Source organism: Nocardioides aromaticivorans (genome assembly GCF_013408525.1).
GTDB classification, from domain to species: domain Bacteria; phylum Actinomycetota; class Actinomycetes; order Propionibacteriales; family Nocardioidaceae; genus Nocardioides; species Nocardioides aromaticivorans.
Window position 1 is genome coordinate 1 of the sequence record NZ_JACBZM010000001.1, and the last position, 226566, is coordinate 226566.

Genomic DNA, 226566 nt, shown 5'->3' on the forward strand with positions numbered 1-226566 from the left:
GCGCTTGCTCCCTTCCTCGGGAGCGGCGGCGAACGCCGCTAGTCCCCCGGCGCCCGCCTCAGGTCAGCCAGCAGCTGGGCGACGGCGGCCGCGGTCGTCTGGTCCAGCACCGACGGCGGATCGCCGTCGAACCGGTACAGCTCGACCCGGGTCCGGCCGTCCACGAGGCTCGCGATGAAGACCGTGCCGGCCGGCTCGCCCTCCTCCTCGCCGGGACCGCCGACGCCGGTGACGGCGACAGTTGCATCGGCGGCGAGCAGCTTGGCGACGCCCTGCGCCATCTCCTCGGCACAGGACGCGGTGATCACCGGTCCCTCCGTGACGCCCAGGACGTCGTACTTCACCCGGCTCATGTACGACGCCACGCCACCGGCGAACCACGACGCGGCGCCCTCACCCCGCGCCAGCGCGCTCGCGATCGCGCCCGCCGTGAGCGACTCCGCGCAGGCGACGGCGAGGGACCGCTCGGCGGCGATGGAGGCGATCTCGGCAACGGTGTCGCTGACCGCCTCGGCGACCTTGTCGACCACGGCTCAGGGCCCCGGCGGCAGCTGCCGCTTGTGGGAGGTACGACGGTAGGCGTCCTCGATCACGCGCCGCGCCCGTTCGCCGACGTCGTCACCGGTCAGGTAGGCGTCGATCTCGGCGTAGGTGACGCCGTAGGCGACCTCGTCCGGCAGGGCCGGCCGCAGCTCCTCGAGGTCGGCCGTCGGCACTTTCTCGACGAGGTGGTCCGGCGCGCCGAGCTCGCGCCCGATGGCCACCACGCGCGACTTCGTCAGGCCGAGCAACGGGCCGACGTCGAAGGCGCCGTCGCCGTGCTTGGTGAAGAAGCCCATCACGGCCTCGGCCGCGTGGTCGGTGCCGACCACCAGTGCACCGAGGCGACCGGCGACGGCGTACTGCGCCGTCATCCGCAGGCGTGCCTTGGTGTTGCCCTTCACGAAGTCCGCCTTCTCTGCGGCCAGGGTGTCATCGGTCGTCGCGGCGTGCAGCGCGTCGACGGCCGGCTTGATGTCGACCGTCACGGTCGACGTGGGCTCGATGAAGGCGACCGCCGCAGTCGCGTCGGCCTCGTCGCCCTGCACCCCGTAGGGAAGGCGCATGGCCGTGAACGACCGCCCCGCCCGTTGGCAGGCGAGGCTCGCGAGCCGACCGGCGACCGTGGAGTCGACTCCCCCGCTGATCCCCAGGACGTAGCCGGACGCGCCGGCCCGCTCCAGGTAGTCGGCCAGGAAGGCGACCCGGCGCTCGGTCTCCGCGGCCGCGTCGAACTCGTCGGCGACGCCCAGCTCAGCCCGGATGGTCGCCTGGTCGATGGGCTCCCGCACGGGGGCGTCCTTGTCCGCCACATCGGTCACGTCGGGCCTCCTCGCGATACGTCCTGGCGTCCCGGATCCGGGGCGCCGAACGTGGAGTACCCCGCCGGGGCGATGGCAACGCGAGGCGTCGGCTCAGTCGGCGGCGACCAGCTCGAAGACCTTGATCTGCCGGTCGGTCCGCTGCTCGTAGCGGGCGAAGTTCGGCCACGTCGCGAGCATGGTCTGCCAGGCCTCGGCGCGCTCGGCGCCCTCGAGGCGGCGGGCGACGAGCTCGAACGTCTCGGCGCGGAAGCGGGCGGTGACGGAGGGGTTGGCCTCGATGTTCTTGACCCACAACGGCTCCTTGGGACCGCCGAAGTAGGAGCCCGCGATGAGGATCCGGTGCCCGTCCGGGACGCACAGGAGCGGGTTGCTGCGCGGCAGGCCGCTCTTGCGGCCGACCGTCGTCAGCATCAGGTTGGGCAGGCCGGCGACGTCGAGGATCGTGACGCGGCCGCGGGTGGCGCCCTGCAGGGCCTTGTCGGTGCGCACGATCGCCGGCAGCAGGCGCGGCATCCAGGAGATCGCGCCGATGCGGACGGCGAGCGGCTGGAGCGGGCCGGGGCGGCGCGTCTCGAACTCGGTGGGTACGACGGACATCGGGTCCTCCTCAGGTGAGCCGGTCGACGTACGCGACGACACGGTTGAACAGGGCGGTCACGGGGGCGGTGGCCGCAGGACGGGCGGTCGGTGCGCCGGCGAGCTCGGCGACCAGGTCCGTCGCGCCGAGGACGCCGGCCTCGGCAGCGACCGCGGCCGCGACGCGGGCGGCATCGCGCACGGCGACCGGGTCGACGGTCCACACGGCCTCGAAGACCCGCTGGCGGTCGGGCACGTCGGCCTGCCCGGGGAGCTCCCACGCCGACAGGCAGGCGGTGGAGTCGGGGGCGTCGCAGACGACGGCCCACTCCCGGCGCAGGGGCGCGTCCTCGGACAGTGGCGAGCGGGCCGGGCCCGCGGCGTCGGAGGCCGTGCCGTTCCAGCGGTCCGCGAACACGATGGCGGCCCGGGCGGTGCGGGCGAGCTCGGTCCAGCGCGCCGCGGAGGAGTCGTAGAAGTCGCCCCGCTGGAAGGCGCCGAAGAGGACGGGGCGGTCGGCGACCGCGCAGCACTCGTCCTCCAGGGCCCACGACAGCGCGATCAGGGTGGACTTCCTCAGCCGGTGGGTGACGAGGGTGGGGTGCTTGCGGCGCAGCTCGGCGAAGATCGATGGCGAGGTCGGTGCGGTGGCCGCCGACGCCTCGGCGATCGCGACCTCGAGCCGGACGCCGGCCTCCTTGCGGCGCAGGACCTGCTGCACGCGGGCGACGTCGTCCTCGGTGTAGCGGCGGTGGCCCGAGGACAACCGCTGCGGCACCGGGAAGTTGTGCCGGGTCTCCCACATGCGCAGCACGGCCGGGCTCAGCCCGGTGCGCTCCCCCAGGTCGCCGATCGTCAGCGGCGCGCCCTTGCCCTCGTCCATGTGCACACTCTAACCTCAACAGAGCGTTTAGGAAATCTGTTGAGGTTTGGGAGGATCCGATGGACACCGCTGACGACCTCGCCGACCTGCTGCTCCGGTCGGCCCGCGGCGACCGGGAGGCGTTCCGCCGGTTCTACGACGCCACCAGCAGTCGCGCGTTCCACCTCGAGCTGGTGCGCGCCCGGACCCGCGGCCTGGCCCACCCCCACGCAGCCGCTGAGCGAGCGACCACCGACCGCTTCCTCCGGGCGTGGCACGCCGCGCCCGAGCACGCCGCCAGCGGACTCGCTCCCCTGGCCTGGCTGCTGAGCCTGCCGACCAGCCCCGCCGCCGAGTCCGCGCACGCCTGCGCGGTCGAGGCGATCGCATGACCGCACCGGTGCTCGTCGCCGGCGGGACCGGCTTCGTCGGCAGCCGGCTGGTGGCGGCGCTGGCCGAACGCGGGACCGACGTCCGGGTGATGACCCGCCACCCCACGTCGTACGACGGTCCCGGCACGGCAGTCCACGGCGACGTCGCCGACCCGGCAAGCCTGGCCGGCGTCATGGACGGCTGCTCGGCGGCCTACTACCTCGTCCACTCCCTCGCGAACGACGACTTCGAGTCCCGCGACGCCGCCGCGGCCGAGGCGTTCGGCGAGCAGGCAGCGGCCTCCGGCGTGGCGCAGATCGTCTACCTCGGCGGCCTCGGCGACGACGGCGACGACCTCTCCGCGCACCTGCGAAGCCGGCGCGAGGTCGAGCAGCTGCTCGGCACCGGCGGCGTGCCCGTCACGGTGCTGCGCGCCGGGATCGTCGTCGGCCACGGCGGCATCTCGTGGGAGATCACCCGCCAACTCGTCGAGCACCTGCCCGCGATGGTGACCCCGCGCTGGGTGAGCACGCTGACCCAGCCGATCGCCATCGCCGACGTCATCCGCTACCTCGTCGGCGTCCTCCACGAGCCGGCCGCCCTCGGCCGGGTGTTCGACATCGGCGGCCCCGACGTCCTCGCCTACGCCGACATGCTCCAGCGCGTCGCCGCCATCGAGGGCCGTCGACTGCCGATCCTCCCGGTGCCGCTCCTCACCCCCGGCCTCTCCTCGCGCTGGCTCGCGTTCGTCACCGACGTCGACACCCGGACCGGGCGCAACCTCGTCGACTCGATGGCCAACACCGTCGTCGTGCGCGACACGAGCATCCGCGACGTCGTACCGTTCGAGCCGATGGGGTACGACGACGCGGTCCGCCTCGCCCTCGCCGAGCGAGGAGCCGAGCGAGGGCCCCACCGCGGAGCCCGCCGGTGAGCCGGGCGGCGAGCCGGCTCGACCGGCTCCTGCCCCGGCCCCTCTCGCACGTGGTCGACCCGGGCCGGCACGTCCGCCCGGAGACGAGGTCGGTCCGGCGCCGGCGGCAGCGGGTCGTCGCGGGGACCGCCCTGTGCGGCGCGGCCCTGCTGGGACGCTCGCTCGCCACTCCCCCGGGCTCGCGCCGGTTCTACGCCTCCACCGCGGCCGTCGCCGCGACCTGGACCCTGGGCGGCCTGGTGTCCGGACCGCTGCACCTCGGGTGGATCGAGAACCGCGACTCCACCCTGCGCCGGCCCGTGCTCACGCCGGTCGCGACGGGCGTCGGCGCCTTCGGGGTCTTCTACGCCGGGGCGCTCGTCGCCCGGCACATCCCGGTGCTCGACGACGCCCTCGCCCGGGTGCTGCGCTTCGCCGACGAGGGCGACGACCGCCTCGTCATGGCCACGACACTGGCCAACGGCGCGGCCGAGGAGATCTTCTTCCGCGGCGCGCTCTACTCGGCCCTGTCGGATCGCTCGCCGGTCGCCGGGTCGACCGCGGTCTACGCCCTCGCCACGACCACGACGCGCAACCCCGCCCTCGTGCTCGCCGCGGCCGTCATGGGCTGGCTGTTCGCCCTCCAGCGCCGCGCCTCGGGCGGGATCCAGGCGCCGCTGCTGACCCACGCGACCTGGTCGGCGCTGATGCTGCGCTTCCTGCCGCCGCTCTTCCGCGGCAGGCGTCACGAAACGCTCGACGCGCCTGCCACGCAGGGCTAGCCTCGAATCCCGCCGATCCCGCTCCACCGCACTCTCCGGGAGTCCTCGTGATCCGAAGCCGCCGTCTCGCCGCCCTCGCTGGATCCGTCACCCTGGTCGGGGCCGTGCTGAGCGGGGCCGCCGCCCCCGGCACGAGCTCGGCCAGCGCCGCCGGCGACGCCCCCTGCTTCGAGCCCGCAGCCGCGCGCACGACCGCCGGCGCGGCGGCACGCGGACGTGGCGGCGAGGCCAACGTGGATGCGGCGTACCAGCGGGAGGCGGCGCTGCTCGCGAAGGGCAACGCGCAGGCGAAGTCGGCGCTCGGCAAGCCGCCGGGTGGCGGCGGAGGCGGGCCGGCGGTGACCGGCGGCACGATCGACGTCCACTGGCATGTCATCAACAACGGCACCAGCCTGGCCGCGGGCAACATCCCGGACAGCCAGATCAACAGCCAGATCTCCGTCCTCAACGCCGCCTACGCCCCGTGGGGCTGGCAGTTCCGCCTGGTCAGCACGGACCGCACGACCAACGCCGGCTGGTACGTCGCCGAGCCGGGCACGACCGCCGAGACGCAGATGAAGAACGCGCTGCGGCGGGGCACGGCCGACGACCTCAACATCTACTCCAACAACCCCGGCTCCGACCTGCTCGGCTGGGCGACCTTCCCGGCGTCGTACACATCGAGCCCGAAGGCCGACGGCGTGGTCCTGCTGTTCTCGTCCGTGCCGGGCGGGTCCGCGGCGCCGTACAACGAGGGCGACACGGGGACGCACGAGGTCGGGCACTGGATGGGGCTCTACCACACCTTCCAGGGCGGCTGTTCGAAGACGGGCGACTACGTCGCGGACACTGCGCCCGAGCGCTCGGCAGCCTTCGGCTGCCCGACCGGCCGCGACACCTGCCGCTCCGGCGGCGTCGACCCGATCAACAACTTCATGGACTACTCCGACGACGCGTGCATGTTCGAGTTCACCGCCGGCCAGGACGCCCGCATGGACGCGCAGTTCAGCACCTACCGCTTCGGCAAGTAGCGGTGGGGTCGTGCGCTTCGACCTGACCACCCGGGCCTCGCCCGACCAGGTCCTGCGCGCGCTGACGGACTTCTCCGACCAACGGCTCCGGACCTGGAGCCGGACGCTCGACCCCGCCACCTACGAGGTGCGCGAGCAGGGCGACACCTGGGCCGTGGCGCGCGAGAGCACGCCACGATCGCCCTTCTGGATCGTGGCGCGCTACGACTGGTCGGACCCCGCCGTCGTCCGCTGGACGGAGGTCGAGAACAGCTACGGCGGCCGGGGCTCCGGCTCGGTCACCATCGCGCCGGCCGAGGGTGGAGGCAGCCGGCTCGCGGTCGAGTGGTCGTCGTACGACGCCACCCGCGCCCGGGACCGGATCGGGCTCTTCGTCATCCACCGCACCCCGATGAACCGGCTGATCGCCCGCATGTGGCGCTCGGCGCTGGACCGCTACGCCGACGGGGAGGCGGCCTGACCGACTGCTTGCCGCGACGTGGGCCGGCACGGCCGCAACGGGCTCAGGGTCGCGTGGTGATCGGCGCCAGCACGCAGTCGAGGACCTCGCCCAGGTCCTGGCAGTCCGGACCGGTGGGGCTCGGCGTCGGCGAGGGCGTCTTGGTCGGCTTGCCCGAGGGGCTCGGCTTCGGCGAGCCCGACGGCTTCGGCGAGGGCTTCGGCGTGCGCGGGTCGTCGTCCGCGGGCTCGTCCGTCTCCGCGGCCGGCACCACGTCGGCCGGGTCGTCGGTCGGGTCGTCGGTCAGCTCGTCGGTCGCACTGTCGCTCGGCCGCGGGCGGTCCACGACCTCGCCCATGACGGACGGCTCCTCGCTCGGCGTCAGGGAGCTCTCCGGGGACGCGGGCCGGGTCTCACGGTCCTTCGCCGGCTGGTCCTTGCCGATCGCGAGACCGACCGCCCAGGCGCCGACCACGAATGCGATGACGCCGACAGCGATGCCGCGCGCCAACCAGATCCTGCTCAAGCGCATGCCCATGTGATCACCAGCCCCAAGTCCGATGCAGCGATCGTAGGGGGTGGACACGCTCGGCGCACAGGCCGGGAGTGCTCGAGGCGGCCGGACGGGGCCGGGAATCAGCGACGGCTCCCCGCGCTTGTACCCGGAGCCTCCGCCCGGCGATCCCGTGGCGGACCCCCAGCCCGAGGAGACCTCGATGTCGACCACCCCCACCGCTGCCGCCACGACGCAACCCGTCGCCGCCCCCAGCCGCCACCAGCTCGCCCTGATGATCTGGCTCGCCGTGTTCCCGACGCTCACCGTGCTGAACCTGACCGTCGGCTCCCTGCTGAAGGACGCCAACACGGTGCTGCGCACCCTGGTGATGGCGAGCATCGCCGTCCCGATCGTGGTCTACCTGCTGCTCCCCCGGCTGCACCGGGTCCGCGCGCGCCTGCTCAGCCGCGGCGCTGTCCGCTAGTCAGCGCACGCCCCACGAGTAGGTCTGCTTGCGCAGCCGCAGGTAGACCAGCGCCTCGGTCGACAGCACCCCGGGGATGCGCCGGATCCCGCTGGAGATGATCTGCAGCAGGTGCTCGTCGCTCTCGCACACCACCTCGGCCAGCAGGTCGAAGGTGCCGGCCGTGATCACGACGTAGTCCACCTCGTCGAGCTCGGCGAGGGCATCGGCGATCGGCTCGAGCTCACCGGTGGCCTTGATGCCGATCATGGCCTGGCGGGCGAAGCCCAGCTCGAGCGGGTCGGTGACGGCCACGACCTGCATGACGCCGCTGTCGGTGAGCCGCTGCACGCGCTGCCGCACGGCGGCCTCCGACAGGCCGACCGCCTTCCCGATCGCCGCGTAGGACCGTCGTCCGTCCTCCTGGAGCTCGGCGATGATCGCCTTGGAGACGTCGTCCAGCGGGGCGGGCTTGGGCTTGGTCACCCCCGAATCCTCACAGGTCCGGACGACTCCGCGCAACGTGCATGTTCGGATTCCGTTGCAATCACATCAACTGACCACGGAATCCCTTGTCATGTGACCTGTGCCATGTCACGATGCGCAGACCAGTCCACAGGGGAGGTGGGAGCTTGGCCGGCTCGTCCGGAATCAGTCGCAGGGCAGCCCTGCGCGGTGGGGCCGGCGTCGCGCTCGGCGCCGCGAGCCTCGGCGTACTGCCGTTGTTCGGCACGCCCGACCGCAAGCAGGACCCCGCGACGTGTACGACGCGCGACCTGTCGGAGTCCGACCGGCGCCTCGTCGTGTCCAACTGGCCGGGCTACATGGACGAGGACGACGAGGGCTACGTCTCGACGCTGACCGAGTTCCAGAAGCGCACCGGCATCGAGGTGGCCTACACCGCCGACGTCAACGACAACCTCGAGTTCTTCGCGAAGGTCGTCAACCAGCTCGGCTCGTGCCAGACCTCGAAGCGCGACCTGTTCATGCTGACCGACTGGATGGCGGCGCGGATGATCCAGGTCGGCTGGATCCAGCCGCTGGACGCGGCCAAGGTGCCCAACCTGCACGCCAACCTGATCGACTCCCTCGCCGACGTCGGTTGGGACCCGGAGCGGAAGTACTCGGCACCCTGGCAGAGCGGTCTCACCGGGATCGCCTACAACAAGGCGAAGGTCAAGGAGGTGCGCTCCTTCGAGGAGCTGCTCTCCCGCAAGGACCTCAAGGGCCGGGTCACCCTGCTGACCGAGATGCGCGACACGATGGGCCTCGCGCTGCTCGCCCAGGGCGACGACCCGGCCGAGTTCACCGACGACCAGTGGGACAACGCGGTCGACCGGATCAAGAAGGCCCGCAGCGACGGACAGATCCGCGCCTTCACCGGCAACGAGTACATCCAGGACCTCGCCGCCGGGAACGTCCTCGCCTGCGAGGCGTGGTCCGGTGACGTAGCCGCGGCCGAGGACGAGAACCTCGTCTTCGTCGCGCCCGAGGAGGGCCAGATGATCTGGTCCGACAACATGCTCGTGCCCAACCTCGCGACGCACCAGACCAGTGCCGAGGAGTGGATCAACTACTACTACGAGCCCGAGGTGGCCGCGAAGCTCGCCGCCTACGTCTGGTACATCTGCCCGGTCAAGGGCGCCCAGGAGGCGATGGAGAAGGTCGACCCGAGCCTCGTCGACAACCCGCTGATCTTCCCGACTGCCGAGTCGCTGGCCACGACGCACACGTTCATGGCCCTCGAGGAGTTCCAGGTCCGCGCCTACGAGAAGGATTTCGCTGATGTCACTGGCGGCTGACCGCACCGACGCCCCTGCCCACCGCTCGTCCGGCGAGCCCCGCAACCTCCGGCTGAGCGCGCTGACGAAGGAGTTCGCGACCTTCACCGCCGTACGCTCGCTCGACCTGGAGGTGCCGGCCGGCACCTTCTTCGCCCTGCTCGGCCCGTCCGGGTGCGGCAAGACGACGACCCTGCGCATGGTCGCCGGCCTGGAGTCGCCGACCTCGGGCACGATCCACCTCGGCACCGACGAGATCACCTGGGAGAAGCCGTACCGGCGCCCGGTCAACACCGTCTTCCAGAACTACGCGCTCTTCCCGCACCTCGACATCCACGAGAACGTCGCCTTCGGCCTGCGCCGGCGCGGCGCCAAGGACGTGGACCGCCAGGTGCAGGAGATGCTCGAGCTCGTCGAGCTCGAGGCGCAGGCGCGCAAGAAGCCGCCGCAGATGTCGGGCGGCCAGCAGCAGCGCGTCGCCCTCGCCCGGGCGCTCATCAACCGGCCCGAGGTGCTGCTGCTCGACGAGCCGCTCGGCGCGCTCGACCTCAAGCTGCGCCGCGCGATGCAGATCGAGATCAAGCGGATCCAGACCGAGGTCGGCCTCACCTTCGTGCACGTCACGCACGACCAGGAGGAGGCGATGACCATGGCCGACACGATCGCGGTCATGAACGGCGGCGTGATCGAGCAGATGGGCTCGCCGACCGAGCTCTACGAGAACCCGCGGACCACCTTCGTCGCCAACTTCCTCGGCCAGTCCAACCTGGTGGCGGGCACGGTCAGCAGCGCGGACGGCGACGTCGTACGCGTCGACATGCACGGCACCCAGGTCTCCATCCCCGCCGAGCGCGCCCACGTGCGCAGCGGCAACGGGTGGATCGGGATCCGTCCGGAGAAGGTGCTCGTCGCCCCGGAGGGCGAGCCGATCGACGCCCCCGGCAACCACCTGCCCGGCGGCGTGATCACCGACGTCAGCTTCGTCGGCGTCAGCACGCAGTACCTCGTGATGATGCCGTGGGGCCAGGAGCTGATGGCCTTCGAGCAGAACACCGGCCGCCGCGGGATCCTCGACCAGGGCACCCGCGTGGACGTGTCGTGGCGTCCCGAGTTCGCCTTCCTGCTGCCCGCCGACCAGGACGTCAACGCCGGCGCCCTGGAGGAGGACTGATGCGCAGGGGCCGCTTCACCGGCTACTGGTTGATGCTGCCAGCGGCCCTCTGGCTCGGTGTCTTCTTCGTCATCCCGTTCTACTCGCTGCTCGCGACCAGCCTCTACGACCCCCAGGGCTCGGTCCTGACCGGGTACGACGTCACCTACCACGTCGCGAACTTCTGGGACGCGCTGCGTGAGCACTGGGACGAGCTGTGGCGCTCGCTCTGGTACGCCGGCGTCGCCACCGTGATCTGCGCGGTGATCGGCTACGTGCTGGCCTACGCGATCGCGTTCAAGGCGGGCCGGTGGCGCAACTTCCTGCTGGTGCTGGTGATCGCGCCCTTCTTCACCAGCTTCCTCGTGCGCACCCTGTCGTGGAAGCTGATCCTCGCCGACGACGGCTTCATCGTCGACGCCCTGCAGACGGTGCACCTGATGGGCGACGACGACCGGCTGCTGGCGACGCCCATCGCCGTGATCGCCGGCCTGGTCTACAACTTCCTCCCGTTCATGGTGCTGCCGCTCTACGCCAGCCTCGAGAAGATCGACGTACGGCTCATCGAGGCCGCGAGCGACCTCTACGCCTCCCCGTCGCGGGGATTCCTCAAGGTCACGCTCCCCCTGTCGATGCCCGGCGTGGTGGCCGGCACGCTGCTGACCTTCATCCCGGCGGCCGGCGACTACATCAACGCCCAGCTGCTCGGCAGCACCAACCAGCGGATGGTCGGCAACGTCATCCAGGACCTGTTCACCGACACCGGCGACTACGCCGCCGCGGGCGCCCTCTCGGTCACCCTGATGGCGATCATCGTGGCGCTCGTCGTCATCTACATCCGCAAGGCGGGGACGGAGGAGCTCCTGTGACCGGACTGCAACGCGTCGGACGGTGGATCGGCGAGCACCTCGTCCTCGCGGCGGGCCTGCTCGTGCTCGTCTACATGTTCGTGCCGATCGCCGTCGTGATGCTGATGAGCTTCAACGACAACAGCGCGTCGCGCAACGTCTACGCCTTCAAGGGCTTCACGTTCGACAACTGGGCGAACGTCTGCCAGCCCGACGGCATGTGCGAGGCGGTGCTGCGCAGCGTCGGGATCGGCCTGGCGGCCACGCTGGTCGCCACCATCCTCGGCACCCTTGCCGCGTTCGCCCTCGTGCGCCACGACTTCCGCGGCCGCTCGGCGATGAACACGATCATCTTCCTGCCGATGGCCTCGCCCGAGATCGTGATGGGCTCCTCGCTCCTCGCGCTCTTCGTGTCGGCCGGCTTCGGGGGCAAGCTCGGCCTGGTCACGATCTTCATCGCGCACGTGATGTTCTGCCTGTCGTTCGTCATCGTGACGGTCAAGGCCCGGCTCGCCGGCCTCGACGGCAACCTCGAGGAGGCCGCGATGGACCTCTACGCCAGCGAGGCCACCACCTTCTGGCGGATCACCTTCCCGCTGGTCTTCCCCGGCATCGCCGCCGCGGCCCTGCTGAGCTTCTCGCTGTCCTTCGACGACTTCATCATCACCAACCTCAACGCCGGCCAGACCGTCACCTTCCCGATGTACGTCTGGGGCGTGAGCCAGCGCGGTGTGCCGATGCAGGTCAACGTCATCGGCACGATCATGTTCCTGATCTCGCTGACCATCGTCATCGGCAACATGCTGGCCGCCAGGAGGAAGCAGCCCGCCTGACCGCCTCCGGTGGTCGAGGAGGGCGCCCCGGCGCCCGTCTCGAGGCCGCTGGCCTCGGTGCAGCGGCTGTGCTCGTCACGGTTCCAGCACCGCGGCCAGAGGTCTCGAGACGGTTGCTGCGCAACCTCCTCGACCAGCGGGGACGGCCAGAGGTCTCGAGACGGTTGCTGCGCAACCTCCTCGGCCAGCGGCGAACGAAACGGGCCCCTGTCGCGCTCACCCCACTCGGTGGCACGACAGGGGCCCGTCCGGTCCCCGGCTGTGGTGTCCCTCAGAGGAGGGAGGCGGCCTCCGTGAGCACGGAGCGCAGCTTCTGCTCCATCTCGTCGAAGTGCGACTGCTCGCAGATCAGCGGCGGCGAGAGCTGGATGACCGGGTCGCCGCGGTCGTCGGCGCGGCAGTAGAGGCCGGCGTCGTACAGGGCCTTGGAGAGGAAGCCGCGCAGCAGGCGCTCCGACTCGTCCTCGTCGAAGGTCTCCTTGGTGGCCTTGTCCTTGACCAGCTCGATGCCGTAGAAGAAGCCGTCGCCGCGGACGTCGCCGACGATCGGCAGGTCGAGCAGCTTCTCCAGGGTGCCGCGGAAGGCGCCCTCGCGTTCGCGCACGCCCTCGTTGATCTTCTCGTTCTCGAAGATCTCGAAGTTCTTCAGCGCGACCGCCGTGGAGACCGGGTGGCCGCCGAAGGTGTAGCCGTGCAGGAAGGTCTCGGTGCCGTGGGCGAAGGGCTCGTAGATCCGGTCGCTGGCGATCATCGCGCCGAGCGGGGCGTAGCCGGACGTGATGCCCTTGGCGGAGGTGATGATGTCGGGCTGGTAGCCGTAGCGCTCCGCGCCGAACATGTGGCCGAGCCGGCCGTAGGCGCAGATCACCTCGTCGGAGACCAGCAGGACGTCGTACTCGTCGCAGATCTCGCGGACCCGGTCGAAGTAGCCCGGCGGCGGCGGGAAGCAGCCGCCCGCGTTCTGCACCGGCTCGAGGAAGACGGCGGCGACGGTGTCGGGGCCCTCGTTCTCGATCGCGACGGCGATCTGGTCGGCGGCCCAGCGGCCGAAGGCCTTGGGGTCGGAGCCGTCGAGGAAGCCGCCCGTCATCTCCGACGCGCGGTAGGCGTTGGTGTTGGGCACCCGGAAGGTCGAGGGCACCAGCGGCTCGAAAGGGGCCTTGAGACCGGGCAGGCCGGTGATCGAGAGCGCGCCGTGGGTGGTGCCGTGGTAGGCGATGGCCCGGCTGATGACCTTGTGCTTCAGCGGCTTGCCGGTGAGCTTGAAGTAGTTCTTGGCGAGCTTCCAGGCGGACTCGACCGCCTCACCGCCGCCCGAGGTGAAGAAGACGCGGTTGAGGTCGCCCGGCGCGTAGCCGGCGATCTTCTCCGCGAGCTCGATGGCGGTCGGGTGCGCGTAGGACCACAGCGGGAAGAACGCGAGCTCGGAGGCCTGCTTGGCAGCGGCCTCGGCGAGGTCGGTCCGGCCGTGGCCGAGCTGGCTGACGAAGAGCCCGCCGAGCGCGTCGAGGTACTTGCGACCCTGTGCGTCCCAGACGTAGGCCCCCTCCCCCCGCACGATCACCGGGACATCGGCGGTGTCGTAGGACGACATGCGGGTGAAGTGCATCCACAGGTGGTCCCGGGCGGACTGTTGCAGGGCGCTGTGCGCGGTCTCGTCGTACACGCTCGCCATCCTCCCCCTGACGGGCGAGTTCGGCAAGCGATTTCGTTGCAACAGCGCAAAATGACCACGGATTTCGTCGCCAATGCCTTTCGTGCCACGGGGATCCTGACTAGGCTCCGCCGCATGACCACCCTCCGCAACGTGATCGACGGCGCCTCCGTCGACGCCGCCTCGGGCGCCACGTACGACGTCGTCAACCCCGCCACCGGCCAGGCCTACGCCACCGCGCCCGCCAGCGGCGCCGAGGACGTCGACCGGGCGATGCGCGCCGCGGAGCGGGCCTTCGACGGCGGCTGGGCCGACACGACGCCGAAGGAGCGCCAGGAGGCGCTGCTGCGGATGGCGCAGGCGCTGGAGGACCGCGCCGAGGAGTTCGTGCAGGCGGAGTGCGAGAACACCGGCAAGCCGATCGGCATCACCCGCGACGAGGAGCTGCCGCCGAGCGTGGACGAGCTCCGCTTCTTCGCCGGCGCCGCGCGGGTGCTCGAGGGACGCAGCGCCGGGGAGTACCTCAAGGACCACACGTCGTGGATCCGCCGGGAGCCGATCGGCGTCGTCGCCCAGGTGACGCCGTGGAACTACCCGCTGATGATGGCGATCTGGAAGATCGCGCCGGCGCTGGCCGCAGGCAACACGATCGTGCTCAAGCCGAGCGACACCACCCCCGCGAGCACCGTGCTCCTGGGCGAGCTCGCCAACGAGTTCCTGCCGCCGGGCGTGCTCAACGTCGTCTGCGGCGACCGGACGACCGGGCGCGCGCTCGTCGAGCACCCGACGCCGCAGATGGTGGCGATCACCGGGTCGGTCCGGGCCGGGATGGAGGTCGCCGGCTCCGCGGCCGCCGACCTCAAGCGGGTCCACCTCGAGCTGGGCGGCAAGGCACCCGTCGTGGTCTTCGACGACGCCGACGTCGCCGCGGCGGCGGAGGCGATCGCCGTCGCCGGCTACTTCAACGCCGGCCAGGACTGCACCGCCGCCACCCGGGTCCTCGCCGCCGAGGGCGTGTACGACGACCTGGTGGCCGCCCTCGCCGAGCAGGCCCGCAGCACCCGCACCGGCATGCCCGACGACCCCGACGTCCTCTTCGGCGCGCTCAACAACCCCGACCAGCTGGCGCGCGTCGCCGGCATGGTCGACCGGCTGCCCGACCACGCGAGCATCGACGCCGGCGGCACCCGTCCCACGATCGCCGGCGGCGGGGGCGGCTACTTCTTCGACCCGACCGTCGTCTCCGGGCTGCGCCAGGACGACGAGGCGATCCAGCAGGAGATCTTCGGCCCGGTCATCACGGTGCAGAGGTTCGGCGACGAGGCCGAGGCGCTGCGCTTCGCCAACGGCGTGCAGTACGGCCTCTCCTCCAGCGTCTGGACGAAGGACCACGGCCGGGCGATGCGGATGTCGCGCAAGCTCGACTTCGGCGTGGTCTGGATCAACACGCACATCCCGTTCGTGTCGGAGATGCCGCACGGCGGCTTCAAGCACTCCGGCTACGGCAAGGACCTGTCGATGTACGGACTCGAGGACTACACGCGCATCAAGCACGTCATGTCCTTCACCGGGGAGGGCGTCTCGTGACGGTCGCAGCGCGACCTCCTCGACGACCGGAGGAAGGCCGATGAGGATCCTGCTGGTCGGCGCGGGCGGTGTCGGCGGCGCCTTCGCCGCGATCGCGGCCCGCCGCGACTTCTTCGAGCAGGTCGTGGTCGCCGACCACGACCTCGCGAAGGCCGAGAGGGCCGCGGCCGGCGACGAGCGGTTCGTCGCCGCGCGGGTCGACGCCTCCTCGGCGGAGGCCGTGACCGCGCTCTGCCGCGAGCACGGGATCACCCACGTGATGAACGCGGTGGATCCCGTGTTCGACATGCCGGTCTTCGAGGGCGCGTTCGCCGCGGGCGCCGACTACCTGGACATGGCGATGTCGCTCTCGCGGCCGCACCCCGAGGCGCCGTACGAGAGAACGGGCGTGAAGCTCGGCGACGAGCAGTTCGCCGCGGCCGCCGAGTGGGAGGAGGCCGGGCGGCTCGCCCTCGTCGGGATCGGCGTCGAGCCCGGGCTCTCCGACGTCTTCGCCCGCTACGCGGCCGACCACCTGTTCAGCGAGATCGACGAGCTGGCCACCCGCGACGGCGCCAACCTGGTCGTGACCGACGACGACGGCAACGAGGTCTTCGCGCCGTCGTTCTCGATGTGGACCACGATCGAGGAGTGCCTCAACCCGCCCGTGGTGTGGGAGAGGGACCGTGGCTGGTTCACCACTCCCCCGTTCAGCGAGCCGGAGGTCTTCGACTTCCCCGAGGGCATCGGCCCGGTCGAGTGCGTCAACGTCGAGCACGAGGAGGTGCTCCTCATGCCGCGCTGGGTCGACTGCCGGCGGGTCACCTTCAAGTACGGCCTCGGCGAGGAGTTCATCACCATCCTCAAGGTGCTCCACACCCTCGGGCTCGACCGCACGGAGAAGGTCACGGTCAAGGGCGTCGAGGTGTCGCCGCGCGACGTCGTCGCGGCCGTGCTGCCCGACCCGGCGACGGTCGGCCCGCGGATGACCGGCAAGACCTGCGCCGGGCTGTGGGTGACGGGGACCGGCAAGGACGGCAACCCCCGGTCGACGTACCTCTACCACGTGGTCGACAACGAGTGGTCGATGCGCGAGTACGGCCACCAGTGCGTGGTCTGGCAGACCGCGGTCAACCCCGTCGTCGCGCTCGAGCTGCTCGCCACCGGGGTGTGGCAGGGTGCGGGCGTGCTCGGTCCGGAGGCGTTCGACGCGGTGCCCTTCCTCGACCTGCTGACGGCGTACGGCGCCCCGTGGGGTCAGCGCGAGCAGTGAGCCCGTCCGACGCCCATGCCCGCGCCGACGCCGCCGCACCCCGCGTGCTGTGGCTCGACACCCCCGACCGTCCGGCACCACGTCCGGCCGTGACGACGGCGACCGACGTCGACCTGCTCGTCGTCGGCGGCGGCTTCACCGGCCTCTGGACCGCCCTCTGCGCGCTCGAGCGGGAGCCCGGGCGCTCCGTCCTGGTCGTCGAGCGGGACCGGATCGCCGAGCAGGCCACCGGTCGCAACGGCGGCTTCTGCGAGGCCAGCCTCACCCACGGCGAGGACAACGGGCGCGAGCGCTGGCCCGACGAGTACGACGAGCTGGAGCGCCTCGGGCTCGAGAACCTCGACGCCATCGAGGCGGCCGTGCAGCACTACGGCATCGACTGCGACCTCCGCCGCACGGGGCAGCTCTCCGTGGCCACCCGGCCGCACGAGGTGGAGGGGCTCGCCCCCGACGAGGACGGCTTCCTCGACGCCGGCGCCGTCCGCGCGCTGGTCGACTCCCCCACCTATCTCGCCGGCCGGCTCGACGCCGAGGGCTGCGCGATGGTCGACCCGGCGCGCCTGGCGTGGGGACTGGCCGCCGCGGTCGAGTCGCTCGGCGGGGTGGTCGCCGAGGGGACGTCGGTCTCCCGGCTCCGCGGCCGCGGACCCGGCGGTGCGGTCGAGGCGACGACCGCCTCCGGCGCGACGATCCGCGCCCGCCACGTCGCGATGGCGACCAACGCCTTCCCGGGCCTGCTGCGCCGGGTCTCGACGCGCGTCGTACCGGTCTACGACCACGTGCTCGCCACCGAGCCGCTCAGCGCCGACCAGCTGGCTGCCGTCGGCTGGGACAGCCGCTGCGGGGTCGCCGACTCCGGCAACCTCTTCCACTACTACCGGCTGACCGCGGACGACCGCATCCTCTGGGGCGGGTACGACGCCGTCTACCACTTCGGCAAGGGCATCGCGCCGGGACACGAGCAGCGCCCCGCGACCCACCGGGTCCTGGCGGAGCACTTCTACGAGACCTTCCCGCAGCTGGCCGGTGTCGGGTTCAGCCACCGCTGGGGAGGCGTCATCGACACCTGCACCCGCTTCTGTGCCTTCTTCGGCACCGCCAGGCGCGGCCGGGTCGCCTATGCCGCCGGCTTCACCGGCCTCGGCGTCGGCGCGTCCCGGTTCGCGGCCGAGGTGATGCTCGACCTGCTCGCGGGCGAGGAGACCCCGCGGACCCGGCTCGCGATGGTGCGCGAGAAGCCGTTGCCCTTCCCGCCCGAGCCGCTGGCGTGGACCGGCATCCAGCTGACCCGGTGGGCGTCCGCCCGAGCGGACGCCACCGGGCGCCGGAACCTGTGGCTGCGCACCCTGGACCGGCTGGGCCTGGGCTTCGACTCCTGACATCCTCCGGTGGTTGAGGTGCGAGGCGCCCCCGGGGTTTCGAGGCTCCTCGCTGGCGCTCGTCGCACCTCAACCACCGGGACGGTTCAGGCGCCGGTGTAGTGCTTGTCGGCCTCGTCGAGCGCCTTGTCCAGCACCGCGATGCCGGCCAGCACGTCCTCGTCGCTGGTCGTGCACGGCGGGACGACGTGCGTGCGGTTGAAGTGCACGAACGGCCACACCCCGCCGGCCTTGCACGCCGCCGCGAACGCCGCCATCGGGGCCGCGTCGGCGCCGGAGGCGTTGAAGGGCACGAGCGGCTCGCGCGTCGTACGGTCGCGGACCAGCTCGAGGGCCCAGAAGACACCGAGGCCGCGGACCTCGCCGACGCTCGGGTGCTTGTCCGCGAGGGCGCGCAGGGCCGGGCCGATCACGTCGTCGCCGAGGCGACGGGCGTTCTCGACGACCTTCTCCTCGCGCATCACGTTGATCGACGCGACGGCCGAGGCGCAGGCCAGCGGGTGGCCGGAGTAGGTCAGCCCGCCGGGGAACGGACGGTCGGCGAAGGTCGCCGCGATCCGCTCCGAGATGACCACGCCGCCGAGCGGGACGTAGCCGGAGTTGACGCCCTTGGCGAACGTGATCAGGTCGGGTACGACGCCCCACCGGTCGACCGCGAACCACTCGCCGCAGCGGGCGAAGCCGGCCATCACCTCGTCGGCGATCATCACGATGCCGAACTCGTCGCACAGCGCCCGGACCCCGGCGAGGTAGCCCTCCGGCGGCACCAGGATGCCGTTCGTGCCGACCACCGTCTCGAGGATGATCGCCGCGATCGTCTGCGGGCCCTCGACAGCGACCAGGTCGCGCAGGTGCGCCAGGGCGCGCTCGCACTCCTCGGCCTCGGTGGTGGCGTGGAACGCCGAGCGGTAGGGGTAGGGACCCCAGTAGCGGACGATCCCGGAGATGCCGGGCTCGGAGGCCCAGCGCCGCGGGTCGCCGGTCAGCGCGATCGCGCCGGCCGTGGCGCCGTGGTAGCTCCGGTAGGCCGAGAGCACCTTGTGCCGGCCGGTGTGCACGCGCGCCATCCGGATGGCGTTCTCGTTGGCCTCGGCGCCGCCGTTGGTGAAGAACACCTTGTCCAGGTCGCCGGGAGCGACCTCCGCGATCAGCCGGGCGGCCTCGGCCCGCACGTCGTTGCCGAAGCCGGGGGCGAGGGTGGCCAGCCGGCCGGCCTGCTCCTGGATCGCGGCCACCACGGCCGGGTGCTGGTGGCCGATGTTGACGTTGACCAGCTGCGAGGAGAAGTCGAGGAAGCGGTTGCCGTCGCCGTCCCAGAAGAAGCTGCCCTCCGCCCGCGTGACCGACAGGGGCGCGATCTGCGCCTGGGCCGACCAGGAGTGGAAGACGTGGGCCTTGTCGAGGCGCCGGATCGTCTCGGCGTCGTACGACGGCAGGAGACTCGCGCTGCCGGAGGTGGAGTCACTCATCGCGGGCTCCTCAGCGGGTGCGCGGGAAGCCGAGGTCGACGCTCGAGGTGGCCGGGTCGGGCCAGCGCGAGGTGACGACCTTGCCGCGGGTGTAGAAGTTGATGCCCTCGGGCCCGTACATGTGGGTGTCGCCGAAGAGGGAGTCCTTCCAGCCGCCGAAGGAGTAGTAGGCGACCGGCACCGGGATCGGCACGTTGATGCCGACCATGCCGACCTCGACGTCGAACTGGAACTGCCGGGCCGCGCCGCCGTCACGGGTGAAGATCGCGGTGCCGTTGGCGAACTGGTTGGAGTTGATCAGCTCGAGGCCCTCCTCGTAGGTCTCCACCCGGACCACGCCGAGCACCGGGCCGAAGATCTCGTCGCGGTAGCAGGTCATGTCGGGCGTGACGTGGTCGAGCAGGGTCGTGCCGAGGAAGAAGCCGTCGGTGGGGACGTCGGCCGCGCGACCGTCGACGACCACGCTCGCCCCCTGGGCCTCGCCGGAGTCGACGTACGACGCCACCTTGTCGCGGTGCTCGCGGGTGATGAGCGGGCCCATGTCGGTGCCCGGCTCCGCGCCGTCGCCGACGACGAGCTTGGGCAGGCGCACGGCGATCGCCTCGACCAGCGGGTCGGCGATGTCGCCGACCGCGACCGCGACGGACAGCGCCATGCAGCGCTCGCCGGCGGCACCGTAGGCGGCCGAGACGATGGCGTCGGCGGCGACGTCGAGGTCGGCGTCGGGCAGCACGAGGGCGTGGTTCTTCGCGCCGCCGAGGGCCTGGACGCGCTTGCCGTGGGCCGTGCCGGTCTCGTAGATGTACTGCGCGATCGGGGTCGAGCCGACGAAGCTGACGGCCGCGATGTCGGGGTGGGTCAGCAGCGCGTCGACCGCCTCCTTGTCGCCGTGGACGACGGTGAAGACGCCGTCCGGCAGGCCGGCCTCCTTCCACAGCTGCGCCAGGAAGAGAGCGGCCGAGGGGTCCTTCTCGCTCGGCTTGAGGACGAACGCGTTGCCGCAGGCGATGGCGTTGGCGCACATCCAGAGCGGGACCATCGCCGGGAAGTTGAAGGGCGTGATGCCGGCGACGACGCCGAGCGGCTGGCGGATGTTGTAGACGTCGACGCCGGTCGCGGCCTGCTCGGAGAAGCCGCCCTTGAGCAGCTGCGGGACACCGGCGGCGAACTCGACGTTCTCCAGGCCGCGGGCGATCTCGCCGAGGGCGTCGGCGTGCACCTTGCCGTGCTCGGCGGTGATGATCCGGGCCAGCTCGTCGGAGCGGTCGTGGAGCAGCTGGCGGAAGGCGAAGACGACGCCGGAGCGCTGCGAGAGCGACGAGCTGCGCCACTGCTTCGCGGCCTCGACCGCGGTCGCGACCGCTGCGGAGACCTCGGCGGTCGAGGCGAGGTCGACCTGCCCCGAGACGGCGCCGGTGGCCGGGTTGAAGACGTCAGCGGTGCGACCCGAGGTGCCCGCGACGACGCGGCCCTCGATCCAGTGCGAGATGCGGGTGCTCATGCACCACAGATTATGTTCCATCTCTAGCCACAGCAAAGAGCGTATTGCTATGTTGCAAAGGTGCCGACGCCGTCGAAGGAGCTCATCTCCGGGATCGAGACCCGGCTCGCCGAGCCCACCTCCAAGGGCCTCGCCGCCGCTGTCGGCCGGGCGATCCGCGACGGCGTGCTGGCCCCGGGCGACCGCCTGCCGCCGATCCGCGAGCTCGCGCACGAGCTGGCCCTCTCCCCCACGACCGTCAGCGCCGCCTGGGCCCTGCTGACCCGCGCCGGGACCCTGCGGACCGCCGGACGTCGCGGCACGGTCGTCGCCGACACCTCCGCCCCGCGCACCGGCCGCTACCAGCAGGCGCTGGAGAAGCCGGCCGCCTTCCCGCTCGACCTGTCCACCGGCGTGCCCGACGAGGAGCTGCTGCCCGCCCTCGGTGGCGCCCTGCAGGCACTCACCACCGCCGGCACACCGCACTCCTACCTCGACGACCCCGTCCTGCCCGAGCTGCGCGAGGTCCTGCTCGCCTCCTGGCCCTACGAGCCGGAGGCGCTGACGGTCGTCGACGGAGCGATGGACGGGCTGGAGCTCGTGCTCCGCAGCCGGCTGCAGTACGGCGACCGCGTGGTCGTCGAGCACCCCGGCTTCCCTCCCCTGCTGGACCTGCTCGAGGCCCTGGGCGCCGTGGTCGTCGGGGTGCCGCTCGACAGCGAGGGCATCGAGCCGGGACCACTCGAGGACGCCCTGGCAGAGCCGATCGCCGCCGTGGTCCTGCAGCCGCGCGCGCAGAACCCCACGGGGGCCTCGACGAGCCCGGCCCGGGCCTCGGTGCTGGCGGACCTGCTCCGCGACCACGACGTGCTCGTCGTCGAGGACGACTCCGCGAGCGCCCTCGGCGGCCCCGCCCCGGTCACCCTCGCCACCCACCTCCCCGACCAGACCGTCCACCTGCGCAGCTACTCCAAGTCGCACGGCCCCGACCTGCGCCTCGCCGCCCTCAGCGGCCCGGCACCGGTCGTCGACGGCGTGCGCCACCTGCGCCAGCTCGGCCAGGGCTGGAGCAGCCGCCTGCTCCAGCGGATCCTGCTCCACCTGCTCACCGACCCCGGCTCGCGCGCGGAGGTCGAGGCCGCCCGCGTCGAGTACGCCGCCCGTCGTACCGCCTTCGTCGACGCGCTCGCCGCCGAGGGTGTCGAGGTGGGTGGCGTCGAGGGGCTCAACGTGTGGGTCCCCGTCCACGACCAGGAGGCCGCGCTCGTCCGGCTCGCCAGCCAGGGCATCGGCGTGGCCGCGGGCTCGCCCTTCCAGCTGCTCCCCGACGACCCGCACGTCCGGGTCACGTGCGGGTTGGTGCGGGAGGACCTGCCTGCCGTTGCGGCCGCTGTCGCTGCGGCGGCGCGGACGGGAGGGTGGGGCAACCGGGCGCGGTGAGCGTCAGGGACAGCCGGGACACGCCGACGGCCGAGGTCAGCCGCGCTCGAGCGCGAAGGCCAGGGCGAAGCCGACGGCGGCGATGAGGCCCACGTAGAGATGGGTGCGCTCGAAGGCCTCCGGGATCATGGTGTCCGCGATCATCGTCAGGATCGCTCCCGCCGCGAGTGCGGTGATCACGGCGACTCCTTCGGGCGAGGCGTCCCGGAGCAGCAGGCACCCGAGCATGCCGGCGATACCGCTGGCCAGGGCAATGCCTCCCCAGGTCGTGAAGACGAAGCGAGCGCTCCGGCCCGCTCGCTTCATGCCAGCCGCGCTGGAAAGGCCCTCCGGGAGGTTGGAGATGAAGATCGCAGCCAGGACGGGCACTCCGACCCCGCCGCCGCCCAGCAGGGAGAGCCCCAGGACCACCGACTCCGGGACGCCGTCCAGCAGTGCTCCCACGGCGATGGCGCTGCCGCTGCCCGGGTGGTCGTCCTCGGTGGCTTGCTGGTCCTCGGAGCGCTTGCGGTGCCGTGCCCCGCGTCTCGCGAGCACGAGGTTTGCCCCAACGTAGGCCGTCGCACCGACCAGGAACCCCAGCAACGTGGGCCCCAGGCCCCCGGTGGCCTCGGCCTCGTCGACCAGGTCGAACGCCAACGCCGAGATGAGGACCCCCGCCCCGAAGGCCATGATCGAAGCGACCACGGACCGCGGCACGGGGACGAACCACGCGATCGCCGCCCCGACCACCAGTGCGCTTCCGGCGAGCAGCCCCCATAGACCTGCGTCCAGCCAGACCGGCGTGTTCACGATTACTCCGTCCTCCGGGGCGTGGGCTCGCGATACCCCGGCCCTCCCCGGGCATCCTGTCGCGTCGAGGAGAGGCCCCGTCTCGGTGGTCCACGCAGTCGACCACGCTGCCTTGCGACAGGACGCAGCAACCGAGGAACGGCGCCGTTCAGGCGATGAGGTCGTCCCACCCGGCGGCGAGGTAGTCGATGAAGAGCGGGCCGACGTGCTCGGCGCGGAGGTCCGCCGCCGGCACCGGACGCTCGCGGGCCCGGAAGCCGGGGTCGGCCAACGACCGGGCGGCGAAGTCGTGGTGCAGGATCGCGCCGATCCCGACGGTGACGAAGTCGGCGCCCTGTTCCAGGCACCAGCGCGCCTCCTCCGCGGACGTCACTCCCCCGGCGACGCCGAGGAGGGCGCCGTGGCGAGGGAGGTCCGTGAAGTGCTCGACGAGCCGCCCGTCGACCGTCGTGTCGCGCGGGCACATCGTCACGTCCCACAGCGACATGTCGAGGAAGTCCAACAGCTCCGTCGCCAGCAGCGACCGGGCGGTCTCGCGCGCCTCGGCGACCGTGACGCCGTATCCCTCGGGCGTGAGGCGGAGGCCGACCTGGAAGTCGGGCCCGGTGGCGGCACGGATCCCGGTCAGCACCTCGTGCAGCACCCGCATCCGGTCCTCGAGGCTCCCGCCGTAGCCGTCGGTCCGGTGGTTCGAGCGGCCGTCGAGGAACTGCGCCAACAGGTAGCCGTGGGCGCCGTGCACCTGGACCCCGTCGAAGCCCGCGCGCTCGGCCCGGACCGCGGCGTCGACGAACGCGGCGATGACCCGGTCGACGCCCTCCGGCGTCAGTGCGACGGCATCCTTGCGGGGCTCGTCCCACGGGGCGACATTCGGTACGCCGTTGAGGGCCGCGTCGGCGCGCATCCCGGCGTGGTGCAGCTGCACCGCCGAGCGGGTTCCGGTGGCGCGCAGGCTCTGGGCCAGCCGGGTCAGTCCCGGAAGGTGCTCGTCGCTCGCGATGCCGAGCTGTCCGCGCCACGCCCGGCCCTCGGGGGCGACGTACGCCGCGCACGTCACGGTCAGCCCGAAGCCGCCGCGACCGCGCGCCACCAGCCAGTCGTGCTCGTCGTCGGACAAGGTGCCGTCGTCGTTGCTCTGGGTGTTGGTCAGCGGGGCGAGCGCGAGCCGGTTGCGCCAGAGCGGTCCGTGCGCAGGTCGGAGCGTGTCGGTGAGGGCGGCCACCCTCGCATTCTGGCAGGGGCCTGCTCGCCTCCCGCCGGCGCGCCGTACGACGGTGTCGAGTCGCGACCTGCTGAAGGACCTGCCCATCGCCATGAATGACCACGAACCCAGCACCCGGCCGTTGCCACTTCTGGGCCACCGGACGGGCACTTCATGCACATGTCAGGCGTTGCAACGCCTGACATGTGCATGAATCCCCGGTCGACCGGGGATTCATGCAGCGACCGACCACCGCACCCACCCCACCCAGCCGCCGCCAGCCCCGCTGCGCCCACACCGACACCGGCCGCTACCAGCCCATCGCCTGATGCAGGGCACGCACGCAATCCCACGGTCGTCGTCCCGTCACGCCGCCGCCATCGTCACGCCCTAGGGTGGACCCGTGCTGTACGAGGTCCTCCACTCCGTGGTTCCTCCGCTCGCGCGCGCCATCTGGCGCCCCACCATCGAGGGCGTCGACAACGTGCCGCTGACGGGGCCGGTCCTGTTCGCGAGCAACCACCTGAGCTTCGCGGACAGCGTGGTGATCCCGATCGTGGCGCCGCGCAAGGTGGTGTTCCTGGCGAAGGCGGAGTACTTCACGGGCTCCGGGGTCAAGGGCCGGATCAGCAAGGCGTGGTTCGAGGGGCTCGGCATGGTGCCGGTCGACCGCGACGACACCCGCGCGGCCCTGAACTCGCTGGACGTCGCGCTCGAGGTGCTCGGCCGGGGCGAGGCGTTCGGCATCTACCCCGAGGGCACCCGCTCGCGCGACGGACGGCTCTACCGCGGGCGGACCGGCGTGGCGCAGCTGGCGCTCACCGCCGGCGTACCCGTCGTACCCGTCGGCCTCGTCGGCACCGACCACCTCCAGCCGGTCGACTCGAGCTGGCCGCGGCGGGCCAAGGTGACGGTCCGCTTCGGCAAGCCGCTCGACTTCACCGGCCGCTTCGACGGCGTGGCGCCGGGCAAGGCGCGTCGCGAGGCGACCGACGAGATCATGGACGCGATCCACGCGCTGACCGGCCAGGAGCTCGCCGGCGCCTACAACGAGCGCCCGGTCGACGCCTGACCCGTCACGCGAGGCCGTCGAACGGCCGCACCTCGACCTTGCCGCGGCACGCCTTCGACGCGGCGGCGGCGAGCTTGATCGCGACGTCGAGGTCGGGCGCGTCGATCACCCAGAAGCCGGCCATCGCCTCCTTGGTCTCCAGGTAGGGACCGTCGGTCACGACCGGCGTGGCCCCTTGGCCGTCGACGACGGTCGCGTTCGCGGGCGACTGCAGCCCTCCCGCGAACACCCAGTAGCCGTCCGCCTTGAGCTGGTCGTTGAAGGCGCCCGTCTCGGCGAACGACTGCTCCATCTCCTCCTTCGAGCCGTAGCCGAAGAACTCGTCGTCGTACTCGACCGGACCGACCACGGACATCAGGTAGTGCGTCATCGCTGCTCTCCTCGGTTGCGGGCGGTGCCGATCACCGCCTTCACCCCCACCACGAACAGCATCACGTCAGTACGACGACCCGCCAGCGGAAATCTGTCGGCACGGATCCGCCGTGACCCACGTCCCGCGGGTGGAGGCCGCGGGTCGGGGTACCGCCCATCGCATGAACCCGATCTCCACCCTCAAGGGCATCGCCCACGACGTACTGAAGGCACCGTTCACCCTCGCGGGCACGGCGACCCGGCTCGCCCGGAGTGTGATCGGCACGAACAAGGCCGAGTCCGTCCCGCCCGGTCCGGAGGTCGAGGTCTCCCCGGACCGTCCGGTCAACGTGACCGAGGAGCTCGGCCTCGATCCCTCCCCGGTCGCGAAGCCGAAGCGCCCGCGCAAGCAGCCGGCGAAGCCGGTGACGAGCATCGACGCGGAGGCCGACCCGAGCGAGGTCGACGTGACCCCGGCCGACGTCGCCGACGCCGTCTCGCACCGCCCGCCCCGACCTACGGACGGGTAGGGATGGCGCCCGCGGGCGCGGAGGAGTATGCAGGGAGGACCGGCGATGCCGGTCGGGCGTCGCCCTGTCCCTGAGAGGAGTGGGCCGTGTACGCACGCTCGAGCACGTTCCACGGCAGGCCCGAGAACATCGACGCGGGCATCAAGTTCGTCGAGGCCGAGGCAGGCCCGATGCTCGCCCACACCGACGGCTGTCGCGGCCTGTCGCTGCTGGTCGACCGCGACACCGGCTACTGCATCGCCACCAGCTCCTGGGAGACCGAGGAGGCGATGACGGCCAGCGACGCGACATTGCGGTCGATGCGCGAGCGCGGTCGCGACATCCTCGGCGCGTCGATGCAGGTCGACTCGTGGGAGATCGTCGCGATGCACCGCAGCCACCACGGCGAGTGCTGCCGGGTGAGCTGGCTGGAGGGCGACGTCGACACGATGGCCGAGACCTTCCGGACGGTGCTGCTCTCCCAGCTCGAGGAGATGGACGGCTTCTGCAGCGCCAGCCTCCTCGTGGACCGCGCGTCCGGCCTGTGCTGCGCGACCACCACGTGGGAGACGCGGGAGACGATGGAGGCGAGCCGGTCGGCTGCCGACGAGATGCGGACCCGGACCGCGACCGAGGCCTCCGGCCAGGTGGTCGAGGTGCACGAGTTCGAGCTCGCCTACGCCCACCTGCACGTGCCCGAGATGGCCTGAGCCGGGCCGTCCGGCGGAGCGTCAGCCCTTCTTCACCGAACGGACCAGGAGCTGCAGCAGCGTCGTCACGACCGCCTTCAGCGCGACCTGCTCGACCACCGGCAGCCTCTGGTCCGCGGTGAGGGTCCACTCGATGCGGGTGCCCCCGCCGGTCGCGGAGAGCACGACCTCGCCGCTGTAGTTGCGGAACGGCACGCCGCCCAGCGCCTTGTAGCCGAGCACCCGGCCGGCCTCGAAGCGGGTGATCTCCTCGACGATCGCCGGCGCCGGGCCGGGCGCCTTGATCCGTCGTACGGCGCCGACGCCGTTGCGCTCCGGCGCGCCCTCCTCGTCCAGCGACACCTTCATCCCGGGCCCCCACGAGGCCATGCCCTCGTGGTGGGACAGTGAGGCCCACACCTGGTCGACGGGAGCCTGGACGGTGGCAGTTGCGGTGGCGCGCACGGGGAGCCCTTTCGGCGGACGGCAGGAACGGAAAGCGATGCTACGGTCTCGCACCTTCCCTAGAGTCGGCTCATGTCCGAGACGAGGATCACGCACATCGGCGGCCCGACGACGCTGATCGAGGTCGGCGGGTGGCGGATCCTGACCGATCCGACCTTCGACCCGCCGGGCCGGCGTTACTTCTTCGGCTGGGGTACGACGTCGCGCAAGCTCGTGGGCCCCTCGATCCAGCCCGGGGAGCTCGGCCCGGTCGATGCCGTGCTGGTCAGCCACCACCACCACGGGGACAACCTCGACCCGTCGGCCCGCGACCTGCTGCCCACCTGGGGCACGACCGTCACCACCACGAAGGGCGCCGCGAAGCTCGGCAACGGCGCGATCGGGCTCGCGCCCTGGGAGACCACGACGCTCGAGGCGCCGGGCAAGGAGACGATCACCGTCACCGCGACGCCCTGCCGGCACGGACCGGTCGGCAGCGACCCGATCACGGGTCCGGTGATCGGGTTCTCCCTCGCCTGGGCCGGCCAGGAGAACGGGGAGCTCTGGGTCACCGGCGACACCGTGCTGTACCCCGCGCTGCGGGAGGTCCCGTCGCGGCTGCGGATCGGCACCGTGCTGCTGCACCTCGGGTCGGTCCGGTTCCGCTACCTGTCGGGCTGGCTGCGCTACACGATGGACGCCCGCGAGGGTGCCGAGCTGATCGAGCTGGTCGACCCGGCCCACGTGGTGCCGGTGCACTACGAGGGCTGGTCGCACTTCCAGCAGGGTCGCGCCCCCGCCGAGGCCGTGCTCGCGCGGTCGCCGCTCGCCGACCGGATCACGTGGCTCGACCCGGGCGAGGACGTCACCCTGCCGGTCTGATGTCCGGCAGGGGGCGCCGGTCGCGGCTCAGCGTCGTACCAGCACGCCGTTGCCGGGCGGGACCACGACCTCCGCGGCCACGAAGGCGGGGTCGCCGGGCCGGGCGGTGCTGAACAGGACCTCGCCGCTCCCGACCTCCCAGGCGTCCCCACCGAGGTTGACGTGCACCGCGAGCGCCCCGCGCTCCAGGGTCAGCTGTCGGCTCGCCTCGTCGGCCCGGGCCGTCCCGAAGCGGGGGTCGGTGATCCCGGGGAGCTCCCTGCGCAGCGCCGCCAGGCGGCGGTAGCCGGCCAGCACCCGGGCGTGGCGGCCCTCGTCGGCCTCGTCCCAGTCGAGCCGGCTGCGCGCGAAGGTCGCCGGGTCCTGCGGGTCGGGCACCTCGTCGGGGTCCCACCCCATCCGCTCGAACTCGGCGAGGCGGCCCTCCGCGGTCGCCCGCGCCAGCTCCGGCTCGGGGTGGGAGGTGAAGAACGCGAAGGGCGTGCTGGCCGCCCACTCCTCCCCCTGGAAGAGCATCGGGGTGAAGGGCGAGCACAGCGTCAGCAGGGCGGCGCACAGGAGGCGCCCCTCGTCGAGGTGCTCGGCGGTGCGGTCACCGCGCGCACGGTTGCCGACCTGGTCGTGGTTCTGGGCGCACACGACGAGCCGCCACGCGGGCATGTGCTCGGTGTCGACGGGCCGGCCGTGGTCACGGTCGCGGAAGCTCGAGAAGGTGCCGTCGTGGAAGAAGCCGCGATCGAGCACCTTCGCCAGCGCGCCGAGCGGCGCGAAGTCGGCGTAGTAGCCGTCGGTCTCGCCCGTGAGGGCGACGTGGACGGCGTGGTGGAAGTCGTCGCTCCACTGGGCGTCGAGGCCGTAGCCGCCGCCCTCGCGCGGGGTGACCAGGCGGGTGTCGTTGAGGTCGGACTCCGCGATGAGCGTCAGCGGCCGGTTCTGGTGCGCCGACAGCGCGGCGACCTCGACCGCCAGCTCCTCCAGCAGGTGCACGTCGGAGTCGTCGGACAGGGCGTGGACGGCGTCGAGGCGCAGGCCGTCGACGTGGTGGTCGCGCAGCCACATGAGGGCGCTGTCGATGATGTACCGGCGCACCTCGACCGAGCCCTCGCCGTCGAGGTTGACCAGGTCGCCCCACGTGTTGCGACCGTCCTTCAGGTAGGGACCGAAGCGGGGCAGGTAGTTGCCGGACGGTCCGAGGTGGTTGTGGACCACGTCCTGGATGACCCCGATGCCCGCCTGGTGGCAGGCGTCCACGAAGCGCTGGTACGCCGCCGGGCCGCCGTAGGGCTCGTGCACGGCCGACCACAGCACGCCGTCGTATCCCCAGTTGTGCACCCCGTTGAAGGCGTTGACCGGCATCAGCTCCACGAAACCGACGCCGAGGCCGACGAGGTGGTCGAGCCGGTCTGCCGCCGCGTCGAGCGTGCCCTCCGGGGTGAACGTGCCGACGTGCATCTCGTAGATCGTGGCCCCGGCGAGCTGGCGTCCGGTCCACCCACGGTCCCCCCAGGTGTGCGCCGCGGCGTCGAAGGTGGCCGAGAGCCCGTGCACGCCGTCGGGCTGCCGTCGCGAGCGGGGGTCCGGGAGGGCCTGCTCGTCGTCGTCCAGGAGGTAGCCGTAGCGGGTGCCGTCGGGCACGAGGCCCGGGTCGGCCGCGGGCGCCCACCAGCCACCCGCGACCGACGTCATCGGGTGGACGGCGCCGTCGAGCGCCAGTCGCACGCGCCGCGCACGCGGCGCCCAGACCTCGAACGTCATCGGTCCTCCCGCACGAGGAGGGCGACGGGCAGGTCCGCGAGCAGCGAGCCGACCTCGGCCGCCGCCGGGCGCCCGGTGAGCAGGTCGCGCCACTCCCCCGGCGGTAGGTGCAGGGGGGTCTGCCGCCAGCCGCCGCTGCGTTCGAGCCCGATCGGCATCCGGGTCACGATCGTGAGCGCACCGCCGCGGTCGAAGGCGAGCACGTGCCGCGCAGCGTGCCCGGTCGCCACGACCGGGTCGTACCGGGTGAACAGGTCGGGCCGGTCGCGCCGCAGCCGGAGCGCCGTGCGCACCACGTGCAGCTTGCTGCAGCCGTCGTCGTCCGGCCCGCTGGCCGCGCCGACCGGCGTCCCGGCGGCGAGCGCGGACAGCAGCTTGCGGCGCAGGTCGAAGTCCACGGCCCGGCGGTTGTCGGGGTCGACGAGGCTCTGCTCCCACAGCTCGCTGCCCTGGTAGACGTCGGGGACGCCCGGCACGGTGAGGCTGAGCAGCTTCGCGGCGAGCGCGTTGCTCCAGCCCGGCGTGGCCAGCCGGGCCACGGCCCGCTCCACGAGGGCGGTCACGGCGGGATCGTCGTACAGCGCGTCGACGAGGGTGTGCACCGAGGTCTCGTACGACGGGTCGGGTGCGGTCCAGGTGGTGTGCTCCCCCGCCTCGCGCATCGCCTTCTCGGCGTAGGCGTGGAGGCGCTCGCGCGAGATCGGCCAGGCGCCGACGGCCGCCTGCAGCAGCAGGTGGGGGAAGCCGCCGGGCGGTGCCGGTGCGGCCGCGAGGAGCGCGGCGAGGGTCTCCTCCCACCAGTGCGGCACCTCGGCGAGCACGCTGATCCGCGCGCGGACGTCCTCGCCGCGCTTGGTGTCGTGGGTGCTGAGGGTGGTCATCGCCTCGGGGCTGGTGGCCTGGCGGCGGGCCATGGCGGCGTGGAAGGCGTCGGACCGGATCGAGAACTCCGACGGGTCGCCCCCGACCTCGTTGAGCGAGGTCAGCTGGCTGCGCCGGTAGAAGGCCCGGTCCTCGACCCCCTTCGCCATGATCATCCCGCTCGTCTGCTGGAAGCGCAGCGAGGGCGCCCGGACACGGTCCGCGAGGACCGGCAGGACGAGGTCGAGCGCGTCGGCGAGGTCCGGGCGCTCGGCGCGGACGGCGTCGGCCGCCTGCTGCAGGTGGCGGCGGCCCGCGGGCAGGTAGCTGCGGTAGACGGGGAAGGCGGCGAGCAGCTCGACCAGGACCTCCTCGACGGGCTCGCGCCACGAGCGGTCGGGGTCCACCTCGAGCTCGACGGCGATCTCGCGGGCGATGCGTCGTACCTCCGCGTGCAGGATCGTCTCCGCGACGTGACGTTTGCTTGTGCGCACGAGCTCCGGCCAGGGCCGGCCGTCCTCGCGGAGCCGGTCGTCGAGGGCCGCGAGCACCTGGCCGCCGGACGGCTCGACCAGGACCCGGTCGATCAGGGCGAGCGCGTCGTAGCCGGTGGTCCCGGCCGTGCGCCAGCGGGCGGGCAGGTCCTCACCGGGCTCGAGGATCTTCTCCACGACCACCCAGGCGTCGCCGGTGAGGTCCGCCAGGTCGTCGAGGTACGCCGCCGGGTGCCGCAGCCCGTCCGGGTGGTCCACGCGCAGGCCGTCGACCAGCCGCTCGCGGAACCAGCGGGCGATCTCCACGTGGCTCGCCTCGAAGACGTCGCGGTCCTCGACCCGCACGCCGGCGAGCGTGTTGACGGCGAAGAAGCGCCGGTAGTCGAGGTCGTCGTCGGCCGCCCGCCAGCTGACCAGCCGGTAGTGCTGGCGCTCGTGCACCAGCTGCGGGTCGTCCGTCCCCTCGTCCGTGCCGGGGGCGATCGGGAAGCGGTGGTCGTGGTAGCCGAGCATGCCGTCGACCAGCCTGAGGTTGGCGATCGGGCCCTCCGGGTCGGGCCGGTCCTCGTCGCCGACGACCGGCAGCAGCACCCGGCCACGACCGGCCACCCAGTCGACGTCGAAGAAGCGTGCGAAGCGCGAGTCGCGGCCGTGCTTGAGCACGTCCCACCACCAGCCGTTGGTCGCCGGGCTCTCCACCCCGACGTGGTTGGGGACGATGTCGACGACGACGCCCATCCCCCGGCGGTGCGCCTCGGCCGAGAGGCGGGCGAGGGCCTCCGGCCCGCCGCGGGCCGGGTCGACGCGGGTGGGGTCGACGACGTCGTACCCGTGGTCGCTGCCGGGATGGGCCTCGAGGATCGGGGAGAGGTACACCCAGCCGACCCCGAGCTCGTCCAGATAGGGCAGCAGCTCGCGGGCGGCGTCGAGGTCGAAGGACTCGCGGACCTGCAGGCGGTAGGTGCTGCTCGGCACCCGGCCGGCGCTCACTGGTCCTCCGCCAGGGAGGCCACGGACGCCGCCGGGCTGACGTCGGCGACCGGCTCCGGCTCGTGCCACTGGCGCAGCACGACGACGCAGCGGTGCGGCAGGGCGAGGATCCCCCCGGCGTCGAGGCGCTGGTCCGTCGCGCAGGTCCCGCTCGTGTCGAGGACCACCTGCCAGGACGCGGCGTACTCCTCGTCGGGGAGGGTCACGTCCCGCGCGTCGTCGCCGTTGAGGAGGAGCAGGAGGTGGTCGTCGCGGATCGCCCGTCCCTGGCGGTCGCGGCCGGCGATGCCGTCGCCGTTGAGGTACATCCCCAGCGTGCGCAGGTCTCCCCAGTCCTCGTCCTCCATCGGACGGCCCTCCGGGTGGAGCCAGACGATGTCGTTGAGCCGCTCCCCCTCCCCTGCGCGCACCGTCGTCCCGGTGAAGAAGCGCTGGCGGCGCAGCGACGGGTGCTTCCGGCGCAGGCGGGTCAGCTCGGCGACGAACTCGCACAGCGGACGGTCGACCCGCTCCCAGTCGACCCAGCTCAGCGCGGAGTCCTGGGCGTAGGTGTTGTTGTTGCCCTGCTGGGTGCGCCCCAGCTCGTCGCCGTGCAGCACCATCGGCACGCCCTGGCTGAGCAGCAACGTCGCGAGCAGGTTGCGCTGGTCGCGGGCGCGCGCCTCGTTGATGCCGGGGTCGTCGGTCGGCCCCTCGACACCGTGGTTCCACGAGCGGTTGTCGTCGGCGCCGTCACGCCCGTCCTCGCCGTTGGCGTCGTTGTGCTTGCTCTCGTAGGACACCAGGTCGCGCAGCGTGAACCCGTCGTGCGCGGTCACGAAGTTGATGCTCGCGACCGGCCGCCGCCCGGTGTGCTCGTAGAGGTCGGCCGAACCCGCGAGGCGGCTGGCGAGCTCGCCGAGGTTGTGCTCGCCGCGCCAGAAGTCGCGGACCGTGTCGCGGTAGGCGCCGTTCCACTCCGTCCACTGCGGCGGGAACCCGCCGACCTGGTAGCCGCCGGGACCGACGTCCCACGGCTCGGCGATCAGCTTCACCTGGCTGACCACCGGGTCCTGCTGCACCAGCTCGAAGAAGGTGGCGAGCCGGTCGACGTCGTAGAACTCGCGGGCGAGGGCCGAGGCGAGGTCGAAGCGGAAGCCGTCGACGTGCATCTCGGTGACCCAGTAGCGCAGCGAGTCCATGATCAGCTGCAGGGAGTGTGGGTTGCCGGCGTTGAGCGAGTTCCCCGTGCCGGTGTAGTCCATGTAGTACTGCCGGTCGTCGTCCACGAGCCGGTAGTAGGCGGGGTTGTCGATGCCCTTGAAGCTCAGGGTCGGGCCGAGGTGGTTGCCCTCCGCGGTGTGGTTGTAGACCACGTCGAGGATGACCTCGATGCCGGCGTCGTGCAGCGCCTTGACCATCGCCTTGAACTCCTGGACCTGGTGGCCCGGGTCCGGGCTGGCCGCGTAGCCCCCGTGCGGGGCGAAGAAGCCGAGCGTGTTGTAGCCCCAGTAGTTGCGCAGTCCCCGCTGGAGCAGGACGTCGTCGTGCACGAACTGGTGCACCGGCATCAGCTCCAGCGCGGTGACGCCGAGGCCCTGGAGGTGCTCGACGACGGCCGGGTGGGCCAGCCCGCCGTACGTCCCGCGCAGGTCCTCCGGCACCTCCGGGTGGGTCGCCGTGAGGCCCTTGACGTGGGCCTCGTAGATCACGGTCTCGGCGTACGGCGTGCGCGGGGGCCGGTCGCCCTCCCAGTCGAACCACGGGTTGGTGACGACCCCGAGCACCATCTGCTGGAGCGAGTCGTCGTCGTTGCGCGAGTCCGGGTCGCCGAAGTCGTAGCCGAAGAGGCTCTGGCCCCAGTCGACCTCGCCCACCGTCGCCTTCGCGTAGGGGTCGAGCAGCAGCTTCGCCGGGTTGCAGCGCAGCCCCTGCGCCGGGTCCCACGGGCCGTGCACCCGGTAGCCGTAGAGCTGGCCGGGCTGGACCTGCGGCAGGTAGGCGTGCCAGACGTAGCCGTCGACCTCGGTGAGCTCGACCCGCGTCTCCTGGCGGGACCCGTCGGCGTCGACGTCGACCAGGCAGAGCTCGACCCGGTCCGCGACCTCGCTGAAGAGCGCGAAGTTGGTCCCGCTTCCGTCGAAGGTCGCGCCGAGGGGGTACGCCGCCCCGGGCCAGGTCTCGACGGTACGGCGGGGCTGCGTCTGCATCGCCGCGCAGTACCCGCACCGCCCCAGCCCACCCTCGGATTCGTGGTGGCGCGGGTCACGTCCGCGCCCGGCGACGGGTGCGTGGGGCTCACAGGAGCGAGTTCGGCACGAAGCGCGGCTCCTCGTCGGGGTCGTCGCGTCCGGGCCGGACGAACTCGAAGCCGCCCGTGCGCACCAGCACGTGGCCGGGTCCGGCGGCCCGGAGCAGGTCCTGGCCGCACTCCTCGTGCAGCGGTGGCAGGTGGAAGGAGTTCCGGTCGTGCTCGTCGTGGTCGCCGACGAAGACGACGGGGCGACCGAGGCTTCGCCCGCACCTGCCGCACACCCGGGCGAGCGCGCACCGGACGACGGTACGACGGTCGAGGACGCCGTCGCACCACGCGAACCCGACGAGGGTGGGCGGAGCGGGCACGGCCGTGCTCAGGCGGAGGCCTGGTCGGAGCGGGACCAGCCCCCGAGCTCGCGCCGGCGCTGCTGACGGGCCTCCTGCCGCCGGCGACCGTGCTCGATGGTCACGTCGGTGCCGGTCGGCGGCTTGTCGTCGCTGGTGAGCCGGTTGGGGAGCGACAGCTTCATGATCACGCGCAGGACCTGGCCGTACTGCCGGTGCAGCGGTCCGGTGGTGTACGGGATGTCGTACTTGTCGCACAGCTCGCGGACCCGAGGGGCGATCTGCGCGTACCGGTTGCTGGGCAGGTCCGGGAACAGGTGGTGCTCGATCTGGTAGCCGAGGTTGCCGCTCATCACGTGCAGCAGCCTGCTGCCCTCGAAGTTGGCGGTGCCGAGGATCTGGCGGAGGTACCACTCGGCGCGCGACTCGTCGTCGAGCTCGTCCTCGGTGAAGTGGAGCGCCCCGTCGGGGAAGTGGCCGCAGAAGATGATCAGGTAGGCCCAGAGGTTGCGCATCAGGTTGGCGCTGGCGTTGGCCTTGATGGTCGAGCGCCAGTGCCTGCCGGTGAGCGCCGGGTACAGCACGTAGTCCTTGAGGATCTGGTTGCGTCCCTTCCTCAGGATCTGCCGCAGCTGGCGCTTCATCTCCTTCGGGTCCTTCTTGCCCTTGCGGATCGCCTCGAGGTCGAGGTCGTGGAGCGCCACGCCCCACTGGAACAGACCGGCGAGCAGGGCGTTGTAGACCGGCTGGCCGAGGTTGACCGGGTGCCACTTCTGCTCGCGGGCCATGCGCAGGACGCCGTACCCGATGTCGTTGTCGTAGCCGAGCACGTTGGTGAACTGGTGGTGGATGTAGTTGTGGCTGTGCTTCCACTGCTCGGCGGGCTGGCCGGTGTCCCACTCCCACGTCGAGGAGTGGATCTCGGGGTCGTTCATCCAATCCCACTGGCCGTGCATGACGTTGTGCCCGATCTCCATGTTCTCGAGGATCTTGGCGAGGCCCAGGCTGACCGCGCTGGCGGCCACCACGGGGCGGCGCACCTTGCCGGGCAGCGGCGCGCTCGCGATCATGCCGATGCGGGCCGCGGCCGCCATCCAGCGCTGGGTGCGGATCACCCGGTTGATGTAGGCGGCGTCGGCCGCGCCCCGGGACTCCTCGATCTCCGCCCGGATGGCGTCGAGCTCGCGGCCGATCTCGTCCACCTCCTCGGGGGTCAGGTGGGCATACTCCGCGACGTCGGCGATGGCCATGGTTCCTCCAGGGGTGGCGGGCTGTCGGGTTGTCGGTTGGTGGGGGTCAGATGTCGAGCACGCACGCGCCGACCGGCACGGTGACGCACGTCTGGACCTGCTCGTTGGGCTGGTCGAAGTCGTTGCCGTTGCGCAGGTCGCGGACCGTGCCGGAGATCTTGGTGACGGTGCAGGTGTGGCAGATCCCGACGCGGCAGCCGTAGGGCATGCCGACGCCGGCGGACTCGCCGGCTTCGAGGACGGTGGTCGCACCGTCGGCCTCCGCCTGCCGGCCGGAGTTCTGGAAGGTGATCGTGCCGCCCTCTCCCCCGTCGCCGGACAGCGCCAACGAGAAGCGCTCGAGGTGGAGCCGGTCCGTCAGCCCGGCCCGCTCCCAGTGCTCCTCGATGGCGTCGAGCATGGGCGCGGGGCCGCAGGCCCAGGTCTCGCGGTCGCGCCAGTCGGGGACCACGTCGTCCAGGGAGGCGAGCTCGAGCACGCCCTCGGCGTCGGTGTGCCGCTCGTGCAGCACGAACGACGGATGCTTGTCGTGCAGGGCCAGCAGCTCGTCGCGGAAGATCATCCGCTCGGGGGTCGTCGACGAGTAGTGGAGGACGACGTCGGACATCGTGCCGCGCCGGTCCAGCGTCCGCAGCATCGACATCACCGGGGTGATCCCGCTGCCCCCGACGAGGAACAGCGACCGCGCGGGAGGCGGGTCCGGCAGCACGAAGTCGCCGCTCGGCGTCGCCAGCCGGACGATCGTGCCCGGCTCGAGCCCGTTGACCAGGTGGTCGGACAGGAAGCCCTCCGGCATCGCCCGCACCGTGATGGCCAGCGTGCGCCCGGCCCGGACCGGCGGGGAGCTCACCGAGTAGGAGCGCCAGTGGTACTTGCCCTGCACCTGGACGCCGATCCCGACGAACTGGCCCGGCCGGTGCAGGTAGCGCCATCCCCAGCCGGGCCGGATGACGAGCGTCGCGGCGTCGTCCGTCTCGCGGATGACCTCCTCCACCCGGCCGCGGAGCTCACGCGAGCTCCACAGCGGGTTGAGGAGGGTCAGGTAGTCGTCGGGGAGGAGCGGCGTGGTCAGCTTGTCCGCCGCCTTGCGGACCCGCTCCCACGACAGCGTGGGTCGGTCCGCCGGCCGCTCGGCGTCCTCGACGGTCGTCACGTCCACGTGCGCCTCCGGCTCACACGTCGGCGGACCGTGCCGAGTCGACGCCGTGCTCGACGGCCTCGACGAGCGCCGCGACGAAGGCGGGCAGGTCGTCCGGCTTGCGGCTCGTGATCAGGTTGCCGTCGGTGACGACCCGCTCGTCCACCCAGTCCGCCCCCGCATTGCGCAGGTCGGTCTGCAGGCTGGGCCAGGAGGTCAGCCGCCGGTCCCGGACGACGTCCGCCTCGATGAGCGTCCACGGGGCGTGGCAGATCGCGGCGACCGTCTTGCCGGACTCCATGAACGTCTTCACGAGCGCCACCGCGCCGGCGTCCGTGCGCAGGGCGTCCGGGTTGGCGACACCGCCGGGGAGCACGAGCGCGTCGAACTCGTCGGCGTCGGCATCGGCGACCGTCACGTCGACGTCGCGCGTCGCCGCCTTGTCGAGGTGGTCGAAGGTCTGCACCTGGCCGCCCTCGGGGCTGACCAGCACTGCGTCGTGGCCGGCATCGACGACTGCCTTCCAGGGATCGTCGAGCTCCACCCGCTCGATCCCCTCGGCGGCCACCAGGAAGGCGATCCGCTTGTGCTCCTGCGGCGCTCCGGCCTCGGTGTCGGTGACGCCGTCCGCGCCGGTCGTCAGGGAGCTGCCCATCGTGGTCCTCCTCGGTGTCGTGGTCACTGACCCGCACCGGTACCCCGACCTCGCGTCCGGAGACGGCGGAGCAGCCCGTTACGTCGGAAGTCCCCCGCGCATCCTCGCGAGCCGGGACCGCAGGGCGCCGACCCGGTCGGCGTTGGCGCGGAGCTCGACGTACTCCTCGCCGTAGGTCCACAGCAGCGCGTCGTCGAGCCGTCGTACGGCGCCGGGCGGGTAGCGGTAGCCCATCCGCTCCCGCAGCAGGTCGGCGTCGACCTGGCGCAGCACCTCGCCGAGCGCCGACAGCGAGGTGATGCCGAGCTCCAGGACGATGGTGGCCATCCAGACGTAGTGGTCGGTGCGCGACCAGCCGGCGTCGGCGTACTGGCCGGCCAGGAAGGCCGCGAGCTCGCGCGGCGGGATCCGCGGGTCGTCGTCCGGACCGCCCACCGGCTCGCCTTCGTCGGCGAAGCCGGGCTGGATCCGCTCGCGGATGATGGAGAACTCGCGGTCGGCGAGCTCGAGCAGCCCCGCGGCCAGGGTGAACCGACGGTCGAAGTCGGGGACGTGCTCGTCGGGGATGGTCCCCTTGTAGCGGATGTCGTGCTCGAACTCCGCCCACGCGTGCTGCAGCACGGTGCGGATCTGCACCTGCGCGACCCCGTTCGTGGCGGCCATGTCGTCCACCTTCACCAGGAGGTGGCGGCTGGCGTAGCCGAACCGGCCCTCGCTCGCCGTCTCCCGCCCCATGTCGCGGTCGTCGAGGAGGGTGACCTGGTCGGCGAGCAGGTCGGCGACGGCCTGCACGTCGCTGTGGACGTAGGTGATGACGCGGACGCCGACCTGGTCGGTGACCTCGCGCAGCGGATCGGCGTAGACGGGGTGTCCGCCGGCCGTCCGGGCCGCCTTCGCGGCGAACGACGTGACCGACTTGGCCCGTCCGGTGACGGTCAGGTAGTTGATGCCGGCCTCGTCGAGCACCGAGGTGACCAGGGCGACGAAGCGGTCCGTCGCGTCGCGGACGGCGGGCCAGCCCTCGGCGTACTCACGAACGGCGGCGCCGATGTCCGGCGCCGCGACGACCGCCGGGGTGGCCGCCGCGAGCGCCACCTGCTTCTGCCGCGGCGTCGGGACCAGGTCGTCGGGCAGTGCCGGGGTCACGATGTAGCCGGAGTCGAGGTCGCCGTAGACGACCGTGTCCTCCCGCCGCAGGTCGGCGAAGCGGGCGATGTAGGCGCACACCACGGCGTCGACCTGGTCCTCCACGACGCGCAGCTCGCTCTTGCGCGCCGCCGCGACCACCGCAGCGTGCAACGCACGCCAGGCCGGGCCCTCCACCCGCAGCGACGGCTCGGCGCTGGCGAGGCCCTCCACCAGGCGCATCAGCACCAGCAGCTCGGCCCGCAGGTGCTCGAGGTCGCGCCCCGGCTTGTCCTTGTACTTCAGCGTGCGCCCGAGCCGGAACAGCGCGACCGTCGCCGGGTGCGGGTAGACCTCGATCCCCCTCCGCGGCCTCCGCGACCACGGGTTGATGTCGAGGCCGAGCCGGGCAGCCACGCGCGCGGCGCGCGGCTGCTCGCTGAACTCGGGCTTGCCGGTGTTGGAGGGGTGCGCGCCGGCGTCGAAGCGCGCGAAGTCCTTGTTGAGCTGCTTCTCCGCGGGCCGGTTGCCGGTGGCGTTGCGCACGATCAGCGGCGCGTCGATCGCGACCAGGCACTCCCCCTCGACGTACGACGCCAGGGCGGCCTCGATCTCCTCGTCGGTCCGCACCGCGGACACCGCCAGCAGCACCCCGTCCGCGTCGAGGACCGCGAGGCCGGTGGGCCTGCGCTCTCCCCAGGCGAGGTCGATCCCGACGTAGTGCATGGACATGTCAGGAGCGGTTGAGCGCGACGGCCTCGCGGACGAGTGCGACCAGCGCGTCGCCGTCGAGCTCCTCGCCCTCGAAGACGTCGATGGCGCGGCGGGTGCCCGCGTCGAGGCTGGCGTTGAACAGGCCGGCGGGGTCGGCGAGGGAGGCGCCCTTGGCGAAGGTCAGCTTCACCTTGTCCTTGTAGGTCTCGACCGTGCAGATCAGCCCGTCGGCCGAGAAGGTGGGGACGCCGTCGGGGTTGGAGGCCTTCCTCCACTTGGCCTCCTCGACGACGGCGGGCTCCGCCGTCTCGATGAGGGAGCGGACCCGCTCGACCAGGTCGCTGCGCCAGTCAGTGCTCATGGCGCGACCCTACTGGCAGGCGCGGATGCCGTGCTGTGGTCCGGGTAGCGCCCGGGAGGACGCACCCGACCCCCCACGAAGGGCTTCCCATGAAGATCGGCTACTTCCTCTCGTGCGAGGAGCACACCCCCGACCAGCTCGTCGGACAGGCGGTCGCCGCCGAGGAGGCCGGCTTCGCCGGCCTGTGGATCAGCGACCACATCAACCCGTGGAACTCCGAGCAGGGGCAGAGCCCGATGGTGTGGCCGGTGATCGGTGCCGTCGCGCAGGCCACGAGCCTGCCGGTGATGACCGCCGTGACCTGTCCCATCGGCCGCACCGGTCCGCTCGTCGTCGCCCACGCTGCGGCGACCTGTGCCGTCATGAACCCGGGCTTCCGCCTCGGCGTGGGCACGGGCGAGGCGCTCAACGAGCACCTCACCGGTGAGGTCTGGCCGTCCTTCGACGTCCGCATCGAGATGCTGCGCGAGGCCGTCGCCCTGATCCGGGAGCTGTGCACCGGGAAGACGGTCGACCACCGCGGGACCTACTTCACCGTCGACGACGCCCAGCTCTGGACCGTGCCCGAGGAGCCCCTCCCGATCTGGATGTCGGCCTTCGGGGAGAAGGCGACGCGGGTCGCCGCCGACATCGCCGACGGCTTCGTGAGCACCAGCCCCGACCGCGAGCTGCGCAGCCTGTTCGGCGACCTCTCCGGCGGGAAGCCGGCGGCCGCCGGCCTCAAGGTCGCGTGGGCGCCGACCGCGGAGGAGGGCGTCGAGCACGCGCACCGCCTGTGGGCCAACGCCGGCCTCCCGGGCGAGCTGGCGCAGGTGCTGCCCTCGCCCCGTCACTTCGAGCAGGCCTCGCAGCTGGTGACGAAGGAGAGCACCGCTCAGGGCGTCGTCGCCGGGCGCGACGTCGAGGAGCACGTGCAGGCCGTGCAGGAGTACGCCGACGCGGGCTTCGACGAGCTCTACGTGAGCAACATCGGACCGCACTGGCGGGAGATGATCGCCTTCTACGGCGAGCAGGTGCTGCCGCGCCTGGCGTAGCGCACCGGGCAGTCATCTGCACAACAGATGACTAGCGCCAAAAGGATTCGTTTGCCAGAGGACTGGGACCGTCACGACCATGGTGGTGCGCCTCACAACCTTTGGAGAATGAACCATGTCTGACCAGTCCGTCGTCGAGAAGCACACCATCGGCTACGTCCCACCGGAGGACCGCCACGGCAAGGTGCGCGACCTCTTCACCCTGTGGTTCGGGACGAATATCGCTCCCCTGCCCGTCGTCACCGGCGCCGCCGGTGTCACCGTCTTCGGGCTCGACCTCTTCTGGTGCCTCGTCGCCATCGTGGTCGGCCACCTCGTCGGCGGCGTCTTCATGGCCCTGCACTCGGCCCAGGGGCCGCAGATGGGCATCCCGCAGATGATCCAGAGCCGCGGCCAGTTCGGCTCGTACGGCGCCCTGATCGTCGTCGTGATCGCCGCGGTCATGTACCTCGCGTTCTTCGCGTCCAACATCGTGCTCGCCGGCCAGTCGCTGCACGGGATCGCCGACCCGATCCCGGTCGAGGCCGGCATCGTCCTCGGCGCGCTCGGCTCCGGCCTGATCGCCGTGATCGGCTACAAGGTCATCCACGCGCTCAACAAGGTCGCCACCTGGGTCCTCGGCATCGGCATCGTGCTCGGCACGGCCGCGATCTTCGTCGCCGGCGTGCCCGCGGGCTTCTGGACGCAGGGCGGCTACAGCACGGCCGGCTTCCTCGCGACCGTCTCGCTCGGTGCGCTCTGGCAGATCGCCTTCGCGCCGTACGTCTCCGACTACTCGCGCTACCTGCCCGCCGACGTCGGCGTGCGGGCGACCTTCAACGCCACCTACCTGGGCTGCACCCTCGGCTCCATCCTGCCCTTCGCGTTCGGCGCGATCGTCGCCCTGGCCATGAAGCCCGGCGTCGAGGTCATGACCGGCGTGCGCGACACCACCGGCGCCTTCGGCACCCCGCTGCTCGTGCTCTTCCTGCTGTCCGTGATCAGCCACAACGCGCTCAACCTCTACGGCACGGTGCTCTCGATCATCACCTGCGTGCAGACCTTCGTCGCCCGCTGGATCCCGACGGCGCGCACCCGCCTGGTGCTGTCGCTGGTCGTGATGGCCGCGTCGACCTACTTCGCCATCGGCGTCTCCGGCGACTTCATCGGGCACTTCGTCGACATCGTGCTCGCCCTGCTCGTCGTGCTGGTGCCGTGGACCGCGATCAACCTGATCGACTTCTACCTGATCCACCGCGGCAACTACGACATGGACTCGATCTTCGCGGCGGACGGCGGGATCTACGGCCGCTTCAACGGCCAGGCGATCCTCGCCTACGTCATCGGCATCCTGGTCCAGATCCCGTTCATGGCCACGCCGCTCTACACCGGCCCGATCGCCGACCGGCTGGACGGCGCCGACCTGAGCTGGATCATCGGCCTGGTCGCCACCGCGCCGGTCTACTACCTGCTGGCACGCGGGCGCAGGCTCGCCCCCAGCGAGCTGCACCCGGTGGCCACGCCGGCCTGACCACCCACGGTCCCGAACGACGGGCCGGTCGCTCCCCGGAGCGGCCGGCCCGTCGTCGTACCGGCCTTGTCCTGAACCGATGCAGGGCATCGGCAACCGCGATGCATGGATCCCTTGCGGAGGGTGACCTGCGCCACCATTGTTTGCTTTGCGCAGCAAAGAATGGCTCTTGGCTGCTTCCCTCAGCGAGGACAGGACACATCCGATGGACTCAGTCGACGTGGTCAGCCCGAAGCTCTTCGAGATCGAGCAGCAGACCATCGCACCCATTCCCGCCTCGGAGCGCCACGGCCGCCCGCGCGAGCTCGCCGCCATCTGGTTCGGGATGAACATGACTCCCCTGACCGTGGTGACGGGTGCGCTGGCCACCACCCTGTTCGGGCTGTCCCTGTGGTGGGCGCTGGTCGCCATCGTGGTCGGCAACGTGATCGGCGGCATCGGGATGGCGCTGCACGCCGCGCAGGGCCCGACCATGGGCGTACCCCAGATGATCCAGGCCCGCGGCCAGTTCGGGGTGCGCGGATCGGCGCTGATCGTCGTCGTCGCGATGGTGATGTTCGTCGGCTTCTTCGCCTCCAACCTCGTCGTGGCGGGCGACGCGCTGGTCGCCGTCGACGACGGGACCGACCCGACCCTCGTCACCTGGGTGGCCACCTTCGCCAGCCTCGTGACGGCCCTGTGCGGCTACCGGCTGGTCCGCTTCGTCACCGGCATCAGCGCCTACATCGTCGGCGTCCCGCTGGTGCTGTGCCTCCTGGTGCTGGTCGCCCGGCACCCCGACACGATCACCTGGGGTGCGGGCGGGTTCAGCACCGCGGGCTTCTTCTCGATGACGGCCGTCGGGGCGGTCTGGCAGCTCGCCTACGCGCCGTACGTCTCCGACTACTCGCGCTACATGCCCGCGGAGTCCGGCGGCAAGGGCGCGTTCTGGGGCACCTACCTGGGCTGCGTGAGCAGCACCGCGCTGCTGTTCACCACCGGCGCGATCCTGGGCCTGTCCGCCGGCGGCGACAACGTGATGGTCGCCTTCGTCGACCTGTTCGGAGGGTTCGGGAAGGTCGTCCTGGTCGCCTTCGCCGTCGCCGCGATCACCGGCAACTCCGTCAACGCCTACTGCAGCATGCTGTGCGCGCTGACGCTGGCCGAGAACACCCGCCCCGGCTGGATCCCCGGCGTGCGCGCCCGGATGGTCACCACCGTCGTGCTGCACGTCGTCGGTGCCGCCATCGCGATCGGCGCCTCCGCCGACTTCCTGGCCAACTACTACAACTTCGTCTCGGTGCTGCTCTACGTGCTGATCCCCTGGTCGGCGATCAACCTCGTCGACTACTACCTCGTGCACCACGGCAGCTACGAGGTCGACGACTTCTACCGGGCCGACGGTGGCCGGTACGGACGGTGGAACCTGCCCGCGCTGGGGGTCTATGTCATCGCGATCCTGGCGCAGCTGCCGTTCATGGTCACCACGATGTACACGGGTCCGTTCGCCGAGGGGCTCGGCTACACCGACATCGCCTGGGTGGTCGGGCTCGTCGTCGCCGGCGGCCTCTACTACCCGTTCGCCCGACGTGCGGCCGGGGCCGCCACCGCGAGCGCCGTACGGTCCGGAGCCGCCCGATGAGCGCCGCGTCGTCCGCGACCGTCTTCGTCGGTGGGCGCGTGCTCACCATGGACGCCACCCCCTGCGCCGAGGCGGTCGCGGTCCGCGACGGCAGGATCGTCGCCGTGGGGACGGCCGCTGAGGCGACCGCCGCGGCAGGCGCCGGCGCCACCGTGGTCGACCTCGCCGGCGGCACCCTGCTCCCCGGCTTCCAGGACGCCCACGTCCACCCGCTCGAGGGCGGCATGTCGCTGGAGCGCTGCGACCTGACCGCGGTGCACGCCCTGCCCGACTACCTCGCCGCCGTCCGGGCGTGGGCCGACGCCCACCCGACGGCAGCGTGGGTCGTCGGGGGCGGCTGGTACCGCGACGCCTTCCCGGGCAACCGCCCGCACCGACGCGACCTCGACCGCGTGGTCGCCGACCGGCCGGCGTACCTCAACGGCCACGACGGGCACACCGCCTGGGTCAACTCCGCCGCGCTGCGTGCCGCGGGCATCGACCGGGACACGGTGGACCCGCCCAACGGCGTGATCGAGCGCGATGCCGACGGCGAGCCCACCGGCGTGCTGGTCGAGGACGCCGCGGCGATGGTGTCGGCCCTGCTGCCCCGCACCTCGCCCGCCGAGCTTCGCCAGGCGATGCTGACCGCCCAGGCCTACCTGCACTCGCTCGGCATCACCGCCTGGCAGGACGCCATCGTCGGGGACTACCTCGGCATGCCCGACCCCTTCGAGACCTACCGGGCGCTGGAGGCCGAGGGCCTGCTGACCGCCCGCGTCCGTGGTGCCCTCTGGTGGGAGCTGGACCGGGGCACGGAGCAGGTGCCCGAGCTGGTCGAGCGACGCCGCCTGACCGCCGGCGGCCGCTTCCACGCGGGGACGGTCAAGATCATGCAGGACGGCATCTGCGAGAACTGCACCGGCGCGATGCTGGCCCCCTATCTCGACCACGCCGGCGCACCGACGGGTGGGACCGGCCTGTCCTTCATCCCGCCCGACGAGCTCGCGGAGATCACGACCCGCCTCGACGCCCTCGGCTTCCAGGTGCACTTCCACGGGGTCGGCGACCGCGCCGTGCGTGAGTGCCTCGACGCGGTCGCCGCGGCCCGCGCCGCCAACGGTCCCAACGACCTCCGCCACCAGATCGCCCACCTCGACGTGGTGGACCCGCAGGACGTCCCGCGCTTCGCGGACCTGGGCGTGACGGCGAACCTCCAGCCCCTGTGGGCCCGGCGGGACCTGGAGATCGAGGAGACCAAGCTGCCGTTGCTCGGGCCGGAGCGAGAGCCGCACCACTTCCCGTTCGGCGCCCTGGCGGATGCGAAGGCCGACATCGCGATGGGCAGCGACTGGCCGGTCACCAGCCCCGATCCCCTCTGGGGGCTGCACACCGCGATCCATCGGACCGCGCCCGTCGGCGACCCCCACGGCAACGAGCGCGCCCGGACCGAGGCCCTCGTCGCCGAGCAACGGCTCGCCGCGGACGTCGCCCTGCGCGGCTACACGCGCGGCTCGGCGCGGGCCAACCACCTCGACGCCGAGACCGGGCGAATCGCGCCGGGAGCGCTCGCCGACCTGGTCGTCGTCGACGGCGACCTGACGGACCCGTCGGCGTTCGAGACGGCGCGGGTGCGGTCGACGTGGGTCGACGGGGTCGCGGTGTACGACGCCGACCGCGCCTAGGTGCGGGACCGGGTCAGCGGGCGCCGGCCCGGCGGGCCCGGCCCGCCGAGCGGACGAAGGCCTGGGCGCGCGCGGTGAGCCGCACGCCCTTCATCGACGACAGCACGATCTCCAGGGGCTCCACGGGATCGGTGATCTCCAGGATGACGACCTCCGCGCCGTCGTACGTCGTGCGGCTCGCCGGGCGCTGGTTGAGCACCGACCAGCCCTGGCCGTTGGCGACCATCGCGCGGACGGTCTCGAAGCCGGCGGTGCGGTGCCTGATCTCCGGCCGGAAGCCGGCGGATTCGACGATCCGCTCGAGGTACTGGCCGCTGTGCGGCAGGTCGAGCAGGACCATCGGCTCCCCCTCGAGCTCGGCGAGCGCGACCTTCTTGCGACGGGCCAGCGCGTGGTCCTTGCCGACGAGGACGTAGGGCGCCGCGACGCCGACCCGGACGTGGTCGATGTCGTCGTCGAGGTCGTAGCCGTACATCAGCGCGAGCTCGCAGCGGCCCGAGCGCAGGGCGTGCTTGAGCGCGGCGTGCTCGTCCTCGACCACGGACACGCGGATGCCGGGGTGGTCGGCCTCGCAGGCGGCGAGCAGCCGCGGCAGCTCGAACGGCCCGAGGGTGGTGAAGCAGCCGACCGTGAGCTCGCCGACGAGGGCCTGGCCCGCCGAGCGCGCGACCTCCACCAGCTCGCTCGTGTGCACGAGATAGCTGCGCAGCTCGCGGTGGAACTCCTCACCGGCGGCCGTCAGGGTCAGGCCGCGGGCGTGGTGGCGCAGCAGCAGCTGGACGCCGAGCTCCTTCTCCAGCTGTGCGACCGCCGTCGAGACGGCGGACTGCGACACCATGAGCTGCTTCGAGGCAGCGGTCATGCTCCCCAGCTCCGCGGCGGCGGCGAAGTACCGCAGCTGCGTGAGGGTGAAGGCGGGGTCAGCCATGCATCCGCCTCCTTCCGTCGTCGCGAGCGGCGTCAGACGGTCGTGGTCGCAAGGCGCGGGCGCGATGGCGGTCTGGTTGCACCATCGAGCGTCCGCAACGCCGCGAGCGCGGCCGTATGGCGCCGCGCAGCAGGCGGAAGGAGGCGGATGCAGGCTGAGGCATGACTGCCATCCTGCCGGAACTCAGCTCTCGCCGGCGCCGGACGCGTCGAGGTTCGCGAGCGCCTCGGGCCGCAGCAGTGCGTCGAGCACGGCCGGGTCGAGGCCGCCGGTGGCGAGCGCGAGGTCGCGGACGGCGCCGGCGCCGCTGAGCGCGGCCTTGGCGATCTCCGCGGAGCGGGCGTAGCCGAGCAGCGGGGTGAGTGCGGTGGCGAGGCCGGCGTTGGCGGCCGCCGACGCGGCCAGCTTGGCCGGGTCGACCGTGATGCCGTCGACGCACAGCTCGCGCAGCGAGTCGAAGGCGGCGGCGGTCCAGGTGAAGCCCTGGAGCAGGCCGTGGCCCATGACCGGCTCGAACGCGTTGAGCTGCAGCTGGCCGGCCTCGGCCGCCATCGTGACGGTGAGGTCGTTGCCGATCACCCAGAACGCGACCTGGTTGACCATCTCGGGGATGACCGGGTTGACCTTGCCGGGCATGATGCTCGACCCGGCCTGGCGGGCCGGGAGCTGCAGCTCGGCGAGACCGGCCTGCGGGCCGGAGCCCAGCAGCCGCAGGTCGTTGCAGATCTTCGACGCCTTGACGACGATCCGCTTCAGCACGCTGGAGACCTGGACGAAGGCACCGGTGTCGCTGGTGGCCTCGACGAGGTCGCCGGCGCCCACGACGGGCAGGCCGGTGATGTCGGCGAGGTGCTGCACGGCGCGCCGCCGGTAGTCGGGGTGGGCGGTGATGCCGGTGCCGATCGCCGTCGCGCCGAGGTTGATCTCGCAGAGCAGCGCGCGCGAGTCGGCCAGCCGCGCGAGCTCCTCGCGCAGCGTCGTCGCGAACGCGCCGAGCTCCTGGCCGACCGTCATCGGGACCGCGTCCTGCAGCTGCGTGCGCCCGATCTTCGGGATGGCGCGGAACTCGGTCGCCTTGCGCGCGAAGGAGTCGGCCAGCGCCTCGGTCGCCACCGCGAGCCCGTCGATCGCGGCCACGAGCGCGAGCCGTACGGCGGTCGGGTAGACGTCGTTCGTCGACTGGCAGCGGTTCACGTGGTCGAGCGGGTGGACCTCGTCGTAGCTGCCGAACGGCAGGCCGAGGATCTCCAGGGCCCGGTTGGCGACGACCTCGTTGGCGTTCATGTTGGTCGACGTGCCGGCGCCGCCCTGGATGACGTCGACGACGAACTGGTCGTCGAGCGCCCCATCGCGGACCTCCTGCGCGGCGGCCGCGATGGCGTCGTACCGACGGTCGTCGAGGAGGCCGAGCTCGTGGTTGGCGCGGGCGGCGGCGAGCTTCACCGCGCCGAGGGCGGCGACGAGCTGGCGGTGCGCTCCGACGGGCGTGCCGCTGATCGGGAAGTTCCGCACGGCGCGGGCGGTGTGCACGCCCCAGTACGCGGTCGCGGGCACCTCGAAGGGGCCGAGCGAGTCCTGCTCGGTGCGAGTCAGCGGAGCGTCGGCGTTGGTCAGCGGAGCGTCGAGTGCGGTCATCGTGCGGTCGCCTCCCCGGCGACGTCGAGCGCGGTCCAGGCCAGCGCGGTGGCGGCGTCGAGGATCGCCTTCTCGGCGTCCCCGCCGACACAGTGCGCGGCGAACTCGGGCTGGTGGTTGAGGGCGGTCCCCGAGTTGATGCCGACGTAGGGGTGGATCGCGTTCACGACCTGGGACACGTTGCCCATGTCGGTCGACGCGCGGTTCATCCGGCGGGCGGGCGAGTGGTCGTCGAAGACGCGGCCCAGCTCCTCCGCGTTGCGCCGGTACGACGCCAGCGCGGGCGCGAACGTGCGGAACTCGGCGTACGGCTTGCTCTCGGGCTCGACCGTGAGCGTCGCGCCGGTCGCGAGGGCACCGGCCTCGAAGCAGCGCCAGACCTTCTCCTCGGTCTCGGCGAGCTGGGCGAGGCTCTCGGCACGGACGTACCAGCGGCCCTCGGTCAGGGCGGGGATCGCGTTGGGCGCCTCTCCCCCGTTGGTCATCACGCCGTGCACCCGCACGGTCGGCGGCAGCTGCTGGCGGAGCAGGCCGATTGCGACCTGGGCGATGGTGAACGCGTCGGCGGCGTTGACGCCCTGCTCGGGGTAGGCCGCCGCGTGGGCCGCCTTGCCGCGGAACTCGACGTGCGAGTGCGACACGGCGAAGGGCTCGGCCTCCGCCACGTCGACGGGTGCGGGGTGCGCCATCATCGCGAGGTCGAGCCCGGCGAAGGCACCGCGCTCGAGGAGCTCGATCTTGCCGCCGCCACCCTCCTCGGCGGGGGTGCCGTAGACCTCGATCGTCAACCCCGCGGCATCGGCCAGCGGGGCCAGCGCGCGGGCGGCGCCGACCGTGATGGCGGAGATCAGGTTGTGGCCGCAGGCGTGGCCCAGGCCCGGCAGGGCGTCGTACTCGGCGCAGAGACCGAGGCGGAAGGGGCCGCTGCCGAAGGTCGCCAGGAAGGCGGTGTCCAGCCCGAGGTAGGCCGGGGTGACGGTGAACCCGGCCTCCTCGAGGGACTCCGCGACCCAGCGTGAGGAGTTGTGCTCCTGCCAGCCGGTCTCGGGGTTCGCGTGCAGCTGCTCGGAGAGGCGGATCAGCCGCTCCGCGTCGCCGGTGACGGTGGTCGCGGCGCGCTGCCTCATGGTGGTCGAGGCGGTGGTCGAGGCGGTGGTCGAGGTGGTGGTCACCTGGGTCACTCGTCCCCGGGCACGCCGTACGACGGCGCGGAGGTGGGGTCGATGCCGCGGGTGACGTAGTCGTCACGCTGCGGCAGCCAGACCTTCACGAGGTCGCGCAGATCCTCGATGGGCCGGTCGCTCCAGTCGACCCGCAGGTCGGTGACGCGCCACGCGACGTCGCGGACGACGGACAGCCCGGCCGAGCGGACCGGCCCCGCCTCGCCGCCCGCGGCCAGTCCGGCCTCGAGCGCGGCCAGCAGCCGCTCCTCGAGCTCGCCGGTCGCGGTCGTGAACGCCGCGGCGACGGCGTCCACGACCGCCGTACCGGCCAGCAGGTTGCCGGCCGCCACCACGTCGGGCGCAACGACGTGGTGGTGGACCCCGAGCGAGCCGCTGCCGCTGAACGCGGCGCCCGCTCCGTCGAGGCCGAGCACCGTCAGCTGACGGTGCTCGATGTGCTCGCGGTCCTGGGTGACCGCCGCGAGGGCGGCCCGGGCGTCGAGCCCGCTGGCGAGGGCGTCGAGGAGCTCGGTGCCCAGGCGCGGGTCGGTGATGTTCTGCGAGGAGGCGCCCCCGACCCCGGGACGCAGGTGGATGCACCGCGCGGCGACCGCCGGGCTGGACGAGGTCACGGCGATGCCGACGGCGCCCTTGCCGTCGGTGCCGAGGACGGAGAAGGTCACTTGGTCCCCTCGGGGATGACGGCGATCGCGTCGACCTCGACGAGCCACTCCGGGCGGGCCAGGGCGGAGATCACCAGGCCGGTGGAGATCGGGTGGACGCCCTTCGTCCAGCGACCGATCGTCCGGTAGACGACCTCGCGGTAGCGCGGGTCGACGATGTAGATGGTGAGCTTGACCAGGTGCTCCATCTCGGCGCCGGCCTCCTCGAGCAGCATCTTGATGTTCGCCATCGCCTGCTCGGTCTGCGCCTCGACGTCGCCGATGCCGACGGACTCGCTGGTGTCGAGGTCCTGGCCGATCTGGCCGCGCACGTAGACGGTGTTGCCCGCGCGGACGGCCTGGCACAGGTCGTTGTCGAGGTTCTGCTCCGGGTAGGTCACGCTGGTGTTGAACGGGCGGATGCGGGTGTGTCCGCCGACGACGATGCTCTTGTTGGTCTCCACGGGGTCCAGTCCACTCCTCCCGGAGCCATGTGTCCAACAGATGTTTCCGACGACCTCCATCATCAGATTCGATGCAACTCCGGCGTCGGCGCTGCATCTGTTCAGCCGATGCTCAAGGCCAACAACATCTGTTGGACACAGGGAAGGCGGCGGCTCAGGATTTCGGCATGACCAACGAACAGATCGAGGTCCTCGTCGTCGGCGCCGGCCAGGCCGGTGTGGCGATGAGCGAGCACCTGAGTGACAACGGCGTACCGCACCTCGTGCTCGAGCGCGACCGGATCGCCGAGCGCTGGCGCACCATGCGCTGGGACTCCCTCGTCGCCAACGGTCCCGCCTGGCACGACCGCTTCCCCGGCATGGAGTTCCAGGACGTCGCCGGCGACGAGTTCGCGACCAAGGACCAGGTCGCCGGCTACTTCGAGGCCTACGCCGAGAAGATCAACGCCCCGATCCGGACCGGCGTCGAGGTCACCTCCGTCACCCGGCACGAGGGCCGCCCCGGCTTCCGCGTGGAGACCTCCGACGGCGTCATCGACGCCCGGTACGTCGTCGCCGCCACCGGGCCGTTCCAGCGCCCCGTGATCCCGCCGATCGTCCCGGAGTCCGCCGACGTCGTCCAGATCCACTCCAGCGACTACCGCAACCCGGCGCAGCTGCCCGAGGGCAACGTCCTCGTCGTCGGCGCCGGCTCCTCCGGCGTGCAGATCGCCGACGAGCTGCAGCGCTCGGGCCGGCAGGTCCACCTCTCCGTGGGCCCGCACGACCGTCCGCCGCGCAGCTACCGCGGCCGCGACTTCTGCTGGTGGCTCGGCGTCCTCAACCTCTGGGACCTCGAGACCCCGCCGGCCGGCGCCGAGCACGTGACCATCGCGGTCAGCGGCGCCCGCGGCGGCCACACCGTCGACTTCCGCGCCCTCGCCGGGATCGGCATCCAGCTCGTCGGCCTGACCGATGCGTACGACGACGGCGTGCTCACCTTCCGCGACGACCTCGCCGCCAACATCACCGCCGGCGACGCCAACTACCTCGCGCTGCTCCAGGCCGCCGACGCCTACGTCGAGCGCAACGGCCTCGACCTCCCCGAGGAGCCGCAGGCCCACATCCTCGGCCCGGACCCCGAGGCCGCGCTGGACCCGCTGCTCGCCGTGGACCTCGCCGAGGCCGGCATCACCTCGATCGTGTGGGCCACCGGCTTCGCGCTCGACTACGGCTGGCTGCAGGTCGACGCCTTCGACGAGACCGGCAGGCCCGCCCACCGGCGCGGCGTCTCCTCGGAGCCCGGCGTGTACTTCCTCGGCCTGCCCTGGCTCTCCCGCCGCGGCTCGAGCTTCATCTGGGGCGTGTGGCACGACGCGAAGCACATCGCCGGCCACATCGCCACGCAGCGCAGCTATCTCACCTACGACAGCTGACACCGCGGCGGCCGGCAGGCCGTCGTACACACAGGCCGAAGGCCCGGGCTCCGGAGGAGTCCGGGCCTTTGCGTTGACTCGCCACCTCGGTGGGTCGAGTTGCCGGTTTGCTGGGTTGACTTGCCACTTCAGCGGCTTGAGTTGCCACTTGTCTCGGCAACGGGCGCAAGACCTGGCAAGTCAACGCGCCAAACCGGCAAGTCAACGCGCCAAACCGGCAAGTCGCCGAAACGCACCGCACCCCGGCCTCCGTGAGGAGACCGGGGTGCGGCTCTGTGCCCCAGCTGGCACGGTTGCGCCTCACGCCAGCTGGGTGACCTCTCGCCGGAAGGGTACGACGTCGTTGGACGGCAGCTGCGCGTCGAACTCCTCCGCGGCGCGACGACCGGACCAGACGGCGGCGGCGATGGTGCCGGGGGCCCAGGCGTCGCCGATGCCGCGGACCGAGAGCAGCTCACCGGCGTCGCGACGCCCGACGAGCTCGAGGTAGAGCTCCTCCTTGGGCAGGCGGGCGGTGACCATGACGACGGCGTCGCAGTCGAGCTCGCGCTCGGCGCCGGCGTACACGTCGCGGACCGTCACCCCGCCGACTCCCACCGAGACGACCGCGTGGTCGGTCACCCGGGTGACGCCGTTCTCGATGAGGCGGCGCTGGATGCGGTTGACCTCGAAGGTGTTGTTGGTCCACGCCGAGACCTGCGAGCCCGGGGTGACGATCGAGACCTCGTGGCCCTGCTGGGCGAGCAGCTCGGCGATGACGCCGCCCAGGTAGTAGTGGTCGTCGTCGTACACGACGACCTTCCGCCCGGACGGCAGCCGCCCGGCGAAGATGTCGTCGGGGCCGAGCACCTGTGCGCCCTCGGCGATCGGGAGCGGCGTGGTGTGGAAGCGGGCGACGCCGTCGGTGCGCCACGTGGAGCCGGTGGCGACCAGCACGTGCTGGAAGCCGAACTCCGCGATGTCGTCGGCGCTCATCGGGCTCTCGCGGTAGATCTCCACGTTGGGGAGCTCGGCGAGGGCGGCCTCGCGGTACTCCTTGACCCGGCCCCAGGCGGACAGGCCCGGCAGGGCCGACTCCTGGCCGACGCGGCCGCCGAGCTCGCGGCGGGCCTCGACCAGCGCGACGTCGTACCCGCGGACGCCGAGGGCACGCGCGGCCTCGAGACCGGCGGGGCCGGCGCCGACGACGAGCACCTGGCTGTCGCTCTCCTTCGCGCGGATCCGCTCGGGGTGCCAGCCGCGGCGCCACTCCTCCCCCATGCTCGGGTTCTGGGTGCAGCGGATCGGCGACATCGTCAGGTCGCCGGAGACGCAGATGTTGCAGCCGATGCACTCGCGGATCAGGTTGAGCCGGCCGTCGCGGATCTTGTTCGGCAGGAACGGGTCGGCGATCGACGGGCGCGCGGCACCGATCAGGTCGAGGATGCCGGCCTTGACCTGGCGCACCATCGCGTCCGGCGAGGTGAAGCGCCCGACGCCGACGACCGGCTTGGTCGTCAGCTTCTTCAGGCCTGCGACGAACTCCTCCTGGCGCCCCTCGGGAGCGAACCGCGAGGTGACCGAGTCGCCCTCCCAGCTGCCCATCGCGAAGTCCCACAGGTCGGGGAGCTCGCCGAGCTCACGCAGCACGCCCTCGATGTCCTCGCGGGTGATGCCGCCGTCGATCTCCTCCTCGACCGTGATCCGGCAGGCCACGGCGGCGCGGCCGGCGCACTCCTCGAGGGTGTCCTCGATGAGCTCCTTGAGCAGCCGCATGCGGTTCTCGAGGGAGCCGCCGTACTCGTCGGTGCGGTTGTTGTAGCGCCGCGAGAGGAAGTGGTGCGGGGCGCCGTAGCCGTGGGCGCCGTACACGTAGACGATGTCGTAGCCCGCCTCCAGCGACCGGCGTACGGCGTTGCGGTGCCAGCGCCGCAGGTCGGCGATGTCCTGCGTGGTCATCGCACGGGCCTGGACGGGCGCGATCGTGTCGGGGGCGACGGGCAGGTGCTGCGGCCCGAGCGGGGTCTCGCGGCTGAGCTGGTTCGGCGCGTTCATGCCGTTGTGCGCCAGCTCGATGCCGGCCAGTCCCCCGCCCTCGTGGATCGCGTCGGCGATCCGCTTCAGGGCAGGCAGGTCCTGGTCGTCCCAGATCCGCAGCTCGATGAAGGGCGCGATGTCAGAGGTCGCGTGGATCTCGACCTGCTCGGTGCAGACGACCGACCAGCCGCCCTCGGCCTTGATCCTGCGCATCGAGGCCTGCGCGCTGGGGTCGCGGTAGCCCATGCCGTTGCAGTGGGGCACCTGGTAGAAGCGGTTCTTCGCGGTGACCGGCCCGATCTGGACCGGCTCGAAGAGGATGTCGTAGGGCGAGGTCATCGGACGGGTTCCTTGATGCGGTCGTCGGGGCTGTCGGGGTTGCTGTCGGGGTTGCTGTCGGGGTTGCTGTCGGGGTTGCTGTCGGGGTTGCTGCTGGGGGTGCCGCCGGCGCGGACCGGGCGGCCGCACACGTAGCCGATGGCGCCGAGGGCGCCGATCACGGCGAGGGTGCCGAGGGTGAAGGCCTCGAAGGTCCCCTGGGACACGCCCCAGTAGTCCTCGAACGAGTAGTCGAGGCCGAAGACCCACTCGAGGGTGCCGGGGAAGACGGCGACCCAGGAGCCGAGGACGATCCAGGCGAACGCGATCCAGCCGAGCAGCGCGAACCCGCGGTCGGACAGCGGCACCCGGAAGGGCCGCTCCACGTCGGGGTACATCGTGCGCAACCGGATCGCCGCCGGGATGACGAAGAGGTAGGCGAGCAGGAACGTGGAGATCGAGATCGTCAGCACCACGCCGAAGATCGCGCCGCCCGTGCCGGAGACCTGCATCGCCACGAGCATGAACACCGTCGCCGTGACGCCGGACAGCATGTTGACGCGCACCGGGGTGCCGAGGCCGGGGTGGAAGCGGCCGAAGAAGCCGCCGAAGAACGACCCGTCGGCGGCGGTCATCGCCTGCATGCGGTCGGAGATGATCATCCACGCCGAGCCCTGGCTCATCAGCACGTAGACGACCACGATCGCGGTGACCTTGAGCAGCGGGTCCGCCGCGTCGCCGTACACGGAGAACACGGTCTTCACCGCGTCGAGGAAGCCGCCGATGCCGGTGATCTCGTCCTGGGGCACCACGATCAGGATCGCGAGGATCGGCACCAGGTAGCAGAAGGCCGCCGTGGCGCAGGACCGCAGGATCGAGACGGGTACGTCGCGGGCGGGGTTCTCCATCTCGCCGGCCGCGCTGTTGCCGGACTCGAAGCCGAGGTAGGCGAACAGGAGCAGCGGGACCGAGCCGAAGAGCCCGAGCAGGGTCGGGCTGAAGTCGCCCAGGCCCAGTCCGCCGACGCCGTGCTGGGCGGCATAGATCACCGTGGTCAGCACGAAGAAGACGAGCACCGCGATCTTGAGGACCGCGCCGCTGGTCGGCAGCCACTTGCCCTTCTGGAGGCTGACGACGGCGGCGAGCACGGTGATCCAGATGAACACGAGCTTGAAGGCGTAGTCGGCGAACGAGCCGGGCGTCATCGGCGTGATGTAGGTGCTGACGGTCTCGGCCGCGAGGAAGGACATCGAGCCGCCGACCCACACGGGCTGGGTGACCCAGTTGAGCAGGGACGCGACCGCGGCGGCCGGGCGCCCGAAGGCGTCACGGACCCAGGTGTAGGCGCCGCCCTCCTCGCTGAAGGCAGCACCGGTCTCGGCGAAGATCAGCCCGTAGGGCACCAGGAAGAACACGGCGAGGACGAGGGCCCAGGTGAACGCCTCGGCGCCGTACGTGGAGACCTGGCCGAGCGTCTCGAGGCCGACGACGGCCGCGATGAGCAGGAAGATGATGTCGAAGCGGCCGAGGGTGCGATGCAGGAGGGCCTGCTGCTCGGCGGCGAGCTCCGTGGGACGGACGGTGTCGGACATGGGTGCTCCCGGATTCAGTGGTTGATCCAGACGGTCTTGAGACCGACGTACTTGTCGAGGGCGTGGAGGGACAGGTCGCGACCGAAGCCGGAGCCCTTGAACCCTCCGAAGGGCGTCCACGCGCTGAAGGCGTCGACGCCGTTGACGGTGACCGTGCCGGCGTGGATCCGGTCGGCGAGGCGGTGCGCGCGACGCAGGCTGCCGGTGGCGACCGAGGCGGCGAGGCCGTAGGCGGTGCCGTTGGCGAGCGCGACCGCCTCGTCCTCGCTGTCGAACGGGGTGATCGCGAGGACCGGGCCGAAGACCTCCTCGCGCGCGAGCTCGGAGGCCGGGTCGACGCCGTCGAAGACGGTGGGCTGGACGTAGCAGTCGCTGCCGTCGCGGGTGATCCGCTCCCCGCCCGTCACCAGGCGCGAGCCCGCGGCACGGGCGCCGTCGATGAAGCGCATGATGCCGTCGGTCTGCTCCGGCGAGACGACCGCGCCCATGCCGGCGGCCGGGTCCAGCGGGTCCCCCGGCGTGTACGCCGCAGCCTCGGCGGCGACCAACGCGACGAACTCCTCGTGCACCTCGCGCTGGACGAGGACGCGCGAGTGGGCGGAGCACACGGCGCCCTGGTTGAACCAGATGCCGAAGGCGGTCGCCTTCGCGGCGGCTGCCAGGTCGTCGGCGTCGGCGAAGACGAGGTGCGGGCTCTTGCCGCCGCACTCGAGCCAGACCTGCTTGAGGTTCGACTGGCCGGCGTACTGCAGGAAGTAGCGGCCGACCTCGGTGGAGCCGGTGAAGGCGAGCACGTCGACGTCGGGGTGCAGGCCCAGTGCCCGGCCCGTGGTCTCGCCGAGCCCGGGGACCACGTTGAGGACACCGTCGGGGATGCCGGCCTCGGCGGCGAGCTCGGCGATCCGCAGCGCCGACGACGGCGACTGCTCGGCGGGCTTGAGCACGACGCTGTTGCCGGCGGCCATCGCCGGGGCGACCTTCCAGGCGAGCATGTCGACGGGGTAGTTCCACGGCACGACCGCGCCGACGACGCCGAGCGGGACGCGGCGGATCAGCGCGGTGGTGCCCGGCGGGGTGGGCGCGACCTCGTCGTTGACCTTGTCGATCGCCTCGGCGTAGTAGCGGAACAGGTTGACCGAGAACGGAAGGTCGAGGTCGTGCGCGTCGACGACCCGCTTGCCCATGTCGAGCGAGTCGAGCACCGCGAGCTCGGCGGCGTGCTCGGCCAGCAGGTCGGCGAAGCGCAGCATCTTCGCGCGGCGCTCAGCGACCCCGGCGCGGCTCCAGGTCCCGGCCTCGAAGGTGGCGCGGGCGGCGCGGACGGCCCGGTCGACACCGGCCTCCCCGGCGTCGGCGACCTGGGCCAGCAGCGCGCCGTTGGCCGGGTTGCGGTTCTCGAAGGTCTCCTCCCCTGCCTCGACGAAGCCGCCGCCGATGAACGGGCGGGTGTGGAGCGTGGCCTTGGCGGCCTCCGCGATCCAGTCCTGGTGAGTGCGCACGAGTGATCCTTTCTTTGCGCTGCACCGCAAATATGACCCAGCGCACATCGCGTGTCAATGACCGGGCGCCGGAATTCACACAGGCGTTACGGTGGGCGCATGGCACGACGCAAGGACCAGGCCGCCCGGCGCGAGCACCTCATCTCGGCGACCCTCGAGACGATCGCGACGCACGGCCTGGCCGGGGCGACGATGAAGAACATCGCCGAGACCGCGGGCATCTCCCCCCGCCTGGTCGCCTACTACTACCCCGAGTTCGAGGGGCTCATCGAGGCCGCACACCAGGCCGCGACCGACCGCTACTACTGGTCCCGGCAGCGCGACATCGAGGGCGACCTCGCCCCCGCCGAGAAGCTCGCCCGCCTCATGCACTCCGGCCTCCCCCGCGGGAAGGACCTGCTGCTCAGCCAGGTCCTCGACGAGATCTCGGTCAGCGCGAGCCGCAGCCCGATGCACGCCACGCTGATGACCCTGCTCTTCGACCGCGAGGTCTCGCTCTACACCTCCGTCCTCGAGGTGGGCGCGGCGCTCGGCGAGTTCACCCTCACCGACTCCGCCGACGTGATCGCCCGCAACTTCGTCACCCTCGAGGACGCGCTCGGCCTGCACCTGCTCGCGCACAACTCGTCGATCACCCTCGAGCGCGCCGAGCAGCAGCTGGCCAGCTACGCCTTCTCCGCGACCGGCGCCCGCATCACCCCGAAGGCACCCGCCGACGCGCCGACATCCCCTCCGAAGAGCTGACCTTTGTTGCGCCTGAGCGCAAATCCACCGGCTCGGGTCAGACGGCGACCGGCAGGCTCAGGTAGCCCCGCAGCGTGAGTCCCTCGCGACGCTGCGGCGTACCGTCGAGGCGGAGGTGGGGGTGGCGCGCCAGCAGCCGCGGCAGGGCCAGCTGCACCTCGAGGCGCGCGAGCGGGGCGCCGAGGCAGTAGTGGATGCCACCGCCGAAGGACAGCGGTCCACCCTCGTTGCGGGTGACGTCGAGGCGGTCCGGGTCGGTGAACTTGTCGGGGTCGCGGTTGGCCGCGCCGAGGTAGCAGACGAGACGGTCCCCGGCCGCGACGGGGACGCCGGCGACCTCGGTGTCCGCGAGGGCGACCCGGTTGGTGATCTGGACGGAGCTGTCGAAGCGGACCAGCTCCTCCGCGGCCGTGGCGACGACGGCGGGGTCCTCGCGCACCAGCGCGGCCTGGTCCGGGTGCTCGAGCAGCGCGACCAGCCCGTTGCCGAGCAGGTGGGTCGTGGTCTCGAAGCCCGCGGAGAAGAGGAGCGCTGCCATGGTCACGGCCTCCTCCCGGTCGAGCACCTCGCCGTCACCACCGGGCTCCGTGACGAGCGCGCTGAGCAGGTCGTCCTGCGGGGCACGGCGGCGCTCGTCGACGAGATCGCCGAGATAGGCCCGCAGCGACGTGGCGGCCTCGTTGGCCAGGGCGAGCGCGTCCAGGTCGAAGACGTCGAGGATCCGCGTCCAGTCGCGCACGAGCGGCTGGAAGCCGGGCCGGTCCGCCTCGGGCACACCCAGGAGCTCGCCGATGACCGCGACGGGCAGCGGGAACGCGAGCTTCTCGACGAAGTCACCACCGTCCGCGAGCCCCTCGACGAGGTCGTCGACGAGCGCGGCGACCGACTCCTTGAGCGCCTGCACCCGTCGCGCCGTGAACGACCGGCTGACCAGCCGCCGCAGGCGGGTGTGCCGCGGCGGGTTCGCCAGCAGCATGCTGCTGTTGAGCGTCCACAGCGCCGGCAGGTCCTTCCAATTGCCGAGGCCGAGGGCGGTGAAGAACTCCTCGTTGTCCGGCCGTCCGAGGCTGTGGTCGTGCAGCACGGCGTGGCACTCGGCGTACCGGGTGAGCACGAGGGCGCCGTCCTCGGCCAGCACCACCGGGGCGGTGCGCCGCAGCGCGTCGAAGCGCGGGTAGGGGTTCTCGCGGCCCTCGGGCTGGGTGAGCTCGTGCAGGAGCTGGTCGACCTCGGGCGTGCGGACGGCTCTCACAGGACATCCCTACCGCGTCGGAGCCGCTCCTGTCAGGTCGGCCAGGACCGCCCGCGCGGCACGCCCACCCGAGACGAGGGCACCCTGGATCGAGCTGGTGTCGCGGTGGTCGCCGCAGACGTAGAGCCCGTCGACGCGGACCGGCTTGCGGAAGCGGTGCGGCGCCGGCATCGCGGGCAGGGACCGCGGGACGTCGTACGTCGCGAGGTGCTCCCATCCGGTCGTGGAGGTGTCGTAGAGGACGCCGAGGTGGGCACGCACGGACGCCTCGTCGAACGAGTCGCGGCCGCTGTGCACCAGCGAGGTGGCCACCAGCGCCCGCCCCTCGGGTGCGTACGACGGCGCGGCGGCCGAGACCACGACGGTGTTGTTGACCGGGCTGTCGCCCGGGTCGAGCAGGAGCGTCGGCTTGTCCAGCGGTGCCTCCGGCACCGCGTGGTAGATCGTGGTGACGCCCTTCCAGGCCGTCGGCCCCAGCGTGCCGCCGAGGAGGCGGTCGGCCGCGTCGGCGTCCGTCGCGACCACCACTGCGCGCGCCGCCACCGGGCCGGCGGTCGTCGTCACGCCGTCGGCGCGGACCTCCGTGACCTCGACGCCGAGGTGGACGCTGCCCGTCGTCAACCGGCCGGCGAGCTGCTCGGGGACCTGCTGCATCCCCCCGGCCGGCACCGTCGAGTCGCCCCGGGCGAACATCCGCAGCATGAGGTCGACGAAGCGGGACGAGGTCGTCATCTCCTGCTCGAGGAGGACACCGCTGAAGAAGGGCCGCAGCACCCGCTCCACCGCGGTGTCGTCGAGGCCCATCGCCGCCCAGTGCTCGGCCGCCGTGCGGTCCTCCCGGCCCTTGAGCCTGGCGGCGGGGGCAAGGGTGACGACGCCCGCGTAGCCCGCCAGCGCCGCCTTGGCCCGGATCCCGCCGACCGGCGCGGTCAGCGCCTTGGGCAGGGCCATCAGCTCGCGGCGCGGGTCGCCGATCCGGTGGTTCGCCCCGTCCACGTGGACAAGCGCGGCACGGTCGAAGCACCGGAGGTCGAGCGCGTCGAGGTCGAGCAGGCGTCGTACCGCCGGATAGGCGGTGTTGAGCACCTGGAAGCCGCGGTCGAGGAGGAACCCGTCGACGCGGTCGGTGCGCATCCGGCCGCCGACGCCGTCGCTCGCCTCGAGCACCACGACGTCGAGCCCCGCGTCGCTGAGCCGCGTCGCCGCGGCGAGGCCGGCGAGGCCCGCGCCGACGACGACCACGTCGGACCCGGTGGGGACCACGCCTCAGCCCTTCCGCTTCAAGGCCGACGGCTTGTGCACGGCCTCGCCACCGCTCTCGGTGCTGCGCACCAGGTACTGCGGCGCGTCCCTGCTCGCCCGCACCGTTCGGCCCGCCAGCTCGGTGTCCTCGGTGATCTTGCGCAGGACCTTGCCCTCCGCCGTGCCGCCGTGGCTCTGCCAGGTCACCCGGTCGCCCTTGTGGAACTCCGTGGTCATCACCGCTCCGTCCCGATTCGGTCCCGTGCCGTCGAGGGGGCGGTACCCCGGACATGCCGGAGCCACCCGCCGTCACCTGTGGTTCGGCGCGGGCGGTGGTCCGGATGGGTCAGGAGGCGGTGCTCTCCTGCGCCGGCTCGGCGTCGGTGATCGGCGTGATCCACGCCTGGTGGGTCTGGGCGTTCTTGGTGATCGCGAGCAGCTCGTCCATGTGCGGCTCGAGGCCGGTCACCTTGTCGAGCGGGACGCCGATGATCAGCTGGAACCCGAGGCCCCGCCACGCCTGCACGGCCCGGCCGGCGAACTCCGAGTCGGCCTTGACGAAGCCCTCGTCGAGGAAGACCGGCGCGAACCGGGGCCGCGAGCGCATCTCGTCGCCGAGCCGGAAGCGCAGCGCGGAGCCGACGATGAACGCCACCAGCTCCTGGCTCTCGCCACCGGACTTCTCCCCCAGCGTCCGGTACGTCGCGCGCACCTCGCCGCTGAGGTAGTCGTAGCGCTCGGCGCTGATCTCGACGTGGCGGCGTACGTCGAGCAGGCGGTCGCGTTCGGTCGGCCCGTCGCCCGCGTGGTCGGCGCGGCGCAGCTGCCTCATGAACCGGCTGAGCTCGGTGAACCGCTTCTCGAGGTCCTCCTCCTTCAGCTCGGTCGTCGTGCCGGAGGACAGCGCGCGCAGGTCCTTCAGGAACACCTGGACGTGGGCGGGCGCGAGCCGGCGCAGCCGGATCCGCAGCCGGTCGCCGGACGCACCGAACTCCAGGCGCCGCAGGATCGCGTTGATCGGCTCGAGGCGGTCCTCGATCTCCTCCACCGACGCGGACATCGCCTGCAGCAGCGGCACCAGGTCCTGGCCGCTCCACTCGGTCAGCCGGCGGCGCCACTCGGAGTGGCGGTCGGCGAGGCCCTTGCCGCGGATGTCGTCGAGGATCCGGGCGTAGTCGGGGTAGGAGTCCGCGGTCGCGCCGAGGTTGGGCGAGTCCCAGGCGAACTTGTAGCTGCGGAAGATGTGCGCGAGGTCCTCGTCGCAGCGCTTGATCTCCGCGTCGGCGTCGGCGAGGGCGGTGCGCAGCCGCTCGCCGAGGCGCTGGGAGTTCTCCAGGAAGCGGTCGAGGTCCTCGGGGTCCGCCGGCGCGGCCGCGGCGGCGAAGTCCGCGCCCAGCGCGGCGTCCTGCTCCTCGCTGAGGACCACGACACCGGCGTCCTCGACGGCCCAGACGCGGTCCTTGACGATGTCCTCGGCGTCGGTCAGCTCGCCGTGGTCGGCGTTGAGCTGGTCGCGGCGCTGCTCGAGCGAGAACCGCTCCTTGCGGGCCTGGCCGAGCTGCTCCTGCAGGTCGTCGATCTGCGCCTGCAGCACCTGCAGGCGGTCGTCGGACGCGAGGATCGCCGACCGGCGCTCCTCCAGGCCGGCGATCCGCCGGTCGCTGCCGGCCACGTCGACGTCGTCGAAGCGCACCATCACGATCGCCTCGTAGGCCTTGCGCTGCAGCTCGATCAGGCTGCTGCGGCGCTTGAGTTCCTCGAGCCTGCCGTCGATCTCGCCGAGCCGGCGCTCCAGCCCGGCCAGCTGGGCGTCGATCTCCGCGATCGCGTCCTCGCTGGAGAAGCCGATGATGTTGCGCTGGTCGCTGCGTCCGTGCGCGCCCCGACGGCCATTGCGGGTCTGGCCGGCGACGCTCACCCGGAAGCCGGGTCCGTCGAGGTCGGCGGCGCTGTCCACGCAGAGCGCGTTGCGCGACGGCTCCTCGACGTGCTGCTGCACCCAGCCGGCGAAGGGCGAGTCCTTGAAGAGCAGCTTGCCGGCGATCCGCTCGGGGTCCGACGGACCGGTCTCCGGCAGGTCCAGCTCGACGCCCTGGAAGGTCAGCCGCGCGGGCAGCCGCAGCTCGTCGATCGCCGTGGAGAAGTCGTGGAGCCGCTCCAGCGGCACCAGCATCATCCGCGCGCTGCCGCCGAGGACGGTCTCGATGGCCGTGCGCCAGCGCGCCTCCTCGGGCGCGACGTCGATCAGCTCGGCGACGAAGGGCAGCTCCTCGACGGACATGCCACTGGCCCGGGCGACGGCCGTGCGCAGGTCGTGGAGGTACGACGGCACGCGGCCCGCGCGGCTCTCGAGCGAGGCCCGCTCCTGCCGGAGCACCCCCTGCTCCTGCGTCAGCGGGAACTGCTGCTCGCGCAGCACCTTCTCCCGCTCGGCGGCGATCCGGTCGCGCTCCTTCTCGCCCGACCGGAGCCGCTCGCGGGCCTGCTCCTGCAGCACCGTGAACGCACCGGCGTCCTCGAGCGCCGACTCCAGGTCGGGGGCGTCGGCGTCGGTCAGCCCGACGAGCGGGTAGACCCGCTCCTCGAGCTCGGCCAGCCGGCTCGCCCGCTCCTCGCGGAGGTTGCGCTCGGCCTCGGCCAGCGAGGCCAGCGCCTGCAGGTCGCCACCACCGGCGGCGCGGTGGGCGTCCTTCGCGGCGTCCAGGTCGCCGGCGAGCTGCAGCTCCGCGGCCTGGGCGGAGGCCAGCGCCTGCACGGTCGCCGCGCGCGCGTCGCGGTTGGCCGCCACCGCGGACTCGATCAGGCGCAGGTGCGTGCGCAACAGCCAGTAGCGCAGCGGGGTCTCGTCGCCGGACTGCGTGATGCCGTAGGAGTCCAGCTCCTCGAGACGCCGCGCGGCCGTCGTACGGCGCTCGTGCATGTCGGTGATCGGCTCGAGCAGCTCCAGCTTCTGCTGCTCGGTGCGCATCGCCGCGTGCGCGGCGTCGAGGTCGTCGAAGTGCTCGATCGCGCGGTCGGCGGCGGCATAGGTCGCCGGACGCTCCAGGACCATGTCCTTGTAGAGCTCGTCGACGCTGCGGACCTGGTTGCCCGCCTGGATCCGCGCCAGCAGGCGCAGCGCCTTGCCGCCGTCGCCGTTGGCGCCGATGCCGAGCCGGGCGTGGAGGACGGCCGAGAACTCGGCGTAGGTGCGGTGCACGCGCACGCCCGGGAAGAGCTTCTTGAGGGTGTTGGCGTGGAACTTCTCCGGTACGGCGGCCTCGAGCTTCTCCAGCGGGAGGGTGCCCTCGTGGGTCCACATCTGCATGAGCACGTCGCTGGAGCGCGCGGCCCGGCGCGGGACGTAGTAGGTGCGCAGCGCCGTGAACCGGCCGCCCTGGTCACTGACGAAGGTCATCGCGACCGCGCCCCACGTGTCGGCGCCCTTGCCGCGCAGCAGCTTCTCGACCGGCCGGCCGGTCTTCGGGTCGTCGACGACGTCGACGGCGCCGCGCAGGTAGGACAGCAGGTTGCGCTGCCCGATGCTGCGCGCGCGGCCGGCGACGGCGTCGTTGGAGGCGCCGTTGAACTTGGTGTCGGACGGCATCATCAGCGCCGTGTAGGCGTCGAGGATGGTGCTCTTGCCGACGCCGGAGGCGCCGGAGATCATCGTCGCGTCGCCCGCGAGCGGGACCGTCGTCAGGCCGCCGAAGCCGCCCCAGTTGACCAGCTGCAGCAGCGAGGCGCGCCACTGGACCGTGTCGTCGGCGGGGGTCGCGACGACCTGCTTCTCGAAGAGGCCGTCCGTCTCGTCCTGGTGGTCGACGAGGTCGTCCACCGTCGTCTCGAGGCCTTCGTCGATGCTCACTCGGCGTCCTCCTGGGTGTCGGCCTCGAACAGGTCGGCGTCGGGGGCCGCGTCGGCCGCCTCCGGCTCCGTCCCGTTGGCCTTCTGCAGCGCCTCGAGCAGCTCCTGCAGCAGCTCCAGCGGCAGCAGCGGCTCGACGGCCTCGCTGATCTCGAACCGGTCCTCGGCCGCGGTGGCGATCAGCAGGCCGGCCTTGGCCACGCTGACGACCGCGTTGCGGGCGCGCTTCTCGTCACCCGACTCGTCGGTGGCGTGGGTGGGGCGGTAGCTGGCGACGTAGTCGAGCAGGTCGTCCCGGTCGACGTACACACGGGCGTCGCCGCCGGCGAGGCCGGCCCGCAGCCGGTCGCGCAGGTGGACGAGCACGAGGGTCTCCTCGCGCGACCACGCGGTGTCGTGGAGCAGGGTCGGGAAGCGGCCGCCGCCCTCGGCCTGCGCCTGCCGCTTCCACGCGACCTCGCGGGCGCGGTCGACCTGGAGGTCGAGGAAGAGGTCGTTGAGGCGGGAGCGGAAGACCCGCTCGTTCTCGACCAGCACCTGCCAGTCGCGCGGGTGCGTGCGGGCGCTGATGAAGCGCTGCTTGAGCAAGGAGACCAGGGCCTGGCGCTGGGCGTACTCCAGGCCGCCCTCGTCGCCCTCGAAGAGCGAGACCGAGTCGGCCTCGAAGTCCTCCACGTCGTCGTACCCGGTGTCGACGACCTCGTCGACGTCGGTGTCGATGCTCACGAGCGAGCCTCCTCGCGGTCCAGGTCGGGGTCGGGCAGCGGCATGCGCGGTACGGCGAAGGTGCGCTCCGTGCCGTCGGGGCGTACGGCGACGAAGGACTCGAGCGCGTCCTCGGTCCGCAGGTCGCGGTTGGCCGCCAGGTGCAGCAGGCCGAAGATCTCCACCGGCCGGCGCAGGGACGGCTCGAGGGAGTCGAAGAGCTCGCCGAGGGAGGCCGCGGGCAGCAGGTCGCGCAGCGCGTCGTCGAGCCGCTGGCGCAGCGACCCGAGCTGCGGCCCACCCTGCGCCATCAGCGCGGCCAGCGACAGCCCGGGCGCGTCGGCGGGGTCGGCGGCGCTGATCCGGTCGGGCAGCACGTCGTCGGCGGGGTCGTGGAAGCGCTCGCGGAGATGGTCGACGCCGACCCGGCTCGGGAGCAGCGGGACGTCGTGGGTGGCGCGTGGTCCGGTCTCGGCCATCCAGGTCATCAGCTCGGACTCCACCTGCCGCAGCGTCTGCTCCAGCTCGCGGTCGCGGGCGGCGTCGTGGGAGACGATGTACTCCTTCAGCGTCGCCGTCACCCGGCTGCGCTGGGCGAGCACCCGGTCGAGGCCGTCGCGCACCAGCCGCACGGTCCCCCGCAGCTCCGCACGGTCGGCGTCGCCGAGGATGCCGTCGGCCAGCGGGTGCTCCAGCAGCGCGGTGAGGTCCTCGCGCAGCTGGGTCACGAGCGCGTCGTCACGCAACAGCGCGAAGGCGCCCTCGAACGCCCGCCCCTCGTGGGTGGCGGTCATCAGGGCGTCGGCGCGCGCGAGGTACTCGTCGATCACCTCGCCGGCCGGCCGGTCCTCGGCCCGGAAGGCCGCGAGGATCTCGGCCCGGATCGTGGCGAAGCGCTCCTCGACCCGCGCGAAGTCACTGGGCAGGGCGGAGATCAGGGAGAGCAGCTCGGTGAAGCCCTCGACCATGTAGTCCTCGGTGGCGCTGACCATGTCGGCGCCGTCGACGAGCCGGTCGCGCTCGGCCTTGAGCCGCGCGATCTCGTCGTTGAGCAGGGTCACCCGGGCGCCGCGGTCGGGGTTGGCCTCGGAGTTGAAGCGCCGGACCGTCCCGAGGATCGTGGCGATCCGGTGCTCGCTGAGCGTGGCCCGGTCGCGGGCGAGGTTCTTGACCAGCTCGAGCGCCTGCTGCGCGTGCGAGGTCAGTGAGTAGACCTCGTTGCCCTGCTCGTCGAGCGAGCGCACCAGCCACTGCCCGCGCATCCAGCGCTGGCAGATGTCCTTGCCGCTGCCGTTGGGGACCTCGGTCTCCCCCGCCTCCCGGATGGCGGCGAGATGCTGCTCGACCTGCGTGTGCAGCCGGGCGGTCGCGATCGGCTTGTTGTTGCGCCCGAACGCCGCCCGGAAGATCGTGATCACCACCGCCGCCTGGCGCTGGTGGAGCAGGGTGAGCGTGGGCTGCGCGAAGGCGCCCTTCACCCGGGCGAGCTCCCCGGCGATCTCGCTCACGACTCCTCCTCCCCCGTGGGGCCGAAATGAGGAGCCAGTGTCCCAGAGGGGTGGGGCGTGAGCTGCACCGAGGGGCGCGCCGGAGTGTCACGGTGCCGGACGACGCGCGCTCGGGGCAGCGCAGAACGCGGCGGAGCCCGTCGGCAACGCACCACGAGTCGAGCTCGGATGCCGACGAGCTCCGCCCGTCATCCGGTCACTGACCGCGCATCAGTGCCGAGGACTGCTCCCCTCCGCCTCGCGCGGTTCCCAACCGCTGGCGACGCTAGTTCGCTGCCCACGGCGGCTGCGTCGCCATTTCAGGTGAAGATCCGCCCCGCCAGACCCCGCTCCCACCGATGACTCCGGCACCTGCCACCGGTCAGCCCGGGCATGACTTCCGTACGCACCCACCTCTGGTTCGGCAACGACAAGGCCGTCGAGGCCGCCCACTTCTACGCCGAGCACATCCCCGGCTCCACCGTCACCCGCGTGGTCACCGCCCGCACCTCCCCCGACGACCGCGTCGCCGACGTCGTCGAGTTCATCGTCGCCGGCCACCCCGTCATCGGCCTCAACGCCGGCCCGGTCTTCCACCTCAACGAGGCCTTCTCCTTCTACCTCTCCGTCGAGGGCCAGGAGGAGGTCGACCACTACTGGGACCTCCTCACCGCCGACGGCGGCGAACCCGGCGCCTGCGGCTGGTGCAAGGACAAGTACGGCGTCTCCTGGCAGTTGATCCCACGCGAGCTCGAGGAGCTGTCCGGCGACTACTCGACCGAGGCCAACTTCCGCGTCGCCCAGGCCATGCTGAAGATGGGCAAGATCGACGTGGCCGAGATCCAGGCGGCGTACGACGGGGCATGATCCTGCCCATGAGCTCGTCCCTGGCGGCGCGCCTGGAGGTGCTGGCCGATGCCTACGCCCTGCGTGGGTACGACGTCCGGCCCAACCTCCTCCCGGGCGCCACCTCTGGTGAGCTGGACGAGGTCGAGGCCGCGCTGGGCGTGGTGCTGCCGGCGTCGTACCGGGAGCTGTACGGGTGGAGCGCCGGCGTCATCGACGAGTTCGGCACTGCCCCTCGTATGCGCTTCCGCGACGAGTCGCTCCTCCCGCTCGCGCGGGTCGTCGAGGAGCGGGACCGGTTGCTGGAGGTCTACGACTGGTGCGAGTCCGTCGACGGCCGGGTCGTGGCGCCGTTCGCGTCCTTCGAGGGGTCGGTCCTCGTGGTTGCCTGCGGGCCGCAGCGGCTGACGTCCGCCGTACCGCACCCGGTGATCTCGTACTTCCAGGGGATCGACGTCTACTACGACTCGATCGAGGCGATGGTCGAGACGTGTATCGCCTGGGCGTCGCAGGAGGGGTGGGGGCCGTACGAGGCGGCGCCCAATGAGATGGAGGTCTGGCGGCGGTTCAATGGTTCGGTCGAGTTCTGAGGGTCGCTTGTCGCCGGCGCCGCGTCACTCCGCCAAGAAGGACGCGGGCTAGGCGGGGTACGAGCGACCGACTTGTGCAAAGTCGCAAACACGCCCGAAGCACACAACTAGGCTGCCACAATCGCCGACCGGTCCCGTATGCGCCGGGGCTCTGACTGCAGGGAGCATCGCAATGACAGAGTGGGGCTTCTTGGACGGGTCTCCCTACTCGGTTCAGCCTGACGACACAACTGTCGCACGCCTTCAAGCGTTAGGCCCGAAGCTTGCTGGCCTTGAAGAACGATGTTTGGTCGTGCGCAAGGCCATCGCTCAGCACCTCGCCGGAAGTCTCAACCGAGCAAGTCGCGCGCAAGAGATCTACGAAAGCAACGCGATCGAGGGAAAGCTTGCGACCCTAGAGGAGACATTCGGCATTCTCAACGACCGGCATTTGTTCGACGCCGACGCCGCAATTGCTCGCTACACGCTACACGAAAGCCTCACAGACGATCCTAAGGTGCAAGATGTCGTCGGATTGGCGGCCGCGCGTATCTTGGTGGACCAGTACATTCAAGAGCCCGACAGGCCACTTGCAGAAGCGGACGTCAGGGACATGCATGGCTTGATCCTCGCTGGCCACCACTCCGCCGGGCGCTACAAAGTTCATTTGAACAGCATCGAGGGTTCAACGCACGTCCCCACTCCTCCGGTGGACGTTCCTGGCGCAATGAACATGCTCGTTGAATGGTTCCGATACTCCGATGCCCCGCTTGTCTGGCGCGCCGCCGTCACACACGCCTGGTTCACTCATATTCATCCCTTCGACGACGGAAATGGGCGAATCGCGCGACTGTTGGCGAACTACACCCTCGGATTTGGTTCGTACCCTCCGCTTATTGTTAAGTCCTCCTCGGATCGCGGCAAGTACCTTTCAGCGTTATCGGCAAGCGACGACGCCGGCGACATCGTCCCTTTAATGCAAGTATTTGCGAGGGCGCTCGATCGACAACTGAAGATCATGGAGAAGCCAAACTTCGGTTGGGAGTTGTTTCAAAAGGATCTTCGAATTCGCGAAGACAGTATTCACAAGCGCTGGTCGACGACCTTGGATCGCTTCCTCCACGAAGTATCCGCGCACCTGCGAATATCGCGGATAAAATTCGAAGTGATTGGCTCAGTAGGACCAAGTGACTTCGAATTTTTGCGCGGTAGAAGTAGTAGTGGCAATGGGTGGATTGCGCGCGTGTCAAATGGTGACGCACGGCGAGACCTCCTTGTCTGGACGGGCCACGTAACGGATCGCATGTATGGGCGACTCGAGAAGGACCAGGTCTTTCCGGCTCTTTTCCTCTCCGAGCGCGATCCTGATCCGAAGGCCCCGAAGCCCTTTCGCAGGCGCGTTCATGGACTTCCCGAATTCCACGACGAGATCTGCATCATCGCGGACGAGGATCGGGCGATGCTTCGTCGCGGGAGCAATATTCAGCGGGTTTCCCTTCGAGACGCCTCGGAGCTCTGGGCTGGCCTCCTCAGCGGGTACCTGAGATAGGTCGCCACCCGCCGCAGTCCCTGCGTGTCGTGGAACGAAGTGGGTCACGACATGTCACCGCGCGCCAAACCCTTCGGAAGAAAGAATCGTGCGAGAGATACGTAGGTGTTGCTCAGCGAGACGCGGCAAACTGTGACGGGAAGGATGGGCTGTGGTCTGCCAGACGGCCGCTGAACTGTGGAAGGCTTGGCTTAACGCTGGCGTCGTACGCCCGGAGGACTACGACCGGGATCTCGCGGACGCCATCCGTCAGCACCTCGGACCGTCTCGGACCAGAGACCTGGCTCGCGCAATGCATAGAGTCGAGTGGACGCCCCGGGATCTTCTTCGTGCGATCTTTCCGGAGCTTCAGTCGTTCAGCGGCATGCTTCGAGACTTGCTTGGTTTGTACGCGAAGGTCGAAGCACAATCGGCAAGTGACGAGAATCTACGGATTGTGTACGAGTTCGACGAGCACGACCCGTTCGACCTCCTCTTGTCCAGTTTCCGTGAACAAGCGGAGTCGGCCTCCCGAGTCGTGACATCGGGAGGCGGCGTTGGATTTCCCGCCGACCACGCGTTTGACAGTCCCGCCCGGAAGTTCGGAGATTGGGACAGGGTCGCGGCGATCTTCGGGGAGAGGCCCGACGACTGGCCGTTCAACAAAGGCGCTCCACGTTGCGCCTCCACTGGAAATCCCGACGCTGACGCCGTGATTGCGCGTGGCTTGCGCGTCGTTGACAGTGTGATGGCGGTCCTTGCACGATTCGGAGCCACCCGCGGCGCCGTGACAGCGTGGCGCGACGTGCAAGGCGTGGAGCGCACAATCGCCGCCGATATGGCCCAGGCGGCACATGATTACTGGCCGTTAATGACAACGGCGAGCCTGCATGGGCTGGCCGATGCGGTACGCCGAGGTTCGGCGGAGCTAGGTGTGTTAACGGAGTTGGACCGCTGGCTCGACTGGTTCGAATCCGCCGCCGAGATGGAGCAGGCGGTGACGGAAGTGACCGATCTGCTCTCGTTGCCAACCTGGGGAAAGCGGCACGAACTGTATTCCGCCTGGGTGTCGACGCAGATTGACGCCGCGTTGGCCGTCGATCGCGCTACCTTCCACGTGAAGGACGGCGTCCTAGCGTTCCCGTTCAAGGCGACCCTTCTCGCGGACGTGATGGCGACAGGAGGGCCGTACGAACTGTGGTGCGAGATGCGCACAGATCTCGTTGACCAGATCTCGCTTGAGCGGGTCGGTGGAATTCAGCCGGACTATAGGATCGTCAGGCGGGACCCGGGCGGCAGAATGACCACCGTCCTTGCCATTGAAGTGAAGCAGTACCGCCGAGGTGCCGCTGGGCGTCATGGAGCTGTCCTGGCGAAGTATGCGGCTGGCCTTCCCGAAGCGACCGTCCTGCTAGTCGGGCACGGGCCCCTTGGAAGGACTGTGCGTGACAGGGTGCCATCGGCAGACCGATCTCGGACATCAGTTTTCGAGAATGTACGCCCAGATCGCCCGAACGAGGCCAGATCCTTCCGTGCAGAGATCGAACGATTGCTTCCGGAAGATTCAACTCAGACCGATATCCCATCCGAGATCGAGTTGCGTTGGGATCCGCGAGTGTACGATCTTGACCTTCATGTCCGATTCTCGTCTGGCGCTATTGTGTCGTAGCAGAACCTCGCCACTCCTCACGGGTTCCTGGAAGGCGACGCGTATAGCGGGGGGCCGGAGGTGGTTAGACTATTCCCAGAATCGCTGCCCCCGATCGAGGTCGTCGCGAAGTTGTATTCGAATGATGTCGCCACGATCACTGAAGCCAAACCTGAAGTAATCGCTAGGTGGTCCGACGGCAGGGCCGAAACATACCGCCCGCGTGGCCGTACCGCCGAAGAGCGCGAGTGGCGCGTGTGCCGATTCGAAGTTGGTGGCGTCGTATCCGCCTTGGAACCAGCATCGACTCCGGGCGATTGGAGATACCGCCATCGCCACCTCCCAGGGCAGGCTGACCGTCCGCCTGACGCCTGATGGCTAACAACCGATGCGTCAGGTCCGCGACGCGGCCACGTCGGACGTCGCGAAGCCGCAGCGTCCCATTGCGCCGCGACTCGGCGCCCGGTTTGATGCGAATTCGGGCGAGCCCGCGGCCTCAACTCCACTCAGGTGGACGTACCGGCGGGACAGCTAGGCCGTCGCCCGCGAAGCGCCCGTAGGGCCGCACGTTAAAGAGGTCGCGCAACTCGACCCTAGAGCGTTTCGGTCGTCACCGTGACGTCGCACCGATCAGCCCATGCCTTGATGGCGTCCGCCCACGTGCGCCCCCAATAGCGGATGCGGATCTGGCCGTCACGGCTGATCTGGCCCATCTCAGGAAAGCCGAAGCTCTGCCCAAGTTCGTCGACCAGCCTAGCTGCGGACTGGACTAGCTCGGGGCCTTCGACACTGGCCTCGGCCAGTGCCACGACGGTCTCCGCGATGGCGACAGACCCGAGTGGTGCGCTACTTCTCGAGTCGCCAAGGCCAAAGCTTCGGTTGTGGCCAATCTCGTAGGCATGGTCATTCGTGGGCACGACGGACGCGCGAACCATGGCATTTCCGCCAGCTCCTGCGCGCACAGCGTGTTGCGCAGTCCGCAAGAGACCCGTGAGGACGCCGGCCACAACGGCTTCATCAAGGACGAGTTGAGGTTTCCCGTCAGTGTCCGGCTCTCGGCGGGTGTTCCAGTCGAGGACTTCAACCGCGGCAACAGCGCAGCCGTCCGAATGGCACTCCAAGAGGCAGTACGTCGCCCTGTCCTCGCCGTGGACTCCGCCGTCGGCGATTAGGCGTCGCCGTCCGGTTCGAATCCGGTGGTAGCTGACACCCATTCGGAGGAACATCCCAGCGTCCTTGCTTTGGTGTCGTTGGCTGAACTCCTGGTGGGCAGCGCTTGTCACCTCGAGCGCACCGGGTAGGTCGGGTACCAGCGATACGACGAGCCACGGTCCTTGGGCCTGGTTGAGCTTGTTCCTTGCCTCCAGATCCACGACGTCCAGCCGCTCGTCTCGTTCGACTTCGCCCGTGTGCCTCGCGCGGTACGCCGCAGCAATCTCTGGCTCACTCAAATACCTCGTCGTCGCACCATTGCGCACCGGGAATCGGTATCCATCGTTCACGATCACTGCGTGCGGTGCCCGCGTCGAGCGGGACACCACAATGGTGAAGTACCCCGGCCCCTTCGATCCCGGGCCGACGATCGCTCGGATGTCGAGTGGTGGCATCGGGGCAACACCAGCGGCAACGACCTGCAACATTCGTGCCCGCTCGTCGTCGGACACATCGACGCCCGGGGCGGCACTGGCTCGCGCGTGGTCGTCTTCATCAACCCCGATAAGGATCACTCCACCGGCCGTGTTCGCGAGAGCTGCCACGTCACCGGCGAGTTCACGCTTCGCCGCATCGGATCGACCGTAAAGGTCACGCTTGAAGTCCAGGTCGAACTCCTCGCTGACACCGTTAGTCACCAGTCCGTGTATGTGGTTGACCTCCACTTGGTCGATGCGCACGCCGAAGACGGACTCGAGCCGTGACGAAAAGGCTGCAGGCATGCATCGATAGTGGCGCACACCCCCGACATTGCACAGCGGTCCGGCACGGCCGGCGTCGACTACCCGTTCTGAATCACGGCCCCAACGACTCCGCCATCAGATCCAGCGTGACCCGCACGGGACGAACTGGTAAGTGTCACCTCCCTGGTGCTGCGCCGGGTGCGTTTATCCGCCGCGGTCTAGCTGACGCTGGCCGGAAGGCGAGGGTGCTGCCGGACCTCGTCGATCACGTTGAGGAACGCTCGTCGCACCGCTTCATCGTCCAACACCCCTGTGACCGGGATGCTTGGGAAGCGGTTGAGTTCCTCTGGGGTTACGTGAGCGACGTGCGCTTCGATTTCCGGTATTGCCTTGAGCAGTTCGAGCATCTGCAGGGCTGTGGGTCGGCCGAGGCCCGTCGCTCCGAACAGACCACCAACACTGGCCGCGACGACAGCGCCGGTGGGGCGTAGGTAGATCTGGAAGAGGCTGACCTTTGCTGGCCCCACCTGGTAGTACCACGACATGCCAGGCGTCTGGCCGACGCCCCACCACGGATGAACACCATGTGCCTCTCCGTGAGCCATCAGATCGGCCACAGCGGTTCTGGCCTTCTCACCGAGATCCTCGACTGCGGCTGCGAAGGTGCCGGCATTCCACTTCGCGCCGGACGCGGACGGTGAAGAGCGCTTTGCGCTTGCGAGTGCATCTCCATAGAGGCGCGGCACCAAGATCTCTGTGTTCCCTTCCTTCAGGTACTGCAGCTCCAAGGCAAGGACGGACACCTCTGTCTTGGTCATGACGTTGAGCCACTCGATGATCCGCTTGAGTTCGCTTGTGATCTCATCCACGACGATCACCAAGGTGAACTCCCCGGATCGCAGATTCGCCTCAACGCCGGCTCGCACCTGGTCCGCGTCAGCGGCGCCAGCCTTGTCAGCAACATGGGCAGTGAGCGGGCGACCGGCACGGGCGGCCCACGTGCTCGCGAAGTCGTCATAACTCATCTGCCAGAGCCCGCCTGCGTATGCCAAGACCTGACCGACGACCTCGCGTCTGATCTCTGGGTTTGCTCGCAGCTTGCACTCGACCACGGTTATCGATCCATCGGCACCGACTCCAACGATGTCGATGTAACCGATTTCCGGGATCCAGAATTCATCGACCGTCGCGAGGTCTTGCCCCGTCAGCAGGTCAGGCGACTCGGCGACTAGCTGCTGCAAAGCGGCCTCGTTCGCATAGGCGGTCACCTCAGGCTCGCGCCAGCGAGTGTTGTCGTTGCGGACCAGGATGGGCCTGCCCATGGCGTTTCCCTTCAGACGTGCGACGCGCGATCGGTCTTTACTCAACCCGAAGATGAGCCGTCGAGTGAGCCCTTCGTGACCATCCTGTGCGAGTAAGTGCGCGGTCCGTTTGTGTCGGAGGACTCTGAAAGCCTGTCAGTTCATCGCGTAAGGAGGCCACCTGGGCTGGCAATCGTGGGTCTGGCGACTCAGTGCACGCCGACATGCACGGAAGTCCGTGCTTGCAACTATCGGCTTTCTGCTTATCTGGAGCATCGGTTGGGGGCCACTGATCGAATGGCGGCAGCAGGTGTTGCTCGATCGAATGCAGTCCTTCCTTGACGGGATGTCGGACGGCGCCACCTCTTCTCCGGATCAGGACGCACCTAGCCCGGACACCGGGCCCTAACCCTCGTGTCTCGTTCGGAGATGGCCCCCGACCTGGCGCGGGAGCCGGAGCGTCCTTTCGCCACATGCGCCAGATCTAGCCGAGAACCTCAACAGACCCTTGCGGACCGACTACCCAGACCTCGATGCCGGCGGCGGTGATTGATGGGGCCGTCTCAGACCACAACCTCCGGTACGTCTGAAAGTCCGGAAAGCACATCACCGACCTCGTCGCGGGCTCTCGAGTACGCAACTTCATCGCAGGCACCAGGGCGTGAGCAAACCACTTGGGAGCCTGGTTCGCCGGGGTAGTGGACTTCAGCCGGCCCTTCCTCGGGCCGGTCACGTAGAACCGTGACGGGTAGCCCTTGACCTCAACCCCGAGCCGCTCACCGGCTCTCTCAGCGACAACATCCACTCCGTGTTCGCGTGCGGTCGTGTCTGCGGCACGAAGGATCGTCCAGCCCTGAACTGTCAGCCATTCGACGAGCAGATGCTGGGTATGCGCCTCGGTGTACCACTCGAACTCCGGGCCAGCCGCCGTCGCGGCTTCTGAATACTCCGGAGTCCGACTGTCCGGCTGAGGTGCCAGTCGGCTTGCCCCCGACTCAGCAATCTCCTCTGAAGTTGCTCGCCTGAAGACGCCGTGACCGACGCGCGTGAGAAACGGATCGCGAGTTGCGAACTGGGACCTGTTCTCCACGTTCCAGCACGCCCCACGAATGTGGGCGCGAATAGTGCCGTCGACCGCCTGACCAGGGGCATACCGTCGGAACCACGAAATCGCCTCCCGAGAGCTGAATGTCCCGGACTGAGTGTCGGCGTATTCACGGAGGCGGTCCCACACGCTCAACTTGGTTGCATCGTCCACCTTCGCAGCCTCGCACGACTCCCCGACAGACGTCTCTTGAAGTTGCCCAGGTGCGGCACCCTTCCGCTGTCTTTGACCACCTCGCTCGATCCCCAGCGATGGCGCTGTTCGCGGGCTAACGTCTCTGCATGCTGGAACACCCCGACGAGAAGCGGATGCGACTCCGCTACGCCGGGACATGCCGAGTCTGTGGCAGTGCGCTGGACGCTGGCTCCGCCGCCATCTACGAACGTGCGACCAGAACCGTTCGTTGCCTCGGCTGCGCAACCGCCGAGCCGCTGGGTGAGATCCGCCGCACGGCGGCAGCCCATGGAGCTGGGCCCAGCCCGGCCGGGACTGCGCTGCCTGAGCGACAGGACACTGGATCGACGGACAACGCCGTTGATCCAGGCACGGCTGGCGCGTCGGCCCGGCGCGTGCACCAACGACGCCGGGCGACGCGACAGGAGCGGATCCGTGCCAAGCATCCCAAACTCGGCGGCCTCATCCTGGCACTGAGCGACGACCCGCAGTCCACCGCCGCTTGGGACACCGGGGCGCTCGGCGAGGAGCGATTGGGGCGTCGGCTGAATGAGCTCGCCTCTCCCACGCTTCGAGTACTCCACGACCGGCGTATCCCCGGCTCCCGCGCCAACCTCGACCACGTGGCGGTCACACCGACGGGCGTCTACGTCGTCGACGCCAAGCGGTACGTCGACAAGCGCCCGTCCCTGCGCGCGGAGGGCGGGATCCTCCGGCCGCGCGTCGAGCGATTGATGGTCGGGTCCCGTGACCAGACCAAGCTGGTCGACGGAGTCCTGAAGCAGGTCAACCTCATACGGCGCCTCGTGGACGACGACCTCCCGGTCACCGGCGTCCTGTGCTTCATCGAGGCCGACTGGCCGCTGATCGGCGGCAGCTTCACGATCCGTGGAGTCGACGTGCTGTGGCCGAAGAAGCTCTACCCGCGCCTCGCGGCCGATGGCCCCCACGAGGCGAGGGTCGCCGAGGTCCACGCTCGCCTCGCCGACGCCCTTCCGCCCGCCTAGAGACCTAGAGAGGCGGGGCGCTCAGTTCGTCGTTCCGCAGCCAACCGCCGCTGCTGCCAGCTCGACCAGCCGCTCGCCGGTGATCCCCGGGTACCCGTGCAGCATCCCCCGCCACTCGGCCGGCACCGCAGACGCGCCCCACCGCGCTTCGAGCAGCGCACCGGCGATCGCCGCCACCGTGTCGGTGTCGTCCCCGATGGCGATAGCGGCACCGATACCCGCCACCAGCCCGTCGGTGTGTGCGATCGCCGACCAAGCCGCCTGGAAGGCAGCGACCACCCAGCCGTTCGGGCGGAACCGCCCGGGGTCGGAGGACTCCGCCTCCTCGATCCGCGCGGACCAGAAGGAAGCAGCCTCGGCCGACAGCAGGTCGAGGCCGGCCCGGACGTCGAGCTCGCCCTCGACGATCGCGTGCCGGATCACGAGCGACCACAGCACGCACGCCTCCCCCGCCCGCGGGTCGTAGTGGGTCAGGCGGCTGACGGCGAGCGCGGCCTCGGCGACCGCCGACGGCGAGTCGAGGCACGGAAGAGCGACCGGCGCCGTACGCATCAGTGAGCCGTTGCCGGCCGTGTGGCCGGTCCGCTCGTGCAGGTCGTACGACGTCGCGAGCAACGCGCTCCCGGAGGGCGACGGACCCACCTCGTCCAGCAGCCGGCGGGTGTGGATGCCGATGTCGGCGGGCCCGGTCTCGAACCAGGTCCGGAACCGCTGCGCGATCCCCGTCAGACCCTCCTCCGACCGCAGGTCCAGCCCCGACGCCGCGACGTCGGCGATGCACCAGGCCATCGTGGTGTCGTCGGTCCACTCCCCCGGCGCGAAGTCGCCGAGGCCGCCGCCGATCATCGCGGGCCCCTCCGGTCCGAGCGGGGCGCTGCCGAACTCGTAGCCGGCGCCGAGGGCGTCCCCGACCGCCGAGCCGAGGAGGGCACCGCAGGCACGGTCGAGCTGCGCGTCGTCGAGCATGAGGGCAGGGTACGAGGCGGTTCCTCCACAACACGCCGCCATGGCTTGCATTCGAACACGTGTTCGATAGACTGAGCGCATGATTTCTCCCGGAGCGCTCGACACGGCCACCGCCGTGGTCCAGCGCGCCCAGGAGCTGGCCCAGACCCGGTGGGACGAGGTCGACGGGCCGGAGGCCGTCGCGGTCGCCGAGACCGTCGCCGCAGCCAAGGGCCTCCTCGACGCCGCCATGCTGCGTACGGCGGAGCGGATCACCGACACCAACGCGGTCGCCGAGCTCGGCTGGGCCTCGGTCAAGGACTTCCTCACCCACGTCCTCGGCGGCCACCACGGCACCGGCGGCGGGCTGGTCCGCGCCGCCGCCCAGCTCCGCGAGCTCCCGCAGCTCCAGGCAGCCCTCGAGGACGGCCGCCTCACCCTCCCCCAGGCCCGCGCCATCGCCGGCCAGGTCCACACCCTGCCTCGCGTCCACGAGTTCCGCACCGCCGTCGCCGACCGGATGCTCGAGCTCGCCACCCACGACGCCCTCAACGCCTCCGCCCTGCAGGGCTCGTTCGCCGAGGTCGTCCGCGAGCTCGACCCCGACGCCGCGATCCTCGACACCGAGAAGCAGCGCAGCAAGGACGAGCGCGGCGCCCACCACCAGCGCCACCTCACGATCACCGACGACGGCCGCGGCGGCGTCTGGTTCAAGGGCTACGGCAGCAGCGAGGACGGCGAGCATCTCAAGGCCACCCTGCTCCCGCTCTCCGCGCCCGTGACCACCGAGCCCGGCGCCTGCGGCGGCCACGCCTCCGACCCCCACGGCCCGCTGTTCGATGCCGACGGCAACCGCACCCAGGTCCCCTGCCCCACCCCCGGCTGCGCCCACGACGGCAGCGACCCGCGCGACGCCGGAGCCCGGCTCTGGGACGCCCTCGTCGACGCCTGCGTCCGGCTCCGCAACGCCGACGAGCTGCCCCGCGACCACGGATCAGCCGTCAAGGTCGTCGTCACCACCGACCACGACTCCCTCCGCCAGCAGGTGATCGACGCCGGCCTCGCCCGCGAGGGCCGCACCGACACCGGCACCCGCCTCTCGGCCACCGCCGTACGACGCCTCGCCTGCGACGCCCACATCCTCCCGGCCGTCCTCGGCACCGACGGGCAGGTCCTCGACGTCGGCCGCGCCCACCGGCTCGTCACCCCGGCGATCTGGGCAGCGCTCGTGCTGCGCGACCGTCACTGCGCCTTCCCCGGCTGCACGCGCCTACCGCTCGCCTGCGACGCCCACCACGTCGTCCACTGGGCCGACGGCGGCGCCACCAGCCTCGACAACCTCATCCTGCTCTGCCGCCACCACCACACGCTGACCCACCACTCCCCCTGGCAGGTCCACATCGACCCCCACACCCGACAACCCGTCTGGACCGGACCACCACGCCTCACCCTCACGGCCCTCGAGGGCCGGATGACCTACCACGACGGCCGTCCACGCGGTGCACCACTCGTGGCGTGAGAGCCGCTCGTCGTGTCAGCCGGACACCACGATCCGGATGGAGCAGGATCCGGTCCATGCCCATCCGTCGTGCCATCGCGCTGCTCGCCGGCGCCTCGCTCGCCGTTGCCCTCACCGGATGCGACAAGGACGACGCCGAGCCGCCCGCATCCGCCACCGGCTCGACGGTGCCCACGGCAACGCCGGCGCCGACAACACTGCCGACGTCCTCGATCACCTGCTCCTCCCCCAAGCCGGAGGGGCCGTTCACCTACAGCACCGACCGCGAGGAGCTCGAGGCTCTCGCTCCGCTCATCGGCGACCCCGTGGTCTTCGACAGCACCTTCGACGACGTCGATGCCGACGAGCTCGGGCTGCTGATCGAGCGCGGGTTCGTGGACCCGGACGGCGACACCAACGGGTCGCCGAGCATGTGGGAGTTCCACGAGTTCCTCTGCGAGCACCCCGAGGTGCGCGCCATCGGCTTCATCCCCGGCGCCCTGCCCGGCGACGAGCAGGCCATCGCCTCCCTGCAGACCGTGTACGCCGACGTCCTCAGCGACACGCTGCGCAAGGACGCGCGGGCCTTCTGCCGCAGTACGCCCGACCGGACGCTGCGCGGCCACCTCGAGTGCTTCTGGGACTGAGAACGCGGCCGGCCGCGCCCTCCGGCGAGGAGGACGCGGCCGACTGCCTGCGTTCCGGGCGTCTCGTGACGGTCGCTGCGCGACCTCCTCGACGACCGGCTGAGGGCTACTGCTGCTGCGCCCGCGCCACCAGCCGCTGACCGAGGATGCCCGCCTGCTGCGTGGACAGCAGGCTGGTCTGCGACTCGATGAGCCGCATCAGGGCCGGGTCCTCGCGCAGGGTCTCGGACGACTGCATGAGGATCGTGCCCTCGCCGGTGAAGTCGAACTGGCGCTCCTCACCGGACTCGCGGCCGAACATGCCCTGCAGCATCGCGCCGAGCGAGGCGGACATCCACTGGGCGTCGTAGTGGTGCGAGGGCGAGGGGCAGTCGGCCCAGCCGAGCAGCGCCTCGGGGTCGGCGCGGAACGGCGGCTCGACGAAGATCACCGGTCCGTTGGAGGACGCGAGGAACTTGCCCGTGCCGATCAGCGTGACGAAGCCCGGGACGATCGACTGCTTGAGCTCGAGGCCGGTCTCGAAGCCGAGCAGGTTGTTGGCCCGCAGGGTGAGGTTGCCCGCCTCGAGGTCGAAGGACTGTACGTCGAAGCCGCGGTCGGCGACGATCACCTTGCCCTGGCCCTCGGCGACCACCCAGTCCTGGATGTAGATCGGCGAGGAGAAGCGGCTGGCGATGAAGCCGTCGCGGCTGGCCCAGGCGGCGACGCCGTCGAAGTTGACGTTGCCGTAGTAGGCGATCATCGCCCCCTTGGAGACGAACCAGCGGCCGGCGAGCTCGATCGAGAACGCGTAGGCGTTGACGTTGTCGTTGGACGGAAGGGTGTGGACGTCGTAGGTCTGCATCATCTGTCTCCCATTCAGAACTTCTGCTCGCTGGCCTGGATGTAGACCGTGCCCTGGCCCGACATCTTCAGCTGGAAGGCCTCACCCGAGCCGCGGCCGACGGCGTCGCGCCAGCCGACCTTCGCGGACAGGTCGACCTGGATGTTGCCGACGTGGCCGACATAGGCCTGCGGGTCGACCGCGACCCCGCCCCCGTCGACCGGGATGGCGTAGGTGCCACCGTGGGAGAGCAGCGCGACCGCGCCGGCGCCGGACACCTTCGTGGTGAACAGGCCCTGGCCCGTCATCGCACCGCGTACGGCGGCGCGGATGCCGCCCTGGCCGATGAACTCCACACCCGTCTGCAGGTTGGCGTCGTGGGCGAGCAGCCGGTCGGCCTCGCAGGTGAGCGAGCCCGAGCCGTCGAGCTGGACCACGGTCACGTGGAGCCCACGGAAGCCGTAGAGCACGCTCCCGGTGCCCTCGGTCGCCATCATCGGGTTCGACTCGCCGGAGAGCGCGGCGCCGACGAAGCCGCCGACTCCCCCGCCCTGGCCGGCGACCGGGCGGAAGGTCACCTGGCCGTCGTACCCGAGCATCGCGCCGCGGCGCGCGAGCACCGGCGTCGCCGGGGAGACGTGCGCCCGGACGACCTTGCTGTTGACCTCTTCGAAAGCCATGCCCGTCACCTCTCCGCCGGCTGCACGAGGACCGTGCCGGCACCCTCGAAGCGGAGGCTGAACGGCTCGCCCGAGCCCTCACCCACCAGCGACTTCCACGAGACCCCGGAGACGAGGTTCATCGACATCTGCCCGAAGGAGGCGACGAACGCGTCGGGGTCGACGACGACCGGGATGCCCTGCTGCACGGCGAGCGCGATCAGCGGCCCGTCCGACACGATCGCCACCTGGCCCTGGCCGGTGACGGTCGTCGTGGCGAGGCCCTGGCCGCTCGTCATGCCCTGCAGGCCGGCGAACTTCACGTCGAGGGTCAGCCCGCCGGAGACGGCGAGGATGTGCTCGGACTCGACGGCGAGGGTGTCGCCGGTGAGGTCGATGACGGTGACGTCCATCGCGTCCTGCGCGAAGGTCACCCGACCGGAGCCGGAGCACTCCATCAGCTTGATCGACTCACCGCTCACCTTCTGCTTGAGCGCAGCCTTGAAGCCACCGCCGCCGCCCATGCCGGCGTGCTTGAACTCGACATTGCCGGTGTAGGCGACCATCGAGCCGGAGGCGGCCCGGATCGTCTCCCCGGCGAGATCTGCGTGGAGCAGCCGCTTGTCTGCGGTCAGCGTCACCATGCGTGGGTCCTGTCTCGAGAATCGGACGTACAAATGCGTTGCAGCAACCTACCGAGGTCGCGCGGTCCTTACACCTGCAACGCCGCGAGAGATGGCCCGATCCGACGACAGCGTGCCCTACGGCAGCTTGACCTCGGCGAGGACGGTCCGCACGCCCGACGGGTCGACGTCCTCGTCGAGACCGTAGGCCCGCGGCACGAAGCCGAAGTCGTTGTCGCTGATGACCACGAGCGTCGAGGCGTTCTTGAGGGCGGCGCCCTCGACCTTGCCCGGTACGCCGGCCACGCCGGCCAGGTTCACGAGGAGGGTCTTGTCCGCCTCGGTCACGAGCGGGTCCGCCGGGTCGAGCTCGATCGTGTGGAAGCGGGCCTCGGTGTCCGTTCGCTCCTCGACGATCACGTGGGTCTGGTCGACCGGCACCAGCGCCGAGATCTTCAGGTCGCGGCCCCGGGTGCCGGCGGCGAAGGTCGAGGGGGCGTCGAAGCGGTAGCCGTACTCGTGCACGGTCGTGCCGGTCGTCGTGTCGAACGCGACGAGCTCGGTGATGATCCGGTCGCGGTCGCCGGGGACCACGACCGAGCTCTGCAGGGCGGCGACGACCGTGTGCCCGTCGGGCAGCAGCGCGATGTCCTCGAAGCCGCGGTTGCCACGGCGCGCGGAGAGGCCGGCGGGGAGCGAGCCGCTGATCGGGTAGTCGGCACCGGCGGTGACGTAGTCGTCCTCGAGGCCGGCGGGCACGTGCCGGGCGACGACGTGGCCGGCGGCGTCCACCTCGACGATCGAGGGCCCGTACTCGTCGACCAGCCAGAAGTGGCCGTCGGCGGTGCGGACCACGCCCTCGGTGTCGAGGCCGTTGCCGTTGTAGGCGACCGGGGTCGTTCCGTCCGCCAGGACCGGTGCCGGGTCGCCGGCAACGGCGAAGTTCGGGAGCCCGGTGACCGGCTCGCCCGCGGGGGTGGTCAGCGGGATGGTCTCGAGGACCTGCAGCGTGTTGCCGCGGGCGCGCACCTTGACGAGCGTCGGGGTGAACTCGGGGACGATGAAGGTGCGCGCGTCACCCACCTCCCCGTTGGGGCCGCGGTCCGTGACCGTCCAGTACTCGTTCCTGCCCAACGCGAAGAGCCCGCTGCCGATGCCACCCAGCTCGACGCCGTGGTCGTCGAGCACGGTCGACTGCACGTCCTCGAGCGCGATCGCGGGGAGCGTGACCCGCTTGTCGACGTACGACGTGTCGGCGGCGACGGCGGGAGTGGCGAGGACGGTGACAGCCAGCAGGCTGACGGCAGGAAGCAGGCGCATGGCGCGCGAGCGTAGGGCGGCCCCGCATCGTGAGCGTGACGCCGCGGTGAACGGCAGGTCGGGAGTGTGCGTCGGGCCGGACTGCGTACCGCTCGGGAGTCGTCGACCCCCAGGAGGACCGCGTGCCGTCGTACACGAAGCAGGGCAGCTCGTACGAGCGCGACATGGACTACATCCCCGACCGCATCACCAAGGATCCGGGCCGCTCGCAGGACCCGTACGACGACGCCCGGCTCGACGTGCGGACCTGGCCGGTCGAGCCGGGCCGCTACCGCCTGGTGGCGGCGCGGGCGTGCCCGTGGGCCAACCGCTCGATCATCGTGCGCCGCCTGCTCGGCCTCGAGGACGTCATCTCGATGGGCCTGGCCGGCCCGACCCACGACGAGCGCAGCTGGACCTTCGACCTCGACCCGGGCGGCCGGGACCCCGTGCTCGGCTACGAGCGGCTCCAGGAGGCCTATCTCGCGCGCTACCCCGACTACGACAAGGGCATCACGGTGCCGGCGGTGGTCGAGGTGGCGAGCGGACAGGTCGTCACCAACGACTTCCCGTGGATCACCCACGACCTCTTCTTCGAGTGGCGCGACCACCACCGGCCCGACGCGCCCGACCTGTGGCCCGACGACTGCCGGGCGGAGATGGAGGAGGTGATGGAGCGCGTCTTCACCGAGGTCAACAACGGCGTCTACCGATGCGGCTTCGCCGGCACGCAGGACGCGTACGACGAGGCCTACGACCGGCTCTGGACGGCGATGGACTGGTTGGAGGAGCGCCTCACGGACCGGCGCTACCTCATGGGCGACCACATCACGGAGGCCGACGTGCGGCTCTTCACGACCCTCGCGCGGTTCGACGCCGTCTACCACGGCCACTTCAAGTGCAACCGCAACAAGCTGACCGAGATGCCAGCACTCTGGGGCTATGCCCGTGACCTGTTCCAGACGCCCGGCTTCGGCGACACCATCGACTTCGACCAGATCAAGCGGCACTACTACGTGGTCCACGAGGACATCAATCCCAGCGGCATCGTGCCGAAGGGGCCCGAGCGGGAGAGCTGGCTCAGCCCGCACTCCAGGGCGCGGCTGGGTCCGCCTCGCTGACGGGCTGGTCGCGGACGCGCGGGAGCGGCCACCGCGGCGGACTGCGCAACCTTTTCCCAAGGTCCGCACCGGCATCGTGGTGTCGTGGTCATCAGCGACGCACAGCCGCTCGTGGTGGGGCTGTGCCACCAGGAGGCGAGCCTCGCCGAGCTCGGCCGCGCGACCCTGCGGCGCGAGGCGCTCGCGGGGGCGTTGGGCCGCCTGCGCGACGCGGGCCTCGAGGAGGCGGTGGTGCTGTCGACCTGCAGCCGGATCGAGGTGTGTACGACGACCACGGGCAGCGCGGACCAGCGCGCAGGAGCGGTCCTCGACGCGATGTCCGAGTGGTCGGGCCTCCCCCGCGACCGGATCGGCTCGCTGGCGAGGGTCCTCGTCGGCCGGGAGGCGGTCGACCACCTGTTCCGCGTCACGGCCGGCCTCGAGTCGCGGCTGGTGGGCGACACCGACGTGCTGGCCCAGGTCCGCGGCGCGTGGCGAGCCGCGGGCGAGGCCGGGACCGCCGGGCCGCTGACCAGCCGGCTGCTGCCCGCGAGCATCCGGTGCGCCCAGCAGGTGCACACCCGCACACCGCTCGGCCGGCAGCGCCGCTCGCTCGCCCGGCGGGCAGTGGACGTAGGGGTGACGCTGGCGGCGCCCGACGGCACCCGCGGGCTGAGGGTGCTCGTGGTCGGCTCCGGCCAGATGGCGCAGGTCGCCTGCGAGCACCTCGCCACCCACGGCCTGGCATGCCGGGTCGTGGCGCGCGACCCGTCGTACGCCGCGAGGCTGGTCGGTCCTGCCCGCGCGTGCGCCTGGGAGCGGCTGGCCGACGAGGTGGCCCGCGCCGACCTCTTGCTGTGCGCCACCTCGGCCCCCCACCACGTGCTCACGCGCGACCAGGTGTCGGCAGCGATGGCCGCACGGCACGTCCCACTGACGATCGTCGACCTCGCCGTGCCCGGGAATGTCGATCCCGGGGCCTGCGGCGTCGAGGGTGTCCGGCTCGTCGACCTGACCACGCTGGGCGACGACGCGCGCCACGACCCGGCGGTCGCGGCCGCTGTCCGCGACGCGACACTGCTGGTCGAGGAGGCGGCCCGCCGGTTCTGCGACGACCTCGCCGCGGCGCACGCGGGCCCGGTCATCCGGGCCGTGCGGGAGCAGGTGGAGCGGACCTGCCGCGAGGAGCTGCGGCGGCACGGAGGTCCCTCCGACCCGGCGGCCCTCGCCGAGGCCGTCCACGCCATCGTCGGCAAGGTCATGCACCGCCCGGCCCTGCTGGCCCGGGCCGCGGCGGCCGCCGGCGACGAGGGCGCGCTGCACCTGCTGTGCGAGGCGTTCGGCGTGGCGCCGCCCGGTCAGAGGGACGCGGGGTCGACCTCGTTGAACAGCTGGTCGCCGCCGGCGAGCAGGTCGAGCAGCGGGCCGACCTTCGGGAGCTCGTGGGTGAGGAAGTAGCGCCCCGCGGCCCGCTTGCCGTCGTAGAACGCGCCCTGCTTGCCGTGCGCGGCGAGCAGTTGGTCGAGCCAGATCCACGCGACGACCACGTGCCCGGCGGCCTCCAGCGCGTAGGTCGCGTTGGCGAGCGCGACCTGCGGGTCGCCGGACTGCCAGGCCTGGCCGACGCTGCGGACCAGCGACTCGAGGCCCCCGGCGAGGCGGAAGGCGTGCTCCTGCAGCTGCCGGTCGCCCGCGTCGCCGGCGCGCCCGATGGTGTCGTCGATCGCGTCCTTGAGCAGGAGGAGACCGCTGCCGCCGTCCATCACCAGCTTGCGGCCGAGCAGGTCGAGAGCCTGGATGCCGTGGGTGCCCTCGTGGATCGGGTTGAGCCGGTTGTCGCGGTAGAGCTGCTCGACGCCGTACTCGCGCGTGTAGCCGTAGCCACCGTGGACCTGGATCGCCAGGTCGTTGGCCGCCAGGCACCACTGGGAGGGCCAGCTCTTCACGATGGGCGTGAGTACGTCGAGCAGCCGGCCCGCCCGCTCCCGCCCGTCCTGGTCGGGGTGGGTGTGCTGGTCGTCCAGCAGGCGCGCGGCCTTCAGGACGAGCGCGAGCCCGCCCTCGACGTACGACTTCGAGGCGAGCAGCATCCGCCGCACGTCGGCGTGGGCGGTGATCGGCACCGGCGGCGCGGCCGGGTCCTTCCCGTCCAGCGGCCGGCCCTGGACCCGCTCGCGGGCGTAGTCGAGGGCCCGCAGGTAGCCGGTGTAACCGAGGGCGGCAGCGCCGGCGCCGACACCGATCCGGGCCTCGTTCATCATGTGGAACATCACGGCCAGGCCGCGGCTCTCCTCGCCGACGAGCTCGCCCACGGCACCGGGCGCGCCACCGGGCAGGTGCGCACCCTCACCGAAGTTGAGGACCGTGTTGACCGTGCCGCGGAAGCCCATCTTGTGGTTGAGCCCGGCCAGCGTGACGTCGTTGCGCTCGCCGAGCACACCGTCCGGGCCGACGACGAACTTCGGCGTCGCGAAGAGGGAGAGGCCCTTCACCCCCGGCGGCGCGCCCTCGACCCGGGCGAGGACGAGGTGGACGATGTTGTCGCCGAGCTCGTGCTCGCCCCCGGAGATCCACATCTTGTTGCCGAAGAGCCGGAAGGTGCCGTCGTCCTGGCGGACCGCGCGCGTGGCGACGTCGGCCAGCGACGAGCCGGCCTGCGGCTCGGAGAGGCACATCGTGCCGAACCAGCGACCCTCGACCATCGGCGGGACGAAGCGCGCCACCTGCTCCGGCGAGGCGTGGGCGAGCAGGAGGTTGGCGTTGGCCATGGTCAGCATCGGGTAGCCCGAGGTCGACACGTTGGCCGCCTGGAACCAGGCGAAGCAGGCCTGCTGGACCACGTGCGGCAGCTGGCCGCCGCCGACCTCCGCGTCCATCGCCGCCGACACCAGACCGGCGTCGGCGAACGCCCGGACCGCCTTCGCGACCTCCGGGATGATCGTCACCGTCTCGCCGTCGAACTGCGGCTCGTTGGCGTCGCTGAGCGCGTTGTGCGGCGCGAAGTGCTCCGCGGCCAGCTCGGCCGACAGGGCGAGGACGGCGTCGAAGGACTCCCGGTCGTGCTCGGCGTACCGCTCCCGTGTCGTCAGCTCCGCGACGTCCAGCCACTCGTGCAGCAGGAACGCGAGGTCGCGGCGGGACAGCAGGAGGTCGGGGCTCATGGGCCCGAGGGTACGACGGCCGGCATCCCCTCCAACGGGGCGGCGGCGACCGTCACCACACCGACGGTGCGGGCCGTGGAGCCCAGCAGCACGGACCCGTGGTCGGTGCGCAGGGCCGAGCGGCCGTACTGGACCTCGAGGACACCGATCCTCAACCGGCCACCCTCCTTCACCAGCGCCACTTCCCCGCGGCGCGGGCGTCGGTCGGTCGCGACGACGAGCTCGGTGCCGGCCGGCCAGCCCCGGGACGCGAGCGCATCGTTGCGCAGCCGGATCCGCAGGTCGCCGTCCTCCCGGACCCGGGACGACGCCGGGCCGGGCGCGGGCCGCTCCCGCGCCGACACCTCCGGAGGTGGGGGCAGGTCGAGCGGCAGGCACTCCTGGCCCTCCATCGACCGTCGTACCGAACGCATGTTCGAAAGCGTAGGGCATCGGTCCGGGCGACGCCGTAAAGGTTGGCCCGATCCCCCACGGCGTGCCGCGCACTCCACTAGGTTCCGGCGAGAAGGAGGCCTGCGATGAGGTTGCTCTCCCGTGTCCTGGCTGCCGTCCTGCTGGCGACCGTGCTGCTCCACTCCGCTCCCGTGGAGGCCGCGACGAAGCCGGCGGCGCCACGGTCGGTGAAGGCGACCCCGCTCAACAAGGCGGTGAAGGTCACCTGGGCGGCTCCGTCCTCCCCCGGCACCTCGGCGATCAACGCCTACGCGGTCCAGCGCCGCAACACCACCTCGTCGCCGTGGGTGACGGTCAAGTACACCGGCGCGACCGCGCGCGCCTGGACCGAGACCGGCCTGGTCAACGGTGCGCGCTTCTACTACCGGGTGATGGCGCGCAACGGCTCGGGCTGGGGCACCGCGAGCGCGCAGGTGAGCGCGGTGCCGCGGACGGTGCCTGCGGCGCCGAGGTATCCCGCAGCCGACGCCTACAACGCAGCGCTGGGCGCATACTGGCAGATCCCGACCACCAACGGCGGCGCAACCATCGACCGGTACCAGGTCCAGTGGTCGGCGGACGGCGCGACCTGGACCGGGTCGGTCACGTCACCGACCGCGTCCACCCAGGCGGCCCCCGCGGCGGTGCCGCTGACGCCGGGCACCCGCTACTGGCTGCGGGTGCGCGCCCACAACGCCGCCGGCTACGGGCCGACGACGGGCTTCGGGCCCTACACGGTCCGGACCGCCCCCGGCCCGGTCACCGACCTCGCCGCCACGCCCGGCGTCGGTCAGGTGGCCCTCACCTGGACCGCCCCGGTCGTGGGCACACCGGTGGGCAGCACCGCGGTGGCGTCGTACAAGGTCGAGAGCAGTGCCGACGGCGGCACGACCTGGACGACGGAGCCGTCGACCACGGAGACCTCCACCATCGTCACCGGGCTGACCGGCGGGGTCTCCTACCAGTTCCGGGTCAGCGCGAGGTCGGTCATCGACAACGTCGGCTACGGACCGGCGACGGTCATCGCGCCCGATGCGCCGACCGGCGTTCCGAGCGCACCGCAGAACGTCACCCTCGGCTGGGAGGAGGCCGTCGGCCAGTTCCGGCTGGCCTGGCAGCCTCCGGCCAGCGACGGCGGCCGGGACCTGACCCGCTACGAGGTGGCGTGGTCGGGCCCGAACCCCGGCTCCTTCTCGTACCCGGCGGACGTGACCCACGCCGACCTGCCGACCGTCCCCCTCGACCACCAGCTCCACGTCCGCGCCTGCAACGGCCCGGACGCCGCGGACTGCGGTCCGTGGAGCGACGACCTCGGGCCGGTCACCGACCGGGTCGTCGACCTGCAGGCGGCGCAGTCGATGGCGGGCACGGCGCGCACCGTGCACGTCGACTGGGGCGAGCCCGCCAACGGCCTCGCGACGTCCTACGACGTGTTGCGCAGCGACGACGGCGGCACCACGTTCAGCCCGCTGGCGACGGTCCTCCAGCCCGCGACCGAGTACGACGACACGACCACGCTCGCGTCGACGCAGTACATCTACAAGGTGGTCCCCCACGGCGGCGGCACGGGCGAGCCCCGGATCACGTCGATCACGACGAGCGTCGACCAGACGCTGTCGATCAGCCCGACGACGATCAACGTCACCGAGGGCTCGTCCACGGGCGCCCAGGTGGTCCTGGGCGTGGCGACCTCCGTCGCGACGGAGGTGACGGTGACGGTCGCCGACCCCGCGCTGGCGACGACCACGACCGCCACGGTGCAGGTGGCCGCCGGGGAGACGAGCGCCGCGGTGACCCTGAGCGGCACCCAGGACGACGACCTCGTCGGCGGCTCCACCACGTTGACCGCCACCTTGGGCGCGCTCGAGGCCAGCGCGACGGTCGCGGTGGCCGACAACGACACGCAGGCGATCATCGCGCCCGCGGCGGTCGAGGTCGCCGACGGGGCGACGGCGGGTGTCGACGTGCGGCTGCTCCACCAGCCGACCGGTCCGGTCACGATGAGCGTCGGCATCACCCAGAACGGCAACAGGGTCGACATCGTCGGCGACATCACCGAGCTGCAGTTCACCGCCGCGAACTGGAACCAGCCGCAGACCCTGCAGGTCCACCGGAACAACCCCGGGGCCGCGACGCTGAACCTGACCGCCCCCGGTGCGACCTCGGCGAACGTCGCCGTGACCGAGCCCTAGGCAGCGGCCCCGCCGATCAGTGCCCGCGGCGCTTGCGGATCACCCACGCGCCGAGACCGACGGCGGCCAGCCCGGCGGCGACGACACCGGGCCGGTTCTGCCAGCGCGTGTACTCCTCGGTGACCTGCGGCCAGGCCTCGCCGATGACCGCCGCGGCGTCCTCCGGGGTCGCCTCGAGGCCCTCGACGGAGACCGGGGTGCCGAACACGATGCGCACCCGGCGCGGCAGCGGCCAGCGCCGCTTCTCGGTGCCGGTGATCGTCGCGGGCACGATCGGCGCACCGGCCTCGATCGCGAGCCGGGCGGCGCCGCGCTTCGGGGCACCGAGGCCCTCCTCGCGCACGCGGGTGCCCTCGGGGAAGAGCGCGAGCGCGTCGCCGCGACGCAGGATCGCCCGGGCGGTCTCCAGCGCGTCGGCGTCGGACTCGCCACGTCGTACGGGGAAGGCGCCCAGGCGCAGGAACACCTTGGCCATCGGGCCGTCGAAGTGCTCGGCCTTGCCCATGAAGTGCACCGGCCGGCGCAGCACGATCGCGACGAAGAACGGGTCCCAGAAGCTCTTGTGGTTGGGGACGATGACGACCGGCCCCTTCTTCGGGACGTTCTCCTTGCCCGAGGCGGTGAAGCCGCAGACGATGCGGAAGATCACCGCGGCGGCGTACTTCACCAGCAGGTAGAGCGGACCGCTGACGCCCTGCTCGCGCGCGATGCGGTGGGCCTCCTCGTTCGTTGTCGCCATCGCGCCATCATGACGCCGCACGTCGACCGGTTCCAGCGACGCGCTCACGGAACTCGGACAGGCAGGCCAGCACCCAGTCCGAGTCGTGCATGACCTGCCACCAGGTGAAGCGCAGCACGGTCCAACCGTCGAGCGTCAGGAGGGTGTACCGGTGGCAGTCACGCTCGAAGGCCTTCCTCGACGTGTGGAACTCCCATGACTCGGCCTCGATCGCCAGCCGGCGCCCGCGATCGACCACGTCGGGATGCACGACGAAGTCCTGTCGGTCGGAGCGCCCGCGGACCTGGATCTCACCCTGCGGCAGGACATCCAGCCCCGCGCGGATCGCGAGCGCGCGCAGCTTGCTCTCGAACGGATTCGCTGCGAAAGGTGAGGCCAGCCGTGCGACTTCCCGAGCCTGCGCCGAGCCCTTGCCCCGCAGGCGGGCTGCATCGGCGATGAAAGTCTCGTGGTCGACGCCGTGGCGGAGTGCCGAGTCCGCCACGCTGAGCGCGATGTCGAACGGCAGCCGGCGGGCGCAGTCGAGCACCGTCCGACGTTCCGACAGCACCAGTCCGCGCTCGTCCGACAGGTCGCCCCAGACGACCTCGACTCCGGCTGCTCCAGCTGCGCTGGCGTGGTGGTCGAACATGATCCACGGTCGGATCGGAGCAGAGGGGACCTCCCAGCCGTGACTCACGGCGGCGCTGAGGACGGCGACCCGCCCACCCAGCGCGAGGGCACGCTGCGCGGCGCGGTCCAGGTCCGGTAGCCGGTAGGTGGAGCGGTCCCCACGCGCAATGGCGCCCGAACGCGCGGCGCGATCCACCTGTCGGCGCGACGACATCGCGATCAGGTGACGTCGCTTCGCGACACCGCCTGCCATCGCGAGCGCGTCGACCGGGTCCACGCACGACAGCCTCGCTGATCTCACGTCCTCCCGGCGAAGCGCATCCACAGGCGTACCCGAACGAAGGGAAACGCCGGCGTTGGGGCGTCGCCTGGCCCTCTTCGGCTTCCGTTTCCCTTCTTTCGGGCACGGCAGCGCTAGTGGATGAGGTCCTGCCAGTTCGCGGGCACGCGCTCGGCCGGTCCGGGCACGGACTGGCCCTCGGGGTGGCCGGTCGGCGCGGCGAGCTCGGGCCCGTTGTAGTAGTCCTGCGCCTCGTAGTCCCAGAACCAGTCCTCGCCGGGCTCGTAGCTCTGGATCAGCCGGTGTCCGGTCTCCTTGAAGTGCGCGGTCGCGTGCTGGGCCGGCGAGGTGTCGCAGCAGCCGACGTGGCCGCACGCGGCACACCGCCGCAGGTGGACCCACCAGCCGCCGGCCGCATCGCACTCGGCACAGCCGGGGCCGCTCGCAGGGACGTCGACGTCGATCTGGGGTGCGTCGGTCATGTCCCGAAACTAGGCCGTGTCTCCCAACCGGCGGTGGATGGACACGCCGTCCAGCGCGTGCGATGGCAAGGCGCCGGTGCGCGGGCAGACTGGGCGTCTTCCAAGCATCGGCAACGCCGCCAGGCGTGCGTGATGGGCGGCGTGGCCGCCGCCGAGGGTTGGGAGACACGGCCTCGTGCGCCGGAGGCCTCAGCACCACGACCGCACGCCGGTGCGCGACAGCGCGCGGTCACGCAGCACGATCCCGAGGCGCGCGCCCCAGCGCGCGCAGGCGCGGTCGAAGTCGGCGCGGCGGTACTCGACGGCCAGCACGCGGCTGCCGTACGACGCCACGTAGTCGCCGCACTCGGCGTACCGTCCGCACTCCTCGGCCACGGCGAAGTCGAAGCCGAGCACGGTGCCGTCGAGCTCCGCCCAGTTCTTCTGCCCGGCGGCCAGGCCGTCGGCGTGCGCCCGCGCCACCAGGGTCCGCGCGAACGCCTTCGCCTGCGCGCGCGTGATGAGCCCGCGGCTGCGCGACCACGAGTCGAGGTTGTCGAACTCGACGGCGTCGAAGCCGTCGCGGGCGCACCCGTCGATCCAGCGGCCGACGATCCGCGCGAGCGCGGCGCGCTTCGTCGTCGTACGGATGTCCAGGAGCCACTCGCCCCACGCCTCGTCGACGACCGCGCGGCCGTCCTCCTTCAGCACCAGGCTCCACCGGTCGCGCCAGAAGGACGCCTCGTCGGGCTGGGTCTGGAAGCCGTTGACGTAGCAGACGTTGTAGCGGCCGGGCGACGGCGGCGCGTTGCGGTCGCGGACCACGATCTCGACGCGCGGGTCGGGCCGCACCGCGCCGCCGAGCTGGTAGTCGAGGTCTCCCCCGCCGGGCGGCGGGGTCACGACCGGGGCCAGCGTGAGGGCGACGGAGAGGACGAGGGCCGAGAACACCGGACCAGTGTCCCCCGCGGTCCTAGGCTCTGGGCGTGGAACCGCTCGGCCAGTACCCCGACCCGACACACGTCGTCGCCCACCTCAGCGACCCCCACCTGCTCGCCGGCAGCCTGCAGTACGACGCCGTCGACACCGTCGCCCACCTCGAGGCCGCGCTCGAGCGGCTCGGCCGGGTGCCCACGCCACCGCAGGCGCTCGTGTTCACGGGCGACCTGGCCGACAAGGGCGAGCCGGCGGCGTACCGGCGGCTGCGCGTGGTGGTCGAGCCGGCGGCGGCCGCGTTCGGCGCCGAGGTGGTCTGGGTGATGGGCAACCACGACGACCGGGCGGCGTACTCGCGCGAGCTCTTCGGTGCGGAGAGCGAGGAGCCGCAGGACCGCGTGCACGACGTCGCCGGCCTGAGGATCGTCGCGCTCGACACCAGTGTCCCGGGCTGGCACCACGGGGAGCTGTCGGACGAGCAGCTGCGGTGGCTCGCGGAGGTGCTGGCCGAGCCGGCACCGCACGGCACCCTGCTGGCGCTGCACCACGCGCCGATCCCGGTGCCGATGCTGCGCCTGGCGGAGCTGATCGAGCTGCACGACCAGCCGCGGCTGGCGGCGGTGGTCGAGGGCAGCGACGTGCGCGGCATCCTCGGCGGGCACTTCCACTTCACGTCGTGGTCCACGTTCGCCGGCGTCCCGGTCTCGGTGGCGTCGGCGAGCTGCTACACCTCCGAGCTCGCCCCCGACCAGCGGCTGCTCTCCGGCGTCGACGGGCACCAGGCCTTCACCAGGCTCCACCTGTACGACGACCGGGTGGTCCACTCCGTCGTACCGGCCACCGACGCGGTCGAGGTCAGCGGCTACGGTCTGGAGATGCTGGAGCCCTTCCGCACGCTCACCCCGGAGCAGCGCTTCGACATGGTCTCCCGCAAGGACTCGCCCCTCAACGCTCCCCTGGACTGACGACCGCCCGATGCACGCGATCCCCGACCGGCCCCGCAAGCTCCTGCTCGCGGTCGACGCGCCGTCCCTGCTGCACCGCAACCACCACGCGCGGGCGCACACCCGGCACCTGGACCGCGGCGGCCGGCCGGCGTGGGCGCTGCACGGGATGCTGCGCCAGATCATCGAGTCGATCGACGCGTTCGCGCCCGACGCGGTGATCTTCGGGCTGGACGACCGGACGGCGTCGTACCGCCGCGACATGTACCCGGACTACAAGGCGGGCCGGGCCGAGAAGGACCCCGAGCTCGTCGACCAGCTCGACCGCGCCGGCGCCCTGCTGGACGCCCTCGGCCTCGCGACCCTGACGCCGCCCGGCCTGGAGGCCGACGACGTCAACGCGTCGGCCGCCACCTGGGCCGGCGAGAACGGCTGGGACTGCGTCGTGATCACCTCCGACCGCGACTCCTTCGCCCACATCAGCGAGCACACCCGCGTGCTGCGGCTGATCGACGGCGGCATCAACGGCTCGCCGCTGCTGACCCCCAGGGCGCTGCAGATCATGTACGGCGTCCCGGCCGAGCGCTACCTCGAGTTCGCGGCCGTACGCGGCGACTCCAGCGACAACCTGCCCGGCGTGAAGGGCATCGGCGAGAAGACCGCGGCGGTCCTGCTCAACCACATGGGGTCGATGCAGGCGGTCTGGGCGGACGTCGAGCACAACGACGGCGCGGCGCTGGTCGCGGCGCTCGACTCGTGGAGCGACGAGACCGGCGCGCGCCGGATCAGCGCGTCGACGCTGACCCGCCTGCAGGCGCCGGAGGCCCGCGAGCGCTACGAGTTCAACCTGCGGCTGATGGCCGGACGCACCGACCTCGACCTCGGGCTCACCCCCGACGTGCCCGGCACCCCGGGCCTGCTGCCGCTGGACATCGCACGCGTCGAGCGCGTGGTCGGCCACCTGGGCATGGAGGCGACCACCACCCTGGCCCTGCGGGTGCTCACGGGTGAGCCGGCGTCGTACGGGCGCCCCTGAGCCGGCGGCGTACCCAGGTGAACGGCAGGACCAGCAGCGGCAGGCCGAGCCCGAGCAGCACCAGCGGCAGCGTCAGGGACCGGCTGTAGAGCTCACCGTCGCGCAGGGTCGCGTCGACCGTCCTGCCGACCTCCTGGTCGCCGGAGCCCTGGATCGGGCCGGTGTGCTCGACGCCGTCGACCGTCCAGCGGGCGGTGCAGTGCTGGCTCGACGTCTTGTAGCCGACGTCGAGGTCGCAGCCGATCACCTCGGCCTCGACCCGCTCGCCCGTCTGGCGCTGGACGATCAGCCAGGCGCCCGCCCCGACGAGGACGAAGGGCACCAGCATGATCGCCGCCACGACGAGGTTGACGACGATCCGCATCGGGAGCGACTCGGGTGGTCGCTGCGGCTCGGCCATGCGCCAGCGTCCCACCGCGCAGCGTCGTCCGGAATGGTCCGATCGGGCCACTGCCCCGAAACGGGCTAGCTAGGGCGCAGCTGACGAGGCTGGTCGACCGGTACGCCGTGGGCGAGCCGGAGCTTGAGGTCGACGACCGCGACGTCGTCGGGGCCGACCACGACCGGGTTGAGGTCCAGCTCGGCCACCTCGGGCACCTCGACGGCGAGCGTGCCCAGGGCAACGGCCGTGGCAGCCAGGTCACCAGCGGCCGCTGGTGGAGCGCCACGGAACCCGGCCAGTCGGGGCCACAGCCGCATCCGCCGGAGCGCGGCCATCGCCTCGCCCACCGAGAAGGGTGGCACCAGCAGGATCCTGTCGTCGGACAGCTCGGTCGCGACGCCGCCGTCCGCGATCATCACGAGGGGCCCGAGGGTGGCGTCCCGGACGACCCCGAGCGCGATCTCCACGCCCGCGACCATCGGCTGCACCAGCACTGGTGCGGTCCGCGCGGTGCCGAAGCCGGCGACCGCGGCAGCGACCTCGTCCCGGTTCCCCAGTCCGGTCGCCACGAGGCCCCGTTCGGTCCGGTGGACGATGTCGGCTCCGGCGGCCTTGACCGCGACGGGGAAGCCGATCCGGGCAGCGGTGCCGGCCGCCCGGTCGGCCGGCACCACCTCACCGAGCAGCCGGACCCCGAAGCGGTCGAGCATCCGACTCGCCGCCGCGGTGCCGATCCAGCCGTCCGGGCCGGCGTCGCGCAGCAGCGCGGCCGCCTCCTCGCGGGCCAGGTGGGCGCGGGCCGGGTCGCCCGGGGACATCGGGTCCCGCGGCCGGCGCCGCCACTCGGCGTACGCGGCGGCTCTTCCCAGCGCCGCCGCGGCGGCCCTGCCCGAGCACATGACCGTGAGCGCTCCGCTGGTCCGGGCTTCGCGACCGGCCTCCTCCGCGCCCACCGGTACGACGACGAGCGGCCGTCCCGGGTGGGCGGAGCGGATCGCCGCGAGCTCGTCGAGGGCAGCGGCGACGTCGTTGGTGTCGGTCGCGACGAGGACGACCAGCAGCGCATCGACCTCGCCCGACGCGAGCACCGTGTGCGCGATGCCGGCGAGCCCGGCCGCGTCGACGCCCGCTCCGGCGTCGACGGGGTTGGCCCAGCCGGTCGTGCGGGACACCCGACCGGCCAGCTCCCTCTGGAGTGCCGGCGAGAACGCGACCACGTCGAGACCGGCGTCGTCGGCCGCGTCCGCGGCCAGCACCCCCAGCCCACCGGCGTTGCTGACGACAGCGAGCCGGCGCCCCTGCGGCAGCGGCTCGCCGACGAGCACCGTGACCGTCTCGGCCAGCTCCTCGGCATCCTGGCAGGCGATCACACCCGCCTGGGCGAACAGGGCCTCGACCCCGAGGGCGGGCGTCGCGGAGGCCGCCGTGTGCGACGCCCCGGCGCGCTGGCCGCCGGCCGAGCGACCGCCGACGACGGCGACCACGGGCTTGCGCTCACCGAAGGCGCGCGCGAAGCGCAGGAACTTGCGGGCATTGCCGAACGACTCGAGGTACAGCGCGGCGCAGGTGATGTCCGGGTCGTCGTACCACGCGGCGAGCAGGTCGTTGCCGGACACGTCGACCTTGTTGCCGAGCGACACGAACGTGTGCAGGCCGACGCCTGCCCGGTCCAGCAGGTCCACCAAGGCGATGCCGACGCCGCCCGACTGGCTGGCGAGCGCGAGCCCGCCCGAGGAGGGGGCAGCCAGGCCGAAGGTCGCGTTCAACCGCACGTCCGGGGCGTTGTCGAGGACGCCGAGACAGTTCGGTCCGACGAGGCGGACGCCGTTGCGGCGCGCCAGCCGGCCGATCTCCTGCTGGAGGACGACGCCCTCCGGCCCCATCTCGCCGAAGCCCGACGAGACGACGACAGCCGCGCCGGCGCCGCCGGCGATCGCGTCCTCGAGGGCCGCCCGGACCCTTCCCACCGGGACCGCGAGCACGGCGAGGTCGACCGGTGGTCCGTCCCCGAGCCGCCGCCGGGCCGGCAGGTCGCCGACCGGTGCGCCGTCCGGGCGCACGACGACGACCTGCCCGGCGAACCCGTCGCGCCGGATCGCGGCGAGGACGGCCCCGCCGATGCCGGACCCGTCCCGGCGCGCGCCGTACACGGCGACCGAGCGCGGGGCCAGCAGCGGACGCAGGGAGCGCCGCTCGGCGGCGAACTCCCGGAGGTCGGCGGCCGCCTGCGCCCGGGATCCGTCGACGATGTCCAGGTGGACCTGGCACTCACCGCCCCCACCCGTCCGGACGACCTCGAACCCGGCTCCGGTGAACACCTCGAGCATCCGGTGGTTGTCGGCGAGCACCTCCGCCGTGAAGCCGGTCGCGCCGCGGCTGCGCGCGAGGTCCGCGAGGTGCTCGAGCAGCAGGGTCCCGACCCCGTGGCCGCGCCGGTCGTCCGCCACCAGGAAGGCCACCTCGTAGGTGTCGGTCGCCGTCGGCTCCGCCGTGGCGAGGCCGACCAGGCGCTCACCCTCGCAGGCGACGAGCGACAGCGTCTCGCGCGACGCGAGGACGTGCTCGACGTACGCGTGGGCCGCGCGCCGGCCGGTGCCGAAGAAGCGCAGGAAGAAGGAGTCGTCGGACACCGACGCGTGCAGGTCGTGCAGGGCCGGGCCGTCGCCGGGCGCGACCGGACGAACGACGGCGACGCTGCCGTCGCTCAGCAGCACGTCGGCGGGACGGGGGCTCATCCGCCGGCTCCTCTCCAGGGCTGGTCATCGGGTACCGGGCCCAGGCGGCGGCCGGTGAGCTCGTGCCACGGCACGCGGAACCAGACGTCGTCCGCGTGCCGGACCCAGGGTGGCGGGCCCGGTGCGGGCCTGCCGGTCGACGTCCGTGGGCCCGCGAGTGCGCGGACCGCGGATCCGCGCGCGACCACGGACCACCCGACGCCGCGTGACGGATCGACCTGGTCGACCTCCAGCACCACCTCGGCGCCGTCGGCGCATCGGTCCAGGAGGGTTCCCGGTCCCGTGCGCAGCCAGAACTCCTCGTCCGTGGCGACGTAGTTGACCGGGAAGAGCTCTGCGCGCCCGGAGTCGTCCACGAGCGCGAGGCGGCCGAACGCGGTCGAACGCAGGAGTCGCCGGCAGCCGGCGACCGGGATCTCGGTGAGCGCGAGCACGGCGCCCTCAGCCCGCGTGGACGGCGTTGACGCCGGGGGGCGCGGACACCAGCTCGAGGACCGTCGTCAGGTCGGCGACCCGCATCGTCCTCACCTCGCCCCGACCAGCAGGTCCACGGCGTCGCGACTGAACGATGGGATGTAGGTGGTCACGGGACGAGCATCGGTGTGCCGGGGAGGCAGGCGGCAGGGTCCCGAGCCCGTCCTCACCGGGACGAAGGACCTGCGGGCCCGCCGAGGTTCCTCCCGGCTCGGGACCTTTGGCCCTCCGAACGAGACCTCCGCGGGGAAAGGGTGGACCGGGAAGCGAAGGAGGCCCCGATGCCCGACTCCCGAACCTGGCGGCAGGCCCGCCAGGACCTGGCCGACCGGCTGATCCTCGAGTACGCCGGTGCCGTACCCGCCGGGCAGGTGCTGGCCGCCGTCCTGCGGGTCGAGCGGCTGCTCCAGGGCTGCCAGCCGGACCCGCTCCGGCGCATCGCCCTGTGCGAGGACCTGATCCGGCACCGCCTCCTCGAGCACACGGCCGGTCGGCACCTCACCCCGGTCGCCTCGTGACCCCACCACCCACCCGTCCGCACCCGGAGACCCCCATGAGAGCAGCAGTCGTCCACCAGTTCACCGAGCCGCTGTCCGTCGAGGAGCGCCCCGTGCCCGACCCCGGACCGGGGCAGGTCCTGGTCCGGATCGAGGCCAGCGGCCTGTGCCACACCGACATCCACGCGGCCCACGGCGACTGGCCGGTGAAGCCGGTCCCGCCGTTCGTCCCCGGCCACGAGGGCGTGGGCACGATCGAGGCCGTCGGTCCCGGCGTCACGGTCCGTTCCGTCGGCGAGCGCGTCGCGCTGCCGTGGCTCGGCCACGCCTGTGGCCGGTGCGACCACTGCGTCGGCGGCTGGGAGACGCTGTGCGAGCAGCAGCAGAACACCGGCTACTCGATCGACGGTTGCTTCGCCGAGTACGCCGTCGCCGACGCCGCGTACGTCGTCCCCGTGCCCGACGCCGTACCCAGCATCGATGCCGCGCCGCTGACCTGCGCAGGCGTGACCACCTACAAGGCGGTGAAGGTCGCCGGCGTCACCCCCGGCGAACGCGTCGCCGTCTACGGCATCGGCGGGCTCGGCCACCTCGCCGTGCAGTACGCGCGCCTCGTCGGCGCCGTCGTGATCGCCGTCGACGTGGACGACGCGAAGCTGGAGATGGCCCGCGAGCTCGGCGCGGACCATGTGGTGAACGCCCGCACCAGCGACCCGGTCGCGGCGGTGGAGGCCCTCGGCGGCGCGGACGTCGCGATCGTCCTCGCCGTGTTCCCGACCGTCTTCGAGCAGGCGATGGCCTCGTTGCGCCGGCGCGGCCGCCTCGTGTGCGTGGGCCTGCCGCCCGAGACCGAGGGCCCGATGGCGCTCCCGATCTTCCCGACCGTGCTCAAGGGCATCTCGGTGATCGGATCCATCGTCGGCACCCGCCAGGACCTCGCCGAGGTCTTCGACCTGCACGCCCGCGGCCGGACCCGGGTGATCACCGAGACCCGCAAGCTCGACGAGGTCAACGAGGCGGTGACGGACGTGCTGGCCGGACGGACCCCGGCGCGGATCGTGCTCGCGCCCTGATCCGCGTCCGGCCGTGCGCGGCCATGGGTGAGGATGGGCCCGTGACCGACGACAGCCCCACCGAGACCCCCGCCCACGGCCTCACCGAGGTGCTCGCCCGCCGTTTCCTCACCACCGACGAGGCGCGTGCGGACAAGGTCGCGCGGTGGCACGCGAAGGGACGCCGGACGGCACGGGAGAACATCGCCGACCTCGTCGACGCGGGCTCCTTCGTGGAGTACGGACGCTTCGTCACCGCCGCCCAGGAGCAGCGCCGGCCGCTCGCCGAGCTCGTCGTCGAGGCTCCGGCCGACGGCATCATCGGGGGCACGGCGACCGTCGACGGTGTCCCGTGCGCGGTCCCCTCCTACGACTACCTCGTCATGGCCGGGACGCAGGGCATGCGCGGACACCGCAAGTCCGACCGGCTGATCGAGGTCGTCGGCCGGATGGGGCTGCCGACCGTGTTCTTCACCGAGGGCGGCGGCGGTCGCCCGGGCGACGTCGACCTCCCGCTGGTCTCCGCGCTCGACGTCGGCTCGTTCGCGCTGTGGGGCGAGCTGCAGGGCGTCGTGCCGCGGATCGCCGTCGTCTCCGGCCGCTGCTTCGCCGGCAACGCCGTGATCGCCGGCTGCGCCGACCTGCGGATCGCCACGCCCGACGCCAACCTCGGCATGGCCGGTCCGGCGATGATCGCCGGAGGCGGGCTCGGGCAGTTCGCCGCGGAGGACATCGGCCCGGTCTCCGACCAGGCCGCCAACGGGGTGCTCGACGTGGTGGTCGACGACGAGGCCGCAGCCGTCGACGTCGTACGACGCCTGCTCGGCCTGCTGCACGACCCGGACCTCGGAGCGGGCGGCCCGGGAGCGGATCCCGCCGCGCTGCGGACCATGCTGCCGGAGAACGACCGCGAGGCGTTCGACGTGCGGCCCGTGGTGGAGGCGCTGGCCGATGACGACTCCGTGATCTGGCTCCGCGACGCCTGGGCGCCGGAGCTGGTGACCGCGCTCGCCCGGATCGACGGGCTGGCCGTCGGCGTCGTCGCCAACCAGTCGACGGTGCTGGCCGGCGCGCTGACCGCCGACGCCTCCACCAAGGCGGCCGACTTCCTCGACCTCTGCGAGCGCTGGCGGCTGCCCGTCGTGTCGCTCGTCGACACCCCCGGCTTCATGGTCGGTCCCGACGCCGAGCGCACCGGCCTGGTGCGCGAGGCCTCGCGGATGGTCACCGCCGGCGCCCGGCTGACCACACCGCTCGTCGGCGTCGTGCTGCGCCGCGGCTACGGCCTGGGTGCGCAGGCGATGCTCGGTGGCAGCACCCACCGCCCACTGTTCACGGTCGCCTGGCCCGGCGCCCACCTCGGCGCGATGGGGCTGGAGGGCGCCGTACGCCTGGCCCTCGCGCACGAGCTCGCGGCGCTGCCCGCGGACGAGCGCGAGGCCACCGTCGTCCGGCACACCGCCGAGCTCCGGGAGCACGCGAAGGCCCTCAACGCTGCGCGGGTGTTCGAGATCGACGACGTGGTCGACCCGGCGGAGACGCGCGCACTGGTCGCGGCGACGATCCGCCGGGCCGGCTGAGGCGGGACGGTCAGGGCGCCCCCACGACGAGCACCCCGGCCAGCGAGAGCCCGAGCACGAGCACGGTGCCCAGGCCACCGGCCAGCACCAGCGAGCCGCTCCCCCGCAACAGCGAGCCGATCCGGACGCTGGCGCCCATCCCGAACAGAGCTGCGGCGAGCGCGGCGGTCTGCACCTGGGCGATCGGCTCGAGCAGCGCGTCCGGGACCAGGCCGGCCGTGCGCAGTAGCGCGCACCCGAGGAAGCCCAGCACGAAGAGCGGCACGAGCGGCGGACGTCCCCCGGTCGCCTGTTCCTCCGACCTCATCCGGCGCCCGGCGCTCACCACCGCGACCACCGGGGCGAGCAGGAGAACGCGGGTCAGCTTCACGACGACAGCGACGCCCAGGGCCGCGGCACCGGCCGGTCCGGCGGCGGCCACGACCTGACCGACCTCCTGGATGCCCGCGCCGGCCCAGACGCCGTACTCGGTGGCGGACAGGCCGAGCGGCGCCTGCAGCACCGGCAGTGCCACCATGGCGACGGTCCCCCACAGGGTGACCATGGCGATCGCGGCGGTCACGTCTTCGTCGTCGGCGTCGGCGGTCCGTTCCATTGCGGCGATCGCCGACGCGCCGCAGATCGCGAAGCCCGTCCCCAAGAGGAGGCTGCGGGCCGGACCGATCGCGAGCCGGCGGGCGAGCCAGGTCGTGACGACCAGCGTGCCCACCAGCGTGAAAGCGGTGACGGCGAGGACCGGCAGGCCGAGGTCGGCGACGGCGGCCAGTGAGATCGAGAAGCCCAGCAGAACCACGCCCATCCGCAGCAGGCGCCGCGTCGGGCGCCCGAGCGAGCCGACCACGACCGGAGGCAGGAGCCGTGCGTTGGCCGCCACCACGCCGAGTGCCACCGCCCACGTGAGCACCCCGACCTGCGGCACCAGCCGGTGCACTCCGAAGGCGACGACCACACCGGCGACCAACGCCATCAGCGCGGCCGCGCCGTCCGGAAGGCGCGACCGGTCACCCGCACCGGCCTCCGGAGCGGGTACGACGACGGCGGTCACCGGACGCGCGCCGTGGGTCGCGAGCGCGTGGCGAGCCACGCCATGAACGCCGTGGTGAAGGCGTGCCAGCTGCCGGGGCTCGTCATCGGGCCACCCCCGCGGCACGGTCGACGAGATCGTTGACGAGCTCGTCGAGCAGCTCCTCGGCCCGCGGCCACGGGCCGAAGCCCGAGGCGGGGTTGAGGTGCCCGACGGCGCCGAGCACCTCGAGCCGGCAGCCCCACGCCTCCGCGAGCGTGGTGACCCGGTCGAGGTCGCCGATCGCGTCGGTGGTGCTGGCCGCGACGACACCCGGGAAGGGCAGCGGTCGCGTCGGCACCGGCGCCCAGCCGCGGTCGGCGAGCTCGGCGAGCGAGGGGTACTCCGCACCGAGCGGCGAGACCAGGTCGGGCGGCGTCGCGAGCAGCGCGCCGACGACACGCTCCGCGGTGAGCGGGTGGCGACGGGCCCAGTGGACCGTCGTCACCACACCCGCACTGTGGGCGACGAGCACGACCGGCCCGTCGACCGTCTGGACGGCGGCCTCGAGCGCGGCCACCCGCTCGTCGAGGTCGATGTGCTCGCGCCCCAGCAGCGGCAGGGTCACGGCGGTCTCGCCGCGGTCGGCCAGCCGGTGGCCGAGCCAGGTCTGCCAGTGGGTGGGTGCCGGGCCGCGCAGACCGGGCACGATGACGACGGTCGGGCGCGTGCTCATCGGACGACCTCGATCGCCTGCACCCGGGCCAGGCTCGACGGGTACGACGCCCGGCCGGCCACCAGCAGCACGATCGCGATCGCGCCCGCCACCGGCAGGGCGGTGAACGCCGACGACAGCCCGACCCGGTCGGCGAGGATGCCCATCACGATCGGTCCGGCCGCCAGGCCGAGCAGGTTGTTCGCGAGGGTCAGCGTGCCGAACGCTGTCGCCCGGATCGGCTCCGGCGTCAGGTTCGCCACCATCGCCGTCGCGGGGCCGGCCGTGCCGGCGCAGAAGAAGCTGCCCACACCAATCAGGGCCAGCTGCGCCGCACCGGTGTCCTGCCGGAAGGCCAGCCAGAGGGCGACCAGCGTGACCGCGGCGTACCCGATCGAGGTCGTCCACTTGCGGATCGGCAGCGTGCGGCACAGCCGGTCCGTGAGCGCGCCACACACGATCATCCCGGTGCCCATGACCAGGAAGAACCCGGCCGCGGCGACCGCCGCCTTCTCGATCGACAGGCCGTAGCTGCGGTGGAGGTAGGTCGGCAGCCAGCCGTAGAGCGAACCGGCGACGAACAGTTGGACACCGCTGGCGAGATAGGCCAGCAGCACGGCGGGGGTCGAGAAGAGATGGCGCATCGACGGACGCGGGACGTCGTCCGCCACCGGCTCGGCCGTGGCGTGGCGGTGGGCGGCGAGCCGCTCCTCCGACACCATCACACGGTAGAGCGCGACCAGCACGAAGCCGATGACGGCCATCGCGACGAACGACGCCCGCCAGCCGAGCCGGTCGGCGACGATGCCACCGATCGCGACGCCCAGCACGGCGCCGTACACACCGCCGGCCATGAACGCACCGCTGAGGGCGGAGCGCCGGTGGGCCGGGAAGACGGCGAGCACGACCGCGAGCCCGACGCTGCCGAAGGCGGCCTCGCCGACACCGAGCAGCACTCGCGCGGCCATCAGGTGGCCGTAGCCGGCGGCGACCGCGCACCCGAGGTTGGCCAGGCTCCAGACCAAGCCCATGACCAGGATGCCACGGACCCGGCCGAAGCGATCACCGAGGATCGACAGCGGGACGGCGAGCACGCCGACCGCGATCGCGACGACACCGGTCAGGGTGCCGAACTGGGTGTCGGTCAGGCCCCACTCGGCCTTGAGGAGGGGGAACACGGCCGCCAGCACCTGGCGCGACATGTAGTCGCTCAGCAGCAGGCCGAAGGTCAGCGCGAAGACCACCCACGGGAAGGCCCGGGAGGTCGCGCTCGTCGCGGCAGGAGGACGTTCGGTCGTGATGACAGCCATGATCGTCCCCTTCAGGCGTGGAAGGTGAAGCCGGTCTGGCCCGGCTTGCGGTTGGGGGCGTAGCCGAGCTTCGCGAGCGTCTCGTCGACCGAGCCGTAGGTCTCGCCGAGCTTGTACATCTCACGCGCCTCCTTGCCGGTGGCGACGGGGCGGTCGAGCTCGGCTGCGATGCGGGTGAGCTGTTCGATCTGCTGGACCGAGGTGATCTTCTCCCGGCGGCGGCCCCAGATGGTGTCCTCGTTGCCGACCCGGGTGTGCAGGCCCAGTGCGATCGCGACCGTGCTGACCGGCAGCACGCTACGCATCAGCGTCTCCAGGGTGAGGTTCGCGCCGTCGGGCACCCGGCGGACGAACTCCAGCATGTTGTAGGGGTTCGGGCCGTCGAAGCCGCCGCCGATGCCGACCCAGGTGACGTTGAGCGGGCCCTGGTAGACCCCACGCCGGATCAGGCGCTCGACCGTCTCGAGCTGGGCGATGTTGGCGAGCTGGAAGTGCGGCTGGATGCCGTTGGCGGTCAAGCGGCGCAGGTGCTCGGCGACCCACTCGGGGCCGGCCGGGACCACCATCTCGCGGTAGGCGTCGGCGAGCTCGGGACGCGACAGCGACGTCCCCCGGACGTCGTCGTCGGTCATCAGCTCCATGATGTTCATCTGGTTGGTGTTGATGGCGATGGTGACCTGGTCGGGCGCCGGATCGAGGGTGGCGAGCATGTGCCGGGCCTCGTCCTCGAGCCACTTGGCGTCGGCGCCCTCGCCCTCCGGGGCGAAGGAGATCGAGCCGCCGACCTGCAGGATCATCTCCGGCACCGCCTCGCGCAGCCGGCCGAGCAGCTCGTTGAACTTCGAGAGCCGCTTGGAGCCCTTGCCGTCGAGCTCGCGCACGTGGATGTGCAGCACGGTGGCGCCGGCGTTCCAGCAGTCCACGGCCTGCTGGACGTGCTGGTCCATCGTCAGCGGCAGGTCCTCGGGGAAGTCGGCCGGCTCCCACTCGGGGCCGTAGGGGGCAGCGGTGATGACCAGCGGGTCCTGGTTCTCCGGGAAGAGGGCGTCGTCGTGGAAGTACATGGCGGTTCTCCTGACTGGTGGGTGCGGATGCGTGTTGGGGGGAGGGGGACGGGAGGTGGAGGTCAGAAGGTCCGGTCACCGACGATGCCGGCGCGGTCCATCTTGCGGATGGCCGGCCAGTAGTCCTGGACGGCGTAGTGCTGGGTGTTGCGGTTGTCCCAGATCGCCACGCTGTTGCGGGTCCAGCGCCAGCGCACCTGGTACTCCGGGACCGACGCCTGGCGGACCAGGAAGTTGAGCAGCTCGCTGGCGCCGGGGCTGTAGTCGTGGCCGAAGCGAACCCGCTCGGCGGTGTGGAAGTTCACGAAGTGGGTGGTGAAGGCGTTGACGAACAGGACCTTCTCCCCCGTCTCCGGGTGCGTCCGGACGACCGGGTGCTCGGCGTCGGGGAAGCGCTCCTTGAGCGCGAGCCGCTGTCCCAGCGGCATCGCGGCACCGAAGGTCGACTGGATGCTGTGGCTCGCGCGCAGGTCGGCGATCTGCTCCTTGACCTGCGCGGGCAGCCGCTCGTAGGCCTCGACCATGTTCACCCAGATCGTGTCGCCACCGACCTCGGGCGTCTCCACGCAGCGCAGCACGGAGCCCATCGGCGGGCACTCGCGCCAGGTGGCGTCGCAGTGGAAGGCGTTCTCGTACTGCTCGGCCGGGCTGTCGAGGTCCTTGTAGATCCGGACCAGTCCCGGGTACTGCGGGTCGCTGCCCGCGACCGGGTGGTCCTCGAGCGGCCCGAACCGCTCGGCGAGCGCGACGTGCTCGGCGCGGGTCAGGTCCTGGTCGCGGAAGAACAGGACCTTGTACTGCAGCAGCAGGTCCTTGATCTCGGCGAACAGCTCGGGGTCCCGTGAGGCCCGCGCGAGGCTGAGGTTGCGCAGCTCGGCCCCGATGCTCGCGGTCATCGGCAGGACCTCGATGGATCCGTGCGCCAGGCGGCCGACGGTCGCCTTGCGTTCTGCGGTGATGGTCATGGTGCTGTTCCTCTCTGTGTACGACGACCGGGTCGGTCAGCTCTCGAGCACGAAGACGGACGAGCCGACGCTCCGGCCGGACTCGAGCTCGATGTGCGCGTTGACGGCGTCCTCGAGCGCGTAGCGCTGGTTGATCTCGACGGTGATCCGGCCCGAGCCGACGAGGTCGAAGAGCTCGCCGGCCAGCTCGGCCCGCTCGGCGGGGTCGAGGATGTAGTCGGCGAGGGCCGGGCGGGTGACGAAGAGCGAGCCCTTCATCGCCAGCTGCAGGGCGTCGATGGGCGGGATCGGCCCCGACGCGGTGCCGAAGCAGACCAGCAGCCCGCGGCGGGCCAGCGAGTCGAGCGACTGCTCGTAGGTCGTCGCGCCGATGCTGTCGAAGACGACCGGGACGCCGGCGCCGTCGGTGATCTCACGGACCCGGGCGGCGACGTCCTCGCGGGTGTAGACGATGGTGTGGGCGCACCCGTGGGCGCGGGCGACGGCAGCCTTCTCGTCGGTCGACACCGAGCCGATCACGTGGATGCCGAGCTCGCGGGCCCACTGGCTGAGGATCAGCCCGACGCCACCGGCGGCGGCGTGCAGGAGCACGGTGTCACCGGCCTCGAGGCCCGGCGCGATCCGGCGCAGCAGGTAGGCGGAGGTGAGGCCCCGCATGGTCATCGCGGCCGCGGTCTCGAACGAGATCGTGTCGGGCAGCTTGATGAGCGGGACGGTGTCCATGACCCGCTCGGTGCTGTAGGCACCCAGCGGGCTGCCGGTGTAGGTCACCCGGTCGCCGACGGCGAACTCGCAGACACCGGCGCCGACGGCCTCGATCACACCGGCCGCCTCGACGCCCATGCCGGCGGGCAGCGCGGCCGGGTAGTAGCCGGTGCGGAAGTAGGTGTCGGCGAAGTTGAGGCCGACGGCGTGGTGCCGGACGCGGACCTGGCCGGGGCCGGGCTCGCCGACCTCGATCTCCTCCCACTGGAGGACCTCCGGACCGCCGGTCTGGTGGAAGCGGATGCCCTTGGCCATCGCTGCGTCTCCTTCGTTCGGGAATGTGACGCAGGCAACGCTAGGGACGAGAATCGGCGATTGCTTTACGGATCGGGACAGATGCCTTACCTTTTCGGGACATTCAGGAGAGGCAGGTCACATGCAGCCGGAGGTCCGTGCCGCGTCCCTCCATGGGTACGTCGACTTGGCCACCGGTCTCGGCGCCGACGCCGCGGCGCTGGTGGCCGACGCCGGGCTCGACATCGCGTCCCTCGCGACGCCCGACCGATGGATTCCTGCCGCCGGGGCCGCGCGGCTGCTCGCCACGACGGCGGAGGCCACCGGGCGCGCGGACTTCGGGTTGTTGATGTCGCAGCGGCGTCGCCTCTCGACGCTGGGCCCGCTGTCCGTCGTACTCAGGGAGGAGCCGGACGTCCGCTCCGCCCTCGGGCTGCTCCTGCGCTACGAGCGCAGCTACAACGAGGCGCTGCACCTGGAGGTCGCCGAGGCGGGTGGCCTGGCGACCATCCGGCTGCGCTTCGACGCCGGGCAGCCGGTCCCGACCGAGCAGACCCTCGACCTCGCCACCGCCGCGGTCGTGGGCATCCTGCGCACCTTCCTCGGCGACGACTGGCAGCCGCTGTCGACCTGCTTCGCGCACCCCGCGCCCGCGGACCTCACCACGCACCTCGGGCTCTTCGGCGAGCGGCTCCGCTTCGACCACGAGTTCGCCGGGTTGGTGGTCGGCTCCGCGGACCTCGACCGTCCCAACGCCTCGTCGGACCCGGCCCTGCGCCCCTATACCCAGCAACTGCTGTCGACGCTGCCGTCGGCGCGCGCCGAGTCAGCCGTCGACCAGGTCCGCGAGCTCGTCGAGCTGCTGCTCCCGATGGGCCGGGCCTCCGTCGATCAGGTCGCTCGCAGCCTGGGCGTCGACCGTCGTACCCTCCACCGGCACCTGGCCGGCCACGGCGAGACCTACACGTCCGTGCTGCACGCCGTGCGGCGCCGGCTCGCGGAGCGCTACCTCGCGCAGGGGCGCCAGTCACTCACCGACATCTCGGGCCTGCTCGGGTTCACGGCCCCGAGTTCCTTCTCGCGCTGGTTCCGTGAGCAGTACGGCGTCGCGCCGCGCGACTGGGCGGGCTGAGGGCCGAAGGTCCCCCGTGCCGGGGCCCGTGGCCCGTGCCGCAGCCCGCCGGGCCGTCCTAGCGTGACGGCCATGCCCGAGTCGTCGCCCACGCGTCGCACGCACCCCGGCGTCGAGCGCTACTTCGCCCAGCGGTCGGAGGACTGGCAGGCGCGTCTCGCCGACGCCATCACCGCGTTCGCCGGGTCCATGCCCTTCGTGTGGCTCCACGCGGGCGCGTTCCTGCTCTGGATGCTCGTGGCCGAGCGGACCCCGTGGCCGACGCTGACCCTCGTCGTGTCGCTGGAGGCGATCTTCCTGTCGACCTTCGTGATGATCGGCCAGAACCGTCAGGCGGAGGTGCAGCGGGCGAAGGCCGACCACGACTTCGTGGAGCAGGAGCTGGAGCTCAAGGACAACACCGAGCTGACCCGCGAGATCCACCGGCTGATCGCGGAGCTGCACCGGAGGGTGGTGCTGGAGGAGACCAGCCTGGTCGACCAGGGTTCAGCCGCGTGGCACGTCCCAGACCAGTGAGGTTCCCTTGCCGGGCGCGGACTCGACGACGAGCCTCCCCCCACGCTTCTCGGCACGGGTGCGGATGTTGGCCAGCCCGCTCTCGGCGACCGAGCCGTCCATGCCGCGGCCGTCGTCACGCACCGTGAGCACGATCCGCTCGCCGGCCTCGAGGACCACCTCGACCGCCGACGCCTCGGCGTGCCGGCTGGCGTTGGACAGTCCCTCCGCCAGCACCGCGAGCAGGTCGGGCGCGAGCTCGGCGGACACGAGGGTGCGGACCGGTCCGTCGAAGCGGAGCGACGGGCGGAACTTCAGCGTCGCCGCCGCCCGCTCCACCAGCCGGGTCACCTCGGCCTGGACGTCGCCGGCCGTCTCCAGCGAGCTGAGGCCGAAGATCGCGCGCCGGATGTCCTTGATGGTGGCGTCGAGGTCGTCGACGGCCTGCTCGAGCCGGGCCGCTACCTCGGGCTTGTCGACCATCCGGGTGGTGCCCTGGAGGCCGAGGCCGACCGCGAAGAGCCGCTGGATGACCAGGTCGTGCAGGTCGCGCCCGATCCGGTCGCGGTCCTCGAAGACCTCCAGCCGGCGCTGGTCCTCGCGCGCCTCGGCGAGCTGGAGCGCCAGGGCGGCCTGCTCGGCGTAGGCCGCCACGAGCTGGGTGTCGAGGGTGTGGAAGACGTCCTCACGGTCGCGCGTCCACGCCAGCGACAGCGTGCCGCTGGCACCTGCCGCGGGGGCGAAGGCGACCTCGAGGACCGGACCCCGCTGGTCCTCGGCGAGCCGGACGCCGTCGTACCCGAGCGTCGTCTCCTCGCCCGGCTCCCCCAGGGTCACCCAGGCCGCGTCGGCCTCGGCCACCTCGCGGGCACGTCTCGCGACGGCCGCGCACGCGTCGGCCTGCGTACCGGGGTCGGCGAGCTCGGCGGCGATGCCGGCGGTCGCCCTCGCCCAGGCCTCGCGGCGCGCCGCCTCCTCGTAGAGCCGGGCGTTCTCGATCGCGACGCCGGCGGCCGCGGCCAGCGCGACCACGACCTCCTCGTCCTCGGCGGTGAAGTCGCCGCCCCCGGCCTTCTCCGTCAGGTAGAGGTTGCCGAAGACGCGGTCCCGGATCCGGACGGGGACCCCGAGGAAGGAGCTCATCGGCGGGTGGTTCGCCGGGAAGCCGTACGACGCCGGGTGCTCCGCGATGTCGTGCAGCCGCAACGGCTCGGGGCGGTCGATGATCAGGCCCAGGAGGCCGTGACCGGTCGGCAGGTCCCCGATCTCGGCGGCGAGGTCGTCGGAGACGCCGTGGTGCACGAACGTGCGCAGCCGGCGCTGTCGTCCGGCGCTCAGCACGCCCAGGGCGGCGTACTGGGCGTCGACCAGCCGGCTGGCGATCGCGACGATGCGGGACAGCACGCCGTCGAGGCTCAGGTCGGCCGAGATCGTGACGACCGCGTCCAGCAGCAGCTGCAGCCGGGCCTGCTGGTCGAGCGCACCGTGCATCCTGTCGAGGACGGCACGGACCAGGTCCTCGAACTCCACGTCGTCGAGGCTGCCGCCGGAACGTCCGTCGTCCGTGCTCTCCATGCGTCGCGCTCCTGTCCCGTAAGCCCGTTCGCGCACGCTAGCAGCGCCGTGCGGCGGAGGGGGCCGAAAGGCCTGCTCCGGCGGGACCCACGGACCTGCCGCGAGCCGCACCCCGCGGACGACGATGGGAGCGTCCCCACAGCAGGAGGTGGTCCCGGTGCGAGAGCCCGACATCCAGCAGCACGACATCCAGCCCGGTCGCCTGGCCGTCCTCGACGGCCCCGAGTGCTGGGACCTCCTCCGCTCCCAGCCCGTCGGGCGCATCGCGTGGTCCGGCAGCCAGGGCATGTCGGTCGTCCCGGTCAACTACGCCGTCGCCGAGGACGAGGCCATCGTGCTCCGCACGACGCCCTACTCGCTGCTGGCGCGCGACGTCGCGGACCGCGACGTCGCCTTCGAGGTCGACCACGTCGACGCCGCCCACCACGAGGGCTGGAGCGTCCTGGTGCGCGGTCGGTGCGTCCGCCAGCGGCACACCCCCGAGCACCCCGAGCCCTGGGTCACGGGCCCGCGGTTCCTCGGCCTCCGGATCGAGGCCCGCTCGGTGTCCGGACGACGCGTGCTGCCGGCGACCGGATCGGCCGCGGCCGCTCAGTCGGCCGTCGACGCGTTCTTCACCGCGTAGATCGCGGCCTGGGTACGGCTCGACATCCCGAGCTTCGCCAGCATGGACGACACGTAGTTCTTCACGGTCTTCTCCGCGAGGTGGATCTCGCGGGCGATCTGGCGGTTCGTCATCCCCTCGCCGATCAGCTCGAGGACCTTGAGCTCCTGGTCGGTGAGCGTGGCCAGCTCCTTGTTGACCGGCGGCCCGGAGCGGATCCGGTCCAGCACCTGGGCGGTGACCGAGGGGTCGAGGGTGGACTGGCCGGCGGCGACGCGGCGCACGATGTCGAGCAGGTCGTTGCCGCGCACCTGCTTGAGCACGTAGCCGGCCGCGCCGGCCATGATCGCGGAGAAGAGCGCGTCGTCGTCGTCGTACGACGTCAGGATGAGCGCCTTGATCGACGGGTCCTGCGACCGCACGTCGCGGCACACGTCGATGCCCGAGCCGTCGGGCAGCCGGCCGTCGAGGATCGCGACGTCGGGCCGGAGGGCCGGGATCCGGCGCGCGGCCTCCTGCGCCGAGTCGGACTCGCCGACCACGACGATGTCGCCCTCGGACTCGAGGAGGTCACGGATGCCGCGCCGGATCATCTCGTGGTCGTCGAGGAGGTAGACGCTGATGCGCTCACCGGGTGCCTGGGAATCACTCACGGCTCCCACCGTAGTCCCGATCGGACCGCGGCGGACCGGGTCCGACGACTGCGAGGAAGGGACCTTTGGCCCCTGCACAAGACAGGGACCAGCCGCACAGTTGGGTGCAGAAGGAGGGGAGGACGATGCCGATGCGTCACCAGCCGTTGGTGGAGAAGGCGCCCGCCGAGGTCGTCGAGCGCCTCGTGGACCTCGCCTGCCTCGCACCGAGCGTCCACAACACCCAGCCCTGGCGGTGGCGGTACGACGACGCACGGCTCGTCCTCGAGGCCGACCTGACCCGGCGCCTGCCCGCCGAGGATCCTCGCGGGCGCAATCTCACCCTCAGCTGTGGCGCGGCCCTGCACCACCTGGCGTTCGCCGCCCGGGCGATGGGGTGGGAGACCAACGTGCTCATGCTGCCCGCCGACCGCGACCCCGCCGTCCTCGCCGAGGTCCTGGTGAGCCGGGTCCGCCAGCGGGCCGCGGTGCGGTCCGACCTCGACCTGCTCCGCACCCGGTGCACGGACCGTCGCCGCTTCACGGCCTGGCCCGTCCCGGACGACCGGCTGCAGGAGCTCTGCCGGGTGGCCGAGCAGTGGGGCAGCCGGGCCGAGGCAGTGACGAGCGACGCCGCACGGATCCGGCTCGAGCTCTTGGCGAACCGCGCGCTGACCTTCCTCGAGATCGACGGTCGCCGGATGTTGGAGCAGGAGCGGTGGATCGACCGCGCGGGGACCGACGGCATCCCGCTCGGCCTGCTCCCCGCGGACCCGGAGCCCCTGCAGGCGCGGTCGCGGTTCCGGCCGGGGCTGCTGGAGGACACCCGCATGGTGATCCACGGCGGGGACCGGGTCATCGCGATCGGCGGTGCGTCCGACGACGTCGGGGGTTGGTTGCGCAGCGGCCAGGCCATGAGCGCGGTCTGGCTCGAGGCCACCCGCTCCGGCATGTCGCTGATCCCGATGAGCCAGCCGATCGAGGTGGAGAGCGTCCGCCACGAGGTCGCGCGGAGCGTGCTCCGCGACGTCCCGGAGCCCCACATCCTGCTACGCATCGGCTGGCAGGCGATCGGCAGGAGCGGGCTGCCGCGCACGCCGCGGCGCCCCCTGCACGAGGTGTTCGTGCGCCACGCCTGACGGAGCGTCCAAGGTCCGCGACCACGGGGGCCGAAGGTCCCGCCCGACGGGGAAGTCCGGCCGTGGGAGCAGGGACTCGCCCGTTCCTAGCGTGGTCGCGTCAGCCCCCGACCCATGCCAGGAGCCCTCGTGGACCCGACCGACATCGCGCGGTGGCAGTTCGCCATCACGACCGTCTACCACTTCCTCTTCGTCCCGATCACGATCGGCCTGTCCGCGGTCATCGCGGGGTACGAGATCGCCTGGCTGCGGACCGGCAACGAGCGCTGGCTGCGCCTGACGAAGTTCCTCGGCAAGCTCTTCCTGATCAACTTCGCCATCGGCGTCGTGACCGGGATCGTGCAGGAGTTCCAGTTCGGCATGAACTGGAGCGACTACTCCCGCTTCGTCGGCGACGTGTTCGGCGCGCCGCTCGCGGTCGAGGGGCTGCTCGCCTTCTTCCTCGAGTCCACCTTCCTCGGCCTGTGGATCTTCGGCTGGGACCGGCTGCCAGCGAAGCTGCACGCCGCGTGCATCGTCCTGGTCCACGTCGCGACCCTGTTCTCGTCGTACTTCATCCTCGCGGCGAACTCCTGGATGCAGCACCCGGTCGGCTACGAGTACAACCCCGACACCGGACGCGCGGAGATGAACGACTTCGCGGCGGTGATGTTCAACAAGGTGCAGCTGGTGACCTTCCCGCACGTCGTGCTGTCCGCGTACATGACTGGCGCCGCGTTCGTCGTCGGGGTCGCCCTGTGGCACCTGCGCCGGGCCCGCACCGACGCCGACCGCGCGCTCTACCGGCCGGCCGTGCGCACCGGTGCGTGGATCGTGCTCGTGGCGGCGCTCGGCGTCGTCGTCAGCGGCGACGTGCAGGGCAAGATCATGACCGAGGTCCAGCCGATGAAGATGGGCGCGGCGGAGGGGCTCTACGAGACCGAGGCGCCCGCCGACTTCTCGGTCTTCCAGCTCGGCACCCTCGACGGCGACGAGGAGACCTTCTCGGTCAAGGTGCCGGGCCTGCTGTCCTTCCTCGCCACCGGCACGCCGAACGGCGAGGTCGAGGGCATCAACGAGCTGCGCGAGCGCTACCAGGAGGAGTACGGCGCCGACCCGGGCGCCGCCTACTACTCCCCCGGCGACTACACCCCGGTGATCCCGCTGACCTACTGGACCTTCCGGCTGATGATCGGCCTGGGCATGGCCGGCGCCGCCATCGCGGTCTGGGTGCTGTGGGCCACCCGCGCCGGACGCACGCCGCAGGGCAGGGCCGTGCTCGCCGCGGCGGTCGGGTTGCCCCTCCTGCCGCTGCTCGCGAACACCTCCGGCTGGATCTTCACCGAGATGGGCCGCCAGCCGTGGGCGGTGTTCGGCCTGATGACGACCGAGCACGCGGTCTCGCCCGGGCTCACCACCGCGGAGGCATGGATCTCGCTGCTCACCCTGACCGCGGTGTACGGCGTCCTGGCCGTCGTCGAGGTCCGGCTGATGCTGACCTGGATCCGCCGCGGCGCCGACGAGCTGCCCCCCGAGGTGCCGGACGACGCGGGCGACGACCGCCCCCTGGCCTTCGCCTACTGACCACCGGAACGAGGACAACACCATGGAGCTCACGACCGTCTGGTTCAGCCTGATCGCCGTCCTGTGGATCGGCTACTTCACCCTCGAGGGGTTCGACTTCGGCGTCGGCATGCTGCTGCCGGTGCTCGCCCGTGACGACACCGAGCGCCGGGTCATGATCAACACCATCGGCCCGGTCTGGGACGGCAACGAGGTGTGGCTGCTCGTCGCCGGCGGCGCGACCTTCGCGGCGTTCCCCGAGTGGTACGCGACGCTGTTCAGCGGGTTCTACCTGCCCCTGCTGCTCATCCTGGTCGCGCTGATCGTGCGCGGCCTGGCCTTCGAGTACCGCGCCAAGCGCGACGACGACCGCTGGCGACGCCGCTGGGACCTGGCGATCATCGTCGGCTCCTTCGTCCCCGCGCTGCTGTGGGGCGTCGCCTTCGCCAACATCCTGCGGGGCGTGCCGATCGACGCCGACCTGGAGTACGCCGGCGGCTTCTTCGAGCTGCTCAACCCCTACGCGCTGCTGGGCGGCCTGACCACGCTGGGGCTGTTCGTCACCCACGGGGCGCTCTTCGTCGCCCTCAAGACCGACGGTGAGATCCGGCACCGTGCGCGCGGCCTGGCCCTCCCGGCCGTCGGCGTGACCGCGGTCCTCGCCGTGGCCTTCCTCGCCTGGACCCAGCAGCAGACCGGCACTGTCGGCTCCGCGGTCGCCTTCGTCGCTGCGGCCCTGGCCCTGGTCGGCGCCGGCCTCGCCGCACGCGCCGCGCGCGAGGGCTGGGCCTTCCTCGGCACCTTCGTCACGATCGCGCTCGCGGTGGCCGGGCTGTTCCTCGCCCTCTTCCCCGACGTGATGCCGACGACGCTCGCCGGGGGCACGAGCCTCACGACGACCAACGCCGCCGCGACGTCGTACACGCTGGGGATCATGACGGTGGTGGCCGTCGTGTTCACGCCGCTGGTCCTGGCCTACCAGGCATGGACGTACTGGGTGTTCCGCAAGCGGATCGCCGTCCACCACATCCCGGCCGCCCCGGCGCCGGCCACCGCCGCCCGATGAGGCCGTCCGACCCGAGGCTGCGCGCGCTGCTGGTGCCGGCGCGCGCAGCCCTGGCCGGGGTGGTCGGCACCGGCGTGGTCGGCGGCCTCCTGGTCATCACCCAGGCGTGGGTCGTCACCGGCCTGGTCGTCGCCGTGCTCGACGGGACCGGCATCGCCCGTTGGTGCCTCGCCGTCATCGGCCTGCTCGCGGTGCGGGGCCTGGTCGGCGGGATCGGCGACCTGTTCGCCGCCCGCGCCGCGGCATCGGTCGGCACCGTGCTGCGGCACCGGCTCGTGCGGTCGGCGATCGAGGCGTCCGCCGGACCGGACCCGGCCGACGACGTCGCGACCCTCGCCACCCGCGGGGTCAGCGCGGCGGAGCCCTACCTGACCCGCTACCTCCCCGCGGTCGTCGTCGCGGCCGTGCTGCCGCCGCTGACCGTCGTGGCGCTGGCCACCCAGGACCTGCTGAGCGCCCTCATCGTCGTCCTCACCCTGCCGCTCGTGCCCGTCTTCGGCGCGCTCGTCGGAATCGCCACCCGCGACCGGGCGGAGGAGCAGTGGCGGGCGATGGCCTCATTGTCGGGACACTTCCTGGACGTGGTGCGGGGCCTGCCGACGCTGGTCGCCCACCGTCGCGCCCGCGCCCAGTCCGCCCGCATCGCCGAGGTCACCGACCGCTACCGCCGGGCCTCGCTGCGGACCCTGCGCATCGCCTTCGCCTCCTCCGCCGTGCTCGAGCTGGTCGCGACGCTGTCCGTCGCGCTGGTGGCCGTGACCGTCGGCGTACGGCTCGCCTCCGGCTCGCTCGACCTGACGACCGCGCTCGTCGTCCTGCTGCTCGCGCCGGAGGCCTACTGGCCGCTGCGGCGGGTGGGCGCGGAGTTCCATGCCGCCGCCGAGGGCGCCGCCACCTTCGAGGCGGCCGACGAGCTCCTCTCCCGTCCGCTGCCCGTCACCGTCGACCGGCCCGCGCCGCCGCACGCGCCGCTCGTCCTCGACCACGTGGGCGTCACCCGTGCGGGACGCAGCGTGCCCGCGGTCCACGACCTCTCCGCGCTGCTCCCGGCGCAGGGCATCACCGCCGTGACCGGTCCGTCCGGCTGCGGCAAGTCCACCCTGCTGGCCGCGATCGCCGGGCTCGTGCCCCACGACGGAGCCGTGCTGTCCGGCGGCGAGCCGGTCGGCGGCCCGCGCTGGCAGGCCCAGGTCGCCTGGCTGCCGCAGCAGCCGCGGTTCGTCGACGGCACCATCGGCGACAACCTGCGCCTCGCCCGGCCGGACGCGACCGGCGACCAGCTGTGGCGGGCCCTGCGCGAGGTCGCCCTCGAGGTCCGGGTGCGTCAGCTCCCCGCCGGTCTGGACACCCCGCTCGGCGAGGACGGCACCACCCTGTCGGCCGGCGAGCGCGCCCGGCTCGCGCTGGCCCGGATCGTGCTCGCCGACCGCCCGTGGGTGCTCCTCGACGAGCCCACCGCCCACCTGGACGACCTGACCGAGCAGGTCATCGCCGACACGATCGTCGCCCTCGGTCGCCGTCGCGGCGTGATCGTGGTCGCGCACCGGCCACGGCTGGTGGAGCTGGCGGACCGGGTGATCGCGCTGCCGGCCCCGGCAGCCGCGCCCCACGCCGTGCCCGCCGCTCCCGGGCCGGGGCACCCGGCAGGCGTCCCGGTCGACGTACCTGCGGCCTCCACCGAGCGCCGCACCCTCGCCGGTGCGGCCGTGATCGGCGCCCTCGCCTCCGCCTCCGGGGTCGCGCTCACGGCGACCGCGGGCTGGCTCATCGTGCAGGCCTCCAGCCGCCCCGCCGTCCTCACCCTGCTCGTCGCCGTCGTCGGGGTGCGTGCCTTCGGACTCGCCCGCCCGGTGCTGCGCTACGTGGAGCGGCTGCGCGCCCACGACGCCGCCCTGCGGCTCCTCGCCCGCCGCCGCGTCGAGGTGTACGACGCCCTGGTGCCCCTCGTGCCGGCCCGACTCGGCAGGCGGCGGGGCGACCTGCTGACCTCGGTCGTCGACGACGTCGACAGCGTGGTCGACCGGCAGCTCCGGGTCCGGCTCCCGCTGGTCCAGCTCGGTCTGGTGATCCTGCTCGCGGCGGGGGTGGCCGCCGTCCTGCAACCGGCCGTCGCCCTCGTCGTCCTGGGCCTCGGCAGCGTCACCGCGGCCGCCCACCTGCTCGCCCGGCACGGCGCCCGCGCCGCGGAACGGCGGTTGGTCGCTCTCCGTGCCGGACTGTCCCGGAGCGTGGTCGACGCGCTGCAGGTCGGCGAGGACCTGCGGATGTGGCAGCGCGCCGTGCCGACCGCCGACCGGGTCGCCGAGGTGAGTGCGCGGCTCGGCGCGGTCACCGTCACCACGGCTGCCTGGCTGGCGCTGGCCCGCGCGCTGGTGCTGACGGCGGGCGGGGCGGCGGTGGCAGTGACCGCGGCGCTGGCCGGAGGCGAGGTCGCCGCGGGAGCGCTGAGCGGTCCGGTGATGGCCCTGCTCGTCCTGCTCCCCCTCGCCCTCACCGACGTCGCCCTGCCCTGCGCGGACGCCGGTGTCGTCGCCGCCCGCACCGAGGCCGCCGAGGACCGGTTGGCCGACCTCGAGCGCACGCCACCCGCCGTCGCCGACGTCCCTGGCCGATCGCAGCCCACGGACAGCGTCGTGGAGCTCGCCGACGTCCGCGCCCGCTGGGAACTCCGCGCACCGGCCACCTCCCCCGTGACGCTCGACCTCGCCCCGGGCGACCGGGTGGCGCTCGTGGGTGCGTCCGGGAGCGGCAAGAGCACCGTCGCCGCCGTCCTGCTCCGCTTCCTCGACGCGTGCGGCGGGTCTGCCCGGATCGGCGGCGCCGAGCTCGAGGACACCGCCCCGGACGACGTACGACGGATGGTCGGCCTGGTCGACGACCAGCCCCACGTGTTCGCGACGACCCTCCTCGAGAACGTCCGCCTCGCCCGGCCCGAGGCCTCGGCCACCGAGGTCGAGGAGGCGCTGCGCGCCGCCTGCCTCGGCCCCTGGCTCGACGGACTGCCGGACGGGCTGGGCACGTGGCTCGGGACCGGCCACGCGGGCGTCTCGGGCGGCGAACGGGCGCGGATCGGCGTCGCCCGCTCGCTCCTCGCCGCCCACCCCGTGCTGGTCCTCGACGAGCCGACGGCCCACCTCGACCACGCCACCGCCGAGCAGCTCGCGCACGAGGTGATGACCGGCCCCCGCGTCAGGTCGGTCCTCTGGATCACCCACGGCACGGCCGGGCGGGACCTGGTCGACCGGACCGTCGAGCTCACGGGACCGGTTGGAGGGGCCGAAGGTCCCACCCATGCGGGGGCCTCGGCCCGTGTCCGCCGGACCTCCTCCGGACGGAGGGTGGAGCCATGACCACCACCATCAACCCCAGCAGTGTCGTCGTCGCCACCGACGGTTCGGAGGACGCCACCCGCGCGGTCCACTGGGCCGCCGAACAGGCCTTCCTCGAGCGGCGTCCCCTCGTCGTCGTCACCGCTACCGGAGCCACGCAGGTCCCGGTCACGGCCTGGGGCGGTGTCGGCGCCGGCTATGCCCCCAGCGTCGACGACCTCGTCGAGCACGGTCGGTCCGTGGCCGAGGACGCCCTGGCCGTCGTACGCCACCTCCGCCCCGGACTCGAGGCGTCCGCCGAGGTGCTCGTGGGCGACCCGCGCCAGGCGCTCGTGGAGCTGTCGCGCCGGGCGCACCTCCTCGTGCTCGGCTCCCGCGGCCGCGGCAGCTTCCGCAGCAAGGCCTTCGGGTCGGTCAGCGCCGCGGTGAGCCGCGACGCGGCCTGCCCGGTCTTCGTGTGTCGGCCGCCCGCCCGGTCCGAGATCCCGACGCGCGGGATCCTCGTCGGTGCCGACGGGACTCCCGAGTCCCTGCCCGTCATCGAGTTCGCCTTCCACCAGGCCTCGCTGCTCGACCTGCCGCTGACCGTCGTGCACTGCGTGTGGGACCAGGTGGCCGCGCTGCTCGGCCCCGGCTTGGTCTCGCCCCAGGAGGACGGGCTCGAGCAGCAGCGGCTGCTGCTCTCCGAGAGCGTCGCCGGGATGTGCTCGAAGTTCCCCGAGGTGAGCACCGACCTGCGGCTGGGGCGCGGGCTGGCCGAGGAGTTCCTCGCCACCGGCACCGCGGAGTGGAACCTCGTCGTCGTGGGTCGGCACCCCGTCGACAGCCTGCTGCGCCTGGTGACCGGTTCGGTGGCGATCTCCGTCATCGAGCACGCCCGGACCACCGTCGCCGTGGTCCCGGAGGCCGACCCCGCCGAGTCCGGCGACGAGGACTGAGGAGGCGGAGATGAACCGCCGCATCCGCCCGGGCAGCATCGTCGTCGGCGCCGACGGGTCCAAGCACGGCGCGCGCGCCCTGCGCTGGGCCGCCGAGCAGGCCCGCCTCGAGCGCCGCCCCCTGGTGGTCGTCACGACCGAGGAGGGCAGTGCGTTCCGGATCAACGCCGACGCGGTCCGCACCGTGCACGAGCTCGCCCCGGGCGTGGAGGTGAGCGGCGTCAGCGCGGCGGGAGACCCCCGCAACGTGCTCGTCGAGCTCACCCGCAACGCCCACCTGCTGGTGGTCGGGTCCCACGGCCGCGGAACCGTGCGCAGCGCCCTGCTCGGCTCGGTGAGCGCCGCGGTGAGCCGCGAGGCCGTGTGCCCGGTCGTCGTGTGCCGGCCCCGTGCCGAGGAGCAGGTCCGCCAGGGGGTCCTGGTCGCCGTCGACGCCAGCGAGTCGTCGCTGCCGGTCATCGAGTTCGCGTTCGCGCAGGCATCCCTGCACGGTCAACCGCTCACGGCCGTCCACTGCGTGTGGGACGTGATGGCTGCCGTGGCCGGCCTGCGCAACGTCAAGCTGGACGACGCCGACCTCGGGATCGGAGACGAGGCCCACCTCGCGCTGGCCGAGTCGCTCGCCGGGTTCGCCGAGAAGTACCCGGACGTCCCGGTGACGGAGCGCGTCAACCACGGCCTCGTCGACGACGTGGTCGGCTGGCGCACCGGCGCCTGGGACCTGGTGGTCGTGGGCCGGCACCCCCTCGACACCGTCAGCCGGCTCGTGACCGGCTCCATCGCCACCGCCGTGGTCGAGCGCGCGCAGACCAATGTCGCCGTCGTACCTGTCGAGCGGGAGCGGGTCACATCGTGAGCACCCGACCACCCAGTGCCCTCGTGGTCTACGAGTCGATGTTCGACAACACCACCCAGACGGCGGAGGCCGTGGCGCGGGGGCTCCGGCGGGCGGGGTTCGCGGCCCACGCCGTGCCCGTCACGTCGTTGGCGTCGACCGGTCCCGTCGACGTCGACCTCCTCGCCGTCGGCGCGCCCACCCACGGCTTCACGCTGAGCCGCAGGGAGAGCCGTGCCGAGGCCGTGCGCCAGGGTGCCGGCCCCGACCGGGCCGCGATCGGCCTTCGGGACTGGATCGCCCAGTCCCTGCCGCAGCGCTACGGCACCGACCGTCTGGTCGTCTTCGACACGCGGATCGGGCGTGTGCGGCACCTGCCACTGTCCGCGGCCCGCACTGCCGCCCGTCTGCTGCACCGGCGCGGATTCCGTCTCCTGCGCAAGCCGGTCGGCTTCGCGGTGGACAGGGTGCGCGGGCCCCTCCGGGACGGCGAGCTCGCCCGCGCGGAGAACTGGGGCCGGATGGTCGGCTCCGCCTGCCTCGAGGAGCTCAGCGAGGCGGCCTGAGGCCGAATCTCAGAGGTAGAGCCCGTCCCCCGCTGCCGGCTCCGCCGTCGGGTCGGCCTTCTCCGCCGCCGGCTCCTCCTCGAAGGTCAGCGAGCCACCGAACCTCTCCTTCAGCTGCGGGCCGAAGAAGTTGCTCGCCTCCGCCACGTCGACCAGCGACGACTCGAGGGTGCCCTTGTTGAGCGCGAGGCCGGCGACGGCGTCCTCGAACACGACCGCCTTCTCCGCCCAGTAGACCCGCGCGTGCAGGAGCCGCTGGTTGATGTCGTTGAGGGTGCCGAGCAGCTCGGGGGTCTGCTCCACGTCGTGTACGGCGACCGACCACACCCGCACCGCGGGGCGGTCGTCATTGCCCACGACGCGCACGGTGTAGCCGCTGCTGCCGTGCCGGAAGGCGTAGCCGCCCTGGTCGTCCTTCGTCAGGGACTCGTTGCCCGAGAACTCCTCGAGCAGGCGCTCGACGTACGCATCGACCATGTCGCGGCTCATGGCCCGACCCTACTCAGCAGCGGTCACCAGGGCGACGGCTCGTAGTCCTTCACGAAGACGCCGTAGATGTCCTCGCCGGCCTCGCCGCGGACGATCGGGTCGTAGACGCGGGCGGCGCCGTCGACGAGGTCGAGCGGTGCGTGCCAGCCCTCGGCGGCGATGCGCAGCTTCTCGTAGTGCGGCCGCTCGTCGGTGATCCAGCCGGTGTCGACGGCGGTCATCAGGATCCGGTCGGTCTCGAACATCTCGCCCGACGACGTGCGGGTCATCATGTTGAGCGCGGCCTTGGCCATGTTGGTGTGCGGGTGGCCCGCGCCCTTGTAGCGGCGGGAGAACTGGCCCTCCATCGCCGACACGTTGACGATGTAGGCCCGCCGGGCGCCGTTCTGGACGGCGGCGCGCAGCGCCGGACGCAGCCGGGAGTTGATGAGGAAGGGCGCGATCGAGTTGCAGAACTGCACCTCGAGCAGCTCCAGCGGGTCCACCTCGTCGAGCACCTGCGTCCAGGAGTTGTTGTCCTGGATGTCCGGGATCAGGCCGCCGGCGTCGATCGCCGTGCCGGCCAGGTGCGCCTCGAGCGAGGCGCCACCGGCCTTCAGCGACAGCGCCGTGAGCGACGCCGCGTTGTGGGCGGCCAGCGCGGCCTCGGCGGACTCACCCTCGTGGTGCGCGACCGCCGTGTCGGCGAGGGCGCCGGCGATCGCGGCGGGGTGCGCCTCGGAGATCCGGTCGAAGGTGACCATCTCCGGCAGCGCCTTCACACCGAGCGACTCCGCGCTCGGCAGGGCGGTGTTCTCGCCGTCGATCAGGTGCGAGTAGGCGCCCGGCAGCCGGCGCACCGTCTGGCAGGCGTTGTTGATGATGATGTCGAGCGGGCCGTCGGCCGCGACGTCATCGGTCAGCGAGATGACCTGGGTGGGGTCGCGCAGGTCGATGCCCACGACCTTGAGCCGGTGGAGCCAGTCGGCCGAGTCCTCCATCGCGGCGAAGCGGCGTACGGCGTCCTTCGGGAAGCGCGTCGTGATCGTGGTGTGCGCCCCGTCGCGCAGCAGCCGCAGCGCGATGTACATGCCGATCTTGGCGCGCCCACCGGTCAGCAGCGCCCGCTTGCCGGTGAGGTCGGTGCGCTGGTCGCGCTTCGCGTGGCTCATCGCCGCGCAGCGCGGGCACAGCCAGTGGTAGAAGGCGTCGACGAGGGTGAAGTCCTCCTTGCAGATGTAGCACCCGCGTGCGGTGATCAGCTCGCCCGCGAAGGCACCCTTCGCCGTCGACACCAGCGGGATGCCCGCCGTCTCGTCGTCGATCCGCATCGGCGAGCCGGTCGCCGTCCTCTCGATGATCTCCTGGTCGTGGCGCTGCCGCTCCTGCCGGATCTCGGCGCGCCGCGACTTCTTGATCAGCTTGTACATGTACGACGCCGCGCGCTTCATCGTGCGCACGTCCTCGTGGTCCGGGTGCAGCTCGGGGATCTGCCGCAGCACCTTGATCGCGATCGCGAGCTCGTCCGGGTCGATCCGGTCGAGGCCGGAGAAGGGGACGTCGGAGTCTGCGCTGGTCACCGGCGAATCGTACGCGTGGCGGGCCCTCATCCCGTCGTCGAGGTGACTCAGGAGGTACCTGAAATGGATGACGCCCGGCACGGGCTCCGGGCCTAGCGTGAGGCACTGCACAGGGAGGCTCGTCATGACGATCGCCAAGTCCGTCGTCACGCCCGTGCTGACCGCGCTCGTGGCGGCGTTCCTCCTCGTCCTGCCTGCGCGGGCCCCGGCCGTGCCGACCCCGCCGGGTGCGGTCCACGCGTGGGGCGGCAATGCGTTCGGCGAGCTCGGCGACGGGACCACCGACGCGCACCGGGCGCCGGCGCCGGTCCCGGGGATGGACGACGTCGTCGACATCCACACGGGGCGCGAGCACGCCGTCGCCCTCCGGGAGGACGGCACCGTGCTGACCTGGGGCAGCAACCAGATGGGTCAGCTCGGCGGCGGCACGACCGGGGGGCAGCGGCCCTCGCCGGGCCCGGTCGCCGGGCTGGACGGGGTCACCATGGTCTCGACCGGCCACTACCACTCGCTCGCCCTGCGCTCGGACGGATCCCTGTGGACCTGGGGCTACAACAACGTCGGCCAGCTCGGCGACGGCACCACCACCAACCGGAACCGTCCGGTGCAGGTCAGCGGCACGCGCACCTACGCGTACGTCGCGGCGGGCCGCGACATGTCCTACGCCGTCGCCACCGACGGCACCGTGTGGGCGTGGGGCCGTGGCGACGACGGGCAGCTGGGCGACGGCACGCTGGTCAACCACTCCACCCCGGTCCGGGTCGGTGCGCTGACCGATGTCGTCCAGGTCGCCGGCGGCCGGGACCACGGGCTCGCCCTGCGCACCGACGGGAGCGTCTGGGCGTGGGGGTGGAACGCGTACGGCCAACTCGGCGACGGCACGCTCACCGACCGGACGTCTCCCGTGCAGGTGCTGACCGGGGCGACCATGCTCGCCGCGGGCGCCCACCACTCCTACGCCCTGCGCAGCGACGGCCGCGTGGCCGCCTGGGGCCGCAACTACCGCAACGAGCTGGGGGACGGCACCAGCACCCAGCGCACGCGTCCGATCACCGTGCTCGGCGTGAGCGGAGCGGTCACGATCGGGTCCGGACGCGACCACGGACTCGCCGCCCTTGCCGACGGCACGGTCCGCACCTGGGGCCACAACTCCTCCGGCCAGCTGGGCGACGGGACCCTCACGAGCCGGTCGACCGCCGTTGCCGTGCCCGGGCTCACCGACGTCGTCCGGGTCAGCGGTGGCGCCGAGTTCTCCGTCGCGGTCGCCGCGACCGGCGCTCCGCCGGAGCCGTCCGGGACGGCGGAGTTCCGTGCGGTGTCCGGAGCGAGCGGCAACGCGAGCTCAGTCACCGTCGCCGTGCCCGCCACGGTCCAGGCCGGGGACGTCCTGGTGCTGTTCGTCGGGACCAACCGGCTCGCAACCGTTCCGGCGCCGACGGGATGGTCCCTGCTCGGCGTCGCGACCGACGGGTCCGACCTCCGGTCCTGGGCGTTCACCCGGACCGCCACCGGCACGCCGGGGTCGAGCGTCACCGTCGTGCTCGACGCCACCAGCAAGGTCGACGTCAGCCTGGCGGCGTACGACGGATCGGCGGTGACGGCCACGGCCTCCCGCCCCGAGACGGGCACCGGCGCGTCCCACCTGAGCGCTCCCGTCGCCGTCACCACGCCCGGTTCGCGGGTCGTGCACCACTGGGTGAGCAAGGTCAACGAGGTGGCCACGTGGAGCGTCGCCGACCTGGTGCCGCGACGCACCGGAGCAGGCAGCGGGAGCGGACAGGTCGTCAGCCTCACCGCGGACGGCGGTCCGGCACCCGCCGGGACCTGGCCCGCCCGGACGGCCACCGCGAGCGTCGCCTCGAGCAAGGCCATCGCCTGGAGCGTCGTGGTCGCCCCGTGATGCGCCAGCGGCTCCGGGGCCCTCAGCCGCCCATCGCCGCCGCTCCCGTGCGCACCGCCTCCCTGATCCGCGAGTAGGTCCCGCACCGGCAGACGTTGCGGATCGAGTCGAGGTCGTCCTCGGTGATCGCCCGGCCCTCGGCGCGGACCTTGTTGACCAGCGCGACGGCGGCCATGATCTGGCCCGGCTGGCAGTAGCCGCACTGGGCGACGTCGTGCTCGAGCCAGGCGTCCTGCATGGGGTGCAGCCCGTCGCCGGGAGCGGTGTCGGCGAGTCCCTCGATCGTGGTGATCTCGTCGTCCTCCCCGATGGCGGAGACCGGCACCGAGCAGGGGTTGAAGGCCTTGCCGTTGATGTGCGACGTACAGGCCTTGCAGACGTTGATCCCGCAGCCGTACTTGGGTCCAGTGACGCCCAGGACGTCGCGCAGGACCCAGAGGATGCGGACGTCGTCCTCGACGTCGACGGTGACCGTCTCGCCGTTCAGCTGGAAGGTGTGCTTCGGCATGTCGGGGACCTCAGAAGGTGTGGTCGAGGCCGTTGACCGGCGACTCGGGGACGGACGGGACGAACGGCTTGGGCTCGAAGTGCAGCGGCGCGTGGAAGTTGATCGGGAACTCCTTGGGCAGGGTGCCCGTGGCCCGGGCGTAGGCGCAGGCCACCGCGGCCATCGACGCCGCGACCCCCGCCTCGCCGGCGCCGCCGGGCTCCTTGCGGTCGGAGTCGATGACCTCGCACCGGAACTCGAACGGGACGTTCCACTGACGCGTGTACGCCGAGTTGTCCCAGCTCGCCTCGAGGAAGTGCCCGTCGACGAGGTGGTTGCTGTAGGTCAGCGCCTGGGCCATCCCGTCCATGAAGCCGCCCATCATCTGGGCCTGCACGCCCAGCGGGTTGACGACCAGGCCACAGTCGACGACCACGAGGGCCTTGGTGACCCGCGGCCCGGTGACCGCGTCGCGGACCTTCCGGTCGACCGTCTCGGGCCGGCAGTCGATCTCCACCAGTACGGCGGTCGCGCCCTTGTACTCCTTGTGGATCGCGATGCCCTGGGCGGTGCCGGGCGGCATCGTCCGGCCCCACTCCCCCAGCTCGGCCGCCCGCTCGAGGACCCGCTTGACGATCCCGCTGCGCAGGTGCGCGCGCCGGAAGGCGACGGGGTCCTGCTTGAACCTCTTCGCCAGCTGGTCGACCATCAGCTCGTTGGCGCAGCGGACCTCCGGGGAGTAGACGTTGCGCACCGAGCTGGTGTTGAACCGCCTGACGTCGTGGTCGGTCTCGTTGAGGAGCTGGGTGACGACCCCGAAGTTGTAGGGCAGCTCCTGGGTGAGCGTGAAGATCGACTCCGAGAAGGTCAGGTTGGCCAGCCCGGTCGGCAGCGCCGCCACCTCCGCGGTCAGCCGCTCGCCGAGGCCGTGGGTGAAGTCCGTCGTGACGGCCGTGTGCCGCTGCTCGAAGCTGATCACGCTGCCGGCGAGGATGCTGGCCCGGATCCGCGATGTCGTCATCGGGTGCACGCGACCCTGGCGCGGCTCGTCGGCGCGGTGCCACATCAGCTTCACCGGCGCCCCGAACGCCTTCGACGCGTGGGCCGCCTCGATCGCCGCGTCGCTGAACAGCTTGCGCCCGAAGGAGCCGCCGCCCTGGACGACGTGGACGGTCACCTTGCCCTGCGGCAGGCCGAGCGCCTTGGCCACCTTCGACTGGGTGTCGATCGGCGACTTGAGCCCGCCCCAGATCGTCGCCGTCCCGTCGCGTACGTCGGCGACGGCACAGTTGGGCTCGAGGGCCGAGCCGCTGCGGAAGTGGAAGACGAACTCGGCCTCCACGGTGCTGGCCCCGAGCTTGGGAACGACCAGCGGCAGCTGGGCCTTGCGCAGCTCGCCGAGGATGTCGGCCGACGACTTCCCGACGACCGTGCCGGGACTCCACTCGACGTCGAGGGCCCGCACGGCGTCGATGCACTGGCCGAAGGTCCTCGCGCGGACGGCGACGCCCGTCGGGATGATCGCGACGTGGGTGACACCGGGCATCGAGGCGACGTCGGCCTGGTTGCGCACGGAGCGTGCGGTGCCGTTGAGGTCCGGCGCCCGGCACACCATCGTGGGCAGGGCGTCCGGGACGTCGATGTCCATCGCGTACTGCTTGCGGCCGGTCACCGCGTCGAGGGCGTCCACGCGGCGCTGCGGCGTACCGATGAGCGACTGGTCCGCTGCTGCCTTGAGCCTGACCCGGACCCGCTTCGTGGTCGGCGAGGCCGCGGTCGCCGCGGCCTCGCCGTAGGTGAGCGTGTTGCCGAGCAGGTCCGAGATGATGCCGCCCTTCACGGTCAGCGTCGTGACCAGGGCGCCGAGCTGGACGGCGGCGGCGTCGAGGAGGGCCTTGCGCGCCACCGCGGCCGCGACCCGCACCGGCGTGTACATCGAGATCATCGTGTTGGAGCCGCCGGTGAGCTGGTTGAAGAGCAGCTCGGGCCGTGCCGGCGCCAGCGTGACGTGCACCCGGTCGAGCGGCAGGTCGAGCTCGTCGGCGATGAGCATGCCGATCGAGGTGGTGATGCCCTGGCCGACCTCCATCCTCGGGAGGGCGAAGTGGGCGTGCCCCTCCTCGTCGACGTGGATCGCGATGAGGTTCGACGTCGGCAACGCGCAGTGCGTCAGGAAGTCGTTGAGGTCGTAGAGCTCCGGCACCTGCGGCAGTGACGGGATCGGGACGGCGTGCGCCGGTGCGGCACCGGCGACGAGGTCGGCGGCCACGACGAGGCTCGTGCCCCCCATGACGTAGCCGACGAAGGAGCGGCGGCTGAGTGGGCGCGCGGAGGCGCGCGCCGGAGACTTCCCCATGATTTCTCCCCGAGTGAGATGGCGGTCACACCAGCACAGCAGCCGGAGATTGGTCGGAGGTTGGTCGCTCACCCCCGTTGGAGGGGTGCACCCGGGCGACTCGGCGGAAACCACTCCGATCATCGCCCCGCGCGCCGATGGGAGCAGTGCCCGCCGAAGAAGCCGAGGGAAGTCGGGAGGAGCCGTGGCCGCATCCGCCGCCCGGGCACTGCTGCCCGCCCTCGGCTTCGGCGCTGCCTACTCGGTCGCGATCCTGGTCGGCCGTGCCACCCGGGTCGAGGGCAGTGAGGTGTCGCTGGTGTGGCCGGCGGCCGCGGTCGCGGTTCTCTGGGGGATCCACGCCCGCGGCCTGCCACGCCGCGCCGCCGCCTTCCACTGGATCGTGCTCGCCGCGCTCACCTTCGGCGTCAACCTCACCACCGGCGCTCCCGTCGGCCTCTCGGCGTGGTTCGTGCTGGTCAACGTCGCGCTGGCGGCCGTCACCACCCTCGTCCTCGGGTACGGCGGCCGCCAGATCACGCTGCGCGACCCTGCCGACCTCGGGCACCTGGTCGTGGCGGTCACGTGCGGCACCCTGGTCGCCGCCGCGCTGGCCACCGTCTACTTCGCGGCGGTCGGCCACGAGGACCTGCCGCGGACCTTCGGGCTGTTCGCGGTCCGCAACGGCGTGACCGCGCTGGCCGGCGCCGCCGTCGTGCTCCGTCTCCAGGAGGCGCAGTGGCGCCGCCCGCAGCCGTCGCGGCTGCGGGTCCTCGAGTCGGTCGCCTGCGTCGTGGTGACGGTCGTCGTCTTCGCGCGGGTCTTCTGGTTCAACCCGGGCCTGCCGACGGCCTTCGGGATCATGCTGCCCGCGATGTGGGTCTCGCTGCGCTACACCACCACCACGGGCACACTCTTCCTCGCCGCGGCCGGTGGCTCGATCGTGTGGGCCACGCTGCTCGACCGCGGCACCCTGCAGGGCATCACCCCGCAGGAGCAGGCCCTGCTCGCGCAGGGCATGGTCGGCTGCCTCGCCATGGTCGTGCTGACCCTCGCGCTGTTCCGCGACTCCCGCAACGACCTCATCGAGCGGCTGCGCCACCTCGCGCTGCAGGACCCGCTCACCGGCCTCGCCAACCGCACCCTGCTGACCGAGCGGCTCGACGACGCCATCGCCCGCGGCGAGCCCGGCACGGTCGGGGTGATCCTGATGGACCTCGACGGCTTCAAGCTGGTCAACGACGCGTGGGGCCACGCCGAGGGAGACCTCCTGCTCGTCGAGATCGCCCGCCGGCTGCTGGCCACGGTGCGCGCCGGCGACACGGTGGCCCGTCTCGGCGGCGACGAGTTCGTCGTCGTCTGCACCCGCCTGCGTGACGCCGACGAGCTCCGCCTGTGCGCCGAGCGGATCCGGGACAGCGTGGCCGAGCCCTACGGCCAGGCGTCCGACGCGCCGTACGACCGGATCACGGCGAGCATCGGCGTCGCCCTGTCCGAGCGGTCGTGCAACTCGCGCAGCCTGCTGAGCAGGGCCGACAAGTCGATGTACGACGACAAGCGCGCGCGGCGCCGCCCGCCGGCCACGGTCACAGCCCTGGCAGCACGTCCTGCACGATGACCAGCAGTGACTCACGCAGCAGCAGGTGGGCCTGCTCGCGGGTCAACGTCCTGGCGCGCGACCACTCCCGGATGGTGCCGCGGGCGAGCTCGCCGAAGGCCCGGATGCAGGCGCGGGACGCCGCGTCCGCAGGGTCGCCCCCGACCAGCTCGAGCACCCGGCCGGCCGCCAGGTCGTGGGCGCCCTCGAGGATCGCGCGCACCTCGGCGTCGTCGCCGATCCCCTCGGCCGCGCCGATGGTGAGGTAGGTCGCCCGCTCGGGGGTGATCGAGCCGAGGAACCAGTGCACGGCCGCGTCGACCCGCTCGGCCAGCGAGCCGGTCGGCAGCGGCACGTCCTCCAGCGTCGGCAGCAGCGCCGCGCGTCGTACGACCTCGAGGTAGAGGGCGCGCTTGTCGCCGAAGTAGTGGTTGAGCAGGCCCCGGGCGACCCCGGCGGCCGCGGCGAGCTCGGTGGTGGAGACCTCGACGTAGGGACGCTCCGCGAACAGCCGCTCGGCCGCGACCAGGATCTGCTCGCGGCGCTGGTCCGGGGACAGGCGCCGACGCGCGACTGCTTCGCTCATGACCCCGATCCTACTATTGGCAGACTGCCAACAACAGACTAGCCTCGGTGTCGTGACCACCCGAGCCGAGACCACTGCCCGCGCCACCAGGGTGCGCGACGTCCCCGTGCCCGCGGGCTTCGTCATGCGCGACCACGTCTCCGGCATCGGCGCCCACCTGGCCGGCCCGGCCAACGTGATCATGCAGCTGAGCTGGCCCGGGGTCGGCCACGGCGTGATGAACAGCCGGGTCGAGAGCGGATCGGCGATGAAGCGGCCGTTCAAGCGCGGGCGCACCACCTTCACCTACCTCGCCGTCGCGCTGCTCGGCGGCGACGACGACCGCACCGCGTTCCGCAAGGAGGTCAACCGCCAGCACGCGCAGGTCTACTCGCGCCCCGGCGAGAAGGTCGCCTACAAGGCGATGGACCCGCGCCTGCAGACCTGGGTCGCCGCGTGCCTCTACTACGGCACGGTCGACATGATCGAGAAGATGCACGGTCCCCTGCCCGACGCGGAGGCCGACGCGCTCTACGCCCACTGCGCCCGCTTCGGCACCACGCTGCAGATGCCGGCGGACGCCTGGCCCGCCGACCGCGCCGCCTTCGCCGCCTACTGGGAGGAGTCGCTCGCCGAGGTCGACATCGACCCCGACGTGGCGGAGTACCTCATGCAGCTCACCACGCTGCAGAACTTCCCGAGGCCCTTCCGGCTGCTGGCGCCGTTCCTCGTCTTCGTCACCACCGGCTTCCTCCCGCCCGTCTTCCGCGAGGCGATGGGGCTGTCGTGGTCGAAGCGCCAGCAGCGCCGCTTCGACCGGATGATGCGGGCCTTCGGCGCGCTCGAGCGCCGGCTCCCCGCCGTGCTGCGGGTCTTCCCGTTCAACCTGTGGCTGGCCGACATGCGGGTGCGCCGCCGGTTCCACCGCCCCCTCGTCTGAGAAGGAATCCCATGGACTTCGACCTGCCCGACTCCGCCCTCGCCGTCCAGGAGGGCGTCGCCGCCGTCGCCGCGAAGTACGACCACGCCTACTGGTCGCGCTGCGAGGAGGAGCACCGCTTCCCGCAGGAGGTCTTCGACGACCTCGGCGCCGGCGGCTGGTTCGGCCTGTGCGTCCCCGAGGAGTACGGCGGCGGCGGGCAGGGCCTGCTCGAGCTGGCCGTCGCCAACATGACCCTGTGCGCCTCCGGCGGCGTCGCGGGCACCTTCTTCTACGTCACGACGCCCGGCTTCGGCGCGATGACGCTCACCCGCCACGGCAGCGAGGAGCAGAAGCAGCGGATCCTCCCCGGCCTCGCCGAGGGCGCCCTGCAGTTCTGCCTCGCCCTCACCGAGCCCGACGCCGGCAGCAACGCCATCGAGATCACGACCCAGGCCCGCCGCGCCCCCGACAACCCCGACGAGTTCCTCATCAAGGGACAGAAGGTGTGGATCTCCAACGTCGAGAACGCCGACTGGATGGTCGCCGTCACCCGCACGATCCCCGCCGCGGAGACGAAGGAGCGCGGACTCCCCCGCACGGCCGGGTTCACCCTCTTCCTCGTCGACGTCAGGGAGGCGCTCGCCGCCGGCACGCTCTCCTACACACCCATCCCCAAGATGGGCAGCAACATCCTGCACTCCAGCCAGGTCTTCCTCGACGACGTACGGGTGCCCGCCGCCAACGTCATCGGCCAGGTCGACGCCGGGTTCGCCGTCCTGTGGGACGTCCTCAACCCCGAGCGCATCCTGGCCGCCTCCGGCGGTGTGGGTACGGCGGACGCGGCGCTGCGCATCGCCAGCGACTACGCGCGGGAGCGGGAGGTGTTCGGTCGCCCGATCGGGGCCAACCAGGGCCTGCAGTTCCCGCTCGCGCAGATCAAGGCGAAGACCGAGCTCGGCCGGTTGATGACCTACAAGGCGGCGTGGCTCTTCGACCAGGGCCGCCCCTGCGGCAACGAGGCGAATGTCGCCAAGCTCACCGGCGCGCAGGTCGGCTGGGAGGCCGCCAACCAGGCGTTCCAGACCCTCGGCGGGATGGCCTACTCGAAGGAGTACCCGGTCGAGCGGATCTTCCGCGACGCCCGGATCGCCAAGAACATCCCCGTCGCCGAGGAGCTGGTGCTCGCCCACATCGGCACCCAGATGCTGGGCCTGCCGAAGAGCTACTGAGCGACGGCCCACTCCCGGGCCACCGAGCCCGGTGGTCGAGGAGGTCGCGCAGCGACCGTCACGAGACCCCGGCCCACGCCCGGGCCACCGAGCCCGGTGGTCGAGGAGGTCGCGCAGCGACCGTCACGAGACCCCGGCCCACTCCCGGGCCACCCGCACCACCTCGGGCGCGGGGACGCCGGGACTGTAGCGGTAGCCCTGCACCTCGTCGCACCCGCGCTCGCGCAGGTAGCGCTCCTGGACCTCGGTCTCGACGCCCTCGGCGACGACGGTCATGCCGAGGGCGTGAGCCATCACGATGATCGCGTCGACGATGGCCGCGTCGGTGTCGGCGCTGGTGATCTCCTGGACGAAGGAGCGGTCGATCTTGATCTTGTCGATGGGGAACTTCGTCAGGTAGGCGAGGCTGCTGTAGCCGCAGCCGAAGTCGTCGAGCACGATCGTCACGCCGACCTCGCGCAGCGCGTCGAGGACCGCCACGACGTCGCCGTGGTCCTCGATCAGGATGCCCTCGGTCAGCTCCACCTCGAGCTGGTGCGGCTCGATGCCGCTGGCCTCGATGGCGTCGGTGATCTCGGCCAGCCAGGTCGCGCTGCGCAGCTGGCGCGGCGAGACGTTCACCGCGAGCCGCAGCGGCTGGCCGAGCTCGGCCTGCATCTGCACCACCGCGGAGCACGCGGAGCGCAGCACCCATCCGCCGAGCTGGATGATCATGCCGCCGTCCTCGGCGACCGGGATGAACCGGTCCGGCGCGACGGATCCGAGCCGCGGGCTGGACCAGCGCACCAGCGCCTCCACGCCGACCACGCCACCGCCGCCGAGGTCGAGCTGCGGCTGGAAGACCAGCGACAGCTCGTCGTGCTCGAGGGCCTGGCGCAGCGCGGCGGACAGCGAGAGCTTGTCGTTGTTGTCGTCGAGCATGCCGTGCTCGAACCACCGCACGCCGTTGCGGCCCGCCGCCTTGGCCTGGTACATCGCGATGTCCGCGTGCTTGAGCAGCGCGGCCGGGTCGTCGCCGTCGGCCGGGTAGAGCGCGCCGCCGATGCTGGCCGTGACGGCGAGCTCGTAGCCGTGGACGACGATCGGCGCCAGCACGGCCCGCGTCAGGTCCGCGATGCGGCGGTCCAGGTCGACCCCGGGGTCGAGGTCCTCGAAGACGATCACGAACTCGTCGCCGCCGAGGCGCGCCACGACGTCGTACTGGCGGACCCAGGAGAGCAGCCGCTCGGCGACCACGACGAGCATCTCGTCCCCGATGTGGTGGCCGAGGGAGTCGTTGATCCGCTTGAAGTGGTCGACGTCGAGGAGCAGCAGCGCGACCTGGCGACGGTCGCGATCGGCCGCGTCGAAGGCCGCGTCGAGGTGGCGGACCAGCAGGCCGCGGTTGGGCAGGTTGGTCAGGCTGTCGTGCGTGGCGAGGTGCTCTGCGCGGTCGCGCGCCTCGATCCGGTGCGTGATGTCGTAGGCGACGAGGATGAAGCCGGGCTCGTCGCCGACGTCCATCGGGACGACCGCCTCGGCCACCGGTACGACGTGCCCCTCGCGGTGCCGGTAGGTCCACTCGGCCTCGTCGCCGTCGACCCGGCTCAGGGCGGGCGTCCCGTCGGCGTAGCGGGCCCGTTCGGCGGCGTCGATCTCGGTGATCCAGCGCCCGACCAGCTCCTCCTGGGCATAGCCGAGCAGGGACTCGGCGGCCGGGTTGGCGGTCACGATCCGGCCGGCGCTGTCGGTGGCGATGATGCAGAACGGGATGCTGTCGAGGATCGAGCGGCGCAGCACGTCCTCGCGGACGGCCTTCTCGGCCTCCTGGCCGCGCAGCCGCTCGGTGATGTCGATGACCGACGCCAGCACGAACCGCTCGCCGCCGATCGTGATCGGGTTGAGGCCGATCTCGACGCGCATCTCGGTGCCGTCCTTGCGGAGCGCGAAGAGCTCGCGGCCCACGCCCATGGCCCGGCGCGACGGATGGGCGACGTACTCCTGCCGCTCGAGGTCGTGGTGGCGCCGGAACCGGGTCGGCACCAGGTCCTCGACCCGCAGCTGCAGGATCTCGTCCGGGCCGTAGCCGAAGGAGCGCTCGGCCTCGGTGTTCGCGAGCACGACCCGGCCCGCGCCGTCGACGAGCAGCATGGCGCTCGGCGATGCCTCGACGACCAGACGCAGGGCGTCGTCGCCGACTGCGGCCCGAGGCACCGCTGCAGGCTCCACTGGCGACCCCATGGCTTCTCCGTCCTGGCAGCGTGCATCCCGCATCCGTGCGGGTTCAAGCAGTCAGATCGGCAGCCTCCTGTCCGATCAGAGGATTGTGAGCGAGCCAATGAGCGAGGGAACGAGTCCGGGCAGGTCCGGCGCCGACGAGGCGAGGCCCCCGCGGACGACGCTGCAGCACCGCCTGCAGCGCACCGTGGGGCTGGTCATCTTCGGTACGGCGACGGCGGGTGCCGGGCTGCTGTGGTGGGCGGTCTCGGGAACCAGCCGACCCGCCGACGACCCGACCGACGGGACGCTCGGGAGGTGGCACCTCCTCTACGACCCCCAGGCCCCGACCCTCGTGACGCTGGCGGCCGCCACGGGTCTGGCCCTGCTGTTCGCGGCCGGGGTCGCGCTGATCGAGCGGCGCATCGCCACCCTGGCGCGCCGCAGCGACGACGGCACCCGCCTGCCCCTCTCCCCCCGCCGGGTGATGCAGGAGACCCGCGGGGTCTTCCACGGCCCGGTCACGGTCACCGTCCTGGTCCCGGCGCACAACGAGGAGCAGGCGATCGGCGCCACGCTCGCCTCGCTCCGGCAGCAGGAGCCGCCGCCCGACCGGGTGGTGGTCGTCGCCGACAACTGCACGGACCGCACCGTGGAGATCGCCCGGTCGTGCGGGGTCGAGGTCTTCGAGACCGTCGGCAACCGCCACAAGAAGGCCGGCGCGCTCAACCAGGCGCTGACCGCGCTCCTGCCCGCCCAGGGCGAGAACGACCTCGTCATGGTGATGGACGCCGACACGGTGCTGGACGCCGGGTTCATCGCCTCGGCCGTGCGCCGGATGACCCAGGACCGCGGCCTGATGGCCATCGGCGGGCTCTTCTACGGCGAGGACGGCATGGGCCTGATCGGCCAGTTCCAGCGCAACGAGTACACCCGCTACGCCCGCGACCTCCAGCGTCGCCGCGGCCGCGTCTTCGTGCTCACCGGCACCGCCACCGTCTTCCGCCCGCGCGCGCTGCGCACGGTCGCCGCCGAGCGCGGCCGGATGCTGCCGGGCGTCCCCGGCGACGTCTACGACACCCTCGTGCTCACCGAGGACAACGAGATCACCCTCGCGCTGAAGGTGCTGGGCGGACTCATCGTCTCCCCCGCCGAGTGCACCGTCGTGACCGAGGTGATGCCGACCTGGCGCGCCCTGTGGGCCCAGCGCCTGCGCTGGCAGCGCGGCGCGCTCGAGAACCTCGGCGAGTACGGCGTCCGGCCGGCCACGTTCCGCTACTGGGCCCAGCAGCTCGGCATCGGCTACGGCGTGATCGCGCTCTTCGCCTACCTGCTGCTGATGTTCCTGATGATGACGTCCTTCGACCAGTGGGTGTGGTTCCCGTTCTGGCTCGGAACCGGCCTCGTGTTCACGGTGGAGCGGGTCGTCACCGTGTGGAACGGCGGCTGGCGGGCCCGGTTGCTGGCCGCGACCCTGTTCCCCGAGCTCATCTACGCGCTCTACCTCGACATCGTGTACCTGAAGGGAATCGTCGACATGTCCGTCGGACGCACCGCCACCTGGAAGCACGTCGTCCAGTCACCGACGACCGTGCGGGCCGACGCATGAGCGGCCTCGTCGTCTCGCTCGGAATCCTGTTCCCCGAGTCATTGGTCCGCTCGCAGGGCTTCGCGATCCTCGCGGCGTTCGTCGCGATCAACACCGTCGTCTACGTGTCCCTGGCCGTCGCGAAGGCGCTGCCGAAGATCTACGTCGGCGACCACCTGCCGCGCCAGTACGAGCGGGCCGAGACCCGGAGCATCCACCCCGACGACCCCGCCTGACCCGGTGGTCGAGGAGGTTGCGCACGCCCTGGCCGGTGGTCGAGGAGGTTGCGCAGCAACCGTCACGAGACCCCCGCAGGACACGCACACAACCCTGAACGGCCCGGGAGCAACCGCTCCCGGGCCGTCCTGCGGCGCGTGCTGTCAGCAGGTCACTCCGCGACGGCCTCGGAGAGCAGCTTCACCAGCTCCGGCATGCCGCCGGCCCACTGGAAGCTGAGCGCGGTCGGCGGGGAGACCGCCGAGATGTGCTCGCGGCCGACGACCTGGGCGACGTTGCCGCCCTTGACGGCCGGGATGGCCAGCGCCTTCTGGTCCTTGAGGAAGGCAGCCGCCTGGGCGTCGTCGTCGAAGTAGGTCACCACGACGTCGGCGTCGATCGCGTCGACCTTCTCGTAGCTGAGGTCGTAGTAGAAGCCGCCGTCGGAGGTGTCCAGCTCCGCGACGCTCGGCGCGACGTCGAAGCCGAGCTTGGTGAGGATCGCCAGGCGCGGGTCGAGCTCGGTGTAGAGCGACATGGCGTTCGGCCCCGGGTAGAGCGCGGCGATCTTCCGGCCCGCGAACTCCGGGTGCTTCTCGGCCTCGTCGGCCAGGAAGGTGTCGATGTCGGCCAGGATCTCGTCACCGTGCGCGCTGCGGCCGAGGGCCTTGGCGGTGATCGTGATCGTGTCCTGCCAGGTCGTCGTCCACGGCGCCTCGGGGTAGGCGACCGTCGGCGCGATCTCGCTGAGCTTCTTGTACTGCTCCTCGGTGATGCCGGAGTAGGGCGCCAGGATCAGGTCCGGCTTCGCGGCGATGAACTCGTCGTAGGGGACGGTCGCGCCGGAGCCGTCGTCGGGGAGCAGCGTCGGGTGCTCGACGCCCTTCTCGTCGTACGCCTCCTCGACCCAGGGCAGCAGGTTGCCCTTGCCGACGGTCCACAGCTGCTCCGCGATCGCGACCGGGTAGACGCCGGACGCGATGGCGGCCTCGGTGGAGCCCCAGCCCCACGTCGCGACCCGCTTCGGCTCCTCGGTGATCTCGGTGGTGCCGAAGGCGTGCTCGATGCTGATCGGGAACTCGTCGGTCACCTCCAGCGTGGTGGCACCGGCGTCCTCGTCGTCCGCGCTGTCGTCGGCGCCGCAGGCCGACAGGGCCAGGACGGCCGCCAGGCCGGCGACGAGCGCCGTGCTGCGACGGAAGGCACGTGTCATGCGCACGTGGATCTCCTCATGTTCTCGGGGTTAGGTGAGGCTATCCTAAGCCCTGCTCGTGGCGAGTCCGCGCCGGGTCCGTCCCTTGGGCACCACGAGCGGTCCGCCGGTGACCGGATCGGGGATCACCTCGGCGTCCAGGCCGAACGCCGCGCGCACCGACTCGGCGGTCAGCACGTCGCCCGGCGCGCCCTCCGCGGCCACGCGGCCGCCCGACATGACGACCATGTGGTCGGCGTAGCGCGCGGCGTGGTTGAGCTCGTGCAGCACCATCACGACGGTCGTGCCGCGCTCGGCGTTGAGGTCGCTGAGCAGGTCGAGCAGCTCCAGCTGGTGGGTGACGTCGAGGTACGTCGTCGGCTCGTCCAGCAGCACCGCGTCGGTCTCCTGCGCCAGGACCATGGCGATCCACACCCGCTGCCGCTGCCCACCCGACAGCTCCTCCAGGCGGCGGTCCGCGAGGTCGGCGACGCCGGTGGCCTCCAGCGCCCGCAGGACGACCCGGTCGTCCTGGCTGGTGTGGCGCCCGAACCAGCCCTGGTGCGGGAACCGCCCGCGACCGACCAGTTCGGCGACCCGCACACCGTCGGGCGCCACCGAGCTCTGCGGGAGCACGCCGACCACCCGGGCCAGGTCACGGCGCGAGATGGCGCCGATGTCCTGCCCGTCGATCCGCACCCGCCCGGCGGTCAGCGGGTGCAGCCGGGCCAGGCCGCGCAGCAGCGTCGACTTGCCACAGGCATTCGGGCCGACGATCGCGGTCACCCTGCCGGGCGGGAGCTCGAGGTCGAGCCCCTCGATCACGGTGCGGCCGCGGTAGCCGAGGCTGATCCCCTCGGCGGTGATGGAGGTACTCATGGGTCACGGTGCCTTTCGTTCGCTGCGGGCCAACAGCCACAGGAGGTACGGCGCGCCCACCAGGCCGGTCACGATGCCGACCGGGGCGGTGATGCCGCCGGGGAGGGCGTACTGCCCGATGACGTCGGCGCCCATGGTGAGCGCGGCGCCGACCGCGGCCGACGCGGCCAGGGCCGGCCCGCCGTCGTCGACCAGCCGGCGGGCGATCGCCGGCGAGATGAGGGCCACGAAGGCGACCGGTCCGGCCACCGCGGTGGCGAGCGCGACGAGCCCGACGCCGATCAGCAGGGCGACGACCCGGGACCGGGTCGGCCCCAGGCCGAGGCCCTGGGCGTGCTCGTCACCGAGCGCCAGTGCCCGCTGCTCGCGGGCGACGGGGACCGCCAGCAGCGCGAGGGCGACCACGCCGGCGGTGAGGAAGCCGAGCGTGCCGTCGCGGACGTCGGCGACGCTGCCGACGGTCCAGAGCAGCACCGTGCCCGCCTCGCGCAGCTCGGCCTCCGCGAGCCGCCAGGCGATCAGCGACGAGCACAGGTAGGCGATGCCGACGCCGACCAGGACGAAGCGGATGCCGTGCAGCCCGTTGCGCCAGGCCAGCGCCCAGATCGCGACGGCCGCTCCGAGCGCGCCCGCGCAGGCGGCGACGTTGACGGTGGCGCCCGAGGCGTCGTACCCGACGACGGCGGTGACCGCGCCGAGCGAGGCGCCGCCGGAGATGCCGAGGATGTCGGGACTGGCGAGGTTGTTGCGCAGCGTCGACTGGAAGAGCGCGCCCGCCAGGCCGAATGCGACACCGGCCACGACGGCGGCGGCGCCCCGGGGCAGGCGCAGCTCGCGCACGACGAGCAGGTCGAAGCGGTCCCCCACCCCGAGCAGCGCCGGGAAGGACCGCTCCGGCGGCACACCCGCGGCGCCCAGGCCGAAGGTCACGAGGAGCAGGCCGAGGCACAGGCCGGCGGCGACGAGCACCACGGCCAGCGCCCGGGCACGGCTGCGGCGGCGGATCCGGGTGACGGTCCGCAGGGTGGCCTCCACCGTGCTCACAGTCCGGCCACCCGTCGTCCGCGGGCCACGGCGATGAGTACCGGGGCGCCGATCAGCGCCGCGACCACGCCCGCCTCGAGCTCGTCGGCCTTGACCAGCCGCCCGATGATGTCGGCTGCCATCAGCATGACCGGGCCGAGCAGCGCGCACAGCGGCACCAGCCACCGGTAGTCGGAGCCCACCAGGCGCCGGGCGGCATGGGGGACGGCGAGGCCGACCAGCGCGATCGGACCGGCCAGCGCGGTCGCTGCTCCCGCCAGGCAGATGATCGCGAGACCGGCGAGGGCGCGCGTCGTACCGACGCCCTGGCCCAGCGCCGCCGCGACGTCGTCCCCGAGGGCCAGGCCGTTGAGCCGGTGGGCGGAGAACAGGGCGAGGGCGGCGCCGACGGCGATGAAGGGCCAGAGCACGGCGACGGCGTCGATGTCGCGCCCGTTGAGGGCGCCGACGGACCAGTACCGCAGCAGGTTCAGCGCGTCGACGTCGCGGAACAGCACGAGCGTCGAGAGCGGGGTCAGCAGCGCCGTGACGGTCGCGCCCGCCAGGGCGAGCTGGACCGGGCGGCCGTTGCCGATCGCGAAGACGACCACCGCGGCGATCGCCGCCCCGGCGAAGGCGAACCAGACCGCGCCGACCGGGGAGAGGACACCGAACGCCGTGGCGGCGACGACGATGCCGAGCGACGCACCGGCGTTGAGGCCCAGCAGGCCGGGATCGGCCAGCGGGTTGCGGGTGATGCCCTGGCTGAGCACCCCGGCCAGCGCGAGCGCGGCACCGGCGAGCAGCGCGATGAGGGTGCGCGGGACCCGCTGCCCGCGGATCACCGCGTGGTCGACGTTGCCCGCGACCGGGTCGGTGAGCGCCCGCCACGCCTCGCCGAAGGCCACCTCGCGCACGCCGAGCGCCAGGCTCAGCACCACGCCGAGGACGAGCAGCACGAACGCCCCCACGAGGACCGCGACCCGGGCACGGTGGCGGGTGGGCGTCGTCGCCGGCGGGGACGCGGGCGCCTCGGCCGCGAGTAAGGCTTGCATAACCTAAGAATGACACAGAGGCGCTCCGCCCCGGTCCCGGGACCAATGACCCATCCGCGTCAGGTGCGGACCGCGCCTGCCGATCGGCGGATCGGACCACGTGTCCCGATGCCGCGAAACGCCCCTCGCCGAGGAGGAACGATGCCCCACAGCGCTGCCGCCCCGCGCGCGGACGCCGACCGTCACGGGGTTCCCTTCCGCCAACCCGGCGACGTCGTCGCGGCCGTGCTCCACGCCGCTGCCGCCGACACCGACATCGCCCTGCTCGTCGCCGACCTGGGCACCGGCGCGCCGGCCGTGGTCCGGTGGAGCAACCTCGGCGCGACCGAGCTGCTCGGCCTGGCGGGCACGGACCTGGACGGTGCCGCGCTGGAGGGCTTCATCGGGCGGGCGGACGGCGGCCCGCTCCCCTCCCTGTTCCGCCGCGAGCGGCCGACCACCGCCGACGTCATGGTCCGCACGGCCGTGGGCGAGCGGCTGCCGTGTCGGGCGACCACGATCCCCGCGCCGGACCGTCGGCTGTGGACGCTGCGGATCGACCGCCAGTCGGACCTCGAGCTGGCCCTGCGCGCGTCCGCCGACGCCCACGAGCAGCGCTTCAAGGTGCTGGCCGAGCGGTCGCCGGTGCCGACGATGATGTCCGAGCAGGGCATGCGGCTGGGCCACGTCAACGACGCCCTGTGCGCCCTGCTCGGCGTCCCGGCCGACAAGCTGATCGGCATGGGGTGGACGTCGTACGCCCACCCCGAGGACCTCGAGACGATCACGGCGACCGTCGTCGCCGTGCTGGCCGGTGAGGAGCGGGAGATGCAGGCCCGCTTCGTCGACCACGACCGCAGCGTGCGCTACACCGACATGCGGTTCACGCCGCTGCACAGCCCCGGCGTCGGCGACGGGTTCGTCGCGACGCTCGAGGACATCACGGAACGCCGCGCGCTGGAGGAGCGGCTGAACCACCAGGCGACGCACGACTCCCTGACCGGCCTCCCGCGCCGCACCCGGCTGTGGGAGCACATCAACGAGGCGATGGCGGACCCGGCCGCCGGCCCGACCTGCATGTTCCTCGACCTCGACAACTTCAAGGTGGTCAACGACAGCCTGGGACACACCGCGGGCGACGCGCTCCTCGTGGAGGTCGCCCGCCGCCTCTCCAGCTGCGTGCGCCCTGGCGACCTCGTCGCGCGCTTCGGCGGCGACGAGTTCGTGGTCGTCTGCAGCACCAGCTCGCTCGAGACCGCGCTGGAGGTGGCCGACCGGATCCTGCGGGTGCTGTCCGCCCCGGTCGTCCTCGGCGGCGTCGAGATCCACCCCCGGGCCTCGATCGGCGTGGTGATGCGGGGCCCGGACCACCACTCCGCCGAGGACCTCATCCGCGACTGCGACATCGCCATGTACGAGGCCAAGTCGCGCGGCAAGGGCAGGGTGACGGTGCTCGACGAGGGCGCCCGCAACGCCGCCTGCGACACCCTCGCCCTGGTGGCCGACCTGCGCCAGGCACTCGAGGACCGTGCGATCAGCCTGCTCTACCAGCCGATCGTGCGCCACGAGGAGGCCGGCACCGTGCTGGCATCGGTCGAGGCGCTGGCCCGCTGGCACCACCCCGAGCGGGGCCCGATCCCGGCCGAGGTCTTCGTACGCCTCGCCGAGGAGCACGGTCTCGTCAAGGAGCTCGGCGAGGTGGTCCTCGACGCCGCCTGCACGGCGATGGCCACCTGGCAGGAGGAGCTCGGTCCGCTCGCCCCACCGCGGATCAACGTGAACCTCTCGGCCCTGCAGATGAGCGACCACCAGCTGGTGCGCACGGTCGAGCGCGCCCTCGTCCAGCACGGCCTCGCGCCCGAGCGGCTCTGCCTCGAGATCACCGAGTCGGCACTGATGAAGGACCCTGACACGGCGTCGGCGATCCTCGGCCGGCTCCGCGAGCACGGGGTGCTGGTCGCCATCGACGACTTCGGCACCGGCTACTCCTCGCTGGCCTACCTCCGGCGCCTGCCGGTCAACTACCTCAAGGTCGACCGGTCCTTCGTGGCGGAGCTCCAGGGCGGCCACACCGCCGTCGCCCGGGCCGTCATCGGCCTCGCACACAGCCTCGGGATCGACGTGGTCGCCGAGGGCGTCGAGACGCCCGTCCAGGCGCAGAAGCTCGAGCAGATGGGCTGCGCCCTGCTCCAGGGGTACGGCCTCAGCCTGCCCCTCACCGGCCCGGCCCTGGTCGACTGGTGCCGGTCCGGCTGCCCGGCTCCGGAGGGTGGGCCGGCATGACGACACTCGCCCTCGACGTCGACACGGTCCTGGACCGCCTCGACGAGCTCGCCTCCCAACGGCCGGTCGCCGCACAGATCGTGGCGACCAGCAACAACGAGAGCGCCGGGGCCGCCGAGCTCGCCGCGATGCTGGGCGCCGACGTCGCGCTCGCTGCCAAGGTCATGAAGCTCGCGAACTCGGCGTACTTCGGCCTGTCGGGCCGGGTCACCAGCCTGCCCTTCGCCGTCACCGTGGTCGGCTTCAACACCGTGCGCTCGATCGCGACGGTGGCCCTCGCCGGGCTCGACGAGGCGGCGGCCCTGCCGGAGGGCTTCTGGGACGTCTCCGTCCACCTCGCGGCCGCCTGCGGGGCCCTGGGACCGTCGTTCCAGCAGACCACGGCGGACGCGCTGTGCCTGGGCCTGCTGGCCCAGCTCGGCGCCGCGCTGATGCACCAGGCCGACGTCTCCGGGTACGACGAGCTGGTCGCCACCACGGACCTCGGCGCCGCCCGCTTCGCCGCCGAGACCGACCGGTACGGCCTGAGCTCGCCCCAGCTGACCGCCGAGGCCCTCCAGCACTGGCGCTTCTCCCCCGCCATGGTGACGGCGCTGCGCGAGGTCCCGGGCGGGCAGGACGGCGCACTGGTGCGGACCGCCTACGAGCTGACCGCCCGCATGCTCTCCCCCGGGCACCGGCGGCTCCGGCTGGACGGCCTGTCGCGCCACCGCGTCCCCGAGTCGCAGGCGGCGACCCGGATCGCCGGCATCCGGGCCGACGTCGCCGCCCTCCGGGCGGCGCTGGGGCTGTCGTGACCTCCCCGCGCCACCCGTCGGGCGCGGCTCAGGAGGCCGGGGCCTTCTCACTCCGGGCCGGGACGCCGCTCGCGCCCGCGGCAGCGGCGTACAGCCAGCCGTAGAACGCCAGCAGCACCAGCCACGAGGCGATCACGACGCCGTACATCGTGGTCCACAGCCACACCGGCACGTCGGGCTTGCGCTCGCGCTGCAGCATGAACGGCTCGTGCACGAACGCCGCGTCGGTGCCGTCGTCGACCTGGACGAGGCCGGACGCGGGACCGTCGATCGCGGTGTCGGCCGGCATGTGCACCGGGATCGACACCATCGTGGTCGGCGCGAGGTGCAGCCGGATCAGCACCTTCCAGTTGCCGTAGATCGGGAGCGGCTCGGCCGAGCGGTACTCCCCCTCGCGCCCGGTGGCCTCCATGGCGACGCTCAGCATGCCGTCGCCCGGCACGTCGCCGGACGTGCGGTGCCGGCCCTGGTAGGCCAGCGCCGAGATCCAGACGGCGTCCTCGACCTTGTCCTCGTCGGTGCGGACGGTCACCCGGGTCAGGCAGCCGTCGGTGCCGATGCAGTCGTCGTCGTACGAGACCTGGCCCATGATCACGCCGGTCCCCTCGACGGGCTGGTACGTCGTGCGGCACTCGTCACCCGCGCAGTCCTTGACGACCTCGACCTCGCCGGCGCTGCCCGGCGGCGCGAAGACCGCCATGAGCACGATGAACGCCAGCGTGCCGGCGGTACCGGCCCACCGGCCGGTCACGGCCATGCCCTCGCGCAGCGGCGCCGACGCCTCGGGGAGGTCGGCGATTCGCTCGAGGTGCCGGGCGAAGGACCAGCCGAGCAGGCCGCCGCCGGCGCCCGCGATCGCGCCCACCGTCAGCATCAGCGGCATCTGCTGGGCGTCCGGGGGCAGCGGGTAGGGCATGAAGACGTCCATCCACCACCACTCGGTCGCCAGGCCCGCGCCGCCGGCGAGCAGGCCGCCCACGGCCGCGAACACCGGCCCGCGGTTGCGGACCACCAGGGCGAGCAGCTCGATGCAGAGCGCCGGGCCGAGGAAGAGCAGCCAGTGGGCCCGGTGGATGTCGGGGACCGGCAGGGTGATCGCGTAGATGAGCACGCGCACGCCGAGATAGGTCAGCCAGGTGACCAGGGCACCACCGGGCCCGAAGAACAGCCGGCCGGCCGTGAAGATCCACGCGGTCAGGAAGCCGGAGATGATGAACATGGTGGCGGCGGGGAACTGCGGGACGCCGAGGTCGAACTCCATGAGGAAGCCGACCGGGATGATGCAGATGCCGATCACGATCGTCATGAAGAGCCGGGTCGACCAGGCGGCCCGGTCGGCGAGCACGGCCTCCGGCGCCTCGCGGCGCACGGGCGGGAGGATCCGGCCGAACAGCCGCAGGCCGCCGGTGGCGAGGCCACCGATCCACGTCCACCGCCGGGCCGCGGGCCGGCCGACCTGCGCGGCCTCCGCGAGGAGGAGCGGGACGGCGAGGATGCAGGTGACCGCACCACCGATCATCATCACGTGGGTCGGACCCCACTCGGTGACGTCCTGGCCGAAGAGCCGGTGCCAGACGTCATCGGCCGGGAAGCCGGCGGCAGCGATCATGCCGGCCCCGAGCAGGACCAGCGTGCCCATCGGCACCCGCCACTTCGGCGTCAGCCGGACGGTACGACGCGGCAACGGGTCCTTCGCCAGTCCCGCCGAGATCACGCCGGCGGCCAGGAAGAAGAAGATGCCGAACATGATCGGGAAGTGCGACGGGTTGGCCAGCGGGCCCTCGTCGCGTCCGTTCTGCATGTGGATCGGGACGTCCCAGTACACGCCGAACGCGCACGAGATCAGGGAGACGAGCGCCAGGTAGCTCGGCAGGCCGGCCCAGCGGGGCAGGCCGTCGACCGCCGACACCCGGTCCGCCAGACGGCCGATCACGGTCGGCTTCCCGTCGCGCTCGCGCAGCAGGAAGATCCCGAGCGGGATGTAGATCGCCGCGAAGGCGGCGAAGGCGATCAGGACCTGGTCGAGCGCTGCGCCACCGGCCGGCGGAGCCTCTTCAACGGCTAGCAACATGGGGGTACACCTCACAATCCTCACCCCGAACGCTACTCGTAGTAACAGGTACCTGAACAGCGGATCACGCCTTGGTTGAGCGGGATCACATCGGCCCGGCCGAGCCTCCCGGGGACCCCGCTCGTTGCCGTCGCGAGACGTTCGGGGAAACTCCGGCCCCTAGCCGCCCGTGGGGACCAGCGATGTGTCATGATGGGCCGGTCGGGCCGCGACCGACCCCCCCAGAGGTCGCGGCCCGACGCTATTTTTCCCGGCCTGCCGCGTGGCGAGGGACGAGCAACACGGCGGATCAGACGGGGAGATCGACCAGCGACGGTGCGGCTGGACTCACTCCCAGAAGACGCGGTCGACGACCGCCCGCGCATGCCGGGTGACCCGCAGGTAGTCGTCGAGCAGCCGGTCGGCCTCGTCGGTCTGGTAGCCGAGGATCGCCGCCACCGAGCGCCGTTCCTGGGCCGCGCGCGGGAACTGGTCGCCGGGCTTGCCGCGGGCGAGGAGGATCGCGTTGCGCACCCGGGTCGCCATCCGCCACGACGTGCCGAGCGTCTCGGCGTCGTCGTGGGACACCAGGCCCGCCTCGGCCGCCGCGGACAGGGCCGCGAGCGTCTGGGACGTGCGCAGGCCGGGCACCTCGGCGCCGTACCGGAGCTGGAGGAGCTGGATCGTCCACTCGATGTCGGCCAGTCCCCCGCGTCCCAGCTTGAGGTGCAGGTTGGGGTCGGCGCCGCGCGGGAGGCGCTCCTTGTCGACGCGCCCCTTGATCCGGCGGACCTCGAGCACGTCGTCGTCGGTCAGGCCGCCGGCCGGGTAGCGCAACGGGTCGATGAGGGCCGTGAAGCGCTCCCGGACCTCGGGGTCGCCGACCACGGCGTCGGCCCGGAGCAGCGCCTGCGCCTCCCAGACGTGCGACCACTTCGCGTAGTAGGCGGCGTAGGCGTCGAGGGTGCGCACGAGCGGTCCCTGACGTCCCTCGGGGCGCAGGTCGGCGTCGACGACCAGCGCCGGGTCGGGACCGGGGGCGCCGAGCACCCGGCGGACCTCCTCCGCGACGATCCGCGCGAAGGTCGAGGCGGCGTGCGCGTCGGCGCCCTCGACGGGCTCGTGGACGAAGAGCACGTCGGCGTCGCTGCCGTAGGAGAGCTCGAAGCCGCCGTACCGGCCCATCGCGATGATCGCCATCCGGGTCGGCGCCTCGTCGAGGCCCCGGGCCCGCAGCGTGGTCTCGATCGCGCCCTCGAGCGTCGCCTCGAGCGTGGCGTCGGTGAGCCGGGTCAGCGCGAAGCCGACGTCGGCCACGTCGATCAGGCCCAGCACGTCGCTCGCAGCGATGCGCAGGAGCTCCCGGCGTCGTACGGCGCGGACGGCGCGGACCCCCTTCTCGAAGCCCTCCTGGCGCCGACCGGTCGCGTTCATCTCCTCGATCAGCGCGGCCGACGTCAGCGGGGCGAGGTCGCCGCCGAGCAGGCGCACGCCCGCGGGCTCGCGCTCGAGGAGGTCGGTGCAGTAGCGGGAGGTCGCCAGCAGGTGGGCGAGCCGCTCGGCGACCTCGCCCTCGTCGCGCAGCGTGGAGAGGTACCACGGCGTGCGACCGAGCGCCTCGCTGATCCGGCGGAAGCCGAACAGGCCGCCGTCGGGGTCCGGCGCCTCCGCGAACCACTGCAGCATCGCGGGCAGCAGCGTGCGCTGGATGGCGGCCGTGCGGCTGACCCCCGACGTGAGCGCCTCCAGGTTGCGCAGCGCGGCCTGCGGGTCGGCGTACCCGAGGGCGGCGAGGCGGGCACCGGCGGCCTCGGACGACAGCCGCACCTCGTCGGCGCCGATCCGCGCGACGGCGGTGAGCAGCGGACGGTAGAAGATCTTCTGGTGCAGCCGGCTGACCTCGCGGCGGTGGTCCTGCCAGGTCTCGTCGAGCCGCTTCTCGGACTCCTTGAGGAAGCCGAGGCTGCGGCCCAGGCGGCGCAGCGACGCCTCGTCGGCGGGTACGACGTGCGTCCGCTGCAGCCGGTGGAGCTGGATCCGGTGCTCGAGGGTCCGCAGGAACGCATAGGCGCGGTGGAGCGCCTCGCCGTCCTCGCGGCCGACATAGCCGCCCTCGATGAGGCGGGCCAGCGCACTCAGGGTCGTCGGCGGCCGGATGCTCTCGTCCGCGCGTCCGTGCACGAGCTGGAGCAGCTGCACGGCGAACTCGACGTCGCGCAGCCCGCCGGCGCCGAGCTTGAGCTGGCGGTCCGCCTCGCGCGCGGGGATGTGGTCGAGCACCCGGCGCCGCATCGCCCGCGCCGCCTCGACGAAGCCCTCGCGGTCGGCGGCCGACCAGACCATCGGACCCACCATGTCGACGAAGTCGCGGCCCAGCTCGAGGTCGCCGGCGACCGGGCGCGCCTTGAGCAGCGCCTGGAACTCCCAGGGCTCGGCCCAGCGCTCGTAGTAGCCCTGGTGGCTGGCCAGGGTCCGGCTCAGCGGGCCGGCCTTGCCCTCGGGCCGCAGGTTGGCGTCGACCGGCCAGATGGTGCCCTCGGCGGTGTGGTCGGAGCAGACCTGCATCATCTGCGCGGCCAGCCGGGCGGCGACCCGCTCGTCGCCCTCGTGAACGAAGATCACGTCGACGTCGGAGACGTAGTTGAGCTCGTGGCCGCCGCACTTGCCCATCGCGATCACCGCCAGGCGGGCCCGGTCGGCGTCCTCCCCCAGCCGCGTGCGGGCCACGGCGAGCGCGGCGTCGAGCGTCCCGGCCGCGAGGTCGGAGAGCTCCGCGGCCGCGTCGTCGACGCCGAGGTGGTGGGTCAGGTCGCGTGCGGCGAGCCGGAGCAGGAGGCGCCGGTACTCCACACGGAGCGCGTTCACGGCCTCGAGGTCGGGCTTGTCCGCCACCGCCTCGAGCAGCGAGGCGCGCACCGCCCACGCGGCGGGCCGGGTCGAGCCCAGGTCGGGGTCGGTCAGCTCCCGCCACTGGAACGGGTGGGTCACCAGGTGGTCGGCCAGCGCGGCGCTCGCCCCGAGCACGCAGAGCAGGCGCATCGCCGTACCCTCGTCGTCCGCGACCGCGGCGAGCAGCTCCTCGCGGTCCTCGACCGCGTCGGCGAGCCGCGCCAGCGCGTGCAGGGCGGCGTCCGGGTCGGCCGTGCGGCCGAGATAGGCCAGCAGGTCCACGCCCACCGGCCCGAGGGCGGCCAGGTGCTCCTGCGCGCGGTCGAGGTCGACGAAGCCGAGCCGCAGCAACTCGGTCCGTTGGCTCGCCCGGTTCATCGGCTCACCTCACGAGGTCGCGGCGGTCCGATGTCACAGGACGGGGAGCATGCGATCGCGCTCGAAGACCGACACCTGGCCGCGGTACTCGTCCCACTCCGCCCGCTTGTTGCGCAGGAAGAAGTCGAAGACCTGCTCGCCCAGCGTCTCGGCCAGGAGCTCCGAGTGCTCGGCGATGGTGATCGCCTCGTTGAGGTTCTTCGGCAGCGGCTCGATGCCGAGGCTGCGGCGCTCGCGCTCGGTCAGCGCCCAGACGTCGTCCTCGGCCTCGCGCGGCAGCTCGTAGCCGTTCTCGATGCCCTTGAGCCCGGCGGCGAGGACGGCGGCGTACGCGAGGTAGGGGTTGCACGCGGAGTCGATGGTGCGCAGCTCGATCCGGGTCGACTGGCCCTTCATCGGCTTGTACATCGGCACCCGGATCATGGCCGAGCGGTTGTTGTGCCCCCAGCAGATGTACGACGGCGCCTCGCCCCCGAACATCATCCGCTTGTAGGAGTTGACCCACTGGTTGGTGACGACGCTGATCTCGCTCGCGTGCTTGAGCACGCCGGCGATGAACTGGCGCCCGGTCTTGGAGAGCTGGTACTCGGCGCCCGCCTCGTAGAAGGCGTTCTGGTCGCCCTCGAAGAGGGACACGTGCGTGTGCATGCCCGAGCCCGGGTGGGACGTGAACGGCTTCGGCATGAAGGTCGCCCAGATGCCCTGGCTCAGCGCGACCTCGCGGATGACCGTGCGGAAGGTCATGATGTTGTCGGCGGTGGTGAGCGCGTCGGCGTAGCGCAGGTCGATCTCCTGCTGGCCCGGGCCGGCCTCGTGGTGGCTGAACTCCACCGAGATGCCCATCGCCTCGAGCATCGTGATCGCCTCGCGGCGGAAGTCGGAGCCGTGGCTGTGCGCGGCGTGGTCGAAGTAGCCGCTGCGGTCCATCGGCACCGGCTCCTCGCCGGGTCGCGGCTCGTCCTTGAACAGGTAGAACTCGATCTCGGGGTGCGTGTAGAAGGTGAACCCCTGCTCGGCGGCCTTGCCCAGGGTGCGCTTGAGCACGTTGCGGGGATCGGCGTACGACGCCGAGCCGTCCGGCATCACGATGTCGCAGAACATCCGGGCGGTCGCCGGGCCCTCGCTGCTGCGCCACGGCAGGATCTGGAAGGTCGTCGGGTCCGGCAGCGCGAGCATGTCGGCCTCGTAGACGCGGGCGAAGCCCTCGATGGCCGATCCGTCGAAGCCGATGCCCTCGGAGAACGCGCCCTCCAGCTCCGCGGGAGCCACCGCGACGGACTTGAGGAACCCAAGCACGTCGGTGAACCACAGCCGCACGAACCGGACGTCACGCTCCTCGAGAGCGCGGAGAACGAAGTCTTCCTGCTTGCCCATGGCTGCAGCCTAGGGGGTGGCCCTCCCCCCGGTGGTCGAGGAGGTCGCGCAGCGACCACCACCCGGTGGTCGAGGAGGTCGCGCAGCAACCACCACCCGGTGGTCGAGGAGGTCGCGCAGCGACCGTCACGAGACCCCCGCAGCCTCCGCACCCCGCAGCACCACACAGCACCCACGGCCCGGCGCGACCGGCTCTGCCGCCATCTGGTCGCCGCCCACCCGGCGCGCGAGCGCCGCCACGAACGCGTGGTTGACCCCGCAGACCAGGTCGCGGTGCTCCGCGGCCAGGCGCCCGAAGGGACAGTTGCGCAGCACGATCCCGGCGTCGGACTCCCGAGGCTCGTAGCCGAGCATCGCCAGGGTCGCACCGAGTCCCTCGCGCGCGGCCGGCCACTCCTCGGCGACCGACCGGGCCGCGCCGTCGGCGGCGTCCTGCAGTGCGTCGGGCATGGGCGTGCCGGCGAGGTTGCGCTCGACGGCGTCGGCGAGCACCTGGCCGGCCAGGTCGTAGCGCCGGCTCGGGACGCTGACGACCACCTCGCGCCCGGAGCGGCGGTAGAGCTTGGCCGGTCGTCCCGCGCCCGGCCCGGTCCGGCCGGTCAGCCGCTTGAACTCGGTGACCAGCAGGCCCTCCTCGACGAGCCGGTCGAGGTGGAACTTCGCCGTGTGCCGCGGGACCTCCACGCCCGAGGCGGCCTGGTCCCGGCTCACCGCGCCGGGCTGCTCGGCGACGAAACGGTAGAGCTGGCGTCGTACCGGGTCGGCGAGTGCACCCAACCGGGTGACCCGTCGCCCGAAGGCCTCGTCCATGGTGCGCCCCTCCCAGGGATTTCTAGCGGAGACAACTCTTGCCGAAAGACTACGACAGGTCTACCGTCAAAAGTGATGTCCGTTACAACGGACCGCCCGAGAAAGGACCCGGCCATGGCCAGCACCCACGCGTGGGACAACCTCACCCACGACATGCGCGAGGAGCTCAACGACCTCGCCCACTTCTCCACCATCGACGCGAACCGCCAGGGACGCGTCGCCCTCTGGGCCACGCTCACCGCACTCCCGCTGGTGTGGGGCCTGGACATGCTCTTCGGCGTGATGACGGACCACTGGGACAGCTATGTCGCGGTGTGGGCCAACAACTTCCTGCCCGGATCCGCCGACGACGCCGTGATGTGGATCGGCATCGTGACCCTCGCCATCGGCGTCCTGGTCGCGGTCGCCCCGCACTTCGGCGGCGACGTGCTCGGCATCTGGCTGGTCCTGCTCGCGATCAACCTGTTCGGCGTCGACGGCGTCGCCCACCTCGCGGTCGGCATGCTCGCCCTGGCGTTCTGCAGCTTCGCGATGGCCCGGATGGTGCGCGGCGACCACATCAGGGAGGCCTAGGGTTTCGAGGCTCGCTGCTCTCGCACCTCAACCACCGGCTCCACCGCCCTCCGGGACGTTGGACGCCAGCTCGGCCAGCCATGCTGCCGCGCTGGCGTCCGACGGCATCCGCCAGTCGCCGCGCGGCGACATGGTGCCGCCGGCGCTCACCTTCGGGCCGTTCGGCAGCGCCGAGCGCTTGAACTGGCTGCTGAAGAAGCGCCGCACGAAAACCTCCAGCCACCTCCGCACCGTCGCGAGGTCGTACGACGTCCGCCGCTCCTCCGGGAAGCCCGGCGGCCACTCCCCCACGGCCTGGTCGTGCCAGGCGTGCCAGGCGAGGAAGGCGATCTTGCTGGGCCGGTAGCCCCGCCGGATGACGTGGTAGAGCGTGAAGTCCTGCAGCGCGTAGGGGCCGACCGAGTCCTCGGTCTTCTGCTCCCCGCCCGGGATCAGCTCGGGCGTGATCTCCTGCTCGAGGATCTCCTTGAGGACCTCGTCGGCCTCGTCGTCGTAGTCGCCCCCGTGGAGCTGGTTGCTGTCGATGACCCAGCGGATCAGGTGCTGGATGAGCGTCTTCGGCACACCCGCGTTGACGTTGTAGTGCGACATCTGGTCGCCGACGCCGTAGGTGCACCAGCCGAGCGCGAGCTCGGACAGGTCACCGGTGCCGAGCACGATGCCGCCACGGTGGTTGGCCAGCCGGAAGAGGTAGTCGGTGCGCAGCCCGGCCTGGACATTCTCGAAGGTGATGTCGTAGACCGGCTCGCCGCCGGCGAACGGGTGCTTGAGGCCCTCGAGCATGGTCCGGGCGGCCGGCTTGATGTCGAGCTCCTCGAAGGTGCAGCCGAGCGCCTGCGAGAGCCGGGTGGCGTAGGACTTCGTGGTGTCGCCGGTCGCGAAGCCCGGCATCGTGAAGGCGTGGATGTCGCTGCGCGGCCGGCCCAGCCGGTCCATCGCCCGCGCGGCGACGATCAGCGCGTGCGTCGAGTCGAGGCCGCCGCTGACGCCGATGACCACCTTGGGCTGCCCGATGGCCGCGAGCCGCTGCTCGAGCCCGGAGACCTGGATGTTGTAGGCCTCGTAGCAGTCGAGCGCGAGCCGGGCCGGGTCGTCGGGGACGAACGGGTAGCGGTCGACCTTGCGGAGCAGGCCGATGTCGCCGGTGGGCGGGTCAAGCGTGAACGGGACCCGGGTGAACTCGGCGACGCCGGCGCCGAGCCGGTTGTCGTCGAAGGTCCCCTGGCGCATCCGCTCCTGCCGGAGCCGGTCGACGTCGACGTCGACCACGGTGCGCCGCGGACCGTCCGGGAACCGCTCGCTCTGCCCGAGCAGGTCGCCCATCTCGTAGACCATGGTCTGCCCGTCCCAGGACAGGTCCGTGGTCGACTCGCCCTGCCCGGCGGCGGCGTACACGTAGGCGGCGTTGCAGCGGGCGCTGGCGCTGCGGGCCAGCAGGTGCCGGTCCTCGGCGCGGGCGACCGTGATCGGGCTGCCGGAGATGTTGGCCAGGACCGTCGCACCGGCGAGTGCCGCCTCGGCGCTCGGCGGGATCGGCACCCACATGTCCTCGCAGACCTCGACGTGCAGCACCAGCCCGTCGACGTCGGTCGCCTCGAACAGCAGGTCGGAGCCGAAGGACACCTCGTTGCCGTCGAGCTCGATCACCTCGCTGCGCACGGTGGAGCCGGCCGCGAACCAGCGCGCCTCGTAGAACTCGCGGTAGGTCGGCAGGTACGACTTCGGGGCGACGCCGAGGACCCGGCCGCCGTGGATGACCACGGCGCAGTTGTGGACCCGGTTGCGCACCCGGAGCGGGGCGCCGACCACCAGGACCGGGCGGAGCTCCGCGGACGCGTCGGCGAGCTCGCGGATCGCCGCCCGCACGGCCTCCAGGAGGGTGTCCTGGAGGAAGAGGTCGTCGACGGCGTACCCGGTCAGGCCCAGCTCGGGGAAGACCGCCACCGCGACCCCCTCGTCGTGGCAGGCCCGGGCCTGCTCGATGGTGCGGGCGGCATTGGTCGCCGGGTCCGCGATGGCGACCGGCAGGGTCACCGCCGCGACCCGGGCGAACCCGTGGGCGTAGGCCGAGTAGAAGTCCACGGTGCGAGTCTAGGGAGCGGGTGTCCGATGAGTACGCCGCCCGCGCGCGGTCTCCCCCACCATGAGCATCGCGAGCAGCCACATCCAGCCGTGCCTGTGGTTCGACGACACGCTGGAGGAGGCCGCGCGCTTCTACACCGGCATCTTCCCGAACTCCGCCATCGGCCACCTCGGCCCGATGGCCGGTGAGTTCACCCTCGACGGGATGACCTTCCGCGGGATCAACGGCGGGCCGGCGTTCCCCTTCACGGAGGCGGTCTCGTTCTCGGTGACCTGCCGCGACCAGACCGAGGTCGACTACTACTGGGACTCGCTGGCCGACGGCGGCCAGGAGTCGGTGTGCGGCTGGCTGAAGGACCGCTACGGGCTGTCGTGGCAGATCGTGCCGGTGCGGCTCTACGAGCTGATGACCGATCCCGACCCCGCCCGCGCCGAGGCGGCCAGCCGGGCGATGCTGGGGATGCGGCGGATCGTGGTCGCCGAGCTCGAGGCGGCGGCGGACGCCGTACACCCGGGGTGACCCAACACACAGCGCGCGCCGGCTCCGCCCGGACTAGCCTCGTGGTTGCCCTTTCACGAACGTGGACCCGCACCTGCGGGCCGCGAGTCACCAGAGTGGAGCAACGATGAGCAGCACCCCCGAAGAGACCGCGCCGTACGGCGGCGCACCCGCCGCGGCCGCGTCCCCCGCACCGGTCAGGCGGATCCGCACGCACCACCTGCGCGAGATGAAGGAGCGCGGCGAGCGCTTCTCGATGCTGACCAGCTACGACCAGCTGACGGCCGGCATCTTCGACGAGGCCGGGATCGAGGTCCTCCTCGTCGGCGACAGCGCGTCCAACAACGTCCTCGGCAACAGCACCTCGATCCCCGTCACGGTCGACGAGCTACTCCCGCTGACCCGCGCCGTGAGCCGCTCGGTGTCCCGGGCGCTGGTCGTCGGCGACCTGCCGTTCGGCAGCTACCAGGCGTCGCCCGAGCAGGGCTACCTGACCGCCGTCCGGTTCATGAAGGAGGGCGGCGCCCACTGCGTGAAGCTCGAGGGCGGCGTCGAGATGGCCCCGCAGATCGAGCGGATGACGCGCGGCGGCATCCCGGTCATGGCCCACATCGGCTTCACCCCGCAGTCCGAGCACGCCCTCGGCGGCTACCGGGTCCAGGGCCGCGGTGCGGCCGCCGACCGGGTGCTCCGTGACGCCCTCGCGGTCCAGGAGGCCGGCGCCTTCGCCGTCGTCATGGAGATGGTCCCCGGCGATGTCGCCGCCGAGGTCACCGCCAAGCTCGACATCCCCACGATCGGCATCGGTGCCGGCAACCAGTGCGACGGCCAGGTCCTCGTGTGGCAGGACGCCTTCGGCCTGCGCACGGGCAAGCTGCCCCGCTTCGTCAAGCAGTACGCCGACCTCCGCTCGGTGCTGCTCGACGCCGCCCGTGCCTACGACTCCGAGGTCAAGGACCAGAGCTTCCCGGCTCCCGAGCACACGTTCTGACCCACGCAGCGCCCGGGGCGGCGTACGGTCGCTCCATGAGGGAGCGTCTCGTGGTCCTGCCCGTCCTCGTCCTGCTCGCGTCGGTCCTCGGCGCCGCCTGTGCCGGCGGCGCCGAGGAGCGCGGCACCCCGGCGCTCGACGTCGAGGTCGTCGCGAGCGGCCTGGACCATCCGTGGGAGGTCCAGGAGCTGCCGACCGGCGACCTGCTCGTCACCCAGCGCGAGCGGCGCACGCTGACGCTCGTCGACGCCGACACGGGCGCGAAGCGCAATCTCGCCTTCCCGAGCAGCAGCGTCTGGGCACGGGGCGAGACCGGGCTGCTCGGCCTGGCCGTCGACCCCCGCTTCGCGAGCAACCGGCGCATCTACACGTGCTCGGGCTGGCGGACCGCCTCCGGCCACGACATCCGCGTGGTCTCGTGGCAGCTCGACACCCGCTTCACCCGCGCGACCCGGCTGCGCTTCCTCAAGGTGGGCCTGCCGTCCAACTCCATCGGCCGGCACGGCGGCTGCCGCCTGCTGATCACCGGGTACGGCGCCCTCCTCGTCGGCACCGGAGACGCCGCCCACGGCACCAACCCGCAGAACCTCTCGTCGCTGGGCGGCAAGGTCCTGCGGATGGACCGCTTCTACGGCCGGCCGTGGCCGACGAACCCGTGGGTCAAGGGCACCGGCAACCGGCGCTGGGTGCTGACCTACGGGCACCGCAACGTGCAGGGGCTCGCCCAGCGCTCGGACGGCAGCGTCTGGTCGGTCGAGCACGGCTCCTACCGCGACGACGAGATCAACCTGGTCCGCAACGGCCGCAACTTCGGCTGGAACCCGGTCCCGGGCTACAACGAGAGCGTCCCGATGACCGACGGCAACCTGCCCGGCACGCAGTACGGCGCCCGCTGGCGCTCCGGCGACCCGACGATCGCGCCGTCCGGGGCGGACTTCGTCCGCGGCTCCGGCTGGGGCGACCTCGCCGGCACGCTCGCCGTCGCGGTGCTCAAGGACCAGCGCCTGATGTTCGTCCGCTTCGACAGCGACGGCGTCCTGCAGTGGACCCGCTCCCCCGCCGAGCTGCGCGGCACCCGCGGCCGCCTGCGCGACGTGACCGCCGCCCGCGACGGCTCGCTGCTGGTCACCACCGACAACGGCGGCGGGCAGGACGTGCTCCTGCGGGTCCGTCCGGCCGGCTGACCGTAGTCGGGGGGGTGGGAGTGACCCAGGGGTCACTCCCACCCACCCGACTACGCTGCCGGAACGCCGAGCAGCCGGAGGTCTCGCGCCACCGTCCCGGGTTCGTCACGTAGCTCGCGGGTCGTGCACCTCACGACCACCCGTGTCGGCGAGGTCAAGGCACGTTGGCGCGCGAGGTCGTCCTCCCAGTGCTCGACCTCCATGTGGAAGCCACCGTCCACCTCGAGCACGATGGTGCGGCCGTCGGGGAGCCGCCACTCGCAGTCGGTGAATCGCAGCCGTCCGCTGGCATCACGTCGCCGCACCTGCCGCACCGGCAGCGCCAGTCCACCGGCTCGGCACATCCTGCGGACGTCGATCTCCCCGACGGACTGGGCACCGCCCGCGATCTCCGCGAGTGCGCGCCGGAATCGCCCCGCACCTCGAAGTGGTGCCAACCTGTCGATCCACTCCGAAAGGCGATCGGGTGAGGTCAGGCCCTGCTGGACCGTTGCCGCGAGGACACCCTCGGCAACCCGGGGCGAGCGCTGGCGGGAGGCGAACAGCAGGACGGCCGGCTCGATTCGGGCAACAGGCAGCTCGTGGCCGGGCCGACGCAGGACAGCCAGGTCACGCCGGCTGCGGACGTACGTGACGCCGAGGAAGCCCTCACCGACGTCGGCGCCGTGAGGGACGAGCACCGTGACGTCGTCACGGTGCCAGTTGCGCAGTCCGCCGACCTCCGCGGCCGTGAGGCCACCGACCACGGCCCGCGCTCCACCATGCAGCACACCGACCCACATCGACTGCTCACGCGTCAGCTCGCCCGTCGTCGTACCGATGACGGTCGGGGTGTGGGCCACCCAACGCCCCGTCTCGACACGGTGCCGGATCGCCCATCGGTCGATGCCGACGCCGGCGAGCTGCGCGCGGGTGAGGAGCCCCGCTTGCCGTACCGCCAACCGCTTCCAGTCGTCCCGAGCCATGTGACGAGGCTGCCCGCAAACGACCTGGACTGCAGCGCTCCTCCACAGGCCGGGGTTGGGTGGGTGGGAGTGACCCAGGGGTCACTCCCACCCACCCAGCTCGCCGTCAGGCCAGGCCGCGACGCTCCAGCAGCGGCTGGATCGGGGCGGGCCGCCCGCGCCACTCGAGGTACGACGCCAGCGGGTCGCGCGTGCCGCCGATGCCGATCACGTGGCGGAGGTAGGCGTCGCCGTTCTCGCGGGTGAGCCCGCCGTTCTCCTTGAACCACGCGACGGTGTCGGCGTCGAGCACCTCGCTCCAGATGTAGGAGTAGTAGGCCGAGGCGTAGCCGGAGCTGAAGCTGTGGGCGAAGTAGGGCGTCGAGTAGCGCGGCGGCACGGCGGGGTTGTCGAGGCCCACGTCGGCCAGCGCCTGCTGCTCGAAGGCCGCCACGGCCTCCGGGTCGGTCGGGACCTCCTCGGGGGCCAGCTCGTGCCAGGCGAGGTCGACGAGCGCGGCGGCGAGGTACTCGCTCGTCGCGAAGCCCTCGTTGAACGTCTCGGCCGCGCGGATCCGCTCGACGACCTCGGCCGGGATCGGCTCGCCGGTCTCGTGGTGGACCGCGTAGCTGGCGAGCACCTCGGGCCACAGCACCCACATCTCGTTGACCTGCGAGGGGTACTCGACGAAGTCGCGGAAGACCGAGGTGCCCGAGAACTTCGGGTACGTCGACCGGGCGAGCAGCCCGTGCAGGGCGTGGCCGAACTCGTGGAAGAGCGTCCGGGTCTCGTCCCACGTCAGCAGGGTCGCCTCGCCGTCGGCCGGCTTGGGCACGTTGAGGTTGTTGACGACGACGGCGGACTCGTTGCCGAGCAGGACGGACTGGTCGACGAAGCTGCTCATCCACGCGCCGCCCCGCTTCGAGTCGCGGGTGTAGAGGTCGAGCAGGTAGAGGCCGATGGGGGTGCCGTCGCGGCTGACCTCGAAGACCCGCACGTCCGGGTGGTAGCCGGCCAGGTCGCCGCGCTCGGCGAACGTGAGGCCGAACAGCGCGCCGGCCGCGAAGAAGACGCCGTCCTGCAGGACCCGCTCCGCCTCGAACCACGGGCGCAGCGCGGCCAGGTCGACGTCGTACTCGGCGGCGCGAACCCGCTCGGCGTAGAACGGCCAGTCCCACGGCGCGACCTCGAAGCCCGCCTGTGCGGACAGCGCCTCCTGCTCGCGACGGGCGTTGCGGGCGGCCGGCGCCGCGAGCTGCTCGAGCAGCGAGCGGACGGCAGCCGGGGTGCCGGCGGTGTTGTCCGCGGTGACCAGGGCCGCGTGGTTGTCGAAGCCGAGGAGACGGGCCCGCTCGGCGCGCAGCCGCAGGATGTCGAGGGCGAGCGCACGGGTGTCGTGGTCCCCGCCGCGGCTGCCACGTGAGCGCTGGGCCGTGGACAGCCGCTCGCGCACGGACCGATCGGTCAGGGCCGCGAGGTGCGGGTGGGCCGTCGGCAGCACGAGGGTGAGCAGGTACTTCCCCTCGAGGCCGCGCGCGGCGGCGGCCGCTGCCGCCGCCGACACCTCTCCCGGCGTCAGCCCGGCGAGCTCGGCCGGATCGTCGACCACGACGGCAAGGTCGTTGCTGTCGGCCTGGAGCGCCAGCTCGAAGGCGGTCTCCTTGCTGGAGATCTCGCCGTTGAGCGCGCGCAGCCGGGCCTTGTCGTCCTCGCCCAGGGCCGCACCGGCGAGCCGGAAGTCGGCGACATAGCGCTCGACGAGGTACGCCGCCTCGGCGTCCAGTTCCGACGCCTGGCCGGCCACGGCCTGGATCCGCTCCCACAGCGCCGCGTCCAGCAGGATCGCGTCGGAGTGCGCGGCGAGCCGGGGCGCGAACTCGGCCCGCACCGCGTCGACGGTCGCGGACGAGTCCGCGCCGGCCTTGTTGTGGAAGACCCGCAGGACGCGCGAGAGCGAGGTCCCGCTGCGCTCCAGCGGCACCAGCGTGTTGTCGAAGGTCGGCACCGCCGGATCGGCGGTGATGTCCGCGATGGCCGCGAGCTGCTCGGCCATCGCGGCCTCGATCGCGGGCGCGTAGTCGTCGTCGGTGATGTCCGCGAAGGGCGGCAGCTGGTGGGGCAGTTGGCTGGGCCCGAGCAGGGCTTCCGTCGTCACTCCGCCACTGTAGTGACGGCTCCGTCGTCCGGGGTCGCGGCCGGCTCGGTCGACGGCTCCTGGACGGTCGGCTCCTCGGCGGCGGCGCGGGTCGCGTCCGGCTCCGCGGTCGCCGTCGGCTCGGTGGACGGCTCCGGGGAGGGGACGGGCTCCGGTGTCGGCTCCGGTGTGGGCTCGGGCGTCGGCTCCGGGTCGGGAGTCGGCTCGGGCTCCGGAGTCGGGTCGGGCGTCGGCTCCGGGTCCGGTGTCGGCTCCGGGTCAGGAGTCGGCTCCGGGTCGGGCGTGGGCTCCGGGTCCGGCGTCGGCTCCGGTTCCGTCGTCGGGTCGGGGTCCGTCGACGGACCGGTCGACGGGTCGGTGCCGGGCTGCTCGCCGCTCCCGCCCCCGTCACCCCGGACGATGTCGCCGGAGCGCGGGATCACCAGGCCGGAGTGCCGGATCGCCGAGCGCACGTGGCGGATCGCGTCGTCGACGGCGTCGTCACAACCGCAGTCGACCAGGTCCCCGGGCAGCACGCCGGCGAGCATCGGGATGGCGATCGGCTGGTTCTCCATCTCCTCGGCGTAGAACGCCGCGAGCGCGATCACCGTGTCGGCGTACCCCTTCGCCTCGTTGTACGTCGCCAGCGCGTTGCGCAGCGCCGGCTCGGTCGACAGGTCCGGCCGGCCGGAGCACAGGAGCACGCTGGCACCGAGCGCGGCGTCGTCGAGGTCCTGGGGGTTGCGCTTCGTGTCGCTGTCGGCGTCGACCGCGACGGCCGCCCAGGTCGCCGGCAGCAGCCCGAGCGGACCGACGGTGGCGTCCCACCGGGTGTTGCGGTCGAGGAGGCCGGCATCGGTGTCGCTGACCCGGTTGCGCCCGCCGCGCCCGTCCTGCGGCTTGCCGATGATCGCCGGTGTCACGACGCCTTCGTCGCTCACCTCGTGGTCGAGGCTCTCCCCGCGGCCGTGGTTCGACTCGATGCGTCCGATGGCGGCGAGCACGGTCCAGTCCAGGTTGCAGTCGGCCGCGCCGTCGATGATCGATGCCGCCCGCTGGTAGGCGAGCAGCGCGGCGGGCGGGGCGTCGAGCACGGCGCCGTCGTACCCCGCGGCGGCACCGACGGGCTTGCGGACCGGCGCCGGGCCGAGGACGACCTGTTGCGGGACGGCAGCGGGGCCGGGCACGTCGGCCACCGCACCCGGCACGACCTGGTCGGCCGGCTGCGCGGTCCCGGGATCGGGATCGGCCGTCGACGCGGTCGGGATCCCACGACCGGTGACCCCGGTCAGGGCGAGCACGACGGCCAGTGCCGCGACGAGTCCGACGACCCCGAGCGTCCGCCAGATCCAGCGCGTGGCCGGCTTGGTGGAGACCCCCATTGCCACCGCACCTTTCTGCAAGAGTTGGACCTCACAAAGTGTTCGCCCCCGCCCACCTTTCCGCAGCGGAATCGACAGATCCATCGCCTTCGGGACCGTTCCGGAGGCGTTCGCACGGGGCGCACCGCACGTTCACCATCGGATCCGATGGATGAGAGGATGCCGCCCGTGGCCGAGCTGATCTTCCGTACCGGGACCATGGACGCCGGGAAGTCGACCCTCGCGCTGCAGACCAACCACAACCACGCCGCGCGTGGTCGCGTGGGAAGGCTCTTCACCTCCCACGACCGGGCCGGCGCGGCGGTGGTGTCCTCGCGGCTCGGCCTGACGGCGCTGGCCCAGGAGGTCGAGCCGGACTTCGACTTCTGGCGCTACACCGTCGACGCGCTGACCCAGGGCGCGCGGATCGACTACTTCATCTGCGACGAGGCCCAGTTCTACACGGCCGAGCAGGTCGACCAGCTGGCGAAGATCGTCGACGAGCTGCAGATCGACGTCTTCTGCTTCGGCATCCTCACCGACTTCCGCACCCGCCTGTTCCCGGGCTCGGCGAGGCTCGTGGAGCTGGCCGACCGCACCGAGGTGCTGCAGGTCGAGGCGCTGTGCTGGTGCGGCAAGCGCGCCACGCACAACGCCCGCACCGAGGACGGCGTCATGGTCACCGAGGGCGAGGTCATCGTCGTCGGCGACGTCGACACCGACCCGGAGGCCGCCGTCCATGCCGCCGACGACGTCGACGTGGCGTACGAGGTGCTGTGCCGCCAGCACCACCGGCGCGGGATGACCGCGGCGCGGGCGCGTGCGGTCAGTCTGTCGCCGGAGCCCCTCCCGTTTCCGTAGCGGAGGACTCCTCGGCAGACGTGCTCAGCAGCTCGGTGGCATAGCCGCCGACCGGCAGCAGCAGGTCGTGCGTGAGGCCGGCGACCGCCGTCGCGCAGGTCCCCTCGGGCAGGTCGCAGGTCAGCAGGTCGGTGTCGTCGCCGGCGTCGAGCACCACCGCCACCGTGTCGGCGTCGAGCCATTCGTAGGCGTACCAGGTGCGGTCCGGCCCGGGGACGTCGAGCAGCACCTCCGCACCGGTCGCCACCGCGACGACGACGTGGTCATCGGTCGTCACCCACCGACCGTCCGGCGACACGGCTCCGAAGTAGCGCTCCTCGACGGGGGGCAGCACCACCGTGCCGTCGCGGTCGCGGAGGTCGGTGCCGAGGTCGCCCCCACCGTCGTCCTCGACGAGCCCGACCCGGAGGCCGTCCGAGACGTCGCCGATCCACTGCAGGTCCTTCCCGGTGGCGATCACCCGGCTCTCGCCCGTGGCGAGGTCGGTCGCCACCTCGCCCCGCAGGTCCAGCCAGTACGCCGTGCCGTCGTCGATCGCGAAGAACCAGGCCAGCTGCGGCGGTTCGCCGTCAGCCATGGAGGCATCGAGATGGGCGTCGTGGCGCTGCGCCGTCCCGGTCGCGAGGTCGACGGTGACGTAGACCGGCACCGCCCCGGACCGGTCCACCCAGCCGACTGTCGTCCCGTTCTCGTCACCGACCAGCGGGGCGTGGCCCGCCGCTCCCGAGCCGATCTTTGTGACCTCGCCCTCGACGACCGAGTAGACCGTGCCGTCCTCGGTGAGGAACGCGTAGCCGACCCGGGTGCGCACGAAGCCCTCCGCCTTCCGGCCCAGGTCGTACGACGCCGTGGGCGTGTGCAGGGTGTCGCCGACCACCCACGACAGCTCCGCCGGGCTCGACCCGTCCGCAGGAGCGGGATCCTTCGCGGTGTCTCCCCCACCGAGGGCCACCGCGACGCCGCCGGCGACGACCGCGAGAGCGGCGACGCCGCCGACGAGCGAGGTCTGGCGGCGGCGTACGGCACGGTCGCCGGACTCCACGATCGCGGCGAGGTCCACCGCCTCGAAGTCCAGGTCGGCCGCGCGGTCCATCAGGGTCTTCAGCTTCTCGGTCATGCCGGCACTCCTTCCGTGGCGAGCAGGTCGTCGATGTCGAGGTCGTCCCCCATGAGGTCGCGGAGGCGGGTGAGCGCGGCGGAGGCCTGGCTCTTGACGGTGCCGACCGCGCAGCCGAGCAGCTCGGCGGTCTGCCGTTCGGTGAGGTCCTCGTAGTAGCGGAGCACGATCACGGCGCGTTGGCGCGGTGGCAGCTGCGCGAGCGCACCGAGCAGCGCCTGCCGGGCGACCAGCCCGTCGGCGTGGCCGTCGGCGGCCTGCTCGGGCAGCGTCGCGGTGACCCGCTCGGCGTTCCAGCTGCGCTTGCGGAACCACGTGATCGCGGTCGTCGTGATCGCCTTGCGGGTGTACGCCTCCGCGGCCTGCGGGTTGCGCAGGCGCGGCCACGCGACGTACGTCTTCGTCAGCGACTCCTGCACGAGGTCCTGGGCGAGCCCGACGTCGCCCACCATCAGGTAGGCGGCGCGGTGCAGCGCCCCGGAGCGGGCGGCCACGAACTCGGCGAACGCGGCCCGGTCCCGAGCAACCATGCTTCCTCCGGTCCTTCCGGGACCCCAGCGGCCCCACTCACCCACCCAGACGACGCGGGCGGCCGAAAAGGTTCGGTGGCCGGTGGCTCAGTCCAGCAGGACCGGGATCAGCATCTCGTCGGGCGTCAGCGAGCCGTGCATGCCGATCAGCCTGGTCTCGTAGGGAAAGCCGTCGGTCGACAGCACGGCGAAGTCGCCGCGGCAGGCGACGATGACGTCGCCGATCCGCGGCAGCACCGACGGGTCGACGACCCCGAACCAGCCGCGGCCGATCGCCTCGGCGCGGGTGAGCACCTCGGCGCGGTCGCCGATCCGCTCGCGCCAGGTCGCCACGACATCGGGCACGGCGCCGCCGGTGCAGTAGAGGTGGCGGAAGCGCGCCTCGCCGCCCACGATCGCCACACCCGAGCGGAGCTCGTCGTCGGAGGACACGTCGATCCGCGAGCCGTCGGGCACGTCGACCATGCCGTGGTCGGCCACGACGACGAGCCGGCGGTCGGCGGGCAGGGCCTCGCGCAGCTGCTCGGCCTCGTGGTCGATCATCGCGAGCTGCTGCAGCCACTGGCTCGACGCCACGCCCCAGCGGTGACCGGTCCAGTCGAGGTCGCCGTCGTACACATAGGTCAGCGCGGGCTGGCGCGGGTCCGGCCGGGACGCCGCGACGACGGCGGCGATCCGCTCCCCGACCCGGTCGACGCCGACGTAGTCGGCACCGCGGTGCGCCGCGACCGTCAGGCCGCTGCCGTCGAACTCCCGCTTGTTGACGACCGTGACCCGCACGCCAGCCGCCTGGAGCGACGAGAACGCGGTGGTGTGCGGCTGCCACTGGGTCGGCTCGATGTCGTGGTCCCAGATCAGCGCGTTGAGCAGCTCGTCGGTGCCGGGGATCCGGGTCGTGAAGCCCACCAGGCCGTGGGCACCGGGCGTCAGGCCGGTGCCGAGCGAGGTGAGCGAGGTCGAGGTCGTCGACGGCACGCCCGCGGTCGCGGGGCTCGAGCCGGCCAGCAGGGAGGAGAGGTACGGCGCCACGTGGGCGTGCCGCTCGAGCAGGCGCGCGCCGAGCCCGTCGATGAGGAAGATGACATACGACGCCGCACCCGGCAGCAGCAGGCCCGACGGGGCGGGGCCGAGCGGGCTGCCGAGCGCGTGCGCGGCCGCCGGGACGAGGTCGCCCAGCGAGCGGACGCCGTAGGCGGGCTCGCAGAAGCCGTCCTGCACCGGGGCGCCGGGAGCGAGTGGGTCAGCCACGGGTCAGCGCGGACAGGGAGGCGGCGAAGGACAGCAGCCCACCGACGGCGTCGGCGCCGTCGGCGGCGGCCGAGACGCGCAAGGAGAAGTCGTCGGACGACATGGTGCCGGTGTAGCCGTGGTCGGCCTCGCACTGCGGGTCGTCGCACGCGGCGGGCTCGAGGTCGAGCCGGCTGACGGCGCCCCAGCCGATGGTCAGCACGGCCTCGGCCGGCGGCCGCGGGCCCGCGGTCGGGTTGGTCGTCATCCGGGTCACGACGACGGACGCGACCGCGCTCAGGCTGACCGCCTCCGTCGAGGTCGACGTGTAGGGCTCCGGGAGGAGGTCGTCGCCCGCGTGCTCGTCGGTGTGGGCGAGGATCAGCCGGGTCGGGGTCAGCACGATCACGGTCTGGTGCCGGCGCACCTCGTCACGCTCGAAGGTCGGCTCGTGGTGCACGTAGAAGGACACCACGGACTCGCCGCCGCAGGCATCGGCGACGGCGTCGGCCACCACCTCCGGGTAGTAGCCGGTGCGGTTGATCGCAGTGCTCAGCTCGGCGCTCCGGTCGCGGACGGTCATGGGCGGCATCCTGTCACGCCGTCCCGCGGCGGGCTGCGCCAGTCGGCGACTCGGCCCGGAGTCAGTCGGGAATCGTGGTGATGAGGTCCGGCATCCGGCGCACCAGCGAGTCCGGGCGCGGGTCCTTGACCGCGGCGACGCGTGCCGACGCGGTGAGCACCCGGGCCCCGTCGACACCGGCCAGCACCAGCGACAGCTCGAGCGAGCTGACCTGCGGCAGGTCGTTCTGGAGCTCGGCGACGCGGGTGATCAGGTCCTCGATCGCCGCGACGTCGACCGCCTCCGCACCGCGGTAGCCGAACAGCAGCGGGGCGCTCTTCACCTCGCGCACCATCGCCGCGACCTCGTGCTCGCCGAGCGGCGGGATCCGGTAGGACCAGTCGCCGAGCAGCTCGATCACGGGCCCGGAGATGCCGAACGACACGACCGGCCCGAACAGCGGGTCCTCGAAGGAGCGCACCGCGATCGGGACACCCGTCGGGGCGTTGCGCTGGACGACGAACCGCCCGGTCGCCGGGTCGACGAGCCGGCTGAGGTCGGACCAGGCCTCCCGCATCTCCGCGACGTCGTCGATGTTGCGCCACACGTGCACCTGGTCGGGCCGCTCGCGCACAGAGGGCAGGGTCGACTTGAGCACGACATTCCAGCCGAGCGACTCCCCCGCCGCGACCGCCTCGTCGAGGTCGGCGACGCGCAGGGTCGGCCACAGCTCGATGCCGTACGCCGCCAGCAGCTGCGCCACCTGGTCCTGGTCGAGCTCGACCTCGCGGTCGGCGGCGATCACCTCGGGGTCGGCGAGGATCTGGTCGACCAGGCGCCGCGCGGCCCGGTCGTCGACCTCGCCCGCGTCGGCGACGGGGCCGTCGGGGGCGTGGAGCCACACGGCGTACTCGACGACACGCGCGAGCGCCCGCACCGCCGCCTCCACCGCCGGGTACGACGGCACGGAGCCGCGCCCGGCCGCCGAGCCCGCGACGTCGGGGACCCGCAGCAGTTCGGGGATGCCCTCGGCCCCGAGGAAGGAGGAGACCAGCGGCTTGTCCGACTGCTCGCCGACCGCCGCCAGGACGTTGGCGACCTCCTCGCCGGACACGTCGAGCGGCGGGATGTAGACCGCGATCACCGAGTCGACGTCGGGGTCGTCGATGGCGTCGTCGAGCGCGTCCTCGAAGTCCTCGGCGGTCGCGTCGGCGCCGAGGGCGACGGACCGGTTGACGACCAGCCCGACGGCGGAGGCGGCGTCGGCGGCCAGCAGGCCGAGCGCGTCGGAGTTGCCGACGATGGCGACCCGGCGCCCGCGCGGGAGCGGCTGGTGCGCGAGCAGCTGGGCGACGTCGAACATGTCGTCGAGGGTGTCGACCTGGATGACGCCGGCCTGGCGGAACATGGCGTCGACAGCTGCCTGGGGAGCGCCGATCCGGCGGACCGTGTGGCCCATCGGCACGCCCTGCGTCGTACGGCCCGAGCGGACCGCGACGATCGGCTTGCGGTGCGAGACCCGGCGGGCGATCCGGGAGAACTTGCGCGGGTTGCCGATCGACTCGAGGTACATCATGACGACCTCGGTCGCGTCGTCCTCCTCCCAGTACTGCAGGAGGTCGTTGCCGGACACGTCGGCGCGGTTGCCGGCGCTGACGAAGGTCGAGATGCCGAGGCCGCGGTTCTTGACCTTCTCGAGGATCGCGGAGCCGAGCGCGCCGGACTGGCAGAAGAAGCCGGCGCGACCGCGGTTGGGCATGACCGAGGACAGCGAGGCGTTGACCTGCACGCTCGGGTCGGTGTTGATGACGCCGAGGCAGTTGGGCCCGATCAGGCGCAGGCCGTAGGAACGGCACAGGCCGGCGAGGTGCCGCTGGCGGCGCCGGCCCTCCTCGCCGGTCTCGGCGAAGCCCGAGGAGATGACGACGAGGCCGTGCACGCCCTTGTTGGCACAGTCGAGCACGACGTCGGTCACCGCGTCGGCGGGGACGGCGACGATCGCGACGTCGACGTCGTCGGGGATGTCGTTGACGTTCTTGTACGCCGGCAGCCCCGACACCGCGGGCGCGCTCGGGTTGACGACATAGACGCGTCCGGTGAAGTCGGCCATCACCAGGTTGCGCACGAGCACCTGGCCGATCGTGTCCTGGCGGCGGCTGGCACCGATGATCGCGACCGACTTGGGGCGGAAGAAGCGGTCGATCGACGCCGCCTCGGCGGCGTGCTCGCGGTCGCGCATCACCCCGATCGCCGTGTCGGTCGGGTCGATCGGGAACTCCAGCGTGATCACGCCGTCGTGGTAGCCGCTCGCGACCCGGTAGCCGGCGTCGCGGAAGGTCTGGATCATCCGGCTGTTGTCGGGGAGCACCTCGGCGGTGAACCGCTCCACGCCCCGCTCGCGCCCGGCCTGGGCCAGGTGCTCGAGCAGGAGCTGGGCGATGCCGCGGCCCTGGTGGCCGTCCTCCACGAGGAAGGCGACCTCGGCCTCGTTGTCGCCCACGACGTCGTACCGGCCGACGGCGATCATCTTCTCCTGCAGGATCAGGATGAGGGCGACCCGGTCGACGTTGTCGACGTGGGTGAAGCGCCGCACGTCGCGCTCGGAGAGCACCGGCATGGGCGAGAAGAAGCGGTAGTACTTCGACTCGTCGGAGACCCGCGCGTAGAACTCGACGAGCAGCTCGTCGTCCTCGGGACGGATCGGACGGATGTGCGCGGTTCGGCCGTCGCGCAGCAGGACGTCGCCCTCCCAGTGCGCGGGAGGCGCCACGATCTCCTCGGTCGGGGTCGCATCACCGGCGGTCACAGGGAGAAATCTATCGGTCCCCTCCTACTCCCGGGACTCCCCCGGCGTGCCCGGTCACCGATGGCCGGTGCCGACCGGGAGAATGGGACGCATGGCACGGCGTACGAAGCAGGAACCCCTCCCGGAGGACTTCGAGGAGCACATCCTCGACACCGACATCCGCGACGAGATGCAGTCGTCCTTCCTGGAGTACGCCTACTCGGTCATCTACTCCCGCGCGCTGCCCGACGCCCGCGACGGGTTGAAGCCGGTCCAGCGCCGGATCCTCTACACGATGAACGACATGCGCCTGCTGCCCGACCGCGGCCACTCCAAGTGCGCCCGCATCGTCGGTGAGGTCATGGGCCGGCTGCACCCGCACGGCGACGGTGCGATCTACGACGCGCTCGTCCGCACCGCCCAGTCGTGGTCGCTGCGCCTGCCGATGGTCGACGGGCACGGCAACTTCGGCTCCCCCGGTGGCGAGGACCCGCCGGCCGCCATGCGTTACACCGAGGCCCGGATGGCTCCGGCCGCCGTGGCCATGACGGAGTCCATCGAAGAGGACACCGTCGACTTCAAGCCCAACTACGACAGCCGCGAGTACGAGCCGACGGTGCTCCCGTCGGCGATCCCCAACCTCGTGGTCAACGGCACGACCGGCATCGCGGTCGGCATGGCCACCAACATGGCCCCGCACAACCTGGTCGAGGTCGTGCAGGCGCTGCGCCACCTCATCCAGCACCCGAGGACCGACGTCGACGGCCTGATGCGCTTCATCCCGGGCCCGGACCTGCCGACGGGCGGCAAGATCGTCGGCCTCGACGGCATCCGCGACGCCTACGAGTCGGGCCGCGGCATCTTCAAGATGCGGGCGACCGCCCGGATCGAGACGATCGGGCGCCGCAAGGGCATCGTGGTGACCGAGCTGCCCTACGGCATCGGCACCGAGAAGGTCATGGAGCGGATCAAGACCCTGGTCCAGACCAAGAAGATCCAGGGCATCGCGGACATGAAGGACCTCACCGACCGCGAGAACGGCCTGCGCCTGGTCATCGAGATCAAGAACGGCTTCGTCCCCGAGGCCCTCCTCGAGCAGCTCTACAAGCTCACCCCGATGGAGGACTCCTTCGGCATCAACAACGTCGCGCTCGTCGACGGCCAGCCGCGCACCCTGGGCCTGAAGGAGATGCTCGAGGTCTTCCTCGAGCACCGCTACGACGTCGTACGCCGCCGCTCGCAGTTCCGCCGCAACAAGAAGGCCGACCGCCTCCACCTCGTCGACGGCCTCCTGCTCGCGCTGCTCGACATCGACGAGGTCATCCAGGTCATCCGCACCAGCGACAACTCGGCGGCCGCGAAGGAGCGGCTGATGAGTGTCTTCGACCTCTCCGAGCTCCAGGCCGAGTACATCCTCGAGATGCAGCTGCGCCGGCTGACCCGCTTCTCCCGCCTCGAGCTGGAGAAGGAGCAGGAGACGCTGCGCAAGGAGATCGAGGAGCTCGACGCGATCCTCGCCGACGAGGGCCTGCTCAAGAAGGTCGTCTCCACCGAGCTCGGCGAGGTCGCGAAGACCTACGGCACCCCGCGCCGCACCGTCCTGCTCGAGTCCGCCGGCACCACCGCCGTCGCGGCGGCGACCACCCCGCTCGAGGTCGCCGACGACCCCTGCTTCGCGCTGCTCTCCTCCTCCGGTCTGCTCGCGCGCACCAGCGGCGCCGACGAGCTCGGCTCCGGCGGCGGCCGGGCCAACCACGACGTCGTCGTCTCCGCCGTGCGTACGACGGCCCGCGCCGACATCGGCGTGCTCACCTCGGCCGGCCGCCTGGTCCGCCTCGCCGTCCTCGACCTGCCCGCGATCCCGCCCTCGGCCAACGAGCCCAACCTGCAGGGCGGGCTGCCGCTCAGCGAGGTCCTCGACCTGGCCTCCGGCGAGCGCGCGCTGGCGCTGACCACCCTCACCACCGACGGTCCCGGCCTGGCCCTCGGCACGAAGCAGGGTGTCGTCAAGCGGGTCAACCCCGAGGTGATCGGCAAGGACGAGTGGGAGGTCATCTCCCTCAAGGACGGCGACGAGGTCGTCGGCGCCGTCCAGCTCACCACCGGCACCGAGGAGCTCTGCTTCGTCACCTCCGACGCGCAGCTGCTGCACTACGGCGCCGACGGCGTCCGCCCGCAGGGCCGCTCCGGCGGCGGCATGGCCGGCGTCCGGGTCGCCGACGGCGAGCGGGTCGTGTGGTTCGGCGTGCTCGACCTCAACGCCCCCGGCGGCGTCGTGCTGGTCACCGCGTCCGGGTCCTCGACGGCCCTGCCCGGCACCGAGCCCGGCTCGGTCAAGGTGACCGACTTCTGGGAGTACCCCGCCAAGGGGCGGGCGACCGGCGGGGTGCGCTGCCACCGCTTCCTCAAGGGCGAGGACACCCTGGTCTTCGCGTGGGCCGGCCCGGCGCCGGCCCGGGCGGCCGCGGCCAGCGGTGCCCCGGTCGACCTGCCCGAGGCCGGTGGGCGTCGCGACGGCAGCGGCGTACCGGGCAGCCAGCCGATCATCGCGGCGGCCGGCCCGCTGACGGCCACCCTCGCGGCGGACGCGCCGGCGCTCGCGCCCTCGCCCGGGGCGCCCTCCACCGATGTGTCAGGGTGACCTCATGACGACCTCGACCCGTGTCGCCGCCGGCCTGCTCACCGGACTCCTCGCCGCCGGCGGACTGACCGCCTGCTCCGGCGACGACGGGGGCGGCGGCGACGCCGACCCGTGGAGCGACGCGGGCGCAAAGGCCAAGGAGCTGCTCGACGGCACCAGCGGGATCGAGGTCTCGATCTCGACCGGCGACGACCCGGGCGTCGACTACCTCTCGGCCGCCAGCGGCACGATCGTCGCCGACCCGCCGGCGTTCGAGGGCCAGGTCAGCGGCTCGGTCTCGGGCTTCGCGGTCACCGACGTCCCGGTCATCTCGGTCGGCGGCACGCTGTGGATCAACCACGCGCTGCTCGGCGGCTGGAGCGACCGCTTCCAGCCCGACGACCTCTGCGCGCCCGACCCCGCCACGCTGCTCTCGCCCGACTCGGGCGTCTCCAACGTGCTGACGTCCAGCAAGGACGTGAAGGCCGGCGAGTCCGAGCGCGGCGGCAAGGACAACAAGCAGGTCTTCCACACCTACTCCGGCACGGCCACCGGTGACGCGGTCCGCAAGATCCTGCCGTGCGCCGAGGGCGACTCCTTCGAGGCGACCTACCGCCTCGACGACGACGGCTACCTCCGCACCGCGCGGCTGACCGGTGTCTTCTTCCCGGACGCCGAGGAGGTCACGTACTCGATCGACGTCACCGAGTACGACGTCACCAAGGACATCTCCGCACCGGAATGACCGCACTGGAGGATCCTCTGGACGCACGGCCGGCGGGACGGGACCGCCTCCTGCTGGCGCTCTGCGCGGTCGCGGTCGCCTTCGCGGCCGTCGACACCTATGTCGTCGTCCTGGCCCTGCCGGACATGATGGCCGGCGTCGGCATCCCCGTCGACGAGCTCCAGCGGGCCGCCCCGATCGTCTCCGGCTTCCTGCTCGGCTATGTCGCGATGCTGCCCCTCATCGGCCGGATCGCCGACCTGCGCGGCCAGGTGCCGGTCCTGGCGATGTCGCTGGTGCTGTTCGCCATCGGCTCGTTCGTCACCGCGATCTCCTACGACCTGCCGAGCATGGTCGCCGGCCGATTCCTGCAGGGCGTCGGCGGCGGCGGGCTGGTCCCGGCGACGATGTCGCTCGTCGCGGCGCTGTACCCCGTGGAGCGCCGCGGCCTCCCGCTCGGCCTGGTCTCGGCGGTCCAGGAGTTCGGCAGCGTCCTGGGCCCGCTCTTCGGTGCGCTCGTGCTGTCGTTCACCACCTGGCGGGGGATCTTCGCGATCAACCTCGCCGGCGGCGCCGTCCTCCTGGTGGCCGTCTCCGCCCTCGCCCGGGCGCGGAGCGCCTCGGTGGTCGAGGAGGCCATCGGCCAACCCATCGCAGGAGAGCCTCCGGTGGTGGCGCCACGAGCCCCCCGCAACCCGCGCACCCTCCTGGCCCGCGGCATCGCCCTGCTCCTCCTCGCCGCCACCGTCGGCACCGGCCTGATCACCTTCCTCCAGCCGCCCGACCTCCAGCGCGACCTCACCTGGGGCCAGCTCTTCATCCCGTACGTCGACGGCGGCAGCCGCTGGGTCACGCCGATCGGGGTCGCCACCATCGGCGCCTTCACCGTGCTCGCGCTGTGGTGCTGGTTCGTGCCCCGTGCCCTCGTGGACCTGCGCGGGTGGTTCGGCCACCTCGTCGCGGCCGACCTGCTGGGCGCGACGCTCCTGGCCGCCGTGCTCGGCGGCATCGTGCTCGCGTTCGCGACGGCCGACCCGGAGGTCGCCGTCTTCTCGCCCCAGGGGCCGTGGTTCCTGGCCGGCTCGGCGCTCGCGCTGGTACTGCTGCTGCTCCACCTGCGCCGGGCGGCCGACCCGATCGTCCCCCGGGGCGCGCTGCGCGCGACGCCGGCGTGGGGCTCGCTGGTCGTCAGCTTCCTCGTCGGCTGGGCGCTGATCGCGGCGCTCGTCGACATCCCGCTGTTCGCCCGCACGACCACCGAGCGCGACTCGCAGCTCGGCGCCGCGCTGGTCCTGCTCCGCTTCCTGGCCGCGCTCCCGGTCGGCGCGATCGTGGGTGGCTGGCTGCTGCGACGGGTCCCGGCCGGCGTACTCACGGCGATCGGGATGGCCGCCGCCGGCGGCTCGTTCCTGGCGATGGCGCAGTGGGACGACACCAGCCTCGCGGGCTTCGCGAGCAACCTGCCGCTGGTGGTCGGTGGCTTCGGGTTCGGCCTCGCGCTCGCTCCCGTCAACGCCGCCATCCTCGCCACCACCGACGACGACGCCCACGGCCTCGCCAGCGCCCTCGTCGTGGTCGCGCGCATGGTCGGGATGCTCGTCGGTATCTCGGCGCTGACCACGATCGGCCTGCGCCGGCTCTACGCCGCCCAGGAGGCGGACCCCGGCCTCAGCATCCTCGAGCTCGGCATCGTGCAGGAGCACGCCGTCTTCGTCGGCGCGGCCTTCGCGGCCTTCGCCGCAGGCGTCCTGGCGCTGGTCGTCTTCGCCCGGGCACGCACCCGAGGTGTGGACACCGTCGAGGCGCTGCGCGTCGCTGGATAATCTGGAGCCATGGGCGATTTCGATGACCTCCTGAAGGCCAACCAGGACTACGCGGCGACCTTCGACCAGGGCGGGTTCGACGGCAAGGCGCACGCCGGTGTGGCGATCGTGACCTGCATGGACTCCCGCATCGACCCGCTGCGCATGCTCGGCCTCGACTACGGCGACGCGAAGATCTTCCGCAACCCGGGTGGCCGCGTCACCGAGGCGGCCCTCGAGGCGCTCGTGCTCGGCTCGCACCTGCTCAACGTCGACCGGATCCTCGTGATCCCGCACACCCGGTGCGCCATGGCGGCCAACTCCGAGGCCGACATCCACGAGAAGATCGGCGCCGCGGTCGGCCAGGACGTCACCTGGCACGCCTTCCACGTCATCCCGGACCAGAAGGCCGCCCTCGCCGAGGACGTCCGCAAGGTGCGCTCGCACCCGTTGATCCCCGACACCGTCAAGGTCGGCGGCTTCATCTACGACGTCGACACGGGCCTGCTGACCCAGGAGGTCTGACCGCCCCGGCGGTCGAGGAGGCGCTCCTCAGGCGCCGAGCAGGTCCCGCAGGGACTGGTCGACCAGCGCGCCGGGGAGCTCGTCGAGGCGCGCGCCCAGCGTCGCCAGGTCGCCGATCGAGGTGATCAGGTCGAGCAGCCTCGTCGTGTCCGCGATGAGGTCCTCGAGGGGCACGTCGACGAGCAGCGGGCAGTCGACCGCTCCCCCGTCCGGCTCGGGCGCCGCCGCCGGCGTCCAGCAGCCGACCTCGAGCACCAGGTAGGCGTTGCGGCCCACGCCGTCGGCCCGCGGGTCGACGTACCAGAAGAGGTCGCCGACGGCGATCCGCAGGTGCCCCCGCCGGGCCTTCGCCCCCCGTGCCTTGAGCAGCTTGACGACCGCTGCCCGACTCTCGCTCACCACCTGAGCAGCATCACGCGTCGAGGGCTTCCATGTCGACCTCGTAGGCGCCCTGGACGATGAACTCCTTGCGCGGCGCGACGTCACTGCCCATCAGCAGCTCGAAGACCTCGGCGGAGAGGTTGGCGTCGTCGACCGTCAGCCGGCGGAGGGTACGACGACGGGGGTCCATCGTCGTCTCGGCCAGCTGGTCCGCGTCCATCTCGCCGAGGCCCTTGTAGCGCTGCACCGGGTCCTTCCACTTGACGTTCTTCTTCTTCAGCTCCGCGAGCTTCCGCTGCAGCTCGTCGTCGGAGTAGGTGTAGACGTACTTGTCCTGGCCCTTCTTCGGGTTCGAGATCTCGATCCGGTGCAGGGGCGGGACGGCGGAGTAGACCCGGCCGTCCATGATCAGGTCGGGCATGTACTTGAAGAAGAGGGTCGCCAGCAGGGTCCGGATGTGGGCCCCGTCGGAGTCGGCGTCGGCCATGAAGATGATCCGGCCGTAGCGGCGGGCCTCGAGGTCGAAGGTGCGCCCCGAGCCGGCACCGACGACCTGGATGATCGAGGCGCACTCGGCGTTCTTCAGCATGTCGCCGACCGACGCCTTCTGGACGTTGAGGATCTTGCCCCGGATCGGCAGCAGCGCCTGGAACTCCGCGTTGCGGGCCAGCTTGGCCGTGCCGAGCGCGGAGTCACCCTCGACGATGAAGAGCTCCGTGCGCTCGTTGTCGGAGGCCCGGCAGTCGGCGAGCTTGGCCGGCAGGGACGAGGACTCCAGGGCGTTCTTGCGACGCTGGGTCTCCTTGTGCTGGCGGGCCGCGATCCGGGTCTTGGACGCCGAGACGACCTTCTCCATCAGGAGCTTGGCCTGCGCCTTCTCCGCCCGCTTCGTGGAGGTCAGGAAGTCCTTGAGCTCCTTCGCCACCACCTTGCGCACGACGGTGCGGGCGGCCGGCGTACCGAGGATCTCCTTGGTCTGGCCCTCGAACTGCGGCTCGGCGAGGCGGACCGTGACGATGGCGGTCATCCCCTCGAGGATGTCGTCCTTGATCACGTCGTCGTCGTTGACCTTGAGCGCCTTCGCCGCGCGCATCGACTCGTTGAAGGTCTTGGTGAGGGCGTTCTCGAAGCCGGAGACGTGGGTGCCGCCCTTGGGGGTCGCGATCACGTTGACGAACGAGCGCAGCTCGGTGTCGTAGCCCGTGCCCCAGCGGACCGCCACGTCGACGGTGAGCTCACGCTCGACGTCCTGCGGGGTCATGTGTCCCTTGTCGTCGAGCAGCGGCACGGTCTCGGTGAAGGTGTCGCTGCCCTGCAGGCGCAGGACCTCGGTGACCGGCTCGCCGGTGGCGAGGAAGTCGCAGAACTCGCCGATCCCGCCGTCGTGGCGGAACTTCTCCTCGAGCCACTCCGCGGAGTCGGCGGAGCGCTGGTCGCGGATCACCAGCTCGAGGCCCGGGACGATGAACGAGGTCTGGCGGGCGCGGCCGATCAGGCCGTCGAGGACGAAGCCGGCGTCCTTGGTGAAGATCTGGCGGTCGGGCCAGAACCGGATCCGGGTGCCCGACCTCCCCTTGGCGACCCGGCCGCCCTTGCGGGAGAGGCCCGAGGCCGGGGTGAACGGCGCGTCGGGGCCCTCGCCGGCGAAGGTGCCGGGGACGCCCCGCTGGAAGCTCATGCCCTGGCTGGCCGGCGAGCGGTCGACGTCGATGTCCATCCGGCTCGACAGCGCGTTGACCACGGACAGGCCGACGCCGTGGAGGCCACCGGTGGCGACATAGGAGCCGCCACCGAACTTGCCGCCGGCGTGCAGCTTCGTCGCCACGACCTCGACGCCGGTGAGCCCCGTCTTGGGCTCCTTGTCGGTCGGGATGCCCCGCCCGTCGTCGTGCACCTCGACCGAGCCGTCGGCGTGGAGGGTGACCTCGACCCGGTGGGCGAAGCCGCCGAGGGCCTCGTCGACGCCGTTGTCGATGATCTCCCAGAGGCAGTGCATCAGCCCCCGGGTGTCGGTGGAGCCGATGTACATCCCCGGACGCTTCCGCACGGCGTCGAGGCCCTCGAGGACCAGGAGGTGGGCTGCGTTGTAGGTGTTGTCGGCGATGACCGGCTCCTTCGGTGGTGCTGTCGTGCGGTGTACGACGCGCGTACGGCTGCGTGCTGCAGGGTCCGAATCTACCCGCGACACGCCGGAGACCGGTGCAGGCACACGGTGCCGGCCGGGAGGACGATGTTCGCCACGGCAAGGGAGCCGGACCGGATCAGGTAACGCTGGCCGATCGGAGGGTCACAACCTTGTTTCGGGTACTGGAAAATCAGGAATCCTACGAGAACCACGTGGTGGGATGAACTCATCAGGAACGTGCAATGGACCACATCCGGTCGGGAATCTTTGCCCCGGTCGCTACGTTGATCCACACGTCACCCGATGAGGGTGTTGTAGCCAGGCGAAAGAGAGGCCCGAGATGACGACTGCTGTTGCTCCCAGCGCCCCGCTGACGGCGGAGGACCGCTGCGACCGTTGTGGCGCCCAGGCCTACCTCCGTGTCGAGCTGACCACGGGCGGAGAGCTTCTCTTCTGCGCGCACCACGCGCGCGAGCACGGTGACAAGCTGCGCGCGATCGCGGCCAACGTGCACGACGAGACCCACAAGCTGAACGACAAGCCGGTGCCGGCCGCCGACTGACGTCCACCTGCTGCACCGTGGCCCCGGGAGCACCCGGGGCCACGGTTGTTTTTCGGGTCAGCCGAGCGGTGCCACCACGACCGTGGCGTCGGTCAGCCGCAGGGTCTCCTGGTCGGCGCTGCCCGCCTGCTGCGCGTCGTCGACCCGCGCGACCCACGCCTCGTCGCCGCCTGCGCAGGCCAGGGCGCCCTGGAGGCCGTACACCACCGGGTCCCCCGTCGTGCTCCAGGCCGCCCCCGACGAGGACCCACCCGTCGTCACCTGCGCGTTGAGCTCGCCCGGGGCGTCCTCGACGCCGACCGGGCGCCACACGACGGCGCGGGCCTCCCGGCACCCGCTGCCCGTGGCGAACTCCATCGTGCCGCGCACGTCGTCGGCGGTGTGCTCGACCGGCGCCTCGGCCAGCTCCTCCTCCGGCTCGCCCGGGACGGCGACGGTGAGGACCTCCTTCGTCGGCACGGTCACCGGGCCCTCGGCGCCGTCGGCCTCCTTCCCGTCGGCCTCCTGGAGCCAGGCGATCTCGACGGAGTTGCCGTGCACCGTGGCCTGCGCACGGGTGGCACCGTCCTTCTCCCAGGTCTCCTCGAACGGCACGTCCCGGCTGTCGCGGGCCAGGACCTGGAGCGCCGTGGCCCAGTAGAGCTGCGTGTCGAGGGTGGACTGCCAGTTCGGGGAGATCGTGCCGACCACGAGCACCTCGCCGCCGCCCGGCAGCACCACGATCCGGGCCGCCTCTGTCGCGGCGGGGTCGGTCTCGACCGGCTCGGGAGCGGTCCACTCCCCTCCGGGCGGGAGGTACTGCGTGCGCACGGCTCCCCCGCCACCGCGCTCGGTGCCGGTCAGGGCGGCGTGGACGCCGCCGTCCTCGTCGAGGGCGATGCTGACGGCGTCGTACCACTCGAGGTCTGAGTAGGACCACCTGCCGCCGGCCGGGTGCAGCGCGACCCGGCGCGGCCCGTCGTCGGGGTAGCCGTAGACCGCGACGTCACCACGGGCGTTCACCTGGACGTCCTCCACGTAGGCGAAGCCGTCCAGCACCTCGCGCCGCGACCAGGCGCCGTCGGCCCCGCGCACCCGTGCGACCACCGGCGGCGACGCCTCGAGCCCGTCGTCGCCCGCCTCCTGCTCGGTCCACACGGCGGCGCCCGCCCCGTCGTCGTTGAGCGCGGCGTGCGGCGGCGACGCCTGGGCCCCGAGCGTCGAGAGCGGCTCCGGCGCCGACCAGCGACCGTCGTCGTACGACGCCGTGACGACCGGCCCGGTGACCCCCTCGTCGCTCGTCTGCACCGCCAGCAGGGCCAGGCCGCCGCCGGCGCGGAACAGCTGGGGCTCCGCGGCGTGGGCCAGCCGGAGCTCGCCCTCCACCGCCCCGGTCGGCTCGTCCTCCTGCGCCCCGCCCACCGGCGACTCCCCGACCTCGGGACGGTCGTCGTCCTCCCTCGCGAGCGAGCAGCCCGCTGCGAGCGCGAGGACGGACAGCAGGGCGGTGGCGGCGGACCCGAGGCGGCGCATGCGGGGAGCCTACGGCCGTGGACTCCGAGTTCACGGGCTGTGCACGTGTCGGCCACACGGTGTCGGCCGTCCCGGGCACCGGGCGGGGTCCGATGGAGGGGTGATCCGGGTGTTGTCCTGCCTCGCTGTCGTGGTCGCCGTCCTCACCGTCGGGCTCGTCGCCGTCGAGGCGCACGAGCCCGCTCCGCCGCCGCCCGGCGTCCCCGTGGTCGCACCCGCGACGCCCCACCGCGCCGTCCGGTACGACGCCACCGTCACCCGGGTCGAGGACGGCGACACCGTCGTGGTCCGCCTCCGCACCGGCCGGGTGCGCCACGTGCGCGTGCTCGGCATCGACACGCACGAGGTCCTGTTCGGCGCGCACGAGTGCGGCGGCGCGGCCGGCTCGCGCTCGATGCACCGCCTGCTGCCGGTCGGCACCCGGGTCCGCCTGTACCGCGATCCCGCCCAGGTGGACGTCGACCGCTACCGCCGCCTGTTGCGCTACGTGCACCGCGCCGCCGACGGGCTCGACGTCGGCCGCACCCAGCTCGGGCGCGGGCTCGCCGAGGTCTACGTGTACGGCGACGGGCCGTTCGCGCGACGGGCGGCGTACCAGCGCGTCGAGGCCTCGGCGCAGCGTCGCGACGTGGGGATCTGGCGCTGGTGCTGACCGGCCGCGCCCTCAGTGGGCGGCCGAAGCCTCTATCGCGGCCCGCCACCGCTCGTGCTCGGCCACGTACCAGGCGAGGTCACCCGCTGCCGTGTGCACCACGAGGTGGGTCTGGCCCCCGACGAACGAGCCACCGAACGCCTTGGCCGTGCTCACTGCGGTCACGGTGGCGAGGTCGACGTCGACCGGGCCTCCCACGACCATGCGGAACAGCAGCCGGGTCGGGGTCAACGCGAGCGTGCCGTTGCCCTTGACCCGCGGGTGGGCGCCGATCGACCCGCGGTAGCTGGCCGATGCGGGTCCGAGCAGCACCTGCTCGTCACCGATCGCCTCGGCCAGGTCGCGCCGGGCCGCGTCGGCGCGCCCACCGAGGAGCGCGCCGAGCACGGAGCGGATGACCGACACCGTCGTACCCGTCCTGGAGCCGGAGCCGTCAGTCCAGGTAGTCGCGCAGGACCTGCGAGCGCGACGGGTGCCGCAGCTTCGACATGGTCTTCGACTCGATCTGGCGGATCCGCTCGCGGGTCACGCCGTAGACCTTGCCGATCTCGTCGAGGGTCTTGGGCTGGCCGTCGGTGAGGCCGAAGCGCATCGACACCACGCCGGCCTCGCGCTCGGAGAGCGTGTCGAGGACGGCGTGCAGCTGCTCCTGGAGGAGCGTGAAGCTGACCGCGTCGGCCGGCACGATCGCCTCGGAGTCCTCGATGAGGTCACCGAACTCCGAGTCGCCGTCCTCGCCGAGCGGGGTGTGCAGCGAGATCGGCTCCCGGCCGTACTTCTGGACCTCGACGACCTTCTCGGGCGTCATGTCGAGCTCCTTGGCGAGCTCCTCCGGGGTGGGCTCTCGCCCGAGGTCCTGCAGCATCTGCCGCTGGACGCGGGCCAGCTTGTTGATGACCTCGACCATGTGCACCGGGATGCGGATGGTGCGGGCCTGGTCGGCCATGGCGCGGGTGATGGCCTGACGGATCCACCACGTCGCGTAGGTCGAGAACTTGTAGCCCTTGGTGTAGTCGAACTTCTCGACCGCACGGATCAGGCCGAGGTTGCCCTCCTGGATGAGGTCCAGGAAGAGCATGCCGCGACCGGTGTAGCGCTTGGCGAGCGAGACGACGAGGCGCAGGTTGGCCTCGAGCAGGTGGTTCTTGGCGCGGCGGCCGTCCTCGGCGATCCACTCGAGCTCCTCCTGGAGCTTCGGGGTGATCTTGCCGCCCTTGCCGAGCTTCTCCTCCGAGAACAGGCCGGCCTCGATCCGCTTGGCGAGCTCGACCTCCATCTCGGCGTTGAGGAGCGGGACCTTGCCGATCTGCTTCAGGTAGTCCTTGACCGGGTCGGCGGTCGCACCGGCGACCATGACCTGCTGCGCCGGCTCGTCGGTGTCGTCGGCGGCCGAGACCACGAACGACGAGGTGGCGCTGGCCTCCTCCTCGTCCTCCTTGATGGAGGGGTCGGCGGCGACGTCCTTCTCGAACTGCTCGTCGGAGATGTCGGGGAGGACCTTCTTGCCGTCGGGACCGACGGCGGCCACCTCGACCTCACCGAGGTCGACGACCTCCGGCGCGTCGTCGGCGTCCTTCTTCGCAGCCGCAGCCTTCTTGGCGGGCGCGGGCGCCGCCTTCTTCGCAGCAGGCGCGGCAGCGGCCTTCTTGGCGGCCGGGGGTGCGGCCTTCTTGGCGGTGGTCGCGGTGGCAGCGGCCGTCTTCCGGGCGGCGGCAGCAACCGCGCGCTGGTCGACGGGCGCACCCAGCTCGACGGAGATCCCGAGTCCGGCGAGATGGGCCATCAACGACTTCAGGTGGGCGGGAGCGACATCGGCGGCGCCGAAGGCCTGGCGTACCTCCTCGGCGGTCACGCTTCCCGCGGGCGCGCCACGCTCGATGAGCGCGACGATGGACGGGTGGCTGAGCACGGCGGGCGGGACCGAACGGTTCGAGGACACGAACACCTCTCGATACTGGCGGGTCTAGGGCGCGGCGAGGCCCGGAGGCGTCAAGACCGCTTTCGTCATTCTGCCACGGGGTCCGAAGCGGCCTGACATTCGGGGGCGTTCACCCACCGTTCACGCGTCCTTGGCGGCTGCCTTCTTCGCCTTCTTGTAGTCGCGCACCTTCTGCAGCGACACCGGGTCAACGACGTCGGCGACCGATCGATAGCCCTCGAGTGCATAGTCGCCCGCGGCCTTCTCCCAGCCCGCCGGCCGGACGCCGAGCTGCTTCGCCACGAGGGCCGTGAAGATCTGTGCCTTCTGCTTGCCGAAGCCGGGCAGGCCCTGGATCCGCTTGAGCAGGTCCTTGCCGTCGGACGCCTCGGTCCAGATGCGCGACGCGTCGCCGTCGTACTCGTCGACGACGACCCGGGCGAGCTCCTGCAGGCGAGCGGCCATCGAGCCGCCGTACCGGTGGATGGCGGGCGGGGTCCGGCACAGCTCGGAGAACCTCTCCGGGTCGGCCGCCGCGATCGCCGCCGGCTCCAGGCTCCCGAACCGCTCGAGCACCTTCGCCGGGCCGGCGAACGCACGCTCCATCGGGAACTGCTGGTCCAGCATCATCCCCGCGAGGAGAGCGAAGGGGCTCTCGGCGAGCACCTTGTCGGCGGCGGGGTCCTGGGCGATCTGGATGGCCATGGGGCCATCTTGCCGCAGCGTCGTCAGCCGTTCCGCTCCGCGATCCGCTCCAGCCCGGTCCACAGCGCGTCCATCATCCGCTCGACCATCGTCTCGGCGGTGACCTCGGGGTGGTGGCGCCACCACTTGGCGGCCTGCTCTCCGGCGCCGGAGATCGCGTGTGCGTACGCGGACGCGGACTCCTCGTCGAGGCCCGGGGCGGCCGCGCGGACGAGGCCGGCGATGACCTCGGCGGTCTCGTAGCGGTGGCGGCCGGCGGCCTCGGCGACGCGCCCGGCGATCGCGGCGCCGCCGCCGAAGAGCACGTCCCACGCCGAGCCGCGGTCGCGCACGAACAGGAAGTAGGCGCCGAACCCGGCGCGCAGCTGGTCCTCGGGGGTCTGCGCTCCCCCGGCCGCGGTGACGACGGCGGCATCGAGCTCGGCGCGAGCCGCGCGGAGGCACTCGAGGTAGATCTCGTCCTTGTCGGCGAAGTACTTGTAGATGAGGGTGCGGGTCACCCCGGCCGCCGCGGCGATGTCCTCGACCGCCGTGCCCTGGTAGCCGAGGCGGACGAAGACGTCCTCGGCGACGGAGATGAGCTGCGCACGTCGTACCTCGGGGGCGAGGCGGCGGCGGGGCTGACCGGCCACCTCAGGCCGTCCAGTCGAGGAGGACCCCGCCGGCGGTGATCGCGACGAACCACCACGCCCAGCTCACGACGCCCAGCAGCACGACGCGTCGCGGGTGGGGTGTCCACCAGACGAAGCAGAGCACGAACATGACGAACCAGGTGAGCAGCAGCACGACGACCGCCCACACCGGCGCCAGCAGTCCGGAGAACGCGTAGAGGAACAGCGACGAGAGGACCAGCACCAGCCCGATGAAGGGCAGCGGCGAGATGTGCTTCCCGGTGGCAGGGTCGATGGCCGCCGGGCGGATCCGGCGGCGACGGCGGAACAACGGGCTACTCGGCCTGCTGCTCGGGGGCGTCGTCGTTCCAGGCCGGGTCGTTGTCCCAGGCCGCGGTGTTCTCCGCCGCGTGCTCCAGGGCCCGGGCCGCCTCGGCCTCGGTCGCGTAGGGGCCGAGCCGGTCCTTGTTGGGGCAGCCCTCGACACCCTCGACGGCGTGGTGCTTGAGGCAGAACCAGTACTCACCTTCATTCGCCATGCCCCGAAACCTACTCTCCTGCGACGAGAGCGTCGCGTGGTGCAACACGCGTGTTACAGGACGCCGCTAATGTCCGGTCATGAGCACGATGTTCGAGGGCTACGGGACCACCGGACCTGCCTACGACGAGATGTTCGACGGCGGCGGCGAGCTCCGGCCGCCGTACCTGCGGATGCGCGACTCGCTCGACAAGATGAGCACCCCCGAGCTGATCAGTCGCGTCGAGGCGCTGCAGGCGAGCTATCTCGACCAGGGCATCACCTTCGACATCGGCGGCGAGGAGCGGGCGATGCCGCTCGACATCCTCCCGCGCGTCATCGAGATGGACACCTGGACGACCATCGAGAAGGGCCTGCAGCAGCGGGTCAAGGCGCTCGAGATGCTCCTCGCCGACGTGTACGACGCCGGGCACGTCTTCGAGGACGGGGTGCTCCCCCGCCAGGTGATCACCACCAGCTCCCACTTCCACCGGCAGGCCGCGACCATCCGTCCGGCCAACGGCGTGCGGGTGCACGTCTCGGGGATCGACCTGATCCGCGACAACAACGGCGAGTTCCGGGTGCTCGAGGACAACGTGCGGGTGCCGTCGGGGGTCTCCTACGTGATGACCAGCCGCCGGGCGATCTCCTCGGCGCTGCCGGAGACGATCGCCCAGCACCGGATCCGGCCGGTGGCCGGCTACCCGCAGAAGCTGCTGGCGGCGCTGCGGGCCGCGGCTCCTGCCGGCGTCGCGGACCCGACGGTCGTCGTCCTCACCCCGGGCGTCTACAACGGCGCCTACTTCGAGCACACGCTGCTGGCCCGGACAATGGGCGTCGAGCTCGTCGAGGGTCGCGACCTGGTCTGCCGGCGCGGCGAGGTGATGATGCGGACCACCAAGGGCCTCGCGCCGGTCCACGTGATCTACCGGCGCGTCGACGACGAGTTCCTCGACCCGGTGCACTTCCGGGCCGACTCGATGCTGGGCTGCCCGGGCCTGATCGACGCGGCGCGCGCCGGCAACGTGACGATCGCGAACGCGGTCGGCAACGGTGTCGCCGACGACAAGCTCGTCTACACCTACATGCCGGACGTGATCCGCTACTACCTCGACGAGGAGCCGGTCATCCGCAACGTCGACACCTGGCGGTGTGGCGAGTCGGAGGCGCGCGAGGAGGTCCTCGACCGGCTCGACGAGCTGGTGCTGAAGCCGGTCGACGGGTCGGGCGGCAAGGGCATCGTGATCGGGCCGCGCGCCGACCGCGCCGAGCTCGACGAGCTGCGCGCGAAGATCCTCGAGGACCCGCGGTCCTGGATCGCGCAGCCGGTCGTGCAGCTCTCGACGGTGCCGACCTTCGTCGACGGCGAGCTCGGGCCGCGCCACGTCGACCTGCGGCCGTTCGCGGTCAACGACGGCAACCGCGTGTGGGTGCTGCCCGGCGGGCTCACCCGCGTCGCGCTCGGCAAGGGCGAGCTGATCGTGAACTCCTCCCGCGGCGGTGGCACCAAGGACACGTGGGTGCTGGCCGGACCGACGGGACCGGAGCAGCAGCAACAGCAACAGCAGCAACAGCAGACCCACCTGCCGTCCGGGGCGGTGGAGTGATGCTCAGCCGGATCGCCGAGTCGCTGTTCTGGATCGGCCGCTACATCGAGCGGGCCGACGACACCGCCCGCATCCTCGACGTGCAGACCCAGTTGCTGCTCGAGGACGCCACCATCGACGAGGCGCAGACCTGCCGCGACCTCCTGTCGTGCATGGGCATCGAGCCCGCCGACGCCGCCGAGGCCGGGGTCGACATGTTCGGCGCGGTCACGATCGACCAGGTGCTGCGGCTGCTCGCCTACGACCCCCAGTCGCCCAGCTCGATCGCGGCGATCATCGGCTCCGCGCGCGAGTCCGCCCGAGGGGCCCGGGAGACGCTGACCGTCCCGCTGTGGGAGGCCATCAACACCACCTGGCGCCCGATCCCGTCCGGGCACTTCGAGGCCCTCCGGCCGCCGTACATCTTCAGCTGGGTGCGGGAGCGGGCGGCACTGATCAACGGCACCGCCGACGCGACGATGACCCGCGACGAGGGCTGGCAGTTCATCATGCTCGGCCGCAACATCGAGCGCGCCGACATGACCTCGCGACTGGTCGCGACGACCGCGTTGTCGAGCGGCGCCGGGCAGTGGACCTCGGCGCTGCGCGCGTCCGGCGCGTACGACGCCTTCCTCCGCACCTACCGCGGGATCGAGACGGATCGGGCGGCGGCGGAGTTCCTGCTGCTCGACCGGCTCTTCCCGCGCTCGGTGGTCTTCGCGCTCGACCGGGCCGAGCAGGCGCTGGTCAACCTGACCGGCGACCCGCGGCGGGCCGGCTTCCAGGACGAGGCGCAGCGGCTGATCGGGCGGACGCGGGCCGAGCTGGAGTACCGCTCGCTGACCGACCTCGTCGAGGACCTGCCCGACGAGATGGAACGACTGCAACGCACGTGCGCGGCCGCGACCGACGCGATCTCCCGGCGGTACTTCGCCGGGTCGGAGGCCCTCGCGTGGAAGGGAGTGGGCGCGTGAACATGCAGCTGCGGATCGTGCACACGTCGGAGTACGTCTACGACGGCGGCGCCATGGCGTCGTACAACCAGGCACGGATGACGCCGGTGACCACGCCCGAGCAGATCGTCGTGCACCACCGCCTCGACGTCAGCCCGAAGCCGTGGACCTACTCCTACACCGACTACTTCGGATGCGCGGTCACGGCGTTCGAGGTCGTCGACCCGCACGAGTCGATGACCGTCACCGCGACGTCGACGGTGCAGGTCAACCGGGTCGGCGCCGAGCCCGAGGCGCGCTCCACCTGGTCGTCGTACGGCGAGCGGGAGGTGCGCGACCGGTGGACGGAGTTCCTCGTGGTCTCCGACCTGGTCGCCCCGACGCCCGACTTCGAGGAGCTCGTCAAGGACATCGGGGCCGGGGCGGACCTGCCCGGTGACGCCGCCCGCGCCGTGTGCCGGCTGGTGACGGCGCAGATCGACTTCCTGCCCGGTGTGACCGACGTGGAGTCGACCGCGGCCGACGCGTGGGACCAGCGCGCCGGGGTCGGCCAGGACATGGTCCACCTGGCCATCGGCGGCCTGCGCACCCTCGGGATCCCGGCCCGTTACGTGTCGGGCTACGTGCACCCCGTCGAGTCCCCCGTCGTCGGGGAGACGGTCACCGGCAACCCGTTCGCGTGGCTGGAGTGGTGGGACGACGGCTGGCAGGCCTTCGACCCGACGACCGCCACGGCGCCCAGCGAGCGGTACGTCGCGATCGGGCACGGGCGCGACTACACCGACGTGCCGCCGCTGCGCGGGATCTACACCGGCGCGCAGACGGCGGCGCTCGACGTCAGCGTCGAGGTCACGCGCCTGGCGTGAACCCCGGTGGTCGAGGAGGTCGCGCGTCTGACGTGGGCCTCCGGTGGTCGAGGAGGTCGCGCAGCGACCGTCTCGAGACCCCTGGACCCGTCAGCCGACCTTGCCGGCGAGGCGCTCGACCCGCAGGACGTCGTACTCGTGCTCGGGGTCGCCGGTCATCGCGGCGGCCAGGCGCAGGTGCGGCAGCGCCTCGTCGTACTTCGACTGGCGCTCCAGCGAGCGACCGAGGGCGTGGCGCGACCACGCGTCGGACGGGTCCTCGTCGACCAGCTGGCGCAGCTCGTCGTGCGCCTTCTGCAGCTGGGCGCGCATCAGGTAGGCCCAGGCGCGCAGCGAGCGGAGGCCACGGTTGGTGGGCTCCTCCTCGAGCGCGGGCTCGAGGACCTCGAGGGCCTCGCGGGGCGCGCGCCGGCCGAGCAGGTCGTGCGCCGTGCGGTAGGCGCTGGCGTGGTGGGTGGTGGCGCCCGGCCTGCCCAATGCAAACGGGGCGATCGCGGGCGCCTGGATGCGGATGTCCGGCTGCGTCGTCTCGTTCATGTCGCCTTCAACTGTCCGTCGGGCTCGGTTGTTCCCTAGAGTGAGCCGCGGACGGGCTGGTCGGGCGACCGCGGGACCCACCGCCGCGAGGCGTCGGGTCCCGAGGAAAGTCCGGGCTCCACAGAGCAGGGTGGTGGGTAACACCCACCCGGGGTGACCCGCGGGACAGTGCCACAGAGAACAGACCGCCTCCGGTCCGCCGGAGGTAAGGGTGAAACGGTGGGGCAAGAGCCCACCAGTGCACCGGGCGACCGGTGCAGCTCGGCAAACCCCACCCGGAGCAAGACCAGACAGCACACGTCCGAGGGCGGCTCGCCCGAGTGTGCGGGTAGGTCGCTCGAGGCTGTCGGCAACGGCAGCCCTAGATGGATGGTCGCCCCCTCGGCAACGAGGGACAGAACCCGGCTTACAGGCCAGCCCGTCCCCTCTCGGCCATTGCCGCCCAGCCCTCGCGCCGCATCCCGGGCGTCTGCCGTCCTCGGGCTCGGGTAACGCCTGTCACATCCCGGACGACAGACAGGAGCAGTGATGCTGACCGAGAGCCAGTGGCAGGACGTCATCGGGTCGACCGCCCACGGCAGTGACGGCGAGAAGCTGGGCAAGGTCGGCCAGCTCTTCCTCGACGACAGCACCCGGCAGCCCGAGTTCGTGACGGTCCGGACGGGGCTCTTCGCGCACCGCGAGTCGTTCGTCCCGGTCCGCGACGCGGTGCTGGAGGACGACCGTCTGCTCGTGCCGTACACGAAGGACCAGGTCAAGGACGCCCCGCACGTCGACGTGGACGCCGGGCACCTGGACCCCGAGGCGGAGCTGCACCTGTGGGCCCACTACGGCCTGCAGAGCGACGCCACGGTCATGGAGTCCCTCGGCGGCCAGCCGACGGCCGGCCGCCACGCCGCCCGGGACGAGGGCGACGGAACCGAGCCGACGAACGGCCCGACCCGCCTGCGACGGCACCAGCCCGACGCGGGCGGTCCCGCCCCGATGTGAGCCAGACCGGACACCTTCCAAGGAGACAGACATGGCCCAGCACCAGCTGATCCCGCGCGGCGCGTCAGCCCTCGGCTCGGACGCGGAGCGACGAGCGCGAGGCATCGACGAGGAGTCCGCACATCGCCGGTACGGGGGCGCCAACTGGGGGGCGGCCTTCTTCGGCTGGCTGGTCGCCGTCGCCAGCGCGGTGCTGCTGAGCAGCATCGTGGGCGCGATCGCCGGCGCCGTGGGCGCGGCGAACGACCTGTCCCAGGACCAGGTCCAGCGGGAGGCCGGCACGGTCAGCCTCGCCGCCGCGATCGCCGTCGTCGTCGTGATGGCGCTGGCCTACTTCGCCGGTGGGTACGTCGCCGGGCGGATGTCGCGGTTCGACGGCGGCCGCCAGGGCGTCGCCACGTGGGTCATCGGCCTCGTCGTCACCGTGCTCGCGGTGATCGCGGGTGCGGCCCTGGGCGCGCAGTACAACATCCTCGACCGTGTCGACCTCCCACGGATCCCGGTGCCGACGGATACCGCCACCGCGGGAGGCATCGTGACGGCCCTGCTGCTGCTCCTCGGCACCCTGCTCGCCGCCGTCGCGGGAGGGAAGACGGGCCAGCGCTACCACGCGAAGGTCGACCGGGCGACCTACCACTGAGGTCGTTCGCTCAGTTGATGATCTCGCCGCGCTCGTCGGCCGCGAGTTCGGCGAGCCGGTCCCGCCACCCCTGCAGCGCCTCCGGCGTCAACCGGGTCCAGTCGGTGACCTCGCCGACGACCTTGATCGGCTCCCGGCTGCGGTAGGACCGGGTCGGGTTGCCGGGGAACTTCCTGTCCGTGACGTTGGGGTCGTTCTCGAACTCCCCCGTCGGCTCGACGACGTACACGCGCGGCTCGCCGTCGCCGGCGGCGAGCTCCGCGGCCAGACCGGCGCCGTCGACCAGCGCGGTGAAGTAGATGTGGTTCATCACCACCTCGGGCCGGTAGTTCGACCGGAAGCCTGCCGTGAGCAGGTCGCCCGTCCGGAGGTCCGCCTTGGTGCCGTGGAAGAACGGCCCGTCGTCCAGCACGTCAGTCACGCACCCACCCTAGGTGGGCGGCGGGCACCGGCGGGCGGCCGAGAGGCCGGCCCACCGGGCAACCCCTGCCGATGTGGTCGGACCACTGTTTACGGATCACGGTCGCCACACAGGATCGGAACCTGCCGTAGCCCGTCCGCCCCAGGGGTGGGGCGAGAGCGACAGGCTAGGCCGGGCACGAGGGCCCGGGCAATCGGGAAACGCCTAGGCCGCCGGCACGTCGGACAGGTTGATCTCCACCATCAGCTCGTCGGCGATCGCCTCCAGCACGGCCCGCACCGCCTCGACGCTCGCGGCCGGCGGCGCGACGAGGACGGCCCTCGCCTCGAACAGCAGGCCGCCCGCCATCGGGGCCTCGCGGACATCAGTGGCGAGCTCCTCGATGCTGACGTGCTCGCGGGCGAGCGCCGCGGAGAGCTCCGCCACGATGCCGGGCCGGTCGGCACCGAGCAGCTCCAAGTTCCAGCGCGCGGCCGACTCAGCCGACTCGGCGGCCGGCTCGTCGGTCCGCTCGACGGTCACGACCAGTCCCGCGTCCTTGAGCGCGGCGAGGTCGGCAGCCAGCGCGTCGGCCTTCGCGTCCGGGACGTCGATGAGCAGGATGCCGGCGAACTTCCCACCCAGTCGCGCCATCTGGCTCCGGTTCCAGCTCGCGCCGTGGGCGTGGATCGGTGCCGAGAGGTCCGAGACGAGTCCTGCCCGGTCGTCGCCGATGCAGGTGAGGGTGAAGGTCGCCATGGGTGCAGGTTAAATGACCGCATGCCTCCCGTGGACGACTCCCGCTACGGCCGCCCCTCGCGGTGGCCGGCCTTCGCGATCGGCCTGCCGATCGCACTCTTCCTCGTGGTGGCGGGCGGTTACCTGACGCTGGTCTCGTGGGGCGTCATCGGCGACGAGGAGTCCAAGGGTTTGAGCGTGCTGGGGCCGATCCTCGCCGGCTTCGGGGTGGCGCTCGGCTGGGTCTGCGTGCGGCCCCGGCCATGACGGACTTCGACCGCGACGCGGCCAAGGCCTTCCAGCGACGCATGGTCGGCGTCATGAACGACGCCTCGCTCGGGCTGCTCCTCGGCATCGGCGACGAGCTCGGCCTGCTCGAGGTCCTCGCCCGCACCGGGCCCGCCGACACGGCCACGCTGGCGGAGGCGGCCGGGGTCGACGAGCGGTACCTGCGCGAGTGGCTGGACGGGATCGTCGCCGGTGACGTCGCCGTGTACGACGCCGAGGCCGGCCTCTACTCGCTGCCGGCCGAGCGCGCGGCCTGCCTGACCCCCGCCGACGGTCCGGTCAACCTCGCCCGCAGCCTGAAGATGCTCACCATGCTGGCCGGCGTCGAGCCAGACCTGCGGGAGCGGTTCCGCCACGGCGGCGGGCTCGGCTACGAGCACTACCCGCGCTTCCACGCGCTGATGGCCGAGGAGGCAGCGGCGACCCACGACGCCGGCCTGCTCGACATCGTCGTACCGGTCGTGCCGGGCCTGCACGAGCGGCTGACCGAGGGCGCGGCGCTGGCCGACATCGGCTGCGGGTCCGGGCACGCGGTCAACCTCCTGGCCCGCGCCTACCCGGCCAGCCGGTTCGTCGGCTTCGACCTCGGCGAGGAGGCGATCGCGGCCGCCCGTGCCGAGGCCGCCGACTGGGGACTCACCAACGCGAGCTTCGACGTGCGTGACGTCGCGACGCTGGGCGAGGAGGCGGCGTACGACGTCGTGACGGCCTTCGACGCGATCCACGACCAGGCCTTCCCGGACCGCGTGCTCGCGGGCATCTCGACGTCGCTGCGGCCCGGCGGGACGTTCCTGATGGTCGACATCAAGGCGGAGTCCGGGGTGGAGAACAACCTAGGCCTGCCGTGGGCGACCTACCTCTACACGCTCAGCCTCATGCACTGCATGACCGTCTCCCTCGCCGGTGGCGGCGCCGGCCTCGGCACGGTGTGGGGCCGGCAGACGGCGGTCCGGATGCTCGAGGAGGCGGGACTCACCGACGTCGAGGTCAACGAGGTCCGCACCGACCCGTTCAACTACTTCTACGTCGCCCGCAAGCCGGCCTGACCCGTCTGCTCCGCGAGCCACTTCGCCCGCCGGGTCGGCGAGGCCTGCGCGAGCCACGCGTCCTGGACGACCTCGGCGAGCTCGTCGTACCCGAGCTCGCCGACCCGGCTCGCCCGCAGCAGCACCGACGGGTGGCCGTCGAAGTGGGGCGTGGTGAAGAACGGGGTCGTGTCGTCCTGGACGAGCGCGAGCTTGTCGCCCTCGTCGGCGACCCAGAGGACGATCACGTCGTCGTACCGCTCCCCCGTCTGCGGGTCGACGGCGTCGGGGCGGGGGTTGCGGAAGAACACGAACGACTTGCCGCCCACCTGGTAGACGGGCCGTCCCTTCGTGCCCTCGACGATGCGCACGTGCGGCATCGCGAGCGCCAGGTCGTGCACGTCGTCGACCGTCGCCCGGCGGCTGCGCCTCCTCGCCATCACCTCAGGCTAGATGAGCAAGTCCAAGGGCTCAGCGTGCGAGAGCTTGGACTTCCTCATCTAGTGCCGGAACGTAGGCTCGGGGCGACCCGTCACCGACGGCCCCAGGAGGCGTCGTGTCCCGAACCGCCCGCTACCGCACGATCCTGCCCCGCTCGAGCCGCGCCGCCGTCGGGGCGACCGTCGCCACCGGCGTGCTCGGTGGCCTGGCTGCCGCGCCGGAGCGCGTGCGGGGCCTGTTCCGGCGCCGCTTCCCCACCGTCGCCGTCACCGGCATGACGGGCGTGGGCAAGACCCAGCTCGCCGACCGGCTCTCCCGGCGCAGCACCAACGGGGGCGCGGCCGAGGTCGGCTCGGCGGTGATGGAGCGGCGTACCCGCCGCTCGCGCCGGCTGCACGGCTTCCGCTTCCTCGTCGTCCCGGGCGACAACGCCGCGACCCGGCTCGGCGCACTGGACGAGGTGTTCCACGACGAGCCCGTCGACGGCGTGATCCACGTGGTCGCCAACGGCCACGCGACGCCCCGTCGTACGGCCGGCACGACCGGTGCGGCGAGCGCCACCCGTGAGGAGCAGCTCGCCGCCGAGCTGGAGGACTGGACGATCACGGCGCACCGGATCGCGTCGATGGCCGTGCGCCGCGACAAGCCGGTCTGGCTGGTGATCGCGGTGACCAAGGCCGACCTGTTCGCCGACGACATCGACGAGGTCGTCCGCTACTACTCCCCCGGCAGCGGCACGCCCTTCGGCGACAAGGTCGACGAGCTGCGGGCCCTGGCCGGCGGCGCGCGGCTGTCGATCGACGTGCTCCCGGTGTCCAGCCAGGGTGGCGAGCGTGGCTCGACGCTGCCGCCGAAGCAGGCGGCCGCCATGGTGGACGCCCTCGCGACCCGCCTGGCGCAGCTCAGCGGCCACGTCTGAGTTCGGGGCCCGAGCCCGGCGCGACCTAGACTGGAGGCACGGCCGGGACCGGCCGCCGGACGAGGGAGCCGTACCCGGAGCGCGACAAGACGGCCACGAAGGACGTGGCAGTCATGGCGTGGTTGGTGCTGGTGGTCTCCGGAGGGCTCGAGGCGGTCTGGGCGACGGCGCTCTCCCGCAGCGAGGGGTTCTCACGGCTGGCGCCGTCGATCGTGTTCCTGGTGGCACTCGTGGCGAGCATGGGCGGGCTCGGCTACGCCATGCGCACCCTGCCGGTCGGTACGGCGTACGCCGTGTGGGTCGGGATCGGCGCGGCGCTCACCGTGGTGATCGCGATGGCCTCGGGCGAGGAGTCGGTCAGCCTCGTGCGGGTCCTGCTGATCCTCGGCCTGGTGGGCTGCGTGGTCGGCCTCAAGCTCGCTCACTGACCAAGCCGCCACGAGGCGAGCACCCGGCAGTCCCCCTCGGCGTACCGGTGCAGCTCGAGCCGGTCCGCGACCGTCCGCACGGGCAGCCGGTGGGCGAGGGTCGTCCGGACCGACTCGAGGGACACGTCGGCCGACGACTGGTCCAGCGTGAGATGAGGTACGACGTCCGCGAACTCCCCCGCGTAGGGCGGGCACTGCGGGAACCGCTCCCACAGCGCAGCCGTCAGCGCGGCGAACGGGCCGGGCGGCGACGGCACCAGGTGGATGATGCCGTCGGGGAACGCGGCGACGTCGGCGAGCGTGTAGGAGAATGCCGGCGTCGTACGGGCGATCCGGGCGACCGCCGCCAGGTCGTCGGACGACGGCTCCGGCAGGAAGGGCGCCAGCGCGGTGATGTGCGCGTGGGTGAACGCGGGGTCCTGCGAGACCCACTCCGGCTCGTAGTGCGCCCAGCGTCCGCGCACGTGGTCCTCCAGCGCGGGGACGGGGACGACGAGGACGGTGTGGGCCACCGCAGGACCGTACCGGTCAGCCCGGGTCGAGGATCCGCCGCAGGAACTGCCGGGCCCGCTCGGTGCGCGGCGCCTCCAGCACCTGCTCGGGCGGGCCGGCCTCCACGATCCGGCCGCCGTCAAGGAAGAGCACCTGGTCGGCGACCTTGCGGGCGAAGTGGATCTCGTGGGTGACGACCACCATCGTCCAGCCCTGCTCGGCCAGGTCGCGGATGACCGCGAGCACCTCCCCCACCAGCTCGGGATCGAGCGCGGAGGTCGGCTCGTCGAAGAGCACGACCTCCGGACGCAGGGCGAGCGCGCGGGCGATGCCGACCCGTTGCTGCTGGCCGCCCGAGAGCTGGAACGGGTAGGCGTCCGCGCGGTCCGCGAGCCCGACCTGCTCCAGCAGCACGCGCGCGTCGGCGACCGCCTCGTCCTTCGGCCGCTTCTGCGCGACGACCGGCCCCTCGATCACGTTGTCCAGCACGCTCTTGTGCGGGAAGAGGTTGTGGGACTGGAAGACGAAGCCGGACTGCGCGCGGAGCCGGGCGATCTCGCGCTGCCCCGCCTTGCCCTCCGGCAGGCTCGCGAAGTCGACCTCCACGTCGCCGATGCCGACCACACCCGCGTCGGGCCGCTCGAGGACGTTGAGCGAGCGCAGCAGGGTGGTCTTGCCGGACCCGGACGGGCCGAGCAGGACCGTCGAGGTGCCGCGGGCTGCGGTCAGGTCGATGCCCCGCAGCACCGGGTGGTCGCCGAAGGACTTCGTCAGTCCGCGGACGCGGATCTCGTCAGCAGCAGTGGTCTCGGTCATTTCGCCACGTACCTGTCGAGTCGGGTCTCGAGGCGCCCCTGCGCCGACGAGAGGAGGGTGCAGATGATCCAGTAGTAGAGCCCGGCGAACGCGTAGAGCAGCAGGAACTCGTTGGTCCGGCCGGCCGCGACCTGCGCCACCCGGGTGACATCGGTGAGCAGCAGCACCGACACCAGCGAGGTGTCCTTGAGCAACGACAGCAGCGTGTTCGACAGTGGCGGTACGGCGGTGCGGAGGGCCTGGGGGAACACGATCCGGCGCAGCGTCTGGGAGTAGTCGAGGCCGATGGTCTGGGCGGCCTCGAACTGGCCCTTGGGCACGGCGAGGATGGCGGAGCGGACGATCTCGGCGGCGTACCCGGCGACGTTGAGGCCGAACGCGAGCACCGCCGCGACGAACGAGTCCAGCTTGATGCCGAGCTCCGGCAGCCCGAAGAAGACGATGAACAGCTGCAGCAGCAGCGGCGTCCCTCGGATCACCGACACGAAGCCGCGGGCGAGGCCGGACAGGATCCTGCTCCGCGAGATCCGGGCCAGCGCGACGGCGACGGCGAGGACCAGTCCGACGGCGAAGCTGATCGCCGTCAACGGCAAGGTGATCCGGACGACCCCCTTCAGCATCGGCCAGGCCTCGTCCTTCAGCACCTGCCAGTTCGACGAACGCTTGCGCGCGTCCGTGACGTCGACGTCGGCGGCGCCGCCCTCGACGGAGACGTCGGCCTTGAAGTACTTCTCCGAGATCTCGGTGAGGGTGCCGTCGGCGGCCAGTGCTTCGAGCGCGGCGTTCGCCTCGGCGAGCAGGTCGGCGTCGTCCTGGCGGAAGGCGAGGACCTGCTCGGTCTCCTGGCCCTCGGCGACGCCGGCGATCTTGACGTCGTCGGAGCCGGTGTTGGCGAGGTAGTCCAGCGCCGCGATGTTGTCGTTGAGGATGGCGTCGACGCGGCCCTGCCGGAGCAGCGCGGCCGCCTGGGCGAAGCCCTCGACCGCCTCGACCTTCGCACCCGCGTCCCGGGCGACCTGGGCCCAGTTGCTGGTCGACGACTGCGCCGTCGTACGGCCCTTGAGGTCGGCGAGCGTGGTGATGTCGTCCTCGTCGGCGCGGGTGACGATCACGCCCTCGGAGTAGGTGTAGGGCTCGGAGAGGCCGTACCTCGCGGCGCGCTCCTCGTTCCACGACACCTGGTTGGCGATCACGTCGATGCGCCCGGCGTCGAGCGCCGGGAAGATCGCGTCCCACTGGGTCTCGACGAACCGGAGCTCCCAGCCGGCCTTCTCCGCGACCGCCTTGATGACCTCGATGTCGTAGCCGGTGACGTCGGGCGACCCGGACTCGTGGAAGGAGAACGGCGGGTAGGTGCCCTCGGTGCCGACCCGGACCACCCGCGGGGCGTCCCCCTCGGCATCCTGTCGTACGACGCCCGGTGCCGCGGCGCCCGCGGGCAGCGCGGTCGCCGCGACCCCCAGCAGCACCGCCACGGCGGCCGCCCACCGCAGCCATCCCGGCCCGCTCGACCACCTCGGCCATCGACGTCGTCGCATGTGCAGTCTCCTCAGCTCGCCCGGACGAAGACCAGCCACCTTATATGAGTGATCCGGTGCACTTTCGTTCGCGGTAGCGTGCGGCTCCATGAACGCCATCGTCGCGCCCGATCCCGCCGTACGGAATGCCGCCGCGGAGCGGCTCGCCGGGCTGGCGACCCCCGCCGGGGCGCTCGGCCGCCTCGGTGAGCTCGGCGTCTGGGTCGCGGCGACCCAGGGCCAGTGCCCGCCGGCGCCCCTCGACAACGTCCGGCTGGTGATCTTCGCCGGCGACCACGGGGTCGCCCAGCACGGCGTCTCGGCCTATCCCCCGGCGATCACCCCGGCGATGGTGCGCACCTTCGTGCTCGGCAAGGCAGGCGTCTCCGCGCTGGCCGGCGCCCACGGCGTCAACGTCCGGGTGCTCGACATCGGCGTCGACGACGACCTCGAGGGCGTCCCCGCCGACGTCCAGGCGCACAAGGTCCGCCGCGGCAGCGGCGCGATCCACGTCGAGGACGCGCTCAGCGCCGAGGAGACCGCGGCCGCGATCGAGGCCGGCCGGGCGGTCGCCCGCGAGGAGATCGCGGCAGGTGCCCAGCTCCTGCTGTCCGGTGACATGGGCATCGGCAACACGACCCCGGCGTCGGCGATGGTGGCCGCCGCCCTCGGCCTGCCCGCCGCCGAGGTGACCGGCCGCGGCACCGGCGTCGACGACGCCGCCCTCGAGCACAAGCAGGTCGTCGTCCAGCAGGCGCTCGACCGCGCCGGCGACCGGCTCGCCGACCCCGTCCAGACCCTGCAGGCCGTCGGCAGCGCCGACCTCGCCGCGACCGTGGGCTACCTGCTGCAGGCGGCCGAGAGCGGCGTACCCGTGCTCCTCGACGGGCTGATGTCCGTCGCCTGTGCGCTGACCGCCGACCGGATCGCGCCCGGCGCTGCCGCGTGGTTCGCCGCCGGGCACCGCTCCACCGAGCCGGCCCAGTCGCTGGCGCTGGAGAAGCTCGGCCTCGAGCCGGTCCTCGACCTCGGCCTGCGCCTCGGCGAGGGCTCCGGCGCCGTCGCCGCCGTCCCGGTCGTGCGCTCCGCGGTCGCCCTGCTGCGCGACGTCGCGCTGCTGGCCGACCTGATGCCGCCCGCCTGAGAGCCCGGGTGAGCGTGGACGCCGCCGTCGCGGGACGCAGCCTGCGGCTCGCGATCGGGATGCTGACCGCGCTGCGCGTCCCGGCCGTGCTGCGGGTGACCCCCGGCATCGCCACCGGTGCGCTGCTGGTCGCGCCGCTCGCCGTTCTGCCGCTGGGCGTCGGTGTCGGCGTGGTGCTGTGGGGCGGCGGGCGCCTCGGGCTGCACGCCGCCGCGGTCGCCTTCGTGGCGCTCGCCGTCCTCGCGGTCGGCAGCCGGGCGCTCCACCTCGACGGCCTCTCCGACGTCGCCGACGGGCTGACCTCGTCCTACGACCGGGAGCGGTCGCTGGCCGTCATGAAGTCGGGTACGGCGGGCCCGGCCGGTGTCGCCGCGCTCGTGCTCGTGCTCGGCGTGCAGGCCGCCGCGCTTGCGTGGTTCGTGCCCCGGGGCGGGGAGCTGCGCCCGGTCGTCTTCGCCGGCGCAGCGGTGTGCGCGTCGCGGGCAGCGCTCTGGATCACCTGCAGCACGCTGGCGCCGCCCGCCCGCGAGGACGGGCTCGGCGTCACCTTCACCCGGCGGATCCCGGTCGCGGTGACGCTGGTGGGCTGGGGCGTGATCGCCGCGCTCGCTGCCCTGGTCGACCCGGTGCGCGGACCCGTGACCGTCGTGGTCGCCGGCCTCGTGGTCGCGCTGCTCACGCGGCACTGTGTCCGGCGCTTCGGCGGCGTCACCGGCGACGTGTTCGGCGCCTCGATCGAGGTGGCGCTGGCGGTGCTGCTGGTCGGGCTCGCCGGCGCCTGACCTCAGAGCCTCAGCACCCGCCCGGCGACGACGAGGTGGACCTCGTCGCACACCTCGGCCACCTGCTGGTTGACCGTGCCGAGCAGGTCGCGGAAGAGCCGCCCCGACCGCTCCGCCGGTACGACGCCGAGACCGACCTCGTTCGTCACGAGCACCACCGGCACGGTCGATGCGGCGACCGCGGCGACCACGCGAGCCAGCTCACCGAGCACGTGCTCCTGGACCTCGCCGACCGGCGCGTCCCACAGTCCCGCCTCGTCGACGACCGCCGTCAGCCAGGTGCCGAGGCAGTCGACGAGCACCGGTCCGCCGGCGCTGCCGATCACACCGGCCACGTCGCGGGTCTCCTCGGTGCGCCAGGTCGCCGGCCGGCGCTCCCGGTGCGCGGTGATGCGCGCGGCCCAGTCGGCGTCGTCGTACACGGGTCCGGCGGCGACGTAGGTGACGGCGTCGTCGGCGGTGAACAGCGACTCGGCGTGGCGCGACTTGCCGGAGCGGACGCCGCCGGTGACCAGGACCTTCATGCGAGCGTGAACGCGACCTTGCGGGCCGCCACGTCGGCGGTCTCCAGGCGGGCCTTGACGTCCTCGCCGAGCGGGAGCGGGCGCTCGGAGGAGACCGGCGCCTCGACACCGACCTCGGCCAGCACCACCACGCCCTGTCGCGGCTCGTCCTCGCGGACGCTCGTCACGACACCGTCGAACTCCTCGCCGACGCGGTCGGCCAGCACCGCCGCCTCGATCAGGTCGAGGACGGCCCGCTCGTAGGCGCCCGCCCTGCGGGCGGAGTCCTGCAGCTCCTTCGGCAGGCCCGGGAGCGCCTGCCGCACCCAGTCGGGGACGGGCGTCCCGGCGCAGATCGCGAGGCACACCTCGCCGGCGTAGCGGTCGCCGAGACGGCGCAGCGGCGCGGTGACGTGGGCGTACTCGGCGGCGATCGCCGAGTGCCGGGTCTGCTCGGGCAGCTCGCCGTCGAAGGCGGCGTACCCGCTGCCGCGGAGCAGGCGGGTGCAGGCGACGACCATCGCCTGGTGCTGGGACCTCGACGGGTCGAGCGAGCGGATGAACTCGGGATAGTCCATGTCGGAGGGCCAGTCGACGCGGAGGCCCTTGGCCACGCGGCGCAGCCGTGAGACGTCGCGCGGGTCGGCGGGTGGCAGCGTGCGCAGGATGCCGACCTTCGCGCCGACCATCAGCGAGGCGGCGCCGATGCCCGTCAGGAGCGAGATCTGGGCGTTCCACTGCTCGACCGGCAGCTGCTGGCGGAAGACCAGCTCGAACCCACCGTCGACCTCGTCGACCTCCTGCTCCGGCAGCGGGAGCGAGATGCCGCCGCGGTCGATCTCCTGCTTCTCACGTAGTCGCCCCACCTCCCGGAGCAGCTGCAGCACCTCGCCGGCCGAGCCGTCGTCGAGCGCCTTCTGCGCGTCGACGTAGGACCAGCGGGCGGTCGAGCGGACCCGCGCCCGCTCGACGTGGACCTTCGTGGTCGTGCCGGCCTCGTCGAGCTCGATCGTCCACAGCAGCGCCGGGCGGACCTGGTCGGGCAGCAGCGAGGCGGCGCCCTCGGACAGCGCCGGCGGGTGCAGCGGGATCCGGCTGCCGGCGCCGTACAGCGTCTCGCCGCGGCGGTGCGCCTCGAGGTCGACGGGGTCGCCGGGCTCCACGAACGCGGCCACGTCGGCGATGGCGTAGTGGACGACGAAGCCGCTGCCTGCGCTCACGATGTGCACGGCCTGGTCGAGGTCCATCGATCCCTCGGGGTCGATGGTGATGAACGGCAGGTCGGTCCGGTCCAGCTCCGGGAGTACGACGCCCGCGGCCGCCTGCTCCGCCGCGGCGGTCACCTCCGCGGGGAACTCGCCGGGGAGCTCGAGCTCCGTCGCGATCGCCCGCAGGCCCTCCTGCAGCGCCGGTGAGCTCGCGTTGACCCGGACCACGAGGTTGTTCGGCATGTGCTCGACCCTATCCTTGCGGCCGTGCTGATCCTGCTGCCGCCGAGTGAGGGCAAGTCCACCCCGTCCCGGGGCAAGCCCCTCGACCTCGCGGCGCTCTCGTCACCGGAGCTGACCCCCGCCCGGGAGCAGGTGCTCGAGGCCCTGGTCGCCCTGTGCGCCGATGACCCGGTCAGGGCCGCCGAGGTGCTGGGCCTCTCCCCCGGCCAGGCCGACCTCGTGCTGCGCAACGCAGGGCTCCGGGAGGCACCCACCGCACGGGCCGACCGGATCTACACCGGCGTCCTCTACGACGCCCTCGACGTCGAGTCGCTCTCCGCGGCGGCGAAGCGCCGTGCGACCTCCCGGCTCGGGGTGGCCTCGAGCCTGTTCGGGCTGGTCCGGATGGGCGACCGCCTGCCGTCGTACCGGCTCTCGGGCGATGCCACCCTCCCCGACCTCGGCCCCGTCGCCGGCGTCTGGCGTGAGGCGCTGCCCGACGTGATGACGGCCGCGATCGGGCGCGGTCTCTTCGTGGACCTGCGCTCGGGGATGTACGCCAACTTCTGGCGCCCGGGCCCGGAGCTCGCGAAGCGCACCGCGACCGTGCGCGTCCTCCACGAGCACAACGGCACCCGCAAGGTGGTCAGCCACTTCAACAAGGCGACCAAGGGACGCATCGTCCGCGCACTGCTCGAGGACGGCGCCGACCCGCGCACGCCCGCCGCGCTGGCGGCGACGCTGGAGCGGCTGGGGTGGACCGTGGAGATCGGGGCGCCGGGGAAGGCCGGGACCCAGCTCGACGTGGTGGTCAGCGAGCTGTAGCGGGCGTCGTACCGGACTGAATGGTCGTGAGATCGCCTGATCCACAGCCACTGGGTCCGGTACGACGGCCTGTGGATGAGCGGAAGCACGACCCGCCCCGTTCGCGCAGGGTGTGCGGGTGGAGTTGCACATCAGCCGACCGGGGATCGCGAGTCCACGACGGATCGATCCCCACGGCGTCACCGGTCCGACCCGCGGGCAGGCACGCGGTCCCCACTGGACCAACGTCGGACTCGGGGTCTACCGCCCGCGCTCGGCACCCGACAGCACCGAGCAGCGGATCGTCGACGCCGCTGCCAACGTGCCGTATGGCTGTGCCGTCACGGGCTGGGCGGCCCTGCGCTGGCTCGGCGCTCGGTGGTTCGACGGCCGGGCAGCCGACGGCTCACCGCTTCCGGTGCCGATCGCGGTCGGCGACCGGCACGCGAAGCGCGGGCATGACGAGATCATCGTCTCGGAGGACTGGCTGTTCCCCGGAGACGTGACAGTGGTCGACGGCCTGCCGATCACGACGCCGGTGCGATCGGTGACCTACGAGGCGCGGGTCGCGGACGGAGAGATCGCGGCCCTCCGGGCGATCGAGATGGCGGCGTACGACGACCTGGTCAGCATCGCCGAGCTGACGTCCTACACGGCCAGGCTGACCAGCCGCCCCGGCAAGGTGCGGCTCGAGGCCGCCCTCGCGGTCGCGGACGAGAACGCATGGTCGCCGATGGAGATCGTGATGCGACGCTTCTGGCAACGAGACCGGGACCGGCCGCTGCTGTGCAACCAACCCGTCTTCGACTTCGCTGGCAACCACCTGTTCACACCCGACCTGCTCGACGTCGAGGCCGGTGTCGCCGGGGAGTACGACGGCAGCGTCCACGACACCGGCCCGCGCCGCGGCAAGGACCTGGACCGTGCGGAGCTCACCCGCCGGCTCGGGATCGAGGTGGCGACCATGATGGCGGGCCAGGGCGAGCGGCAGCGGTTCCTGCACCGCCTCGACGGCGCGTACGAACGGGCCGCGCGCTTCGCCGGCCCACGCCTGTGGACCATCGAGCCGCCGGCGTGGTGGACGGACACCACGACGGTCGCCCGGCGCCGTGCCCTCGGCCCGGCCGAGCGCGAACGCTGGCTCGGCCACCGTCGTACCGGACTGAATGGTCGTGAAATCGCCTGATCCACAGCCACTGGGTCCGGTACGACGGGCGCCGGATCACCAGCGCCGGATCACCAGCGCCCGGTGTCCCGCAGCGTCCGCCGGCCCGGCGCGAGCGCGTTGAAGAAGCGCAGCGACCCGCGCTTCTCCCCCGTCCGCGGGTCGGGCCAGAACGCGATCACGGAGACGGCGGCGGGTGCGAGCTCCATCCGGAACAGCGCGTCCAGCGGCGCCTCCATCGCGTGCGCGACGAGGGTCTTGATCGGCGTCACGTGGCTGACCACGACCACCGTCCGGCCCTCGTGCGCCTCCAGGACCCGCTCGAGCCCGGCGAGCACCCGCTCGCGGACCTGGACGAAGGACTCGCCTCCCGGCGGAGGGGTCGCCATGTCGGCGAACCATGCCTCCATCCGCTCCTTGTCGCGCTCGGCGACCTCGGTGAAGGTGAGGCCGTCCCACTCGCCGAACTCCATCTCGGCGAAGCCGGGCTCCTCCTCGACCGGCAGGCCCAGCGCGGCGGCGACGATGTCCGCCGTCTCGCGGGTACGACGGACGGGCGAGGCCACGACGACGTCGATGCTCTCCTTCAGCTCGGTCAGCCACGCGGCCACCTCGGCGGCCTGGGCGCGGCCCTCCTCGGACAGCGCCGGGTTGTCGCCGCCGAGACCGCCGGAGAACCGGCGGCCGGTCGTGTGCGGGGTGACGCCGTGGCGGACGAGCACGATCGTGGTCGGCTCGCCGGGCCTGGAGGACGGCGAGGAGGCCTCCTCGGCCGCGGACTCGGGCTCGTCGGGGACACCGTCGCCGGGCACCGGGCCGGAGGCGAGAGTCACCCCGTCGCGCACGCCGTCCAGGGCCTCGTTGGCCAGCCGGTCGGCGTGGCTGTTCTCGGCCCGCGGCACCCACGTGTACGTCGTACCGGCCGGCGCGATCTCCGCCGCCTGGGCCGCGAGCACCTTCATGTCGGCGTGCTTGATCCGCCAGCGCCCCGACATCTGCTCGACGACGAGCTTGGAGTCCATCCGCACCTCGACCGACGCGCCGGGCGCGTGCTCGACCGCGAGGGCGAGCCCGGCGACGAGGCCGGAGTACTCGGCGACGTTGTTGGTAGCGACGCCGATCGTGCGGGCGTCCTCGGCGATCACCTCGCCGGTGGCGGCGTCGCGCAGCACGGCGCCGTACGCCGCCGGCCCGGGGTTGCCGCGAGAGCCGCCGTCGGCCTCGACGACGACCCGGGCGGGCGTCACCATCAGAGGCCGCTCTCGGCCGTCCGCACCAGGATCCGCTGGCACTCCTCGTGCCGGATCACGGTCTCGGCCGGGGTCGCCCGGATCTCGGCGAGCTCGCCGGCGTCGAGGGCCAGCTGGCAGCCACCGCACTGGCGGGCCCGCAACGCACCGACGCCGGTGCCGCCCTTGGCGGCACGGATCTTCTCGTAGAGCGCCAGCAGGTCGGCGGGCAGCTCGGCCGTGATCGCGTCGCGGCCCGAGGCCACCTGCGCGATCTCGGCGTCCAGCTCGGCCGCCTTCTCGTCGCGGGCGGTGGTCAGCTCGCCGAGCCGGGCGTCGAGCTCCTCGATCGCGGCGGTCAGCTCACCGAGCGCGGACTGCGCCTCCTCGAGCTGCTCCATGACCTCGAGCTCCTCGTCCTCGAGCGTCGAGATCCGGCGCTCCAGCGACTCCAGCTCGTGCTGCATCCGCTCCAGCGCCTTCGGATCCCCGATGGCGCCCGAGTCCATCCGCTCGCGGTCACGGGTACGACGCGCCTTGACCTGCTCCACGTCGGCGTCGGCCTTGGCCTGCGCGAGCGAGAGGTCGTCGACGACGATGCGCTGGTCGCGCAGCCGGCCGTCGACATCGGCCCGCTTCCCGAGCAGCTCCTTGATCTCGGCGGCCTGCGGCGGGTTGGCCCGCAGGTGCCGGAGCTGGTCGACCTGGGAGTCAAGCGCCTGGAGGTCGAGCAGGCGGAGCTGGGCGGCGGGGTCGGCGTTCACAGGTGCATTGTCCAAGGATCGGTGACGATGTCGCTCACCCGGGTCTCGAGAGCGTCGCCGAGCGCGTCGTGGAGGCGCTCGGCGAGGACCGGGAGCCAGGTCGACTCGGCCGCCCAGTGGGCCACGTCGACCAGCGCCGGGCCGCCCTTCTCGACGAACTCCGCCGCCGGGTGGTGGCGCAGGTCGCTGGTCACGTAGGCGTCGACGCCGAGCCCCGCGACCCGGTCGAGCAGGAAGTCGCCCGCGCCGCCGCAGACCGCCACGCGGCGGACCGGGCGGTCGCCGTCGCCGGCCACGCGTACGCCGTGGGCGGTCGCCGGGAGCACCGCCGCGACGTGCTCGGCGAACTCCCGCAGCGTCGCCTGCGCGACGGTGCCGATCCGGCCGGTCCCCGTCCCGGCCAGGCCCGGGTCGGCGAGCTCACTGACGTCGTACGCGGGCTCCTCGTAGGGGTGGGCGGCCAGCATCGCGCGGACCACCGCCGTGCGGACCGAGCGCTCGAGGACGGCCTCGACGCGCACCTCCTCGACGGTCTCCAGCTGGCCGATCGTCCCCACCATCGGGTTCGCGCCGTCGAGCGGCCGGAAGCGACCCTCGCCGGGGGCGCTGGTGAAGGACGCGAAGTCGTAGTCGCCGATCCGGCCGGCGCCGGCCTCGGCGATCGCGGCGCGCACGGGGGCGGCGGCGTCGGCGGGCACGAACACCGTCAGCTTGTCCCGCGGGCCGCCCGGCGCGGGGATGATCGGCTCGAGGTCGGTGAGCCCGAGCGCCAGCGCCAGCGACTCCGAGACGCCGCCCACGGCCTGGTCGGCGTTGGTGTGCGCGGTCAGCAGCGCGCAGTCGGCCTTCGCGAGGGTGTGCAGCGTGCGGCCCTTCGGGCTGGTCGCGGCGAACCCGTTGACCGGCTTGAGGAACAGCGGGTGGTGGACGACGAGCAGGTCGGCCTTCCAGTCCGCGGCCTGCTCCGCGACCGCGGGCGAGGGGTCGACGGCGAGCAGCACCTTCCGCACCTGCTGGGCCGGGTCGCCGTACACGAGCCCGACGGCGTCCCAGGAGTCGGCGGTCGCGGGCGGGTACCAGCCGTGGAGCAGGTCAACGACGTCCTTGAGCGCAGGCATGTCCGTCAGGCTACTGGTGGGTCGACGAGCGGCCAGAGGTTGATAGTGTGCGAGGGCCAGTCGACCTCCCCGGAGGTCAGGGAACCCGGTGTGAGTCCGGGACTGACGCGCAGCGGTGTGGGTGACGGGCGGAGCACGACGTCACTGGGTCCTCCGGGTCCTGGGAAGACGCTCCAGCCCGGATGATCCCGAGTCCGAAGACCTGCTGGCCCTTGCGGAGACCACCGCGAGGTCGAAGGGGCGATCGCGAGGAGCCCCGACCTCGAAGGACCACCCTTGGCCCCAGCAGCCACCACCCGCAGCCGGCCGGACCGCTGCCCCGGCATCGTGCACCCCTGGCCCGCCGACGACGGCGGGCTGGTCCGCATCCGCGTGCCCGGCGGCCAGGTGTCGACCGCGGCCCTGCGCGCGCTGGCCGAGGTCGCCGAGGAGTACGGCGACGGGCGGGTCCGCGTGACCGGCCGGGCCAACCTGCAGCTGCGGGCGATGCCGCTCGACGCCGGCGACCGGCTCGCCGCCCCCGCCCTCGAGGCGCTCGAGGCGACGGGGCTGCTGCCCTCGCGGGCCCACGACCGGGTGCGCAACGTCCTCGCCTCCCCGCAGACCGGCCTCGCCGGCGGCCACGCCGACCTGCGGCCCGTCGTGACCGCGCTCGACGCGCTGCTCCTCGACGACCCGGAGCTCGCCGGCCTGCCCGGCCGCTTCCTGTTCACCCTCGACGACGGCCGCGGCGACCTCGCCGACCGGCACAAGGACCTCGGCCTGGTCGCGCTCGACGCCGGCAGCGCCCAGCTCCGCGTCGGCGAGGGGTACGGCGCCGTGGTCGACCTGCGCGACGCGGCAGGCTCGCTCGCCGGGCTGGCCCGCGACTTCCTCGCCGCGCGCGGCACGGGGCCGGCGGCCGCGTGGCACGTCGACGAGCTGCCCGCGCCGCTCGTGGCGCCGGTCCCGGCCGAGCCGGCGGGCGTCGTACACGCGCCGGCGCTGGGGTACGGCGAGGTCCCCGGCGGCGAGCACGTCCGGGTCGGCGACGACGGCCTCGACCTCCCGACCATCGCCGGCTGGAGCGCGACGACCGTGGTCGTCACGCCCTGGCACGGCGTGCTCATCCCGACGTCGGCTTCCCTGGAGGAGGGCCCATGACCGAGCTGACCGCTCCCCCGCGCCGCTACGACTACATCGCCGACGGGCCGGCGATCTATGTCGACTCGTTCGCGACGATCCGCCGCGAGTCGGACCTCTCGCTGGTGCCGGCCGACGCCGAGAAGGTCGCCGTCCGGATGATCCACGGCAGCGGGCAGACCGACCTGGTCAAGGACCTGGTCGTCCACCCCCGCCTCGTCGAGGCGGCGCGCGGTGCGCTCGACTCCGGAGCGCCGATCCTCTGCGACGCACGGATGGTCGCCATGGGCATCACCGCCGGCCGGCTCCCCGCCGACAACCCGGTGCACTGCTTCCTCACCGACGAGCGGGTGCCGGCGCTGGCCAAGGAGTGGTCGACCACCCGCACCGCCGCTGCGGTGTCACTGTGGGAGCCGCTGCTGGAGGGCTCGGTCGTCGCGATCGGCAACGCCCCGACCGCGCTCTTCCACCTGCTCGAGATGATCCTCGACGGCGGCCCGCGCCCGGCCGCGATCGTCGGCTGCCCGGTCGGCTTCATCGGCGCCGCCGAGTCCAAGGACGCGCTCGCCGCCTTCGCGGACGACCACGGCATCGACATCCCGTTCGTCACCGTCCGCGGGCGCCGCGGCGGCTCCGCGATGGCGTCGTCGGCGGTCAACGCCCTCGCCCAGGAGGAGGAGTAGCCGTGGCCGGCAGCTTCCACGTCGTCGGCATCGGGCCGGGCGACCCCGAGCTGATCACCCGCAAGGCCGAGCGCCTGATCGGTGCCGCCTCGGTGGTGGCCTTCCACGCGGGCGTCCGCAAGGAGTCGCACGCGCGCCGGATCGCTGCACACCTGGTCCCCGCGGACGCGGTCGAGGAGGAGCTGCGCTACCCCGTCACGACGGGCACGACCGACCACCCGGGCGGGTACGTCGGCGCGCTGGCCGACTTCTACGACGACTGCGAGGCCCGGCTCGCCGTCCACCTCGAGGCCGGCCGCGACGTCGTACTCCTGGCGGAGGGCGACCCGCTCTTCTACGGCTCGTCGATGTACCTCGTCGACCGCTTCCGCGACCGCTTCGCCGTCGACGTCGTCCCCGGGGTGCCGGCCTTCGCGGCCGCCACCGCCACCATCCCGGCGCCGCTGGTGCGACAGGACGACGTCCTGACCGTGCTCCCCGGCACCCTGCCCGAGCCCGAGCTCGCCCGCCGCCTCGCCGACACCGACGGCGCCGTGATCATGAAGCTGGGCCGCACCTTCCCCGCCGTCCGCTCCGCACTGGAGCAGGCCGGGCGGCTGGAGGGAGCGATGTACGTCGAGCGCGCCTCCCAGCCCGAGGAGCGGTGGCTGCCCGTCGCGGAGGTCGACGAGGCGTCGGTGCCGTACTTCTCGCTCATCGTCGTGCCGGGTGACTCGGCGCGGCCGGCGACGGCGGCCCGCCTCCGCGCGGCCGAGCCCGCCCCGGTGGTCGAGGAGGTCCCGCAGCGACCGTCACGAGACCCCCGGGCCGCCGAGCTCCTCGTCATCGGCCTCGGCCCCGGCCCCGACGGCTGGCTGACCCCCGAGGCCACCGCCGCACTGGCCGAGGTCCAGCACGTGGTCGGCTACGCGCCGTACGTCAACCGCGTCCCCCAGCGCCCCGGCCTCCAGCGCCACGCCTCCGGCAACACGGTCGAGGTCGACCGGGCCCGGTTCGCGCTCGACCTCGCCCTGCGCGGCGAGCGGGTCGCGGTGGTCTCCGGCGGCGACGCCGGGGTCTTCGGGATGGCTGCCGCGGTCTTCGAGGCGGCGGCCGACCCGGCCCACCCCGAGCACGCGAGCGTCCCGGTGCGGGTGCTGCCCGGCGTGAGCGCGATTCAGGCGGTCGCCGCTCGTGCCGGCGCGCCGATCGGCGCGGACTTCGCGGTGATGAGCCTGTCGGACCGGCTCAAGCCGTGGCCGGTGGTGGAGCGGCGGCTGCGGGCCGTCGCCGAGGCGGACCTGGTGCTCGGCATCTACAACCCGGCCTCGCGCTCGCGCCGCGAGCAGGTCGTGGAGACGCAGAAGATCCTGCTCGAGCACCGCTCCCCCGACACCGTGGTGGTCGTGGGCCGCGACGTCGGCCGCGCCGAGGAGTCGCTGACCGTGACCACGCTCGGTGGGCTCGACACGGACGCCATCGACATGAAGTGCCTGCTGATCGTCGGCGCCTCCTACACACGCGTGGAGCCCAACGGCACGGTCTGGACGCCCCGGTGGGTCGAGTGATGGGCGGAGTGAAGGTGACGGTCGTCGGCGTCGGCGCCGACGGCCACCTCCCGCCCGCGTCGCTGGCTCTCGTCACCGGCGCCGAGGTCCTCCTCGGCGGCGAGCGCCACCTCGGCCTGGTCCCTCCGGTCGAGGGCCAGGAACGCCGCCCGTGGCCGCGCCCGCTGTCGTCGCTCGCCTCCTTCCTCGGTGAGTACGACGGCCGGCGGGTCGTCGCGCTGGCCTCGGGTGACCCCCTGGTCTCCGGGATCGGTACGACGCTCATCCGGCTGCTCGGCGCCGACGCGGTCGACGTCGTACCAGCGGTGTCGTCGGTGGCGCTCGCGCGGGCCCGGATGGGCTGGTCCGCGGAGGAGTCGACGGTGGTGACGCTGGTCGGGCGCGATCCCGCGGCGCTGCGGCGCGAGCTGGTCGCGGGAGCGCGGATCCTGGTGCTGTCGTCCGACGAGACGACCCCGATGACCGTGGCCGAGCTGCTGGACACCGAGGGCTTCGACGACACCCGGATGACGGTCCTGGGCGACCTCGGCTCGGACGACGAGTTCCGCTACACGAGCCGGCCGACCGACTTCGGCGCGTGGTCCGGGCCGCTGCCCCGGCTCAACGTGATCGCGGTCGAGGTGCCCGCCACCGAGGACGACCTCAACTCGTGGGCGACCGGCGTCCCCGACCACCTCTTCGAGCACGACGGCCAGCTCACCAAGCGCGACGTCCGCGCCAGTGCACTGTCGCGGCTCGCGCCCCGCCCCGGCCAGCTGCTGTGGGACATCGGGGCCGGCGCCGGCTCGATCGGCATCGAGTGGCTGCGCGCCCACCCGCGCACCAACGCGGTCGCGGTCGAGGTCGACCCGGAGCGCGCCGCCCGGATCGCCCGCAACGCGGAGTCGTTGGGCGTCCCACGGCTGTGGGTCGTCGAGGGCAGGGCGCCCGACGCGCTCGCCGATTTGCCGCAGCCGCACGCGGTCTTCGTCGGCGGCGGTGCCACGGCGCCCGGGCTGCTCGACCTGTGCCGCGAGCGCCTCGCACCCCACGGTCGGCTCGTCGCGCACGGCGTGACCCTGGAGACCGAGCAGCTGCTGGTCGCCGCCTTCCACGCGCACGGCGGCGAGCTCACCCGCCTGTCGGTCGAGCACGTGACGCCGCTGGGCGGACGCTTCACCGGCTGGACGCCCGCGCGCGCGGTGACCCAGTGGGCCTGGACGAAGGAGACCGCATGACGGTGCACTTCGTGGGCGCCGGTCCCGGCGCCGCCGACCTGATCACCCTGCGGGCGGCCTCGCTGCTCGGCGTCGCCGACGTGGTCCTCTTCCCCGGCACCTACATCGACATGGCCGTCCTGTCGCACTGCCGCGACGACGCCGACCTCGTCGACACCCAGGAGCTCGACCTCGACCGGATCACGGCGGTGATGGTCGAGGCGCACGCGGCCGACCGGGACGTCGTACGACTGACGTCGGGCGACCCGTCGCTCTACTCGGCGCTGCACGAGCAGACCCGCCGCCTCGACGCGGCCGGGGTGCCGTGGGACGTCACCCCCGGCGTCCCCGCCTATGCCGCTGCGGCCGCGATCGTCGGGCGCGAGCTCACGGTGCCGCTCGTCGCGCAGTCCGTCGTGCTCACCCGGACCCAGGCCCGCTCGACGGCGATGCCGGAGCGCGAGTCGCTGGCGGCGTTCGCTGCCACCGGCGCCACGCTGGTGCTGCACCTGGCGATCACCCGGACCCGCGAGCTGATGGCCGAGGTCGCGCCCTTCTACGGCGAGGACTGCCCGGTCGCCGTCGTGTCCCGGGCCTCGCAGCCCGAGGAGCTCGTGCTGCGCGGCACGGTCGCCACCGTGCCGGCGCTGGTCGAGGAGGCGGGCCTGCGCCAGGCGGCCGTGATCCTCGTCGGTCCGGCGCTCGCCTCCGCGTCGGACGCCGAGTCCTACCTCTACTCCACCGAACGAGTCGCCCGGAAGGAGCGTCTGCGATGACGCAGCAGTTCCCGTTCAGCGCGGTGGTCGGGGCGGACGGTCCCGACGGCCCCGACCCGATGGCCCTCGCGCTGCTGCTCACCACGATCGCCCCCGACGTCGGCGGCGTCCTCGTCCGCGGCGAGAAGGGCACCGCGAAGTCGACCATCGTCCGTGCCCTCGCCGCCGTCCTGCCGCCGATCGACGTGGTCGCGGGCGACCGGTTCTCCTCCGACCCGCGCGACCCGGGCCTGTCCCCCGACGGACCGTTCGGACCGGACGCACCGGTCGAGACCCGGCCCGTTCGACTGGTCGAGCTGCCCGTCGGCGCCACCGAGGACCGCGTGCTCGGCTCGCTGCACCTCGAGCGCGCCCTGTCGGAGGGCAAGGCGGAGTACGAGCCCGGACTGCTGGCCCGTGCCCACCGCGGGATCCTGTACGTCGACGAGGTCAACCTGCTCCACGACCACCTCGTCGACCTGCTGCTCGACGCGGCGGCCATGGGTCGTTCGACGGTCGAGCGCGACGGCGTCTCGGTGGAGCACGCCGCCCGCTTCGTCCTCGTCGGCACGATGAACCCCGAGGAGGGCGAGCTGCGGCCGCAGCTGCTCGACCGGTTCGGCCTGACCGTCGAGGTCGCCGCGCCCCGCGACCCGGCGCTGCGAGCCGAGGTCGTCCGCCGCCGGATGGCGTACGACGCCGACCCGGCCGCCTTCGCCGAGCGCTACGCCGACGCGGAGGCCGCGCTGCGGGGGCGGATCGCCGACGCGCAGGCGCTCGTGGGCGTCGTACGACTGACCGACGCGGGCCTGCTCAAGATCGCCGAGGTGTGTGCGGCCTTCGACGTGGACGGCCTGCGCGCCGACATCGTCACCGCCCGGACCGCGGTCGCCCACGCCGCGTGGTCGGGACGGACCGAGGTCACCCTCGATGACATCCGCGTGGCCGCGACCCTGGCGCTCCCGCACCGTCGCCGGCGCAAGCCGTTCGACGCCCCGGGACTCGACGAGGACCTGCTCGACCAGGTGCTCGGCGACGAGGAGCTGCCGCCCGACGACGACCCGGAGCCGGACCCGCAGCCGGACGGCCCCGACGGCGCCGGCCCCGACGACGCTGGCGACGCTCCGGTGGACGACCCGGCCGACGAAACGGCCAACTCGACGGATCAAACCGACAACTCGACGGACGAAACCGCCAACTCGGCGGACCAAACCGCCAACTCGGCGGACCAAACGGCCAACTCGGCGGGCGGGACCGACAACTCGACGGTGGCGGGGACCGGGTCGACCTACCGGACGCGGCTGCTGACGGTGCGCGGCGTCGGGACCGGGACGGCCGGGCGCCGGAGCCGGGCACGTACGAGCAACGGTCGCCGGATCGGCGCCGCCGTGCCGACGGGTGACCACAGCGGCGCGATCCACCTGACCGAGACGATCCGCGCGGCTGCGCCCCACCAGGGGGCGCGCGGGCGGACCGCCGGGCAGCTCGTCCTGCGAGCGCAGGACCTGCGCGTCGCCGTACGGGAGGGCCGGGAGTCCAACCTGGTGCTCTTCTGCGTCGACGCGTCCGGTTCGATGGCGGCCCGCAAGCGGATGGAGCAGGTCAAGACCGCCGTGCTGAGCCTGCTGCTCGACGCCTACCAGCGCCGCGACAAGGTCGGCCTGGTCACCTTCCGGGGTACGACGGCCGAGGTGGCGCTGCCGCCGACGCACTCGGTCGACGCCGCGGCCCAGCGGCTGGAGGAGCTGCCCGCCGGTGGGCGCACCCCGCTGGCCGAGGGCCTGCTGGAGGCCGCCCACCTGCTCGCCGTCGAGCACACCCGCGACCCGCAGCGCCGGCCGCTGCTCGTCGTGGTCACCGACGGTCGTGCCACCGCTGGGGCCGACGCGGTGGCCCGCTCCCGGATGGCCGCCGGCGTCCTCGCGGGGGCCGGGATCACCGCCGTCGTCGTCGACTGCGAGTCCGGCCCGATGCGGATGGGCCTGGCCGCGACGCTGGCCGAGCACCTCGGCGCCGAGCACGTCCCGATCGGCGAGGTGAGTGCCGAGGCGCTCCTCGACGTCACCCGGAGGGCAGCATGACCGCCACCACCGACCTGTACGACGTCATCGCCCGGCGCCGCGACGTCCGGGCGGAGTTCACCGGGGCCCCGGTGCCCGACGACGTGCTGCACCGGGTGCTGGACGCCGCCCACCGGGCTCCCAGCGTCGGCATGAGCCAGCCGTGGGACTTCGTGGTGGTGCGCGACCCCGCCACCCGCCGGGCCTTCCGCGACCACGTCGCCCACGAGCGCGACACCTTCGCGGCCAGCCTGCCGCCCGAGCGCCGCAGCACCTTCGACCGGATCAAGGTCGAGGGCATCTGCGAGTCGTCGATGGGCGTCGTCGTCACGCACAGCCAGGGCCGCGGGGGGCAGCACGTGCTCGGCCGGCACGCGATCGCCGACGCCGGCCTCTACTCGACCGTGCTGGCGATCCAGAACCTCTGGCTGGCCGCCACCGCCGAGGGCCTCGGCCTGGGATGGGTGTCCTTCTACCGCGAGCCCTTCCTGCAGGAGCTGCTCGGCATCCCGCAGGACGTGCGCCCGGTGGCGTGGCTCTGCCTCGGCACCGTCAGCCACCTGGAGGCCGTGCCCGACCTGGAGCGCCACGGCTGGCGCTCGCGCCGGCCGCTCGCCGACGCCATTCACGCCGACACCTGGCAGCACAAGGAGACCGACCATGCCTGAGGGCCAGCCGCTCGTCGTACCCAACGACGGGCTGACCACCCGCCAGCGCCGCAACCGGCCGCTGGTGATGGTGCACACCGGCGACGGCAAGGGGAAGTCGACCGCCGCCTTCGGCCTCGCCCTGCGCGGGTGGAACCAGGGCTGGGACATCGGCGTCTTCCAGTTCGTGAAGTCCGCGAAGTGGCGCCTCGGCGAGCAGACCGCCTTCGAGCAGCTCCCCGACGACGGCTTCGGCACGGTCGAGTGGCACAAGATGGGCTCCGGCTGGTCGTGGTCGCGCAAGGCCGGCTCCGAGGAGGACCACGCCGCCGACGCCGCCGAGGGCTGGGCCGAGATCAAGCGCCGGATCGCCGCCGAGCAGCACGACCTGTACCTGCTCGACGAGTTCACCTACCCGATCAACTGGGGCTGGGTGGACATCGACGACGTCGTGGAGACCCTCGCCAACCGGCCCGGCCACCAGCACGTGGTGATCACCGGCCGCCGCGCGGACCCGAAGCTGGTCGAGCTCGCCGACCTGGTGACCGAGATGACCAAGGTCAAGCACCCCATGGACGCCGGCCAGAAGGGCCAGAAGGGCATCGAGTGGTGACGCCCCTGCCCCGCGTCGTCGTCGCCGCCCCGGCCACCGGCCAGGGCAAGACGACCGTCGCCACCGGCCTGATGGCCGCGCTGGCGGCGGCGGGGCACGCGGTCAGCGGCCACAAGGTCGGCCCCGACTACATCGACCCCGGCTACCACGCCCTCGCCTGCGGACGCCCCGGCCGCAACCTCGACCCGCACCTCGTCGGCGAGGGGCTCGTCGCGCCGCTGCTGCTGCACGGCGCGCGGGAGGCCGACGTCGCCGTCGTCGAGGGCGTGATGGGCCTGTACGACGGCCGCATCGGCGGCAACGGCTTCTCCTCCACCGCCCACGTGGCGGCGCTGACCCGCACCCCGGTCGTGCTCGTCGTCGACATCTCCCGCTCCTCGCGCTCGATCGGCGCGGTCGTGCACGGCATGGCGACCTGGGACCCGACCGTCGATGTCGCCGGGGTGATCCTCAACCAGGCCGGCTCCGCGCGGCACGCGGACGAGGTCCGCTCCTCGATCTCCCTGCCCGTGCTGGGCGCCATCCCCCGCGACGCCTCGATCGCCACACCCTCGCGCCACCTCGGGCTGGTCACCGCCGCCGAGCGGGGCGGCGCCGCGAAGGTCGTGGCCCGGCTGGCCGAGGTCGTCACCGAGCACGTCGACCTCGACGCCGTGCTGGCGATCGCGCGCTCCGCTCCGGACCTCGACGCCACCGCCTGGAGCCCGGTCCCGGTGGTCGAGGAGGTTGCGCAGCAACCGTCACGAGACCCCCGGGACCGCAAGCGCGTCGCCGTCGCCGCCGGCCGCGCCTTCACCTTCCAGTACGCCGAGACCGCCGAGCTCCTCGCCGCCCACGGCTGCGACGTCGTCCCCTTCGACCCGGCCTCCGACCCCGCGCTCCCCGCGGGCACCGCCGGTCTCTACCTCGGCGGCGGCTTCCCCGAGGTCCACGCCGCCGACCTCGCCGCCAACACCTCGCTGCTGGCCGAGATCCGAGGTGCGGTGCGCGACGGGCTCCCCACGGTCGCCGAGTGCGCCGGCCTGCTCTACCTGTGCCGCTCCCTCGACGGCGTCCCCATGGCCGGGGTGCTCGACGCCGACGCCGTGATGACCGGCCGCCTCACGCTGCGCTACCCCGTCGCCACCGGCGCGACCGAGACGCTGCTGACCCGCGCCGGCGAGCAGGTCACCGGCCACGAGTTCCACCGCACCACGGTCACGCCGACGACCAAGGGCACGCCGGCGTGGACGGTCGAGGGAGAGGAGGTCGGCTTCGCATCGCCTACGCTGCATGCGTCGTACCTCCACACCCACTGGGCCGGCCACCCACAGCTGGCTGCACGATTCTCGGAAGCGGTGCACGCCCATGGATGACCCGCTGCGCCACCACGGCGACGTCGAGGCCCGCGGCGCCGTCCTCGACTTCGCCGTCAACGTGTACGACGGCCCGCGCCCCTCGTGGCTCGACCACGCGCTCCACGCCTCGATCGACGCGGCCGGCGCCTACCCCGACGCCGACCGCGCGCGGGCCGCGGCCGCCCGCCACCACCGGCGGCCGCAGGACGGCGTCCTCGTCACGGCCGGCGCCGCCGAGGCGTTCACCCTCGTCGCGCGACTGCGCCCCTGGCGCCGACCCGTCGTCGTGCACCCGCAGTTCACCGAGCCGCACGCCGCGCTCGAGCAGGCCGGGCACCGGGTGACGCCGGTGGTGCTCCCGCCGCCGTACACGCTCGACCCGACGCTGGTCCCCGACGACGCCGACCTCGTGGTCGTCGGCAACCCGACCAACCCCACCGGCGTCCTGCACCCGGCCGACGAGATCCGGGCGCTGCTGCGCCCCGGTCGCGTGGTCGTGGTCGACGAGGCCTTCATGGACTGCGTGCCCGGCGAGGCCGAGTCGCTCGCCGGCGTGCGGCTGCCGGGCCTCGTCGTCATCCGCTCGCTCACCAAGCACTGGGGCATCCCGGGCATCCGGGCGGGCTACCTCGTCGGCGACGCCATGGTGGTCACCGGCCTGGCGCTCAACCAGACGCCGTGGTCGGTCGGCACCACTGCGGCGGCCGCGGTCGAGGCCTGCACGACCCCGGTGGCCGCCACCGAGGCCCACCGCCGCGCCGAGCAGATCCGCGACGGGCGCGAGCACCTCGAGAAGGGCCTCGCCGACCTCGGCATCGACTTCCTGCCGTCCGCCGCGTCCTTCGTCCTCGCCCGGCCCGGTGCCGGCGTGCACGACGAGCTCCGCGCGCAGGGCATCGCGGTGCGCCGCGCCGACACCTTCCCCGGCCTGGACGAGTCGTGGATCCGGGTCGCCGTGCGCGCGCCCGAGGTCACCGACCGGCTGCTGGCCGCGCTCAGCCGGCTGCCCCACCGTCCCCCGACGCCGCCACCACCACAGCAGCGCTGACCGCCGCCGAGGCCGCCGAGCTCGCGGCGACGACCGCTGCCCTCGCGGCCGAGCCCGCCCAGTCGCCCTTCGCGATCTCCTTCGCCCGTCGTACGGCGGCGCGACGCTCCGGCGCGGGCACGAGGCGCTTGACCACCCCGCCCGCCTGGAGCAGGCCGACGAGCGGCCCCGTCACGTCGTCCGGCGGGACCTGGCCCGCCAGCACCGCACGCACCGAGGCGACGAGCCGCTCCCGGCGCGCGGGGTCGACGACGTCGTACCTCGTCGTCGGGAAGACACCCAGCACGCGCGCGCGGCGCGGCGCCAGCGCCTCCTCCGCGACGAGCTGCTCCAGCACCAGGGCCCGCGCGCCCTTCCCGAGCCTCGGGACCAGCGCGGAGGCCCTCGGGTCCCGGCCCGGCCGCAGCCGGGCGAGAGCCCGGTCGTGGGGCAGCGAGTCCAGCGGCCGTCCGGTGACCAGGCGCACCCGGGCCTTCCTCGGCGCTCCCCGGACGTCGGCCCGCTCGGCCAGCACCAGGTCCACCAACAGCGCTCCACCGAGGACCGGATCCGTCTCGCTCGACCCGAGCAGGCTGCGGCCGGTGACGGGATCGATCGTGACCAGGACCAGGTCGCTCGCGACGCTCATGTCCCGACGATAGGAGAAGCCGAGCAGAAAGGACGTCCACGCGGGCACTCCGCTCCCCCACGAAGGCCTTCGATGCCCTAGGCTCGCCCTGCAGGCACGAGGAAGCCGGTGGGACTCCGGCACAGTCGCGCTACTGTGACACCGCCTCCGCCCTCGTGGACGGGGTGGTGAAGTCAGGAACGAGTGCCTGCACCACCTCAACCCACTGACCAGGGACGCTGAATCCCTGAGGAGGCCTCCATGTCGCAGACCACCGCCACCCCGACCGCGGTCGTCACCGTTCCCGTCGTCCCGCTGCTCAAGCTGGGCACCTGGGTCGTCTTCTTCGGCCTGCTGGCGATGCTCGCCATCTTCTTCGTGAGCGCCGACCAGGGCGCCCTCTCGCTCCCGGCCGGCAACGCCGTCCACGAGTGGGTGCACGACGCGCGCCACCTGCTCGGCTACCCCTGCCACTGAGCGGGGATCCCGCCATGGGCACCACTCCCGGGGAGAGCTCTGCCCTCAGCCCGGCAGCCTTCCTCATCCGTGGCCTCGCGGTCGGGATCGTCGCGGGCCTGATCGCCTTCGTCGTCGCGTTCGCCCTCGGTGAGCCGCAGGTCGACGACGCGATCGCGCTCGAGGAGTCCGCGGCCGCGCAGATGACCCCCGAGGAGGTCGCCGCCGAGGAGGCCGCGGCCGCCGAGGAGGACCACTCCGGCATGGTCGAGATCTCCCGCGAGAACCAGAAGAGCTGGGGCCTGCTGACCGGCATGCTCGCGATCGGCGCCGCCCTCGGCGGCCTCACCTCGCTGGCCGCCGCAGCGGTCCTCGGTCGCCTCGGCGGCCTGTCGGCCCGCGGGTCGACGGCGCTGGTCGGCCTGCTCGGGTTCGTCGCGGTCGCGCTCGTGCCCTTCGCGAAGTACCCCGCCACGCCGCCCGCGGTCGGGAGCGGGGACACGATCGGGGGCCGCACGGCGTCGTACTTCGCGCTGCTGCTGGTCTCCGTGCTCGCCGCCATCGCGGTGGTCGTGCTGGCCAACAAGCTGCTCGGCCGCCTCGACGGCTGGACGACCGCGCTGGTCGGCGCCGGTGCCTACCTCGCCGTCGTGGTGCTCGCGGGCTACCTCCTGCCGAGCGTCAACGAGCTGGGCGACTTCCCGGCCGACACGCTGTGGTACTTCCGCCGGGCCTCGCTGGTCACCCTCGCCACGCTGTGGGCGGTCATCGGCATCGGCCTCACCGCGCTCGTGGGCCGGATGTACGACCGCGTCGCGGCGGACCACGCGCGCCGCCAGCTGGCCGCCAGCCTGTGACCTCGACGAGCACGGCCCGGGCCGCCGGGCTGCTGCTCGGGTACGCCGCGGACCGGCTCCTCGCCGATCCGCGGCGCCTCCACCCCGTCGCCGGCTTCGGGCAGCTCGCCGCCTCCCTCGAGCGCCGCACCTGGCGCGACGACCGGGCGGCCGGTGTCGTGCACGTGGCGGTCCTGGTCGGCGGCGCGGTGGCGCTGGGCGCCGCCACCGAGGCCGTCGTACGACGCCCGCTGCCGCGCACGCTGGCCACGGCCGCCGCCACGTGGGCGGTCCTGGGCGGCACGTCGCTCGACCGCGAGGCCGCCGCGGTCAGCCGCCTCCTGGCCGACGGGCGGCTGCCGGAGGCCCGGGTGCAGCTGACCCACCTGGTGGGCCGCGACACCTCGCGGCTCGAGGAGGGCGAGGTCGTCCGGGCCACCTTGGAGTCCCTGGCCGAGAACACCAGCGACGCGGTCGTGGCGCCCCTCGTGTGGGGTGCCGTCGCCGGCGTACCGGGCCTGCTCGGGTACCGCGCCGCGAACACGCTCGACGCGATGGTCGGCCACCGCAGCCCCCGCTACGAGCGGTTCGGCTGGGCCGCGGCTCGTTTCGACGACCTGCTCAACCTGCCGGGCTCCCGGCTCACCGCGGCGCTCGCCACGGGGATCGGACCGGACCGGGCGGGCGCGTGGCGGACCTGGCGACGCGACGCGGCCGGCCACCCCAGCCCCAACGCCGGTCCGGTCGAGGCGTCCTTCGCGGGCGCGCTCGGCATCCGGCTGGGAGGCACCAACGACTACGCCGGCCGGATCGAGCACCGGGCCGTGATGGGCGACGGGCCGCTCCCCGACCGGACCGACCTGGACCGCGCCCGCACGCTGGCCCGCCGGATCGGGGCCGGTGCCGTCCTCGCCGCCGCCACGCTGGCAGGGGCCCGCGCGAGGCGCTGAGCAGCAGGCCGACGTATCAACCGGACCGGTTCCGCACTCCGTGGGGTGTCAGCAACACCCCTCGGAAAGGAACTGACATGCCTGTCCAACCCCCCAACCGCACCCTCGCCCGAGCCCTCCCGGTCGGCGTGCTCTCCCTCGCCCTCGGCGCGGCCGCCACGGTCGCCGCCTCGGGCGACCCGGGCGTCAGCCCGCAGCACTACACCGATGCGCTCGCCCCGGGCGCATCGGTGACGATCACCAAGACGGTCGAGACGCCGCCCATCCCGCCCAACCCGGACATCGTGTTCCTCGCCGACACCACGACGAGCATGACGGCGAGCATCGGGAACGTGCAGTCCAACGCCAACAGCATCGTCAGCCAGATCCTCGCGGCCCAGCCGACGGCACGGTTCGCGGTGGCCGACTACAAGGACGCCGAGGACGCCACGGGCTACTTCCTGCTCCGCCAGCAGCTCACGGCCGACACCTCCGCCGTCACGGCCGGGATCAGCTCGTGGACCCCGCTGTCGGGCGGCGGGAGCGACGCGGAGGAGGACTGGATCGGCGCGCTCGCGCAGATCCCGACCGCGATCGACTTCCGTGACGACGGCACCCCGATCGTCGTGATGTTCGGCGACTCGAGCAGCGAGGACCCGTCGGGCGGCCACTCGCTCGCCCCGACCACGGCAGCCCTGCAGGCGGCCGGCATCCGGGTCATCGCGATCTCGGTGCCGGGGGCCGACGGCTACCTGTGGGACGGCCTCGACTCGGAGGGCCAGGCCAGCTACGTGACGTCGCAGACGGGCGGCACCCTCACCGCGGCCAACCCCGACCAGGTCTCGGACGTGATCCTCAGCCAGCTGCAGAACCTGCCGGCCGAGGTCACCCACGAGGTCACCTGCGACGCGGGCGTCACCGCCTCGCTGACGGCGACGTCGCCGACCACCGTCACCAGCGGCGGCACCGTCACCTTCGACGAGACCATCACGCTGGCCGGCGACGCGCCGCAGGGCGAGACGGTGTCGTGCCAGGTGTCGTTCAAGGTCAACGGCCAGGTCCCCGGGCCCGCGTTCGTGCAGACCGTCGAGATCGACGTGAAGGACGTGACGCCCCCGGTGGTCACCGTCGAGAGCAAGACCGTCGAGGCCACCGGTCCCGACGGCGCCGTGGTCGGGTACGACGCCAGCGCGGTCGACAACGTCGACGGCCCGCTGACGCCGACCTGCGTGCCCCCGTCGGGGTCGCAGTTCCCGCTCGGCACCACGACGGTCGCCTGCGAGGCCACCGACGCCGCCGGCAACACCGGCCACGGGTCGGGCGCGATCGAGGTGGTCGACACCACCCCGCCGACCGTCGCCTGCGCCGAGTCGACCAACCCGGGCGGCAACACGCCGAAGGCGGGCGGCACCCGGCCGAACCCGCAGGGCCAGAACCAGGACGGCTTCTACCGGCTCGACGCCACCGACGTCGTCGACGCCGACCCCGAGGTCTACCTGCGCGACACCGGCAGCGGCCACGTCTGGGGGCCGTTCGCCAGCGGCCAGCGGATCAAGTACACCGAGTCGGCCTCCGGTCCGACGCAGAAGCAGCTGGGCGGCAGCGGGATCCTGCACCTGACCGGCACCGGGGACGCCGAGCTGTACGCCGAGGACTTCTCCGGCAACGTCTCCGCCCCGGTGGCGTGCCTGGTCCCGGCCCCGCCGAAGTAGCACCCCGCCACCCGTCGTACCGGACGGAATGGTCGCGAGATCGCCGGATCCACGACCAGGACGTCCGGTACGACGGCGCTACGTCCCGATGATCGCGTCGGCGTTGCGGCCGACCCAGCGCAGCAGCGGCACCATCACCTCGGCGAGGTCCTCGCCGAGCGGGGTCAGGCTGTAGTCGACGCGCGGCGGCATCACCGGCTGCTGCTCCCGGTGGACCAGGCCGTCGGCCTCGAGGGTCTTCAGGGTCTGGGCGAGCATCTTCTCGCTGATGCCCTGCGCGCGTCGGCGCAGCTCGCTCCAGCGCTGCGGGCCCTCGGTCAGCGAGACCAGCACGAGCACGCCCCACTTGCTCATCACGTGGTCGAGCAGCACGCGGCTGGAGCACGCCGCCGGGAAGACCCCACCGGGGAACTGCTCGAAGATGCTCGGCGCCTCGACCGGGCTCATACTTTCTGCCACGGAAGTACCTTACTTCAAAGTGCGTACTCTCCATTGGGAAGCAACCCTCCGGACGACCCGTTGAGGACATCGACAAGCACGATCCCCAACCCCGTTCGGAAGGTTCCCACCATGTCGTTCGTCATCACCGGTGCCACCGGCCAGCTCGGTCGCCACGTCGTCGAGTCCCTCCTCGCCAAGGGCGTCCCCGCCGACCAGGTCGTCGCCCTCGGCCGCGACGAGGAGCGCCTCGCCGGCCTCGCCGCCCTCGGCGTCGCCACCCGCAAGGTCGACTACGCCGACACCGCCGCGCTCGCCGCCGCCTTCGACGGTGCCGACCGCGTGCTGCTCATCTCCGGCAGCGAGGTCGGCCAGCGCCTCCCCCAGCACCAGAACGTCATCGACGCCGCCGCGGCCGCGGGTGTGCAGCTGTTGGCCTACACGAGCATCGCCAACGCCGCCAGCAGCGGGATCATCCTCGCCGGGGAGCACAAGGCCACCGAGGAGGCGATCGTCGCCGCCGGGCTGCCGCACACCTTCCTCCGCAACAGCTGGTACATCGAGAACTACAGCGGCCAGCTGGCGACGTACACCGAGCACGGCACGGTCCTGGGCGCGGCCGGCGACGGCCAGGTCAGCGCGGCGACCCGCGCCGACTTCGCGGAGGCGGCCGCCGCCGCGCTGCTCCTCGAGCAGCCGCAGGAGGTCTACGAGCTCGGTGGCGCGGCGTTCAGCCTCAAGGAGCTCGCCGCCACCGTCTCCGAGGTCACGGGCGCGGAGGTGACGTACACCGACGTCCCCGCCGAGGAGCTGACCAAGGTCCTCGTCGGTGCCGGACTGCCCGAGGGCTACGCCGCCGTGCTCGCCGACGCCGACCTGGGCCTGGGCCGTGGCGACCTGTACGTCGACCGCGCCGACCTCGAGGGCCTGCTCGGCCGTCCGGCGACCTCCCTCGCCGAGGGCTTGCGCGCCGCGCTCTGAGGACAGGACGACCCGTGTGCTCCTCGTCGGTCGCGGGCATCATCGAGCCATGGCGATCGATGAGGAGCACACCCGTCCGGCGGGCGTCGACGACCTGACGGTCGAGGCGCTCGGCAACATCTCCGAGGCGCTGGAGGCCGTCGAGATCGCGCGCGGCCACCTGTACGCCTTCCACCGGCTCAGCGGCACCGCCGACCTGACCCTCGGCAAGGGCGTCGACCAGCTCCGCGAGGCCGGTCACGCCGCGCTCGCCGACCGGATCCAGGAGGAGCTGGTCGGACGCAACGTGCTGCAGGGCCGGTGGACCTTCCAGGTCGTCGAGGAGTACGACGACGGCTACTACGCCGACTTCAAGCGCCTCGAGCGGGCGGCCCGCGACGAGATCGTCGAGGGCAAGCGGCACCTCTACGAGGCGGAGATGAAGGAGGACCGGCGCACCCACGGCCGGCCGGGCCACGAGCGGACGCCCTGACTCCTCCGCACCTGTTGACGCGGTTCAACTACCGAATTCGTCCCGCTGGACGTCGGATCACGACAATTCCGGTAGTTGAACCGATGCCGAGAGCCCGCCCAGCCAGGCCAGCACGGCGTCCACGTCGGCCACGGTGTCGACCCCTGCGGGGGCCGCCGGGCGTCGTACGACGACGACGGGGATGCCCAGCTCGGCAGCGACGGCCATCTTCGGCCAGGTCAGCTCGCCCCCGGAGTCCTTGGTGACCAGCACGTCGCGGTCGGCCATCACGGCCCGCTCGCCGTCCAGCGTGTAGGGACCGCGGGAGGTGAGGATCTCCCAGTCCTGCGGGATGTCGAGGTCGGGGGCGTCGACCACCCGCGCCAGCACCTCGCGCTCCTCCAGCGCGGGCACGAAGCGCGCCAGCTCCTGTCTCCCGACGGTGACGAAGGGCCGGCTCCCGAGCTCGCCGGCGACGATCGCCGCCTGCTCGTGGGTGTCCACCCAGATCCACGACGGCGTCGCGCGGTCCGCCCAGCCGGGGCGCTGCAGGCGCAGCAGCGGCACCCCTTCAGCGGCACAGGCCTGCGCGGCGTTGCGGGAGATGCCCGCCGCGAACGGGTGCGTCGCGTCGACGACCGCGTCGAAGTCCGCGAGCGCCGCGCGGAGGCCGTCCACCCCGCCGAAGCCCCCGATCCGGACCTCGCCGACGGGCAGCCGCGGCCGGGCGACCCGGCCGGCCAGCGAGGACACCACCGCGACGCCCTCGGCGACCAGGCGCTCGGCCAGGGCGCGCGCCTCGCCCGTGCCGCCGAGCAGCAGGACCCGCGGGCCGGTCACCGGGCCAGCTCCAGCAGCGCATCGAGGTCCAGGTGCTCCTCGACGAGGTCGCCCAGCAGGTCGAGCCGCGCCGCCCGGGCGGCGGGGAAGGACGCGGCCGAGGCGACGCCCAGCGCGTCACGGAGGTACGCCGCCCGCGTCGCGTCGTCCTCCAGGCTGCCGTGCACCATCGTGCCGCTGACGTTGCCGTCGACCGTGGCGCCGGTGATCCGCCCGTGGTGGATCTCGTAGCCCGCAGGCTCGTGCAGGACCAGCCGCTTCTCCGGCGCGAAGCGGGTGACCAGGTCGAGCAGGCCGAGGCCCTCGACCGACGCACCGGGAGTGCCCTCGACGCCGTCCGGGTCCTCGATCCGCCGCCCGAGCATCTGGCAGCCACCGCAGATGCCCAGCACCGGCCGGCCCGCGGCCGCGTGGCGCAGGACCGCCGCGTCCAGGCCGCGCTCCCGGAGCCAGGCCAGGTCGGCCAGCGTCGCCCGGGAGCCGGGCAGCACCACGAGGTCGGCGTCCGCGAGCCGCGCGGGGTCGGACACGAACTCGACGTCGAGCCCCGGCTCGAGGCCCAGCGCGTCGACGTCGGTGAAGTTGCTGATCCGAGGCAGCCGCACGACCGCGACGCGGCGCACGCCCGCACCGACCTCGGCACGGCGCCCGGCGAGGTCGAGGGCGTCCTCGGAGTCCAGCCAGAGGTCCGGGTGCCACGGCAGGACGCCGTACGTCGGCCGGCCGGTGCGTTGCTCCAGGTCGGCCAGCCCGGGCCGCAGCAGGTCCACCTCGCCGCGGAACTTGTTGACGACGAACCCCTTGACCAGGGCCTGGTCCTCCGGCTCCAGCAGCATCAGGGTGCCGTAGGCGGCGGCGAACCAGCCGCCGCGGTCGATGTCGCCGACCACGACCGTCGGCACGTCGCCGTGCCGGGCCAGGCCCATGTTGACGTAGTCGCTCGCCCGCAGGTTGATCTCGGCGGGGCTGCCGGCGCCCTCGGCCACGACGAGGTCGAAGCGGGAGCGGAGGTCGTCGAAGGCGGCGAAGGCCGTCTCGGCGAGCCGGGCGCGGCCGTCGTGCCAGTTGCGCGCCGACACCTCGCCGTCGGGCTGGCCCATCCGCACCACGTGGCTGCGCCGGTCGCTGCCGGGCTTGAGCAGCACGGGGTTCATCGCCACCTCGGGCTCGACGCCCGCGGCGACCGCCTGCACCCACTGCGCGCGCCCGATCTCGCCGGGCCGGCCGTCCGGGCCGCGCACGACCATCGAGTTGTTCGACATGTTCTGCGCCTTGTACGGCGCCACCCGGATCCCGCGGCGTGCGAACGCCCGGCACAGGCCGGTGGTGACGACGCTCTTGCCGGCGTCGGAGGTCATCCCGGCGACGAGGAGGGCGCGGCCGGTCATCGCGGGGTCCCGGCGGGCTGCTGAATGAATCCCCGGTCGACCGGGGATTCATGCGCTTGTCGGGCGTTGCAACACCCGACAAGCGCATGAACTGCCTGTCCGGAGTGACGCATGGTGCCCATGTGGCTCACCCCCGCTTCCCGCGGAAGACATGCCGCTCCAGCGACCGCGGCACGGGACCACCCTCACGCACCCAGTCGACGACCTCCGCCGTCGACTCCTCGGAGAGCACTCCCCCGAGCCAGACGTCCTTCGGACGCCGCCCGCCCGGGTTCCACGTGAAGTCCCGCACGAGTACGACGTTGGAGCGGTCGCACTCGTCGAGGCAGTCGACCACGCGCACCCGGACCCGCGGCCCGCGGCGCCCGGCCGGGTCGTCGAGGGCCTCGATCTCGTCGCGCTGCGCCCGGTGGTCGACGTCCGGGTGCTTGCCAGCCGTGCCGCAGCAGCAGTCGCGGCACAGCAGCACGTCGCGCTCAGGCAGTGCCATCGTCGGCTCCCCCGGCGGGCGCCCGCAGCAGGAAGAGGTCCATCACCCAGCCGGCCTCGGCCCTCGCCTCCGCGCGTGCCGCCTCGATCTCCCCGACGACGTCGGCGACCCGGCCGGACACGAGGCGCTCCCCCACGCCGCCGAGGTTGGCCCCCCACCAGATCGCCCAGTCGCCGAAGCCGTCGAGGTCGACCCCGGCGGTGAGCATCACGACGACATTGCGCTGTCCGGCCGCCACGTCGGTGCGCAGCCGCCGCGCGGTCGTGACGTGCACCGGCTGGCCGACCTCGTGGAGCACCACCCGGTGCCGCGCGGCGAGCACCTGCGGCGCGCTGATCCCGGGGAGCACGTCGAAGTCGACGCCCAGCTCGCGCACGATGCGGATCGTGCCGTCGTACAGGGAGGGATCGCCCCAGACCAGGAAGGCGCAGGTCCCACCCCGCGCGTCGATGACGGAGCGGTAGGCGGCCAGCCGGGCGGCGTACCAGTCGGCGACCGCGCCCTCGTAGCCCGCGCGGTCCAGTCCCGGGGAGCGGTCCCGCTCGGGATCACGTACGACGACCAGCTCGACCCCGTGCGCATCGGCCACCGCCTGCCGCACGGCCAGCAGCGGGTCCTCGTCGCCCTTCTGCACTGCCAGGGCGTAGTCACAGCCGGCCAGTGCGGTGGCGACCTCCGGGGTGACGTGCTGCGGCCCCATCCCGAAGCCGAGCACCCGGACGGTGGCGCTCACTCGTCCTCCAGGTCGCCCTCGACCTCGAGATAGGCGGCCTGCAGCGCGGCCAGCACCTCGGGGTCGGGCGACTCCCACAGCCCGCGGTCCTTCGCCTCGTGCAGCCGCTCGACGATGCTGCGCAGCGCCCACGGGTTCGACTTCCGCAGGAACGCCTGGTTCTCCTCGTCCAGCACGTAGGACTTGGCGAGCGACTCGTACATCCAGTCGTGCACGACACCGGCGGTCGCGTCGAAGCCGAACAGGTAGTCGACGGTCGCGGCGAGCTCGAAGGCGCCCTTGTAGCCGTGGCGCTGCATCGCGCCGATCCAGCGCGGGTTGACCACACGGGCCCGGAAGACCCGGTTGGTCTCCTCCTGCAGCGTGCGCGTGCGGACGGCGTCGGGGGTGGTCGAGTCGCCGACGTACGCCTTCGGGTCGGCGCCGGTCAGCGCGCGCACCGTCGCGACCATGCCGCCGTGGTACTGGAAGTAGTCGTCGCTGTCGGCGATGTCGTGCTCGCGGGTGTCGATGTTCTTCGCCGCGACCTTGATCCGACGATAGTTGGCGCGCATGTCGTCGGCGGCGGGGACGCCGTCGAGGTCGCGCCCGTAGGCGAAGCCGCCCCACGCGGTGTAGACCTCGGCGAGGTCGGCGTCGTCGCGCCAGGTGCCCGACTCGACGGCCTGCAGGATGCCGGCGCCGTAGGAGCCCGGCTTGGAGCCGAAGATCCGGGTCCGCGCCCGCCGCTCGTCACCGTGCTCGGCGACATCGGCCTGCGCGTGGGCGCGCACGAAGTTCTGGTCCAGCGGCTCGTCGAGCTCCGCCACCATCCGCACGGCGTCGTCGAGCATCGCGACGACGTGCGGGAAGGCGTCGCGGAAGAAGCCGGAGATCCGCACCGTCACGTCGATGCGCGGACGGCCCAGCTCCTCCAGGGGTACGACG

General features: G+C 72.4%; 209 protein-coding genes, 1 other RNA gene, 1 pseudogene and 2 riboswitches (1 of these 213 only partly in view). Of the genes and pseudogenes, 99 read left to right on the forward strand and 112 right to left on the reverse strand.

The window, feature by feature from the left end:
- Positions 1-38: 38 nt before the first annotated feature.
- The 4 genes from BJ993_RS00005 to BJ993_RS00020 all read right to left on the reverse strand — a co-directional run bounded on the left by BJ993_RS00005 (position 39) and on the right by BJ993_RS00020 (position 2823).
- On the reverse strand, positions 39-530 hold the full coding sequence (locus BJ993_RS00005; protein WP_179647276.1) for a CinA family protein: 492 nt from the start codon (positions 528-530) through the stop codon (positions 39-41).
- 3 nt (positions 531-533) lie between these two features.
- A complete protein-coding gene (nadE, locus tag BJ993_RS00010; protein ID WP_308645424.1) occupies positions 534-1361 on the reverse strand; it encodes an NAD(+) synthase in 828 nt (275 codons plus the stop codon).
- A 93-nt stretch (positions 1362-1454) separates the two neighbouring features.
- Positions 1455-1961 carry a nitroreductase family deazaflavin-dependent oxidoreductase gene (locus BJ993_RS00015; protein ID WP_179647277.1) on the reverse strand — a complete coding sequence of 169 codons (507 nt, stop codon included), beginning with the start codon at positions 1959-1961 and terminating at the stop codon, positions 1455-1457.
- 10 nt (positions 1962-1971) lie between these two features.
- Positions 1972-2823, reverse strand: a complete 852-nt coding sequence (locus BJ993_RS00020) for a DICT sensory domain-containing protein (RefSeq protein ID WP_179647278.1) — start codon at positions 2821-2823, stop codon at positions 1972-1974.
- Positions 2824-2882: 59 nt separating this feature from the next.
- On the opposite strand from BJ993_RS00020, the gene BJ993_RS00025 reads away from it, so the two are divergent.
- From BJ993_RS00025 to BJ993_RS00045, 5 genes are read left to right on the forward strand one after another with little or no spacing between them, the layout of a single operon-like run.
- The gene (locus BJ993_RS00025; protein ID WP_179647279.1) at positions 2883-3194 is read left to right on the forward strand and encodes a sigma-70 family RNA polymerase sigma factor; all 312 of its coding nucleotides are present in this window, start codon (positions 2883-2885) and stop codon (positions 3192-3194) included.
- Positions 3191-4108, forward strand: a complete 918-nt coding sequence (locus tag BJ993_RS00030) for an NAD(P)H-binding protein (protein WP_179647280.1) — start codon at positions 3191-3193, stop codon at positions 4106-4108. The genes BJ993_RS00025 and BJ993_RS00030 overlap by 4 nt, the downstream gene beginning before the upstream one ends.
- Positions 4105-4869, forward strand: coding sequence for a CPBP family intramembrane glutamic endopeptidase (locus BJ993_RS00035; protein ID WP_308645425.1), 765 nt, complete (start codon positions 4105-4107; stop codon positions 4867-4869). The genes BJ993_RS00030 and BJ993_RS00035 overlap by 4 nt, the downstream gene beginning before the upstream one ends.
- 47 nt (positions 4870-4916) lie before the next feature.
- Complete coding sequence (locus BJ993_RS26435; protein WP_218864568.1) at positions 4917-5879, forward strand: zinc metalloprotease; 963 nt, start codon at positions 4917-4919, stop codon at positions 5877-5879.
- Between the two features lie 10 nt (positions 5880-5889).
- On the forward strand, positions 5890-6339 hold the full coding sequence (locus tag BJ993_RS00045) for an SRPBCC family protein (protein ID WP_179647281.1): 450 nt from the start codon (positions 5890-5892) through the stop codon (positions 6337-6339).
- A 43-nt stretch (positions 6340-6382) separates the two neighbouring features.
- On the opposite strand, the gene BJ993_RS00050 is transcribed toward BJ993_RS00045, so the two are convergent.
- Positions 6383-6856 (reverse strand): hypothetical protein, encoded by a 474-nt coding sequence (locus BJ993_RS00050; protein WP_036544788.1) that lies wholly within the window; start codon positions 6854-6856, stop codon positions 6383-6385.
- Positions 6857-7034: 178 nt separating this feature from the next.
- On the opposite strand from BJ993_RS00050, the gene BJ993_RS00055 reads away from it, so the two are divergent.
- Positions 7035-7298: a putative antibiotic biosynthesis monooxygenase gene (locus BJ993_RS00055; protein ID WP_036544787.1), complete on the forward strand. Its 264-nt coding sequence runs from the start codon at positions 7035-7037 to the stop codon at positions 7296-7298.
- On the opposite strand, the gene BJ993_RS00060 is transcribed toward BJ993_RS00055, so the two are convergent.
- Complete coding sequence (locus BJ993_RS00060) at positions 7299-7763, reverse strand: Lrp/AsnC family transcriptional regulator (RefSeq protein WP_036544785.1); 465 nt, start codon at positions 7761-7763, stop codon at positions 7299-7301.
- Positions 7764-7909: 146 nt separating this feature from the next.
- On the opposite strand from BJ993_RS00060, the gene BJ993_RS00065 reads away from it, so the two are divergent.
- Genes BJ993_RS00065 through BJ993_RS00080 form a run of 4 tightly spaced genes read left to right on the forward strand, consistent with a single transcriptional unit; the run spans position 7910 to position 11889 of the window.
- On the forward strand, positions 7910-9079 hold the full coding sequence (locus BJ993_RS00065) for a polyamine ABC transporter substrate-binding protein (RefSeq protein WP_036544783.1): 1170 nt from the start codon (positions 7910-7912) through the stop codon (positions 9077-9079).
- Positions 9063-10229: an ABC transporter ATP-binding protein gene (locus BJ993_RS00070; protein WP_051932180.1), complete on the forward strand. Its 1167-nt coding sequence runs from the start codon at positions 9063-9065 to the stop codon at positions 10227-10229. Before BJ993_RS00065 ends, BJ993_RS00070 begins: the two co-directional genes overlap by 17 nt.
- A complete protein-coding gene (locus tag BJ993_RS00075; protein WP_051932179.1) occupies positions 10229-11077 on the forward strand; it encodes an ABC transporter permease in 849 nt (282 codons plus the stop codon). Before BJ993_RS00070 ends, BJ993_RS00075 begins: the two co-directional genes overlap by 1 nt.
- The gene (locus tag BJ993_RS00080; RefSeq protein ID WP_308645426.1) at positions 11074-11889 is read left to right on the forward strand and encodes an ABC transporter permease; all 816 of its coding nucleotides are present in this window, start codon (positions 11074-11076) and stop codon (positions 11887-11889) included. The genes BJ993_RS00075 and BJ993_RS00080 overlap by 4 nt, the downstream gene beginning before the upstream one ends.
- A 271-nt stretch (positions 11890-12160) precedes the next feature.
- On the opposite strand, the gene BJ993_RS00085 is transcribed toward BJ993_RS00080, so the two are convergent.
- Positions 12161-13564: an aspartate aminotransferase family protein gene (locus BJ993_RS00085; RefSeq protein ID WP_179647282.1), complete on the reverse strand. Its 1404-nt coding sequence runs from the start codon at positions 13562-13564 to the stop codon at positions 12161-12163.
- Between the two features lie 114 nt (positions 13565-13678).
- Between BJ993_RS00085 and BJ993_RS00090 the strand changes: the two genes are divergently transcribed.
- From BJ993_RS00090 to BJ993_RS00100, 3 genes are read left to right on the forward strand one after another with little or no spacing between them, the layout of a single operon-like run.
- On the forward strand, positions 13679-15130 hold the full coding sequence (locus BJ993_RS00090) for a gamma-aminobutyraldehyde dehydrogenase (protein ID WP_179647283.1): 1452 nt from the start codon (positions 13679-13681) through the stop codon (positions 15128-15130).
- A gap of 40 nt (positions 15131-15170) precedes the next feature.
- Positions 15171-16382 carry a saccharopine dehydrogenase family protein gene (locus tag BJ993_RS00095; RefSeq protein ID WP_179647284.1) on the forward strand — a complete coding sequence of 404 codons (1212 nt, stop codon included), beginning with the start codon at positions 15171-15173 and terminating at the stop codon, positions 16380-16382.
- On the forward strand, positions 16379-17761 hold the full coding sequence (locus BJ993_RS00100) for an NAD(P)/FAD-dependent oxidoreductase (protein ID WP_308645427.1): 1383 nt from the start codon (positions 16379-16381) through the stop codon (positions 17759-17761). Before BJ993_RS00095 ends, BJ993_RS00100 begins: the two co-directional genes overlap by 4 nt.
- An 86-nt stretch (positions 17762-17847) precedes the next feature.
- Here the strand turns inward: BJ993_RS00100 and BJ993_RS00105 are convergent, their stop codons facing one another.
- Positions 17848-19230 carry an aspartate aminotransferase family protein gene (locus tag BJ993_RS00105; RefSeq protein WP_179647286.1) on the reverse strand — a complete coding sequence of 461 codons (1383 nt, stop codon included), beginning with the start codon at positions 19228-19230 and terminating at the stop codon, positions 17848-17850.
- 10 nt (positions 19231-19240) lie between these two features.
- A complete protein-coding gene (locus BJ993_RS00110; protein WP_179647287.1) occupies positions 19241-20731 on the reverse strand; it encodes a CoA-acylating methylmalonate-semialdehyde dehydrogenase in 1491 nt (496 codons plus the stop codon).
- A gap of 60 nt (positions 20732-20791) precedes the next feature.
- On the opposite strand from BJ993_RS00110, the gene BJ993_RS00115 reads away from it, so the two are divergent.
- Positions 20792-22150: an aminotransferase-like domain-containing protein gene (locus BJ993_RS00115; RefSeq protein ID WP_179647288.1), complete on the forward strand. Its 1359-nt coding sequence runs from the start codon at positions 20792-20794 to the stop codon at positions 22148-22150.
- A 36-nt stretch (positions 22151-22186) separates the two neighbouring features.
- On the opposite strand, the gene BJ993_RS00120 is transcribed toward BJ993_RS00115, so the two are convergent.
- A complete protein-coding gene (locus BJ993_RS00120; protein WP_207006041.1) occupies positions 22187-22942 on the reverse strand; it encodes a ZIP family metal transporter in 756 nt (251 codons plus the stop codon).
- A 148-nt stretch (positions 22943-23090) separates the two neighbouring features.
- Entirely contained in the window at positions 23091-24164 is a 1074-nt protein-coding gene (locus BJ993_RS00125) for an NADH:flavin oxidoreductase (RefSeq protein ID WP_308645428.1), read from the reverse strand.
- A 382-nt stretch (positions 24165-24546) separates the two neighbouring features.
- On the opposite strand from BJ993_RS00125, the gene BJ993_RS00130 reads away from it, so the two are divergent.
- A complete protein-coding gene (locus BJ993_RS00130) occupies positions 24547-25215 on the forward strand; it encodes a lysophospholipid acyltransferase family protein (RefSeq protein WP_308645429.1) in 669 nt (222 codons plus the stop codon).
- Positions 25216-25219: 4 nt separating this feature from the next.
- Here BJ993_RS00130 and BJ993_RS00135 read toward each other — a convergent pair whose 3' ends face one another.
- Positions 25220-25585, reverse strand: coding sequence for a YciI family protein (locus tag BJ993_RS00135; protein WP_036544761.1), 366 nt, complete (start codon positions 25583-25585; stop codon positions 25220-25222).
- Between the two features lie 163 nt (positions 25586-25748).
- On the opposite strand from BJ993_RS00135, the gene BJ993_RS00140 reads away from it, so the two are divergent.
- Both BJ993_RS00140 and BJ993_RS00145 read left to right on the forward strand, forming a co-directional pair.
- Complete coding sequence (locus BJ993_RS00140) at positions 25749-26096, forward strand: hypothetical protein (protein WP_179647290.1); 348 nt, start codon at positions 25749-25751, stop codon at positions 26094-26096.
- Between the two features lie 86 nt (positions 26097-26182).
- Entirely contained in the window at positions 26183-26785 is a 603-nt protein-coding gene (locus tag BJ993_RS00145; RefSeq protein ID WP_179647291.1) for a hypothetical protein, read from the forward strand.
- Between the two features lie 21 nt (positions 26786-26806).
- Here BJ993_RS00145 and BJ993_RS00150 read toward each other — a convergent pair whose 3' ends face one another.
- Positions 26807-27229 carry an SRPBCC family protein gene (locus BJ993_RS00150; protein WP_179647292.1) on the reverse strand — a complete coding sequence of 141 codons (423 nt, stop codon included), beginning with the start codon at positions 27227-27229 and terminating at the stop codon, positions 26807-26809.
- Between the two features lie 72 nt (positions 27230-27301).
- Between BJ993_RS00150 and BJ993_RS00155 the strand changes: the two genes are divergently transcribed.
- Positions 27302-28090, forward strand: a complete 789-nt coding sequence (locus BJ993_RS00155) for an MBL fold metallo-hydrolase (protein ID WP_179647293.1) — start codon at positions 27302-27304, stop codon at positions 28088-28090.
- 27 nt (positions 28091-28117) lie between these two features.
- Here the strand turns inward: BJ993_RS00155 and treZ are convergent, their stop codons facing one another.
- The 9 genes from treZ to BJ993_RS00200 all read right to left on the reverse strand — a co-directional run bounded on the left by treZ (position 28118) and on the right by BJ993_RS00200 (position 40013).
- Positions 28118-29845: a malto-oligosyltrehalose trehalohydrolase gene (gene treZ / locus BJ993_RS00160; RefSeq protein ID WP_179647294.1), complete on the reverse strand. Its 1728-nt coding sequence runs from the start codon at positions 29843-29845 to the stop codon at positions 28118-28120.
- Entirely contained in the window at positions 29842-32190 is a 2349-nt protein-coding gene (gene treY / locus BJ993_RS00165) for a malto-oligosyltrehalose synthase (RefSeq protein WP_179647295.1), read from the reverse strand. Before treY ends, treZ begins: the two co-directional genes overlap by 4 nt.
- Positions 32187-34379, reverse strand: coding sequence for a glycogen debranching protein GlgX (gene glgX / locus BJ993_RS00170; RefSeq protein WP_179647296.1), 2193 nt, complete (start codon positions 34377-34379; stop codon positions 32187-32189). Before glgX ends, treY begins: the two co-directional genes overlap by 4 nt.
- An 88-nt stretch (positions 34380-34467) precedes the next feature.
- Positions 34468-34791 carry a hypothetical protein gene (locus BJ993_RS00175; protein WP_036544748.1) on the reverse strand — a complete coding sequence of 108 codons (324 nt, stop codon included), beginning with the start codon at positions 34789-34791 and terminating at the stop codon, positions 34468-34470.
- 8 nt (positions 34792-34799) lie between these two features.
- Complete coding sequence (locus tag BJ993_RS00180; RefSeq protein WP_179647297.1) at positions 34800-36020, reverse strand: fatty acid desaturase family protein; 1221 nt, start codon at positions 36018-36020, stop codon at positions 34800-34802.
- Positions 36021-36066: 46 nt separating this feature from the next.
- Positions 36067-37179, reverse strand: coding sequence for a ferredoxin reductase (locus BJ993_RS00185; protein WP_242530248.1), 1113 nt, complete (start codon positions 37177-37179; stop codon positions 36067-36069).
- A gap of 13 nt (positions 37180-37192) precedes the next feature.
- Positions 37193-37813 (reverse strand): type 1 glutamine amidotransferase domain-containing protein, encoded by a 621-nt coding sequence (locus BJ993_RS00190; RefSeq protein WP_179647298.1) that lies wholly within the window; start codon positions 37811-37813, stop codon positions 37193-37195.
- A 78-nt stretch (positions 37814-37891) separates the two neighbouring features.
- The gene (locus BJ993_RS00195) at positions 37892-39670 is read right to left on the reverse strand and encodes a DUF429 domain-containing protein (protein WP_306457077.1); all 1779 of its coding nucleotides are present in this window, start codon (positions 39668-39670) and stop codon (positions 37892-37894) included.
- A gap of 1 nt (position 39671) precedes the next feature.
- A complete protein-coding gene (locus BJ993_RS00200) occupies positions 39672-40013 on the reverse strand; it encodes a DUF1801 domain-containing protein (RefSeq protein WP_179647299.1) in 342 nt (113 codons plus the stop codon).
- A gap of 89 nt (positions 40014-40102) precedes the next feature.
- Between BJ993_RS00200 and BJ993_RS00205 the strand changes: the two genes are divergently transcribed.
- The 4 genes from BJ993_RS00205 (at position 40103) to BJ993_RS00220 (ending at position 45842) form a co-directional block, all read left to right on the forward strand.
- Positions 40103-41047 carry a TIGR03557 family F420-dependent LLM class oxidoreductase gene (locus tag BJ993_RS00205; protein WP_179647300.1) on the forward strand — a complete coding sequence of 315 codons (945 nt, stop codon included), beginning with the start codon at positions 40103-40105 and terminating at the stop codon, positions 41045-41047.
- Positions 41048-41162: 115 nt separating this feature from the next.
- Positions 41163-42557, forward strand: coding sequence for a purine-cytosine permease family protein (locus BJ993_RS00210; protein ID WP_036544739.1), 1395 nt, complete (start codon positions 41163-41165; stop codon positions 42555-42557).
- A 205-nt stretch (positions 42558-42762) separates the two neighbouring features.
- Complete coding sequence (locus tag BJ993_RS00215; protein ID WP_179647301.1) at positions 42763-44178, forward strand: purine-cytosine permease family protein; 1416 nt, start codon at positions 42763-42765, stop codon at positions 44176-44178.
- Positions 44175-45842 (forward strand): amidohydrolase, encoded by a 1668-nt coding sequence (locus BJ993_RS00220; protein WP_179647302.1) that lies wholly within the window; start codon positions 44175-44177, stop codon positions 45840-45842. The genes BJ993_RS00215 and BJ993_RS00220 overlap by 4 nt, the downstream gene beginning before the upstream one ends.
- Before the next feature lie 13 nt (positions 45843-45855).
- On the opposite strand, the gene BJ993_RS00225 is transcribed toward BJ993_RS00220, so the two are convergent.
- From BJ993_RS00225 to BJ993_RS00245, 5 genes are all read right to left on the reverse strand, one after another.
- Positions 45856-46770: a LysR family transcriptional regulator gene (locus BJ993_RS00225; RefSeq protein WP_036544732.1), complete on the reverse strand. Its 915-nt coding sequence runs from the start codon at positions 46768-46770 to the stop codon at positions 45856-45858.
- A gap of 183 nt (positions 46771-46953) precedes the next feature.
- Entirely contained in the window at positions 46954-48405 is a 1452-nt protein-coding gene (locus tag BJ993_RS00230) for an aspartate ammonia-lyase (protein WP_179647303.1), read from the reverse strand.
- Positions 48402-49577 (reverse strand): M20 family metallopeptidase, encoded by a 1176-nt coding sequence (locus BJ993_RS00235; protein WP_308645430.1) that lies wholly within the window; start codon positions 49575-49577, stop codon positions 48402-48404. The genes BJ993_RS00230 and BJ993_RS00235 overlap by 4 nt, the downstream gene beginning before the upstream one ends.
- 5 nt (positions 49578-49582) lie before the next feature.
- Positions 49583-50251 (reverse strand): DUF1028 domain-containing protein, encoded by a 669-nt coding sequence (locus tag BJ993_RS00240; protein WP_036544730.1) that lies wholly within the window; start codon positions 50249-50251, stop codon positions 49583-49585.
- Positions 50248-50694 (reverse strand): RidA family protein, encoded by a 447-nt coding sequence (locus BJ993_RS00245; protein ID WP_179647304.1) that lies wholly within the window; start codon positions 50692-50694, stop codon positions 50248-50250. The genes BJ993_RS00240 and BJ993_RS00245 overlap by 4 nt, the downstream gene beginning before the upstream one ends.
- 167 nt (positions 50695-50861) lie before the next feature.
- Between BJ993_RS00245 and BJ993_RS00250 the strand changes: the two genes are divergently transcribed.
- Positions 50862-52109, forward strand: a complete 1248-nt coding sequence (locus BJ993_RS00250) for a flavin-containing monooxygenase (protein WP_036544728.1) — start codon at positions 50862-50864, stop codon at positions 52107-52109.
- A gap of 300 nt (positions 52110-52409) precedes the next feature.
- On the opposite strand, the gene BJ993_RS00255 is transcribed toward BJ993_RS00250, so the two are convergent.
- The 3 genes from BJ993_RS00255 to BJ993_RS00265 are packed head-to-tail and all read right to left on the reverse strand — an operon-like array spanning position 52410 to position 57534.
- Positions 52410-54464 (reverse strand): oxidoreductase, encoded by a 2055-nt coding sequence (locus BJ993_RS00255; protein WP_179647305.1) that lies wholly within the window; start codon positions 54462-54464, stop codon positions 52410-52412.
- The gene (locus BJ993_RS00260) at positions 54461-56035 is read right to left on the reverse strand and encodes an APC family permease (protein ID WP_179647306.1); all 1575 of its coding nucleotides are present in this window, start codon (positions 56033-56035) and stop codon (positions 54461-54463) included. Before BJ993_RS00260 ends, BJ993_RS00255 begins: the two co-directional genes overlap by 4 nt.
- 14 nt (positions 56036-56049) lie before the next feature.
- A complete protein-coding gene (locus tag BJ993_RS00265; protein WP_308645431.1) occupies positions 56050-57534 on the reverse strand; it encodes an aldehyde dehydrogenase family protein in 1485 nt (494 codons plus the stop codon).
- Between the two features lie 99 nt (positions 57535-57633).
- On the opposite strand from BJ993_RS00265, the gene BJ993_RS00270 reads away from it, so the two are divergent.
- A complete protein-coding gene (locus tag BJ993_RS00270; protein ID WP_051932174.1) occupies positions 57634-58278 on the forward strand; it encodes a TetR/AcrR family transcriptional regulator in 645 nt (214 codons plus the stop codon).
- A gap of 37 nt (positions 58279-58315) precedes the next feature.
- Here the strand turns inward: BJ993_RS00270 and BJ993_RS00275 are convergent, their stop codons facing one another.
- The 6 genes from BJ993_RS00275 to BJ993_RS00300 all read right to left on the reverse strand — a co-directional run bounded on the left by BJ993_RS00275 (position 58316) and on the right by BJ993_RS00300 (position 66831).
- On the reverse strand, positions 58316-59530 hold the full coding sequence (locus BJ993_RS00275) for a cytochrome P450 (RefSeq protein ID WP_179647308.1): 1215 nt from the start codon (positions 59528-59530) through the stop codon (positions 58316-58318).
- 9 nt (positions 59531-59539) lie between these two features.
- A complete protein-coding gene (locus tag BJ993_RS00280) occupies positions 59540-60793 on the reverse strand; it encodes an NAD(P)/FAD-dependent oxidoreductase (protein ID WP_179647309.1) in 1254 nt (417 codons plus the stop codon).
- A 3-nt stretch (positions 60794-60796) separates the two neighbouring features.
- On the reverse strand, positions 60797-61009 hold the full coding sequence (locus tag BJ993_RS00285; RefSeq protein ID WP_179647310.1) for a hypervirulence associated TUDOR domain-containing protein: 213 nt from the start codon (positions 61007-61009) through the stop codon (positions 60797-60799).
- Between the two features lie 109 nt (positions 61010-61118).
- Positions 61119-64619, reverse strand: a complete 3501-nt coding sequence (locus BJ993_RS00290; protein ID WP_308645432.1) for an ATP-binding protein — start codon at positions 64617-64619, stop codon at positions 61119-61121.
- Positions 64616-65344, reverse strand: coding sequence for a DUF4194 domain-containing protein (locus BJ993_RS00295; RefSeq protein WP_179647311.1), 729 nt, complete (start codon positions 65342-65344; stop codon positions 64616-64618). Before BJ993_RS00295 ends, BJ993_RS00290 begins: the two co-directional genes overlap by 4 nt.
- Positions 65341-66831, reverse strand: a complete 1491-nt coding sequence (locus BJ993_RS00300) for a DUF3375 domain-containing protein (RefSeq protein ID WP_036544712.1) — start codon at positions 66829-66831, stop codon at positions 65341-65343. The genes BJ993_RS00295 and BJ993_RS00300 overlap by 4 nt, the downstream gene beginning before the upstream one ends.
- 372 nt (positions 66832-67203) lie before the next feature.
- On the opposite strand from BJ993_RS00300, the gene BJ993_RS00305 reads away from it, so the two are divergent.
- From BJ993_RS00305 to BJ993_RS26835, 5 genes and pseudogenes are all read left to right on the forward strand, one after another.
- Positions 67204-67677, forward strand: coding sequence for a VOC family protein (locus tag BJ993_RS00305; RefSeq protein WP_179647312.1), 474 nt, complete (start codon positions 67204-67206; stop codon positions 67675-67677).
- Between the two features lie 8 nt (positions 67678-67685).
- Positions 67686-68246: an SMI1/KNR4 family protein gene (locus BJ993_RS00310; RefSeq protein WP_179647313.1), complete on the forward strand. Its 561-nt coding sequence runs from the start codon at positions 67686-67688 to the stop codon at positions 68244-68246.
- Between the two features lie 292 nt (positions 68247-68538).
- Positions 68539-69774, forward strand: a complete 1236-nt coding sequence (locus BJ993_RS00315; protein ID WP_179647314.1) for a Fic family protein — start codon at positions 68539-68541, stop codon at positions 69772-69774.
- Between the two features lie 151 nt (positions 69775-69925).
- A complete protein-coding gene (locus BJ993_RS00320; RefSeq protein WP_506329639.1) occupies positions 69926-71422 on the forward strand; it encodes a DUF8600 domain-containing protein in 1497 nt (498 codons plus the stop codon).
- Positions 71423-71446: 24 nt separating this feature from the next.
- A pseudogene (locus BJ993_RS26835) lies at positions 71447-71776 on the forward strand (hypothetical protein); the annotation flags it as partial.
- A 218-nt stretch (positions 71777-71994) separates the two neighbouring features.
- On the opposite strand, the gene BJ993_RS00325 reads toward BJ993_RS26835, so the two are convergent.
- The 3 genes from BJ993_RS00325 to BJ993_RS00335 form a co-directional block, all read right to left on the reverse strand.
- Entirely contained in the window at positions 71995-73335 is a 1341-nt protein-coding gene (locus tag BJ993_RS00325) for an AlbA family DNA-binding domain-containing protein (RefSeq protein WP_179647316.1), read from the reverse strand.
- Between the two features lie 179 nt (positions 73336-73514).
- A complete protein-coding gene (locus BJ993_RS00330; RefSeq protein ID WP_179647317.1) occupies positions 73515-74618 on the reverse strand; it encodes a PDDEXK family nuclease in 1104 nt (367 codons plus the stop codon).
- A gap of 463 nt (positions 74619-75081) precedes the next feature.
- Positions 75082-75855: a DUF7669 domain-containing protein gene (locus BJ993_RS00335; RefSeq protein ID WP_179647318.1), complete on the reverse strand. Its 774-nt coding sequence runs from the start codon at positions 75853-75855 to the stop codon at positions 75082-75084.
- A 155-nt stretch (positions 75856-76010) separates the two neighbouring features.
- On the opposite strand from BJ993_RS00335, the gene BJ993_RS00340 reads away from it, so the two are divergent.
- Positions 76011-76883 carry a nuclease-related domain-containing protein gene (locus BJ993_RS00340; RefSeq protein ID WP_257026987.1) on the forward strand — a complete coding sequence of 291 codons (873 nt, stop codon included), beginning with the start codon at positions 76011-76013 and terminating at the stop codon, positions 76881-76883.
- A gap of 21 nt (positions 76884-76904) precedes the next feature.
- Here the strand turns inward: BJ993_RS00340 and BJ993_RS00345 are convergent, their stop codons facing one another.
- Positions 76905-77849, reverse strand: coding sequence for an ADP-ribosylglycohydrolase family protein (locus BJ993_RS00345; RefSeq protein ID WP_257026775.1), 945 nt, complete (start codon positions 77847-77849; stop codon positions 76905-76907).
- 79 nt (positions 77850-77928) lie between these two features.
- Between BJ993_RS00345 and BJ993_RS00350 the strand changes: the two genes are divergently transcribed.
- Together BJ993_RS00350 and BJ993_RS00355 are read left to right on the forward strand one after the other, a co-directional pair.
- Positions 77929-79347, forward strand: a complete 1419-nt coding sequence (locus BJ993_RS00350) for an HNH endonuclease signature motif containing protein (protein ID WP_179647321.1) — start codon at positions 77929-77931, stop codon at positions 79345-79347.
- A gap of 56 nt (positions 79348-79403) precedes the next feature.
- Positions 79404-79973, forward strand: a complete 570-nt coding sequence (locus BJ993_RS00355; protein WP_179647322.1) for a hypothetical protein — start codon at positions 79404-79406, stop codon at positions 79971-79973.
- A gap of 106 nt (positions 79974-80079) precedes the next feature.
- Here the strand turns inward: BJ993_RS00355 and BJ993_RS00360 are convergent, their stop codons facing one another.
- From BJ993_RS00360 to BJ993_RS00375, 4 genes are all read right to left on the reverse strand, one after another.
- Positions 80080-80820, reverse strand: coding sequence for an AIM24 family protein (locus tag BJ993_RS00360; RefSeq protein WP_036544689.1), 741 nt, complete (start codon positions 80818-80820; stop codon positions 80080-80082).
- An 11-nt stretch (positions 80821-80831) separates the two neighbouring features.
- Positions 80832-81476 carry an AIM24 family protein gene (locus BJ993_RS00365; protein WP_036544686.1) on the reverse strand — a complete coding sequence of 215 codons (645 nt, stop codon included), beginning with the start codon at positions 81474-81476 and terminating at the stop codon, positions 80832-80834.
- 5 nt (positions 81477-81481) lie between these two features.
- Complete coding sequence (locus tag BJ993_RS00370; protein ID WP_179647323.1) at positions 81482-82099, reverse strand: AIM24 family protein; 618 nt, start codon at positions 82097-82099, stop codon at positions 81482-81484.
- A 117-nt stretch (positions 82100-82216) separates the two neighbouring features.
- Positions 82217-83398: an esterase-like activity of phytase family protein gene (locus BJ993_RS00375; RefSeq protein WP_179647324.1), complete on the reverse strand. Its 1182-nt coding sequence runs from the start codon at positions 83396-83398 to the stop codon at positions 82217-82219.
- 164 nt (positions 83399-83562) lie between these two features.
- Between BJ993_RS00375 and BJ993_RS00380 the strand changes: the two genes are divergently transcribed.
- Together BJ993_RS00380 and hemA are read left to right on the forward strand one after the other, a co-directional pair.
- Complete coding sequence (locus tag BJ993_RS00380) at positions 83563-84498, forward strand: glutathione S-transferase family protein (protein ID WP_179651857.1); 936 nt, start codon at positions 83563-83565, stop codon at positions 84496-84498.
- A gap of 84 nt (positions 84499-84582) precedes the next feature.
- The gene (hemA, locus tag BJ993_RS00385; protein WP_179647325.1) at positions 84583-85935 is read left to right on the forward strand and encodes a glutamyl-tRNA reductase; all 1353 of its coding nucleotides are present in this window, start codon (positions 84583-84585) and stop codon (positions 85933-85935) included.
- Here the strand turns inward: hemA and BJ993_RS00390 are convergent.
- On the reverse strand, positions 85836-87638 hold the full coding sequence (locus BJ993_RS00390; protein ID WP_179647326.1) for an acyl-CoA dehydrogenase: 1803 nt from the start codon (positions 87636-87638) through the stop codon (positions 85836-85838). The two genes, hemA and BJ993_RS00390, sit on opposite strands and share 100 nt — an antisense overlap.
- The gene (locus BJ993_RS00395; RefSeq protein ID WP_179647327.1) at positions 87635-88051 is read right to left on the reverse strand and encodes a hypothetical protein; all 417 of its coding nucleotides are present in this window, start codon (positions 88049-88051) and stop codon (positions 87635-87637) included. The genes BJ993_RS00390 and BJ993_RS00395 overlap by 4 nt, the downstream gene beginning before the upstream one ends.
- Positions 88052-88156: 105 nt before the next feature.
- Here BJ993_RS00395 and BJ993_RS00400 point away from each other — a divergent pair, with 105 nt between their 5' ends.
- Entirely contained in the window at positions 88157-90262 is a 2106-nt protein-coding gene (locus tag BJ993_RS00400) for a fibronectin type III domain-containing protein (RefSeq protein ID WP_179647328.1), read from the forward strand.
- Positions 90263-90278: 16 nt separating this feature from the next.
- Here BJ993_RS00400 and BJ993_RS00405 read toward each other — a convergent pair whose 3' ends face one another.
- From BJ993_RS00405 to BJ993_RS00420, 4 genes are all read right to left on the reverse strand, one after another.
- On the reverse strand, positions 90279-91001 hold the full coding sequence (locus tag BJ993_RS00405; protein ID WP_179647329.1) for a lysophospholipid acyltransferase family protein: 723 nt from the start codon (positions 90999-91001) through the stop codon (positions 90279-90281).
- 7 nt (positions 91002-91008) lie between these two features.
- Positions 91009-91890, reverse strand: coding sequence for a hypothetical protein (locus tag BJ993_RS00410; protein ID WP_179647330.1), 882 nt, complete (start codon positions 91888-91890; stop codon positions 91009-91011).
- A gap of 137 nt (positions 91891-92027) precedes the next feature.
- On the reverse strand, positions 92028-92375 hold the full coding sequence (locus BJ993_RS00415; RefSeq protein WP_179647331.1) for a UBP-type zinc finger domain-containing protein: 348 nt from the start codon (positions 92373-92375) through the stop codon (positions 92028-92030).
- Between the two features lie 189 nt (positions 92376-92564).
- Entirely contained in the window at positions 92565-93305 is a 741-nt protein-coding gene (locus tag BJ993_RS00420; protein WP_218864569.1) for an endo alpha-1,4 polygalactosaminidase, read from the reverse strand.
- A gap of 35 nt (positions 93306-93340) precedes the next feature.
- Between BJ993_RS00420 and BJ993_RS00425 the strand changes: the two genes are divergently transcribed.
- Together BJ993_RS00425 and BJ993_RS00430 are read left to right on the forward strand one after the other, a co-directional pair.
- On the forward strand, positions 93341-94255 hold the full coding sequence (locus BJ993_RS00425; RefSeq protein WP_179647333.1) for a metallophosphoesterase: 915 nt from the start codon (positions 93341-93343) through the stop codon (positions 94253-94255).
- A gap of 10 nt (positions 94256-94265) precedes the next feature.
- Positions 94266-95270, forward strand: a complete 1005-nt coding sequence (locus BJ993_RS00430) for a 5'-3' exonuclease (RefSeq protein WP_218864570.1) — start codon at positions 94266-94268, stop codon at positions 95268-95270.
- Here BJ993_RS00430 and BJ993_RS00435 read toward each other — a convergent pair.
- From BJ993_RS00435 to BJ993_RS00445, 3 genes are all read right to left on the reverse strand, one after another.
- On the reverse strand, positions 95236-95670 hold the full coding sequence (locus BJ993_RS00435; RefSeq protein WP_179647334.1) for a hypothetical protein: 435 nt from the start codon (positions 95668-95670) through the stop codon (positions 95236-95238). The two genes, BJ993_RS00430 and BJ993_RS00435, sit on opposite strands and share 35 nt — an antisense overlap.
- A 65-nt stretch (positions 95671-95735) precedes the next feature.
- Positions 95736-98387, reverse strand: a complete 2652-nt coding sequence (locus BJ993_RS00440; RefSeq protein WP_179647335.1) for a bifunctional acetate--CoA ligase family protein/GNAT family N-acetyltransferase — start codon at positions 98385-98387, stop codon at positions 95736-95738.
- Positions 98384-98821 carry a pyridoxamine 5'-phosphate oxidase family protein gene (locus BJ993_RS00445; RefSeq protein ID WP_179647336.1) on the reverse strand — a complete coding sequence of 146 codons (438 nt, stop codon included), beginning with the start codon at positions 98819-98821 and terminating at the stop codon, positions 98384-98386. Before BJ993_RS00445 ends, BJ993_RS00440 begins: the two co-directional genes overlap by 4 nt.
- Before the next feature lie 321 nt (positions 98822-99142).
- Between BJ993_RS00445 and BJ993_RS00450 the strand changes: the two genes are divergently transcribed.
- The 3 genes from BJ993_RS00450 to BJ993_RS00460 are packed head-to-tail and all read left to right on the forward strand — an operon-like array spanning position 99143 to position 101990.
- A complete protein-coding gene (locus BJ993_RS00450; RefSeq protein ID WP_179647337.1) occupies positions 99143-99379 on the forward strand; it encodes a hypothetical protein in 237 nt (78 codons plus the stop codon).
- A gap of 35 nt (positions 99380-99414) precedes the next feature.
- Entirely contained in the window at positions 99415-100431 is a 1017-nt protein-coding gene (gene adhP, locus BJ993_RS00455; RefSeq protein ID WP_179647338.1) for an alcohol dehydrogenase AdhP, read from the forward strand.
- A gap of 41 nt (positions 100432-100472) precedes the next feature.
- Positions 100473-101990, forward strand: a complete 1518-nt coding sequence (locus BJ993_RS00460) for an acyl-CoA carboxylase subunit beta (protein WP_308645433.1) — start codon at positions 100473-100475, stop codon at positions 101988-101990.
- Positions 101991-102000: 10 nt separating this feature from the next.
- On the opposite strand, the gene BJ993_RS00465 is transcribed toward BJ993_RS00460, so the two are convergent.
- The 6 genes from BJ993_RS00465 to BJ993_RS00490 all read right to left on the reverse strand — a co-directional run bounded on the left by BJ993_RS00465 (position 102001) and on the right by BJ993_RS00490 (position 108067).
- Positions 102001-103074, reverse strand: coding sequence for a YeiH family protein (locus tag BJ993_RS00465; RefSeq protein ID WP_218864571.1), 1074 nt, complete (start codon positions 103072-103074; stop codon positions 102001-102003).
- Positions 103075-103117: 43 nt separating this feature from the next.
- Positions 103118-103729 carry an RBBP9/YdeN family alpha/beta hydrolase gene (locus BJ993_RS00470; protein WP_179647340.1) on the reverse strand — a complete coding sequence of 204 codons (612 nt, stop codon included), beginning with the start codon at positions 103727-103729 and terminating at the stop codon, positions 103118-103120.
- Complete coding sequence (locus BJ993_RS00475) at positions 103726-105018, reverse strand: MFS transporter (RefSeq protein ID WP_179647341.1); 1293 nt, start codon at positions 105016-105018, stop codon at positions 103726-103728. Before BJ993_RS00475 ends, BJ993_RS00470 begins: the two co-directional genes overlap by 4 nt.
- An 11-nt stretch (positions 105019-105029) precedes the next feature.
- The gene (locus BJ993_RS00480; RefSeq protein ID WP_179647342.1) at positions 105030-106082 is read right to left on the reverse strand and encodes a beta-keto acid cleavage family enzyme; all 1053 of its coding nucleotides are present in this window, start codon (positions 106080-106082) and stop codon (positions 105030-105032) included.
- A 62-nt stretch (positions 106083-106144) separates the two neighbouring features.
- Entirely contained in the window at positions 106145-107047 is a 903-nt protein-coding gene (locus BJ993_RS00485; RefSeq protein ID WP_179647343.1) for a TauD/TfdA dioxygenase family protein, read from the reverse strand.
- A gap of 36 nt (positions 107048-107083) precedes the next feature.
- Positions 107084-108067, reverse strand: a complete 984-nt coding sequence (locus BJ993_RS00490) for a quinone oxidoreductase family protein (RefSeq protein WP_179647344.1) — start codon at positions 108065-108067, stop codon at positions 107084-107086.
- 121 nt (positions 108068-108188) lie between these two features.
- Here BJ993_RS00490 and BJ993_RS00495 point away from each other — a divergent pair, with 121 nt between their 5' ends.
- Together BJ993_RS00495 and BJ993_RS00500 are read left to right on the forward strand one after the other, a co-directional pair.
- Entirely contained in the window at positions 108189-109178 is a 990-nt protein-coding gene (locus tag BJ993_RS00495; protein WP_179647345.1) for an AraC family transcriptional regulator, read from the forward strand.
- Between the two features lie 72 nt (positions 109179-109250).
- The gene (locus tag BJ993_RS00500; RefSeq protein WP_179647346.1) at positions 109251-109694 is read left to right on the forward strand and encodes a DUF1003 domain-containing protein; all 444 of its coding nucleotides are present in this window, start codon (positions 109251-109253) and stop codon (positions 109692-109694) included.
- Here BJ993_RS00500 and BJ993_RS00505 read toward each other — a convergent pair.
- A complete protein-coding gene (locus BJ993_RS00505; protein WP_179647347.1) occupies positions 109665-111248 on the reverse strand; it encodes a GAF domain-containing sensor histidine kinase in 1584 nt (527 codons plus the stop codon). The two genes, BJ993_RS00500 and BJ993_RS00505, sit on opposite strands and share 30 nt — an antisense overlap.
- A gap of 157 nt (positions 111249-111405) precedes the next feature.
- On the opposite strand from BJ993_RS00505, the gene BJ993_RS00510 reads away from it, so the two are divergent.
- On the forward strand, positions 111406-111873 hold the full coding sequence (locus BJ993_RS00510; protein ID WP_179647348.1) for a pyridoxamine 5'-phosphate oxidase family protein: 468 nt from the start codon (positions 111406-111408) through the stop codon (positions 111871-111873).
- Here BJ993_RS00510 and BJ993_RS00515 read toward each other — a convergent pair.
- A complete protein-coding gene (locus tag BJ993_RS00515) occupies positions 111840-112505 on the reverse strand; it encodes a response regulator (protein WP_179647349.1) in 666 nt (221 codons plus the stop codon). The two genes, BJ993_RS00510 and BJ993_RS00515, sit on opposite strands and share 34 nt — an antisense overlap.
- A gap of 125 nt (positions 112506-112630) precedes the next feature.
- On the opposite strand from BJ993_RS00515, the gene BJ993_RS00520 reads away from it, so the two are divergent.
- The 7 genes from BJ993_RS00520 (at position 112631) to BJ993_RS00550 (ending at position 121899) form a co-directional block, all read left to right on the forward strand.
- Entirely contained in the window at positions 112631-113623 is a 993-nt protein-coding gene (locus tag BJ993_RS00520; protein WP_179647350.1) for an Acg family FMN-binding oxidoreductase, read from the forward strand.
- Between the two features lie 129 nt (positions 113624-113752).
- Positions 113753-115186, forward strand: a complete 1434-nt coding sequence (locus BJ993_RS00525) for a cytochrome ubiquinol oxidase subunit I (protein ID WP_179647351.1) — start codon at positions 113753-113755, stop codon at positions 115184-115186.
- 22 nt (positions 115187-115208) lie between these two features.
- On the forward strand, positions 115209-116231 hold the full coding sequence (gene cydB, locus BJ993_RS00530) for a cytochrome d ubiquinol oxidase subunit II (protein WP_179647352.1): 1023 nt from the start codon (positions 115209-115211) through the stop codon (positions 116229-116231).
- Complete coding sequence (gene cydD, locus BJ993_RS00535; protein ID WP_179647353.1) at positions 116228-119581, forward strand: thiol reductant ABC exporter subunit CydD; 3354 nt, start codon at positions 116228-116230, stop codon at positions 119579-119581. The genes cydB and cydD overlap by 4 nt, the downstream gene beginning before the upstream one ends.
- A complete protein-coding gene (locus BJ993_RS00540) occupies positions 119578-120498 on the forward strand; it encodes a universal stress protein (RefSeq protein ID WP_036544651.1) in 921 nt (306 codons plus the stop codon). Before cydD ends, BJ993_RS00540 begins: the two co-directional genes overlap by 4 nt.
- 10 nt (positions 120499-120508) lie before the next feature.
- Positions 120509-121354: a universal stress protein gene (locus tag BJ993_RS00545; RefSeq protein ID WP_179647354.1), complete on the forward strand. Its 846-nt coding sequence runs from the start codon at positions 120509-120511 to the stop codon at positions 121352-121354.
- Positions 121351-121899, forward strand: a complete 549-nt coding sequence (locus tag BJ993_RS00550; protein WP_179647355.1) for a flavodoxin family protein — start codon at positions 121351-121353, stop codon at positions 121897-121899. The genes BJ993_RS00545 and BJ993_RS00550 overlap by 4 nt, the downstream gene beginning before the upstream one ends.
- Before the next feature lie 9 nt (positions 121900-121908).
- On the opposite strand, the gene BJ993_RS00555 is transcribed toward BJ993_RS00550, so the two are convergent.
- Together BJ993_RS00555 and BJ993_RS00560 are read right to left on the reverse strand one after the other, a co-directional pair.
- Positions 121909-122388, reverse strand: a complete 480-nt coding sequence (locus BJ993_RS00555; protein WP_179647356.1) for a T3SS (YopN, CesT) and YbjN peptide-binding chaperone 1 — start codon at positions 122386-122388, stop codon at positions 121909-121911.
- 23 nt (positions 122389-122411) lie between these two features.
- Positions 122412-123947 (reverse strand): SDR family NAD(P)-dependent oxidoreductase, encoded by a 1536-nt coding sequence (locus BJ993_RS00560; RefSeq protein ID WP_308645434.1) that lies wholly within the window; start codon positions 123945-123947, stop codon positions 122412-122414.
- Between the two features lie 124 nt (positions 123948-124071).
- On the opposite strand from BJ993_RS00560, the gene BJ993_RS00565 reads away from it, so the two are divergent.
- On the forward strand, positions 124072-125847 hold the full coding sequence (locus tag BJ993_RS00565; protein ID WP_179647358.1) for an RCC1 domain-containing protein: 1776 nt from the start codon (positions 124072-124074) through the stop codon (positions 125845-125847).
- Between the two features lie 22 nt (positions 125848-125869).
- On the opposite strand, the gene BJ993_RS00570 is transcribed toward BJ993_RS00565, so the two are convergent.
- Positions 125870-126355: a (2Fe-2S)-binding protein gene (locus BJ993_RS00570; protein ID WP_179647359.1), complete on the reverse strand. Its 486-nt coding sequence runs from the start codon at positions 126353-126355 to the stop codon at positions 125870-125872.
- A gap of 10 nt (positions 126356-126365) precedes the next feature.
- Positions 126366-128690, reverse strand: coding sequence for a molybdopterin cofactor-binding domain-containing protein (locus tag BJ993_RS00575; RefSeq protein ID WP_179647360.1), 2325 nt, complete (start codon positions 128688-128690; stop codon positions 126366-126368).
- Between the two features lie 184 nt (positions 128691-128874).
- Between BJ993_RS00575 and BJ993_RS26440 the strand changes: the two genes are divergently transcribed.
- Positions 128875-130287 (forward strand): diguanylate cyclase domain-containing protein, encoded by a 1413-nt coding sequence (locus BJ993_RS26440; RefSeq protein WP_218864573.1) that lies wholly within the window; start codon positions 128875-128877, stop codon positions 130285-130287.
- Here BJ993_RS26440 and BJ993_RS00585 read toward each other — a convergent pair.
- Positions 130256-130852 carry a TetR/AcrR family transcriptional regulator gene (locus tag BJ993_RS00585; RefSeq protein ID WP_179647362.1) on the reverse strand — a complete coding sequence of 199 codons (597 nt, stop codon included), beginning with the start codon at positions 130850-130852 and terminating at the stop codon, positions 130256-130258. The genes BJ993_RS26440 and BJ993_RS00585 overlap by 32 nt on opposite strands.
- A gap of 52 nt (positions 130853-130904) precedes the next feature.
- Here BJ993_RS00585 and BJ993_RS00590 point away from each other — a divergent pair, with 52 nt between their 5' ends.
- Together BJ993_RS00590 and BJ993_RS00595 are read left to right on the forward strand one after the other, a co-directional pair.
- The gene (locus BJ993_RS00590) at positions 130905-131771 is read left to right on the forward strand and encodes an oxygenase MpaB family protein (RefSeq protein ID WP_218864574.1); all 867 of its coding nucleotides are present in this window, start codon (positions 130905-130907) and stop codon (positions 131769-131771) included.
- An 11-nt stretch (positions 131772-131782) separates the two neighbouring features.
- Complete coding sequence (locus tag BJ993_RS00595; RefSeq protein WP_179647363.1) at positions 131783-132982, forward strand: acyl-CoA dehydrogenase family protein; 1200 nt, start codon at positions 131783-131785, stop codon at positions 132980-132982.
- A 123-nt stretch (positions 132983-133105) separates the two neighbouring features.
- On the opposite strand, the gene BJ993_RS00600 is transcribed toward BJ993_RS00595, so the two are convergent.
- Positions 133106-135175 (reverse strand): putative bifunctional diguanylate cyclase/phosphodiesterase, encoded by a 2070-nt coding sequence (locus BJ993_RS00600; RefSeq protein ID WP_179647364.1) that lies wholly within the window; start codon positions 135173-135175, stop codon positions 133106-133108.
- Positions 135176-135299: 124 nt separating this feature from the next.
- On the opposite strand from BJ993_RS00600, the gene BJ993_RS00605 reads away from it, so the two are divergent.
- Both BJ993_RS00605 and BJ993_RS00610 read left to right on the forward strand, forming a co-directional pair.
- Entirely contained in the window at positions 135300-136787 is a 1488-nt protein-coding gene (locus BJ993_RS00605) for a glycosyltransferase family 2 protein (protein WP_179647365.1), read from the forward strand.
- A complete protein-coding gene (locus BJ993_RS00610; RefSeq protein ID WP_207006118.1) occupies positions 136784-137002 on the forward strand; it encodes a hypothetical protein in 219 nt (72 codons plus the stop codon). Before BJ993_RS00605 ends, BJ993_RS00610 begins: the two co-directional genes overlap by 4 nt.
- 152 nt (positions 137003-137154) lie before the next feature.
- On the opposite strand, the gene BJ993_RS00615 is transcribed toward BJ993_RS00610, so the two are convergent.
- Genes BJ993_RS00615 through BJ993_RS00630 form a run of 4 tightly spaced genes read right to left on the reverse strand, consistent with a single transcriptional unit; the run spans position 137155 to position 141131 of the window.
- Positions 137155-138195 (reverse strand): iron-siderophore ABC transporter substrate-binding protein, encoded by a 1041-nt coding sequence (locus BJ993_RS00615; RefSeq protein WP_179651862.1) that lies wholly within the window; start codon positions 138193-138195, stop codon positions 137155-137157.
- A 45-nt stretch (positions 138196-138240) separates the two neighbouring features.
- Complete coding sequence (locus BJ993_RS00620; protein WP_179647366.1) at positions 138241-139053, reverse strand: ABC transporter ATP-binding protein; 813 nt, start codon at positions 139051-139053, stop codon at positions 138241-138243.
- A gap of 3 nt (positions 139054-139056) precedes the next feature.
- The gene (locus BJ993_RS00625) at positions 139057-140088 is read right to left on the reverse strand and encodes a FecCD family ABC transporter permease (protein ID WP_179647367.1); all 1032 of its coding nucleotides are present in this window, start codon (positions 140086-140088) and stop codon (positions 139057-139059) included.
- Positions 140089-140093: 5 nt separating this feature from the next.
- On the reverse strand, positions 140094-141131 hold the full coding sequence (locus tag BJ993_RS00630; protein ID WP_036544631.1) for a FecCD family ABC transporter permease: 1038 nt from the start codon (positions 141129-141131) through the stop codon (positions 140094-140096).
- A 141-nt stretch (positions 141132-141272) separates the two neighbouring features.
- Here BJ993_RS00630 and BJ993_RS00635 point away from each other — a divergent pair, with 141 nt between their 5' ends.
- Together BJ993_RS00635 and BJ993_RS00640 are read left to right on the forward strand one after the other, a co-directional pair.
- Complete coding sequence (locus BJ993_RS00635) at positions 141273-143393, forward strand: putative bifunctional diguanylate cyclase/phosphodiesterase (RefSeq protein WP_179647368.1); 2121 nt, start codon at positions 141273-141275, stop codon at positions 143391-143393.
- The gene (locus BJ993_RS00640; protein ID WP_179647369.1) at positions 143390-144190 is read left to right on the forward strand and encodes an HDOD domain-containing protein; all 801 of its coding nucleotides are present in this window, start codon (positions 143390-143392) and stop codon (positions 144188-144190) included. The genes BJ993_RS00635 and BJ993_RS00640 overlap by 4 nt, the downstream gene beginning before the upstream one ends.
- Before the next feature lie 28 nt (positions 144191-144218).
- Here the strand turns inward: BJ993_RS00640 and BJ993_RS00645 are convergent, their stop codons facing one another.
- The 4 genes from BJ993_RS00645 to BJ993_RS00660 form a co-directional block, all read right to left on the reverse strand.
- On the reverse strand, positions 144219-146261 hold the full coding sequence (locus BJ993_RS00645) for an ABC transporter permease (protein WP_179647370.1): 2043 nt from the start codon (positions 146259-146261) through the stop codon (positions 144219-144221).
- Positions 146262-146588: 327 nt separating this feature from the next.
- Positions 146589-149507 (reverse strand): bifunctional [glutamine synthetase] adenylyltransferase/[glutamine synthetase]-adenylyl-L-tyrosine phosphorylase, encoded by a 2919-nt coding sequence (locus tag BJ993_RS00650; RefSeq protein WP_179647371.1) that lies wholly within the window; start codon positions 149505-149507, stop codon positions 146589-146591.
- Positions 149508-149540: 33 nt separating this feature from the next.
- Complete coding sequence (locus BJ993_RS00655; protein WP_036544627.1) at positions 149541-150881, reverse strand: glutamine synthetase family protein; 1341 nt, start codon at positions 150879-150881, stop codon at positions 149541-149543.
- A 126-nt stretch (positions 150882-151007) separates the two neighbouring features.
- A complete protein-coding gene (locus BJ993_RS00660; RefSeq protein WP_179647372.1) occupies positions 151008-151691 on the reverse strand; it encodes a helix-turn-helix transcriptional regulator in 684 nt (227 codons plus the stop codon).
- Positions 151692-151805: 114 nt separating this feature from the next.
- Between BJ993_RS00660 and BJ993_RS00665 the strand changes: the two genes are divergently transcribed.
- Positions 151806-152264, forward strand: coding sequence for a hypothetical protein (locus tag BJ993_RS00665; RefSeq protein WP_036544623.1), 459 nt, complete (start codon positions 151806-151808; stop codon positions 152262-152264).
- A 27-nt stretch (positions 152265-152291) separates the two neighbouring features.
- Here BJ993_RS00665 and BJ993_RS00670 read toward each other — a convergent pair whose 3' ends face one another.
- On the reverse strand, positions 152292-154346 hold the full coding sequence (locus BJ993_RS00670) for an NAD(+) synthase (protein WP_179647373.1): 2055 nt from the start codon (positions 154344-154346) through the stop codon (positions 152292-152294).
- Between the two features lie 61 nt (positions 154347-154407).
- On the opposite strand from BJ993_RS00670, the gene BJ993_RS00675 reads away from it, so the two are divergent.
- The 3 genes from BJ993_RS00675 to BJ993_RS00685 all read left to right on the forward strand — a co-directional run bounded on the left by BJ993_RS00675 (position 154408) and on the right by BJ993_RS00685 (position 157020).
- Positions 154408-154866, forward strand: a complete 459-nt coding sequence (locus BJ993_RS00675; protein WP_179647374.1) for a VOC family protein — start codon at positions 154408-154410, stop codon at positions 154864-154866.
- Between the two features lie 106 nt (positions 154867-154972).
- Positions 154973-155836, forward strand: a complete 864-nt coding sequence (gene panB / locus BJ993_RS00680; RefSeq protein WP_179647375.1) for a 3-methyl-2-oxobutanoate hydroxymethyltransferase — start codon at positions 154973-154975, stop codon at positions 155834-155836.
- Between the two features lie 35 nt (positions 155837-155871).
- Positions 155872-157020: a PQQ-dependent sugar dehydrogenase gene (locus tag BJ993_RS00685; RefSeq protein WP_179647376.1), complete on the forward strand. Its 1149-nt coding sequence runs from the start codon at positions 155872-155874 to the stop codon at positions 157018-157020.
- Between the two features lie 50 nt (positions 157021-157070).
- Here the strand turns inward: BJ993_RS00685 and BJ993_RS00690 are convergent, their stop codons facing one another.
- The 3 genes from BJ993_RS00690 to BJ993_RS00700 all read right to left on the reverse strand — a co-directional run bounded on the left by BJ993_RS00690 (position 157071) and on the right by BJ993_RS00700 (position 161480).
- Complete coding sequence (locus BJ993_RS00690) at positions 157071-157985, reverse strand: putative endonuclease domain-containing protein (RefSeq protein WP_179647377.1); 915 nt, start codon at positions 157983-157985, stop codon at positions 157071-157073.
- Positions 157986-158091: 106 nt separating this feature from the next.
- Positions 158092-160119, reverse strand: a complete 2028-nt coding sequence (locus BJ993_RS00695; protein WP_308645435.1) for a M3 family metallopeptidase — start codon at positions 160117-160119, stop codon at positions 158092-158094.
- Positions 160116-161480, reverse strand: coding sequence for a lysozyme family protein (locus BJ993_RS00700; protein WP_179647378.1), 1365 nt, complete (start codon positions 161478-161480; stop codon positions 160116-160118). Before BJ993_RS00700 ends, BJ993_RS00695 begins: the two co-directional genes overlap by 4 nt.
- A 168-nt stretch (positions 161481-161648) precedes the next feature.
- Here BJ993_RS00700 and BJ993_RS00705 point away from each other — a divergent pair, with 168 nt between their 5' ends.
- Positions 161649-162320 carry a thymidine kinase gene (locus tag BJ993_RS00705; RefSeq protein WP_179647379.1) on the forward strand — a complete coding sequence of 224 codons (672 nt, stop codon included), beginning with the start codon at positions 161649-161651 and terminating at the stop codon, positions 162318-162320.
- Here BJ993_RS00705 and BJ993_RS00710 read toward each other — a convergent pair.
- From BJ993_RS00710 to BJ993_RS00730, 5 genes are all read right to left on the reverse strand, one after another.
- The gene (locus tag BJ993_RS00710; protein WP_179647380.1) at positions 162286-163437 is read right to left on the reverse strand and encodes a hypothetical protein; all 1152 of its coding nucleotides are present in this window, start codon (positions 163435-163437) and stop codon (positions 162286-162288) included. The genes BJ993_RS00705 and BJ993_RS00710 overlap by 35 nt on opposite strands.
- Positions 163434-163967, reverse strand: coding sequence for a SigE family RNA polymerase sigma factor (locus BJ993_RS00715; protein ID WP_179647381.1), 534 nt, complete (start codon positions 163965-163967; stop codon positions 163434-163436). The genes BJ993_RS00710 and BJ993_RS00715 overlap by 4 nt, the downstream gene beginning before the upstream one ends.
- A gap of 87 nt (positions 163968-164054) precedes the next feature.
- On the reverse strand, positions 164055-165215 hold the full coding sequence (locus BJ993_RS00720; RefSeq protein ID WP_308645436.1) for an alkaline phosphatase family protein: 1161 nt from the start codon (positions 165213-165215) through the stop codon (positions 164055-164057).
- Positions 165208-165777, reverse strand: coding sequence for a DUF5998 family protein (locus BJ993_RS00725; RefSeq protein ID WP_036544606.1), 570 nt, complete (start codon positions 165775-165777; stop codon positions 165208-165210). Before BJ993_RS00725 ends, BJ993_RS00720 begins: the two co-directional genes overlap by 8 nt.
- Before the next feature lie 61 nt (positions 165778-165838).
- On the reverse strand, positions 165839-168562 hold the full coding sequence (locus BJ993_RS00730) for a bifunctional acetate--CoA ligase family protein/GNAT family N-acetyltransferase (RefSeq protein WP_242530258.1): 2724 nt from the start codon (positions 168560-168562) through the stop codon (positions 165839-165841).
- Between the two features lie 91 nt (positions 168563-168653).
- Here BJ993_RS00730 and BJ993_RS00735 point away from each other — a divergent pair, with 91 nt between their 5' ends.
- From BJ993_RS00735 to BJ993_RS00750, 4 genes are read left to right on the forward strand one after another with little or no spacing between them, the layout of a single operon-like run.
- Positions 168654-171182 (forward strand): DNA gyrase/topoisomerase IV subunit A, encoded by a 2529-nt coding sequence (locus BJ993_RS00735; RefSeq protein ID WP_036544604.1) that lies wholly within the window; start codon positions 168654-168656, stop codon positions 171180-171182.
- A 4-nt stretch (positions 171183-171186) separates the two neighbouring features.
- Entirely contained in the window at positions 171187-171906 is a 720-nt protein-coding gene (locus BJ993_RS00740; protein WP_179647382.1) for an LppX_LprAFG lipoprotein, read from the forward strand.
- The gene (locus BJ993_RS00745; RefSeq protein WP_179647383.1) at positions 171903-173708 is read left to right on the forward strand and encodes an MFS transporter; all 1806 of its coding nucleotides are present in this window, start codon (positions 171903-171905) and stop codon (positions 173706-173708) included. Before BJ993_RS00740 ends, BJ993_RS00745 begins: the two co-directional genes overlap by 4 nt.
- Positions 173709-173717: 9 nt before the next feature.
- Complete coding sequence (locus BJ993_RS00750; protein ID WP_036544600.1) at positions 173718-174212, forward strand: beta-class carbonic anhydrase; 495 nt, start codon at positions 173718-173720, stop codon at positions 174210-174212.
- 27 nt (positions 174213-174239) lie between these two features.
- Here BJ993_RS00750 and BJ993_RS00755 read toward each other — a convergent pair whose 3' ends face one another.
- Together BJ993_RS00755 and BJ993_RS00760 are read right to left on the reverse strand one after the other, a co-directional pair.
- Positions 174240-174614 (reverse strand): hypothetical protein, encoded by a 375-nt coding sequence (locus BJ993_RS00755; RefSeq protein ID WP_036544598.1) that lies wholly within the window; start codon positions 174612-174614, stop codon positions 174240-174242.
- A 10-nt stretch (positions 174615-174624) separates the two neighbouring features.
- A complete protein-coding gene (locus tag BJ993_RS00760) occupies positions 174625-176781 on the reverse strand; it encodes a DNA gyrase/topoisomerase IV subunit B (protein ID WP_487353821.1) in 2157 nt (718 codons plus the stop codon).
- Positions 176782-177058: 277 nt separating this feature from the next.
- On the opposite strand from BJ993_RS00760, the gene BJ993_RS00765 reads away from it, so the two are divergent.
- A complete protein-coding gene (locus BJ993_RS00765; protein WP_036544597.1) occupies positions 177059-177280 on the forward strand; it encodes a DUF7455 domain-containing protein in 222 nt (73 codons plus the stop codon).
- 57 nt (positions 177281-177337) lie between these two features.
- Here BJ993_RS00765 and BJ993_RS00770 read toward each other — a convergent pair whose 3' ends face one another.
- Complete coding sequence (locus tag BJ993_RS00770) at positions 177338-178792, reverse strand: hypothetical protein (RefSeq protein ID WP_179647384.1); 1455 nt, start codon at positions 178790-178792, stop codon at positions 177338-177340.
- 100 nt (positions 178793-178892) lie between these two features.
- On the opposite strand from BJ993_RS00770, the gene BJ993_RS00775 reads away from it, so the two are divergent.
- Entirely contained in the window at positions 178893-179444 is a 552-nt protein-coding gene (locus BJ993_RS00775) for a thermonuclease family protein (RefSeq protein ID WP_179647385.1), read from the forward strand.
- Between the two features lie 12 nt (positions 179445-179456).
- Here BJ993_RS00775 and BJ993_RS00780 read toward each other — a convergent pair whose 3' ends face one another.
- The 6 genes from BJ993_RS00780 to BJ993_RS00805 form a co-directional block, all read right to left on the reverse strand.
- Positions 179457-179849 carry a hypothetical protein gene (locus tag BJ993_RS00780; RefSeq protein ID WP_179647386.1) on the reverse strand — a complete coding sequence of 131 codons (393 nt, stop codon included), beginning with the start codon at positions 179847-179849 and terminating at the stop codon, positions 179457-179459.
- Between the two features lie 28 nt (positions 179850-179877).
- Positions 179878-181389 carry an RNA polymerase sigma factor gene (locus BJ993_RS00785; RefSeq protein WP_036544589.1) on the reverse strand — a complete coding sequence of 504 codons (1512 nt, stop codon included), beginning with the start codon at positions 181387-181389 and terminating at the stop codon, positions 179878-179880.
- A 114-nt stretch (positions 181390-181503) separates the two neighbouring features.
- The gene (locus BJ993_RS00790) at positions 181504-182067 is read right to left on the reverse strand and encodes an HhH-GPD-type base excision DNA repair protein (RefSeq protein WP_179647387.1); all 564 of its coding nucleotides are present in this window, start codon (positions 182065-182067) and stop codon (positions 181504-181506) included.
- A 23-nt stretch (positions 182068-182090) separates the two neighbouring features.
- Positions 182091-182699 (reverse strand): TetR/AcrR family transcriptional regulator, encoded by a 609-nt coding sequence (locus BJ993_RS00795; RefSeq protein ID WP_179647388.1) that lies wholly within the window; start codon positions 182697-182699, stop codon positions 182091-182093.
- 1 nt (position 182700) lies between these two features.
- Complete coding sequence (locus tag BJ993_RS00800) at positions 182701-183009, reverse strand: hypothetical protein (protein ID WP_051932144.1); 309 nt, start codon at positions 183007-183009, stop codon at positions 182701-182703.
- A gap of 4 nt (positions 183010-183013) precedes the next feature.
- Complete coding sequence (locus tag BJ993_RS00805) at positions 183014-183217, reverse strand: hypothetical protein (protein ID WP_036544584.1); 204 nt, start codon at positions 183215-183217, stop codon at positions 183014-183016.
- A 79-nt stretch (positions 183218-183296) separates the two neighbouring features.
- Here BJ993_RS00805 and BJ993_RS00810 point away from each other — a divergent pair, with 79 nt between their 5' ends.
- The 3 genes from BJ993_RS00810 to BJ993_RS00820 are packed head-to-tail and all read left to right on the forward strand — an operon-like array spanning position 183297 to position 186600.
- A complete protein-coding gene (locus BJ993_RS00810) occupies positions 183297-184802 on the forward strand; it encodes a circularly permuted type 2 ATP-grasp protein (protein ID WP_036544582.1) in 1506 nt (501 codons plus the stop codon).
- A complete protein-coding gene (locus BJ993_RS00815; protein ID WP_036544580.1) occupies positions 184802-185755 on the forward strand; it encodes an alpha-E domain-containing protein in 954 nt (317 codons plus the stop codon). Before BJ993_RS00810 ends, BJ993_RS00815 begins: the two co-directional genes overlap by 1 nt.
- A gap of 2 nt (positions 185756-185757) precedes the next feature.
- Entirely contained in the window at positions 185758-186600 is an 843-nt protein-coding gene (locus tag BJ993_RS00820; protein ID WP_179651865.1) for a transglutaminase family protein, read from the forward strand.
- 90 nt (positions 186601-186690) lie between these two features.
- Here BJ993_RS00820 and BJ993_RS00825 read toward each other — a convergent pair whose 3' ends face one another.
- On the reverse strand, positions 186691-187137 hold the full coding sequence (locus tag BJ993_RS00825) for a tetratricopeptide repeat protein (RefSeq protein WP_179647389.1): 447 nt from the start codon (positions 187135-187137) through the stop codon (positions 186691-186693).
- 52 nt (positions 187138-187189) lie between these two features.
- Between BJ993_RS00825 and rnpB the strand changes: the two genes are divergently transcribed.
- The 3 genes from rnpB (at position 187190) to BJ993_RS00840 (ending at position 188767) form a co-directional block, all read left to right on the forward strand.
- An RNA gene (gene rnpB, locus BJ993_RS00830) (RNase P RNA component class A) lies at positions 187190-187562 on the forward strand.
- Between the two features lie 103 nt (positions 187563-187665).
- The gene (locus BJ993_RS00835; protein ID WP_179647390.1) at positions 187666-188127 is read left to right on the forward strand and encodes a PRC-barrel domain-containing protein; all 462 of its coding nucleotides are present in this window, start codon (positions 187666-187668) and stop codon (positions 188125-188127) included.
- Between the two features lie 31 nt (positions 188128-188158).
- A complete protein-coding gene (locus BJ993_RS00840) occupies positions 188159-188767 on the forward strand; it encodes a hypothetical protein (protein ID WP_179647391.1) in 609 nt (202 codons plus the stop codon).
- 10 nt (positions 188768-188777) lie between these two features.
- Here the strand turns inward: BJ993_RS00840 and arr are convergent, their stop codons facing one another.
- Together arr and BJ993_RS00850 are read right to left on the reverse strand one after the other, a co-directional pair.
- Entirely contained in the window at positions 188778-189188 is a 411-nt protein-coding gene (arr, locus tag BJ993_RS00845; protein ID WP_179647392.1) for an NAD(+)--rifampin ADP-ribosyltransferase, read from the reverse strand.
- Between the two features lie 204 nt (positions 189189-189392).
- The gene (locus BJ993_RS00850; RefSeq protein WP_179647393.1) at positions 189393-189926 is read right to left on the reverse strand and encodes a glycine cleavage system transcriptional repressor; all 534 of its coding nucleotides are present in this window, start codon (positions 189924-189926) and stop codon (positions 189393-189395) included.
- Between the two features lie 21 nt (positions 189927-189947).
- Here BJ993_RS00850 and BJ993_RS00855 point away from each other — a divergent pair, with 21 nt between their 5' ends.
- Positions 189948-190172, forward strand: coding sequence for a hypothetical protein (locus tag BJ993_RS00855; protein ID WP_179647394.1), 225 nt, complete (start codon positions 189948-189950; stop codon positions 190170-190172).
- On the forward strand, positions 190169-191239 hold the full coding sequence (locus tag BJ993_RS00860) for a class I SAM-dependent methyltransferase (RefSeq protein ID WP_179647395.1): 1071 nt from the start codon (positions 190169-190171) through the stop codon (positions 191237-191239). The genes BJ993_RS00855 and BJ993_RS00860 overlap by 4 nt, the downstream gene beginning before the upstream one ends.
- On the opposite strand, the gene BJ993_RS00865 is transcribed toward BJ993_RS00860, so the two are convergent.
- Complete coding sequence (locus BJ993_RS00865) at positions 191215-191658, reverse strand: MmcQ/YjbR family DNA-binding protein (RefSeq protein WP_179647396.1); 444 nt, start codon at positions 191656-191658, stop codon at positions 191215-191217. The genes BJ993_RS00860 and BJ993_RS00865 overlap by 25 nt on opposite strands.
- Before the next feature lie 116 nt (positions 191659-191774).
- Between BJ993_RS00865 and BJ993_RS00870 the strand changes: the two genes are divergently transcribed.
- Entirely contained in the window at positions 191775-192578 is an 804-nt protein-coding gene (locus BJ993_RS00870) for a DEAD/DEAH box helicase family protein (protein WP_051932139.1), read from the forward strand.
- A 35-nt stretch (positions 192579-192613) separates the two neighbouring features.
- Positions 192614-192678: riboswitch (guanidine-III (ykkC-III) riboswitch) on the forward strand.
- Between the two features lie 13 nt (positions 192679-192691).
- Complete coding sequence (locus tag BJ993_RS00875; RefSeq protein WP_179647397.1) at positions 192692-193006, forward strand: DMT family transporter; 315 nt, start codon at positions 192692-192694, stop codon at positions 193004-193006.
- On the opposite strand, the gene BJ993_RS00880 is transcribed toward BJ993_RS00875, so the two are convergent.
- Genes BJ993_RS00880 through BJ993_RS00890 form a run of 3 tightly spaced genes read right to left on the reverse strand, consistent with a single transcriptional unit; the run spans position 193000 to position 195852 of the window.
- Positions 193000-193518 carry a 2'-5' RNA ligase family protein gene (locus BJ993_RS00880; protein ID WP_179647398.1) on the reverse strand — a complete coding sequence of 173 codons (519 nt, stop codon included), beginning with the start codon at positions 193516-193518 and terminating at the stop codon, positions 193000-193002. The genes BJ993_RS00875 and BJ993_RS00880 overlap by 7 nt on opposite strands.
- A gap of 16 nt (positions 193519-193534) precedes the next feature.
- Positions 193535-194314: an amino acid ABC transporter ATP-binding protein gene (locus tag BJ993_RS00885; protein ID WP_179647399.1), complete on the reverse strand. Its 780-nt coding sequence runs from the start codon at positions 194312-194314 to the stop codon at positions 193535-193537.
- Entirely contained in the window at positions 194311-195852 is a 1542-nt protein-coding gene (locus BJ993_RS00890; RefSeq protein ID WP_179647400.1) for an ABC transporter substrate-binding protein/permease, read from the reverse strand. The genes BJ993_RS00885 and BJ993_RS00890 overlap by 4 nt, the downstream gene beginning before the upstream one ends.
- A gap of 88 nt (positions 195853-195940) precedes the next feature.
- Between BJ993_RS00890 and cobT the strand changes: the two genes are divergently transcribed.
- On the forward strand, positions 195941-196975 hold the full coding sequence (gene cobT / locus BJ993_RS00895; RefSeq protein ID WP_036544521.1) for a nicotinate-nucleotide--dimethylbenzimidazole phosphoribosyltransferase: 1035 nt from the start codon (positions 195941-195943) through the stop codon (positions 196973-196975).
- A gap of 8 nt (positions 196976-196983) precedes the next feature.
- A complete protein-coding gene (locus tag BJ993_RS00900; protein ID WP_308645437.1) occupies positions 196984-197757 on the forward strand; it encodes an adenosylcobinamide-GDP ribazoletransferase in 774 nt (257 codons plus the stop codon).
- A gap of 2 nt (positions 197758-197759) precedes the next feature.
- Here BJ993_RS00900 and cobU read toward each other — a convergent pair whose 3' ends face one another.
- Positions 197760-198281, reverse strand: a complete 522-nt coding sequence (gene cobU, locus BJ993_RS00905; protein ID WP_179647401.1) for a bifunctional adenosylcobinamide kinase/adenosylcobinamide-phosphate guanylyltransferase — start codon at positions 198279-198281, stop codon at positions 197760-197762.
- On the reverse strand, positions 198278-199711 hold the full coding sequence (locus tag BJ993_RS00910; RefSeq protein WP_179647402.1) for an RNB domain-containing ribonuclease: 1434 nt from the start codon (positions 199709-199711) through the stop codon (positions 198278-198280). The genes cobU and BJ993_RS00910 overlap by 4 nt, the downstream gene beginning before the upstream one ends.
- Positions 199712-199735: 24 nt before the next feature.
- Between BJ993_RS00910 and yaaA the strand changes: the two genes are divergently transcribed.
- A complete protein-coding gene (gene yaaA, locus BJ993_RS00915; protein WP_179647403.1) occupies positions 199736-200515 on the forward strand; it encodes a peroxide stress protein YaaA in 780 nt (259 codons plus the stop codon).
- 118 nt (positions 200516-200633) lie between these two features.
- Complete coding sequence (locus BJ993_RS00920; RefSeq protein WP_179647404.1) at positions 200634-201680, forward strand: PDDEXK family nuclease; 1047 nt, start codon at positions 200634-200636, stop codon at positions 201678-201680.
- A gap of 50 nt (positions 201681-201730) precedes the next feature.
- Here BJ993_RS00920 and BJ993_RS00925 read toward each other — a convergent pair whose 3' ends face one another.
- From BJ993_RS00925 to BJ993_RS00935, 3 genes are read right to left on the reverse strand one after another with little or no spacing between them, the layout of a single operon-like run.
- Positions 201731-202909 (reverse strand): bifunctional RNase H/acid phosphatase, encoded by a 1179-nt coding sequence (locus tag BJ993_RS00925; protein ID WP_179647405.1) that lies wholly within the window; start codon positions 202907-202909, stop codon positions 201731-201733.
- The gene (locus BJ993_RS00930) at positions 202909-203652 is read right to left on the reverse strand and encodes a zinc ribbon domain-containing protein (RefSeq protein WP_036544511.1); all 744 of its coding nucleotides are present in this window, start codon (positions 203650-203652) and stop codon (positions 202909-202911) included. The genes BJ993_RS00925 and BJ993_RS00930 overlap by 1 nt, the downstream gene beginning before the upstream one ends.
- The gene (locus tag BJ993_RS00935) at positions 203649-204770 is read right to left on the reverse strand and encodes a Nif3-like dinuclear metal center hexameric protein (RefSeq protein ID WP_179647406.1); all 1122 of its coding nucleotides are present in this window, start codon (positions 204768-204770) and stop codon (positions 203649-203651) included. Before BJ993_RS00935 ends, BJ993_RS00930 begins: the two co-directional genes overlap by 4 nt.
- 40 nt (positions 204771-204810) lie before the next feature.
- A riboswitch (cobalamin riboswitch) is annotated at positions 204811-204994 on the forward strand.
- 52 nt (positions 204995-205046) lie between these two features.
- Between BJ993_RS00935 and BJ993_RS00940 the strand changes: the two genes are divergently transcribed.
- From BJ993_RS00940 to cobC, 10 genes are read left to right on the forward strand one after another with little or no spacing between them, the layout of a single operon-like run.
- Positions 205047-205913 (forward strand): ferredoxin-like domain-containing protein, encoded by an 867-nt coding sequence (locus tag BJ993_RS00940; RefSeq protein ID WP_179647407.1) that lies wholly within the window; start codon positions 205047-205049, stop codon positions 205911-205913.
- Complete coding sequence (locus tag BJ993_RS00945; protein WP_179647408.1) at positions 205910-206575, forward strand: precorrin-8X methylmutase; 666 nt, start codon at positions 205910-205912, stop codon at positions 206573-206575. Before BJ993_RS00940 ends, BJ993_RS00945 begins: the two co-directional genes overlap by 4 nt.
- Positions 206576-206577: 2 nt before the next feature.
- Entirely contained in the window at positions 206578-208122 is a 1545-nt protein-coding gene (gene cobJ, locus BJ993_RS00950; protein ID WP_179647409.1) for a precorrin-3B C(17)-methyltransferase, read from the forward strand.
- Positions 208122-209339: a precorrin-6y C5,15-methyltransferase (decarboxylating) subunit CbiE gene (gene cbiE / locus BJ993_RS00955; protein WP_179647410.1), complete on the forward strand. Its 1218-nt coding sequence runs from the start codon at positions 208122-208124 to the stop codon at positions 209337-209339. The genes cobJ and cbiE overlap by 1 nt, the downstream gene beginning before the upstream one ends.
- Positions 209336-210094 (forward strand): cobalt-precorrin-4/precorrin-4 C(11)-methyltransferase, encoded by a 759-nt coding sequence (locus tag BJ993_RS00960; protein ID WP_179647411.1) that lies wholly within the window; start codon positions 209336-209338, stop codon positions 210092-210094. The genes cbiE and BJ993_RS00960 overlap by 4 nt, the downstream gene beginning before the upstream one ends.
- A complete protein-coding gene (locus BJ993_RS00965) occupies positions 210091-212154 on the forward strand; it encodes a magnesium chelatase subunit D family protein (RefSeq protein WP_179647412.1) in 2064 nt (687 codons plus the stop codon). Before BJ993_RS00960 ends, BJ993_RS00965 begins: the two co-directional genes overlap by 4 nt.
- Positions 212151-212801: a 5,6-dimethylbenzimidazole synthase gene (bluB, locus tag BJ993_RS00970; protein WP_179647413.1), complete on the forward strand. Its 651-nt coding sequence runs from the start codon at positions 212151-212153 to the stop codon at positions 212799-212801. Before BJ993_RS00965 ends, bluB begins: the two co-directional genes overlap by 4 nt.
- The gene (gene cobO, locus BJ993_RS00975; RefSeq protein ID WP_036544495.1) at positions 212794-213393 is read left to right on the forward strand and encodes a cob(I)yrinic acid a,c-diamide adenosyltransferase; all 600 of its coding nucleotides are present in this window, start codon (positions 212794-212796) and stop codon (positions 213391-213393) included. The genes bluB and cobO overlap by 8 nt, the downstream gene beginning before the upstream one ends.
- A complete protein-coding gene (locus tag BJ993_RS25470; RefSeq protein WP_308645438.1) occupies positions 213390-214748 on the forward strand; it encodes a cobyrinic acid a,c-diamide synthase CobB in 1359 nt (452 codons plus the stop codon). Before cobO ends, BJ993_RS25470 begins: the two co-directional genes overlap by 4 nt.
- Complete coding sequence (cobC, locus tag BJ993_RS25475) at positions 214741-215778, forward strand: Rv2231c family histidinol phosphate aminotransferase CobC (protein ID WP_257026780.1); 1038 nt, start codon at positions 214741-214743, stop codon at positions 215776-215778. The genes BJ993_RS25470 and cobC overlap by 8 nt, the downstream gene beginning before the upstream one ends.
- Here cobC and BJ993_RS00985 read toward each other — a convergent pair.
- The gene (locus BJ993_RS00985; RefSeq protein ID WP_051932137.1) at positions 215726-216406 is read right to left on the reverse strand and encodes a GOLPH3/VPS74 family protein; all 681 of its coding nucleotides are present in this window, start codon (positions 216404-216406) and stop codon (positions 215726-215728) included. The genes cobC and BJ993_RS00985 overlap by 53 nt on opposite strands.
- 240 nt (positions 216407-216646) lie before the next feature.
- Between BJ993_RS00985 and BJ993_RS00990 the strand changes: the two genes are divergently transcribed.
- The 4 genes from BJ993_RS00990 (at position 216647) to BJ993_RS01005 (ending at position 220318) form a co-directional block, all read left to right on the forward strand.
- Positions 216647-216862, forward strand: a complete 216-nt coding sequence (locus BJ993_RS00990) for a CbtB-domain containing protein (RefSeq protein WP_036544490.1) — start codon at positions 216647-216649, stop codon at positions 216860-216862.
- Between the two features lie 14 nt (positions 216863-216876).
- A complete protein-coding gene (locus BJ993_RS00995; RefSeq protein ID WP_179647414.1) occupies positions 216877-217698 on the forward strand; it encodes a CbtA family protein in 822 nt (273 codons plus the stop codon).
- Positions 217695-218627, forward strand: coding sequence for a cobalamin biosynthesis protein (locus BJ993_RS01000; protein ID WP_179647415.1), 933 nt, complete (start codon positions 217695-217697; stop codon positions 218625-218627). Before BJ993_RS00995 ends, BJ993_RS01000 begins: the two co-directional genes overlap by 4 nt.
- A gap of 77 nt (positions 218628-218704) precedes the next feature.
- Positions 218705-220318, forward strand: a complete 1614-nt coding sequence (locus BJ993_RS01005; protein ID WP_179647416.1) for an HYR domain-containing protein — start codon at positions 218705-218707, stop codon at positions 220316-220318.
- Positions 220319-220396: 78 nt separating this feature from the next.
- Here BJ993_RS01005 and BJ993_RS01010 read toward each other — a convergent pair whose 3' ends face one another.
- Positions 220397-220777, reverse strand: a complete 381-nt coding sequence (locus tag BJ993_RS01010) for a winged helix-turn-helix transcriptional regulator (protein WP_242530264.1) — start codon at positions 220775-220777, stop codon at positions 220397-220399.
- A gap of 111 nt (positions 220778-220888) precedes the next feature.
- Between BJ993_RS01010 and BJ993_RS01015 the strand changes: the two genes are divergently transcribed.
- Together BJ993_RS01015 and BJ993_RS01020 are read left to right on the forward strand one after the other, a co-directional pair.
- Complete coding sequence (locus tag BJ993_RS01015; protein WP_036544483.1) at positions 220889-221737, forward strand: NmrA family NAD(P)-binding protein; 849 nt, start codon at positions 220889-220891, stop codon at positions 221735-221737.
- Between the two features lie 49 nt (positions 221738-221786).
- Entirely contained in the window at positions 221787-222209 is a 423-nt protein-coding gene (locus BJ993_RS01020; RefSeq protein WP_179647417.1) for a hypothetical protein, read from the forward strand.
- Positions 222210-222266: 57 nt separating this feature from the next.
- Here BJ993_RS01020 and BJ993_RS01025 read toward each other — a convergent pair whose 3' ends face one another.
- The 5 genes from BJ993_RS01025 to cobN all read right to left on the reverse strand — a co-directional run.
- On the reverse strand, positions 222267-223028 hold the full coding sequence (locus BJ993_RS01025) for a cobalt-precorrin-6A reductase (RefSeq protein WP_179647418.1): 762 nt from the start codon (positions 223026-223028) through the stop codon (positions 222267-222269).
- The gene (locus BJ993_RS01030) at positions 223025-224416 is read right to left on the reverse strand and encodes a cobyric acid synthase (RefSeq protein WP_179647419.1); all 1392 of its coding nucleotides are present in this window, start codon (positions 224414-224416) and stop codon (positions 223025-223027) included. The genes BJ993_RS01025 and BJ993_RS01030 overlap by 4 nt, the downstream gene beginning before the upstream one ends.
- Before the next feature lie 127 nt (positions 224417-224543).
- Positions 224544-224906: a hypothetical protein gene (locus BJ993_RS01035; RefSeq protein WP_036544477.1), complete on the reverse strand. Its 363-nt coding sequence runs from the start codon at positions 224904-224906 to the stop codon at positions 224544-224546.
- Positions 224893-225639 carry an SAM-dependent methyltransferase gene (locus tag BJ993_RS01040; protein ID WP_179647420.1) on the reverse strand — a complete coding sequence of 249 codons (747 nt, stop codon included), beginning with the start codon at positions 225637-225639 and terminating at the stop codon, positions 224893-224895. Before BJ993_RS01040 ends, BJ993_RS01035 begins: the two co-directional genes overlap by 14 nt.
- Positions 225636-226566, reverse strand: partial view of a cobaltochelatase subunit CobN gene (gene cobN, locus BJ993_RS01045; protein WP_179647421.1) — the 3' end only. The gene runs 2636 nt beyond the window's last position; only the last 931 of its 3567 coding nucleotides appear in the window; the start codon falls outside the window, past its right edge; its stop codon occupies positions 225636-225638. Before cobN ends, BJ993_RS01040 begins: the two co-directional genes overlap by 4 nt.

Excerpts from the sequence above, each read along its gene's own strand:
- BJ993_RS00015 (WP_179647277.1), bottom strand. The coding sequence starts at position 1,961 with ATGTCCGTCGTACCCACCGAGTTCGAGACGCGCCGCCCCGGCCCGCTC.
- BJ993_RS00020 (WP_179647278.1), bottom strand. The coding sequence starts at position 2,823 with ATGGACGAGGGCAAGGGCGCGCCGCTGACGATCGGCGACCTGGGGGAG.
- BJ993_RS00025 (WP_179647279.1), top strand. The coding sequence starts at position 2,883 with ATGGACACCGCTGACGACCTCGCCGACCTGCTGCTCCGGTCGGCCCGC.
- BJ993_RS00030 (WP_179647280.1), top strand. The coding sequence starts at position 3,191 with ATGACCGCACCGGTGCTCGTCGCCGGCGGGACCGGCTTCGTCGGCAGC.
- BJ993_RS00050 (WP_036544788.1), bottom strand. The coding sequence starts at position 6,856 with ATGGGCATGCGCTTGAGCAGGATCTGGTTGGCGCGCGGCATCGCTGTC.
- BJ993_RS00055 (WP_036544787.1), top strand. The coding sequence starts at position 7,035 with ATGTCGACCACCCCCACCGCTGCCGCCACGACGCAACCCGTCGCCGCC.
- BJ993_RS00070 (WP_051932180.1), top strand. The coding sequence starts at position 9,063 with ATGTCACTGGCGGCTGACCGCACCGACGCCCCTGCCCACCGCTCGTCC.
- BJ993_RS00075 (WP_051932179.1), top strand. The coding sequence starts at position 10,229 with ATGCGCAGGGGCCGCTTCACCGGCTACTGGTTGATGCTGCCAGCGGCC.
- BJ993_RS00085 (WP_179647282.1), bottom strand. The coding sequence starts at position 13,564 with ATGGCGAGCGTGTACGACGAGACCGCGCACAGCGCCCTGCAACAGTCC.
- BJ993_RS00090 (WP_179647283.1), top strand. The coding sequence starts at position 13,679 with ATGACCACCCTCCGCAACGTGATCGACGGCGCCTCCGTCGACGCCGCC.
- BJ993_RS00095 (WP_179647284.1), top strand. The coding sequence starts at position 15,171 with ATGAGGATCCTGCTGGTCGGCGCGGGCGGTGTCGGCGGCGCCTTCGCC.
- BJ993_RS00105 (WP_179647286.1), bottom strand. The coding sequence starts at position 19,230 with ATGAGTGACTCCACCTCCGGCAGCGCGAGTCTCCTGCCGTCGTACGAC.
- BJ993_RS00110 (WP_179647287.1), bottom strand. The coding sequence starts at position 20,731 with ATGAGCACCCGCATCTCGCACTGGATCGAGGGCCGCGTCGTCGCGGGC.
- BJ993_RS00135 (WP_036544761.1), bottom strand. The coding sequence starts at position 25,585 with ATGACGCACTACCTGATGTCCGTGGTCGGTCCGGTCGAGTACGACGAC.
- BJ993_RS00140 (WP_179647290.1), top strand. The coding sequence starts at position 25,749 with ATGAACCCGATCTCCACCCTCAAGGGCATCGCCCACGACGTACTGAAG.
- BJ993_RS00155 (WP_179647293.1), top strand. The coding sequence starts at position 27,302 with ATGTCCGAGACGAGGATCACGCACATCGGCGGCCCGACGACGCTGATC.
- treZ (WP_179647294.1), bottom strand. The coding sequence starts at position 29,845 with ATGACGTTCGAGGTCTGGGCGCCGCGTGCGCGGCGCGTGCGACTGGCG.
- glgX (WP_179647296.1), bottom strand. The coding sequence starts at position 34,379 with ATGCAGACGCAGCCCCGCCGTACCGTCGAGACCTGGCCCGGGGCGGCG.
- BJ993_RS00180 (WP_179647297.1), bottom strand. The coding sequence starts at position 36,020 with ATGGCCATCGCCGACGTCGCGGAGTATGCCCACCTGACCCCCGAGGAG.
- BJ993_RS00190 (WP_179647298.1), bottom strand. The coding sequence starts at position 37,813 with ATGGGCAGCTCCCTGACGACCGGCGCGGACGGCGTCACCGACACCGAG.
- BJ993_RS00195 (WP_306457077.1), bottom strand. The coding sequence starts at position 39,670 with ATGTCCATGCACTACGTCGGGATCGACCTCGCCTGGGGAGAGCGCAGG.
- BJ993_RS00200 (WP_179647299.1), bottom strand. The coding sequence starts at position 40,013 with ATGAGCACTGACTGGCGCAGCGACCTGGTCGAGCGGGTCCGCTCCCTC.
- BJ993_RS00205 (WP_179647300.1), top strand. The coding sequence starts at position 40,103 with ATGAAGATCGGCTACTTCCTCTCGTGCGAGGAGCACACCCCCGACCAG.
- BJ993_RS00210 (WP_036544739.1), top strand. The coding sequence starts at position 41,163 with ATGTCTGACCAGTCCGTCGTCGAGAAGCACACCATCGGCTACGTCCCA.
- BJ993_RS00215 (WP_179647301.1), top strand. The coding sequence starts at position 42,763 with ATGGACTCAGTCGACGTGGTCAGCCCGAAGCTCTTCGAGATCGAGCAG.
- BJ993_RS00220 (WP_179647302.1), top strand. The coding sequence starts at position 44,175 with ATGAGCGCCGCGTCGTCCGCGACCGTCTTCGTCGGTGGGCGCGTGCTC.
- BJ993_RS00225 (WP_036544732.1), bottom strand. The coding sequence starts at position 46,770 with ATGGCTGACCCCGCCTTCACCCTCACGCAGCTGCGGTACTTCGCCGCC.
- BJ993_RS00230 (WP_179647303.1), bottom strand. The coding sequence starts at position 48,405 with ATGACCGCACTCGACGCTCCGCTGACCAACGCCGACGCTCCGCTGACT.
- BJ993_RS00250 (WP_036544728.1), top strand. The coding sequence starts at position 50,862 with ATGACCAACGAACAGATCGAGGTCCTCGTCGTCGGCGCCGGCCAGGCC.
- BJ993_RS00255 (WP_179647305.1), bottom strand. The coding sequence starts at position 54,464 with ATGACCTCGCCCTACGACATCCTCTTCGAGCCGGTCCAGATCGGGCCG.
- BJ993_RS00260 (WP_179647306.1), bottom strand. The coding sequence starts at position 56,035 with ATGTCCGACACCGTCCGTCCCACGGAGCTCGCCGCCGAGCAGCAGGCC.
- BJ993_RS00270 (WP_051932174.1), top strand. The coding sequence starts at position 57,634 with ATGGCACGACGCAAGGACCAGGCCGCCCGGCGCGAGCACCTCATCTCG.
- BJ993_RS00285 (WP_179647310.1), bottom strand. The coding sequence starts at position 61,009 with ATGACCACGGAGTTCCACAAGGGCGACCGGGTGACCTGGCAGAGCCAC.
- BJ993_RS00305 (WP_179647312.1), top strand. The coding sequence starts at position 67,204 with ATGACTTCCGTACGCACCCACCTCTGGTTCGGCAACGACAAGGCCGTC.
- BJ993_RS00310 (WP_179647313.1), top strand. The coding sequence starts at position 67,686 with ATGAGCTCGTCCCTGGCGGCGCGCCTGGAGGTGCTGGCCGATGCCTAC.
- BJ993_RS00325 (WP_179647316.1), bottom strand. The coding sequence starts at position 73,335 with ATGCCTGCAGCCTTTTCGTCACGGCTCGAGTCCGTCTTCGGCGTGCGC.
- BJ993_RS00330 (WP_179647317.1), bottom strand. The coding sequence starts at position 74,618 with ATGGGCAGGCCCATCCTGGTCCGCAACGACAACACTCGCTGGCGCGAG.
- BJ993_RS00340 (WP_257026987.1), top strand. The coding sequence starts at position 76,011 with ATGCGACTCCGCTACGCCGGGACATGCCGAGTCTGTGGCAGTGCGCTG.
- BJ993_RS00345 (WP_257026775.1), bottom strand. The coding sequence starts at position 77,849 with ATGCTCGACGACGCGCAGCTCGACCGTGCCTGCGGTGCCCTCCTCGGC.
- BJ993_RS00350 (WP_179647321.1), top strand. The coding sequence starts at position 77,929 with ATGATTTCTCCCGGAGCGCTCGACACGGCCACCGCCGTGGTCCAGCGC.
- BJ993_RS00355 (WP_179647322.1), top strand. The coding sequence starts at position 79,404 with ATGCCCATCCGTCGTGCCATCGCGCTGCTCGCCGGCGCCTCGCTCGCC.
- BJ993_RS00360 (WP_036544689.1), bottom strand. The coding sequence starts at position 80,820 with ATGATGCAGACCTACGACGTCCACACCCTTCCGTCCAACGACAACGTC.
- BJ993_RS00365 (WP_036544686.1), bottom strand. The coding sequence starts at position 81,476 with ATGGCTTTCGAAGAGGTCAACAGCAAGGTCGTCCGGGCGCACGTCTCC.
- BJ993_RS00370 (WP_179647323.1), bottom strand. The coding sequence starts at position 82,099 with ATGGTGACGCTGACCGCAGACAAGCGGCTGCTCCACGCAGATCTCGCC.
- BJ993_RS00375 (WP_179647324.1), bottom strand. The coding sequence starts at position 83,398 with ATGCGCCTGCTTCCTGCCGTCAGCCTGCTGGCTGTCACCGTCCTCGCC.
- BJ993_RS00380 (WP_179651857.1), top strand. The coding sequence starts at position 83,563 with ATGGACTACATCCCCGACCGCATCACCAAGGATCCGGGCCGCTCGCAG.
- BJ993_RS00390 (WP_179647326.1), bottom strand. The coding sequence starts at position 87,638 with ATGAGCCCCGACCTCCTGCTGTCCCGCCGCGACCTCGCGTTCCTGCTG.
- BJ993_RS00395 (WP_179647327.1), bottom strand. The coding sequence starts at position 88,051 with ATGCGTTCGGTACGACGGTCGATGGAGGGCCAGGAGTGCCTGCCGCTC.
- BJ993_RS00400 (WP_179647328.1), top strand. The coding sequence starts at position 88,157 with ATGAGGTTGCTCTCCCGTGTCCTGGCTGCCGTCCTGCTGGCGACCGTG.
- BJ993_RS00405 (WP_179647329.1), bottom strand. The coding sequence starts at position 91,001 with ATGGCGACAACGAACGAGGAGGCCCACCGCATCGCGCGCGAGCAGGGC.
- BJ993_RS00415 (WP_179647331.1), bottom strand. The coding sequence starts at position 92,375 with ATGACCGACGCACCCCAGATCGACGTCGACGTCCCTGCGAGCGGCCCC.
- BJ993_RS00430 (WP_218864570.1), top strand. The coding sequence starts at position 94,266 with ATGCACGCGATCCCCGACCGGCCCCGCAAGCTCCTGCTCGCGGTCGAC.
- BJ993_RS00435 (WP_179647334.1), bottom strand. The coding sequence starts at position 95,670 with ATGGCCGAGCCGCAGCGACCACCCGAGTCGCTCCCGATGCGGATCGTC.
- BJ993_RS00440 (WP_179647335.1), bottom strand. The coding sequence starts at position 98,387 with ATGAGCCCCCGTCCCGCCGACGTGCTGCTGAGCGACGGCAGCGTCGCC.
- BJ993_RS00450 (WP_179647337.1), top strand. The coding sequence starts at position 99,143 with ATGCCCGACTCCCGAACCTGGCGGCAGGCCCGCCAGGACCTGGCCGAC.
- adhP (WP_179647338.1), top strand. The coding sequence starts at position 99,415 with ATGAGAGCAGCAGTCGTCCACCAGTTCACCGAGCCGCTGTCCGTCGAG.
- BJ993_RS00470 (WP_179647340.1), bottom strand. The coding sequence starts at position 103,729 with ATGAGCACGCGCCCGACCGTCGTCATCGTGCCCGGTCTGCGCGGCCCG.
- BJ993_RS00475 (WP_179647341.1), bottom strand. The coding sequence starts at position 105,018 with ATGGCTGTCATCACGACCGAACGTCCTCCTGCCGCGACGAGCGCGACC.
- BJ993_RS00480 (WP_179647342.1), bottom strand. The coding sequence starts at position 106,082 with ATGTACTTCCACGACGACGCCCTCTTCCCGGAGAACCAGGACCCGCTG.
- BJ993_RS00485 (WP_179647343.1), bottom strand. The coding sequence starts at position 107,047 with ATGACCATCACCGCAGAACGCAAGGCGACCGTCGGCCGCCTGGCGCAC.
- BJ993_RS00490 (WP_179647344.1), bottom strand. The coding sequence starts at position 108,067 with ATGGCCAAGGGCATCCGCTTCCACCAGACCGGCGGTCCGGAGGTCCTC.
- BJ993_RS00495 (WP_179647345.1), top strand. The coding sequence starts at position 108,189 with ATGCAGCCGGAGGTCCGTGCCGCGTCCCTCCATGGGTACGTCGACTTG.
- BJ993_RS00500 (WP_179647346.1), top strand. The coding sequence starts at position 109,251 with ATGCCCGAGTCGTCGCCCACGCGTCGCACGCACCCCGGCGTCGAGCGC.
- BJ993_RS00505 (WP_179647347.1), bottom strand. The coding sequence starts at position 111,248 with ATGGAGAGCACGGACGACGGACGTTCCGGCGGCAGCCTCGACGACGTG.
- BJ993_RS00520 (WP_179647350.1), top strand. The coding sequence starts at position 112,631 with ATGCCGATGCGTCACCAGCCGTTGGTGGAGAAGGCGCCCGCCGAGGTC.
- cydB (WP_179647352.1), top strand. The coding sequence starts at position 115,209 with ATGGAGCTCACGACCGTCTGGTTCAGCCTGATCGCCGTCCTGTGGATC.
- cydD (WP_179647353.1), top strand. The coding sequence starts at position 116,228 with ATGAGGCCGTCCGACCCGAGGCTGCGCGCGCTGCTGGTGCCGGCGCGC.
- BJ993_RS00540 (WP_036544651.1), top strand. The coding sequence starts at position 119,578 with ATGACCACCACCATCAACCCCAGCAGTGTCGTCGTCGCCACCGACGGT.
- BJ993_RS00545 (WP_179647354.1), top strand. The coding sequence starts at position 120,509 with ATGAACCGCCGCATCCGCCCGGGCAGCATCGTCGTCGGCGCCGACGGG.
- BJ993_RS00555 (WP_179647356.1), bottom strand. The coding sequence starts at position 122,388 with ATGAGCCGCGACATGGTCGATGCGTACGTCGAGCGCCTGCTCGAGGAG.
- BJ993_RS00565 (WP_179647358.1), top strand. The coding sequence starts at position 124,072 with ATGACGATCGCCAAGTCCGTCGTCACGCCCGTGCTGACCGCGCTCGTG.
- BJ993_RS00570 (WP_179647359.1), bottom strand. The coding sequence starts at position 126,355 with ATGCCGAAGCACACCTTCCAGCTGAACGGCGAGACGGTCACCGTCGAC.
- BJ993_RS00575 (WP_179647360.1), bottom strand. The coding sequence starts at position 128,690 with ATGGGGAAGTCTCCGGCGCGCGCCTCCGCGCGCCCACTCAGCCGCCGC.
- BJ993_RS00585 (WP_179647362.1), bottom strand. The coding sequence starts at position 130,852 with ATGAGCGAAGCAGTCGCGCGTCGGCGCCTGTCCCCGGACCAGCGCCGC.
- BJ993_RS00595 (WP_179647363.1), top strand. The coding sequence starts at position 131,783 with ATGGACTTCGACCTGCCCGACTCCGCCCTCGCCGTCCAGGAGGGCGTC.
- BJ993_RS00605 (WP_179647365.1), top strand. The coding sequence starts at position 135,300 with ATGAGCGAGGGAACGAGTCCGGGCAGGTCCGGCGCCGACGAGGCGAGG.
- BJ993_RS00610 (WP_207006118.1), top strand. The coding sequence starts at position 136,784 with ATGAGCGGCCTCGTCGTCTCGCTCGGAATCCTGTTCCCCGAGTCATTG.
- BJ993_RS00615 (WP_179651862.1), bottom strand. The coding sequence starts at position 138,195 with ATGACACGTGCCTTCCGTCGCAGCACGGCGCTCGTCGCCGGCCTGGCG.
- BJ993_RS00620 (WP_179647366.1), bottom strand. The coding sequence starts at position 139,053 with ATGAGTACCTCCATCACCGCCGAGGGGATCAGCCTCGGCTACCGCGGC.
- BJ993_RS00630 (WP_036544631.1), bottom strand. The coding sequence starts at position 141,131 with ATGCAAGCCTTACTCGCGGCCGAGGCGCCCGCGTCCCCGCCGGCGACG.
- BJ993_RS00635 (WP_179647368.1), top strand. The coding sequence starts at position 141,273 with ATGCCCCACAGCGCTGCCGCCCCGCGCGCGGACGCCGACCGTCACGGG.
- BJ993_RS00640 (WP_179647369.1), top strand. The coding sequence starts at position 143,390 with ATGACGACACTCGCCCTCGACGTCGACACGGTCCTGGACCGCCTCGAC.
- BJ993_RS00645 (WP_179647370.1), bottom strand. The coding sequence starts at position 146,261 with ATGTTGCTAGCCGTTGAAGAGGCTCCGCCGGCCGGTGGCGCAGCGCTC.
- BJ993_RS00650 (WP_179647371.1), bottom strand. The coding sequence starts at position 149,507 with ATGAACCGGGCGAGCCAACGGACCGAGTTGCTGCGGCTCGGCTTCGTC.
- BJ993_RS00655 (WP_036544627.1), bottom strand. The coding sequence starts at position 150,881 with ATGGGCAAGCAGGAAGACTTCGTTCTCCGCGCTCTCGAGGAGCGTGAC.
- BJ993_RS00660 (WP_179647372.1), bottom strand. The coding sequence starts at position 151,691 with ATGGACGAGGCCTTCGGGCGACGGGTCACCCGGTTGGGTGCACTCGCC.
- BJ993_RS00665 (WP_036544623.1), top strand. The coding sequence starts at position 151,806 with ATGGCCAGCACCCACGCGTGGGACAACCTCACCCACGACATGCGCGAG.
- BJ993_RS00675 (WP_179647374.1), top strand. The coding sequence starts at position 154,408 with ATGAGCATCGCGAGCAGCCACATCCAGCCGTGCCTGTGGTTCGACGAC.
- panB (WP_179647375.1), top strand. The coding sequence starts at position 154,973 with ATGAGCAGCACCCCCGAAGAGACCGCGCCGTACGGCGGCGCACCCGCC.
- BJ993_RS00685 (WP_179647376.1), top strand. The coding sequence starts at position 155,872 with ATGAGGGAGCGTCTCGTGGTCCTGCCCGTCCTCGTCCTGCTCGCGTCG.
- BJ993_RS00690 (WP_179647377.1), bottom strand. The coding sequence starts at position 157,985 with ATGGCTCGGGACGACTGGAAGCGGTTGGCGGTACGGCAAGCGGGGCTC.
- BJ993_RS00700 (WP_179647378.1), bottom strand. The coding sequence starts at position 161,480 with ATGGGGGTCTCCACCAAGCCGGCCACGCGCTGGATCTGGCGGACGCTC.
- BJ993_RS00710 (WP_179647380.1), bottom strand. The coding sequence starts at position 163,437 with ATGACCGAGAAGCTGAAGACCCTGATGGACCGCGCGGCCGACCTGGAC.
- BJ993_RS00715 (WP_179647381.1), bottom strand. The coding sequence starts at position 163,967 with ATGGTTGCTCGGGACCGGGCCGCGTTCGCCGAGTTCGTGGCCGCCCGC.
- BJ993_RS00725 (WP_036544606.1), bottom strand. The coding sequence starts at position 165,777 with ATGACCGTCCGCGACCGGAGCGCCGAGCTGAGCACTGCGATCAACCGC.
- BJ993_RS00735 (WP_036544604.1), top strand. The coding sequence starts at position 168,654 with ATGGCACGGCGTACGAAGCAGGAACCCCTCCCGGAGGACTTCGAGGAG.
- BJ993_RS00740 (WP_179647382.1), top strand. The coding sequence starts at position 171,187 with ATGACGACCTCGACCCGTGTCGCCGCCGGCCTGCTCACCGGACTCCTC.
- BJ993_RS00745 (WP_179647383.1), top strand. The coding sequence starts at position 171,903 with ATGACCGCACTGGAGGATCCTCTGGACGCACGGCCGGCGGGACGGGAC.
- BJ993_RS00750 (WP_036544600.1), top strand. The coding sequence starts at position 173,718 with ATGGGCGATTTCGATGACCTCCTGAAGGCCAACCAGGACTACGCGGCG.
- BJ993_RS00765 (WP_036544597.1), top strand. The coding sequence starts at position 177,059 with ATGACGACTGCTGTTGCTCCCAGCGCCCCGCTGACGGCGGAGGACCGC.
- BJ993_RS00770 (WP_179647384.1), bottom strand. The coding sequence starts at position 178,792 with ATGCGCCGCCTCGGGTCCGCCGCCACCGCCCTGCTGTCCGTCCTCGCG.
- BJ993_RS00790 (WP_179647387.1), bottom strand. The coding sequence starts at position 182,067 with ATGGCCATCCAGATCGCCCAGGACCCCGCCGCCGACAAGGTGCTCGCC.
- BJ993_RS00805 (WP_036544584.1), bottom strand. The coding sequence starts at position 183,217 with ATGGCGAATGAAGGTGAGTACTGGTTCTGCCTCAAGCACCACGCCGTC.
- BJ993_RS00810 (WP_036544582.1), top strand. The coding sequence starts at position 183,297 with ATGAGCACGATGTTCGAGGGCTACGGGACCACCGGACCTGCCTACGAC.
- BJ993_RS00815 (WP_036544580.1), top strand. The coding sequence starts at position 184,802 with ATGCTCAGCCGGATCGCCGAGTCGCTGTTCTGGATCGGCCGCTACATC.
- BJ993_RS00820 (WP_179651865.1), top strand. The coding sequence starts at position 185,758 with ATGCAGCTGCGGATCGTGCACACGTCGGAGTACGTCTACGACGGCGGC.
- BJ993_RS00825 (WP_179647389.1), bottom strand. The coding sequence starts at position 187,137 with ATGAACGAGACGACGCAGCCGGACATCCGCATCCAGGCGCCCGCGATC.
- BJ993_RS00835 (WP_179647390.1), top strand. The coding sequence starts at position 187,666 with ATGCTGACCGAGAGCCAGTGGCAGGACGTCATCGGGTCGACCGCCCAC.
- BJ993_RS00840 (WP_179647391.1), top strand. The coding sequence starts at position 188,159 with ATGGCCCAGCACCAGCTGATCCCGCGCGGCGCGTCAGCCCTCGGCTCG.
- BJ993_RS00850 (WP_179647393.1), bottom strand. The coding sequence starts at position 189,926 with ATGGCGACCTTCACCCTCACCTGCATCGGCGACGACCGGGCAGGACTC.
- BJ993_RS00855 (WP_179647394.1), top strand. The coding sequence starts at position 189,948 with ATGCCTCCCGTGGACGACTCCCGCTACGGCCGCCCCTCGCGGTGGCCG.
- BJ993_RS00860 (WP_179647395.1), top strand. The coding sequence starts at position 190,169 with ATGACGGACTTCGACCGCGACGCGGCCAAGGCCTTCCAGCGACGCATG.
- BJ993_RS00865 (WP_179647396.1), bottom strand. The coding sequence starts at position 191,658 with ATGGCGAGGAGGCGCAGCCGCCGGGCGACGGTCGACGACGTGCACGAC.
- BJ993_RS00875 (WP_179647397.1), top strand. The coding sequence starts at position 192,692 with ATGGCGTGGTTGGTGCTGGTGGTCTCCGGAGGGCTCGAGGCGGTCTGG.
- BJ993_RS00885 (WP_179647399.1), bottom strand. The coding sequence starts at position 194,314 with ATGACCGAGACCACTGCTGCTGACGAGATCCGCGTCCGCGGACTGACG.
- BJ993_RS00890 (WP_179647400.1), bottom strand. The coding sequence starts at position 195,852 with ATGCGACGACGTCGATGGCCGAGGTGGTCGAGCGGGCCGGGATGGCTG.
- cobT (WP_036544521.1), top strand. The coding sequence starts at position 195,941 with ATGAACGCCATCGTCGCGCCCGATCCCGCCGTACGGAATGCCGCCGCG.
- cobU (WP_179647401.1), bottom strand. The coding sequence starts at position 198,281 with ATGAAGGTCCTGGTCACCGGCGGCGTCCGCTCCGGCAAGTCGCGCCAC.
- BJ993_RS00910 (WP_179647402.1), bottom strand. The coding sequence starts at position 199,711 with ATGCCGAACAACCTCGTGGTCCGGGTCAACGCGAGCTCACCGGCGCTG.
- BJ993_RS00925 (WP_179647405.1), bottom strand. The coding sequence starts at position 202,909 with ATGGTGACGCCCGCCCGGGTCGTCGTCGAGGCCGACGGCGGCTCTCGC.
- BJ993_RS00935 (WP_179647406.1), bottom strand. The coding sequence starts at position 204,770 with ATGCCTGCGCTCAAGGACGTCGTTGACCTGCTCCACGGCTGGTACCCG.
- BJ993_RS00945 (WP_179647408.1), top strand. The coding sequence starts at position 205,910 with ATGACCGAGCTGACCGCTCCCCCGCGCCGCTACGACTACATCGCCGAC.
- cbiE (WP_179647410.1), top strand. The coding sequence starts at position 208,122 with ATGGGCGGAGTGAAGGTGACGGTCGTCGGCGTCGGCGCCGACGGCCAC.
- BJ993_RS00960 (WP_179647411.1), top strand. The coding sequence starts at position 209,336 with ATGACGGTGCACTTCGTGGGCGCCGGTCCCGGCGCCGCCGACCTGATC.
- BJ993_RS00965 (WP_179647412.1), top strand. The coding sequence starts at position 210,091 with ATGACGCAGCAGTTCCCGTTCAGCGCGGTGGTCGGGGCGGACGGTCCC.
- bluB (WP_179647413.1), top strand. The coding sequence starts at position 212,151 with ATGACCGCCACCACCGACCTGTACGACGTCATCGCCCGGCGCCGCGAC.
- cobO (WP_036544495.1), top strand. The coding sequence starts at position 212,794 with ATGCCTGAGGGCCAGCCGCTCGTCGTACCCAACGACGGGCTGACCACC.
- cobC (WP_257026780.1), top strand. The coding sequence starts at position 214,741 with ATGGATGACCCGCTGCGCCACCACGGCGACGTCGAGGCCCGCGGCGCC.
- BJ993_RS00985 (WP_051932137.1), bottom strand. The coding sequence starts at position 216,406 with ATGAGCGTCGCGAGCGACCTGGTCCTGGTCACGATCGATCCCGTCACC.
- BJ993_RS00990 (WP_036544490.1), top strand. The coding sequence starts at position 216,647 with ATGTCGCAGACCACCGCCACCCCGACCGCGGTCGTCACCGTTCCCGTC.
- BJ993_RS00995 (WP_179647414.1), top strand. The coding sequence starts at position 216,877 with ATGGGCACCACTCCCGGGGAGAGCTCTGCCCTCAGCCCGGCAGCCTTC.
- BJ993_RS01005 (WP_179647416.1), top strand. The coding sequence starts at position 218,705 with ATGCCTGTCCAACCCCCCAACCGCACCCTCGCCCGAGCCCTCCCGGTC.
- BJ993_RS01015 (WP_036544483.1), top strand. The coding sequence starts at position 220,889 with ATGTCGTTCGTCATCACCGGTGCCACCGGCCAGCTCGGTCGCCACGTC.
- BJ993_RS01020 (WP_179647417.1), top strand. The coding sequence starts at position 221,787 with ATGGCGATCGATGAGGAGCACACCCGTCCGGCGGGCGTCGACGACCTG.
- BJ993_RS01030 (WP_179647419.1), bottom strand. The coding sequence starts at position 224,416 with ATGACCGGCCGCGCCCTCCTCGTCGCCGGGATGACCTCCGACGCCGGC.
- BJ993_RS01035 (WP_036544477.1), bottom strand. The coding sequence starts at position 224,906 with ATGGCACTGCCTGAGCGCGACGTGCTGCTGTGCCGCGACTGCTGCTGC.